Origin of the sequence: Bordetella petrii (genome assembly GCF_000067205.1) — a bacterium.
GTDB lineage: Bacteria > Pseudomonadota > Gammaproteobacteria > Burkholderiales > Burkholderiaceae_B > Bordetella_A > Bordetella_A petrii.
Map to the genome: position 1 here is coordinate 684965 of NC_010170.1, position 226407 is coordinate 911371.

Consider the following 226407-nt stretch of genomic DNA (forward strand, 5'->3'; position numbering starts at 1 on the left):
CGGCATCCAGGGTGGCCCGCTCATGCACGTTATTGCCGCCAAGGCCGTGGCCTTCCAGGAAGCCCTGTCGCCCGAGTTCAAGCAGTACGCCCAGCAGGTGGCCAAGAACGCCAAGGTGCTGGCCGAAACCCTGGTCAAGCGCGGGCTGCGCATCGTGTCTGGCCGCACCGAAAGCCACGTGATGCTGGTCGACCTGCGCCCCAAGGGCATTACCGGCAAGGAAGCCGAGGCCGTGCTGGGCCAGGCGCATATCACGGTCAACAAGAACGCCATTCCGAACGACCCGGAAAAGCCCTTCGTGACCAGTGGCATCCGCCTGGGCACCCCGGCCATGACCACCCGCGGCTTCAAGGAAGCCGAGGCCGAGCTCACTGCCAACCTGATCGCCGACGTGCTCGACAACCCGCGCGACGAGGCCAACATCGCCGCCGTACGCGCGCGCGTCAACGAACTGACGGCCCGCCTGCCGGTCTACGGCGGCTAAGGCGCCTGCTCGGCAGCCCCAGGGCTGCCGTTTGGCGTATTTTCCCCACGCCGGCTCCGCGTTGCGGGCCGGCGTCATTACAATACGCCAAATTATTCTCGGGGGCCGGCAATATGAAATGCCCATTCTGCGGCAATGCCGACACACAGGTGGTAGACAGCCGGGTGTCCGAAGAAGGCGACACCATCCGCCGGCGTCGCCGCTGCCTGTCCTGTGACAAGCGCTTCACCACCTATGAACGCATCGAGCTGGCCATGCCCTCGGTGGTCAAGCGCAATGGCAGCCGCAGCGACTACGACACCGCCAAGCTGCGCGCCAGCCTGTCGCTGGCGCTGCGCAAACGGCCGGTCAGCACCGACCAGGTCGACAGCGTGGTCGCCCGCATCGAAGAAACCCTGCTGGCCAGCGGCCAGCGCGAAGTCTCTACCGAGCGCATCGGCGAGCTAGTCATGGCCGAGCTCAAGAAGCTCGACAAGGTCGGCTACGTGCGCTTTGCCTCGGTGTACAAGAATTTCGAAGACATCGGCGAGTTCGTCGACGCCATCCGCGAAATGCAGGGCCCCATGCTGCCGGGCAAGCTGCGCAAATAGGCGCGCCGCGCCGGCATACAATCGCAGGCGTGACCACCCTGACCGACCCCGACGACCTCATCTGGATGCGCCGCGCCCTGGCGCTGGCCCGCACCGTCATGTACACCACCACGCCGAACCCGCGTGTCGGGTGCGTGATCGTGCGCGATGGCCGGGTGCTGGGCGAGGGCGCCACCCAGCCGCCCGGTGGGCCGCATGCCGAGATCTGCGCCTTGCGCGACGCCGCCGCGCGCGGCGAATCGGTGCAGGGCGCCACCCTGTATGTCACCCTGGAGCCTTGCAGCCATTATGGCCGCACGCCGCCCTGCGCCGATGCCGTGGCGGCGGCGGGGCCGGCGCGGGTCGTGGTGGCCATGGGCGATCCCAACCCGCAGGTGCGCGGCCAGGGCCTGGCGCGGCTGCGCGCGGCCGGCATCGCGGTCACCAGCAATGTATGCCTGGACGAGGCCCTGGAAATCAACGCCGGCTTTGTCGCGCGCATGAGCCGCGGCATTCCCTGGGCCTGGGTCAAGATGGCCGCCTCGCTGGATGGCCGCAGCGCGCTGCACAACGGCGTATCGCAATGGATTACCGGCGAGGCAGCGCGCGCCGACGGCCATGCCTGGCGCGCCCGCAGCTGCGTGGTACTGACCGGCATGGGCACCGTGCTGAAAGACAATCCGCGCCTGAACGTGCGCGCCGTCGAGACTCCGCGCGCGCCGCGCAAGGCCGTGGTGGACGGCGACTTCGCCATCCCGGAAGACGCCAGGCTGTTCGACGGCGCCGAGGTCATCATTTTTACGGCGCGAACCGATGCGGGCAAGGCGGCCCGGCTGGCCGCGCGCAATGCCCGCGTGGTGGCCCTGCCGGGCCAGCAAGCCGGTCGCGTAGACCTGCCGGCCATGATGCGCTGGCTGGGCGAACACGAGTTCAACGAAGTGCACGTCGAGGCCGGCGCCGGGCTGGGCGGCGCGCTGATGTCGGCGGGCTGTATTGACGAACTGCTGGTGTACCTTGCGCCGGTGCTGCTGGGCGACGCAGCCGCCATGCTGCGCCTGCCGCTTATCGAACATCTTGACCACGCCCGGCGGCTCGAATTCACCGACACGGCGCGCATCGGCCCCGACTTGCGCCTGCGCGCGCGCGACTCGACGCGCTGGCAGGCGCTGCGCGAGGCGGCCATGTGCCGTTAATGTTGCCTTTATCGTATTGATCGCAGGAGACTTGTACATGTTTACTGGCCTGGTAGCGGCAGTGGGCCGCATTGTCCGCGTGAAACCCCTGGCCGACGCTGCGCAGGGCGGCGTGCGTTTGCACATCGACGCCGGCGAACTGGGCCTGGGCGACGTTGGCATAGGCGATTCCATCGCGGTGCAAGGGGCCTGCATGACGGTCGTCGCGCTCGACGACCGTCATTTCCAGGTCGATGTGTCGCGCGAAAGCCTGAACCTGACCGTCGGGCTCGACCGCGCCGGTGAAGTCAACCTGGAAAAGTCCCTGCGCGTGGGCGATCAGATCGGTGGGCACCTGGTGTCCGGCCACGTCGATGGCCTGGGAACCGTGCTGCGGTTTGACAACGTGGGCGAATCGCGCGAGTTGGCCATCCGGGTGCCGCCGCACCTGGCGCGTTTCCTGGCCTACAAAGGGTCAGTTACCGTCAATGGCATCAGCCTGACGGTCAATCGCGTTACCGATGTTGCCGACGGCTGCGACATCAGTATCAACATTATTCCGCACACTCAGGCGGTCACGACGCTGCGCAATGTAAAACCCGGCGACCGCGTTAATCTCGAAATTGACACTATTGCGCGATATGTCGAGCGCATGCTGGCCGCGCCGCGGCCCGATGGCTTGAAATAAGCCGCGCGCCGCCGTCTGGCGCGTGGCGCATTGCTAGCGCTTGCGGCGCCTGGCTGCCAGATTATTACACCGAAAATCGTAGCGGGTCCGCCGCTTGCTGTGCAAACGGCAAGCGTGCTGGCGCGCTACGCATTGAAACGCGTATGCATGAATGTTTGCGTGATTCGTGGAACTGTTTCAGGGCCTGGCAGCCTAACCCTTAATAAGTCCATCAACCCAATTTGTGGTGTGTGGCGAAAGCAACATATCAAGATGATGTGCATGACCCCATTACCATAAAGTCTAGCGACATCGGTCAATGAGGAACACAATGGGACGACGGACTTATTAACCGACCATGCGCTGTAGGAGGTTATCCGTGCAAAACATCGTCGAAGGCTTCAAGTCGCTTTACGCGAAAGACCAGGAAACCGAACTTTCCCTCGAGGAATACCTCGCACTGGCCAAGCAAGACCCGATGGCCTATGCCAGCCCGGCGGAACGCATGCTGGCGGCAATAGGCGAGCCAGAGCTGATCGATTCCCGCAACGATCCACGGCTGTCCCGTTTGTTCTCCAACCGGATCGTGCGGCGGTACCCCGCGTTCAAAGAGTTCTTCGGCCTGGAGGACGTCATCGATCAGATCGTGGCGTTTTTCAAGCACGCGGCGCAGGGGCTCGAAGAGCGCAAGCAAATACTGTATTTGTTGGGGCCGGTGGGCGGCGGCAAGTCGTCGATTGCCGAACGCCTGAAAGCGCTGATGGAAGCCTATCCCATTTATGCGCTGAAGGGCTCGCCGGTGAATGAGTCGCCGCTGGGGCTGTTTCACCCGGATCGCTTCGGCGCCACGCTCGAAAAAGAATACGGCATCCCGCAGCGCTACCTGAGCGGCATCATGTCGCCGTGGGCGGTCAAGCGCCTGAAAGAATTCGACGGCGACATTTCCCAGTTCCGCGTGGTGCGGCTGAACCCGTCGGTGCTGCGCCAGGTCGCCATTGCCAAGACCGAACCGGGCGACGAAAACAACCAGGACATCTCCTCGCTGGTGGGCAAGGTCGACATTCGCAAGCTCGACCGCCATTCGCAAGACGACCCCGACGCCTACAGCTATTCGGGCGGCTTGTGCCTGGCCAACCAGGGCCTGCTGGAATTCGTCGAGATGTTCAAGGCGCCCATCAAGATGCTGCACCCCTTGCTGACCGCCACGCAGGAAGGCAACTTCAAGGGCACGGAAGGGTTTTCGGCCATTCCGTTCAACGGCCTGATCCTGGCGCACTCGAACGAATCCGAATGGCAGACCTTCCGCAACAACAAGCACAACGAAGCTTTCCTTGACCGCATCTACATCGTCAAGGTGCCGTACTGCCTGCAGGTAACCGAAGAGGTCGAGATCTACCGCAAGCTGCTGCGCAACAGCTCGCTGGCCACCGCGCCGTGCGCGCCGGGCACGCTCGAGATGATGGCGCAGTTCTCGGTGCTGACCCGCCTGAAAGAGCCCGAGAACTCCAGTATTTATTCCAAGCTGCGCGTGTACGATGGCGAAACGCTGAAAGACGTCGACCCGAAAGCCAAGGCGCTGCAAGAATATAAAGATTACGCCGGCACCGACGAAGGCATGACGGGGGTGTCTACCCGCTTTGCCTACAAAATACTGTCCAGCGTGTTCAACCACGACCAGACCGAAGTCGCCGCCAACCCGGTGCACCTGATGTACGTGCTGGAGCAGCGCATCGGGCGCGAAGACTACCCCGAGGAAATCCGCCGGCGCTACCTGGATTTCATCAAGGGCTACCTGGCGCCGCGCTATGCCGAGTTCATCGGCAAGGAAATCCAGACCGCCTACTTGGAGTCGTATTCCGAGTACGGGCAGAACATTTTCGACCGCTACGTCACGTTTGCCGACTGCTGGATTCAGGACGAAGAATTCCGCGACCCGGAAACCGGCGAGAGCTTCGACCGCAGCGCCCTGAACGACGAGCTGGAAAAGATCGAGAAACCCGCGGGTATCGCCAACCCCAAGGATTTCCGCAACGAGATCGTCAACTTCGTGCTGCGCGCCCGCGCCAACAACGCCGGCCGCAATCCCACCTGGACCAGCTACGAGAAGCTGCGCGAAGTGATCGAGAAGAAAATGTTCTCGAACACCGAAGACCTGTTGCCGGTCATTTCTTTCAACGCCAAGGCCTCGGCCGAGGACAAGAGCAAGCACCAGAGCTTTGTCGACCGCATGGTCGACAAAGGCTACACCGAGAAGCAGGTCCGCCTGCTGTGCGAGTGGTACCTGAGAGTGAGGAAATCATCCTGAGCGAGGTGAATCATGAATTCACTGATCGATCGGCGTCTGAACGGCCGCAATAAAAGCGCGGTCAACCGCGAGCGCTTTCTCAGGCGATACAAAGACCAGATCCGCAGGGCCGTGCAAGATCTGGTGCGCGAACGGTCCATCGAAGACATGGACCAGGGCGGGGAGATCAACCTGCCCGCGCGCGACATTTCCGAGCCGCACTTCCGGCACGGACAGGGGGGCGATCGCGAGCTGGTTCACCCCGGCAACCGCGAATTCGCCAAGGGCGACACGTTTCCGCGGCCATCGGGGTCCGATGGCGAGGGCGGCTCTGAGCCCGGCGAAGGCGAGTCGGTAGACCAGTTCACCTTCAGCCTGTCGCGCGCCGAGTTCCTGAACCTGTTCTTCGAAGACCTCGAACTGCCGCACCTGATCCGCACGCAGTTGGGCGACGTTACCCAGAAAAAATGGCAGCGCGCGGGCTATACCACCACCGGCTCGCCCAGCCTGCTGAGCGTCAGCCGCACCTTGAAGGCCTCGCTATCGCGCCGCGTGGCGCTGGGCGTGGCGGCGCGCGCCGAACTGGAAGCCGCGCAGGCCAAGCTGGACGCCGCCATTGCGGCGGGCGCGCCGCAGGCCGAGATCGACGCGTTGCGGCAAGAGGTGGAAGACTGCGCCAACCGGCTGGCGCGCCTGCCGTTCCTGGACGACCTGGACCTGCGCTACCGCAACCGCGTGTCGGTGGCCATGCCCATGGCGCGCGCGGTGATGTTCTGCCTGATGGACGTGTCCGGCTCCATGGACGAGGGCAAGAAAGACCTGGCCAAGCGCTTTTTCACACTGCTGTACTTGTTCCTGTCGCGCAAGTACGAGCACGTGGACGTAGTGTTCATCCGCCACACCGACAATGCCGAAGAGGTGGACGAGCAGACCTTCTTCTACGACCCCAAGAGCGGCGGCACCATCGTGCTGTCGGCCCTGGAACTGATGCACGAGATCGTGCAGCAGCGCTACCCGCCCAGCGCCTGGAACGTATACGCCGCGCAGGCGAGCGACGGCGACTCGTTCGGCGCGGACGCGGGCAAGAGCGCGCGCTTCCTGGCCGAGAACCTGCTGCCGGCCACCCGCTACTTTGCGTACATCGAGGTTCCCGACTCGCAAGAGGCCCGCAAGAGCAGCCTGTGGGCCGAATACGAGCAGGAAACGGCGCCGCATTTCGTCATGCGCCGCATCTGCGAACGCGGCGAGATCTACCCCGTGTTCCATGACCTGTTCAAAAAGGAAACAGCATGAATGCCATCGTGGGCTCTCGTGCCGAGCTGGAGGCTCTTGGGCGGGCCCGGCCCATTTCCGAAGGTTCCGAGTGGACGTTCGAACTCATCCAGCGCTATGACGAGGCCATTGCCGAGGTGGCCGAAGAGTACGGTCTGGACACCTACCCGAACCAGATCGAGGTCATCACGTCCGAGCAGATGCTCGACGCCTATGCGTCGGCGGGCCTGCCCATCGGCTACCCGCACTGGTCGTACGGCAAGGAATTCATCCGCAACGAACAGTTCTATCGGCGCGGCATGCAGGGGCTGGCTTATGAGATCGTGATCAACTCCAATCCCTGCATTGCCTACCTGATGGAAGAGAATTCCATGGCCATGCAGGCGCTGGTGATCGCGCATGCCTGCTATGGCCATAATTCATTTTTCAAGGGCAACTACCTGTTCCGCCAATGGACCGACGCGGACAGCATCCTGGACTACCTGGTGTTCGCGCGCAAGTACGTCATGGATTGCGAAAGCCGCTACGGCATCGATGCGGTCGAGGCGCTGCTGGACTCGTGCCACGCGCTGACCCCGCATGGGGTCGACCGCTACAAGCGTCCGTCGCCGGTGTCGTACCGCGAGGAAGCCCAGCGCCAGGCCGAGCGCGAAGAGCACGCCCGCCTGCAGTACAACGACCTGTGGCGCACGCTGCCGCGCACCGAGCCCGATACGGCGGAAGAAAAGCGGCGCATTGCCTTTCCGCCCGAGCCCGAAGAGAACCTGCTGTATTTCATTGAAAAGCACTCGCCCAAGCTCGAACCCTGGCAGAAGGAGCTGGTGCGCATCGTGCGCAAGATCGCCCAGTACTTTTACCCCCAGGGCCAGACCAAGGTCATGAACGAGGGCTGGGCCACCTTCTGGCACTACACGCTGCTGAACCGGCTGCACCAGAAAGGCCTGGTGACCGACGGCTTCATGATGGAATTCCTGCAAAGCCATACCAACGTGGTCAGCCAGCACGGCTTTGACGAACGCGGCTACGGCGGCATCAATCCGTACGCCCTGGGCTTCGCCATGATGCAGGACATTCGCCGCATCTGCGAGGCGCCCACGCCGGAAGACCGCAAGTGGTTTCCCGACATCGCCGGTAGCGACTGGGTGAAGACGCTCGACTTCGCGATGCGCAATTTCAAAGATGAGTCTTTCATTTCGCAATACCTGTCGCCGCGCTTGATCCGCGAGTTCCGCTTCTTTGCCATTGCCGACCACCAGGCCAGCCCGGTGCTGGAAGTGGCCGCCATCCACGACGAAGAGGGCTACCGCCACATTCGCAAGCTGCTGGCCGAGCAGCACAACCGCGACAACCAGGTGCCCGACATCCAGATCGTGCGCTACCGCCGCGAATCCGACCGGTCGCTGGTGTTGCGCCACCTGCAGACCCGGGGGCGCCCGTTGGTCGCCGACGACGCCGACCAGGTCATGAAGCACCTGGGGCGGCTGTGGGGGTTCAAGGTCCGGCTGGAAGAAACCGAACCCGACGGCACGGTCAGCTCGTACCGGGAAGTGAACCCCGCCAATTCCCTGCGCGAAGGGAGTTGAAGGCGGCGGGCTGCCCAGCGGCCACGCCATTCTGTTAGAATCGCGGATTCGCATTTGCGCCTTGCCCGGCAAGCCCGGTAGCCAGGCTGGTGCGTTCCAGATCAGGACAGGTGGCCGAGTGGTTGAAGGCGCACGCCTGGAAAGCGTGTATACGTGATAAGCGTATCGGGGGTTCGAATCCCCCTCTGTCCGCCAAGAATTCTTCCCGGCACTCGCCAGGAAAAGCAAAAACCCCCACAAAATCATGGTTTTGTGGGGGTTTTTGCTTTCCGGGGCGGTTTTTGCCGATTACGCCCCCCCACGAAACACGCGTTTTCTCAAGGGGTGATCCGCTAACCTATGTTAACAATGTACAACGATACATAACAATTGCCGTGAAATATGGTTGCTCTGTCACCAATTGGAACGCAAATGAATCACCAAGACGAGACAGAGCCGTCCAGCACCGGGCTGCCTACGGTCACCTTGTTGGTGCACGATAGTTGCGCGGTGGAATATATGCTCGGCCTTTACAAGACGATCAAGGGGGAGGGTATGGATTGCCGGCTGGCGACTCACCCCCTGGAGCTATTGATAGGCGCCCACAAAGAGCAGCCGGCCGCCTACTTGCTGGCGGTCACCGATGTGTTCAACAGTGAACTGCCTGTTGTTGTACACGCGCTACGTAGTTATGGCTCGGCCTACATCGCGATGAGGGTTTCGGACCCGGAAGATTGGCAGTACGACCGGATGGCCTCGGCTGTTGACCTGCAGATTCCGGCCTATTTCGAGCCCGCCGCCGCCGCCGCCTTGTTTACCTCCCGATTGCGGCAATGGCTGCATGCTGTTCCAGGCTCGAATCAGCAGCGGTACGTGAAGCGGATCTGCCCCACGCACGAAATCTACGACCGGCTGCAGGGCTACCCGCGGGCCGAGTTCCCGTATTCGCGGAGACACGCACGCTGCTTCGAGGAGATTCGGCCGCCGGCGCCCACCCCCGCCCTGAGCAGCATGGGGTGGGTATTGAGCTGCAGCGGCTGGGTGCTGAAGTCGCCGAAGGGGCATGCGATTTCGCTGTCTGCCTCCGAACGGCAGATATTGGTCTGGTTCAGTCAGTCCGAAGATGGTTTCATACCCGTGCATGAGCGCAGCCCGTTGTTGTCAGAGGGGCCGCCCATGAAAAAGCGATCGCTCGCCGTCGTCATCAGCCGGCTGCGCGCCAAATGCTCGGCGCTCGGGCTGGCTGTACCGATTTTCACGCAGCGGGGAAAGGGGTACCAGTTTGCGCAGCCGCTGACCGTAGACGCGCCATCCAGCTAGTGCCAAGGCCGCCGGCGCCACTTTTCCAGCCGCCCAATATTCGACGACAATTCAAGCTTGGCTATCCCGCCATGCCCGATGCGCCGATGCGCGGGCGAACCGGCCGGCCGCGCGCCGCCAGGCGCCCCAAGTAAACCTGTTGGGAGAATCTTCGCGTTGCACGATCATCTGCACGAATCCTTTCCCATTCGGCGCCACGCGCCGCACGTGCCCCGGTCCGGCCGGCAGAGCTGTCCATGCTGCGCGTAGTCGTCGTTGATGACGAAGCGCCGGCGCGCCGCTATCTACGCCGCCTGATCGAATCGCTGGATGGCCCGCAAGTAGTGGCCGAGGCGGCCTGCCTGCACAGCGCCATCGACACCATCAACCAGCACCGGCCGGATGCCGTGTTCCTGGATATCGAATTGACGCACAGCACTGCGTTCGATGTGCTGTCGGCGCTGAGCTGCCAGCCGCAACTGGTGTTCGTGACCGCCCATGCGCCCTATGCCACCCGCGCGTTCGAGGTGGATGCGGTGGATTACCTGTTGAAACCGGTGGGCATCGAGCGTCTGCGCCAGGCCGTGCAGCGCCTGTACACGCGCCTCAATCGCAGCGCGGATGATGCGGCATTCCTGACGGTGCGCAGCCTGCGGCACAACCGGCTGGTCCGGGCGCAGGCGCTGGCTGCCCTGGTGGCCCAGCGCGACTACGTCAGGCTGCATGTCGAGCAGGCCGAGACGCTATTGATGTACGCCACGCTCAAGAGCGTGCTGCCGCAGCTGGGCGCTTTGCCGTTCGCGCAGGTGTCGCGCTCGGTGGTGGTCAACCTTGATCAGGTGGGCCACGTCGTGGCGCAAAGCAGCCTGGCCGCCCAGGTCGAGTTCATCAACCAGGCCCCGCCGCTGCAGTTGGGGCGCACCGCCTATCTGCGCCTGCGCCAGGCGCTGGATGAGCGGCGCGCCCGGCAGTAGAGGCCAAGTAGCAGGGGCCCGGCGGTTGGTCCGGTAGCGCCGGCCCGTGCGCGTCGGCACGCCTTCAGCGGTCGTGGCGATGCAGGTGCGAGGTGTCCAGCACGTCGTCTTCGGGGGTGATCACGCCCGGGTCGCCCGGCTCGGCGATAGCGCGGCCGCGGCGGGCGCGGCCGGCCACGTCGGGGGCCTCGTCCGGCATGGGCATGACGCCGGTGCCTTTGTCGGCGTGGGTGGGCGCCTTCGGCCAGCGGTCGTCGGCGTGTTCCGAAGGAACATTCTGTCGGGCTGTCTTGTTCATGAAAGCCTCCTGTTGCGGGCCGCGGCTTGATGCCGCGGCCCGTGTCGCTTGTCTTTCATGTTAGGCCCGCGCCGGCCCGCCGGGGTTGACGGCATGTGTCGTTTGCAAGGGGCTGTTGCGCGGGCCCGGTGCCGTTATTCCGGCCGGTTCGTCGGCGGGTTCTTGTTTTTGCGCTCATTGATCCAGCGCTGCAGCAACTGATGCGCCGTCTCGCGCCCGCCCAGGCCGAACGCCAGGGCGCATGCCACGGCGGCCGAACCCAGGATCAGGCCAAAGGCCAGGTTCACGATTTCGTTGGCCAGGCCCATGAAGCGCAGGCCCATCGCCACGGCCAGCGCGATGATGGCGTATTTCAGGATGGAGGGCAGGCCGCTTTCTCCCACTGCGTCGCCGACCAGGCGGGCCACTAGCCGCGCCATGACGACGCCGACCAGCACGATCGCGCTGCCGAACACCACTTGCCCGCCCAGTTCGGTGACCTGGCTGAGCATTGCCGCCACGATGTCGAACTTCAGCAGGCTGGCGGACTCGATGGCGGCGAACAGCATGATGGCAACCAGCGCTATCCAGCCGGCTACGCGCGATGGCGTGGTTTGCGTGGACAACCCGCCGAAGCCGGTCAGCGCCCGGTCGAAGCCGGTGGAGACAAGCAGCTGTTCAAGCAGGCTGCGCACCCACCGGGCAATGAAGTAGGCGATAGCAAGCACCAGCGCGGCCGCGAAGATGCGCGGAATGGCGTCCAGGATGGTTTGCAGCACAAATACCGTCGGCTCGACAATGGACGAGATCCCGAGCGTCTGCAGGGCTGAAATGGCCACGGGGATGACGATGATTGTGAACGTCAGCATTCCCGCCGTGCGCACCAGGGCGCCGCAACGCCCGCCGGCGGACGGCGGGGGCTCGATGGTTTCGGTAGCGGCCGTGTCCGGGGCGGCCGCCGTCTTGCCCAGGCGGGCGCACAGCCGGTCCCATTTCACGGCCCCCAGCGCGGTTTCCACGATGGTGCGGGCAATGCGGGCGATCAGCACGCCCACGAAAAAGATAATGCCGGCGCCGATAATGCGGGGCAGGTAGGTGAATACCTCTTGCGTCAGCGCGTTGATGGGCGCCATGGCCTGGGTCAGCCCGAGCGGCTGCAAGGCCACCAGCAGGCCCACCAGCCAGATGACCCAATAGCCCAGCGTGCCCATCGAACCTGCAAGATCGCTATCCGACTCGGAAGACGCTTTTGTCAGCAGGGGAATCTTGTCTACCAGCTTGATCAGCCCCCAGCGGACCAGGCGTGCGACGAAGTGAGTGACAATCAGGATAAGGATCGCGACCAATATGCGTGGACCCCATATGGTCAATTGGTCACTGAGATACGCGATGCGGCTACCGTCTTGCAGCATGAGGCTTCTCCCTTCTGGTTTGTCGTGGCGCACCAGGCGGTTGCCCGTGCGCGCGAATTTATTTCAACACGAATGAAACCCGGAGAGAAAGTTTCTGATCCATGATTTACTGTTTTTTATTTATTCCGCCTGACCACCGCCGGCGGGAACATGCCCTGCGCCGGGCTGATGTCGGCTGGCGCCGGCTCTTATAATCCAGCCTTCTGCACTGTTGCCGCGCCCGCCTTGACCGATCCCACCGAACGCTCTGTTTCCGCCGAACTCGTCGCCGTGCTCGTGGCCGTTACCCAGGGCCAGCCTCGCGTGCTGACCACCGAAGACGCCAGCGCCTTGCCGGCCGGGCCATTCGAGCTGGAACACCGTTCGCTGCAGGCCGGCCTGCGGGCCTGGGTGGAAGCCCAGACCCATCACCCGCTGGGATACATCGAGCAGCTTTACACCTTTGCCGACCGCGACCGCTCCGATGACGGTGGCTGGCGCGCGATTTCGGTCAGTTACCTGGGCCTGACGCGTGAAGCCGGCGCTACCGGCGTGGCGCAGGTGGGCTGGCAGGACTGGTACCGTTATTTCCCGTGGGAAGACCACCGCGACGGGCCGCCAGCGCTGATCGGCGAGCTGATTGCGCCGCGCCTGAAAGCCTGGGTGCGCGCGGCGGATGGCCGCGCGGCCCAGGCGCACCGCCGCCAGCGCGCGGCCCTGACCTTCGGGCTGGACGGCGCGGCCTGGAATGAAGACATGGTGCTGCAGCGCTACGAATTGCTGTTCGAAGCCGGCCTGGTGCCCGAGGCTGCCCGCCAGGCCCCCGCTGTGGACGGCCCGATGGTGCCGGGGCAGGCCATGCGCCACGACCACCGCCGCATCCTGGCCACGGGCATCGCCCGGCTGCGCGCCAAGATCAAGTACCGGCCCGTGGTGTTCGAACTGATGCCGCCGGCCTTTACGCTGCTGCAACTGCAGACCGCCGTCGAGGCCCTGGCCGGCCGCGGGCTGCACAAGCAGAATTTCCGCCGCCTGATCGAGCAGCAGGCGCTGGTCGAAGAAACTGGCGACATGGCAACCGGCACCGCCGGACGGCCCGCGAAACTGTTCCGCTTCCGGCGCGACGTGCTGCTGGAACGCGCCATTGCCGGCAGCAAGCTGCCCCTGGCGCGCCAGCCTAAATAGGCCGCCGCCGCTTTCCCGGCGGAAGGCCTCCTCTTGACACGACTTATGCTCAGCAATAGCATAACTGCAAGGCAGTCTTGCCGTTTTTTTTGCCCTATAAATACTCTTTGTGAGCATAATTATGAAATCCGCCCCTGACCTTGCCCTGCCGGTTGCGCCGCTGCCCGCCGTGATGCTCGAACCGCTGGTGCGGGCCGCGCTGCTGGAAGACCTGGGCCGCGCCGGCGACCTGACTACCGACGCCATCGTGCCCAACGACGCCCAGGCGCGCACCCGCCTGGTGGCGCGGCAAGAGGGCGTGCTGGCGGGGCTGGATCTGGCCCGCCTGGCTTTCCAGCTGATGGACGCCGGCATCGAGTTCCGGCCGGTATTGGCCGATGGGGCGCGGCTGCGGCCGGGCTCGGAAATCGCCGTGATCAGCGGCCCGGCGCGCGGCATGCTGACCGCCGAGCGCACCGCGCTGAATTTCCTGGGCCACCTCAGCGGGGTGGCCACGGCCACGGCGTCCATCGCCGATGCCATTCGCCCGCACGGCGCCCGGGTCACCTGCACCCGCAAGACGTTGCCCGGGCTGCGGGCCGTGCAGAAGTACGCGGTGCGGGTGGGGGGCGGCAGCAACCATCGCCACGGGCTCGACGATGCCGTGCTCATCAAGGACAACCACGTGGCCGTGGCGGGCGGGGTGCGCCAGGCCGTGCAGCGCGCCCGGGCCGGCATCGGCCACATGGTGAAGATCGAGCTGGAAGTCGATACGCTGGAGCAACTGGACCAGGCGCTGGAGATCGGCGTGGACGTGGTACTGCTCGACAACATGGACCTGCCTACGCTGCGCGAGGCGGTACGCCGCGTGGGCGGCCGCGCCGTGACCGAGGCGTCGGGCCGTATTACCCCGGAATCGGCTCCCGAGGTGGCGGCCACGGGGGTCGACCTGATCGCGGTGGGCTGGCTGACGCACAGCGCCCGGGTGCTGGATATTGGCCTGGACAGCTGACCCCGGCCGGACGTCGGCCATGGCGCCTGCGCCGGTCAGCAACCTGGCGCGCCAGGGAAGTGCTACAAAGGGCGGGCGGCCCGCCGGGCCGCTTTGCCGGAGACAGCGCCATGACCATTCGCGTACGCCAGAACGCCCCTGGAACCCTGCAGTTCACCGCCACGGCCGAAGGCCACGAGTTGCCGCTGGACATGCCGCGGCCGCAAGGGCAGGGCCCCGACCCGCACGATTATTTCGATACTTCGCTGGGCGGCTGCAAGGCCATGACGGTCATGCTGTACGCGCAGCGCAAGGAAATTCCGCTGGAATCGGTGGATGTGGACGTGGTGCGCGACGCCGGCGAAGAGCGCAAGGGCATTTACCGCCTGACGGCCAAACTGACGCTGCACGGGCCGCTAAGCGACGCGCAGATCGACGAGCTTTTTTCGGTGGCCGAGAAGTGCCCGGTGCACAAGCTGATGACCGCGGTCGACGTGCAGGTGTCGACCCTGGTGGTGCGGCCGGCATAGCGGGGCGAAGCCGCCCCGCCAGCGGCCGGGAAGATCAGTCTTCCATGCCGGCGGTAACGGTGGAAAAGCCCGCGTCGACGTGGGTGATTTCGCCGGTAATGCCGGCGGCCAGGTCGGACAGCAGGAATGCCGCCACGTTGCCGACTTCTTCGATGGTGACGTTGCGGCGCAGCGGGGCATGGCTTTCGACGAATTTCAGGATCGCCGAGAAGTCTTTGATGCCGCTGGCGGCCAGCGTCTTGATGGGGCCGGCCGAGATGCCGTTGGCGCGGATGCCGCGCGGACCCAGCGCCGAGGCCAGGTAGCGCACGCTGGCTTCCAGCGAGGCCTTGGCCAGGCCCATGGTGTTGTAGTTGGGCACCACGCGTTCGGCGCCCAGGTAGGTCAGGGTCAGCACCGAGGCCTTGCGGCCTTGCATCAGGGGCAGGGCGGCTTTGGCCATGGCCGGGAAGCTGTAGGCCGAGATGTCATGGGCAATGCGGAAGTTCTCGCGCGACAGGCCGTCGAGGAAATTGCCGGCGATGGCTTCGCGCGGCGCGAAGCCAATGGAATGCACCAGGCCGTCGAGGCCGTCCCAGCGCTCGCGCAGGCTGGCGAACGCGGCGTCTATCTGGCTGTCTTCGGCAACGTCACAGGGCAGCACGATATCGCTGCCGAATTCGGCGGCGAACTCGCCGACGCGGTCTTTGAAGCGATCGCCCACATAGGTGAAAGCCAGTTCGGCGCCCTGCTGGTGGCAGGCTTGCGCAATGCCATAGGCAATGGATCGGTTGGAAAGCACCCCGGTGACCAGGATGCGCTTGCCGGCGAGAAAACCCATGTGTCTTGTCCTTAGAATTCCGTGCGAATGGCCGCTATTTTAGAGGAGTGTATCCGGGGCCGCGCCGGCCCTGGCCGGCGGCCGCGGCGTTCAGCCGCGCGCGCCAGTGCCGGGCAGGCGCAACTGCGAGCCGATTTTAAGGTTGTTGCCCTTAAGGTTATTGAGCGCGCGCAGAGTATCGACCGACGTGCCGTAACGCTTGGCCAGGCCGAACAGGGTGTCGCCGGCCCGCACTTTGTGGGTGCGCACGTTGGGACGCCGGCTGCCGCGCGTGGCGGGCTTGGCGCGCGAGGGCGCCGCGTCGAGGGAGTCGAGCGCGCCGGCCGGCGTTTCCAGCGAGGCGAGCTGCACGCCGGCCCGGCCGCCGCTGGGCACCAGCAGGCTGCCGCCGCTGGCGGTTCTGCGGCGACTGGAGATGTCGTTGGCGCGGCGCAGTTCGGCTTCGGAAATGCCGAAGCGCTTGGCGATCGAAGCATACGATTCGCCGCGCCGCGGCTGGTACACCTTCCAGGAGCTCAGGTCGCCTTGGTAGGCCTGCAGGTTGGCGTTGAAGATGTCGACCCGGTCGGTGGGCAGCAGCAGGGTCGGCTGGTGTTCGCCGCGGATCAGCGGGCGGTTGAACGACGGGTTGAGCGCCTTGAATTCTTCGAGCGGCATCTCGGCCAGCCGGGCCGCGACTTCAAGGTCGATGTCGCGGTTCTTGCGCACCATGGCAAAGTACGGCGAATTTTCCACGGGCGGCAGCACCACCGCGTACTTGCGCGGGTTGGCGATGATGTTTTTGATGGCCTGCAGCTTGGGCACGTAATTGCGCGTTTCTTCGGGCAAGTCCAGCGACAGGTAGTCCGATGGCAGGTTGGCCGCTTCGTTCTTGGCGATGGCGCGCTGCACCGAGCCTTCACCCCAGTTGTACGAGGCCAGGGCCAGGTACCAGTCGCCCTGCATTTCGAACAGCTTTTCCAGGTAGTCGAGCGCGGCGTAGGTCGAGGCGATGGGGTCGCGGCGCTCGTCGCGCCACCAGTCTTGCTTCAGGTTGAAATACTGGCCCGTGGTGGGTATGAACTGCCACAGCCCCGAGGCCTGCGAGCGCGACAGCGCGGTGGGGTTGTAGGCGCTTTCCACGAAGGGCAGCAGGGCGAGTTCAGTGGGCAGGCCGCGGCGGTTGATCTCGTCGACAATAAAGTACAGGTACTTGCCGGCGCGCGCGGCCATGCGCTGCACCGACTCCGGGTGCGCCGCGTAGTAGTCGGTCCATTCCTGGGCCAGCGGGGTGTTCAGGTTGGGGATCGCGAAACCGCGCCGGATGCGGTCCCAGGCATCGACGGGCGGATTGGTGAGGTCGACAGTGCGGGAAGTATCTTTGGCGGTGTACTGCTGTTTGGCGGAGTCGATGGCCTGTACCGGTTGGCGCGCGGTGCCGGCGCAGCCGGCGAGCATGGCGAGAACTAGGGGTAGCAGGAGTCGGGACAGGATCATCGGTCGGTTGTCACTTGAAATCGTTCTTCCATTCGCGCAGGGCTGCAAACACGGCCACGGGCGTGTCGAGGACACGTCCGGATTGGACTGCGGCAGCCTGGGCAACGTTGGCCTGCTGTGTACGCAAGAAGGGGTTGGTGTCCTGTTCCAGCCGCAAGGTGGACGGCAGGGTGGGACGACCTTGCTCGCGCAACTGCTGGGCCCGCTGATACCACTGTTGCAGGGTGCGGTTGGCGGGTTCCACCGCCATGGCCCAGCGCAAGTTGGCTAGAGTGTACTCGTGTGCGCAGCAAACCTGTGTATCGGCCGGTAAAGCGGCGAATTTTTCCAGCGAGGCATGCATCTGCGCAGGCGTGCCCTCGAACAGCCGTCCGCAGCCCCCCGCAAACAGCGTGTCGCCACAGAACAGCAGCGGCTGCCGGCCGGCGGCCCGGCCGTAATAGGCGATATGGCCGGCGGTGTGGCCGGGCACGTCGAGCACCGAAAGGTCCAGGTCGAGCTCGGGCAGAGTGACGCGGTCGCCTTCGGACAGGCGCACGTCGCAGTGTGGCAGACGTTCCTGCGCCGGGCCGTACACTGTGGCCGGCGCGTGCCGCAGTAGTTCGAGCACGCCGCCGACATGGTCGCCGTGATGATGGGTGAGTAGAATGGCGCGCAACTGCAGCCCGCGCCGCGCCAGCAGCTCGAGCACCGGGCCGGCCTCGCCCGGGTCCACCACGGCAACCTGGCCATCGCGCACAATGGCCCATATATAGTTGTCGGAAAAGGCTGGCAGCGGCGCTACAGTGCCGTCGCCGCCCGGGGCAGGCATGGCTTGCATCATTTCAGGAACGTCGACTTGAGCGAAGAAACTCCGCCGATTGTAGAACTGGCCGAATGGTTCCAGACGCCGCCAGGCGAATACGTCCTGGCCTGGGAGCGCGCGCAGTTCGACGCCATGGTGGCGGATGTTTTCGGATATTACGCCTGGCAGGCGGGATTGTCCGAAATCAATTTGCTGCGGGCCAACCGCATGCCGTTCAAGGGCTGGGTGGGCTCGCAGATGCCCACCCCCGAGCAGGCGGCGCAATGGCAGGGCTGCGTGGTGGCCCGTCCCGACGCCCTGCCATTCGAGTCGCAGAGCGTCGACCTGCTGGTGTTGCCGCATGCCTTCGAATGCACCGACGCGCCGCATGAAGTGCTGCGCGAAGCCGAGCGCGTGCTGGTGCCCGAAGGCCGGCTGGTCATCTCCGGCTTCAATCCCTGGAGCCTCTGGGGAGCCCGCACGCGCATGCCGGGCATGGAGCCGTGGCTGCCGCATGCGCCCTCGGCTCAGGTATCCTTGCCGCGCCTGAAAGACTGGCTGAAGCTGATGTCGTTCGATGTCGCGCCCGGCCGTTTCGGCTGCTACACGCCGGCCTGCCGCACCGAAAAATGGCTGCGGCGCTGGCACTTCATGGAAACCTACGGCCGGCGCTGGTGGGCGGTGGGCGGCGCGGTGTATGTCGTGTCGGCCGTCAAGCGGGTGGCCCGCATGCGCCTGATCGGCCCTGCCTGGAAAAAGTCGCGGCGCAAGCGCGCCCGCGCGGGCTCGGTGGTGGTCAACCGCCAGGCGGGGCCCGGCGAAACCTGAGGGGCCCGCCCGCGTGGGCCCGCCTACATACCAAGATGATGCAGACAGATAGCAATGAAGACGGCCCGCAGGTCGAAATGTGGACCGATGGCGCCTGCAAGGGCAATCCCGGGCCGGGGGGCTGGGGCGTGCTGATGCGCGCCGGCGCCCATGAAAAAACCCTGCACGGCGGCGAGGCGGGCACCACCAACAATCGCATGGAACTGCTGGCCGTCATTGAAGGCCTGCGCACGCTGAAGCGGCCCTGCCAGGTGGTGATCCACACCGATTCGCAGTACGTCATGAAAGGCATGACCGAATGGCTGGCCAACTGGAAGCGGCGCGGCTGGCTGACCGCCGACAAGAAGCCGGTGAAGAACGCCGAGCTGTGGCAAGCCCTGGACGAGCAGGTGGCCCGCCATAAGGTATCGTGGCGGTGGGTGCGCGGTCACGCCGGCGACCCTGGCAACGAGCGCGCCGACGCCCTGGCCAACCTGGGCGTGGAGAGTCTGCGCAAGCGTCGGGCGGGGGCGTAGCGCCATACAGGTGTCGCTCTGTATTGGGGAATACCCGATAAGTGTTCTGTCCGGCACACCGGCGCGCGCGTATTTGTGCCAGTATGTAAAAGCTGGTGCTACAGTGCCATGCCGCCATTTGTGTTCACAGTGCGCCCGGGGGCGATGTCATGGCCGGGCGTCCCTATGCACCGCCACCAATTCGCATGAAAAAAGCTGTTCTGCTGGCCGCTGCCGCGGCCGGGGTCGCCGCGGGCGCGGCCCTGGGGTTCTGGGCGCCGCGCTGGCTGACGGCGCCTCCGGCCGATACGCCTGCGCGGGCAAGCGCCACGGCTGCGCCCGTCTCTGCCATTCGCGTGGAAACCGCCAAGGTGCAGCAACTGACCTTCACCCGCGGCATCTCGGCGGTGGGCAGCCTGCGCTCCGATGAGTCGGTAGTGCTGCGCCCCGAAGTGGCCGGCCGCATCCAGCATATCGATTTCCAGGAAGGGCAGCCGGTCACGAAAGGGCAGGTGCTGATCCGGCTCGACGACTCTGTGCCGCGCGCCGAGCTCGACCAGGCGCGCGCCAACCTGGCCCTGGCCCAAAGTCACTACCGGCGCGCCGTCGACCTGCAGGGCCGCGGCTTCGTCAGCCAGCAGGCGCGCGACGAGGCGGCCAGCAATCTCAAGGTGCAGCAGGCGGCCGCCGCGCTGGCCCAGGCGCGGCTCGACAAGATGACCATCCGCGCCCCCTTTGCCGGCATTGTCGGCCTGCGCAGCATGTCGGTGGGCGACTACGTCGACCAGGGCCAGGATCTTGCCCCGCTCGAGGCCATAGACCCGCTCAAGGTGGATTTCCGTGTGCCCGAGATGTATTTCGGCAAGGTCAAGGTGGGCCAGGCGCTGACGGTGCGGCTCGATGCTCTGCCGGGCGAAGTGCGCCAGGGGCAGGTCTACGCGGTCAGTCCGCTGGTGGACGCGGGCGGGCGTTCCATCTTGCTGCGCGCCACCGTGCCCAACGCCGACTCGCGGCTGCGGCCCGGCATGTTCGCACGCGTGCAGCTGCTGTTCGGCGCCGACCAAGTGCTGGCGGTGCCCGAGGCGGCGCTGGCGCCGTCGGGCCAGTCGCAGTACGTGTTCAATGTGCGTGACGGGCGGGCCCACCGCGCCGAAGTCACCCTGGGCGAGCGCCGCGACGGCAAGGTCGAGATCCTGACCGGCGTGGCCGCCGGCGATCAGGTCGTGGTGGCCGGCTTCCAGCGCCTGACCGACGGCGCGCCGGTCGAGATCGTGCCGGCGCCCGCTGCCGGCGCGTCCGGGGCGGAACGGTCATGATCCTGTCCGAGATCTGCATCAAGCGGCCGGTGTTCGCATCGGTGCTGTCGCTGATCATCGTGCTGGTGGGCCTGATTTCGTATTCGCGCCTTACCGTGCGCGAATACCCCAACATCGACGAGCCCATCGTTTCGGTCAACACGATTTACAAGGGCGCATCGCCCGAGGTGATCGAGTCGCAGGTCACCAAACCGCTCGAAGACCAGCTGGCCGGCATCGAGGGCGTGAACGTCATGACCTCGCGCAGCCGCACCGAGCGCAGCCAGATCAACATCAAGTTCGACCTGTCGCGCGACCCGGACGCCGCCGCCGCCGAGGTGCGCGACAAGGTCTCGCGGGCGCGCCGCTACCTACCCGACGAAATCGACGAGCCCATCATCGGCAAGGTCGAGGCCGATGCCTACCCGATCATCTACATTGCGGTGGAGTCGGGTTCGCTGTCGGCCATCCAGACGTCCGATTACATCAACCGCTACATCAAGACCCGCCTGTCGGTGCTACCGGGCGCGGCCGAGGTGCGCGTGTACGGCGAACGGCTGCCGTCCATGCGCATCTATGTCGACCGCGACAAGCTGGCCGCCTACAACCTGACAGTGCAGGACGTCGAAACCGCGCTGGCCAGCCAGAACGTCGAAATTCCGGCCGGCCGCATCGAATCGCGCGACCGCGAGTTCTCGGTGGTGTCGTCCACCGACCTGCAAACGCCGGCGCAGTTCGCGGCCATCGTGGTGGCCAACGTCAAGGGCTATCCGGTGCGGCTGGGCGACGTGGCCAAGGTCGAGATCGGCGCGGCCGACGACCGCATCCTGTCGCGGTTCAATGGCCGGCCGGCTATCAATATCGGCCTGACCCGGCAGTCCACCGCCAACCCGCTGGACTTGTCCAAGGCCGTGCGGGCCGAAGTCGCGCAGCTTAACGAAACCCTGCCGGCCGGCATGAAGCTGAACATCGCCTACGATTCGTCGGTGTTCATCGAGCGCTCGATCCAGTCGGTCTTTCGCACCATTGGCGAGGCCATCGTGCTGGTGGTGCTGGTGATCTTCTTTTTCCTGCGCAACCTGCGCGCCAGCATCATTCCCATCGTCACCATTCCGGTATCGCTGATCGGCGCGTGCGGGCTGATGTACCTGTTCGGGTTCTCGGTCAACACCCTGACCCTGCTGGCCATGGTGCTGGCCATCGGCCTGGTGGTCGACGATGCCATCGTGGTGCTGGAAAACATCTTCCGCCACATCGAAGAAGGCATGCCGCGCCGCCAGGCGGCGTTCCAGGGGGCCAAGGAAATCGGCTTCGCGGTCGTGGCCATGACACTGACGCTCGTTACTGTGTATGCGCCGCTGGCGTTCGCCACCGGCCGCACCGGGCGCCTGTTCATCGAATTCGCGCTGACGCTGGCGGGCGCGGTGCTGGTGTCCGGTTTCGTGGCGCTGACCCTCACGCCCATGATGTGCTCGGTGCTGCTGCGCCACGAGCCGCGCCACAATCGCTGGTACAACCTGGTGGAAGGCTGGCTGGAGGCCCTGGCGCGCGGCTACAGGCGCGCGCTGGGCCTGGCGCTGCGCCATCGCGGCGTGGTGGTCGTGGTGGGCCTGCTGGTGGCGGGCGCCAGCGGGGTGCTGTTCTCGGTGGTCAAGAGCGAGCTGGCGCCCATTGAAGACCGCGGCGTGATCTTCGGCACGGTCAGCGCGCCGGAAGGCGCCACCCTGAACTACACGCTGGAAAGCATGCTCGAGATCGAGCACTTCTACAGCCAGATTCCCGAGGCCGAGGCCAACCAGGTGTCGGTGGGCTACCCCACGGTCAGCGACGCCACGGCGATCCTGCGCCTGAAGCCCTGGGAACAGCGCGAGCGCAAGCAGCAGGAAATTGCCCGCGAGCTGCAGCCCAAGTTCGCCGGGCTGCCGGGCGTGAAGGCGTTTCCCACCAATCCGCCCTCGCTGGGGCAGTCGGCGCGCTCCAAGCCGGTGGAGTTCGTCATCATGAGCCAGGCCTCGTATCCCGAGCTGGCCAGAATGGTCAATGTGTTCGTTGACGCGCTGCGTTCCTATCCGGGCCTGCAGAACCTGGATACCGACCTGCGCCTGAACACCCCCGAGCTGCGCGTGCAGGTCGATCGCGACAAGATGGCCGACGTGGGGGCGGGCGTGGACGTGGTGGGCCGCACCCTGGAATCGATGCTGGGCGGTCGCCAGGTTACCCGGTTCAAAGACGAAGGCGAACAGTACGATGTGATCGTGCAGGTGCTGCCGCGCGATCGCGCCAACCCGGCCGACATCTCGGGCATTTATGTGCGCACCCGCGACGGCAGCATGGTGCAGCTTGACAACCTGCTGTCCGTGCACGAAAGCGTGTCGCCGCAGTCGCTCAACCACTTCAACCGCCTGCGCGCCGTCAAGGTCGAAGCGGCGGTGGCGCCCGGCTATGCGCTGGGCGAAGTGCTCGAGCACATGCACGAGGTGGCGCGCCAGGTGCTGCCGCATACGGTCGTCACCGACCTGGACGGACAGGCCCGCGAGTTCCGTGATTCGTCGGGCAGCATCTACCTGGTGTTCGCCATGGCCCTGGCCTTCATTTACCTGGTGATGGCCGCCCAGTTCGAAAGCTGGCGCAATCCGTTCATCATCATGTTGTCGGTGCCGCTGTCCATGACCGGCGCGTTGCTGGCCTTGTGGGCCAGCGGCGGCACCTTGTCGATCTACAGCCAGATCGGCCTGATCACGCTGGTGGGGCTGATCACCAAACACGGCATCCTGATCGTGGAATTCGCCAACCAGCTGCGCGACCAGGGCCGCGAACTGGTCGATGCCGTGGTCGAAGCCAGCGTGCTGCGCCTGCGCCCCATCCTGATGACCACCGGCGCCATGGTGCTGGGCACGCTGCCGCTGGCGGTGTCCCATGGGGCCGGCGCCGAATCGCGCCAGCAGATCGGCTGGGTGCTGGTGGGCGGGCTGATGCTGGGTACACTACTGACTTTGTTCGTGGTGCCTGTGGCCTACACGCTGATCGCAACCGTGCGCCGCAAGCCGGGCCACGCCGCCGAAAGCGCAGGCCATGCCGCGCCCCCCGCTACTGAATAGCCTGCCATGCGTCAAATCATCTTCGATACCGAAACCACCGGCCTGGACCCTTCGCAGGGGCATCGCATCGTCGAGATCGGTTGCGTCGAAATCGTCAACCGCGTCGTGACCGGCAACCACCTGCACATCTACCTGAACCCCGATCGCGACAGCGATCCGGAAGCCCTGGCAGTGCACGGGCTGACCACCGAATTCCTGGCCGACAAGCCGCGCTTCGCCGATGTGGCGCAACAGTTTCTGGAATTCATCCAGGGGGCGGAACTCATCGCCCACAACGCCGCCTTCGATGTGAAATTCTTCAACGCCGAGCTGTCCATGATCGGCCGCGGCGACCTCTCCCAATACTGCGCCCTGGTGACTGATTCGCTGCAGCATGCGCGCACGTTGTACCCGGGCAAGCGCAACTCGCTGGACGCGCTGTGCGACCGCCATGGCATTTCCAACGCGCACCGCACGCTGCACGGCGCTTTGCTCGACTCGCAATTGCTGGCCGAAGTCTGGCTGGCCATGACGCGCGGCCAGGATGCGCTGCTGATCGACGTGGACGACGCCAGCCAGGGGGGCGGGGCCGGCATCGCGCTGGGCGCGTTCGATAGCTCGGTGCTGCCGGTGCTGGCGGCCACGGCCGACGAGTTGGCCGAACACGAAGAGTACTTGGCCAGTCTCGACAAATCCGTGGGTGGCGCATGCGTATGGCGCAAGCTTGATGCGCCGGTCGCGGTCGATGCCTGAGCGGCCGGGCGGGCATCGCCGCACGCGTTTGCGCAGGGCTGTTTACGTGTGCTAGAATTTCGCCTCTTTGGGTGGTTAGCTCAGTGGTAGAGCACTGCCTTCACACGGCAGGGGTCACAAGTTCGAACCTTGTACCACCCACCAGAATATCCAGAGAAATCAGGGGCTTAGCCAAATTGGCTAGGCCCTTTTTCTTTACGTATTCAAAAAGTACTCAAAACCGCTCACGCCGCTCGTAGTGGCCTATATCCGGGCCCGTCAATGGCCCATGCAAAGTTCGCCTCGACTATTGCAGAAGTGAGCGTATATATACCGGTCGCGTACTTTGCGTTACGATGAATTCCAACAAAAGAGCCGGGTAGCGTTTGGCTGGAAAAGTGACTAAATGAGAATTTCTTATCTTTTTGTGCTCGCCATTCTCTTCCTGAGCGGCTGCAGGCTGGATACCAAGACTGCAGAGGAAGTCGCTCAATTGAAGCAGCACATTACGCAGCAAGACAGTGCGATCCAAGAATTGAAGCGGTCAAGCGAGGCGCTCAAAGCCGAGTTAGCTTCCGTGAAGTTGGACACCTCATTCAATTCGTTGAGGCTGAATCTCGAATCAGCATCCTACACAGCTCCACTTAATCTCACCGACCAGAGCTTTTCAACTGTTCGTACCGGCCTGGGGATCTTCCTGGTGTCGGTGCAGGATGTCACTCCGTTCGCCAACGGGGTGAAGCTGAAGCTCGACGTTGGAAACCCTCAGGCCATGACGTATGCGGGCTTGAAGTTCAAGCTTTCCTGGAAGACAGCCAGCAACGCCAATGGGCCCGATCAAACCAAGGATATCGATCTGCCCCAGCGGTTCTTGCCAGGCTCTTGGAACCGGGCGGAGTTGGTCATCTCGCCAGCCAAGGCAGACGACATCGCGAACGTGCGCGTTTCAATCGATCCGAACCAGGTTCGATTGCAGGTACCCGCGTCCAAAGGCTAGCCCCAACGAAGAAGCCGCCCGAGGGCGGCTTTAACTTTGTTGGGTCTCCTTCTGAGTGGGGACCTCGGCCCGATAGTAATGAATATTCAGAGTGATGATCTCCGAATAGCGGAGTACAAAGTAATCACCCGTGATTGGATAGAATCGCACAGCCACGTCCTGTGGGCCGACATCCGGCTCGTTTTCTCCGGCACTCTGGATAGGCTTCTCTATTGCCCTATCTTGCTCGATCCTTCTTCGCTCCGTGGCGGTTAAAACGATCCTATCTAGTTGGCCATCCTTGTCGGTAAAGTACTCGTCCAGAAAACCGTGATAGAGATATGCCTGCCCCGCTACCTCGACTATAGCGGACACGCTAATGAGGAGCATGGGGCGCTCAGAGGCCTTGAAGTCCGCCTTGGAAAGTAGGTAGTACCATGGCGCGCGGTGGAATCGAAATAGCTTCGACAGACAAGAATCGAACCGGTCTAGCTCGAAATAGACTATGCACGCTCGGATAGCCGTCGGGACCAGGATAGCAAGAACATACAACGCGCCGAAGTACTGAGCGATTTGCCAAGCGCTCCCCGCAATCGCCCGAAAGTCTTCAGCAGCGAGCGTCGAGGGTGAAACCAGGACATGAACAAAGAGATCTAGGCGTGCAGTACGGTCAAGAAAATAAGCGCCAGCCAAGACCACACCGTGCAAAAGGGCAGCGCAAACTACCCCTCCCGCGACCACTTGACCAAAGGGAGAGAAATCCTGAGACTCTTTCTCAACAAGCTTGAGCCTAGATCGAAAGATGAAGCCCGGCAAGAGAACGAAAAATACAACAATCGCCGGGACAGCAAGGTTCATCTAGGGTTTCAGTGAAACCGGAAGGCTATGCCGCTTTGGGCACAGAAGAAATGACCACCGTGCGTTCAGCCCCAGAGGCACTCTTGAACGTGAAAGAACTTTTCCCGGCCTCATTCGCCTGCGTCTTACGCATAGCCTCGCGCAGCTTGCTGGTAGCTTCACGGCTAGACAAAACTTCTTTAATCAGGGGGCTTTTAGATACTTTCATCATTACCTCAGAGGGGATGGTTTTGCCTCATCGGCTACTGCGAACCCAGGTTCTCCCCGGGGCGGCTTATTGTCCTCAAGGACAACAACGCACAATCGAAGTATAGGCCGAAATGCTCAAATTTGAGTATCGACGTACGCATAGATTGCGTTTTTGCCGCAAGGTTCCGTCCCCCACCGCCCTCCCGGGCGGTTTTCTTTGGTGTCGGAGGTGGAGCGTCTTCTACGCCCCTTCCCAAGGTTTGCGGTCCTGGGGCCGGTTTCGGTGGGCCAGCAGGGGCGCATGAATGGGCGTAAAAGCCCCCTCGGGGTGGTTCCCCACCACGGCCCTCCATACCCCAGCTCCTGGTCGGAAAGCGATAGGGGGGCTCCTAGCAGGTCATCCGTTGATGCCTGCGCCAGTAGGGCGGCTACTGACTGCTCAGCGGCGATTTCCTGCCTCGTTTCGCCATTCGATTTACCTTTTTTTCTGGACGTTTATGAAAAGAAAGCCCCCCACGCGGTTTCCGGACCCCCGCTTGTCGACTTTCAACCCGCCCCTCCCGTCTGTCCGAGAAGGGTGACGGCCGCCGGGGCAAGGCCGATCGTGTGCCAGGTCGACACACGTCTTGGTCCCCGCGCCGCCTCTGGGGGTTTTGCTGGATCTCGGCACTCGCCCAGTAATCCGAGGCCGCCCTTATCGGGTACACCGAGCCCGGCGGGAGGGCTATCATCACTCGCTCCCGAAGCTGATGATCTTCACGGCCGAGGGGGAGAACACAGCCAGGCCAAGGCGGCCTTCAGCCAGCGCCGTAACCAGGTTGTTGATCATGTCGTCACCAGAGCGGCCGAACTCTACCCGGGCGTCCATGCGGTCCAGGATCGCCACCTGCGAGCTATCCAGCACCAGAGGCTCGCCCTCGGTCACGCTCGGATCAGACATGGCACGCAAGCCCCAGATGGTTTGCTTGTTTCCGCCCACCCAGCCGCTGGCCACATAACCCTCGTCGGTCGTGCGCTCGCTGCGGATGGCGAACAGGTCATTGGGATGGATGATCACGGTGTCAGCATTCCAGCCCTCCACGTCCAGCGCAGTGGCAGCATTGCCAATGGCATCGGCCAGGGCCATGGTTCCCGGGACCTGGTGCTGCGTGGCCTGGGTGGCCAGCCCTTGGATCTTGCCCACGGTAGCGCCCGCGATGATCTCTGCCGAAGCCTTGGCCAGGACGCCGTAGCGCAGCAGGGGGCTCACTTGTTGGGTGAGGGCTGGGGCGTCGTCCAGTACCCGGCGCAGTTTTCCCGGCACCGCCTTACCAGGCAAACACTCCCGGTTTCATCCAGGTGCGTCGCGCGCGCCCTCGATTGCCATCCAGCAAGGCAGCCCGTGTTGTCCGCGCACGGCAAAGTTGAGCTTCATTCCTGATAAATTGAAACAAAAAAGAAAATAAATTAGACAAAATATGTATTCTGTATAAGATCAGTGACAATCCATGGCAATCTGACGGCCTTCCGAAGCTCTGGAAGGCCGCGCTGTACTTTGTGGAGTATCCGAATGCGCATCAACCTTCCGATCACCCAGAATTGCTATGACTTTCCCGCGGACCAGACGCTTATCTCGATAACTGATCTGAAAGGCCGCATCACTTACTGCAACCCCAACTTCATCGAGGTCAGCGGCTTCACGCGCGCCGAGCTGATTGGCCAGCCGCACAACCTGGTGCGGCATCCCGACATGCCGGACGAAGCATTCCGGGATATGTGGGAAACCATCCAGGCCGGCATGCCTTGGACGGCGCTGATCAAGAACCGCCGCAAGAACGGCGATTATTACTGGGTGCGGGCCAACGCCACACCCATGCGCAACGGCGCGCGCATTGTCGGCTATCTGTCTGTGCGCACTCATGCGCCGCAGGACGAGATCCAGGAGGCCGAGGCCCTCTACGCCGCCATGCGCCGCGACGCCGAGCGCGGCCAGCGCGTGCATGTGCTGCATCGCGGCGCGGTGCTGAACAACAGCCTGCTAGGCCGGGTCGGCCGCCTGTTTTCTTTCGGGTTGCGCGGCCAGATCATCCTGTCGACCTTGTTCATGGCGGCGGTTGCGCCGCTGGCCTATGTCATCGGCAAGCCCTACGGCGCGCCCGAGTGGGTGCCGGCCCTGGCCAGCCTCGCGGCCGCCGCGCTGGTGGCCCGGCGGCTCGTCCGCATTGGCGTCGCGCCGCTGCGCGAAGTTATTTCCACTGCCAACTTGCTGGCGGCCGGCGATCTGACGCAGTATGTCCGGGTTGACGGCAAGGGCGAAATCGGCCAACTGCAATTGGGCCTGGCCCAGCTGGCCGTGTCCATGCGCACGGTGGTGCGCGATGTGCGCGAGGAAGTCGTCAAGCTGCGTAGCGGCGCGGGCGAAATCGCCAGCGGCAACCGGGACATGTCGGCGCGCACCGAGTCGCAGGCCGGCAGCCTGGAACAAACCGCCGCCGCCATCGAACAGATTAGCCACACGGTGCACCAGACCACCGGCATGGCCGAATCGGGCGCCGGTATGGCACGCGAAACGGTGGGAGCCGCGCAGCGCAGCCACGAGGCCGTGCAGAACGTAGTGACGACCATGCACGAGATTTCTCAGGCGTCGCAGCGCATCGGCGACATCATTCAGGTGATCGAAGGCGTGGCCTTCCAGACCAACATCCTGGCGCTCAATGCCGCTGTCGAGTCCGCGCGCGCGGGCGAGCAGGGCAAGGGCTTTGCCGTGGTCGCCAGCGAAGTGCGCGCGCTGGCCCAACGCACTACCCAGGCCGCCAAGGAAATCCGCGCGCTCATCGAAGAGTCGGGGCAGCGGGTGCGCCTGGGCGAGCAGCGCGCCGGCGAGGCCCGCACCCGCATGGACGAGGTGGTGGACGCCATCCAGCGTGTCACGGATTCGCTGGAGCATATCAACGATACCAGCCAGCAGCAGTCGTCCGGCATCGGCCAGGTGAATACGGCCGTTACCCAGCTCGACCAGATCACCCAGCAGAATGCCGCCATGGTAGAAGAGCTGGCCGCCGCCGCCAGTTCGCTGGACGAGCAGGTCAGCGTGGTGCATGACACGATTCGCGTCTTCCGGCTGACCGATCAGGACTCCTCGCTGGCTGAAGTCGACGCCGTGGCGCTGCGCAAAGAAGGCCGTGCCATGCTGGGCAAGCCGTCGGGCGGGCAACAGCCCGGCCTGGCGTTGATTGCCGCCTGAGCGGCCGGGCCCCGTCCGGGGCTCAGCCGCGCGGCTTTTCCAGGGACCGCACCATGTAGCGGGCGCCCGCTCCGTATTGCGCCAGCTTGGTTCGCAAGCCGGCATGGGCGGCCGCCGCCCGGTAGCCCAGGCGCTCCCAGTAGCTCACCGCCGGCCGCAGCGCCACCAGGCTGGTGTGGCACAAGCCGCGGCGCCGGGCATGCTCCAGCCCGCCTTGCAGCAGGGCCTGCGCCACGCCCAGGCCTTGCGCGGCCGGCAGCACTGCGCAGTCGTGCACGAACCAGCTGTCGGCATCGCGCGGCACGGCATCCAGCGGAGTATTCAAGGCCGGCGGGTGATCGGCCAGCCAGGGGTAGGCCACCAGGTAGCCCAGCAGGCCGGCCGGGCCTTCCGCTACCTGGCAGGTGCCGGGCGAAATCTCTAGCCGGTTCTGGAACAGCGCGGCGTCTTCGAGCAGCGTGGCCGGATACACGCTGGCCTGGATGCGCAGCACGGGCTCGATGTCGTCGGCCTGCATCGGCCGCACGTGCGGGCGGTCGGTCATGGAAACTCCGTAAGTGACCAGGGGATTGTATCGGCCGCGTGAACGCCGCGTGCATCAGCCGCGTGCATGGGCTGACACATGGCCCCGTGCCCGCCGTGCCGGCGGTTCGACGAAAATTCGACGTGGGGCTGCGCATACTGGGCGCTCTGGTTCTGCAAGTACCCGGTATATGCCCATCGAGTTCCGTTCAGAAGCGCCCGCGGCCGCCGTGCCGCCTTCCCAGGCTGCCGCGCCGCTGCGCGCGCTGCCTGCCCGTGCCGACGCCCTCGGCGACTGCCACGTCAGCTGTGTCATTCCCTGCCTGAATGAGTGCGACAACCTGCGCCTGCTGCTGCCCGCATTACGGGCGCAGCTGCAGGGGCTGTGCGCCCAATGGGAGATTATCGTCGTCGATGACGGCAGCACCGATGCCACCCCCGAATTGATGGCCGAATGGACTGTGCTGGACGGCATGCGCTATGTGCAGCTGTCGCGCAATTTCGGCAAGGAAGCCGCCTTGTCAGCCGGATTCGAGGCCGCCGACGGCGACGCGGTGATCTGCCTGGATGCGGACCTGCAGCATCCGCCCGCCCTGATCGGCGCCATGCTGCAGCGCTGGCGCGAGGGCGCCGACATGGTCTATGCCGTGCGCACGCACCGCGGCGACGAATCGTGGCTGAAGCGGACTGGCGCGCGTGTGTTTTATCGGCTGCTCAGCGGCGCCCACGGGGTAGAGGTGCCGGCCCATGCCGGCGATTTCCGGTTGATGGACCGCCGCGTGGTAGAGGCCCTGGTGGCGTTGCCCGAGCGCACGCGCTTCATGAAAGGGCTGTATGCCTGGGTGGGTTTCCGGGCGGAGCCCTTGCCTTATACGCCCGACGCGCGCGCACACGGCGCCAGCCGCTACGGCGCGTGGCGGCTGGTGCGCCTGGCGCTGGACGGCCTGACGGCATTCACCACCTGGCCGCTGCGCCTGGTCAGCCTGCTGGGCTGCGCATTTTCGCTGGCGTCGTTCGCTTACGGCTCCTACCTGGTGCTGGCCTATTGGTTCAACGGCAACCAGGTGTCGGGCTGGACCACCATCATCACCGCGTTGTTGTTTTTTGCCGGCGTGAACCTGATTTCGCTGGGCGTGGTCGGCGAGTATGTCGCCCGCATTTTCGACGAAGTAAAGGGCCGGCCTTTGTATGTCGTGCGCCAACGGCGGGGCCGGGCCCAGCGAACCGGCGCCAGGCGGGGCCAGGCATGAACGCATACCGCTTGAAGCAGTTGCGTGCCGGGGTGCCGCCGGCCGGCCTTTTGCTGCTGGCCGCCGGCATCTGGCTGGGCTGGCTGGCCTGGATGCGGCCGCTTACCCTGCCCGACGAGGGCCGCTACGCCGGCGTGGCCTGGGAAATGCTGCGCAGCGGCTCGCACGCCGTGCCGCTGCTGGACGGCATGCCGTATTTCCACAAACCGCCGCTGTACTACTGGATGGCCGAGCTGTGTTTCCGCCTGTTCGGGTTGAACGAATGGGCGGCCCGCATGCCGTCGTGGCTGGCCGCCTGGGCCGCGCTTGCCGGGCTGTACGCATTCGTGCGGCGCTATCGCGATGCCGCGTGCGCCACCGCCGCCGTCGTCATCCTGGCCACCATGCCGTTCTATTACGGCGCGGCCCAGTTCGCCAATACCGACATGCTGGTGGCAGGCCTGGTGACGCTGGCCGTGCTGGCTGGCGCCGACGCGGTGCTGCGCGCTGAGGCGGGCGAGCGTTATCGGGTGCCGTCGCTGGCCGCGGCCGTGGCGGCGGCGCTGGCGGTGCTGGCCAAGGGTCTGATCGGCCTGGTGCTGCCGGGGGCCGCGCTGTGCCTGTGGCTGCTGTACACGCGCCGCTGGCGCGGCTTTGTCGTGCTGCTGTGGCCGCCCGCCCTGGCCGCGTTCGCGTTGGTGGCCGTGCCGTGGTTCTGGCTGATGCAGCAGCGTTTTCCGGGTTTCTTCCATTACTTCTTCGTATATCAGCACTTCGAGCGCTTTGCCCAGTCGGGTTTTAACAACGTGCAGCCATTCTGGTTTTACGTGCCTGTGGTGGTCGGCCTGGCACTGCCCTGGTCGCTGTGGGGCGGCGGCGCCCTGCGCAAGGTTTTCTGGACGGACGCCGATGCCTTCGGGCTGCGCAGTCTGATGGCGATATGGGCGGGGGTCGTGCTGGTTTTCTTTTCGATTCCCAGCTCGAAACTGATCGGCTATGTGCTGCCGGCGTTGCCGCCCCTGGCGGTGTTGCTGGCCGAAGTCTTGCAGCAGGCCCTGCAGCGCGGCGACCCGCGGCGCACGCGGCGCATGGCATGGGGCTGCGCCGCCGCGTCGGCCGCCATCTGCGTCGTGCTGGTGGGGGTGTTCGCCGCCAATCCGCGCCGCAGCGCCGAAGCGCTGGGCCGCCGTATCGCGGCCGAGATGGGCCCGGCCGACACGCTGGTGACGCTGCACTCGTATCCCTTTGACCTGGGTTTTTATACGGGCGCGCGCCGGCCGGGCTGGGTGGTGGACGACTGGAGCGATCCCGAGATCGCGCTACGGGACAACTGGCGCAAAGAGCTTTACGACGCCGGCCAGTTCGGGCCCCAGGTGGCGCGCCGCGTACTGGTGCCGCATGGCGGGCTGGCCGCCCGCCTGTGCGCGGCGGCGCCCGGTAGCCGGTTCTGGGTGTGGGGCGGCGTCGACGATGGCCGGCGCTTTCGCATCTTGCACGGCATGCAGGCGCCGCTTGCCGACGCGCACTACCGGGTCTGGCGGGTGGACGTCGACGCGGCGTTCAGGCAGCGGGTCTGTGGCGAAACGCCCACAGCCGGCTTGCCAGGAACGTCAGCACGGCCAGGCCCAGCAGGATGATCGCCAGCAGCACGTCGTAGCGTACGCGCGTGACGTGGAGCAGCCATGCGTATGCCGCCTCATTCAAGGCGAATCCGCACGCTGAAATCAAGAAGAAACGCCGCCCGGCTATGGTCCAGCGTGACGCCAGGTGGCGGAAGGTAAGTCGATAATGACCCGTGAACGATACGACGAACGCAATCAGCCAGCCTGCCGCATTGGCGGCCAGCGGGGGCATGCCCAGCAATTCGACGCAGGCCACGGCGGCCAGCCAGTGTGTGGCCGCGGCCGCGCAGCCCACGGCGATGAACCAGCCAATTTGTTTGAGCAAGGCGCGCATGGCGAATCGGGAATGGGCCAATGGTGGAAGCGCATCGTAGTATGCGGCGACGATTTTGGCATGAATGCGGGCATCGACGCGGGCATGCTGCGCCTGGCGAAGCTGGGCCGGCTCAGCGCCATCAGCTGCCTGACGCAAGGGCCGACCTTTACCGCCCATGCCGCCGGCCTGCAAGACGCCGACCTGGATCTGGGCGTGCACTTGAACCTGACCGAAGCCTTGGGGCATCCCGGCCAGGCCGACGTGGCGCCGTTGCGCGCCCTGATCGCGCGCGCCTACACCGGCCGGCTCGACGAGGCCTGGATCGACGACCAGCTGACCCGCCAGTTCGACGCGTTCGAAGATGTGCTGGGGCGCGCTCCCGATTATGTCGATGGCCACCAGCACGTGCATCAGCTGCCCGGCGTATTGCCGCGCCTGCTGCGCTTGCTGGAGCAGCGCTACGGGCGCCAGACGCCGTGGCTGCGCTATACCGCGCCCGGCATGCAGGAAGGCATTCCGTTGCGCGAATCGGCCAAGGCGCGCCTGATTGGCGCGCTGGGCGCCGAGACGGTGGCGCGCGTGGCCCGCCGCGATGGCTGGCGCACCAACCGGCGGCTGCTGGGCGTATACAGCTTGCAGGGCGGCGCGCGCCGTTACGCCGACCTGCTGCAGCGCTGGCTGCTGAATGCGCGCGACGGCGATCTGCTGATGTGCCATCCGGCCGTGTCGGGCGCCGGCGACACGCTCGCCGGCCAGCGCGCTGCCGAGTTCGAAGTGCTGGCGCGCGCCGACCTGGGCGACTGGATGCGGTTGAATGGCGTGTGCGTGGCGCGCCCGGTGGCAGCGCAGCTGTCTGAAATGCTATAGAGGCGGGGCGGCGACGTTGCCGGCCGCCACCGGGCGGTAGGCCTGGCGCGCGTCGCGAACGAAGTCGCGCACCGCGGTTTCGTAGGCCTGGCCGCTACGGATCGAACCCGAATGCGACGCACCGTCGATTTTCACCAGCCGTTTCAAGTGGGGCGGCACTTTCAGCGCGGCGGCGAACAGTTCGTCGCTCATGGTGTGCGGCACCACCCGGTCGGCGGTGCCGTGCAGGAACAGCATGGGCGTGGTCAGTGTGGCCAGCTTCTCGACCGAGGCGAACGGCTGCGTGACGAGCAGGCTGGCGCCCGGCAGTTTGCCCCATTTCAGAGTGCCCAGCATGGCGGCGATGCTGGTGAAGCTGGATTCGACGATCAGGCCGGCGAAGGGTGGCATGTCGTCGCGCGCGGCCAGGTCGATGGCGATGGCGCCGCCCAGGCTGTGGCCATAGACGAAACGGCGCGCGGGGTCGGGCTGGCGCCGCGCCAGTTCGCGCAGGGCCGCCGCGGCATCTTCGAACGCGGTGTCTTCGGATGGCAGCAGGGGGGTGGATTCGCCGAAGCCGCGATAGTCGATCGCCAGCACCGAATAGCCCATGCGGGTCCAGCCTTCCATGCGGAAGGCGCTGCCGTTCAGGTTCCAGCGCGCGCCGTGCAGGTACAGCACGGCGGGTGCGCCCGGGCGGGGATGCTGCCAGTACCAGGCGTGAACCTTGTCGCCGCTGGGCAGGGCCAGGTCGAAGATCTCGGTGTCGGCCGGCGGCTCGCGCCACCAGCGCTGCTGGTCGGGCTCGGGGGAGAAGATGGCCTGCCGTTGCCAGGCGTCGAGCTGGGTGCAGCCAACCGCGCTGGCGGCGGCCACCAGGCCAACGCCCAGCAGGCGGCGTAGCGGAAAACGGGGGAGCAACGGCATGTCGGGTATGACCGTATCGGCGTGGAGGGGTTCCCTGCGGTTGCTTTGGCTGGGTGTTCTGTGCGTGCGTGTCTGAGTTCCGGCTCCGTCCCGCGTGGGCCGCTCGGACGGGTTCGGCGCCCGTGCGCCGGGCTCGGCGCAACCAGGCGCCCGAGGCCTGCTGCGCAGGCTGCCCCGCCGCCCAACGCGCCGAACCCGTCCGAGCGGCCGACGCGGGACTGCGGATGCGTGAATTCGGATGGCCGCTGGATTTTTGCGGTGGGCTTGGTCGTTTGCGGTGGAATGGGTAGCCGGCTCAAGGTGGCAGTGCGGCGGCCCTGTGTAGGTGTCTATGCAACCTGGCAGTGCGGCGGCCCTGTGTAGGTGTCTATGCAACCTGGCAGTGCGGCGGCCAGGTGTCTGACTCCTCAGGTGTCAGACACCGTTGTGTGTCCACCGCCGGGTCATCAGCCCCGCACCACATCCACCGCCACCGGGTACAGCGACGCCACCAGCAGCGCCGCCATTCCGACGTTGAATGCCCGTATTGCCAGCGGCCGGTGCAGCCACCGTTGCAAGGCGGTTCCGAAGGCGGCCCAGATGCCGATGCTGGGCAGGTTGACCACGCAGCAGACGGCGGCGGCCAGGGCAAGGTTCCAATAGAAGCCGGCCTGTGGCGTATAGGTGGCGATGACGCCCACCGCCATGACCCAGGCCTTGGGGTTCACCCACTGGAACAGCGCGGCCTGCATGAATGTGAAGGGGCGGCCGCGCTGGGCGCCGCTTTCCAGCGGGCCCGACATGGCGATTTTCCAGGCCAGATAAAGCAGGTACATCGCCCCGGCGTACTTCAGCACTGTGTACAGCCACGGCAATTGCTGGAACATGGTTCCCAGGCCCAGCCCCACCAGCACCAGCATCAAGGTGAAACCCAAGTTCACGCCCAGCATGTGCGGGATGGTGCGCCGGAAGCCGAAGGTCAGGCCGGATGAGGCCAGCATGATGTTGTTCGGCCCGGGCGTGATCGAGCTGACCAGCGCGAAGAGCGCCAGCGGGCCCAGCAACAACAGAGTGGATTCGTTGAAAGGTAAGGCCGTCATGGTGCTTTCCGGACAATGGCGCGGCGTCCGCCGGCGATGATGGCGACGACGGCCAGCGCAAACACGAACGTCAGCGGCTCGACCGTTTCGTGGAACAGCAGCGCGGCCGCCACGACGGTAAGGAACGGCTGCAGCAATTGCACCTGGCCCACGCGCGCGATGCCGCCTACTGCCAGGCCACGATACCATGCAAAAAACCCCAGGAACATCGAGCCGAACGCCAGGTAGGCGAAGGCAGCCGCCACGGTGGCGCTGGGCGGCGGCGTATGCGCGGCCAGCCAAAGCACGGGGCCGGCGATGACCGGCGCGCTGACCGCCAGGGCCCAGCAGATCGTGCGCGCGCCACCCAATGTGCGCGAGGCGCGCGCGCCCTCGGCGTAGCCCATGCCGCCCAGCAGCACCGCAAGCAGCAGCCACAGGTCGCCCGTCTGCAGAGCGCCGTGGCCCTGGCGCAGGGCGTATCCCATGACCAGCACGGCGCCGGCCACGGCCCAGGCCCAGAAGGCGAGCGACGGGCGTTCGCCGCTGCGCCAGGCGGCGAACGCGGCCGTGGACAGCGGCAACAGGCCATTGAACACGGCGCCGTGCGCGGCCGGCACGGTGGCCATTGCCAGCGTGGAGGCCATCGGCCACCCCACCACGATGCCTGTGGCCGCCAGCAGCACACCGGGCCATTCGTGGCGGCTCGGCAGGCGGCTGCGCGTCAGCCACAGCAGCAGCGCAGCCGGCACGGCCGCCAGCAGGGCGCGGCCCAGCCCGATCAGCACCGGCGACAGCTCGGCCACCGCCACGCGCGTCATGGGCAGGGTCAGCGAAAACACCAGCACGCCCAGCAGGCCATAGCCATAGCCCTCCCAGAGGGGGGCGGCGGCGGGGGCGGGGGAAGCGTAAGCAGTGGGGCGCGACATGATTCCAGTGCAGGGCGGGGCTTGCGGGCAAGCGGGATTCCTGCCACTCTACGCAAATAGGTCAGTACAGTACCGGTACACTTTTCCATATCACCTTGATTACTGGCCTGGTAGAACCGCCATGACAGTTACCCTTGCTTCCGAATCCGCGGCCGGCTGGCGGCCCGTGCGGCAGGCCGACGCCACCCTGGTGGCCCAACTGGCCGACGACGTGGCGCGCCGCATCGACGACCAGGGCCTGCGCCCGGGCACGCGGCTGCCTTCTATCCGAAAAATGGCCGAACAGGCCGGCGTCAGCCGCTTCACCGTCGTCGAGGCCTACGACCGCCTGGTGGCGCGCGGGCTGGTGCAGTCGCGGCGCGGTGCGGGTTTTTTTGTGCGGGCGCGCCGCGGCCCGCTGGCCGCCGCCGCCCGCGCCGCGTCGGCCGGCGACATCGCCGCGCCGCCGGCGCGCATCGACGTGGCCTGGCTGCTGCGCAACATGTTCCGCGAGCCCGAAGCGTCGGCCATGCCGGGCGGCGCCGGCCTGTTGCCGGCCGACTGGCTCGATCCCGGCATGGTGTCTGCCGCCGTGCGGGCCGTAGGGCGCGCCGTGCGGGGCCATCTGGTGGCTTACGGTTCGCCGCTGGGCTACGCGCCCCTGCGCCAGCAGCTGGCTTCGCGCCTGCAGGCCGATGGGGTGCCGGCCCATCCCGACCACAACCTGCTCACCACCAACGGCGTCACCCACGGGCTGGACCTGGTGGCCCGCCACCTGGTCCGCCCCGGCGACGCCGTGCTGGTCGAAGACCCCGCCTGGTTCGTGATCTTCGGCCGCCTGGCCGCCTTCGGCGCCCGGCTCATCGGCGTGCCGCGCGGGCCCGATGGCCCCGATCTCGAACAGCTCGACCGGCTGGCCGCGCTGCACAAGCCGCGCCTGTTCATCATCAACGGCGCCGTGCACAACCCCACCGGGCACACTTTGTCGGCCGGCGCCGCATACGACATCCTGCGCCTGGCCGAACGGCACGATTTCCTGGTCGTCGAAGACGACACTTATGGCGAACTGCATCCCGGCGGGGCCATGAAGCTGGCATCGCTCGACCGCCTCAATCGCGTCATCCTGGCGGGCGGGTTTTCCAAGATGCTGGCCGCCAGCCTGCGCGTCGGCTACCTGGCCGCCAATGCCGAGCTGCTGCAGAAACTGGCCGACCTCAAAATGCTGGCCGGGCTCACTACCCCCGAGCTGGGCGAGCGGGTGGTGCACCGGGTGCTGGTCGAGGGCCAGTACCGCCGTCATATCGAGCGGGTGCGCGCGCGCGTCAATGTTGCCCGCCAGCAGTGCCTGTCGGCGCTGGTCGGGTTGGGACTGGCGGTGCCGCACGAGCCGCACGCCGGCATGTTTGTATGGGCCGATTGCGGACGCGATTCCGAAAGCCTGGCGCGCACCGCGGTCGACCATGGTCTGCTGCTGGCGCCCGGCAGCCTGTTTTCGCCCAGCCAGGCGCCTTCCACCATGATGCGCTTCTCGGTGTCCATGGTCGACACGCCCGGCATCTGGCAGGCCGTGGCGAGGGTGCTGGCCGCGCCCGGCAACTGACATGCCTGCCCGGGGGCGAACGACATATACTGTTCTTCTCTTTCAGGCTATATCACCCAAGGAATCCCCATGGCCGACGTTCCCATCAAGCCTCTCACCGAACACTTCGCGGTAGCGCCGCAACTGGCGCCCGACGACATGGCAGGTGTGGCCGCTGCCGGCTACAAAAGCGTGATCATCAACCGGCCCGATTTCGAAGGCGGCCCTGACCAGCCCACCGCGGCCGATGTGTCTCGCGCGGCCCGTGAAGCAGGCCTGCAGGTCGAATACCAGCCCGTCATCGGCAGCGCCATGACCCCGGCCGACGTGGCCCGCTTCGCCGAGCTGCTGCGCACCTTGCCGGGCCCCGTGCTGGCGTATTGCCGCACCGGCACGCGGTGCACTAATCTGTTCGTGGCATCGCAGCAGATGCCTTGATGGCTCTCAATGGCTGCGGGAAGACCGCAATGCGGCTCGCATGGGTTTTCCGGTAGCATGGGCTTTCTTACCAAGCAGACAGGAGCAGGCAACATGTTCAAGAAAATCCTGATTCCCACCGACGGTTCGCCGCTTTCGGCACAGGCCGCCAACGCGGGTATTTGCTTTGCCCGGTCGGTGGGCGCCGAAGTCGTCGCCCTGCATGTCACCCAGCCTTTCGCCGCCACCATCGGCTTCGATGGCATGGCTGCCGCCTACGCCATCACCGACGAAGACTACGAAAAAGCCTCGGCCGAGCAGGCTGAAAAATACCTGAAGCAAATCCTCGACCGCGCCGATACCGCCGGCGTCAAGGCGCAGTCGCGCGCCGTGTCCAACTTCAACGTTGCCGACGGCATCGTGCAGGCCGCCAGCGAAAACGGCTGCGACCTCATCTTCATCGGCAGCCACGGCCGCAGTGGCCTGTCGCGCCTGTTGCTGGGCAGCGTCACCGCCAAGGTGCTGTCGCTGGCCACCATCGCGGTGCTGGTCTACCGCGTCAAAGAAGACAAAGAAAAGAAATAACCGCCTCGCCCGAGGCGGTCGCGCCCGCCCGTCGGCTGCCTGCGGCCGGCGGCGGGCGCCATACCTGTGGCACGGACAGGGCTATCTGGCGTTCCGTGACCGGGCGCGCGTAATATTTGCGAAGCTGCGGCCTACCGGCCGCACTCAAGGACTCACCTGATCCAGGGGCAGCCATGACTCGCAAGACGCGCATCGACCAATACCGCAATATCGGCATCAGTGCCCATATCGACGCGGGCAAAACCACCACCACCGAGCGCATTCTTTTCTATACCGGCATCACCCATAAACTGGGTGAAGTCCATGACGGCGCGGCCACCATGGACTGGATGGAACAAGAACAAGAGCGCGGCATCACCATCACGTCGGCGGCCACCACGGCCTTTTGGCGCGGCATGGCGGGCAATTATCCCGAGCACCGCATCAACATCATCGATACCCCGGGGCACGTCGACTTCACCATCGAGGTCGAGCGTTCGATGCGCGTGCTCGACGGCGCCTGCATGGTGTACGACGCCGTGGGCGGCGTGCAGCCGCAGTCCGAAACTGTCTGGCGGCAGGCCAATAAATACGGCGTGCCGCGGCTGGCTTTCGTCAACAAAATGGACCGCGTCGGCGCCGACTTTTTCCGTGTGCAGCGGCAGATCGCCGAGCGCCTGAAGGGCGACGCCGTGCCCATCCAGATTCCGGTCGGAGCCGAAGACCACTTCCTGGGCGTGGTGGATCTGGTCAAAATGAAGGCCATCATCTGGGACGACGCCAGCCAGGGCGTGCGCTTCGAATACCAGGACATTCCCGCCGAACTGGCCGACGAGGCCCGGCTGTGGCACGACCGCATGGTCGAAAAGGCCGCCGAGGCCGACGAAACCCTGCTCGAAAAATACCTGTCGGGCGAAACACTGTCCGAAGACGACATCAAGCGCGGCCTGCGCCTGCGCACCATTGCCAACGAAATCGTGCCCATGTTGTGCGGCAGCGCCTTCAAGAACAAGGGCGTGCAGGCCATGCTGGACGCCGTCATCGACTACCTGCCGTCGCCCGCCGATGTGCCCGCCATCAAGGGCCACGACGAACAAGACCGCGAAATCGAGCGCCATCCTGCCGACGACGAGCCGTTTTCGGCGCTGGCCTTCAAGATCATGACCGATCCGTTCGTCGGCCAGCTGGTGTTCTTCCGCGCGTATTCGGGCGTGGTCAAGTCGGGCGATTCCGTGTTCAACCCGCTCAAGGGCAAGAAAGAGCGCCTGGGCCGGCTGCTGCAAATGCACGCCAACGAGCGGCGCGAGATCAGCGAAGTCTACGCCGGCGACATCGCCGCCGCCGTGGGCATCAAAGACGTCACCACCGGCGACACGCTGTGCGATCCGAACCACGTCGTCATCCTTGAGCGCATGTCGTTCCCCGAGCCGGTCATTTCCCAGGCGGTCGAGCCCAAGACCAAGGCCGACCAGGAAAAAATGAGCCTGGCGCTGAACCGGCTGGCGCAGGAAGATCCCTCCTTCCGCGTGCGCACCGACGAGGAGTCCGGCCAGACTATCATCTCGGGCATGGGCGAGCTGCACCTGGAAATCCTCGTCGACCGCATGAAGCGCGAATTCAACGTCGAGGCCACGGTCGGCAAGCCGCAGGTGGCCTATCGCGAAACCATTCGCAAGACCTGTGACGAGGTCGAGGGCAAGTTCGTCAAGCAGTCGGGCGGGCGCGGCCAGTACGGCCACGTGGTGCTCAAGCTCGAGCCCCAGCCGGCCGGGGGCGGTTTTGAGTTCGTCGATGCTATCAAGGGCGGCGTGGTGCCGCGCGAGTTCATTCCCGCCGTCGAGCGCGGTGTGCGCGAAAGCCTCAATGCCGGCGTGCTGGCCGGCTATCCGGTGGTCGACGTGAAGGTCACGCTGGTGTTCGGCTCGTACCACGATGTCGATTCCAACGAAAACGCCTTCCGCACGGCGGCCTCCATGGCTTTCAAAGAAGGCATGCGGCGCGCGCGGCCGGTGCTGCTCGAGCCCATGATGCACGTCGAGGTCGAGACGCCCGAAGACTTTACCGGCCACGTCATGGGCGACTTGTCATCGCGGCGCGGCATGGTGCAGGGCATGGAAGACATCGCGGGCGGGGGCGGCAAGCTGGTGCGCGCCGAGGTGCCGCTGGCCGAGATGTTCGGCTATTCCACCTCGCTGCGTTCGCTGACCCAGGGGCGCGCCACCTACACCATGGAATTCAAGCACTACGCCGAGGCGCCCAACCAGGTGGCCGAGCAGGTTATCGCCGCCCATGGCGGCGGGGGCCGCTAGCCGGGCATCGCCGCAGGCATGGCCAGGTGTCAGGCTCCGCAAGTGAAGTGACCCCACAAAGTTGGACAGTTTTGGCCGTTATGTGGCCAGGAGCTGAGTCCGGTATTGCACCGGACTCAACCCGTTAAGTTTGAGCTTAATGCGGTGATGATTGTAGTAGTGGATATATCGGTCGATCCCGTCCTTGAGCTGTTCGATGGTCTGGAAGGTGTTCAGGTGGAAGAACTCGGCCTTCAGGGTGCCGAAGAAGCTCTCGATGGCGGCATTGTCCAGGCAATTTCCCTGTCGTGACATGCTCTGGGTGACCGCGTGCTGCGCCAGGAGCTCGCGGTAGGCGGGCATCTGGTATTGCCACCCCTGGTCCGAGTGCAGGATGGGCCGCTCGTACGGGCTGAGCCGGGCGCAGGCTTGCCTGAGCATGGCTGCGACCATGGCGAAGCTGGGGCGGCAGGCCATTTCGTAGGCGATGATCTCGCCATTGCACAGGTCCATCACCGGCGAGAGGTACAGCTTCTGGGTGCCGACCCTGAACTCGGTCACATCGGTGGCCCACTTCTGATTCGGGCGAGCAGCCCTGAACTGGCGTCGCAGCACGTTCGGGGCGAGCTGGCTCAGCGTGCCTCGGTAGGAGCGATACTTCTTGACCCGTACGCAAGACTTCAACCCCAACAGGCCCATCAGGCGCTGCACCGTCTTGTGGTTGACCGGCCAGCCTTGCTGGCGGATCGCCTCGGTGATGCGTCGATAGCCGTAGCGGCCGTGATGCTGGGCAAAAATTGCGCAGATCCGGGACTTCAATGACGCGAACTTGTCTTCGGCTTGCCCGGCCCGCCATTGGTAGTAGAAGGTGCTGCGTGACAGCCCCACCACCGACAACAAGCCCGCAAGAGGGAATTGCTGCCTTAGTTCAAGCACTATTTGCGCTTTTTCTGCTGCGCCGATTTCTGTTTGGCTTGAACCAAGGCATCGAGCTTTTTTAGGTACGCGTTCTCCATGCGCAGAAACTGCAGTTCCTTGAGCAGATCTTCGCGTGTACGCGTGGCATCGGGCGATGCCGGTTTCACGGGCGAGGTCATTGCGGGGGGCTGTCCTGTAGATAAAGCGGCTAGACCCTGTACATCATACTGGCGTGCCCAGCGGGCGATGATGTTGAAGTTGCGGATGTCGAACCGCGCTGCCGCCTGCCGATACGACAGGCCCTGCTGTTTCATCTGTTGCAGCACCGTCTGCTTGAACGAGGCGCTGTAGCGGCCGCGCTTGGCGCGCACGCCCGAGGCGCCATGCTCCCGGTAGGCCGCCGCCCAGCGTCGCAGCGCATGCGGGTTCACGCCGTGGCGTTGCGCCACGGCTTCCAGTCCCAAATCGCCCCGGCAATACTCCTCGACCGCTGCAAACTTGGTCTGTTCGCTGTACTTCACCATAAAAATACCCCCATAAGTTGGTATCCAACTTTTGGGGGTCACTTCACGCAAGGTGCCTGACACCGTATTGCAGAGGCCTTCGTTGCACACTTTGGTGTCAGGCGCCTTGCGGAGCCTGACGCCTGCCCGCCGCGTCTCAGGCCAGGAAGCCCTCGATGGCCGCATTGAAGGCTCGCGGGTTGCCCAGGTTCATGCCGTGCGACGAACCCGCGATCACCTCTTTGCGCGCCGCCGGCAGCCATTCGGCCAGCATGTCCAGCACAGCCGGGTAGGGGGCGGGGCTCAGGGCGCCGCCGATCAGCAGGGTGGGCAGCGCCAGCCGCTCCACTTGCTCGCGCGGCACCGGCGGCAGGTGCTCGGTGGCCTGGCCGCCCAGCGTCGAGGCGTTGTCGCGCACCATGTCCTTGAACCAGGGCACCATGCGGCGCCAGGTGTCGGCGCCCGACACGGTATCGACGAACAGCGCCAGGCCGGCATCGACTTCGCCGGCTTCGATCAGGGCCAGCGCGCGCTGGCGAAAGCCGCCGCGCGTATCGCCTTCGCGCCCGGGCATGGGCAAGCCCGGGTCGGCCAGCGTCAGCGACCGCACGCGGGCCGGCGCGCGCAGGGCCGCTTCCAGCGCCACCCGGGCCCCGCGCGAATGGCCCACCACATGGGCCGCGCCTTCACCCACGGTGTCGATGAAAGCGAGCAGGTCATCCACATGCTGGTCCATCGAAAAATCGACGCCGTCCCATTGCTGCGGCCAGTAATGGCGCAGGCTGGGAGCCAGCACGCGGAACGATCTGCCCAGCGGCCCCATCTGCGACTTCCAGTAGCGGCAGTCGCACAGCGAGCCATGCACGAGCACCAGCGGCGTGCCGTCGCCATGCTCGGTATACGTCATGGCATAGCCGTTGATGCTGGCGGTTTGCAGGGGCAATTGAGGTTCTGAGCGCATGTCGGGCCGTGCCGGAAAGTCCAGCGCGTGATTCTAGCGCCCCTGGCCAGGCGCTACGCTGCTGCTACACTCGGTGGCCTTGCCCCCCTGGCGCCGCTCGCGCCTATCCGATTGCACGGAACCGTCGAGATGTCTGCTGAATCCGCCACCCCGCTGCCCGAGTCGGCGCAGCGGGTCGCCCGCCTGTTGCAGGAACTGGGCCACGAGCACTCCATCGTCATCCTGCCGCAAACCGGCAAAACGTCCGCCGAAGCCGCTCAAGGCCTGGGCTGCCAGGTCGCCCAGATCGCCAAATCGATCATTTTCCGGCGGCGGGCCGACGACGTGCCCGTGCTGGTCATCGCCAGCGGCGTCAACCGCGTCGACGAAGCCAAGGTGGCCGGGCTGGTGGGTGAATTGGCCAAGGCCGACGCCCGCTATGTGCGCGACATGACCGGTTATGCCATTGGCGGCGTCTGCCCCATAGGCCACGCGGTCAAGCCCGCCATGCTGATCGACCAGGACCTGTTCCAGTACGACACGCTGTGGGCCGCCGCCGGCCACCCGCACGCCGTGTTCCAACTCAGCCCGCAGCAACTGGTGGCCATGACCGGCGCACCGGTCGCGGACGTCGCGCTGCGCGCCTGACCCCCGAACCAAGCGAGCATTCACATGGATTGGACCTGGGTCTGGATTCCCGCCACGCTGGCCGCGGCTACCGCGCAGGCGGGCCGCAATGCCGTGCAACGCAGTCTCACCGCCACGCTGGGCACCCTTGGTGCCACGCAGGTGCGCTTTTTGTTCGGCTTTCCCTTCGCGCTGCTGTTCCTGGCCCTGGTGCTGATCGTCGGCGGCGAGCCCGCGCCCGTCGGGGGCACAGACTTCATGGGCTTCGTATTGGGCGGGGCGGTGGCCCAGATTGTCGGCACCGCGATGATGCTCGCCGCCATGCGTGAACGCTCGTTCGTGGTGGTCACCGCCTGGACCAAGACCGAGCCTATCCAGGTGGCCCTGTTCGGCTTCGCCGTGCTGGGCGACCCGCTGTCGGTCATGGGGGTGGCGGCCGTGTTGCTGGCCACCCTGGGCGTGGTGCTGATGTCGGTCGACCCGGCATCGGCCACCGGCCGCGGCAGCCTGCGCCCGGCCTTGCTGGGTCTGGTATCGGGCGCGTTCTTCGCCCTGTCCGCCATCGGCTTTCGCGGCGCCATCCTGGCACTGGACAGCGGCGGCTTTGTGCTCACGGCAACCTGGACCCTGGCCTGGTCGCTGGGCGTGCAGACCCTGCTGCTGGTGCTGTGGATGGCGCTGTTCAACCGTGCGCTGCTGTCGGCCTGCCTGCGGGCATGGCGGGCTTCGATCTGGGGTGGCTTGCTGGGCGCGACGGCCTCGCAATGCTGGTTCCTGGGCTTTGCATTGACGGCGGCCGCCAACGTCCGCACGCTGGGGCTGGTGGAAGTGCTGGTGGCGCAGTTGCTGTCGCGCCGCCTTTTCTCGCATGCGGGCAGCCGGCGCGAACTGTCCGGCGTTGCCCTGATCGTGCTGGGGGTCGGCCTGCTGCTGGCGTCCAGCGGCTAGGGCCAACCTTTTACTGCAGCAGTTGCAGCCGGCTCTTGGCCGTTTCGGCGGCGGGGGTGCTGGGATAGTCTTTCACAATGCGCTGCAGCGACGCCTTGGCGCCGGCGCGGTTGTTCAGCTCGATCTGGCTCCCGGCAATCACCAGCAGGGCGTCGGGCGCGCGGGCGTTGTCGGGCGATTCCTGCACCAGCTGGTTCAACTGTTCGATCGCGCCCTTGTAGTCTTTGGCGGCGTAGCGGCTGCTGCCCAGGTAGAACTTGGCGGTGGGGGCCAGCTGGCTGTTGGGATACAAGGCCACGAAGGCGGCCAGCGATTCGGCGGCTTCTTTGTACTGGCCCTTGCGGAACTGGTCGATCGCGCCATCGTACGCGGCCTGCTCGCGCGGGTCGGCGGCGGTGGCCCCCGGTGGGTTGTTGGCGCCGCCCTGGCCCGGCTGGGTGTTGGGCTGCTGGCGCGACACCAGTTCCAGTTGCTCGCGCAACTGCATGATTTCCTGCTGCATGGCCTGCATCTGGTCGGCCAGTTGCAGGCGCGCGCGCTGGTTTTGCTCGTTCTGCTGCTGTACTTGCTGGCGCAGATCCAGGATGGCCCGGCGGGCCTCGTCGTCGGAAAAGGCATGGGCGGGGGCGGCCACAGCCAGGAAGACCGTCACGGCCAGGGTACGCAGGGGCAGGACTTGAGCGCGCATAAGAAATTCCAGGATCTGAAAACAAAAACGTCGGAACGGCCGCTTGGACCGTCCCGACGCGCGGCAGAGCTGTTACGGGAAATGCTTAGCGCTGATACTCGATATCGGCGCGGCGGTTTTCCGCAAAATCGGCTTCGGTGGTGCCGGTGGCGCGGGGCTTTTCCTTGCCGAAGCTGATGGTTTCGATTTGCGCATCGCTGACACCCAGCAGGGTCATCATGCGGCGCACGGCGTCGGCACGGCGCTGGCCCAGGGCCAGATTGTATTCGGCGCCGCCGCGTTCGTCAGTGTTGCCCTGGATCTGCACGCGCTGTTGTTGATGCGACGCCAGGTAGCGGGCATGGGTTTCAACCAGGCCGCGGTACTGGTCGGGCACGGTGTAGCTGTCGAAGTCGAAGTACACCGAGCGCTGTTGGGCCAGCACGCTCTGCGGGTTGAAGGGGTCCATGATCTGGCCGGTGCCGGTGCCTTGGCCGGCGGTGCCGGAACCCGTCTGGCCGGCCTGGTCGTCGAGCGGTACGGAGCTGCAAGCGGCCAGGGCGGCTGCCAGGGCGGCGATGGTAAGGCTTTTGGCTATGCGTATTTTCATGATTGTTCCTTTGCAAAGAGGGTCATACGTGTTAGCGGGTAAAAGGTCCCCAAGTCGGTTCACGTATTTCCCCATTCAGTACCGAAAGCGTTTGCCGCACGCGCCCATCACTGGATACGCCAGCCAGTACGCTGCGGCCGTTCTGGACCGCTGCATACAGGATCTGCATGCCATTCGGCGCGAAACTCGGCGCCTGGTCGTCGCGACCATCGGTCAGCAGTGTTTCGTTGCCGGTGGCAAGTTGGAGTGAGGCGATGCGAAACGCGCCGTCGCGTCTTGCAACGTACAGCAGCGTGGAACCGTCGGGGGAAATTCGGGGTGAGATGTTGTAACTACCGTTAAATGTCAGCCGACGGGCATCGCCTCCGTCGAGGCTGGTTTGATAGATTTGCGGTCCACCGCTGCGATCACTGGTAAAGATAATGGAACGGCCATCAGGCGTAAAGATCGGCTCGGTGTCGATGCCCGGGGAGCGCGTCAGGCGGCGCATATTCGAGCTTCCGTCGGCTCCGACGATGTAAATTTGCGACAAACCATCGCGCGTCAGGGCAACCGCCAGCTTGCTGCCGTCGGGCGACCAGGCGGGCGCGCTGTTATTGCCCTTGAAGTTGGCAACCGGAATGCGCGCGCTGGTGGCCAGGGTGTGCACATACACCACGGGCTTGCCCGACTCGAAACTGACGTACGCCAGCTTGCTGCCATCGGGCGACCAGGCCGGCGAAATCACCGGTTCGCGCGAGCGCAGCGCCACCTGGGGGTTCTGGCCATCGGCGTCGGCCACCTGCAGTTCGTAGGTATTGCCGCGCTTGAGCACGTAGGCGATGCGGGTCGAGAACACGCCGCGCACGCCGGTGATCTTTTCGTAGATACGGTCGGCGATCTGGTGGGCCACGCGGCGCAGTTCTTGTTCGGAACCGGAGAACGCCACGCCGTCGAGCTGGCCTTTCTTGACCGTGTCGGCCAGGCGGTAGCGCACGTCGTAGCGGCCATCGGCGCCACGGGTAATGCTGCCGTAGGCCAGGAAGTCGGCACCCTTGGTGCGCCAGTCATCGTAGGCCACCGGCGAATCGACGTTCAGGCCCGAACCGGCGGCGCTGATCAGGCGGAACTGGCCAGTGCGGGTCAGGTCGGCGCGGATGACTTCGGCGATGGCGCGGCCATGCACGTCGTCCACGGCAAAATCGGCGATCGCCACCGGATACTGGGTGGCGCCGGTGCCCGAGATGTCGACGCGCAGCTGCGCGTGGGCCGGCTGCCACACCAGCAGGGCGGCTGCCGTCAGCAGGGCGAACAGCGCGCCATAGGCGCGTGCGAGCCCCGCTGGAAAGGGGCGGCTGGGGGCGGGAGTCATGGTCGGCAATCTCCTGTCAGTCATACATTCGGTACACGACATCGATGACGGACTCGTAGCGGCCCGTCGAGGGTTTGGGGAACGGGTTGCAGCGGCGGATGCCGGTTTCCACAGCGCGGTCGAAGCCGGTGTTGCCCGACGAGCGGGTCAGGCTCACGCCGGTAACCTTGCCGTCTGAACTCAACTGTACCCGGTATTGCGCGGTGGGGTTTTCCGAGCCGCTGCGCGGTGGTGTCGGGTAGGCCACGCCAGGCCGCACGCAGGCGCGCACCTTGGCGCCATAGCCGTCATCGCGCCCGCCGCCCTGCTGATTGCGGTCGGCGGTGCCGCCCGGAATGCCGGCGGCGCCCAGCGCGTCATTGCGGAACGCTTCGCGCAGCGCCTTGTCGGCGGCGGCCTTCTTGGCGGCAGCCGCTTTCTTGGCGGCCTCTTCCTTGGCCTTTTTCTCGGCGGCGGCTTTCTCCGCCGCGGCCTTCTCGGCGGCCGCTTTTTCAGCCGCGGCTTTTTCGGCAGCGGCCTTCTCAGCCGCCGCCTTCTTGGCGGCTTCTTCCTTGGCTTTCTTCTCGGCGGCCGCTTTTTCGGCCGCCGCCTTTTCCGCAGCCGCCTTTTCGGCCGCCGCTTTTTCGGCGGCGGCTTTTTCAGCAGCGGCTTTTTCGGCGGCCGCTTTTTCAGCCGCGGCTTTCTCGGCCGCCTTGCGTTCCTGTTCGAGACGCTGCTTTTCTTTCAGCTCGGCCTGCTTGCGTTCTTCTTCGAGGCGCGCCTTTTCCTTGGCGGCTTCGGCCTCCTGGCGGGCTTTTTCCTCTTCCTCGCGCTTCTTGCGCGCTTCTTCCAGCGCGATTTCGGGGTCGGGCTGGGGCGGCTGCGGTTTTTCGACCGGCGGCGGCGGGGGCGGAGGGGGTTCGGGCTGCGGCTGCGGTTCAGGCTGCGGCGCAGGCTCGGGTTGCGGCTGGGGCTTAGGCGGCTCGGGTTCGGGCTTGGGCTCGTCGGGCTGCACGTCAGGCGGAGGCGAATCGGGCGTATCGCCTTCGGCCCACAGCTCCACCTGCACCGGCCCGGGGTTTTCCGAGCGCCAATTGACACCGAACACCAGGGCGATGAACAGCAGGATATGCACCAGGATGGCCAGCCCCAGCGCCTTGCGGTTGTCTTGCGCGGCGGGGGTGACCGGCTTGGTGTCGTCGTGTCGGAAAATGGGTGGGGTCATAGGCGTGGCAATAGCGGCGCAGGCGGCGGCGCGTCAGCGCTTCTTCGGTTCCTGCGCGGCCGCGCCCTGGCCCTGGTCGACCAGCAGGCCCAGGCGGGTGACGCCGTTGCTGCGCAGTTCGTCCATGACTTTCACCACTGTTTCATACGGCACCTTGCCGTCGGCGGCGATCACCACCGGCGTTTCGGCGGTAATGCGCTGGCGCACCTGGTCGACCAGCTGGTCGCGGGCGATGTCTTGCGGCGTGGCGCCCGCCTCGCGCATGCGCAAGGCCACCTGGCCGTCTTCGGAAATCTGCACTTCCAGGGGAGTGGCCGGCACTTCCGAGGCCTGGCCCACCGAGGGCAGATTGATCAGGCCGGGCGTGATCAACGGCGCGGTAACCATGAAAATCACCAGCAGCACCAGCATCACGTCGATATAGGGCACGACATTGATGTCGGCCTTCATGCGTCGGCCCGCGCGGCCGTGCGACCGTACAGAAGGCATCAGCGCACCTGGCGTTGCAGGATGTTCAGGAATTCATCGACAAAGCTGTCGAAGCGGATGGACAGTCGATCGATGTCGTGCGTGTAGCGGTTGTAGGCCACCACCGCGGGAATGGCGGCGAACAGGCCGATGGCGGTGGCGATCAGCGCTTCGGCGATGCCTGGCGCCACCGAGGCCAGCGTGGCCTGCTGCATGTTCGACAGGCCGATGAACGCGTGCATGATGCCCCAGACCGTGCCCAGCAGGCCGATGTACGGGCTGACGGAACCCGCCGAGGCCAGGAAGTTCAGGTGCGATTCGAGCGAATCCATTTCGCGCTGGTAGGCCGCCCGCATGGCGCGGCGCGGGCCGTCCAGCAGGGTATTGATGTCGCCGTTCACATTGGTGCGGCGCGCCTTCAGGAATTCGGTCATGCCGGCGTCGAAGATGCGCGCCAGCGCGCCTTGTTCGTCGCGACGGCTGGCCACCGCCTGTTGCAGCATGGACAGGTCGCCGCCCGACCAGAAGTCGTCTTCGAAGCGGCGCGTCTGGGCGTGGGCGCGCTTGATGGCCAGCCGCTTGGCGAAAATGTAGGTCCAGGACAGGATGGAGATGCCCAGCAGCAGCAGCATGATGAGCTGGACGGGAACGCTGGCGTGCGCGATCAGCGAAAGCAACGACATGTCGTTGGTGACTTGCATGGGTTATTCCTGAAGGGATTCCAGTTTGGTACGGACGACGGCGGGCAAGGCCGCCGGCCGCAGGTGCACGGCATCGACACAGCAGACTTGGATATTGCCTTGCGCGAGCAGTTCCCCGTCGCGTTCGGCGCGCTGCGCGAAGTGTATCGAAGCGCGGCCCACTCGTGTAACCCGGCTGCGTATGGTCAGGTAGTCGTCCAGCCGCGCCGGCTTGCGGTAAGACATGTCCAGAGAGTGGACGACGAACAGCCTCCCCTCGCTTTCGGCCAGGGCCGATTGCTCGACTCCCAGGGCGCGCAGCCATTCGGTGCGGGCTCGCTCCAGGAACTTGAGGTAGTTGGCGTAGAACACCACGCCGCCTGCGTCCGTGTCTTCATAGTAGACACGGACATTCAGGACGGATTCGGCGGACTTCGGTTCGATCACAATGGGTATGGCAGCCTCTCGGTTGCCGGGCACGGGGCCGGGCAGTCTACAGTGTTTCCAGCTTGGCAAGCACCTGTTCCAGGGCTGATCCGGCGGGGATTTTCGCAGCCGTGCTTTCGCGACGGGCCTGCAATTCCACCACACCGTCGTTAAGGCCGCGTTCTCCAACTGTTACGCGCAGCGGCACCCCTATCAGCTCCCATTCAGCGAACATGACGCCCGGCCGGGCGTCGCGGTCGTCCAGAATGACATCCACGCCGCGGGCGCGTAGCGCGTCATATAATTTTACAGATTCGTTACGTACAGTTTCATTTTTGCCCCAGCCGACGGGGCAGATCACCACTTCGAAGGGCGCGATGGCGCGCGGCCAGATGATGCCGCGTTCGTCGTGGTTCTGCTCGATGGCCGCGCCCGCGATGCGGGTGATGCCGATGCCGTAGCAGCCCATTTGCAGCAAGGCGGGTTTGCCGGTTTCGTCCAGGAAGGTGGCCTTCAGGGCCTCGGAATACTTGGTGCCCAGGAAGAACACGTGACCCACTTCGATGCCGCGCTGGATGGCCAGGCGGCCGGCGCCGTCGGGGGCCGGATCGCCCTCGACCACGTTGCGCAGGTCTGCGACCAGTTCGGGCTCGGGCAGGTCGCGCCCCCAGTTGGCGCCCTGGTAGTGGAAGTCTTCGCGGTTGGCGCCGCAGACGAAGTCGGCCATGTTGGCCACCGTGCGGTCGGCCACCACGCGCACCGGCAGGGCGGTGCCGATAGGGCCCAGGTAGCCGGGCTTGCAGCCGAAATGCGCCACGATTTCGTCTTCGGTGGCAAAGCGGAAGCCGGCCAGGCCGGGCAGCTTGCCTGCCTTGATCTCGTTGAGTTCGTGGTCGCCGCGCAGCAGCAGCAGCCACACCTGCACCTTGCCGGGCTCGGGCTCGGTGGCCAGCACGATGGATTTCAGGGTGCGTTCGAGCGGCAGGCCCAGCAACTTGGCCACGTCCGCGCACTTGGCGGCGCCGGGGGTGGGCACGGCTTCCAGCGGCTGGGTGGCTGCGGCGCGCTCGGCCAGCAGCGCGGGCGCCTCGGCCAGTTCGATATTGGCGGCGTACTGGCTGTCGGGGTTGTAGACCAGCAGGTCTTCGCCGGTGTCGGCAATGACCTGGAACTCATGGCTACGCGAGCCGCCGATCGAGCCTGTGTCGGCCGCCACGGCGCGGAATTGCAGCCCCAGCCGCTCGAAGATGCGCATGTACGCGTCATACATCTTGTCGTAGCTCTGCTGGGCGCCGGCCTCGTCGCGGTCGAACGAGTAGGCGTCTTTCATGGTGAATTCGCGGCCCCGCATCAGCCCGAAGCGCGGGCGGCGTTCGTCGCGGAACTTGGTCTGGATGTGATAGAAATTCAGCGGCAGCTGCCGGTAGCTGTGGATTTCGTTGCGGGCGATGTCGGTGATGACTTCTTCCGAGGTCGGCTGCAGCACGAAGTCGCGCTGGTGGCGGTCCTTGATGCGCAGCAGCTCCGCCCCGTATTGTTCCCAGCGGCCAGACTCCTGCCACAGCTCGGCCGGTTGCACTACCGGCATCAGCAGCTCGATGGCGCCGGCGGCATCCATCTCGGCGCGCACGATAGCCTCGATCTTGCGGATCACTTTCAGCCCCAGCGGCATATAGGTGTAGATGCCGCCCGCCAGCTTGCGGATCATGCCGGCCCGGGTCATCAGCCGGTGGCTGGCGACTTCCGCTTCGGCGGGGGCCTCTTTCAGGGTGTTCAGATGGTAGGTGGATGCGCGCATATTTAAAGGTGGCTACAGATACGTATAATCGACCGTAATTGTATTGAATTCGGTGGGGGTGGCCCATGCTCGATCGTGAAGGCTACCGTCCCAATGTCGGCATTATTCTCGTCAACAGTAAAAACGAGGTCTTTTGGGGCAAGCGTATCCGGGAACACGCCTGGCAGTTCCCGCAAGGTGGCATCAAGTATGGCGAAAGCCCGGTGCAGGCCATGTATCGCGAGCTCCATGAAGAAGTGGGCCTGAAGCCCGAACATGTCCGCATTTTGGGGCGCACACGCGACTGGCTGCGCTATAACGTACCTGATCACTTCGTCCGGCGCGAATGGCGTGGTCACTATAAAGGCCAAAAACAGATCTGGTTCCTGTTGCGCCTGGTCGGCCGCGACTGCGACGTATGCCTGCGCGCTACGCAGCATCCCGAGTTCGACGCCTGGCGCTGGAGCCAGTACTGGGTGCCGCTGGATGCCGTCATCGAGTTCAAGCGCGAGGTCTATACCCTGGCGCTGAACGAGCTTTCCGGCATCCTGTTCCGGCGCCAGCACGAAACCCGGTATCTGCGCCAGCGGGTCCATGGCCAGGGCCGTCCGGCCGAGGGCCTGCCCGCCGAGCCCGACGGCCATGCGCATATTGCTGGTTGAAGACGAACTCGAAATGGCGTCATGGCTGGTCCGGGCGCTGGCGCAAAGCGGCTTTACACCCGACCACGCGCCCGACGCCCGCAGCGCCGAGGCGCTCATGGCCGCCAACGAGTACGACGCCATCGTCATGGACCTGCGCCTGCCCGACAAACACGGGCTGGTGGTGCTGCGCGATATGCGTGGCCGCGACGACCGCACGCCCGTTTTGCTGCTCACCGCCCAGGGAGCCCTGCAAGACCGGGTGCGCGGGCTGAACCTGGGCGCCGACGACTTCCTCACCAAGCCATTCGCCCTCGAAGAACTTGAAGCGCGCGTGGCCGCGCTGGTGCGGCGCAGCCGGGGACGCCAGTTTCCGCGCCTGCAGTGCGGGTCGCTGGCCTACGACGGCGAAAGCCGCGCGTTCACCCTCGACGGCAACCTGCTGTTCCTGACTCCGCGCGAGCATGCCGCCCTGGTGGCCTTGCTGACGCGCAGCGGCTACCCGGTGGACAAGGCGCAGCTGTTCGGCAAGGTGTTCACCCAGGACAGCGAGGCCAATCTCGACGCCATCGAGGTCGTGCTGCACCGCCTGCGCAAGAAGCTGGCCGGCAGCGACGTGCGCATCGTCACCGTGCGCGGCCTGGGCTACATGCTGGAAAGCAGCGCCAGTGAACCCGCCGGAACCTGAGCGCTTCCGCTTTCCGCTGGTCGGCATCCGCACCCTGCTGATCACGCTGCTGCTGCCCGGCGTGATCGTCCTGCTGGTCATCGACAGCTGGAACGACTACCGTACCCTGGCCGACATCACCAACGAAGCCTACGACAGCGCGCTGCTCGAACCGGCGCGCGTACTGGAAAGCAGCATCGAGTTCGCGCCCGACGGCCGCCTGGTCGTGGCCACTCCGGTGTACGCACAGGTCATCCTCGAATCCAAGGCCGGCCTGCGCAAGTACTTCCGCATCGAAGAAATCGATCCGCCTTTGCCGGAAGGCGCGGCCGCCGTGCCACCGCCCGGACGCACCGTGGCGGGCATGCCCGAGCTGCCGCGGCCGCCGGCATGGCCGGCGGTGCGCGGCGACCCGGTGTTTTTCAATAGCGTCTATCGCCACGACCCGGTGCGCGTCGTGGCCGTCTTGCGCGACCTGCACTACCATGGCCAGCATCGCCAGGTGCTGGTGCTGGTGGCAGAGAGCATCGGCCGGCGCCTGCAGGCGGAAACCACCGCCCGGCGCCAGGAACTGCTGCGCGATGCCCGCATGCTGGCCCTGGTGGCCATTCTGGTCTGGTGGGGCGTGGCCTGGTCGCTGCGGCCGCTGGCGCGGTTGCGCAACGATATCCGGGCGCGGCGCCCCGACGACCTCACTCCGCTCGATGCTTCGCGGGTTCCCGGCGAGGTCATTCCGCTGGTCGAGGCCATCAATTACCACGTGGCGCGGTACCGGCGCGTGCTCGATGAACAATCTCAGTTCCTGGCCGATGCGTCGCACCAGTTGCGCACGCCGCTGGCCATCATGCTGACCCAGGCCCAGTATGCCCTGCGCGAGCCCGACCCCAAGCGGGCCCAGGAAGGCCTGCGCGCCATTGTCGACCAGTTGGGACGCACGCGCCGGCTTACCGAGCAGTTGCTGTCGCTGGCGCATGCCAGCCAGGCCGATGCGACTCCGCGCGAATTGCTGGACCTGAACGACGTGGCGCGCAACGTGGTGTTGCAATACTTGCCGCTGTCGCACGAAAAGCGGCAAGACCTCGGCTGGTCGGCCGCCTACCAGGGCGGCACGTCCGCGGATCGTCCCGCCGTGCCGGTGATGGGCAGCGACGTTGAACTGCACGAGGCCCTGTCCAACCTGGTGCACAACGCCATCCACTATGCGCCGGCCGGGGCGCGCATCACCGTATCGGTCGCCCGGCGCGGCAGCCGGGCCGAAGTCGCTGTTTCCGACAACGGCCCGGGCATCGACGCTCTGGCGCGCGACCGGGCATTCGCCCGCTTCGACCGCCTCGAGCAGGGCCGTGCTTCGGTGTCGCCGGGCTCGGGGCTGGGATTGTCCATCGCGCGGGCCTATGCGCGCCGCAACGACGGCGATATCGAGTTGCGCGACGGCGACCCCAACGAACAGGGCGGGGTGGGCCTGGCGGCCGTGCTGTGGCTACCGCTGGCCGACCCCGGCACGGCCGCGTCCGGCGGCGCGGCCGGCCCGGCCTGAGGCCGGGCGGCTTACTCGGCGCCGTGCTCCATGCGAGCGTACATGCTGGGCAGCCGGTCGGAAATGAAGTCCAGCAAGGCCCGCACCGCCGGCGCCATGCCGCGCCGCGACGGATAAATGCAATGCACGATGCCCGACGGCGACAGCCAGTCGGGCAATATCCGCACCAGTTGCCCGCGGCGCACTTCTTCATAGGTGGCAACCGTGGGGAGCAGGCTGATGCCGCGGCCGCGCACGGCGGCCTCGGTCAGCACGATGAAGTCGTTGCAGCACAGTTGCGGACGCAGCGTGACCACCAGTTCTTCGTCTTGCCGGTTGCGCAGCGGCCAGCGCACTTCCGATTGCGGCTCGCTGAAACTGAGCGTCGTGTGCGCGGCCAGGTCCTGCGGGGTCTGGGGCGTGCCATGGCGCTGCAGATAGGCCGGGCTGGCCACGATGCTGCTGCTGGCCATGCCCAGGTGCTTCACCACCAGTTCGGCATCGGTGTCCAGCCGGGTGCGCACGCGCAGCGCCAGATCTACCCCTTCGCGTATCAGGTCCACGCGGCGGTTGGTGGCCAGCACCTGCACCGACACAGACGGCCAGGCATCCAGGAATTCGGGCAACAGCGGAGCCAGCATCTGCTGCGCGATGGCAATCGGGCAGCTCACCACCACCGGCCCGCATGGCTGCGCCTGCAATTGGCGCATGGCGTCTTCGGCGGCGCGCGCCGAGGCGGTCATTTCACGGCAATAATGCAAATAGCGTTCGCCCGCCAGGGTCAGCCGCAGGCGGCGGGTCGTGCGCTGCAACAGCCGCACGCCCAGCGTCGCCTCCAGTTGCGAAATCCGCCGCGACAAGCGCGACTTGGGAATATCGAGCGCCCGCGACGCCGCGCTGAAGCCGCCGTGCTCCACGATCTGCGAAAAATAGAACAGGTCATTCAGATCTTGCATGGCGACGGCTCCGGCTATTGTTCTGTAAATGGAACGAGTAGTTCATCATAACCGGGTTTTTGGTTCTAATCAGCTTGACTACAGTGAGGCATGTCCAACGCGCCCCACCCGGCGAAACCGGAGAACCTCTTATGAAAACCCTCGTTATTCTCTCTTCCATTCTTGGAGACCGTTCGCACTCGAAGCAACTGGCCGACCATCTTATCCAGCGCCTGCGCCAGCACGAACCCGATGGTTCGATCCGCGTGCGCGACCTGGCCGCCGATCCGGTTCCGTATTTCGACGGCGCGACCGCCGGGGCGCTGTTTACCCCCGCCGATCAGCGCACGGCCGAGCAGGCCGCCATCGTCGCCCGCAGCGACGCCCTGGTGGCCGAACTGTTTGACGCCGACCGCATCGTGTTCGCCGTGCCGGTCTATAACTTCGGCCTGCCGGCCCAGCTCAAGAGCTACATCGACCAAATCGCCCGCGCCGGCGTCACATTCCGCTATACGGCGCAGGGCGTGCCCGAGGGCCTGCTCAAGAACAAGCAGGTAGTGGTGCTCAGCGCGCGCGGCGGCAAGGCCGAAGGCACGCCGGCCGACACCCTGACCCCCTATCTGGCACAGGTGTTGGGCTTCGTGGGCCTGGTCGATCCGGTGTTTATTTCCGCCGAAGGCATGGCGATGGGAGAACTGGCTGCCCAGGACGGGCTGGCGCTGGCCAGGCAGCGCATCGACGCGCTGGTGGCGGGGGCGCCGCAGCAAGTGGCGGCCTGACGGCCGCCCCTTGGCGGGGCGGCGCCCCGGCAAGTCAGTCGCGCAGGCGCGCGATCAGGCTCGACGTATCCCAGCGTCCGCCGCCCATCTTCTGCACATCGCCGTAGAACTGGTCCACCAGCGCCGTCAACGGCAGGCGGGCGCCGTTGTGGCGGGCTTCGGCCAGCACCAGCCCCAGGTCCTTGCGCATCCAGTCCACCGCGAAGCCGAAGTCGAACTTGTTGTCCACCATGGTGCTGCCGCGGTTTTCCATCTGCCAGCTCTGGGCGGCGCCCTTGCTGATCACGTCCAGCACCAGCTTCATGTCCAGATCGGCCGCCTGCCCGAACGCAATGGCCTCCGACAGCCCTTGCACGATGCCGGCAATGCAGATCTGGTTGACCATCTTGGCCAGTTGGCCCGCGCCCGGCGCGCCCACGCGCGTCACGGCGCGGCCATAGGCCTGGGCCACCGGCTTGATGGTGTCGAAGGCCTGCTGTTCGCCGCCGCACATTACCGTCAGCACGCCATTGACCGCGCCGGCCTGGCCACCGGAGACGGGCGCGTCGACGAACTGCAGTCCCTGCTCGCGGGCCAGGGCATAGAGTTCGCGGGCCACGTCGGCCGATGCCGTGGTGTGGTCCACGAAAATGGCGCCGGGCGCCATGCCCGCGAACGCGCCATCATCGCCCAGTACCACGCTGCGCAGATCGTCGTCGTTGCCCACGCAGGCAAATACGATTTGCGCGCCGGCTGCGGCTTCGCGGGGGGTGGGGGCGCTTTTGCCGCCGAATTCCTCGGCCCAGGCCTGCGCCTTGGCGGCGGTGCGGTTATAGACAGTGACCTCGTGGCCGGCTCGCGCCAGGTGGCCCGCCATGGGCAGGCCCATGACGCCCAGGCCAAGGAAAGCGACTTTCTGGGACACGACCTTGTCGTAGTCCCTGGAACCGATCGATGCCATGCAGAGTCTCCGGGTTGAACGATGGTGAAACCTGAACGTTACCGCAATCGCCTGGCATCGCGGTAAAAACCGCCACGCGAAATGAAAAGTGCCTGACACCCTGTCGGGAGTCAGGCACCTGGCGAGACGGGGCCGACAGCCAGGCCCCGCCGGCATCGCCCCGCTTTCGAGGGGCGCGCCGCCTTCGCGGATCAGTCTTCTTCCACGAATGTCTCTTCGCGCTTCTTGCGGATCGACGGCAGGGCCACCAGCACCACCAGCAGTATCGCCACCGCCAGCAGCGAGGCCGACAGCGGGCGGTCGACGAAGGTGAGGAAGTCGCCGCGCGACAGCAGCAGGGCGCGCCGGAAGTTCTCTTCCATCATGGGGCCCAGCACCAGGCCCAGCAGCAGCGGGGCGCCTTCGCACTTGAGCTTCGACCACACATACCCCACCACGCCGAAGATGGCCGTCGTGAAGATGTCGAAGGTGTTGTAGTTCAGCGAATACACGCCGATCGTGCAGAACACCAGAATGGCCGGGAACAGGATGCGGTAGGGCACCTTCAGCAGCTTGACCCACAGCCCGATCAGCGGCAGGTTCAGCACCACCAGCATCAGGTTGCCGATCCACATCGAGGCGATCAGGCCCCAGAACAGGTCCGGGTGGCTGGTCATGACCTGCGGGCCGGGCTGAATGTTGTGGATGGTCATGGCGCCGACCATCAGCGCCATCACGGCGTTGCCCGGAATGCCCAGGGTCAGCAGCGGAATGAACGACGTCTGCGCGGCCGCGTTGTTGGCCGATTCAGGGCCGCCCAGGCCTGCCGGGTGGCCCTTGCCGAAGCGTTCGGGGTTCTTCGAGATCTTCTTTTCCAGCGTGTACGACGCGAACGACGACAGCACCGCCCCGCCGCCCGGCAGAATGCCCAGCATCGAACCCAGAATGGTGCCGCGTACCGCCGCCGGGGCCGCCTCGCGGAATTCCTGCTTGTTGGGATACAGCGAGCCGATCTTGTCAGTGATGTCGACGCGGTTCTCTTTCTGTTCCAGGTTGGTCATGATCTCGGCGAAGCCGAACACGCCCATGGCCACGATGGCGAAGTCGATGCCGTCTTGCAGTTCGGGGATGCCGAAGTCGTAGCGGGCCACGCCCGAGTTGACGTCGGTGCCCACCATGCCCAGCAGCAGGCCCAGGATGATCATGGCGATCGCCTTGGGCAGCGAGCCCGAGGCCAGCACCACGGCGCCCACCAGGCCCAGGGTCATCAGCGAGAAGTACTCGGCCGGGCCGAACTTGAACGCCACTTCAGCCAGCGGGGGCGCGAACCCGGCCAGCAGCAGGGTCGCCACGCAGCCGGCGAAGAACGAGCCCAGCGCGGCAATGGCCAGCGCGGCGCCCGCCCGTCCGTTGCGCGCCATCTGGTGCCCGTCCAGCACGGTCACCACGGCGGATGTCTCGCCCGGCAGCGCCACCAGAATGGCAGTGGTCGAGCCGCCGTATTGTGCGCCGTAATAAATGCCCGCCAGCATGATCAGGCCGGCTACCGGCGGCAGCACGTACGTGATGGGCAGCAGCATCGCGATGGTCGGCACGGGGCCGATCCCGGGCAGCACGCCGATCAGGGTGCCCAGAACGCAGCCCAGCAGGGCGTACAGCAGGTTTTCCGGCGTGAACGCCACCGAGAAACCCAACATCAGGTGATCAAACAATTCCATGGCCGTTAACTCCTCAGTTCAAGCCCAGAAACGACGGCCACAGCGGGAAAATCAGCCCCAGCCCCTTGACGAACGCCAGGTACGAGAACACCACCAGGAACACCCCATTGGCGGCGGCGACCTTCAGGTTGAACTCGTGGCTGGCCAGGCTGCTGACCACCACCAGCACAAAGACCGAGATATAGATGCCCAGCAGCTTCAGGATCAGGCCATACAGAATGACCGAACCGATCACCAGGAAGGCGATGCGCCAATCGAATTTGTCTACGTGGGTCTCGGTCGCGCTCTTGGTCATCGAGCCGAGCAGCACGATGGCGCCCAATATGGCCAGGACCAGTCCCAGCGCGAAGGGGAAATATCCTGGTCCCATCCGGGCGGCGGTACCCATTTGGTAGCCCGTCGCTTTCCAGGCGAATCCCAGGCCGAGGGCGATGAACATCACCCCCGACCAGAAATCCTGTCGATTGCGTAGCTGCATGGTCTACTCCTATTTACAGCATGTGAGTTGAGGTGCCGCCCGTTGCGGGCCAGCACAAAAAGGGCACTTGGAAATGCCGCTGGTTCTTGTGGAATCGGGGAGGCGCCTTTTGGGCAGCGCGCATGGTAGCGAAGGGGCATGGGCCTGCAAACCCGAGCCATCGGCTGTGCAGATGGGGTTTTCCCTAGATCGGGCGGCCAAGTTGTAACCCCGGGCTCGATCGGCCCGAAAATGAAAGCAAAGTGAAAGTTAATAGAAAGACGGGCGAAAGCTGCCGCAAGCGCGCCGGACGATTTATTCTTCCGGTTGGCCGGCCCCCGTGTCGGGGCCAAGTCCTACCGAATATTGCCGTGTTTCTCACGTTGTGCGTCAGGCCGCCCGGCCAGCGCACGGATGGTTTACGATAGCGCCCATGCTGCAAGACCTCGATCAACTCGCCGCCCGTATCGGGCAACTGGTGCAACGCACCCGGCAACTTCATGCCGAGCGCGACGCGTTGCGTGTCCGCCTGAGCCAAAGCGAATCCAGCCAGCGCGCGCTCGAACAGCGCTGCGCCGATCACCAGGCTGAAATCCAGGCCCTGCAGGCCAAGCTGCAAGAGCACGACAGTGCCGTGGCCGGCATGCTCAACGAGGCCCGCCAGACCGAATCCGACCTGCGCGAGCAACTGGCCCGCGCCACCGCCGACCGCCAGTCACTCGAAAGTCGTGCCAGCGCCCGCGAGGCCGAACTGCAAGGCAGCCTCCATGCGCGCGACACCGATCTGCAGCGCCTGCGCGTCGCGGCCTCGGCCGCGCGCGAGCGCATCGACACCGTGCTGGCCCGCCTGCCCGGCGCCCCCACCGGAGAGCAACCCTGATGGAACGCGTCGATGTCACTATTCTGGGGCGCGACTACTCGCTCGCCTGCTCCACCGAAGAAAAACCCGCCCTCATGGCCGCCGTGCGCCACGTCGATCAGCTCATGCTGCGTATCCAGGGTTCGGGCAAGGTTTCCAGCAACGAACGCATCGCGGTCATGGCGGCACTGCAAATCGCCAGCGAACTGTTGGCCATGAAAGCGCCCGATGGTCCTCTTGGCGGTTTGGCGGTCGGCGACTTCAAGCGTAGAATTGAAGACATGAATTCCCTGCTCGACGACGCCTTGTCCGGGCAGGAAAAATTGTTGTAGGGCGCAAGCCCCCGGCGTGTCGGTATCACGCGATGGTTTTCAGTTTGTCCCTGCCGTGTTCGTGACTTGGCCATACATTCTCTGAACCTATGTCTTACGGCATATTGGTTGCGCGAATGGTGAGCTGGAGCGCTTGTCTCTTTGCAGATGAACCCGACGCTCAACGGAACGCGACCACCTTGAACCTCACGGTTCGAGATGCCGGCCTAGACGGCACAGGTGGGGCATCTTTTCCGGCGGGCCTGCTTCATGCAGGTCCGCGCCGGATGTCTCTTCCTCCTTCCCTTCCCCCTACAGGTTTGCCATGATGCACTCCCATCCCGTGCTTTCGTTGAACCGTATCGCGGCCGCGTGCTGCGCCGCGTTGGCCCTGGCGGCCGCGCAGCCGGCGCTGGCGCAACAGCCTTCGCAGCAACAGGAACAGCAATCCCAGGACACCGGCGCGCATGCGCCCGAGCTGACGCTGCAGGCCTCCGCCTCATCCGACGTGCAGCAAGACACGGTGCGCATCACACTGGCCGCCGAACTCGAGGCCGCCTCGCAAGCCGCGGCCGGTAAGGCGCTGACCGCGGCGCTCGACGACGCGGTCAAGCGCGCCCAGGGCGTCAAGGGGGTAGAGGTTCGCACGGGGGGCTACAACGTGTGGCCCAACACCAACGAGAAAGGCAAAATCCAGAACTGGCGCGGCCGCGGTGAAATCACCCTCGAATCCAAAGATTTCGCCGCGGCGTCGGCATTGGCGTCCAAGCTGTCCGACAAGACCGCCATCTCGCAAATCAACTTCCTGCTGTCGCGCGAAGCCCGCGAAGCTGAAGAGCGCAAATTGCTCAGCCAGGCCGCCCAGGCCTTCCGCGACCGCGCCCTGGCGGCGGCCACCGCGTTCGGCTTCAGCGGCTACCGCGTGCGCAGCCTGGAACTCAGCGGCGGCGGTTCACCCACGCCGGTGCCGCGCCCCATGGGCATGCAGATGATGGCCAAGAGCAGCCAGGCCGAAGCCGCCGATGTGCCGCTCGAGGCTGGCAAGGTCACCGTCAGTATTTCCGTCAACGGGACGGTTGCCTTGCACTGAACACGTACAAGGCAATTCCCAGCGCCACCATGGGCAGGGACAGCCACTGTCCCATGCTCATGCCGCCGGCCAGCAGGCCCAGGAAATTATCCGGTTCGCGGGTGAACTCCACCAGAAAGCGGAACGTGCCGTAGCCAATCAGGAACAGCGCGCTTACCTGGCCCGTGGGGCGCGGCCGGGCCGAAAACCACCACAGCAGCGCGAACAGCGCAATGCCTTCCAGCCCCAGCTCGTACAGCTGCGACGGGTGGCGCGGCAGGCCGTCGCCCGACTGCGGAAACACCATGGCCCACGGGACATCCGTAGGGCGGCCCCACAATTCGCCGTTAATGAAGTTGCCCAGCCGGCCCGCGCCCAGGCCCAGGGGAATCAGGGGCGCGATGAAATCGCTGACGGTGAAGAAAGACAGCCCCTTCTTGCGCGCGAACAGCAGCATCACCAGAATCACCCCGATCAGGCCGCCGTGAAACGACATGCCGCCCTGCCACAGGTAGAGTATTTCCAGGGGATGCGCCAGGTAGTAGCCCGGCTTGTAGAACAGCACGTAGCCCAGCCGCCCGCCCAGCACCACGCCCAGCACGCTATAGAAAATCAGGTCTTCCAGGTCGCGCGGACCCAGCGCCGGCGTGTGGCCGCGGGCCAGGCGCATGCGCCCCAATACGTAGACCAGCGCGAAACCCACCAGGTACATCAGCCCGTACCAGTGAATGGCCAGCGGACCGATGCGCAGGGCGATGGGATCGAATTCGGGATAATGCAGCATATTCCGCCACGCAAAAAAAGATTGGATCGATAATAACCGGCGAACGTGTCGCCACGCAGCGACGGGCGGCCAGCCGCCGCGCGGGCCGCGCCACACTCCGGAGAGACAGACCATGCCCAGCAACGAACGTTCACGCCACATCACGCAAGGCGTCGCCCGCGCGCCCAACCGGGCCATGTATTACGCGCTGGGCTACCAGGAAGCCGATTTCGACAACCCCATGATCGGCGTGGCCAACGGCCATTCCACCATCACCCCCTGCAACAGCGGCCTGCAGCGGCTGGCCGACGCGGCCATCGATGCCGTGCGCGCGGCCCGCGCCAATCCGCAGGTGTTCGGCACCCCCACCATATCCGACGGCATGTCGATGGGCACCGAGGGCATGAAATACTCGCTGGTGTCGCGCGAAGTCATTGCCGACTGTATCGAGACCGCCGTGCAGGGCCAGTGGATGGACGGCGTCGTGGTCATCGGCGGCTGCGACAAGAACATGCCCGGCGGCATGATCGCGCTGGCCCGCATGAACGTGCCAGGCATCTACGTGTATGGCGGCACCATCAAGCCGGGCCGCTATAAAGGGCAAGATCTCACTATCGTGTCCGTGTTCGAAGCCGTCGGTGAGTACACCATGGGGCGCATGGACGGCGAAGATTTCCGCCAGATCGAAAAATGCGCCATTCCCGGCTCGGGCTCGTGCGGCGGCATGTACACCGCCAACACCATGAGTTCGGCCTTCGAAGCCATGGGCATGAGCCTGCCGTATTCCAGCACCATGGCCAACGAAGACGACGAAAAAATCGCCTCGGCCGCCGAGTCCGCCCGCGTGCTGGTCGATGCCGTGCGGCGCGACGTGCGGCCGCGCGACATCATCACGCGCGAATCCATCGAAAACGCCGTGTCGGTCATCATGGCCACGGGCGGCTCCACCAATGCCGTGCTCCATTTCCTGGCCATCGCCCACGCCGCCGAAGTTCAATGGACCATCGACGACTTCGAGCGCATCCGCCGGCGCGTGCCGGTCATCTGCGACCTCAAACCTTCGGGCCGATACGTGGCCACCGATCTGCACCGCGCCGGCGGCGTCCCGCAAGTCATGAAGCTGCTGCTCGCTGCCGGCTTGCTGCATGGGCATTGCATGACCATCACCGGCAAGACCATCGCCGAAACGCTCGCCGACGTGCCCGCCGAGCCGCCGGCCGGCCAGGATGTCATCCGGCCTATCGGCCGCGCGCTGTACCCGCAGGGCCATCTGGCCATCCTCAAGGGCAACCTGTCGCCCGAGGGCTGCGTGGCCAAGATCACGGGCCTGAAGAATCCCGTCATCACCGGCCCGGCGCGCGTGTTCGATTCAGAAGACGACGCCATGGCCGCCATCATGGAACGGCGCATTCGCGCTGGCGACGTGGTGGTCATCCGCTACGAAGGGCCCAAGGGCGGTCCCGGCATGCGCGAAATGCTGGCGCCCACCTCGGCGCTGGTGGGGCAGGGCCTGGGCGAAAGCGTCGGCCTCATTACCGATGGCCGCTTCTCGGGCGGCACCTGGGGCATGGTCGTGGGCCATGTCGCGCCCGAGGCCTATGTGGGCGGCCCCATTGCCCTGATCCGCGAAGGCGATTCGGTTACCATCGACGCTCACCAATTGTTGTTGCAGCTCAATATTTCTGACGACGAAATGGCGGCGCGCCGCAAGGCCTGGGTCCAGCCCCGGCCGCGGTACACGCGCGGCGTGCTTGCCAAGTTCGGCAAGCTGGCCGGCACCGCCAGTCGCGGGGCAGTTACCGATGCATTTGAAGCATAGTCTGGCGGCCTTGGCCGCCTGCGGCCTGTGGGCCGTCTGGCCGGCTTGGGCCGGTGCCCAGCAGCCAGCCGACGGCCTGGCCCTGGCGCAGCGCAAGGCCTGCATGGCCTGTCACCAGGTCGACAGCAAGCGGGTCGGCCCGCCACTGCGCAGCGTGGCCGAGCGCTACGCGGGCCAGGGCGACGCCATGGTCCAGTACCTGGCGGGCAAAATCCGTTCGGGTGGTCGCGGCGTCTGGGGCGCGGTGCCCATGCCCGCGCAATCGCAGGTCAGCGAAGACGAGGCGCGGCAGCTGGCGCAGTGGATACTGTCGCTGCCGCCCGGCAAGCCGCAATAGCGATGCGGGCCGGCCACCTTCCGCAAGCAATTCCGCGACCGGCTACCGGCTGATCCAGGTTCGGCGGGCTGGCGGGAACGCCAGGCGCCGTCGCGCCATCTAATGCGGCATACTCCCGAATAATGCGGGGCAGGAGCTGCGGATATGTCATTGACCTTGCTGAAGCCCGCCGGCGCGGCATCGACCGATGCTGAACTCGCCGGGCGCATCGCCGCAGGCGATAGCGAGGCGCTGCATACGCTCATGCGGCGCTGCAACCAGACCCTGTATCGCACCGCCCGCAGCATCCTGCGCGACGACGCCGACGCCGAAGAAGCCGTGCAAGAGGCCTACTTCAAGGCCTATCGCGTCATGGCCACATTTCGCGGCGATGCTTCGCTCACCACCTGGCTCACGCGCATCGTGATCAACGAGTCCAAGCAGCGCCTGCGCCAGCGCGAACGCCGGCTGCGCCTGGTGCCCCTGGTAGATTTCCCCGCCGACGATCCCCGCCTGCCGGAGAAAAGCATGGTCGAAGCCGCCATCGGGTCGTTGCCCGAGCAATTCGTATTGCGGGCGCAAACGCGCAAACTGCTCGAATACCAGATCGACCAGCTGCCCGACGCATTCCGCACGGTGTTCATGTTGCGCGCCGTCGAGGAAATGACCGTCGACGAAGTCGCCGACTGCCTGGATATTCCCAGCGCCACCGTGCGCACCCGTTATTTCCGTGCGCGCGCCCTGTTGCGCAAGGCGCTCGAGCGCGAAATGTCCGCCGAACTGAACGGGGCATTCTCGTTCGCAGGCGATCGCTGCGACCGTATCGTCGCGGCCGTCATGGCGCGGCTCGGCGCTTCGCCGCCACGCTGATTTTTCTCTTACCGGAGGATCACCATGTCGTTTCTAGCGATAGGGGCGTGTCCGCGCGCGCCCTCTGCCCGGCGCGCATTTCTGGGTCAAAGCGGCCTATTGTTGTCTGGCGCGGCCGTGGCGCTGCTGGCCGGGCGCGACGCCTTGGCCAAGGGTTCCAAGGCGCAAGAGTCCGATGTGCGCATTCTCAACACCGCCCTGGGCGCCGAACTCGAAGCCATCGCGGCCTATCAGGCAGGTGCCGAAAGCGGCCTGCTGCAAAAGCCCGCGCTGAACCTGGCGCTGGCTTTCCAGGGGCATCACAAGGCGCACGCCGACCTGCTGTCCAAGACCGTCGCCTCGCTGGGCGGCAAGCCCGTGGCCGCGAAAGACAGGTATGTGTTTCCCACCAGCACCCTGAAATCCCAGGCCGACGTGCTGCGCTTTGCCGCCTCGCTTGAAAAGGGCGCGGTCAGCGCCTACCTGGGGGCCGTGCCTGTGTTCGACAACCGCGATCTGGCCAAGGCGGCCGCCAGCATCCTGGGCGACGAGGCCATGCACTGGGCCGTGCTGCGCCAGGCGCTGGGCGAAGACCCCGTGCCGGGGGCGTTCGTATCATGAAGCCGCGCGTCATCGTCGGCGCCAGTTGCCTGGTGGCGGCGGCACTGGCCGGCGGCGCGGCAAGGGCCGCCGCGGCCGGCTACACGGGTGATGCCATGCGCGGCCAGTCGGTCTACGAGCGTTGCCTGGCGTGCCACGCGATTGCCTACGATCGCACCGGTCCTCGGCATTGCGGCCTGTTCGGGCGCCGCGCCGGCAGTGTGCCTGGCTTTGACTATTCCGAGGCCATGAAGCATTCCGGCATCGTGTGGAACGAGCAGACGCTGGATGTGTTCCTGAAAAGCCCGATGACGGCGGTGCCGGGCACGTCCATGGGCTATGCCGGTATCCCCGACCCCCAGGAGCGCGCCGATCTCATCGCTTACCTGAAGCAGGCGCCCGCCTGTGCGCCGCAGTAGGGCGCACGGCGGGCATTGCTTTATTCGACGGCCTTGACCACTCCGCGCCGCATCTGGTCCAGCTCGATGGACTCGAACAGCGCCTTGAAGTTGCCTTCGCCGAAGCCGTCATTGCCCTTGCGCTGGATAATCTCGAAAAAGATCGGGCCGATCTGGTTCTCGGTGAAAATCTGCAGCAGCAGCCCGCCGCCGGGCGCGCCATCGAGCAGGATGCGGTTGCGCTGCAGGCGCGCCACGTCTTCGCCATGATTCGGCAGGCGGCGGTCCAGCAGCTCGTAGTACGTGTCTGGCGTATCCAGAAAAGTCACTCCGTTGCTGCGCAGGGCCTCTACGGTGGCGTAGATGTCTTCTGTGGCCAGGGCGATGTGCTGGATGCCTTCACCGCGATACAGATCCAGGTATTCCTGAATCTGGCCTTTCTCTTCAGTGCCTTCCTCGTTGATCGGGATGCGGATATTGCCGCAAGGCGAAGTCATCGCCTTCGACTTCACGCCGGTCACTTTGCCTTCAATGTCGAAATAGCGAATCTCGCGAAAGTTGAACAGCCGCTCATAGAACTCCGACCACTCCGCCATGCGGCCCTTGTGTACATTGTGGGTCAGGTGGTCCACCAGCGTCAGGCCCGCGCCGGCGTGGGTCAGGTCGCTTGCGGCGGTTTGCACGTCCAGCGGTTCGAAGTCCACGTCGTAGATGCTGATGTCGCCAATGCCGCCGTGGCCGTTTTTGCCGCGCCAGCGGTCTACCAGGTAAATCAGCGAATCGCCGATCCCCTTGATGGCCGGGATGTTCAACTCCATGGGGCCGCTATGCGAGTCAAAGCCCCAGGCGCCCAGCTCCAGGGCGCGCTTGTAGGCGCGGGCGGCATCCTGCACGCGAAAGCCAATCGCACAGATCGACGGGCCATGCAGCCGCGCGAAGCGCTGCGCGAACGAATCCGGCTCGGCATTGATCAGGAAGTTCACGCCGCCCTGGCGATACAGCGTCACGTCTTTATGGCGATGCCGGGCAATCGCCTTGAAGCCCAGCGTCTCGAATACCTTGCGCAACGCGGCAGGGTCCGGCGCCGCGTACTCGATGAATTCGAACCCGGCGGTTCCCATCGGGTTGTCCCAGGTCTGGAAAGTGGTGCTCATGGGGGCGCTCCTTGTCTCGTCTTTCATGTGACTCGGAAATTCAAGTCTAGGACGGAGATTGTAGGCAGCCTAGGCCAGCAGGTGATTGCAAACCTGCCCTGATAAAGCATAAGTTGGACAATAATATTGCTCAGTACTTATTGATTGGGAACAAAAATGGCTGAACTAGACCTGGATCGGACAGATCGCAGAATCCTGGCCGAACTGCAGCGCGACGGCCGCCTCAGCAACCAGGAGCTGGCCGACCGGGTTTCGCTGTCGCCCAGTCCCTGCCTGCGGCGCGTGCGCCGGCTTGAAGAGCGGGGCTATATCAAGCGCTACGTCGCCCTGGTCGACGCTGAAAAAGTCGGGCTGGGCCTGCTGGCCTATGTGTCCATCCGTTTGGACAAGCATGTGGGCGGCAGCCACGCGCCCATGGGTGAATTCGCCCGCGATGTGCAGCGCTGGCCGGAAGTGGTCGAGTGCTACGCCATGTCCGGCGACATGGACTACCTGTTGCGCGTCCAGGTGGCCGATCTTGCCCATTTCTCCAGCTTTGCCATGGACACGCTGATGCGCCACCCGGCAGTGGTGGACATGAAGTCCTACTTCGCCCTGCAGCAAATCAAAGAAACCACGGAGTTGCGCCTATGACTATAAGTACGGGCTGCAAGCAGATAAGGTGGGCGGTAAGAGGCGGGCAGCAAGAGGCGGGTAGCGGGGCAGCCTGAGGAGCTGGGCGGCGGACTAGGGCCACGGTCTGTCCCCGTTTATTTTCGGCGTTTCAAAAAATAGTGTCGCAGTTGGCGGCACGGCCCCGGCAGGTGTGCTATAGTCTCGCTCCTTCGCTGCCGAGACGCGGTTTTGTCCAGGCAGCGGGGCCGCAGTCAAAGACACGGCGGCGGTGCGATAGCCCAGGGGTTGTTGCACAAGCTGCAAAAATCGTGTTAAGATTTCGGGCTTCGCAGTTAGCAATGTTGTTCGGGTTAACCCTTACAAATTGTGGGCTTGGCGAAGCGAAGTTGGCAAGAGCAGTAAGCAGGAGCGAGTCGGTCAAAGCAGTGATGCTGATTTGACAGGGTCAAAAAAAGGCCTCATAATCTCGTTTCTGTGCTGATCGAACTGCACCGCAGCGATCGGCAAGCGCAGTATCTCGTTCTTTAACAACAAAACAACCGATAAGTGTGGGCGCTTGAGTGATGCGGCCGCGCGGTCTTTTTCGAAAGGCTGCGAGCCAAAGAGAAATCAGGCGCTCACATAGAAGTGAAGTACCAAGAATGTCAAACAGAGATGTTGGATCATTCAAGGAACCTCATTTTCTTTGAGCGAAGTGCCGCTGCTTCGGCAGTGGTGCGCGAACTACAGAGATTGAACTGAAGAGTTTGATCCTGGCTCAGATTGAACGCTAGCGGGATGCTTTACACATGCAAGTCGAACGGCAGCGCGGACTTCGGTCTGGCGGCGAGTGGCGAACGGGTGAGTAATGTATCGGAACGTGCCCAGTAGCGGGGGATAACTACGCGAAAGCGTAGCTAATACCGCATACGCCCTACGGGGGAAAGCGGGGGACCTTCGGGCCTCGCACTATTGGAGCGGCCGATATCGGATTAGCTAGTTGGTGGGGTAAAGGCCTACCAAGGCGACGATCCGTAGCTGGTTTGAGAGGACGACCAGCCACACTGGGACTGAGACACGGCCCAGACTCCTACGGGAGGCAGCAGTGGGGAATTTTGGACAATGGGGGCAACCCTGATCCAGCCATCCCGCGTGTGCGATGAAGGCCTTCGGGTTGTAAAGCACTTTTGGCAGGAAAGAAACGGCTCTGGCTAATACCTGGGGCAACTGACGGTACCTGCAGAATAAGCACCGGCTAACTACGTGCCAGCAGCCGCGGTAATACGTAGGGTGCAAGCGTTAATCGGAATTACTGGGCGTAAAGCGTGCGCAGGCGGTTCGGAAAGAAAGATGTGAAATCCCAGGGCTTAACCTTGGAACTGCATTTTTAACTACCGGGCTAGAGTGTGTCAGAGGGAGGTGGAATTCCGCGTGTAGCAGTGAAATGCGTAGAGATGCGGAGGAACACCGATGGCGAAGGCAGCCTCCTGGGATAACACTGACGCTCATGCACGAAAGCGTGGGGAGCAAACAGGATTAGATACCCTGGTAGTCCACGCCCTAAACGATGTCAACTAGCTGTTGGGGACTTCGGTCCTTGGTAGCGCAGCTAACGCGTGAAGTTGACCGCCTGGGGAGTACGGTCGCAAGATTAAAACTCAAAGGAATTGACGGGGACCCGCACAAGCGGTGGATGATGTGGATTAATTCGATGCAACGCGAAAAACCTTACCTACCCTTGACATGTCTGGAATGCCGAAGAGATTTGGCAGTGCTCGCAAGAGAACCGGAACACAGGTGCTGCATGGCTGTCGTCAGCTCGTGTCGTGAGATGTTGGGTTAAGTCCCGCAACGAGCGCAACCCTTGTCATTAGTTGCTACGAAAGGGCACTCTAATGAGACTGCCGGTGACAAACCGGAGGAAGGTGGGGATGACGTCAAGTCCTCATGGCCCTTATGGGTAGGGCTTCACACGTCATACAATGGTCGGGACAGAGGGCTGCCAACCCGCAAGGGGGAGCCAATCCCAGAAACCCGATCGTAGTCCGGATCGCAGTCTGCAACTCGACTGCGTGAAGTCGGAATCGCTAGTAATCGCGGATCAGCATGTCGCGGTGAATACGTTCCCGGGTCTTGTACACACCGCCCGTCACACCATGGGAGTGGGTTTTACCAGAAGTAGTTAGCCTAACCGCAAGGGGGGCGATTACCACGGTAGGATTCATGACTGGGGTGAAGTCGTAACAAGGTAGCCGTATCGGAAGGTGCGGCTGGATCACCTCCTTTAAGAGCGAAGGCGGCATGGCTTGAAGCGTCCACGCTTATCGGTTGTTGAAATGTGTAGCGAGGGATCGGTTGTGAGCGTGGGGTGCGGGAGAGATCCTCTGCCGTGCTGCGATCCTGACTGCTGATCCGAAGAGGGTTTTGGGTCTGTAGCTCAGTCGGTTAGAGCACCGTCTTGATAAGGCGGGGGTCGTTGGTTCGAATCCAACCAGACCCACCAGGTATCTGCGCAGGAGGTGGTGGTGGCCGCAAGGTTGCTGTCGTGATTGCGGCGGGTATGGGGGTGTAGCTCAGCTGGGAGAGCGCCTGCTTTGCAAGCAGGATGTCATCGGTTCGATCCCGTTCACCTCCACCAACGACGTTTGCGAGAGTCCAACGGCGAGTGCTGCGAGTCAGTGCTGGGCGTTGGGTTTTAGGACCCGATGGAAGGCTATACATAGTTCTTTAACAAAGTGGAAGAAGCACAACGAAAGTGTGTTCATGTAGTAATTGGCGCGAGCCGATGAAAAATGAGCACGGGTTGTGATTGCATAGATTTAGTTCCAAGTCTCAAGGTCTGGCGGCAGTATTGTCAGAGCTGCTTTGAAACTTATGAACGGCACAAACGCGAAACATATCAGCGTCCTATAAGACGGTAGTGTTATAGGATCAAGCGACTAAGTGCATATGGTGGATGCCTTGGCGATCACAGGCGAAGAAGGACGTGGTAGCCTGCGAAAAGCTGCGGGGAGCTGGCAAACAAGCTTTGATCCGCAGATGTCCGAATGGGGAAACCCACTGCGCAAGCAGTATCCCTGGCTGAATACATAGGCCAGTGGAGGCGAACCGGGTGAACTGAAACATCTCAGTAGCTCGAGGAAAAGACATCAACCGAGATTCCGAAAGTAGTGGCGAGCGAAATCGGAGTAGCCTTTACGATTTAGCCAATCAGGTAGTCGAACGGGATGGAAAGCCCGGCCGTAGCAGGTGATAGCCCTGTAGACGAAATCTGGCTGGTGGAACTAGGCGTAAGAGAAGTAGGGCGGGACACGTGAAATCCTGTCTGAAGATGGGGGGACCATCCTCCAAGGCTAAATACTCGTGATCGACCGATAGTGAACCAGTACCGTGAGGGAAAGGCGAAAAGAACCCCGGAAGGGGAGTGAAATAGATCCTGAAACCGTATGCATACAAACAGTCGGAGCCTCTTTATGGGGTGACGGCGTACCTTTTGTATAATGGGTCAGCGACTTACATTCAGTGGCGAGCTTAACCGAATAGGGAAGGCGTAGCGAAAGCGAGTCCGAATAGGGCGAATCAGTCGCTGGGTGTAGACCCGAAACCAGATGATCTACCCATGGCCAGGTTGAAGGCACGGTAACACGTGCTGGAGGACCGAACCCACTAGTGTTGAAAAACTAGGGGATGAGCTGTGGATAGGGGTGAAAGGCTAAACAAATCTGGAAATAGCTGGTTCTCTCCGAAAACTATTTAGGTAGTGCCTCAAGTATGACTGCGGGGGGTAGAGCACTGTTATGGCTAGGGGGTCATGGCGACTTACCAAACCATGGCAAACTCCGAATACCCGCAAGTCCAGCTTGGGAGACAGAGCACCGGGTGCTAACGTCCGGACTCAAGAGGGAAACAACCCAGACCGCCAGCTAAGGTCCCGAATTATCGCTAAGTGGGAAACGAAGTGGGAAGGCATAGACAGTCAGGAGGTTGGCTTAGAAGCAGCCATCCTTTAAAGAAAGCGTAATAGCTCACTGATCGAGTCGTCCTGCGCGGAAGATGTAACGGGGCTCAAGCGATAAACCGAAGCTGCGGGTGTGTACTTTGTACACGCGGTAGGAGAGCGTTCTGTAAGCCTGCGAAGGTGGCTTGTAAAGGCTGCTGGAGGTATCAGAAGTGCGAATGCTGACATGAGTAGCGATAAAGGGGGTGAAAAGCCCCCTCGCCGTAAGTCCAAGGTTTCCTGCGCAACGTTCATCGGCGCAGGGTGAGTCGGCCCCTAAGGCGAGGCAGAGATGCGTAGCTGATGGGAAGCTGGTTAATATTCCAGCACCGTCGTACAGTGCGATGGGGGGACGGATCGCGGAAGGTCATCAGGGTGTTGGATGTCCCTGTTGCTGCATTGGAGAAGGCGCTTTAGGCAAATCCGGGCGCGAAATTCAAGGGTGTGGCACGAGCGAGCAAGTCTCGCGAAGTGATTGGAAGTGGTTCCAAGAAAAGCCTCTAAGCTTCAGCTGTACGAGACCGTACCGCAAACCGACACAGGTGGACGGGATGAATATTCCAAGGCGCTTGAGAGAACTCAGGAGAAGGAACTCGGCAAATTGATACCGTAACTTCGGGAGAAGGTATGCCCCGGTAGGGTGATGCGCCTGCGCGCAGAGCTTGAAGGGGCCGCAGAGAATCGGTGGCTGCGACTGTTTATTAAAAACACAGCACTCTGCCAAGACGAAAGTCGACGTATAGGGTGTGACGCCTGCCCGGTGCCGGAAGGTTAAGTGATGGGGTGCAAGCTCTTGATCGAAGCCCCGGTAAACGGCGGCCGTAACTATAACGGTCCTAAGGTAGCGAAATTCCTTGTCGGGTAAGTTCCGACCTGCACGAATGGCGTAACGATGGCCACACTGTCTCCTCCTGAGACTCAGCGAAGTTGAAGTGTTTGTGATGATGCAATCTACCCGCGGCTAGACGGAAAGACCCCATGAACCTTTACTGTAGCTTTGCATTGGACTGTGAACCGGCCTGTGTAGGATAGGTGGGAGGCGCAGAAACCGAGTCGCCAGATTCGGTGGAGCCGACCTTGAAATACCACCCTGGTTTGTTTGCGGTTCTAACCTTGGTCCGTTATCCGGATTGGGGACAGTGCATGGTAGGCAGTTTGACTGGGGCGGTCTCCTCCCAAAGCGTAACGGAGGAGTTCGAAGGTACGCTAGGTACGGTCGGAAATCGTGCTGATAGTGCAATGGCATAAGCGTGCTTGACTGTGAGACTGACAAGTCGAACAGGTGCGAAAGCAGGACATAGTGATCCGGTGGTTCTGAATGGAAGGGCCATCGCTCAACGGATAAAAGGTACTCTGGGGATAACAGGCTGATACCGCCCAAGAGTTCATATCGACGGCGGTGTTTGGCACCTCGATGTCGGCTCATCTCATCCTGGGGCTGTAGCCGGTCCCAAGGGTATGGCTGTTCGCCATTTAAAGAGGTACGTGAGCTGGGTTTAAAACGTCGTGAGACAGTTTGGTCCCTATCTGCCGTGGGCGTTGGATACTTGACGGAGCCTGCTCCTAGTACGAGAGGACCGGAGTGGACGTACCTCTGGTGTACCGGTTGTCATGCCAATGGCATTGCCGGGTAGCTAAGTACGGAAGAGATAACCGCTGAAGGCATCTAAGCGGGAAACTCGTCTGAAGATTAGGTATCCCGGGGGCTAGACCCCCCTGAAGGGTCGTTCGAGACCAGAACGTTGATAGGTCGGGTGTGGAAGCGCAGTAATGCGTTGAGCTAACCGATACTAATTGCCCGTGCGGCTTGATCCTATAACTCTGCGGGTTTTGTAGACCTGGTATGAGCGCGTAGCGATACAAGTGCCGTTCCAACAACTTTCTTCACAACCCCTGCGCAACTTCAACCTTGCCCAGGTCGCTGTGCTTCTTCCCAATTCGGTGGCGTTGCGCCTGACCGCAACGCCCCAACCAGCTACGCTTGACGACCATAGCAAGGTGGACCCACTCCTTCCCATCCCGAACAGGACAGTGAAACGCCTTCGCGCCGATGATAGTGGACTTCCCGTCTGTGAAAGTAGGTCATCGTCAGGCTCTTATCCCCCAAAACCCCAGCACCCTTCGTGCTGGGGTTTTGTCTTTGTGGCTACCAGTTTCGCTTGACGAACGGCAGCGTCGCGACATCGCCACAACCTGTTTAAGGGGTGGCCGACAGGCCGCGTTCAGGTGCCTTTGTGCGGTAAGATTGGCTAAATCTATTCGATGGAGCGGTTATCGTGAGCGATCCCCAGATTCCCCAATCCAGCATGTCGCCCGATTTGCGCACGCTGACCCACGTGGCCTATGGCCTGTACGCCCTGGGCTTCCTTACCGGCGGCTTCCTGGGCATTGCCACCCTGGCGGCCGTGGTGCTCATGTACGTCAAGCGCGCCGATACCGCCGGCACCATGTACGCTGCCCACTTCGACTGGCTGCTGCGCACTTTCTGGTGGGCCTTGCTGTGGCTGGCCATCAGTGCCATCGCCACGCTGATTTTCATCGGCTGGATCGGCCTGGCGGCCACGGTCGTGTGGGTGCTGTATCGCCTTATCAAAGGCTGGCTGGCCCTGCTGGAGGGCACCGCGCCCACGCCCTACGCTTGAGCCGGACACCCGCCATGCAAAAAGGCTGACCAGTGTGGTCAGCCTTTTTTCGTTTGGGGTAGCTGCTCTGGGGGAACAACTTGTCGGGCCGGGCGGGGCCCGCGCGGTAACGCGTTCTACGGAAAGGAGCGGGCCTGGATGGCCCTGCGCAGCCCGCGCTGGCACGCATGCGCGGCGCCGGAAGCAGGGACGTACGGGGTACGCCCTTTGCCTGCTTTACTTCAGGTGGGCGTTGACCAGCTTGGTCAGTTCGAACATGGTGACTTGATCTTTGCCGAAGATCGGACGCAGCTTGGCGTCGGCATTGATGTTGCGCTTGTTGCTGGCGTCTTGCAGGTTGTGCTTTTTGATGTATTCCCAGATCTTTTTGGTGACCTCGGTGCGCGGCACGGCTTCGGAACCGATGACGGCGGCCAGCTCGGCGCTGGGGGTCAGGGGTTTCATGAATGCGGCATTCGGCTTGCGTGCGGTCGCGGGTTTGGAGGTTGTAGCCATAATACGGCGCTCCTTCTCTGGCTGTTGGAAAAATTGTCCTGCGGGCGGAGCATAACGTGTCTCCCCAGCAAAGACAAAGCCATTTATGCTCTGTAGCAACTAAAATGGGGACTTCAACACCCCCGATCAAGGTGTGTAACCGCACATGTACGCAAGATCTGCGCTGGAGTCTATCCGGCTATTCCATGACGAATTAACGGCCTTGCGCCGCGATCTTCACGCTCATCCTGAACTGGGCTTCGAAGAGGTGCGCACCTCTGGCATCGTGGCGGGCGCGCTCGAGGCGCTGGGCCTGGAGGTGCATCGCGGCATCGGGAAAACCGGCGTGGTCGGGGTAATTCGCGGGCGCGGCAACGATAGCGGCCGCATGATCGGGCTGCGCGCCGACATGGACGCCCTGCCCATGACCGAAGACAACGACTTCGGGTACAAGTCCAGCAAGTCGGGCCTGATGCACGGTTGTGGGCATGACGGCCACACTGCCATCCTGATAGGCGCGGCGCGCTACCTGGCGCAAACCCGCAATTTCGATGGCACGGCCGTGCTGATCTTCCAGCCCGCCGAAGAAGGGCGCGGCGGCGCCAAGGCCATGATGGAAGATGGCTTGTTCGACACTTTTCCGTGCGACGCCATCTATGCCCTGCACAATTGGCCTGGCCTGAAACCGGGCACGGTGGGCATCAACCCGGGCCCCATGATGGCGGCTGCCGACCGTTTCGAGATCACCATTACTGGCCGCGGCGGCCATGGCGCCCATCCGTACCAGACCATCGACCCGGTGACGATCGCCGGACACGTGATCACGGCGCTGCAGACCATCGTGTCGCGCAACGTGAACCCGCTGGATTCGGCAGTGCTGTCGATCGGTTCGCTGCAGGCCGGCCACCCTGGCGCGATGAGCGTGATTCCGCGCGAGGCCAAGATGGTCGGCACGGTGCGCACGTTCCGCAAGTCGGTGCAGGAGATGGTCGAGACGCGCATGCGTGAACTGGTCGGCGCGGTGGCGGCCGGTTTCGGCGCCACCGCCGAGATCGAGTACCAGCGCATTTACCCGGCCACGCTGAACACGCCGCAGCACGCCAACCTGGTGGCCGACATCGCCACTGACCTGGTGGGCAAAGAAAATGTGGTGCGCGACCTGGTGCCGTCGATGGGCTCGGAAGATTTTTCGTTCATGCTGCAAGCCCGGCCCGGCGCCTATTTTCGACTTGGGCAGGGCGGCGCCGAATCCGGTTGCGTGTTGCATAATTCGCGCTTCGACTTCAATGACGCCGTGATTCCGCTGGGTAGCGCCATGTTCTGCGCGCTGGCCGAGCGCGGCATGCCCCTGGCCGAGTAAACCGCCACTGTTCCCTGTTCATGTCTTCTGCCCAGAATCCCACGCAACTCACCATTACCCGTCCCGACGACTGGCACTTGCACCTGCGCGACGGCGCGGCGCTGCAGGCTGTGGCGGGCGACAGCGCGCGCCAGTTCGCGCGCGCGATCATCATGCCCAATCTGCGTCCGCCGGTGACCACCACCGGGCAGGCTCTGGCCTACCGGCAACGCATCGAGGCCGCCTTGGCCCAGCGCGACGACCTTCCGGCGTTCACGCCCCTGATGACGCTCTACCTGACTGACAACACGCCGGCCGAAGAAATCGTTCGCGCGCATGAGTCGGGCCAGGTGCATGCGGTGAAGCTGTACCCGGCTGGCGCCACTACCAACTCGGACGCTGGCGTGACCGATCTGCTGGGCAAATGCGGCAAGGCCCTGCAGGCCCTGGAGCGCTGCGGCATGCCGCTGCTGGTGCATGGCGAAGTCACCGATCCCGGGATCGACGTATTCGACCGCGAGGCGGTGTTCATCGAACGCGTCATGCAGCCGTTGCGCAAGGCGTATCCTGGCCTGAAGGTGGTGTTCGAGCACATCACGACCAAAGACGGCGCGGAATATGTGCGCGATGCCGACGGCCCGATCGGCGCGACGATTACGCCGCAGCACATGCTATATAACCGCAACGCCATTTTCACGGGCGGCGTGCGGCCGCACTGGTACTGCCTGCCGATTCTGAAGCGGGAAGTGCATCGCCAGGCGCTGGTAGAGGCCGCGACCAGCGGCAACCCGCGGTTTTTCCTGGGCACCGACAGCGCGCCGCATGCGCGCGGCCTGAAAGAGCATGCCTGCGGCTGCGCCGGCTGCTATACCGCCTTGCACGCCATGGAGCTGTACGCCACGGCGTTCGAGCGGGCGGGGCGGCTGGACCGGCTGGAAGGCTTCGCCAGTTTCCATGGCCCCGACTTCTACGGCCTGCCGCGCAACACCGACACCCTGACGCTGCGGCGCGAGCCGTTCGTCATTCCCGAAGAAGTTCCGTTCGGCGACACATCGCTGGTGCCGCTGGCGGCAGGCGAGTCGCTGGAGTGGCGCATGGCGTAGCCAGCGCGGGCAAGAGCGCAGGCGCGGGCCAACGGCCGCGCCCGCGGCTCAGGTATCGGCCCGCCGGCTTTCCAGCAGTTCCCAGCGCGCGAATTTTTCTTCCAGTTCGGTATCCAGCGCGGCCAGTTCTTTGTTGATGCGCTCGACTTCGGCCGGCGCGTCGCGATACAGGCTGCCATCGGCCAGTTGGGCCGACAGCGCGGCTTGGCGGGCTTCGATGCCGGCGATGGCATCCGGCAGTTCTTCAAGTTCGCGCAATTCCCACGCGCTGAGCCGGGCCACCCGGGCCGGGCGCGCGCGAGGCGCCGGCGCAACCGCGGCTTCGGTTCCGGCATCCGCCGCGCGTGCGGGCTTGGCCGCGGTTGCGGCCGGAGCAGGGCGCTGCGCGACCCATTCGTCGTAGCCGCCCACGTAGTCGCGCCAGCGGCCCTCGCCCTCGCTGGCGATCGTCTGGGTGACCACGTTGTTCAAGAAGGCGCGGTCGTGGCTGACCAGCAGCACGGTGCCGGCGTATTCCTGCAGCAGTTCTTCGAGTAGTTCGAGCGTTTCGATGTCCAGGTCGTTGGTGGGCTCGTCGAGCACCAGCACGTTGGCCGGGCGCGCGAACAACCGCGCCAGCAAGAGCCGCGCGCGCTCGCCGCCGGACAGGCTGCGCACCGGCGAGCCAGCGCGTGCCGGCGAAAACAGGAAGTCGCCCAGGTAGCTCATGACGTGCTTGCGCGCGCCGCCGATCTCGACCCATTCGCTGCCCGGGCTGATGACATCGGCCAGCGTGGCGTCTTCATCGAGCTGCGCGCGCATCTGGTCGAAGTAGGCCACGGCGACATTGGTGCCCAGGCGCGTCGAGCCGTTGTCGGGCGCCAGTTCGCCCAGGATGAGCTTGAGCAGCGTGGTCTTGCCCGCGCCGTTGGGACCCACGATGCCGATGCGGTCGCCGCGCAGTATCGTGGTGCTGTAGTCGCGCACCACGATCTTGTCGCCGAAGGCCTTGTCGACGTTTTTCAGTTCGGCCACCAGCTTGCCCGACCGCTGGCCTTCGGCCAGGGCCAGGCTGACGTTGCCCATGCGCTCGCGGCGCTCGGCGCGTTCGACGCGCAGCCGCTCCAGCCGCCGCACCCGGCCTTCGTTGCGCGTGCGGCGCGCCTCGATGCCTTTGCGAATCCAGACTTCTTCCTGGGCCAGCAGTTTGTCGAAGCGCTCTTGTTCAAGGCGTTCGGATTCCAGCCACTGCGCCTTGCGTTCTTGCCATTGCGAGAAGTTGCCAGGAAAACTGAGCAGGCGGCCACGGTCGAGTTCGACAATGCGCGTGGCGACGGCGTCGAGAAAGCGGCGATCGTGGGTGATGATGACCGCGGCGCCCTTCCAGTTGCGCAGCAGTTCTTCCAGCCAGGCGATGCCGTCGAAGTCCAGGTGGTTGGTAGGCTCGTCGAGCAGCAGCAGATCGGGTTCGTCGACCAGCGCGCGCGCCAGCGCCACCCGCTTGCGCATGCCGCCGGACAAGCCGGCGACGGGCGCATCGGCCGGCAGCCCGAGGCGCTCGAGGGCCGCCCGCACGCGCGCCGGCCGTTGCCAGTCTTCGTGGTCGTCGCCAATGGCATGCACCACGTCGAATACGGTCAAGGCGTCGTCGAGCAGGGGCTCTTGCTCGACCGTGGCCACGCGCAGGCCGGACAGGCGCGCCAGGTCGCCGTCGTCGGGCTGGGCCCGGCCGTCGAGCAGGCGCAGCAGCGACGACTTGCCGGCGCCATTGCGGCCGATGAGGCCGATGCGTTCGCCGGCCTGGATGGTGAAGTCAGCGTGATCGAGCAGCGCGTGGTGGCCGTAGGCCAGTTGCACGCCGGTAAGGGTAATGAGGGTTGCCGAAGCCATGAATGAGAGACTGCCTATTGCGGTGCAACCCATATTGTCGCAGGAAGCGCACCGATGGCCGCTGTACTAAAATGACAGCGCAAGACAGGCCGGGCAATCGCGGTGGATGCAAATCCGTCGAGGAAGGTCCGGACTCCACAGGGCAGGGTAGCGGCTAACGGCCGTCCGGCCGTGCCGGCAGGCTTGCCTGCAGGCACGACCGAGGAACAGGGCCACAGAGACGAGTCTGCGGGGCGGGCGCGCCAGTCGCGCACCGGCACGGCCATCTCCGTGCCGCGCGGTCCGGCAACGGGCGGCGGCATCGCAGGGTGAAACGCGGCAACCTCTATCCGGAGCAACACCAAATAGGCATGTGTGGGCCCCTGGGCCCGAAGGGCGGCCCGCCCGAGCATGCGGGTAGGTGGCTACAGCGGTCCAGCAATGGCCCGCGCAGAGGAATGATTGCCCGCCGGGTTCGCCCGGCGTACAGAATCCGGCCTACAGGCCTGTCTTGCAACTGAATCCGGGCCTTATGGCCGGTCTTGCCACGACAAGACCGAACGTAAACAATGAAAAGGCGCCCCGCGCGGGCCACTTCTGAAGAAGGACTTTTAATTGTTACCGCAACCCCCTGATTTATCAGGGGGTTTTTATTTTCCAAAATCGCGGAAGTGCTCTAAGTCCTTGTTGTGATTGAAAAAATTGCAACCGTGCGCTTGACCCCGTTTGCCCATTACCGTAGAGTGGGAAAAAGTAGGAAATTGTGCAATTAAGTGGGGTGAATGTGGTGTTTCAGGGAAGCAGCGCGCTGACGCTCGATGCCAAGGGACGGATCTCGATTCCGACCCGGCATCGTGACGCGCTGATCGCGCAGGCCGAAGGCCGGCTGACCCTGACCCGCCACCCTGACGGCTGCCTGCTGGTGTATCCGCGGCAAGAGTGGGAAAAGAAGCGCGAGCAGATCGCCGCCTTCCCCATGTCTGCCCGCGCGCTCCAGCGGTTGCTGCTGGGCAACGCCCAGGACGTCGAACTCGACGGATCTGGCCGGGTGCTCATCGCGCCTGAACTGCGCAACGCTTCCGGTATGACGCGCGACGTGATGCTGCTCGGTATGGGCGCGCACTTCGAGCTCTGGGATGCCGCTTCCCTGGCCCGCCGCGAGGCGGAAGACCTGGCTCAGGGGATGCCGGACGTGTTGAACCAGTTTTCGTTCTGAAACCGAGTATGGAATTCGAACATCGGCCCGTGCTGCTGGCGCCGACGGTGGATGCGTTGCTGCTGGCTGATTTCGCCGGCAAGGGCGCGGCACGGTCGGGTCGGCAGGATGGCGCGCAGGCCGATGCAAGGGCGCAGCGCGGGGTGTTCGTCGACGGCACCTTCGGGCGTGGCGGCCACAGCCGCGAGCTGTTGCGGCGGCTGGGTCCCGAGGCACGGCTGGTGGTGTTCGACAAAGATCCCCAGGCGATCGCGGTGGCCAACGAATTGGCCGCTGGCGATGCCAGGGTGACAGTGGTGCACGGCGGTTTTGCCGCCATGCGCGAAGAATTGGCGGCGCGCGGTATCGAGTCGATCGATGGCGTGATGCTGGACCTGGGGGTGTCGTCCCCTCAGTTGGATGACGCCGGGCGGGGCTTTTCGTTCATGCGCGAAGGCCCGCTCGACATGCGAATGGATACGACCCGCGGCCCGACGGTGGCGGATTGGCTGGCGCAAGCCAGCGTGGATGAAATGCGGGAGGTCATAGCAGATTATGGCGAAGAACGGTTTGCTTTTCAGGTTGCAAAGGCGATTGCTGCTCGCCGCGCAACACGGCCGCTGCGCACCACGCTCGAGCTTGCCGAGTGCGTCGCCAGCGCCGTCCGCACGCGCGAAAAGGGGCAGCATCCGGCCACACGCACCTTTCAGGCTCTACGGATTTACATCAATCGGGAACTCGAAGAGCTCTCGCGCGCCCTCGCGTCAGCTCTAGAGCTGCTTGCCCCGGGGGGGAGGTTGGCGGTGATCAGCTTTCATTCGCTTGAAGACCGCATGGTCAAGCAGTGCATCGCGGCGGCGGCCAGGCCGGCCGTCGCGCATGCGCGCCTGCCCCTGCGCGAAAGCGAATTGCCGCAGCCGCTGTACCGCTCTCTGGGCCGCGTCCAGGCCGACGACGAGGAAATTGCCGGCAACGCCCGGGCTCGCTCGGCCGTGCTGCGCGTAGCCGAACGCACCACGGAACCGCTGGGCGCTGATGGCGCGGCCGCGTTCGTGCCGGCCATGCGCGTGCCGGGTGAAGCCGCCCCGGCGCGGCGCGGCGCTCGACGGAGGCCGCACTGATGGGACGCACCGCTTTGCTTCTGGCCGCCCTGCTGATGCTGTCGGCGATTTCGCTGGTTACCAGCCGGTACCAGTCGCGCCAACTGTTCATTGAGCTCGACCGCAGCAATGCCCAGGCCCGCACGCTGGACACCGACTGGCGCCGCCTGCAGCTCGAGCGCGCCGAGCTGGCGCGCAACGCCCGCGTGGACCACGCCGCTCGCGCGGACCTGAAAATGATTCCCATCGTGCCCGACCGCACGTTGTACCTGAACCAGCCGCCAATCCCGGCTGCCGGAGGCGCGCAATGAAGCGCGTGCCGTTCTTCGACAACCCGGTGCTGCGCGGGCAGTTGCCCACCTGGCGTGCGCGCCTGGTGCTGCTGATGCTGTTCGGCGGTTTCGCCGTGCTGGCCGGGCGCGCCCTGTACTTGCAGGGCCTGTCTACCGAATTTCTGCAACAGCAGGGCGAGCGCCGCTATGAGCGCACCCTGACCCTGTCGGCCACCCGCGGCAAGATCCTGGACCGCAATGGCGTCGTGCTGGCCTCGAGCGTGCCGGCACGCGCCATCTGGGCCATTCCCGAGGACGTCAAGCCCGCCACCGGCGCACAGCTGGCCGACCTGGCCAAGCTGCTGGAAACTTCGGTGGCCGATCTGCGCGGCCGGCTGGCCGACGAAGACCGCAACTTCGTGTACCTGAAGCGCCAGGTGCCCATGGAAGTCGCCGACCAGATCAAGAAACTGGACGTGCCGGGCATTCACCAGCAGCCCGAAACGCGCCGCTACTACCCCGATGGCGAAGTCACGGCCCACCTGGTGGGCTTTACCAGCATCGAGGACAAAGGCCAGGAAGGCGTGGAGCTGGCGTTCAACGACCTGCTGTCCGGCACGCCGGGCAGCCGCCGGGTCATCAAGGACCGGCTGGGCCGCGTCATTGAAGACGTGCAGGCAGTGACCCTGCCGGTCAATGGCCGCGACTTGAACTTGTCGATCGATGCCCGGCTGCAGTACCTGGTGTTTCGCGAGCTGAACGAAGCCATGCAGAAGCACCAGGCCGGCGCGGCCAGCGCCATTGTCATGGACGTGCATACCGGCGAGATCCTGGCCCTGGCCAGCCTGCCCACTTTCGATCCGAACCGCCGCGAGACCTTCCACGCGCCCAATCTGCGCAACCGCGCCATCACCGATACGTTCGAGCCAGGCTCGATCATGAAGCCGTTTACCGCCGCGCTGGCGCTCGACCTGGGCCGCATCAATGCCAGCACGCAATTCGAGACGGGCAATGGCGCGCTCCGCTACCAGGGCTCCACCATCCACGACGTCAGTCGCAACGGCACGTTGAACGTGGCCGGCGTGTTGCGCCGGTCCAGCAACATCGGCATGACGCTGATCTCGGAAAAGCTCGAATCGCGCGAAATGTGGGAGCGCTTCACCGAGCTGGGCTTCGGCCGCGCGCCGCAACTGGGGTTCCCCGGCGCGGCGCCGGGGCGCCTGCGCCCCTGGGATCGCTGGCGCCTGATCGAAAAAGCCACAATGGCCTACGGGTACGGGTTGTCGGTGTCGCTGTTGCAGGTGGCGCGCGCCTACACGGTGTTTGCCCGCGACGGCGACATGGTGTCGCCCACCCTGGTCAAGCGCGACAGCGATCCCACCAGCGTCAAGGTGTATAGCCCCAAGGTGGCGCAGCTGATTCGTTCCATGCTCGAGGCCGCGGCAGGCCCTGACGGCGCCAAGGCGGCGCAAGTGCAAGGCTACCGGGTGGCGGGCAAGAGCGGCACCGCGCGCAAGATCGTCGACGGCAAATACAGCACCCAGCGCTACCGCAGTTCGTTCGTCGGTTTCGCGCCGGTATCCAATCCGCGCATCGTCGTGGCCGTGTCCATCGACGAGCCCAAGGTTGGCGGGTACTACGGCGGGGCCATCGCCGCGCCGGTGTTTTCGACCATTGTGGGTGGCAGCCTGCGCATGATGGGCGTGCAGCCCGATGCGCCGTTCGAGTCCACGATTGTGGCCGGCGTGCAGGAGACTTCGCGATGAGCACGGTCCGTCCTCTCGCCGCCGCGGCCGCCGATGCGCTGGCCTGGCTGCGCGCGCGCGTGGCGGCCGGCGCACATTTGCGGCTGGATTCGCGCGACGTGGCGGCGGGCGATGTGTTTGTTGCCTGCTCCGGCGGTTCGGCAGACGGCCGCGCGTTCATCGGCCAGGCCCTGGCGCGCGGCGCGGCCGCGGTGCTGTGCCAGGCGCCGGCGCCGGGCGATGTGGCCACCGACGCGCGCGTGCGCGCCGTGCCCGACCTGCGCGAGTTGCTGGGCGAACTGGCCGACGACTGGTACGGCCGCCCTTCGGCTGCCCTGAGCGTGGTCGCGGTTACCGGCACCAATGGCAAGACTTCCTGCGTCCAATGGGTGGCCCAGACGCTGACCGATGCCGGCAAGCCCTGCGGCAGCATCGGCACCCTGGGCGCCATGTTGCCGGACGGACGCACGCTGGGCGGTGAACTGACCACACCGGACGTGCTGAGCATGCACCGCATCCTGGCTGCCATGCGCGCCGCCGGCGCCCAGGCAGTGGCGCTGGAGGCCTCGTCTATCGGCATCGAGCAGGGCCGGCTGGACGGCGTGCGCATTGCCGTGGCCGGCTTCACGAACCTGACGCGCGACCATCTCGACTACCACGGCTCGATGGAGCGCTACGAGCAAGCCAAGGCGCGCTTGTTCCAATGGCCCGGCCTGGCCGCGGCTGTCATCAATGCCGACGATGCGGCCGGCGAGCGCCTGCTGCGCACGCTGCCGCGCGGCCTGGCGCTGGGCTACACCCAGCAGGATGTACCCACGGCCTTCCAGGCGCGCGAACTGCAGGCCACGGCGCACGGCCAGGTGTTTACGTTGGCCACGCCCGACGGCGAAGCGCAGGTGGTGACGTCGCTGCTGGGCCGTCACAACGTATCGAACCTGCTGCTGGTTGCCGGCGTGCTGTACAAGCTGGGTTGGCCGTTGGCGCAGCTTGCCCGCGCGCTGGCCGCTACCCGGCCGGTTGCCGGCCGCCTGCAGGTGGTCTCGCCGCTGCCCTTGCGCGCCCTTGGGGCCACGGGCCGGGGGCCGCTGGTCGTGGTTGATTATTCCCATACGCCCGACTCGCTGGCTAGGGCCTTGGCGGCTCTGCGGCCGGTGGCCGACGCGCGCGGCGGCCGGCTGGTGTGCCTGTTCGGCTGCGGTGGCGAGCGCGACACGGGCAAGCGCCCGGAAATGGGCCGCATTGCCGCCGATCTGGCCGACAAGATCACGGTGTCCAGCGACAACCCGCGCGGCGAAGATCCGGCCGCCATCATCGCGCAGATCGTTGCCGGTATTCCGCGTGGCGCGCGCCTGCAGGTCGAGGCCGACCGCGCGCGCGCCATCATGCAGACCATCTGGGCCGCCGACCCGGATGACGTCGTCCTGCTGGCAGGCAAGGGCCACGAAACCTACCAGGACGCGGGTGGCGTCAAGCTGCCCTTCGATGACCGGGAATGGGCGCGGCTGGCTCTGTTGCTGCCGCACGCCGGGGCGCTGTCCACCGATACCCGCAGCATCGGCGCCAACGAAGTGTTCCTGGCGCTGACTGGCGAGCAGTTCGACGGCCATGCCTATCTGGCGCAGGCCGAGTCCGCTGGCGCATGCGCGGCCATCGTGGCGCATCCGGTCGATGGCGCGTCGCTGCCGCAGCTGGTGCTGGGCGACACGCGCCAGGCGCTGCAGCGCATCGGCGCGGCATGGCGCGCTCGCTACTCGCTGCCGGTGATCGGCGTGGCGGGCAGCAACGGCAAGACCACTACTAAAGAAATGATTGCAGCCATCCTGGCCGACTGGCAGGGTGAGGCGGGTCGCCTGGCCACGGCGGGCAACTTCAACAACGACATCGGCGTGCCTCTGACGCTGCTGCGCCTGCGCGCACAGCATCGCGCCGCGGTGATCGAGCTGGGCATGAACCATCCCGGCGAAATCGCGGTGCTGGCCGCTTTGGCCGCGCCCTCGGTCGCCCTGGTCACCAATGCCCAGCGCGAGCACCAGGAGTTCATGCATTCGGTCGAGGCCGTGGCGCAAGAAAATGGCGCCAGCATCGAGGCCCTGCCGGAAGACGGCGTGGCGGTGTTCCCTGGCGACGATCCGCACTGCGGCATCTGGGAAGCCCAGGCCGGCGCTCGCCGCGTGCTGCGCTTCGGGCTGCAGCCGGGGTTGGACGTTTATGCCGAGCAGATCGACGCCACGCCGCACGATACGCGCTGCCGTGTGGTCACGCCGGCTGGTAGCGCCGACCTGGTCTTGCCGGTGGCGGGCCTGCACAACCTGCGCAACGCGCTGGCGGCCATCGCCGCGGCCCTGGCCGCGGGCGCGCCGCTGGCCGGCGCCGTACGGGCGCTGTCGGCCTTCAGCGCGGTGGCCGGACGCATGCAGCGCCAGACGCTGGACGACGGCACGATACTGATCGACGACACCTACAACGCCAACCCGGATTCGGTGCGCGCGGCGGTGGACGTGCTGGCTCGGCTGCCGGCGCCACGGGCCCTGGTGCTGGGCGACATGGGCGAAGTGGGCGACAACGGGCCGGCCATGCATCGTGAGGTGGGCGAGTACGCCCGCCAGCACGGCATCGATACGCTGTACACGCTGGGCGAGGCCAGCCGCGACAGTGCGGCCGCATTTGGCCCGGGCGCGCTGGCTTGCGCGTCGGTTGATGAAATCGTGGCGGCGCTGCGTGGCGCGCGGCCAGCCAGCTTATTGGTGAAAGGTTCGCGCTTTATGCGCATGGAGCGGGTGGTGAAGGTGCTGGTGACCAACAATAACAAGACGACGGCCGAGCGCCAGGGAGATCCGCATGCTGCTTGAAATCGCCCGTTGGCTGTCCGACGACGTGCGCGCGATCGGCGTGCTGGAATACATCACCATGCGGGCGGTGCTGGCCTGCGCCACCGCGTTGCTGATCGGCCTGGTGGCGGGCCCGCGCGTGATACGCAAGCTGACCGAAATGAAGATCGGCCAGGCGGTGCGCGCCTATGGCCCCGAGTCGCATCTGGTCAAGACCGGCACGCCCACCATGGGCGGCGCGCTGATCCTGATCGCGGTTGCCATCAGCACGCTGTTGTGGGCCGACTGGACCAACCGCTTCGTGTGGGTCGTGCTGCTGGTGACCTTCGGCTTCGGGTGGATAGGCTGGATGGACGACTACCGCAAGGTGGTCTATCGCGACCCGGAGGGCATGCCGGCCCGGCAGAAATTCTTCTGGCAGGCCACCATTGGCCTGGTGGCGGCGGTGTACCTGGCCTTCGCGGTTTCGGCGCCGGCCAACACCGAACTGTGGCCCTTGTTCAAGGCCTGGGTGAGCAGCGGCTTTGCCATGCCCTTGCCGACCCGCGCCGACCTGATCGTGCCGTTCTTCAAGTCGGTCAGTTATCCGCTGGGCGTGCTGGGGTTCGTGGCGTTGACCTGGGCGGTGATCGTGGGCACCAGCAATGCCGTGAACCTGACTGACGGCCTGGACGGCCTGGCCATCATGCCCACCGTCATGGTGGGCAGCGCGCTGGGCATCTTCGCCTACGTGGTCGGCCGGGTCGACTATTCCAAGTACCTGCTGTTCCCGTACATACCCGGCGCCGCCGAATTGATGGTGCTGTGCGCGGCCATCGCGGGCGCCGGCCTGGCGTTCCTGTGGTTCAACGCCTACCCGGCCCAGGTGTTCATGGGCGACGTGGGCGCGCTGGCGCTGGGCGGCGCGCTGGGCACTATCGCGGTGATCGTGCGGCAGGAAATCGTGCTGTTCATCATGGGCGGCGTGTTCGTGGTCGAGACGCTGTCAGTAATGATGCAAGTGACCTGGTTCAAGTACACCAAGCGCAAGTACGGCCAGGGGCGGCGCATTTTCCGCATGGCGCCGCTGCACCACCATTTTGAAGTCGGCGGCTGGAAAGAAACCCAGGTCGTCGTGCGTTTCTGGATCATCAGCATGATGCTGGTGCTGATCGGCCTTTCCACCTTGAAGTTGCGATGAACAGTTCCGAAACCCCTCGTGCCGACGCGCCGCTTGTCCTGATCCTGGGATTGGGCGAGACGGGCGTGGCTGCCGCGCGCTGGTGCGCCCGGCAAGGGGCTGCCCTGCGCGTGGCCGATACCCGTGCCGAGCCCGGCGGGCTGGCGGCCGTGCGCGCCGCGCTGGCCGATGCGCAGGTCGATTACCGCCTGGGTTGCGGCGAGGCCTTCGATGCCGCGCTGCTCGATGGGGTTTCACAATTGGTATTGAGCCCCGGCCTGGCGCCCGGGCAGGCGCCGGCCCGCGACCTGCTGGAGCAGGCCGCCGCGCGCGGCGTCGAGGTAGTGGGCGAGATCGAACTGTTTGCCCGCGCCCTGGCCGAACTGGCCGAGTCCCGCGATTACCGGCCGCGTCTGCTGACCGTGACCGGCACCAACGGCAAGACCACCGTCACCGCCTTGACCCGCCAGCTGGTCGAGGCCGGCGGCATGACAGTACGCGCCGCCGGCAACATAGGCCCGGCCGCGCTGGCCGCGCTGATCGATGCGCTGGATGCTGACGACCTGCCGCAGGTGTGGGTGCTGGAGCTGTCCAGCTTCCAGCTCGAGACCACCCGCAGCCTGATGGCCGATGCCGCTGTCGTGCTCAACGTGACGCAAGACCATCTGGACTGGCACGGCGGCATGGACGCCTATGCGCAGGCCAAGGCGCGCCTGCTGAAGATGGCGCGCGTCTCGATCGTCAACCGCGACGACCCGCGCGTGGCCGGCATGGTCGAGGCGCTACCCGCCATGGACGTACGCAGTTTCGGCCGCGACCTGCCGGAACTGGTGGGCGACATGGGTTTGGAGCTGGGCCAGGGCATGGCCTGGCTGGTGGCCTGCGAGCCCAATGATTTCGACGAACCCGCGCCGCCCGCGCGGCGCAAGAAAGACGCCCCGCCGCCGCGCCGCGGCGCCGGGCGCATCAGCCGGCTGATGCCGCTCGACGCGCTGCGTATCCGCGGCCAGCACAACGGCCTGAATGCCCTGGCGGCGCTGCAGCTGGCGCGCGTGCTGAATATCGGCTGGGGCCCGATGCTGCGCGCCTTGCGCGAGTACACCGGCGAACCCCATCGCGCCGAGTTCGTGCGCACGATTGGCGAGGTCGACTACATCAACGACAGCAAGGGCACTAACGTGGGCGCCACAGTGGCGGCCCTGGAAGGACTGGGCCAGCCGGTGGTGCTGATCGCGGGCGGCCTGGGCAAGGGGCAGGATTTCTCGCCGCTGGCGCCCGTGGTGACCCGCCATGCGCGCGCCGTGGTGCTGATCGGCACCGACGGGCCCGAGATCGGCCGGGTGCTGGCCGATACGGGCGTGCCCTGCGTAGCCGCGCAAGACATGCGCGACGCGGTGCGCCGTGGCGCCGAGCTGGCGCAGCCGGGCGACGCGGTGCTGCTGTCGCCGGCCTGCGCCAGCATGGACATGTTCCGCAATTACCCGCATCGCGGCGCGGTGTTCGCGGAAGAGGTCGAAGACCTGGCCCGCGACCGGGGAGAGGTGTGATGAGCCTGATCGCCGACCTGACCGCCAGCGTCAACGCCGTGCGCCCCGGGCGCACCCGCATGCGCAACTACGATGCGCCGCTGGTGCTGGCCGCCACCACGCTGTTGTTGCTCGGGTTGCTGATGGTGTATTCGGCTTCCATCGCGCTGGCCGACGGCCCGCGCTATGCCTCGTACGGCCGCTACTATTTCGTGCTGCGGCACGGCCTGTTCCTGTGCGCCGGACTGATGGCGGGCGCGGTGGTGCTGGTGGTGCCGATGCGGGTCTGGCAGCGGCTGGCGATGCCCGGCTTCATGGCGTCGCTGGCGCTGTTGGTGCTGGTGCTGATTCCCGGCGTGGGCCACGAAGTCAACGGCGCCCATCGCTGGATACCGCTGGGCCCCTTGAATTTTCAGCCGTCCGAACTGATGAAGCTGGCCGCGCTGCTGTATGCCGCCGACTACACGGTGCGCAAGCAAGAGCACATGCAGGCCTTCTCGCGCGGCTTCCTGCCGATGGCCTGCGCGCTGGGCGGGGTGGGCATGCTGCTGCTGCTCGAGCCCGACCTGGGCGCGTTCATCGTGATCGTGGCGATCGCCGTGGGCATCCTGTTTCTGGGCGGCATCAACGGCAAGTACTTCAGCAGCCTGCTGGCGGTGCTGGTCAGCACCTTCCTGGCGCTGATCTGGCTGTCGCCGTGGCGTCGCGCCCGCCTGTTCGCTTACCTGGACCCCTGGAACGACGCCAATGCGTACGGCAGCGCGTACCAGTTGTCGCACTCCCTGATCGCGCTGGGCCGTGGCGAATGGCTGGGCGTCGGCCTGGGCGCCAGCGTGGAAAAACTGCATTACCTGCCCGAGGCGCACACCGACTTCCTGATGGCGGTAGTGGGCGAAGAACTCGGCTTTGCCGGCGTGCTGCTCGTGATCATGCTGTTTGCCGTGCTGGTCCAGCGCGGCTTCGACATCGGCCGGCAGGCCATCGCCATGGAGCGCACGTTCGCCGGGCTGGTGGCGCACGGCGTGGCCATCTGGTTCGGCGTGCAGGCGTTCATCAATATGGGCGTGTGCCTGGGCCTGCTGCCCACCAAGGGGCTGACATTGCCTCTGATGAGCTATGGCGGCTCGGGCGTGGTGATGAACCTTTGCGGACTGGCCCTGATGCTGCGCGTGGACATCGAAAACCGCATCATGATGCGCGGAGGCCGCACATGAACGCGCCCACCGTTCTCATCATGGCTGGCGGCACCGGCGGGCACATCATGCCCGGGCTGGCGGTGGCCGACGTGCTGCGCGAGCGCGGCTGGCGCGTGCTGTGGCTGGGCAACCCCGACAAAATGGAAGGCCGGCTGGTGCCGCCGCGCGGCATCGACCTGGTGCCCATGCATTTCCAGGGTGTGCGCGGCCGCGGCGTGGCCGCCATGCTGAAACTGCCGTTCCTGCTGCTGCGCGCCTGCTCGCAGGCCTGGGGGCATCTGACGCGCGTGCGCCCCGATGTGGTGCTGGGCATGGGCGGCTATGTGGCCTTCCCGGGCGGCATGATGGCTGCCCTGCGCGGCCTGCCTCTGGTGGTGCATGAGCAGAACGCCGTGGCCGGCACGGCCAACCGCTGGCTGGCCCGCCTGGCGCGCCGCGTGCTGAGCGGCTTTCCCGATGTGCTGCCGCGCGGCGAAGTGCTGGGCAACCCGGTGCGCCGGGATGTGTGCGCGCTGCCCGGACCGGCGGACCGCTATGCGGGACGTACGGGTCCGCTGCGCATGCTGGTGGTGGGCGGCAGCCTGGGAGCGCACGCTTTGAATACGACCCTGCCGCGCGCCCTGGCCCTGATCGACCCGCAGGCGCGTCCGCAGGTCATTCACCAGGCTGGCGCGCAGCACCAGCAGTCCTTGCGCGAGGCCTATGCTCAGGCCGGCGTGCCGGCCGATTGCCGCGACTTCATTGAAGACATGGCGGACGCCATGGGCCAGGCCGATCTGCTGGTGTGCCGCGCCGGCGCCATGACGGTGGCTGAAGTCGCCGCGGCGGGCGTGGCCGCGCTGTTCGTGCCGTTCCCGCACGCCATCGACGACCACCAGACCGCCAATGCGCGCTTCCTGAGCGATGCGCAGGCTGCCTGGCTGTGCCCGCAGGGCGAACTGACTCCCGAGTGGCTGGCCGACTGGCTGCGCCAGCGCACCCGGCCCGAACTCCTGGCGGTGGCCGAACGGGCGCGCCAGCATGCGCGTCCCCAGGCGGCGGCCGATATCGCCGATGTCTGCGAACAGGCAGCGAGGCGTCCATCATGAAACACAGAATCCAGCATATTCATTTCGTCGGCATCGGCGGATCGGGCATGAGCGGCATTGCCGAGGTGTTGCTCAACCTGGGCTACACCATCAGCGGGTCCGACCTGCAGGAATCGGCTGTCACCCGCCGCCTGGCGGGCCTGGGCGCGCACGTGGCCATCGGCCACACGGCCGCCAACGTGGCGGGCGCTGGCGCCATCGTCACGTCCACCGCGGTGGCGGGCGACAACCCCGAGGTGATCGCCGCACGGGCTGCCGGCATTCCGGTGGTGCCGCGTGCCATCATGCTGGCCGAGCTGATGCGCCTGAAGCGCGGCATCGCCGTGGCTGGCACGCACGGCAAGACCACCACCACCAGCCTGGTGGCCAGCGTGCTGGCCGCCGGCGACCTGGACCCGACCTTCGTGATCGGCGGCCGCCTGACGTCGGCCGGCGCCAACGCGCGGTTGGGTCAAGGTGAGTACATCGTGGTCGAGGCCGACGAATCGGACGCCTCGTTCCTGAACCTGCTTCCGGTGATGGCCATCGTGACCAACATCGATGCCGATCACATGGACACCTACGGCCATGACGTCGCCCGGCTCAAGAGCGCGTTCATCGAGTTCACCCAACGCCTGCCGTTCTATGGCAGCGCGGTGTTGTGCGCCGATGACGCCAACGTGCGCGAGATCATGCCGTTCGTATCGCGGCCGATCACCACTTACGGACTGAGCCCCGACGCTCATGTGCGCGGCGAAAACGTGCAGGCCGACGGCACCCGCATGCGCTTCACGGTGCAGCGCCAGGACCGCGCCACGGCGCTGCCGCCGCTGGCCATCGAGCTGAATTTGCCGGGCCTGCACAACGTGCGCAACGCGCTGGCCGCGGTGGCCGTGGCCACCGAGCTGGGCGTGCCCGACGAGGCCATCGCCCAGGCGCTCGCCTCGTTCAAGGGGGTGGGGCGCCGCTTTACGCAAACCGGTGAATTTCCGGTGCCGGCTGCCCATGGCGGCGGCACGTTCACCCTGATCGACGACTATGGCCATCATCCCGTCGAGATGGCGGCCACCCTGGCAGCCGCGCGTGGCGCGTGGCCCGATCGGCGCATCGTGCTGGCGTTCCAGCCGCACCGCTACACCCGCACGCGCGATTGCTTCGAAGACTTCGTGCGCGTGCTGGGCGGCGCCGACGCGGTGCTGCTGACCGAAGTCTACGCGGCCGGCGAGCCGCCGCTGGTGGCGGCCGACGGCCGGGCGCTGGCACGCGCCCTGCGGGTGGCGGGCCGCATCGAGCCGGTGTTCGTCGAAGACGTGGCCGACCTGCCGCAAGCCGTGCTGGACTTCGTGCGCGACGGCGACGTGGTGGTGGTGATGGGTGCGGGCTCGATCAGCAAGGTGCCCGGCCTGGTGGGAGAACTGGCATGAACCAATCCGTGACCCGGCCCCGTCCCGACGCCAAGGCGCTGGGCAAAGTGGGCGTTCTGTACGGCGGCCGGTCGGCCGAGCGCGACGTTTCGCTGATGTCGGGCAAAGGCGTGCACCAGGCCCTGCTGTCGGCGGGCGTGGACGCCCACCTGTTCGACACCGGCGAGCGTACGCTGGCCGAGCTGGCGGCGGCCGGGTTCGACCGTGTATTCATTGCGCTGCATGGCCGCTACGGCGAAGACGGCACCTTGCAGGGCGCCCTGGAGCTGCTGGGCCTGCCCTATACGGGTAGCGGGCCCATGGCCTCCAGCTTGTCCATGGACAAGATCATGACCAAGCGCGTGTGGCTGCAGCACGGCCTGCGCACGCCTGCCTTCGAGGTGCTGGACGCACAGGCCGAACTGCGCACCGTGCCCGACCGGCTGGGGCTGCCGCTGATCCTGAAGCCGCCGCACGAGGGTTCGACCGTGGGCATCACCAAGGTGGCGGGCTATTCCGACATGAAAGAAGGCTACGCCCAGGCCGCCAAGTTCGACGACGAGGTGCTGGCCGAGCAGTTCATCGCCGGGCGCGAACTGACTGTGGCCGTGCTGGGCACGGGTGCCGCGGCGCACGCGCTGCCGGTGATCGAGATCGTGGCGCCTGGCGGCAATTACGACTACGAGCACAAATATTTTTCGGACGAGACTCAGTATTTTTGCCCTGCCGACCTGCCCGACGCGGTGGCCGCCGAGGTGGCCGACCTGGCGGTGCGCGCATATCGCGCACTGGGCTGCGCCGGCTGGGGACGTATCGACTTCATGCTGGACGCGGACAACCGCCCCTGGCTGCTGGAAGCCAATACCTCGCCCGGCATGACGAGCCATTCGCTGGTGCCCATGGCGGCCAAGGCCATAGGCATGAGCTACGCCGAATTATGTGTATCCATTGTGTCGGAGGCTGCATGCAAAGTGCACAGCCCCGCGCGCAACTCTTGACCGGGACAATCTGTGTGGAACGACGCGCGCACCACCAACCTGATCGCCAACACGCTGGCCGTGCTGGCGGTGGTGGCCATGCTCGCCGCTGGCGTGGTGTGGGTGGCGCATCGTCCGTATTTCACGCTGTCGGCCATCGAGCTCGAGGCGGCGCCCGACTCCGAGCTGCGCTATGTGTCTGCGGAAGCGGTGCGCGCGGTGATCGCGCGGCGCTTCGAGGGCAATTTCTTCACGGTCGACCTGGACCAGGCGCGCGAGGTGTTCGAGTCGGTGCCGTGGGTGCGGCGGGCGTCAATACGGCGCATCTGGCCGGACACGTTGCGTGTGCGCATCGAAGAGCAGCAGCCGTTGGCGCTGTGGAACGAGAACCAGATGATCAATACCTGGGGCGAAGCGTTCACGGCCAATACCGGCGAGCTGGACGACGATACGGTGCTGCCGCAGTTCTCGGGGCCGGAGGGGTCCGAGGGGCTGGTTGTGCAGCGCTACGCCGAGCTGGCGCGCTGGTTCGCCCCGCTGGACCTGCATGTGCGCGAGCTGGACTTGAGCGCCCGCTACGCCTGGAAGGCCACGCTGTCCAACGGCATGGTGCTCGACCTGGGCCGCGACCCGGGGGCCGATGCGCCCGATCCGCATGGCCTGCCCGGCGCGCTGCCGTTTGCCGCGCGCATCCAGCGCTTCGTGCAGGCCTGGCCCGCGGTGACCAGCCGCCTGGAAGGCCGCAACGTCACGCAGGCCGACCTGCGCTACCCGAACGGATTCGCGCTGTCGCTGGCGCCGCTGGCCGACGGGCAATCCAAACCGAAATCTCCATCCACTTCTTCGAAGAAGCGTTAACGCCATGACCCGTGACATCAAGGACCTCATCGTCGCCCTCGATATCGGCACCAGCAAGGTGGTGGCCGTGGTCGCCGAAATCCTGCCGGAAGGGCGCTTCGAAGTGCTGGGCCTGGGCCAGCACGAGTCGCGCGGCATGCGCAAGGGCGTGGTCGTCAACATCGAGACCACCGTCAATTCCATCCAGCGAGCGCTTGAAGAAGCGGAGCTGATGGCCGACTGCAAGATCCGCGACGTCTATACCGGCATCGCCGGCAGCCATATCCGCAGCTTCAATTCCAGCGGGATGGTGGCCGTGAAAGACAAGGAGGTCACCGCCACCGATGTCGCGCGGGTCATCGAGACCGCCAAGGCAGTGAACATTCCCACCGATCAGCAGGTGCTGCACGTGCTGACGCAGGAATTCATCGTCGACGGCCAGGAAGACATCCGCGAACCCATCGGCATGAGCGGCCTGCGCCTGGAAGTGCGGGTGCACATCGTGACCGGCGCGGTCAGCGCGGCGCAGAACATCGTCAAGTGCGTGCGCCGCTGCGGCCTGGAAGTGCAGGACCTGATTCTGCAGCCGCTGGCGTCCAGCCTGGCCTGCCTGACGGCCGATGAGAAAGAGCTGGGCGTCGTGCTGGTGGACATTGGCGGCGGCACGACCGACGTGGCCATCTTCACCGGCGGCGCGATTCGCCACACCGCGGTCCTGCCCATTGCCGGCGACCAGATCACCAACGACATCGCGGCCATGCTGCGCACGCCCACGCCGGATGCCGAGGAAATCAAATTGCGCTACGGGGTGGCCAAGCAAGTGCTGGCGCGGCCCGACGAAACCGTCGAGGTTCCCGGCCTGGGCGACCGTGGCCCGCGCCAGGTCAAGCGCCAGGCGCTGGGCGCGGTGATCGAGCCGCGCGTCGAAGAACTGTTCTCGCTGGTGCAGCAGGTGGTGCGCGACTCGGGCTACGAAGACCTGCTGGCCTCGGGCGTGGTGCTGACCGGCGGCACGGCGCAACTGCCCGGCATGATCGAGCTGGCCGAAGACGTGTTCCTGAAGCCGGTGCGCGTGGCGGTGCCTGATTACGAAGGCAGCCTGTCCGATGTGATGCGCAACCCGCGTTTCTCGACGGTGATGGGGCTGCTGCAAGAGGCGCGCATGCAGCGCGTGCGGGGCCGCAAGGTGGCTGCCCAGACCGGCAGCTTCAAGTCGCTGCTGGCGCGCATGAAGGAGTGGTTCATGAACTGATTTGCAGGGACAGACTGGGGCCTGTCCCTGGCCCGCGCCGCCCGAGAGGGCGGAACGGGCGAAAGGGGAGACGTCTCAAACCCGTTGCGGACCATCCGGCCGGCTTCGGCTTTGAGGCGATTCACAAAAGATAGGTTGTTGGGGAATTTTTGTGATTTGCATATTCAGACTTGTGAGGGAGTCATCATGATGAACTTTGAGATGCTTGAGAACAACACCAAAGGGACCGTTATCAAGGTCGTGGGTGTTGGCGGCGCCGGCGGCAACGCCGTTGCCCACATGATCCGCAGCGGCGTCAACGGCGTGGATTTCATCTGCGCCAATACCGACGCGCAGGCGCTGGCGGCCACCAATGCGCCGGTGCAGATCCGCCTGGGCCGCACCGGCCTGGGCGCTGGCGCCAAGCCCGAACAGGGCCGCGCATCGGCGGAAACCGCGCGCGAGGAAATCCGTTCGGCCCTGACCGGCGCGCACATGGTGTTCATTACCGCCGGCATGGGCGGCGGCACCGGCACGGGCGCGGGCCCCGTCGTGGCCGAGGTTGCCAAGGAACTTGGCATTCTCACCGTCGGCGTGGTCACCAAGCCATTCAGCTTCGAAGGCAACAAGCGCCTGAAGATGGCCGAGGACGGCATCGCCGAACTCGCCAAGCACGTGCATTCGCTGATCGTGGTGCTCAACGAGAACCTGTATGAGCTGATGGACGAGGACGCGACGCAGGAAGACTGCTTCAAGTCCGCCGACGACATCCTGCACAATGCGTGCGCCGGCATTGCCGAGATCATCAACGTCGAAGGCAATGTCAACGTCGACTTCGAAGACGTCAAGACGATCATGGGCGAGCAGGGCCAGGCCATGATGGGCACGGCGACCGCCAGCGGCGCCGACCGCGCCCGCGTGGCTGCCGAGCAGGCCATCGCATGCCCGCTGCTGGAAGGCGTGGACCTGAACGGCGCCCGCGGGGTGCTGGTCAACATTACCGCCAGCCGCTCGCTGAAGATGCGCGAAACGCGCGAAATCATGGAAACGATCCGCAGCTACGCTTCGGACGACGCGACCGTGATCTTCGGCACGGCCTACGACGAGTCGATGGGCGAAAGCCTGCGTGTGACGGTGGTGGCCACCGGCCTGGGCCGCAACGCCGCGCGTCCCCAACTGGTGCAGAACGCCGCCGAAGGGCTGCGCACCGGCACCGACAACCTGCCCATGATGGGCGGGATGGGTCAGCAGGGCGACTACCGCAACCTGGACATGCCGTCGGTGATGCGCAACCCGCGCACCCAGGCGTCGGCCCAGGTGCGCGCGCTGGAAAGCTCGGGCATGGATCACTTCGACATCCCGGCGTTCCTGCGCAAGCAGGCGGATTGATGTAGCAGCACCGGGCCGGGGAACCGGCCCGACTCCCTCGGCGCCGGCCTGCCTTTCCCCGGGTGGGCCGGTCGCGGGGCGGCGCCTGCGTGCGCCGCCCATAAAGGGGACAGGCTTGTCGGCAAATGTTACGCGTACATGGCGCCAAGCTCGCCGGCGAGGTTACAATACGCACTTATGCCGGTGATTTCATTGATTTTTACCGGCGCCCGCCTACCGCACATATCTCCATGTTTCGACAGCGCAGCATCCAGAATCTCGTCCGTACTACCGGCGTCGGTGTCCACTCGGGACGCCGGGTCGAGCTCACCCTGCGCCCTGCCGAAGCCAATACCGGTATCGTCTTTCATCGTGTCGATCTGCCGCAGGTCGTCGACCTGCCTGCGCAGGCCATGGGCGTGGGCGACACCCGCATGGCATCGGTGCTGCAGCAGGGCGACGTGCGCGTGTCCACCGTCGAACACCTGATGTCGGCCCTGGCGGGCCTGGGCATCGACAATCTACACGTCGACCTTACCGCCGAAGAAGTGCCCATCATGGATGGCAGCGCGGCCACCTTCGTGTACCTGCTGCGCTCGGCCGGCATTGTCGAACAAAACGCGCCCAAGCAGTTCATCAAGGTGCTCAAGCCCGTCGAAATCCGTGAAGGCGAGGGCCGCAACCTGAAATGGGCGCGCCTGGAACCGCACGAAGGTTTCGCGCTGGCGTTTTCCATCGACTTCCGTCACCCGGCCATCGATTCCACCGCGAATTTCGCCGAGATCGACTTTGCCACGCATTCGTACGTGCGCGAAATCGCCCGCGCGCGCACCTTCGGCTTCGTCAACGAAGTCGAGGCTCTGCGTTCCATGGGGCTGGCCCGCGGCGGCAGCCTCGACAACGCCATCGTCATGGACGAATACCGGGTGCTGAACAGCGATGGCCTGCGCTACGACGACGAGTTCGTCAAGCACAAGATCCTCGACGCCATCGGCGACCTGTACCTGCTGGGCAAGCCCCTGGTGGCGCGCTACGTGGCGTGCAAGTCGGGCCACGGACTGAACAACCAGCTGGCGCGCGCGCTGCTGGCCCAGCGCGATGCCTGGGAACTGGTCACCTACGAATCGCAGGCGGCGGCGCCCCAGGCGTTCCGCCACGAGTGGAAGCTGGCCTGAGGCTCGATGCGCGGCCACGATGTGGCCGCTTTTACGATTAATTAGTTAGTACGGGCAGGCCCTAGCTGCCCTTGTGGTGCGCCAGCAGCCTGGCTACCGCATCTGCCAGCGGCCCCGGCCGCAACTCCTCGCGCAATTGCTCGAACGCCCCCAGGGCGGTGTCGCCCAGTGGCTCGGCCTCTTTGGGCGGGCGCGGACTTTTTGCGCCGGGCTTGGGCATTCCCGCTTGAACCCTGACGGCAATTTCGTTAAGGTTCCAGCCTTGGGCGCAGAGTGTCTGTGCGATGCGCGGGGCCAGTTGGCGCAGCTTGGCCGCATGCGCGGCGCTGGGCACTGCCAGTTGCAGACGCTGGCCCTCCAGCTTGGCCACGACGCACACGGCCGCCAATGCCGGCGGCAGCACCTTGGCCACGGCATACTGTATTTGCAGATGCGCGCGCGCGGTGGCCAGCACGCCAGCGCCGCGCGCATCATGACCCAGCCAGCTCAGCGCGGTGTTGCTTCCCCGCCGGCTGGCGGAAGAACGTGAGCGGTGTGGCGCGGGTTTGTTCATGCCGGCTCGAATAAACAGGATTACGTACCTTGAAAATCGTGATTATGCACGCCCGCGACGGGCAGGCCGGCCAGGTGGCGCTGGGCGGCGCGCGGCTGGCCCTGGTACTGGCGGCCGTGGTCGCGACCGCGGCCCTGGTAGGCGCCACGGTACAGCGCTACCTTACACCCGTTGCGCCTCCCGCGTATTCCGTCGACTGGGCGACCTATGCCCAGGACACCCAGCCCGCGCGCGAAGCGGCTTTCCTGCGCGAGAACGTCGGGATGCTTGCCGCCAAGGTCGGCGAGCTGCAGGCCAAGCTGGTGGGCATCGATGGCCTGGGCCGGCGGGTTGCCCAGGTGGCCGGGGTGGCCTACACCGACCCTGAACTGGCCGCTGAAATCAACGCGCCAACCGAGGCTGGCCAGGTCATGGACGACCTGTTCACCGACCGCCAGCCCCCGTCGCACGAATCCGCCGAACAGCTGGGCCGCCAGCTCGACGAACTGCAAGCCCGCCTGGCGCAGCAAACCGACAACCTGCGCATGCTGGACGTCGCGCTGACGCGCCGTTCCGCCGACCAGGCGCGCCTGCCCTCGACGCCGCCCATTACCGAGTACCCGTTCCTCAGTTCGTCGTACGGCTGGCGGCGTAACCCGGTCACGCACCGCTATGCCATGCACGAAGGCCTGGATTTCGCCGCCCCGTCCGGCACTCCCATCCTGGCGGCCTCGGGCGGCGTGGTGCTGGAGGCCAGCTACCAGACGGGCTACGGCAATACGGTCGAGATCGACCATGGCGATGGCCTGATCACCCGCTACGCTCATGCCTCCAAGCTGCTGGTCAAGCCCGGCGACCTGGTCGGGCGCGGCCAGGAAATCGCTCGGGTAGGGTCCACGGGCCGGTCCACCGGGCCGCATCTGCACTTCGAGGTCCGGCTGGCCGGGCAGCCGCTCGATCCGCGCCTGTTCCTGCAATCGCCCGACGCGCGGCCGCCCGTGGTGGCGCAGGCGCAGGCGCACGAGGCCATCGCTGGGCAGCCGGTCACCCGCTGAAGCCATCTGCCGCGCTTTTGCGGCCGGGCGGACCACCGGGGCGCAGGTGCGTTAAACTCGATTGTTTCCCAGCGGAATTGCCCGCTCAACCAGATAACAATCCGCCCCGGGCGGAGTCCGGCCCCAGGGGGCGGGGCGCCGCCGGTGGCCGCCACCGACACGCATGGTTTCTTTGCTCAAAAAACTCATAGGCAGCCGCAACGACCGGTTGCTTAAGCAGTATCGCAAGCTGGTTACCCAGATCAACGCGCTGGAATCCAAAACCGCGGCGCTATCCGACCAGGAACTGGCGGCCAAGACCCAGGAATTCCGCACCCGCCACGCCGAAGGCAGTTCGCTCGACGACCTGCTGCCCGAAGCCTTCGCGGTGGTCCGCGAGGCCGGCAAGCGCGTGTTCGGCATGCGCCACTTCGACGTACAGATGTTGGGCGGCATTGCGCTGCACAACGGCAAGATCGCCGAAATGCGCACCGGCGAGGGCAAAACCCTGATGGCCACGCTGCCGGTGTACCTGAACGCCATCGCTGGCCGGGGCGTGCACGTGGTCACGGTCAACGATTACCTGGCCCGCCGCGACGCCGAATGGATGGGCCGGTTGTACCGCTTCCTGGGCATGAGCACCGGCGTGGTGGTGCCGCAGCAGCCCAACGACGAGAAAATCGCCGCCTACGCCGCCGACATTACTTACGGCACCAATAACGAATTCGGCTTCGACTACCTGCGCGACAACATGGAGTACCGCGTCGAAGACCGGCGCCAGCGCGCGCTGGCGTACGCCATCGTCGACGAAGTCGACTCCATCCTGATCGACGAGGCCCGCACGCCGCTCATCATCTCGGGCCAGGCCGAAGACCATACCGAGCTGTACGTGCGCATGAACGCCGTGCCGCCGCTGCTTACGCGCATGGCCTCCGAACCCAAGCCGCACGAGCCCGAGCCCGAGGGCGACTATTGGGTCGACGAGAAATCCCAGCAGGTCTTCCTGTCCGAGCGGGGCCACGAGAACGCCGAGCGCATCCTCAGCCAGCAAGGCATCCTGCCCGAAGGCGAGTCGCTGTACGACCCGCGCCATATTGCCCTGATGCACCACCTGATGGTGGCGCTGCGCGCCAACACGCTGTTCTTCCGCGACCAGCAATACGTGGTGCAAGACGGCGAAGTGGTCATCGTCGACGAATTCACGGGCCGCCTGATGGTGGGCCGCCGCTGGTCCGACGGCCTGCACCAGGCAGTCGAGGCCAAGGAAGGTGTGAAGATCCAGCACGAGAACCAGACGCTGGCCTCGATCACCTTCCAGAACTACTTCCGCATGTACGACAAGCTGTCGGGCATGACCGGCACGGCGGATACCGAAGCATACGAATTCCAGGAAATCTACAACCTGGAAACCGTCATCATCCCCACCAACAAGCCGATGATCCGCAAGGATCAGAACGACCAGGTCTTCAAGACGGCGCAAGAAAAGTACAACGCCATCCTGAACGATATCCGCGACTGCCACGAGCGCGGCCAGCCGGTGCTGGTGGGCACCACCAGCATCGAGAACTCCGAGCTGCTGTCCGGGCTGCTGAAGCAGGCCAAGCTGCCGCACGAAGTGCTGAACGCGAAGCAGCATGCGCGCGAAGCCGAGATCGTGGCCGAGGCTGGCAAGCCGGGTCACATTACCATTGCCACCAACATGGCCGGCCGCGGCACCGACATCGTGCTGGGTGGCAGCGTCGACAAGCAGGTCGACCTGATCCGCGCCGACGAGTCGCTGTCCGAGGCTGAAAAGGAAGCCCGCATCGAGAAAGTGCGCGCCGACTGGAAACCCGCCAACGAGCAGGTCAAGGCGGCCGGCGGCCTGCGCATCATCGGCACCGAGCGCCACGAGTCGCGCCGTATCGACAACCAGTTGCGTGGACGCGCCGGCCGCCAGGGCGACCCGGGCTCATCGCGCTTCTACCTGTCGCTGGAAGACCCGCTGATGCGCATCTTCGCGGGCGACCGGGTGCGCGGCATCATGGAACGCCTGAAGCTGCCCGAGGGCGAGCCCATCGAGGCCGGCATGGTTACGCGTTCCATCGAGACCGCCCAGCGCAAGGTCGAGGGCCGCAACTTCGACATCCGCAAGCAGCTGCTCGAATACGACGACGTCGCCAACGACCAGCGCAAGGTACTGTACGCCCAGCGCAACGAAGTGCTCGAGGCCTCGTCCATCCGCCCGTCGGTCGAAGCCCTGTGCGAAGGCGCCGCCACCGATCTGGTGCGTCAGCATATTCCGGCTGACTCGGTCGAAGAGCAATGGGATGTTCCTGCCCTGGAGCAGGCGCTGGCCGCCGACTGGCAGATTCACCTGTCGCTGTCCGACATGCTGGAAAAAGAATCCAGCCTGACCGACGACGACATTCTCGAACGCGTGCTGGAAGCCGTGCGCGGCGTGTACACCGGCAAGATCGCCCTGGTGGGCGAAGAGGCCTGGGCGCAGTTCGAGCGCTCGATCATGCTGCAGGCCATCGACACCCACTGGCGCGAGCACCTGTCGGCGCTCGATTACCTGCGCCAGGGCATTCACCTGCGCGGCTACGCCCAGAAGAACCCCAAGCAGGAATACAAGCGCGAGGCCTTCGAGCTGTTCTCGGGCATGCTCGACCGCATCCGCGACGACGTGGTGCGCGTGCTGCTGACCGTGCGCGTGCAATCGGCCGAACAGGTCGAGCAGGCCGCCGAAGCCGAGGCCAGCCAGCCGCACGTGCAGAACGTGCAGTATCACCACTCCGACTATGACGAGGCCCTGGCCGGCACTGACGCCGACGCCCAGCCGGCCCAGCAGCCGGTGCGCAACTTCATGCCGAAGGTCGGCCGCAACGACCCGTGCCCCTGCGGCAGCGGCAAGAAGTACAAGCATTGCCACGGTAAGCTGGCGTGAAATCCTCTCCCCGAAGCGCTGAGTTCATTTCCGACGGGGAGCCTGAAGTCGACCGTACCGAGTTTGACCATGCCGTGGTCATGGTGCGCGACCGGCTCGATGCGGTGGCGCCGCACTTCGAGCGGCAGGGGTTCCGCCTGAGCGACCTGGCGGTGCATAACCTGGGGTCGTGCAACCGGCTGGTCGTGCTGGACAACACGTACATCGAACTGCTGGGTTGGCCGCCGGGCGCGCCGCCGGCCCGCAAGGAAATCGCCGATTCTCCGCTCGGCCTGGAAGCCCTGGTGTTCCGCACCCACGACGCCGAGGGTACCTATCGCCGCCTGCGCGACGCCGGCTTTGCGGTCAATCCCGTGCAAGAGCTGACCCGCCTCGCCCACGTCGACGGCCGCGAAATGCAGGCGCGTTTTCACACCGTGCGTTTTGCCCAGCAGCCCGTGCCGGGCATTCGCATGTATTTCTGCCGTCACCTGACGCCGGAATGCGTCTGGACGCCATCGCTGATGGCGCACCCCAACGGCGCATTGCGTATTCGCCGCATCGAGGCGCGCGCCGCCGATGCGCAGGCGGTGGCGCAGCGGCTGGCCCTGGTGACGGATGTCGCGGCCGAGCCGGCCGGCGACGGCTGGGAACTGCCGCTGGGCAACCTGCGCCTGCATGTGGCGGCCGACCCGGCTGCCACGCAGCCGGCTTTGTCGGCCCTGGTGCTGGAAAACCGCGACGGCGCGAGCTACACGCTCGACACGGGCCTGTAGCCCGGCATTGTCGCTAGGCGGCCTCTACCAACTGGTTGACCCCCGTTTGCGCATTGGCCTGCGCCACCCCATAGATGTGCAGCGAGATCGCGATGCCGTCGCTGGCATTGCGCAACTGGTGGATCTGTTCCAGTCCCGGCGCGGCCGTGACCGCCATGCCCGGGCGGCGCACGGCGCTACCCACGGGGCGCGCCAGTTGCGCCTGCGCATCCCATTGGTAGTGCGTTTCGTGCAGTTCGCCCTGTAGCACCCGGTATGTGCACCAGGTCTTGTGGCCGTGCACCGGCGTTGCCTGGCCCGGCCGCCACACCAGATAGAAGATCGTGAAGCTGCCGTACGGGTCGCTATAGGCGATGTGGCGCAGGTAGGTGTCGGCGCGGCCCTCGCGCAGCGGCATGGGCAGGTGGGCCAGCATGCTTTCGGCGTGGGCCGCGCTGCCGGCGAGTTCGTCGAGCAGTTGCCGTTCGGCGTTGCGCTGGGCTGCGCGCACCGTGGCGCACAGGGAATCGAGGCAAGTCAGGGGCTGGCGGCTGGTCTGCATGGCAGGAAGCGGTTTAAGTCGGCAATGCTTTCCATGCTAAGTGCCGGGACGGGAAATGGTTTTGCCAAATGGCGCCCCGCCGGGCCCGGGTTTGGAAAAATTTTGCGTATTGCAGCGGGTCCTATGCAGGCCTGGGGCGCACGGGCCATAATGCGCGCACTCGGCCGGCCAAGGGCGGCAGACATAGGGGAGCATGCATGAAAGTCGCAGTACTGGGTGCAGGGGTGGCGGGTGTGGCCGCGGCCTATTATCTGTGGCGCGACGGCCATGAGGTCGTGGTGCTGGAGCGCCGGCCCGGGCCTGCGCTGGAAACCAGTTTCGGCAATGCCGGCGGCCTGTGTCCAAGCTTCGCGGGCCCCTGGGCCGCGCCTGGCATGGTCGGCAAGGTGTTGAAGATGGCGCTGCAGCGCCAGGCGCCGATCCGTTTTTCGCTGTCGCCCAGCCCGCGCAAGCTGGCCTGGCTGGCCCGCTGGCTGGGCAATTGCAATGCCGAGCGGTTCCGCGCCAACAAGCTGCGCATGCAGCGCGTGGCCCATTACAGCGCCGCGTGCCTGCGGGACTTGGCGGGTTCGGGGCTGCCGGTCGATTTCGATTACCACCAGGACGGCACGCTGCAGGTGTTTCGCACGGAAGCCGACCTGAAGGCCGCGCAGGGCATCACCCGGGCGCTGGACGAATACGAAGTGCCGTGGCAACTGCTGGATGGCGCCGGCGCGCGCCGCCTGGAACCCGCCCTGGCGGCCGCGCGCGCGCCCATCGCAGGCGCGCTGTACCTGCCGCTGGACGGCTCGGGCGACAGCCACAAGTTCTCTACCGGGCTTGCCGCCTACCTGGCGGAGCAGGGCGTGTCGTTCCAGTACGGCCTGCAGATTCGCGCGCTGGCGCAAGAGGGCGGCCGCATCCAGGGCGTGCAGGCCGAGGGCCGCCATGAGCTGATTACCGCCGATGCCTATGTGGTGGCCCTGGGGCCGCAGGCGCCGTTTCTGCTGCGACCGCTGGGGCTGGCGCTGCCGGTGTATCCCTTGAAGGGCTATTCCATTACGGCCCGCATCGACGATGCCGCGCGTGCGCCGCGCGCGGCCCTGATGGACGAATACAACAAAGTGATGATCTCGCGCCTGGGCGACCGGGTCCGGGCGGCCGGCATGGCCGAACTGAAGGGCTATGGCACGGCGGTGGACCCGGCGCGCGTGGCTTTTTTGCAGAGCGTGGTGCGCGAGTGGTTTCCCGAGGGCATCGACCTGGATCATGCGCAGGCATGGGCGGGGCTGCGGCCCATGACGCCGGACGGGCCGGCCATCCTGGGCAAGACGCGCTACGACAACCTGTACCTGGATTGCGGGCATGGTTCCAACGGCTGGACGCAGGCCTGCGGAACGGGCAAGATTGTGGCCGACATTGTCGCCGGCCGCGAGCCGGAAGTGGATCTGGAAGGCCTGACCGCAGAGCGCTTTGCCTGAGGCTCGCCCTTGCCGCCGGCCGCCACCAGGAAAAATGCCATGGACCAGACAGACCTGAAGATTCTGAGCCTGCTGCAGAAAGACGCGACGCGCCCCGTGGCCGAGATCGCCGAGCAGGTCAACCTGTCGGTCACGCCCTGCTGGCGCCGCATCCAGAAGCTGAAAGAAGACGGCGTCATCGAGCGCACCGCGGTGCTGCTCGACCCCCAGGCGGTGGGGCTGGGCCTGACGGTGTTCGTCACCATCAAGACCAGCCAGCACAACGTGAAATGGACGCAGAACCTGATCGGCGCGGTCATGGCGCTGCCGAACGTCGTGGAATTCCATCGCATGGCGGGCGACCTGGATTACCTGTTGAAGGTCGTGGTCGAAGACATGCAGGCGTACGATCGCTTTTACCGTCGGCTGATCGAGGCGGTAGACCTGCTGGATGTCAGCGCCAGCTTTTCGATGGAAGTGATCAAGAGCACCACCGAGCTGCCGCTCGACCCGGGCCAGCGCTGACGCGCGCCGCCGGCCGCGCTACAGCAGGAAGATGGTGGCCAGGCCCAGGAAGATGAAGAAACCCAGCGAATCGGTGGCGAAGGTGAGCAGCACCGACGAGCCGATGGCCGGGTCTTTGCCGAAGCGGGTGCGCACCATGGGCACCAGCACCCCGACCGACGCGCCAACCAGCATGTTGCAGATCATGGCGGCCATCATGACCACCGCGATCGCCAGTGAGTTGGATATGCCCCAGGCGAACAGGGCCGCCACGACGCTGCCGCACAAGCCCACCAGCAGGGTGACCAGCATCTCGCGCTTGACCAGCTGCCACAGGTTGCGTCCGGTGATGCGGCCCATTGCCAGCGCGCGGATGATCATGGTCATGGTCTGGTTGCCCGAGTTGCCGCCAATGCCGGCCACAATGGACATCAGGAACGCCAGGATCACGATGTGGCTGACGGTGTCTTCGAAGCGCGAGGCCACGAACGACGCCGTGGCCGCCGTGCAAAGATTGAACAGCAGCCATGGCGCGCGGTTGCGCAGCGCCATGACCACCGGCGCGAAAATGTCTTCTTCTTGCAGGCCGGCGCGCGACAGCGCCTGCTCTTGCGAGTCTTCGCGCATGACGTCGACCACGTCGGCAATGGTGACGCGGCCGATCAGCCGCCCCTGGTCGTCCATGACGGGGGCCGAGACGAGGTCGTAGCGCTCGAAGGCGCCGGCCGCGTCGGCGTCGGAATCGAGCGGGTTGAGCGTGAGGAAGTCGGTGCTCATGACGGCGCGGACTTCGGTTTCGGGCTCGCTGACCAGCAGCCTCGACAGCGGCAGCACGCCCTGCAGCTTGTCTTGCCGGTCGACCACGAAGACCTGGTCGGTGTGGTCGGGCAGCTCGTGCAGGCGGCGCAGGTAGCGCAGCACGACTTCGAGCGTGACGTCTTCGCGCACGCGGACCATTTCGAAGTCCATGATGGCGCCCACGCTGTCTTCGGGGTAGCCCATGGCTTCGAGCAGCTGCGCGCGCTCTTCTTCGGTGAGGCCCTTCTGGACTTCGGCCACCACGTCGGGCGGCAGGTCGGGCGCCAGGTCGGCCAGCTCGTCGGCATCCATGTTGCCGGTGGCGGCCACCAGGTCCTGGCGGTCCATCGCTTCGATGAGCGATTCACGCACCCAGTCTTCGACTTCGAGCAGCACGTCGGCGTCGTGCTCGGGGCTGACCAGGCGCCAGACATCCTGGCGCTCGTCTTTGGGCAGCGATTCGAGGATGAAGGCGATGTCGGCCGGATGCAGGGCATCGACCAGCGCCTTGAGTTCGGCCTCGTGCTGGCGATGCACCAGGTCTTCGACCAGGGTGGCCTTGCTGTCGCCCTGCTCCTGGCGGTGCACCAGGTCTTCGACGAGTTGCTGGCGGCGCAGCCTTTCCTGGACCTCGGCCAGTGCGTGCTGGGCGTCTTCGGGGTCTAGCCGACGGGGCGTCGCTACAGGCTTGGTCGCGGCGGCGGGCTGCTGCGTCATACGTGGCAAGGCTTAAAGAGTGGGCAGGGGGCGGCTGCGCCGGGCTTCGTCGGTGGCGACGTAGGTCAGGGTGGCTTCGGTGACCTTGACGACTTCCGCATCCAGGCGATGGCGTTCGGCGTAGACCTCGACCGATACGGTAACCGAAGTCTTGCCGGTCTTTGTGATTGTTGCGTAAAAGCTGAGCAGGTCGCCCACGAACACCGGCTGCTTGAACTGGAAGGCGTTGACCGCCACGGTGGCGACCCGCCCGGCCGCGCGCCGCGCCGCCGGGACGGAACCGGCGATGTCGACCTGGGACATGATCCAGCCGCCGAAGACATCGCCATGAATGTTGGCGTCGGCCGGCATGGGCATGACGCGCAGTACGGGGTCGCGCCCCTCGGGCAAGGTGGCGGAAGAGTGGTCAGCGGTGGTCATGGCCCGCTCCTGTCTGGGATGAAGACGGGCCGATTATGCAGGAAAACGCCGCCGCTTGCGGCGGCCCGGGGGTCAGGTGGCCAGCTGCACGATGCCGTAGCCGCCGAACAGCAGCCAGGCATACAGGACGAGGCCCAGCGCCAGCACGCGCGGCCCGGCTTTGCGGATCTGGCTGAAGCGGGTCTCGATGCCGAGCGCGGTCATGGCCATGGTCAGGGCAAAGACGTCCAGCCGGCGGATGGCGGTGACCGCGTCAGACGGCAGGATGGCCAGCGAGTTGACGATGGCGAGCACCAGGAAGCCGACCGCGAACCACGGGATGGGCAGCCGCGCCTTGGCCTGGCCCGGTTCGGCGCGCGCGGCGGCGCTGCGCAGCCACAGGCCCAGCACCAGCAGCACGGGCACCAGCAGGGCGACGCGGGTCATCTTGACGATGGTGGCGACTTCGGTGGTGGCCGGGTCGATGTTGCTGGCCGCGCCCACGACCTGGGCGACTTCATGCACCGTGCCGCCGATGTAGATGCCCAGGGCCTGGGTATCCAGCGACAGCCAGCCCGCGTGGTACAGCACCGGGTACAGGAACATCGACAACGTGCCGAACAGCACGACGGTGGCCACGGCCACGGCGCTTTTGTGGGGAGCGGCGCGCAGGGTCGGCTCGAACGCCAGCACGGCCGCGGCGCCGCAGATGGCGCTGCCGGCCGCCGTCAGCATGGCGGTGTCGCGGTCCAGGCCGAGCAGGCGCTGGCCCACCACGGTGCCCAGCAGCAGCGTGCCCACTACCACCGATACCGACACGGCGAGCCCCGGCAGGCCCACGGCGGCGATTTGCTGGATGCTGATGTTCAGGCCGTAGAACGCCACGGCAATGCGCAGCAGGCGCCGCGCCGTGAAATTGACGCCCGCCGCCCAGTCGGCCGGCATGGTGCCGCGCAGGAAGTTGCCATACAGCATGCCGCACACGATGCCCACCACCAGCGGCGAAAAACCCAGCTGGCGGATGGCCGGCAGGTCGCTCAATTGCATGACGGCGACCGTCATCAGCGCCACGAACAGCACGCCGTTGAGTTTGTCGCGCCAGGGGGTGGCCAGGGGCAGGGCGGTAGAAGTAGACATTCAGGGTTGCGTATATCTAAATAACTTTCAGCAATATTAAATCCGCGCATATTATTTGGGAAATTTTTAATTTCGATATTAAATATAAGAAAATTCAATATCGAGGCTCCGCCATGACGCCAGACCAGCTGTTGACGTTTGCCTATGTGGCCGACACGGGAAATATCAGCCGGGCCGCCAGCCTGCTGCATTTGTCACAACCCGCGGTGTCGGGACAGTTGCGCTTGCTGCAAGACTGGTTCGGCGAGCCCCTGTACCGCCGCAGTGGCCACGGCGTGGCCCTGACGGCCGCCGGAGAGCGCCTGGCCGAGCAAGCCCGCCAGTTGCGCCAGGTGTACAGCCAGGCCCATGCCGCGCGCGATGCGTGGCGCGGACTGGAAACCGGCACGTTGCGCCTGGGGGCCAGCACCACGCCGGCCAGCTACTTGCTGCCGTCGCTGGTGGCGGATTTCCGCCGGCGTTTTCCGTCGGTCAGCCTGCATTTGTCCGACGGCAATACGCGTCAGATTGTGGAGCGGCTGCCGGCGCTGGACCTGGCATTCATCGAGGGCGAGGTGCCGCCCGGCCTGCCCGCCGACACCGCAGTGCACGGCTGGCGTGAAGATGAAGTGGTGGCCATTGCCCGCGCCGATCATTCGCTGGCAGCCAAGGGCGCCGCGCGCATGCGCGACCTGGCCGGCGAACCGCTGGTGATGCGCGAGCCGGGCTCGGGCGTGCGGCAATTGGTCGAGCGCGCCTTCGACAGCGCCGGGCTGGCGCCTTCGGTCGGGCTGGAACTGGCGGGCGTGGAAGGCGTGAAGCAGGCCGTGCGCGCCGGGCTGGGCATCGGCTTCGTATCGTTGATGTCGATGCGGCACGAAGACGGCACGCTGGCGGTGATACGCCTGCTGCCGCGGCCCTGGACCCGCACGCTGAGCATTCTGGTGCCCCATGCCCATGCCTCGGCGCGCGCGGCCGGGCGCTTCCTGGAGGCTTGCCTGGCCTTGCGAGCCGCCGACGACTGATGCGGGCCCGGCCGGCTATCGGCCGGGGGCCGGCCGCGCCAGCCACTGGCGCGCCAGCTCGACCCAGTACGTGCCGCCCAGCGGCAGCAGCTCGTCGTTGAAGTCGTAGCTGCCGTTGTGCAGCATGCAGGGCCCCATGCCGTGCCCGGCGTCGCGATGCCCGCCTTCGCCGTTGCCGATCCAGACATAGCAGCCCGGCATTTCCTGCAACATGAAGGCGAAGTCTTCGGCGCCCATGGTGGGTTGCACGTGCTCGTTGACGTTGTCGGCGCCGACAATGCCGCGCAGCACCTCGGCGCAGAACGCGGCTTCGGGCGCATGATTAATGGTGGGCGGATAGTTGCGGCGGAAATCGAATTCCACGTCGCAGTCGAGCGCGGCGCAGGTGTGGCGCGCGATTTCTTCCATGCGGCGCTCGATGAGATCGAGGGTTTCGAGCGTGAAGGTGCGCACCGTGCCGCGCATGACCGCCTGGTTGGGCACCACATTGTCGGCGCTGCCGGTGTGGATTTGCGTGATGCTGAGCACGGCGGCGTCGAGCGGATTGCGGTTGCGCGTAATGATGGTTTGCAGCGACTGCGCCAGTTGCACGGCTGTCATGACGGGGTCGATGCCCAGGTGCGGCATGCCGGCGTGCGTGCCCTTGCCCTGGATGGTGATGACGAACTCATTGCTCGAGGCCATGATGGGGCCGGCGGTCAGGCCGAACTGGCCCACGGCCAGGCCGGGCCAGTTGTGCATGCCGAACACGGCTTCCATGGGAAAGCGCGTGAACAGGCCGTCGTCGATCATGCGCTTGGCTCCGCCGCCGCCTTCTTCGGCCGGCTGGAAAATGGCATAGACGGTGCCGGCGAAGTCGCGATGCTGCGCCAGGTAGCGCGCGGCCGCCAGCAACATGGCGGTATGGCCGTCGTGCCCGCAGGCGTGCATCTTGCCCTGGATCTGGCTGGCGTGCTCGAAGGTGTTGGCTTCTTGCATGGGCAGCGCGTCCATGTCGGCGCGCAGGCCCACGGCGCGCGGGCTCGCGGTGTTGCCGCGAATGATGCCGACCACGCCGGTGCCGCCCAGGCCGCGATCGATCTCGATGCCCCATTCCTGCAGGCGCGCCGCGACCAGATCGGCGGTGCGGAATTCTTCAAAGGCCAGTTCGGGGTGGGCGTGGATGTCGCGCCGGATGCTGGCGATATCGCGATGCCAGGCAACGATGGGTTCGAGCAGATTCATCGGGGTCTCGTTGAATTGGGCCAAAGGCAACAAAGGTATTATCAAGCAAAATCACCGATAACATGCACGGAGGCTGCCCCATGTCACGTCCCTGGCTCGCGCACTATCCCGATGGCGTCCCGGCCGACATTTCCATCGAACCCCACACGTCGCTGACCGAACTGCTCGACCAGGCCTGCCTGCGCCACGCCAGCCGCGTGGCGTGCACCGCCATGGGCACCGATATTACCTACGCCCAGCTCGACAGCCACGCGCACGCCTTCGCGGGCTGGCTGCAGGGGCTGGGGCTGCAGAAGGGCGCACGCGTGGCCCTGATGATGCCCAACGTGCCGGCCTACCTGGTGAGCATGCTGGGTACGCTGCGCGCCGGTCATGTGGTGGTCAACGTCAACCCGCTGTACAAGGCGGACGAACTGCAGCGGCAGTTGCTCGACAGCGGCGCCGAGGTCATCGTCATTCTGGAAAACTTCGCCCGCACCCTGCAGGACGTCGGCGACCGGGGCGCGCTGCGGCACGTGGTGGTCACCGGTCCGGGCGACCTGCTGGGCGGCCTGAAGGCGCCGCTGGTGAACCTGGCGGCGCGCTACATCAAGCGCATGATTCCCGCCTGGCGCATCGACGGCGCGCTGCGCCTGCCGCAGGCGCTGGCCCGCGGGGCGGCCGCACCGTTCACGCCGCCCGCATTGGGGCTGGACGACGTCGCCGTGCTGCAATACACGGGCGGCACCACGGGCGTGCCCAAGGGCGCCATGCTGTCGCATGGCAACCTGGTGGCCAACGTGCTGCAACTGCAGGCCGTGGCGCGCCCGGCGCTGCGCGACCTGGAACACGGGCAGCTCACCATCATCAGCGCGTTGCCGCTGTACCACGTGTTCGCCATGACCGTCTGCGGCCTTTTCGGCATTTATGCGGGCATGCGCAACCTGCTCATCATCAACCCCCGCGACCAGCCCGCCCTGATCGACGCGTGGCGCAAGGCCGGCGTGAACATCTTCCCCGGGGTCAACACGCTGTTCAATGCGCTGGCGCACAATGCCGACTTCGCCAAGCTCGATTTTTCCGGCCTGCGCCTGACGCTGGGGGGCGGCATGGCGGTGCAGCGGCAGGTGGCCGAGCGCTGGCTGCAGATCACCGGGCGCCCGCTCATCGAGGGCTACGGGCTGTCGGAAACCTCGCCCGTGGCCACGGTGAACCCCACCGATGCGCGCGAGTATTCAGGGTCCATCGGGCTGCCGCTGCCGTCCACCGACGTGGCCATCCTGGACGACGACGGCAATCCCGTGCCGCTGGGCGAGCGCGGCGAGGTCTGCATCCGCGGCCCGCAGGTCATGCTGGGCTATTGGAACAAGCCCGAAGAAACCCGGCGCTGCATGACCAGCGACGGCTTCTTCCGCACCGGCGACATCGGCATCATGGACGAAAAGGGCTATACCCGCATCGTCGACCGCAAGAAAGACATGATCGCCGTGTCGGGCTTCAAGGTGTATCCCAACGAGGTCGAGGCCGTCATCGCGGCGCATCCCGGCGTGCTGGAATGCGCGGTGGTGGGGGTGCCCGACGACCATTCCGGCGAGGCCGTGAAGGCCTTTGTTGTCAGGAAAGACCCCGCGCTGACCGAAGCTCAGGTCATCGACTGGTGCAGGGAAAAACTCACGGGGTACAAGCGCCCGCACGCGGTCGAGTTCCGCGACGAGCTGCCCAAGAGCAACGTGGGCAAGATCTTGCGTCGCGAGTTGCGCCCCGGGCAGTAGCGGCGCGCAAGGCGCCGCGGGGGGGGGCGTTCAGGGGGCGTGGAGGTGCGGCGCCACCAGCTTGTGCAGCGCCTCGACAATGGCCGGGTTGCCGGCCACCACGCGGCCGCCCACGGGCCAGGGGTCTTGGCGGTGCATGTCGTGGCACACGCCGCCCGCTTCGCGCAGGATCAGCGTGCCGGCCGCCACGTCCCACGGCGCCAGGCCCATTTCCCAATAGCCGTCGTAGCGGCCGCAAGCCGTCCAGGCGAGGTCGAGCGCCGCCGCGCCCATGCGCCGCACGCCGCGAGCCGTGCAGATGGCGTCTTGCAGCATGGGCATGTATTGGCTGGCGAATGAAAAATCGCGAAACGGGAAGCCCGTGGCCAGCACCGCATCGTTGAGCGACTGCGTGCGCGAACACGCGATGCGCCGGCCATTGAGCCACGAGCCGATGCCATGCACGGCGGTGAAGAGTTCTTCGCGGCAGGGGTCGTAGACCACGCCGATCACCGGCGTGTCTTCGGCCAATGGGCCGCCGCCGGTTACGCGCGTGCCCGCGTGAGCGACCAGCGCGATCGATACGGCATAGTGAGGAATGCCGTGCAGGAAGTTGGTGGTGCCGTCGAGCGGATCGATATACCAGGTGGCTGGACCTTGCTCGGCGCCGCCGGTTTCTTCGGCCACAATGCCGAACTCGGGCGTGCGGCCCTGCAGCGATTCGATGATGGCGGCCTCGGCCTCGCGGTCTGCTTGGGAAACCAGGTCGTTGCGAGCTTTGTGGTCGATCACCAGGTCGGCGCGGTGGTGCGCGTACGATTGCAGGATGGCGGCCCCTGTGTGGGCCGCCGATACAGCGGTGTCGATGGCGGCAGCCAGGTCCAGCGGTGCAGCCTGGGTCGTGGTGGTTTCTGTCGTCGGCATGAAACCCAGTGTAAGCCTTTGTGGCGGCCAGCCTATCGGTTGGCTGCAAATCGGGACGTTCAACGTGGCTTTCAGCCAACGTCACGGCCTGGTCGCTTTGGGTATGCTGGCGCGCACGGCGCCGCCCGGCCGGATTTTTCCTTTTGCAGTCATGTCATCTTATTCGCCCCTGGTTCCCCCCGCCGCCGGCTTCGACGCCGACGGGCGCTTTCGCAGCGTCGCGTACGGCGACGTCTATCACAGCTTGTCCGGCGCGCTGGGCCAGGCCGAGCACGTGTTCCTGCGCGGCAACGGCCTGCCGCAACGCTGGCGCGGGCGCCAGGCATTCACCGTGTGCGAGACGGGCTTCGGGCTGGGCCTGAATTTCCTGGCGCTGTGGGATGCCTGGCGCAACGACCCCGCGCGGCCGCGTTGCCTGCACATGGTGTCGATCGAGGCTCATCCGTTTGCCCGCGATGCGTTGCGCGACTGGCTGCGGCAACTGGCGCCCGACATCCTGCAGGGGTTGGCCGGCCAGTTGGCCGATCAGTGGCCCGCCTGCCTGCCCGGCCTGCACCGCCTGGAATTCGAGGGCGGCGCGGTGACGCTGACCCTGGCGTTCGGCGCGGCATCGGCGCTGGCGCCGCATTTGCGCGCCCGCGTCGATGCGTATTTTCTGGACGGTTTCGCGCCCGACCGCAACCCCGAGCTGTGGCAGCCGGCGCTGATGCGCGACCTGGCGCGAATGGCGGCCCCTGACGCCACGCTGGCCACCTGGGCCTGCGCCGGATCGGTGCGGCAGGCCTTGCGCGATGCGGGCTTCCGGGTGCGCAAGCAGCCTGGCTATGGCGGCAAATGGCACATGACCGTGGGTGTGCGCGAATCCGCCCAGCCAGAGGCGCCGGCCGATGCGTGGGCCCTGGCGCGCGCCGCCGACGGCGAAGGGCAGGACGAGGTCGTAGTGGTGGGAGGCGGGCTGGCTGGCGCCGGCATTGCCCAGGCGCTGGCGCTGCGGGGGCGGCCGGTGTGCGTCATCGATGCCGCGGGGCCTGCGTCCGCTCACGCGGGCCATGTGGCCGCCGCGCTGACGCCGGTGATCGCGCGCGACGACAACCCGCGCGCGCGCCTGTCGCGCGCCGGCAGCCAACGGGCGCTGGCGCGCTGGGCCGGCTTGCGGCCCGGCGCGGCGCCGCGGCGTTGCGGCACGCTGCAATTGGAACGCGATGCCGGGCGCAGCGCCGCCTTGGCGGAAACCCTGCAGCAATTGCAGTTTCCGGCCGATTGGGTGCGTGCCGTCGACCGCGACGAGGCGGCGGGGCTGGCGGGCGTGCCGCTGGCGCGTGGCGGCGTGTTCTTTGCGGACGGCCTGCTGGTGCAGCCCGCGGCGCTTATCCCCGCCTTGCTGGGCATGCCCGGCGTGCGCCGCGTCGCGGGTTGCGCGGCAGTATTGCGCCGCGTCGCGCACGGCTGGCAGGTGCTGGACGACGCTGGCCAGCTGTTGGGGCAGGGCGCCACCGTGGTGCTGGCCAACGCGTTCGGCGCCCAGGCGCTGCTGCGCGACAGCGGCCTGCTCGACCCGCTGCCGCGCGTGGCGCAGATGCACGCGCTGGCGGGCGAAATCACGCTGCTGCCGGGCCAGGGGCTGGGCGGCGGGCCGCGCTGCATTGTCGGCGGCGAAGGTTACCTGTTGCCGCCGGTAGACGGCTGGTGCGTGGCGGGCAGCACGTATGAACACGGCGCGGCCACTGCCCGGGTCGGCCCGGCCGGCCAGCAGACCAACCTGGGCAAGGCGGCCGGGCTGCTGGGCGGCCTGCCTGCCGCCTGGGCGGCGCTGGCGCCAGGCCAACTGCCGGGCTGGGCGGGCTGGCGCGCCGTGCTACCCGGCCGCCTGCCGGCCGTGGGCCCATTGGGTCATGCTCCCGGCGTGTGGCTGGCCGCCGGTTATGCCTCTCGCGGGCTCAGCTGGTCGGCTCTGGCGGGCGATCTGATCGCCGCCTGCCTGCACGGCGAACCGCTGCCGTTGCCGGCCGATCTGCTTGCTGCCGTCGCGCCGCGCTAGGCCTCGCCTGCCCGTAAAAGAGCCCGCGTTGCCGGACGATGGCCGCAAAACCGCGCCGTAGGCACCGGGGCGCGGCTTGCGCCTGGTAGGTAAGTAAGTGGTTGCTGCGCTTGCCGGCGTGGGCATTTGTGGCTTGCCCGGGGAGTCAATTCCGAACGAAAAAAGGGACCGAGTTTATTTCGAGGGCCAAATCCGTCAAAATAGCGTCTTTTAATTGGTTTTTTGGCTTAAGCCGGGGGATGCTCTGTGCCGCCCAAATTCGACTTTGCCCATACTACCCAGCTCGATTCTGTCGAGCTGTTGTCGTCGCGCTCCAGCCGCATCGATTTCGATGCGGGCGATGGATTGCGTCTGGTAGTCGAGGCGCATGCGCCTGGTGTGTTTCGCCTGCGCTGCGGCGAGGCGAATCTCCTCACCGACGATAAACCCGGCGCCCGCGCCCGGGCCGTCGCCGAAATGTTGCTGGCGCGCCAAGAGGCCGTGGGCGAGTGCACGATTTCTCCGCATGACGACGGCAGTGGCTGGCGAATTGCGCAGGGCGACGTCGCGCTCGACATCCAGTCCGACCCGGTGCGCGTCACGCTGTATCGCGGCGATGCGCGGCTGCTGTCTTCCGACGTCTCGCCGCACGAGCCCGCGTTTGGCCACAACGCGCTCGACGAAGCCGAACATGCTGTCTGGAACGCCGCCTTCGGGCTCGAAGCCGGCGAGCGCGTCTACGGCCTGGGCGAAACCCCGGGCGACCTGAACCGCCGCGACGAATCGGTGGTGTCCGACGATCCCGAGCACCGCGCCTTGCCGCTGGCCTGGAGCCCGCGCGGCTGGGGCGTGTATGTCAACACCATGCATCGCGTGCAGCATGGCGTGGGCGTGGCGCCCGTCGAGACCGCGTATACGGTGTCGGTCGAAGACCCCGTGCTCGACCTGTTCCTGTTCGCCGGTGAGCCCGGCGAAATCCTCAACCAGTACACCGCCCTGACCGGCCGGGCCGGGCAGCCGGTGCTGTGGGCCATGGGCGCGTGGCTGCAGCAGGCCGAAGGCGAGATGCCCACGCAAACCGCCGCGCTGGTTGCCCAGATGCGCGAAATGCAGCTGCCGCTCGACGCCGTCAAGCTGGCGCAGCCGGCCGCGTGGGGCTTCCAGGCCGACAAAACCGTGTTCGAATGGGACGCCCAGCGCTTCCCCGACGCGCGCCAGATGCTGGCCCTGTTTCACAAGCATCATGTGCATGTGGCGGCCACGGGCTTTCCGGGCGTCATCAAGTCCAGCCCGCTGTTCGAGGAACTTGAAGATCGCGGCTGGCTGCTGACCCGCGACGACGGCAGCGCTCAGGTGTTCGACGGCAATGCCGCCACCGCCGGCCGGCCCTACGGCCTGCTCGACCTGACCTACCGCGACGTCTACAACTTGTGGATCGAGCGCCATCGCCAGTTGCTCGAAGACGGCCTGGATGCGCCCGCTTGCGATGCCCAGATCGCCATTCCCGATGGCGTCAGCGCGCGCAACGGCGAAAGCGGCGCCGCGCTGCGCACCATGTATCCGCTGCTGGCGCGGCGCGCGCTGTTCGACGCCGTGGCCGGCCACAAAGTGCCGCCCGAGGGCGTGGTGCCCAGCACCGATTTGTTCCCGGCGGCGCAGCGCCTGCCGTGGCAAATCGGCCCCCAGGTCACCAACGACTGGGCCGGCCTGCAGCACACTCTGCGCACGGCCTTGTCCATCGGCGCCAGCGGCGTGCCAGTGCAGGTGCATTCCATCGGCTCGGCCACCGCGCCGCTCGACGGCATGACGCCCGAGCTCTACTTGCGCTGGCTGACGGCCGGGGTGTTCTCGGCCAATTTCTGCTTCCAGGGGGTGCCTGCCCTGTTGCCCTGGTCGTTCGGCGACGCCGTGCTGGAACAGGCGCGCATGTGGCTGCAGTGGCGCTATCGCCTGGTTCCCTACGTGTTGGGCGCCATCGAAGATTCGGTGCGCACCGGCCTGCCGGTGCAGCGCTCCATGGCGCTGAGCTTTCCGCACGATCCCGACGCCCACGACTGGGACCTGCAATACCTGCTGGGGCCCGCGTTGCTGGTGGCCCCGGTGACGCAGCCGGGCAATAGCGTGCGCGTGTATCTGCCCAAGGGCGACGCCTGGTGGGACCTGAACACCGGCCATCGCTACGAAGGCGGCACCACCTGGACCATCGAATGCGGCACCGACAAGTTCCCGGTGTTCGGGCGCGAAGGGCACATGCTGTGCCTGGGGCCGGTGGCGCAGCACGCGGGCGAATTCAATTCGGCGCGCATCCTGGACGAAGTCTGGATGTTCGGCATGCCGGTCCATAACCCGGTGGTCATGCGCAACAAGATCCGCGTGATGCAGATGCAGGGCTCCAGTTACATCAAGGGCCTCGAGGGCTTGCGCATTCTTCCGTCGGAAGGGCTGGAGGTCAAGCGCCGCGGCGCCGAAGTGCGCATTTCGCGAGCGCGGTAGGCCCACCGCCGAAGCGCTGCGCGCTTCCCCCTCAATGGGGCGGCGTTCCCGGATCAGGTGTCTGACTCCCGCAGGGTGTCGGACACCGAAGCGTGCAACAGCCGTTCGAACTGCAGAGTGCCCGCTCAGGCCCGGTGCCTGACTCCCGGGGGGACAGACACCGGGTGCGCAATAGCCCTCTGTTGCGGGTGCCCGCCATCCGGGCGGGTTCGGTGTGCTATGGTTCGGCGCGCATCGCGCTCCTCGGCGGTTTTTATATAACTAAAAGCTATTAAAAAGAGAACAAACTGTCGTTCTCTTTGGAAGCGCGCTCCGCCACAATCGCAACGTCATGATTCACATCGAAAACCTCTCAAAGACCTACGCCACGCCGCACGGACGCTTTGAGGCATTGCGCAACATCAGCCTGCACGTCGAGCAGGGCGAGGTGTTCGGCATTATCGGCCCCAGCGGGGCCGGCAAAAGCACCCTGGTCCAATGCATCAATCTGCTTGAGCGCCCCGATGGCGGGAAGATCGTCATCGGCGGCACCGCCCTGACCGGCCTGGGCGAGGCCCAACTGCGCAGCCAGCGGCGCCGCATCGGCATGGTGTTCCAGGGCTTCAACCTGCTGGCGCGCCGCACGGTGTATGGCAACGTCGCGCTGCCGCTGGAAATCGCCGGCGTGCCCGCCGCGCAGATTCCGGCCAAGGTGGAGCGGCTGCTGGCGCTGGTGGGGCTGGAGCACCTGCGCGACCGCTATCCCAGCCAGATCAGCGGCGGCCAGAAGCAGCGCGTGGGCATTGCCCGCGCGCTGGCCAACGACCCCGACGTGCTGCTCAGCGACGAGGCCACCTCGGCGCTGGACCCGGAAACCACCCATAACATCCTGGCGCTGCTGCGCGACATCAACCGGCAGACCGGCATTACCGTGGTGATGATCACGCACCAGATGGAAGTGGTGCGCGAGATCTGCGACCGCGTGGCCGTGCTGTCGCAGGGCGAGGTCGTCGAAATGGGCCGCACGCAAGACATCTTCGCCACGCCGCGCCACGAGGTGACGCGCGCCATGGTGTCGGCCGCCACCGCGTCTGACCTGACCGACGCCACGCTGGCCGCCACCCGCGAGCGCATGGCCGACCTGCAGGCCCAGCGGCCGGGCAGCGTGGTGCGCCTGCTGCGCATCCGGCTGGCCGGCGGCGCCTCGGCCGGCACGCTGCTGTCCGACCTGACGCGCCAGCACGCGCTCGATGTCAGCCTGGTGCAGGCCCGTGTCGACGACATCCAGGGCGTCGCCGTCGGCACGCTGTTCGTGCTGGCGCAAGGCACGGCCCCGGCTCTGGGGCAAGCCCTGGCGGCGTTGGCCGCCCAAGACATATCTGTAGAAGAAATCGCACATGAGTCCGCAACTGATCGAACTGCTCGCCACCTCGCTGCTTGACACCCTGTTGCTGGTGGGCGTGCCCAGTCTCATCGCCGTGCTGGTGGGCATTCCCATGGGCGTGGTGCTGGTAGTTACGGCCCGCGGCGCCATGCTGCAGAACCTGGCCGTCAACCGCTCGCTGGGGGCGGTGGTCAACATCACCCGTTCGGTGCCCTTCATCATCCTGATGGTGGCCATCATTCCGTTCACGCGGCTGATCGCGCAAACCTCGATCGGCACCACGGCGGCCATCGTGCCCCTGTCGGTGGCCGCCATTCCGTTCATGGCGCGCATTGCCGAGAACGCCATGCGCGAAGTGGATGCCGGCTTGCTGACCGCCGCGCGTGCCATGGGCGCCAGCCCGCTGCAGATCATCATGAAAGTGCTGCTGCCCGAATCGCTGCCCGGCCTGGTGGCCGCCACCATCGTCACCGTGATCAGCCTGATCGGCTACTCGGCCATGGCGGGCGCCATTGGCGGCGGCGGCCTGGGCGACCTGGGTATCCGCTACGGCTACCAGCGCTTCCTGCCGGAAGTCATGCTGGCGGTGGTGGTGGTGCTGGTCGTGCTGGTGCAGGTCGTGCAGGGCTTCGGCGACTGGCTGGTACGCCGCATGTCGCACCGCTGAACTGAATTCACGCCACGTTTTTTCACCTGGAATCTCACGCAACATGAGCATCACGTTCTTCAAGTCGCTGGCCGCGCTGACCCTGGGCGCCGCCGTTTTCGCGCAACCCGCGCTGGCGCAGGACAAGCCGCTGAAAGTCGGCGTGACCGCCGGGCCGCACGCGCAGATTTTCGAAGTGGTCAAGCAAGAGGCCGCCAAGCAGGGAGTGAAGGTCGAGATCATCGAGTTCAGCGACTATGTGCAGCCCAATGCGGCGCTGTCGGCCGGCGACCTGGACATGAACAGCTACCAGCACCAGCCCTACCTGGACGCCGCCAATGCCGACCGCGGCTACAAGCTGGCCAGCATTGCCAAGACGGTGATTTTTCCCATTGGCATCTACAGCAAGAAGGTAAAGAGCCTGGACGAGCTGAAGCCGGGCGCCCAGATCGGCATTCCCAATGACCCCACCAACGGCGGCCGGGCCCTGTTGCTGCTGCAGGCCCAGGGGCTGATCAAGCTGAACCCGGATGCCGGCCTGAAGGCCACGCCCATCGACGTGGTGGAAAATCCGCGCAAACTGCGCTTCGTGGAACTGGACGCGGCCCAGCTGCCGCGTTCGCTGGACGACACCGATGCGTCGGCCGTGAACACCAACTTCGCGCTGGAAGCCGGCCTGGACCCCAACAAGGACGCCATCGCCCGCGAATCGGCCGATTCTCCGTACGCCAACGTGCTGGCGGTGCGCGAACAGGACAAGAACCGCGCCGACCTGCAAAAGCTGGTGGGCATCTACCAGAGCCCGGTCGTGAAGGCCTTCATCGCCGAAAAATTCAAGGGCGCGGTGGTAGCCGCCTGGTAAGGCTTTTTGACAGCCCGGCCCAAGTGCGTCATAATCTCGCGCTTCGGTCGGGTCGTTAGCTCAGTTGGTAGAGCAGCGGACTTTTAATCCGTTGGTCGCGCGTTCGAGTCGCGCACGACCCACCACGAATACCCGGGCATCTTGCCCCAAGCATCAAAATACTGGCGCCACCCCGCTTCTTGCCGGGTGGCGCTTTTGCTTGGGCCGCCTGGCAAGGCGGGGTGGTTTGGGTCGCCCGGCAAGGCCGGGTGGCGGTCACCCGTCGGACGCCGGCCGGGCCGACGCCCGCACCGCAAATACCGCGTTCGCCTTCAGCATGACCTTGCCTTCCACTTGCAGCAGGCAGGTGGCGTAGAGCAGGCGGCGGCCTTGCTTGTCTATGGTTACGTGGGCCTCGAGCCAGTCGCCCGGCTTGACCGCGTTCAGGTACTCGACCGACATCTGCACGGTTACCACCGACACCTGCGCCTGCTGCACGATGCAGTAGCCCAGCGCGGTGTCGGCCAGCGTGGCCAGCAGCCCGCCATGGGCGATGTTGTGCATGTTGGTATGCGGCTCGGCCACGCGCATGGCCAGTATGTTGCTGTCGGTGCGCCGGTAGAAGGCGCCCAGATCGGCCAGGTGGGTCATGAAGGGGCTGCTGGGACGCCAGGGCTCGAAACCGTCGGGTATGGATTGGGTCATGGAAAATAGCGGCAAATACGGCCCGCATGCCACGGATGCCGCGGCTGGGCCAACAGCGCACACAGTATCAGAAGCCACGGGGATGGCGGCGGGTTGACGCGCCGCAACCACGAACGCGCAAGCGGCCCGGAATTCGTTATATAGTTCAGTTTATAGCGAGAGCCACTCGACACCGGAGCCGCGATGCCCGTCCTGCGAATTGTTCTTGGCCTGGCTGCCGCCAGCGTGGCCGCGTCCGCTGTCGCGGGCGAGGTGCAGGTCGCCGTCGCGGCCAATTTCACGGCCGCCATGCAGGCCATTGCGCGCCAGTTCGAGCAAGACACCGGCCACAAGGCGGTGGCGGCATTCGGCGCCACCGGCCAGTTCTATGCGCAAATCAAGAACGGCGCGCCGTTCGAAGTGTTCCTGGCGGCCGACGACGTCCGCCCTGCGCGCCTGGAGGCCGAGCGGCAAACCGTGCCCGGTTCGCGCTTTACTTATGCCACCGGCTCGCTGGCGCTATGGTCGGCACAGCCCGGCTATGTCGACGGCCAGGGCGCCGTGCTAAAGCAGAACGCGTTCCGCCACCTGGCCATTGCCAATCCCAAGGCCGCGCCGTATGGGCTGGCGGCCACGCAGGTGCTGGACAGGCTGGGCCTGGCCGCCGCCGTCAAGCCCAAGATCGTGCAAGGGCAGAGCATTGCCCAGACCCAGCAGTTCGTGGCCTCGGGCAACGCCGAACTGGGTTTCGTCGCCCTGTCGCAGGTGTACAAAGACGGCCAGCTCAGCGCGGGCTCGGCCTGGCTGGTGCCGGGCGAACTGCACGACCCCATCAAACAGGACGCTGTTATTCTGGCAAAAGGCAAAGACAACCCCGCCGCCCAGGCGTTCGTCGACTACCTGAAGGGTCCCAAGGCCGCGGCCATCATCAAGTCGTACGGCTACCAGGTCGCGGCGCAATAACCACGAGGAGCCGTGCCGCCGCATGCCCCTGGACTCATCGGACCTGGCCGCCATCTGGCTGACCATCCAGCTGGCGTCGCTGACGACCCTGCTGTTGCTGCTGATAGGCACACCCATCGCCTGGTGGCTGGCGCGCACGCGTTCGCCCCTGAAAGGCCCTGTTGGGGCGGTGGTGGCCCTGCCATTGGTATTGCCGCCCACGGTGCTGGGCTTTTACCTGCTGGTGGTCATGGGGCCACAGGGGCCGGTAGGGCAGGCCACCCAGGCGCTCGGGCTGGGCGTATTGCCATTTACCTTTGCGGGCCTGGTGGTGGGCTCGGTGGTGTATTCGCTGCCTTTTGTGGTGCAGCCTTTGCAGAATGCCTTCGAAGCCATTGGCGCGCGCCCGCTCGAAGCGGCCGCCACCTTGCGCGCCAGCCCACGCGACTGCTTTTTCTCGGTGGTGCTGCCGCTGGCGCGGCCCGGGTTCATTACCGCGGGCATCCTGGGGTTCGCGCATACGGTGGGCGAGTTCGGGGTGGTGCTGATGATAGGTGGCAACATCGAGGGCCGCACGCGCGTGGTGTCGGTGCAGATCTACGACCACGTCGAGGCGCTGGAATATGCGCAGGCGCACTGGCTGGCTGGCGGCATGGTTGCGTTCTCGTTCGTGGTGCTGTTGCTGCTTTATACGCGGCGGCGCGCCGCCACGGTGTGGTAGCCCGATGATGGCCGTGACGCAGCGCGTAGCAAACGATACAACGGGCATCGAAGCGCGCTTGCGCGTGAACTACGCCGAATTCTCGCTGGAACTGGACCTGCGCCTGCCGGGCCGCGGCGTGACGGCGCTGTACGGGCATTCGGGGTCGGGCAAGACCACCTGCCTGCGCGGCGTGGCCGGCCTGACGCCGGTGGCGCAAGGTTATCTGCGGGTCAACGGCGAGGTCTGGCTCGACACCCAGGCCGGCATCAACGTGCCCACGCACCGGCGGGCCCTGGGTTATGTATTTCAAGAGGCCAGCCTGTTCCCGCACCTGACCGTGTTGCGCAACTTGCAGTTCGGCCTGACGCGGGTGCCGGCCGGGCAGCGCTGCGTCGACCTGGACCAGGCGGTTGAACTGCTGGGCATCGCGCACTTGCTGCGGCGCATGCCGGCCGGGTTGTCGGGCGGCGAGCGCCAGCGGGTGGGCATGGCGCGCGCGCTGCTTACCAGCCCGCGCCTGTTGCTGATGGATGAGCCGCTGGCGTCGCTGGACGTCGCTCGCAAGCAAGAGATTCTGCCGTACCTGGAACGCCTGCACGGCGAGCTGGATATTCCCGTGCTGTACGTCAGCCATGCGCCGCAGGAAGTCGCGCGGCTGGCCGACCATCTGGTGCTGCTGGAAAACGGCCGCGCCACCGCCAGCGGCCCTATCGGGCAGATACTGTCGCGCCTGGACCTGCCGCTGGCGATGGGCGACGACGCATCGGTGATGGTGGCGGGGCACGTGGCGGACTTCGATCCGGCCTACCGGCTGATGTCGGTGCGCTTGCCCGGCAGCGCGTCCTGCCTGCGCACAGTGCACGACGGGCTGCCGGCCGGCCATGCGGCGCGGCTGGCCATCAAGGCGCGCGATGTCAGCGTGGCGCTGGAGCGCCCGCAGGGCAGCAGCATCGTGAATGTGATTCCCGTGCGCGTGCTGGACATGGCGCCGGCGGACAACCCCGACCACATCCTGGTGCGCCTGGACGCCGACGGCACGGCGCTGCTGGCCCGCATCACGCGCTATTCGCGCGACCAGCTGAAGCTGGCGCCGGGCATGCCGGCGTGGGCGCAGATTAAGGCCGTGTCGGTACTGGGTTGAGCGGCGCGCGCCGCGGCGGCGGGCGGTTCAGGCAAACAGCTGCCGCATGTCCAGCCCGCGGATGATGGCCGCCGTGGCTTCGACCAGCGCCGGCAGCGGATGCCGCAACGGTGTGGCGAGCGTCAGGTTGTTCATGATGGTGGGGTCGACGATTTCCGAGCACACCAGGTAATTGCGCCCCGGCATATCGTGCAGGGCCGAGCGCGGCAGAATAGTGTAGAGCGTGTCCTGCGTCATGGTTTCCAGAATGGTGTGCACCACGTCGACCTCGGCGACGATGTCCAGCACTACGTCCAGGTCACGGCAGGTTTTGTCGACCAGCGCGCGTATGGTGTTGGGCACGCTGGGCAGCACCAGCGGATAGCGGCCCAAGTCGCGCGCGCGCACGCGCGCAGGCGGCAGGGGGCGGGATGACCTGGCGTACGCCAGCACCAGGTCTTCGCGGTATACCGACTCGAACCGCACCAGCGTGGAAGGCGGCGGATCGTACAGCAGCGCCAGGTCGACGCGGTCTTTCGCCAGCCATTCGTTCATTTCAGAACTCAGGCCTTCGGCCAGCGTCAGCGCCGCCTCGGGATGCTGGCGCCGGAAGGCCTGCACGATTTGCGGCGCCAGCCGGCGCGCCACGCGGTGCGGCATGCCCAGCCGCACCTTGTCCTGCTCTGTAGACGCGTAGGCCCGCATGTCCTGCCGGGCGTGCTGGGCCAGGGCATCCAGCGCCTTGGCGTGCGCCAGGAAGCGCAGGCCCGCCGGCGTGGGTTCGACGCCGCGCCCGGTGCGCGCCAGCAGATGGTGGCGCAGTTCGGCCTCGAGCAGCTGGATCTGCCGGCTGAGCGATGGCTGCGACAGGCCCAGCACCTCGGCGGCGCGGGACAGGCTGCGCATCTCGCAGGCCATGATGAAGTAGCGGATTTGTTTCAGATCCATAGCGGCAATGGTATACGTTTTTTCTATATCAGAAGTCAGCTTCCCGCCATTGCCGAGCGCGGGCGGGCTGCGCATCATGCGGGATTCACGGTTATTCAGTTGCTTCCATGCCTGATTGCGCACCTCCGCTAGCCCAGATCACGCCCGTCGGCCAAACGCTGCCGGCGCATGCCTGTGACAGCCATTTCCACATTTTTGGCCCGGCAGACGTCTTTCCATATGCCGAGCAGCGTCCCTATACGCCGCCAGACGCGCCGTTCGAGCAATTGCGCCGCCTGCATCGGCAGCTGGGCATCAGCCGCGGCGTCATCGTGCAGCCGGGGTGCCATGGCTACGACATGGCGGCCACGCTGGATGCGCTGGACCGGGGCGCCGGCCAATACCGTGCCGTGGCGCTGCTGGCGCCCGATGCCGACGAACGCCGCATCGCCGAGCTGGACCGCCGTGGCGTGCGAGGGGTGCGCTACAACTTCGTGGCGCATCTGGCCAACGCGGGTTGGGACGAACTGGCCGCGATGGCGCCGCGCATTGCGCCGTTCGGCTGGCATGTGTGCATCCATTCCGACCAGGCTTCACTGCCCGGACTGCTGACGCGCCTGAAAACCCTGCCCGTGCCGTTCGTGATCGATCACATGGGGCGGGCGGCGGCCGCACAGGGCACCACCAGCGAGGCCTTCCGGGCCTTGCTCGCGCTGCGCGGGCACCCGGGCGCGTGGGTCAAGATCTCGGGGCTGGACCGGGTGTCCAGCAGTGGCGTGCGCCCCTTCCAAGATGGCGAGCCGCTGGTGTCCGCCTTGCTGGACGCCATGCCCGAGCGCCTGCTGTGGGGCACCGACTGGCCGCATCCCAATGTGGCCGGCGCCATGCCCGACGATGGCGAACTGCTCAACACCTTTCTGCGCCTGTGTCCCGATGCGGACCTGCGGCGCCAGATTCTGGTGGACAACCCCGACCGGCTCTATCGCTTCGAGTCCGTCGATTCCCCCTGATTTCCCTGACGAGCACAAGCATGGAACAAATGCTGATCAAATTTCCGGAAGAGACGATCGATGCCGCCACCCTGCGCGCCTTGCCGGGCGCCGGCCAGGGCAGTGCGTGGCTTTACCACGCGGCCGACCACACCGAAACCTATGCGTTGCTGGACACCCCGGCCGATCCGCAGGCCTTGCGCGACGCGCTGCGTGCCAGGCATCCGCGCGCGCAGGCAGTGGCGCTGGCGCTGACCACCGATGTCGCGGGGCAGGCCGCGGGCCAGCCGGCGCCGTGGTTCTATGTGGTGGAAACCGATATCAAGGCGGGCGCGGAAATTGATTTCGACCGCTGGTACGAAGAAGAACACCTGCCCGGCCTGGCGGCGGTGCCGGGCACGGTGCGCGCGCGCCGCTACCTGGCCCGCGAGGGATCGCCGCGCTATTACGCCTGCTATGACCTGGCCAGCCGGGAAACCTTCGGTTCGCCGCCCTGGCTGGCGGTGCGAGCCACTGACTGGAGCAGCCGCGTGCGGCCCAATTTCATCAATACGAAGCGCACCATGTTCCGCCGGGCGCCCGTCAACCAGGAGACCTGAAGCATGCCTCGCCTGAATCCCCCGGACGTCGAGGGCATGTCGGCGCACCAGCGCCGCATTTACGACGCCATCGCCAGCGGCCCGCGCGGCCGCGTGCGCGGGCCGCTGGCGGTGTGGCTGCACCGCCCGGGCCTGGCCGAGCACGCGCAGGCGCTGGGCCAGTATTGCCGCTACGACTCGAGCCTGAGTCCGCGGCTGTCCGAGCTGGCCATCCTGACCATGGCGGCCTGGTGGCGGTCGTCGTTCGAGTGGTGGGCCCATCAGCCCATTGCCGTCAAAGCGGGGCTGGATGCCGCCATTACCGAACAGATCCGCCTGGGCGACACGCCGTCTTTCCAGCAGGACGATGAATCGGTCGTGTACCGCTTCGTGCGCGCGCTGCTGGAAACCCGCCAGGTGCCCGACGAGCTGTACCAAGAGGCGGTGCGGGTGCTGGGCGCCGAGAGCGTGGTCGACCTGGTCGGCATCGCGGGCTACTACACGTTGATATCGATGACCATCAACGTCTTCGATATTCCGCCAGGCGATGGCAGCACGGTGCAGTTCGGGCGCTGAGCCGCCGCAACCTTATGCAGAAGGAACAATCATGACAGGTCGATTGCAGGGCAAAGTGGCGATCGTGACGGGCGCGGGCAGCGTCGGCCCGGGCTGGGGCAATGGCCGCGCCATCGCCTATCGTTTCGCGCAGGAAGGCGCGCGCGTGTTCGCGGTAGACATGAACGCCGACGCCATGGAAGAAACCGTGGCCCGCGTGCGCGAGGCCGGCGGCCAGATCGCCACCTGGCAGGCCGACGTGACGTCGTCGGACGCCGTGCGCGACATGGTGCAGGCGTGCGTCGATGCCTGGGGGCGCATCGATATCCTGGTCAATAACGTGGGCGGCTCGCGCAAGGGCGGTCCGGTGACCCTGGACGAAGACGCCTGGGACAAGCAGATCGATTTCAACCTGAAGAGCGTCTACCTGGGCTGCCGCCACGTGCTGCCGCTGATGGAGCAGCAGGGCGGCGGCGCCATCGTCAACATTGCGTCGACCTCGGGCATACGCTGGACCGGCTCGGCCCAGGTGGGCTATGCCAGCGCCAAGGCCGGCGTCATCCAGCTGTCGCGCGTGGTGGCGCTGGAATATGCGAAGAAGAACATCCGCTGCAATAGCGTGATTCCCGGCCAGATGCACACCCCCATGGTCGAAGTGCGGCTGGCCGGCCAGCGCACCGGCGGCGACGTGAGCCAGTTGCTGGCCCAGCGCCAGGCCCGCATTCCGCTGCCCTTCATGGGCGACGGCCTGGACACCGCCAATGCGGCGCTGTTCCTGGCTTCGGACGAGGCCCGTTTCATTACGGCCACGGAAATCGTCGTCGACGGAGGCATGAGTGCACGCTGCGACTGAAGGCTCCATGCCCACCCGCTATCCCGACCCGGCGGTGATCGCGCTGGACCCGCGCTTCAAGGAACTGGTGCTGCCGCTTGCCGCCATCGAGCGGCTGGCCACCGGCAGCCGCTGGGCCGAAGGGCCGGTATGGTTCGGCGACGGCCGCTACCTGCTGTGGAGCGATGTGCCCAACGACCGCATCATGCGCTGGGACGAGGTCTCCGGGCAGACCCACGTATGGCGTCATGCGTCCAACCACGCCAACGGCAATACGCGCGATCGCCAGGGGCGGCTGATTACCTGCGAGCACCTGGGGCGCCGCGTGACCCGCACCGAGCACGATGGCCGCATTACCGTGCTGGCCGACCGGTACCAGGGCAAGCGCCTGAACTCGCCCAATGATGTCGTGGTGAAGTCGGACGGCTCGATCTGGTTCACCGATCCGCCGTTCGGCATCATCGGCTATTACCAGGGCGAGAAGGCCGAGCAGGAACTGCCGGCGGCCATTTACCGCGTCTGTCCCGACAGCGGCGCGGTCGAACGGGTATGCGATACGGTCAACGGCCCCAATGGCCTGGCGTTCTCGCCCGACGAAAAGCGCTTGTATGTCATCGAGTCGCGCTCGCGTCCGCGCAACGTGCTGGTGTTCGACGTGTCGAACGACGGGCGCGCGCTGGGCCCGTCGCGCGTGCTGTTCGACGCGGCCGACGGCACACCCGACGGTTTTCGCGTGGACGTCGACGGCAACCTGTGGTGCGGCTGGGGCATGGGCACGCCCGAGCTGGATGGCGTGCGGGTCTATTCGCAGCAGGGCGAGCTGCTGGGTCGCATCGCGCTGCCTGAGCGCTGCGCCAATCTGTGTTTCGGCGGCAAGCACCGCAACCGTTTGTTCATGGCGTCCTGCACGTCGATTTATTCCCTGTTCGTCAACACGCAAGGGGCGGCAGCCCCCTGAGCGACTATTCCTTCCTATAAGCACACTGAGGAGAAAAGCATGTATACCCGGATAATCAAGGGTCTGGCCATCGGCCTGCTCGGGCTGGCCGCGGCCGGCGCGCACGCGCAAACCAGCACCAGTTTGGTGGTGGCGTTCCCGGCGGGCGGCCCCGCCGATTCGCTGGCCCGCGTCGTGGCCGCGGAGCTGGAAAAAGAACTGAAGCACCCGGTGGTAGTCGAGAACAAGCCCGGCGGCAACGGCGCCATCGCCGCCACCTTCGTGGGCCGCGCGCGCCCCGACGGCCAGACGCTGTTCCTGAGCTCGGTCGGCGCCATCTCGATCAACCCGTCGCTGTACCCCAAGCTGATCTACGATCCCGCCAATGATTTCGTGCCGGTGTCGCTGCTGGTATCGGTGCCCGAAGTGCTGATCGTGGGCCCCGGCAGCGCCGCCAAGGACGCTAAGGCCTTCGTGGCGCAGGCCAAGAGCGGCGACGTGTCGATGGCCTCGTCGGGCGTGGGCAGCATGCCGCACATGGCGATCGTGCAGCTGGAAAAGTCCATCGGCGCGAAGATCCTGCACGTGCCGTACAAGGGCGCCGCGCCGGCCATTACCGACACCATCGGCGGGCAGGTGGGCGGGTTCATCGGCGACGTCTCGGGCCTGATGCCGCACATTAAGTCGGGCAAGGCGCGCGCGCTGGCCATTGCCGCGCCCAAGCGCTCGCCCGTGCTGCCCGATGTGCCGACCTTCGACGAGCTGGGCGTGCCGAATGTCTACGCCAACAACTGGTACGGCGTATTCGCGCCCAAGGACACCCCGGCCGATACCGTGGCTGCGCTGAACAAAGTTATCGGCAAGGTGCTGGCCTCGCCTGAACTGAAGGCCTACGAGCAATCGACCGGCGTCGAGCTTTCGCCCACCACGCCGCAGCAGTTCGCCGACATCGTGCGCGATGACACGAAAAAATGGGGCGACCTGATCCGCGCGGAAGGCATCACGGTAAATAACTGAGCGGGACGGCGGGCGGCCTGGGGTGCCAGGTTGACGCCTGGCCAGACGCCCGGCGCAATGGCCGCCGGGCCTGTTCCGCGGGCGGCCAAACTTGGCTAAACTTGCGCGGCTTTTTGGCCCACAACTTTCCTTTGGCGTCTCCATGCCGCGCCTGCCATCGTATTCCGTCGACCTGGTCTCGCCCGCCACGCTGGGCGGACACGACGCCGCCAACCCTTGTCTGAGCTGCGGCGCTTGCTGCGCCCATTTTCGCGTCTCGTTCTACTGTGGCGAAGTCGCGGGCGAGAACGGCGGCACGGTGCCCGTGGATCTGGTGCGCCCCATCAGCCCGCTGCGCGTCTGCATGGCCGGCACCGAACAGGGCGGGGGACGCTGCGTGGCCCTGCGCGGCGAACTGGGGCAGCCCGGCATCCACTGTGCCATCTACCTGCAGCGGCCCACCCCTTGCCGCGAATTCGAAGTGTGGCAGCCCGATGGCTCGGTCAACCCCGACTGCCAGCGGTTGCGGGCCGCGCTGGGCCTGCCGCCGTTGGCGCCGCGCCCCGACGCCGAGAACGATCCCCAGGGGCCGGTGCACCCCCACCAGCCAGCGGCTGCCTGAAGCAAGCCGCAAGGCACAGCCGTGGCTGACGCTGGCGGGGGGCCGTAGTAGCATCGGCGCTACGGCAGCTCAGGAGACACAGGCATGGCGGTGCGCACAGATTTCCCGGATGGCCTGGCGCGGTGCGCCTGGGTGGACGGGTCGGTTGATTACCGACGCTATCACGACGAAGAATGGGGCCGACCGGTGGACGACGACCGCGCCCTGTTCGAGCAGTTGAGCCTGGAGGGCTTTCAGTCGGGCCTGAGCTGGCGCACCATTCTCGACAAACGGGAAGGCTTTCGCCGCGCCTTCGCCAATTTCGACATCGATACCGTGGCCCGCTATACCGCGGCGCGCGTCGAAAAACTGGTGGCCGACGCGGCGATCGTGCGCCATCGCGGCAAGATCGAGGCGGTCATCAACAACGCGCGGCGCGCCCGCGAAATGCGCGAGCGGCACGGCTCGCTGGCCGCCTATTTCTGGCGCTACGAAGCGCCGCCCGCCACGGGCGCGGCCGGACCCGTGTCGCAGTCGGCGCAGTCGCTGGCCTTGTCCAAAGACCTGAAGAAGCTGGGCTGGAAGTTCGTCGGCCCCACCACCGTGTACGCCTTCATGCAGTCGGTCGGCATGGTCAACGACCACAGCCCGCATTGCCATCATCATGCCGAATGCGAACAGGCCCGGGCACGCTTCGTGCGTCCTTAAGGCTTGCCTTCGGTAGTGTCGCACCTGCTTGGCGCAACGCGGCGGGGCTTCGACACCATCGTTGGTCGGGCAGATTTGGAAAAATCCGTACACATTCCTTGTCACAGATTTCCGCTTCCGCCTATACCCTGATAGCCAGGCCGGGCGGCATCGGGACGGCCCGGCAAAGGAACCGTGGCCATGACGCGCACAAAAAAAGTACTGATCGGGCTGGGCGGAGCCATTGTCTTGCTGCTGGCGGCCCTGGTGCTGGTGATCGCCCTGTTCGACTGGAACCAGCTCAAGCCCACCATCAATGAGCGCGTTTCCGCCGCCCTGGGCCGGCCGTTCGCCGTCAATGGCGACCTGACCGTGCAGTGGCGGCGGCCCGTAGACGAGCCGGGCTGGCGCGGGTGGGTACCCTGGCCGCACATCAGCATGGACGATGTATCGATCGGCAATCCCGACTGGGCCGAGGAGCCGGCCATGGCCACGCTGCAGCGGGCCGAGTTCAGCCTGTCGCCGTTGCCGCTGCTGAGCCACCATGTGGTCATCCGCCAGATCCAGCTGACCCGGCCGGCCGCGAGTCTGCTGCGCCTGAAAGACGGTCGCGCCAATTGGGTGTTCACCCTGCCGGACACCGGCGAACCGTCGCCCTGGGTGATGGACATCGACGAAATCGGCTTCGACCAGGGGCAGGTGCAGTTTCGCGACGAAACCCTGCGCGCCGACATCGAGGCGCAGATCGACCCGCTGGGCAAGCCGGTGCCGTTTGCCGCCATCGCCGGCCAGGCGCCGGCAAGCCAGGCGGATGAAGCGCCGCCGCAGCAGGCCCAGGCGGCGGCTGCGCCCGAGTACGTGTTCGGCTGGAAGGTAAAAGGGCGCTACAAGGGCCTGCCGCTGCGCGGCGACGGCAAGATCGGTGGCATGCTGGCCGTGCGCGACGCCAGCCGTCCGTTTCCGCTGCAGGCCGATGTGTCGGTGGGCGACACGCGCATCGCGCTGGCGGGCACGCTGACCGACCCGGCCAACCTGGGCGCGCTCGACCTGCGGCTGGAACTGTCCGGCGCCACCATGTCCGACCTGTATCCGCTGATCGGAGTCACTTTGCCCGACACGCCGCGCTATTCCACCGACGGCCGGCTGAGCGCGCGCCTGCGCGAGCCGGGCGGCGCGGTGTTTCATTACCGCGATTTCAACGGCAAAGTGGGCGCCAGCGATCTGCATGGCGACCTGACGTTCACGGCTGGCGAACCACGGCCCAAACTGGCGGGCAACCTGAATTCGCGCCTGCTCCGCATGCGGGACCTCGGGCCGCTGGTGGGCGTGCCGCCCGCGGGCCAGGCCAAGAGCGCTTCAAAGGACAGCCCGAAGCGCCCGCCCGGCGGCAAGGTGCTGCCCACGCAGGAGTTCCGCACCGAGCGCTGGCGCGTAATGGACGCCGACGTCACGCTGGCCGCCGAACGCATCGTCTACGACGAAGACCTGCCCATTACCAAGCTGAGCGTGCACCTGGTCATGGACAACGGCCTGCTCACGCTGGACCCGCTGCGTTTCGGCATGGCCGGCGGCACCATCGACACGACATTGCGGCTGGACGGCAGCCGCACGCCCATGGCCGGCAAGGCGCGGATCGCGGCGCGCGGCCTGCGCCTGAAGCGGCTGTTTCCGAAAGTGGAATCGATGCAGCGCGCCCTGGGTCAGCTCAACGGCGACGCGGCGCTCAGCGGTACCGGCAATTCCGTGGCGGCGCTGCTGGGCAGCGCCAGCGGCGATACCCGGCTGCTGGTCAATGATGGCGTGATCAGCCGCGCCTTGATGGAAATCGCGGGCCTGAACGTGGGCAACTACGTGGTCAGCAAGCTGTTCGGCGATGAAGAGGTCAAGATCAACTGCGGCGCGGCCGACCTGCATATGCAGCGCGGCGTGATGACGCCGCGGGTGTTTGTGTTCGATACCGAGAACGCGCTGGTGCAGGTGGACGGCACCGTCAACTTCAAGGACGAGACCCTGGACCTGGACATCAAGCCCCGCAGCAAGGGCGTGCGGGTTTTTTCGCTGCGTTCACCGCTGTATGTGCGAGGCACGTTCGGCGACCCGCAGGCTGGCGTGCACGTGCTGCCGTTGGCCGCGCGCGGCGCCGGGGCGGTAGCGCTGGGCGTGTTGCTGACCCCGGTGGCCGGCCTGCTGGCCCTGGTGGCGCCCAGCGCCGGCGAAGACGACAACCAGTGCGCCACGCTGCTGCAGCAGATGCAAAAACCGCCCAAGGCGCCGCCGGCCCAGGGCCGCGCGAACGGGCAGGGGGCGGGCAAATAGGGGCGGCCGGTAGGGGCGGCAGGTAGGGCGCGCGCCGGAAGCGGTTCAGGCCGTGCCGGCCAGCGCGTCCCAGGTCAGCATGGCAAGGCGCACCGACTGCTGCAACATTTTGCGCGACGCGCCGTCGCGAGCCTGGATCGCCATGCCGTGCAGCACGGTGGCGTAGTAGGAGGCCAGGGCGGGAAGGTCTGTGTGCGCGGGCAGTTCGCCGTGCCGCACGGCCTCGCGCAACCGCTGCAGAATCAGCGCCTGGGTGTGGCGCCGGCTGTCGCACAGCATTTTCTGGACGGGGGCATGTTCGTCGGTGCCCGTGGGCGCGCCCAGCACGATCAGGCAGCCCTTGGGCCGGCCCGGCTGAGTGCCGGCGCGGACCGCGGCCAGCAACATGTTCTCGATGCCGGCCCGGACCGTGGGTGCGCTGAGTAGCTCGGCTTGCGTGCAGCCACCCTCGCGGCTGCCGTACAGCGCCACGGCGTCGCGGAACAACTGCTCTTTTGAGCCGAACGCGCTGTACAGGCTGGGCGCGTTGATGCCCATCGCGGCCGTCAGGTCGGCCAGCGACGTGCTTGCGTAGCCCTTTTCCCAGAACAGATCCATGGCCTTCTGCAAGGCCGTGTCGCGATCGAAAGAGCGGGGGCGTCCTCGGTCTGCCATAAGCGCGATTCTACTCGTCGCACGCCGGGCTTGACGGCCGCATGGGATTGGAGCGATGATATTTGTATTGATTACTACAAATATGGACTCACCATGTCAGACCTGCAAGGCAAGATCGCTTTTGTTACCGGCGGCAGCCGGGGTATTGGCGCGGCCATCGCGCGCCACCTGGCCGCGCGCGGCGCTGATGTCGCCATTACCTACGTCAGCACGCCCGAGCGCGCCCAGGAGCTGGTGGCGGAACTGCGTGGCGCGGGCCGGCGCGCCCACGCCTACGCGGCCGACGCCGCCGACCACCAGCAGGTGCGCGCCGCTGTCGAACAGGCCGTGCGCGACCTGGGCGGCCTGGACATCCTGGTCAACAACGCCGGCATCTTCATCGCGGGCGGGCTGGACACCCTGTCGCACGCCGATTTCCAGCGCACGCTCGATGTCAACGTAAGCGCCGTATTCGCCGCTACCCAGGCCGCGCTGCCGCACCTGCCGCGCGGCGGGCGCATCATCAACATCGGCAGCTGCCTGGCCGGCCGAGCCGGCGACGCCGGCCTGGCTGCGTATTCGGCCAGCAAGGCGGCGGTGGCGGGCTTGACCAAGGGCGCGGCGCGCGACCTTGGGCCGCGCGGCATTACCGTCAACGTGGTGCATCCGGGCCCCATCGATACCGACATGAATCCGGCCCAGCGCGAAGGCGCCGCCGAAAGCGCCGCGCGCCTGGCGCTGCAGCGCTATGGCCACGTCGACGACATCGCCGGCATGGTGGGCTACCTGGCCAGTCCGGCCGCGGGCTACGTCACGGGCGCGGAAATCTCGGTAGATGGCGGGTTCGCTGCTTAAACGAACAGGCCGTCGGGCCTGGCGAACAGACCGGGCTTAGCCCTCGCTGGCGCGCGCGTATTCCGTGGCGATCTGTTCGCTGGCTGTCCATAGGCGGCGCGCGCTTTCGTCGATGACTTCATCGGTCATCGACTCCGACGGCAGGGTTTGCGCCAGGCTGCCCACGACACGCTTGTCGCCGGGCAGCAAGATGGGCACGGCCACGCCGCCCAGGCTGGGCGTGATGCGTTCGCGACTCAGGGCATAGCCGCGCCGCCGGATCGCCGCCAGGTTCTTGCGGAACGCATCCCACGAATCGCCCAGCTCGGCCGCGGCGATGGCGGCGCCGTTGCGCAGGTAGGTCTGCCGCACGCGGTGCGGCGCCAGATAGGCCAGCAGGGCCAGCGACGCCGCGCCCTGGAACAGCGGAAACGGCACGCCGCGCGCGCGCCGCACCATGATGCGGCGGCCCTTGTGGGTAAGCATGTCCGGGCCTTCTTTGTAGATGCACAGCACCTGGTCGCGGTACAGGTTGTGCAACAGCAGCACGCGGTTCTCGGCGTGTAGCGTGCGCAGCACCTTGCGGCCCGCCAGGTAAAGCGGGTCGGTCAATTGCAGCAGGTGTTCGAGTTCGATGATGCGCGGCCCCAGCGCATAGGTGCCGCCCGACGAGGGCGCCAGCAGGCCCGCATCGCACAGGGCCTTCAGGTACCGGTACGCCGTCGAGCGGGTATAGCCCAGCAGCGCCGAGATCTCTTCGATGCGCAGGATAGGCCGGGCGAGCGAGAACAGGTCGAGTATCTCGAAAGCCTTGTCCAGGCTGGTGGAAGCATTTTCCTTGGCGGTCACGGAGGCAGTCCGAACAGGGTGAATCGATAAAGCGAACAGGCGACGCCCCACATGATAAGCGCCGTAACGCGTCTGTCTATTCGAGAATATTAAAAAATCCCAAAATACGGGAATATTGACTTTATCAAAATAGCGGGATATTGTTCATGACAACGCGGCCCATTCCGCCGCAAGCCCTCCACCGCCATGGCCGATCCCGCTACGACGCGCCCGCAGAAACCCCTTACCGGCCGCGTGCCGCCGCAAGCGGTGCGGCGCCGCGAGTTTCCGGCTCTGCCGGCCGAAATACTGCAGCGCTACGCCCGCATTGAAGACCTGACCGCCACCGCGTCCGACGCCATGGACAAGCTGGGCCTGGCCGGCGTGGTGCCGGCCTCGGTGCTGGCGCCGCAGTTACCGGCGGCGCGCCTGGTGGGGCAGGCCGTCACCGTGCGCAATACCGAACGGCCGGAAGCCGTGGGCGCCGCCGCGCAGGCAGGCCAGAGCCGCATGGGCGAGCACGAGGCTTACAACCTGGCCGAGCCCGGCAACGTGGTGGTCATCGAAGGCCTGCCCGGCGTGTCCAACCTGGGCGGCCAGTCGGCTAGCGTGGCCCATCGCGCGGGTTGCGCGGGCGCCATCGTCGATGGCGGGTTCCGCGATCCGCGCATGGCGCGCGCGCTCGGCTTTCCCATCTGGGCGCGCGGCGTTACGCCCATTACTGGTAAGTGGCGCCTGCAAACGGCCGAGATCAACGGGCGCGTGCGCATCGGTGGCGTGGCGGTCGAGGCCGGCGACCTGGTGCTGGCCGATGAATCCGGCGTGGCCTTCGTCCCGTATGCGCAGGCGCAGGCCGTGCTGCAGGAAATGGAACACATCCAGGCCGGTGATCACCGGCAGCAACGCGATATCGCCGCCGGCGTCGACCTGCAGACGCTGGCAAGCACCAAATACAAGTAGTCCGATAAACGTTCCTCAAAGAGGGAGCCATGGAGACAAGTATTGAATGCGTGGTCGGCGCAGCCGACATCCTGGGCGAAGTGCCGCTATGGTGCGACCGCACGCTGCGGTTGTGGTGGGTGGACGTGCGGCGCAGCGCGCTGCAGTCGTACGACCCCGCCACGGGCCGGCACCAGGCGCGCCGCCTGCCTGAAGGCATGCTGGTGGGGTCGATCGCGCTGCGCGAGGCGGGCGGCTTTCTGCTGGCCACCAACACCGGCCTGTACCGCTACGATCCCGACGTGCCGCAGCCCCCGACGTTCCTGGCCAACCCCGAGGCCGACAAGCCGGCCAATCGCCTGAACGACGGCAAGTGCGACCGGCGCGGGCGTTTCTGGGTGGGCAGCATGCGCGATGCCCAGCGCCTGCCCGAAGGCACCCTGTACCGGTTCGACCCCGACTATGCCTGCCATGCGCAATTCAACGAGATCGTGGTGCCGAACTCGATCGCCTGGAGCCCCGACGACCGCACCATGTACTTTGCCGACACGCATCGGCAACTGATCTGGGCGTTCGACTTCGACGTGGATGACGGCGTGATCTCGAACCGCCGCGTCTTCAAGGACTGGACCCACCATCACGGCCGCCCCGACGGCTCGACGGTGGACAGCGAAGGCTACCTGTGGAACTGCATGGTCGCCAGCGGCGAGCTGGTGCGCCTGGCGCCCGACGGCAGCGTCGACCGCGTCATCGCGCTGCCGGTCACCAACCCCACCTGCCCGGCGTTCGGCGGGCCGGACCTGGCCACGCTGTACGTTACCAGCCATTCGCAGCGCATTCCGCCCGAGCGCCTGGCGGCCGAGCCCTGGGCCGGCGCGCTGCTGGCTCTGGATGTTGGCGTGAAAGGCCTGCCCGAGCCGCGCTTTGCCGGCTGAACGCACAGAGGAGATCTCATGCGTATCCTGACTTTGATGCTGGCACTGACCAGCATGCTGGTGGCCGCGCCGGGCGCGGCGAACGATGTGGTGCGGCTGGTGGTGCCGTTTTCGGCGGGCGGGCCGGTGGACCAGGTGGCGCGCATCCTGGCGCCGGGCCTGGAAGACGCGCTGGGCGCTACCGTGGTGGTCGAGAACCGCGGCGGCGCGGGCGGCACGGTTGGCACCAACTACGTGGCCAAGTCCCCGCCCGACGGCCGTACCGTACTGATGGCGACTTCAGGCTTCGTGATCTCGTCGCAGACCACCGCCAACCTGCCGTACGACCCGCATAAAGACCTGGAACCCCTGGCGCTGGTGGGCCAAGTGCAGACATTGCTGGTGGTGCGGCCCTCGCTGGGCGTGAATACCCTGGCCGAACTGGTGAAACTGGCCAAGTCCGGCAAGCCTCTGTCGTTCGGTTCTACCGGCGTGGGCGGCACCATGCACGTGGGCGGCGAACTGCTGAACCACGCCGCCGGCATCCAGGCGCTGCATGTGCCGTATCGCGGCGCGGCGCCAGCCATTACCGCGCTGATGGCCGGCGAAGTCGATATGGTGAACGCCGACGTGCCCGTGCTGCAGCCCTATGTGAAAAGCGGCCGGGTCAAGGCGCTGGTGATCTACGACACCAAGCATTCCGTCGAACTGCCCGACGTGCCCGACGCCGTCGAAGCCGGGTACCCGCAACTGCTCATGAGCAACTGGTACAGCGCCATGGTGCCCGCCGGCACGCCGCAGGCAGCGAAGCAGAAGCTAGAGCAGGCGTTTCTCGCCGCGATCCGCCGGCCCGACATCGCGCAGCGTCTGTCCGAAGCCGGCCTGCGCGGCCCCATGGGCACGGCCGACTTCCGGAAGAAACTGGACGCCGAGTTCGAGCGCTGGGTGCCGTTCCTGCGCGACGTCGGACTGAGCGCGAAAAAATGAGCGACGCCGCTTTCACGCCCGTGCATCGTTTGCTGCAGCTCGGCCCACTGCCGCCCGGCCTGCAGCGCGAGGCCGCCAGCCGGTATGTGCTGGAGCCGCTGTGGACCCAGCCCGAGCCCGCGCGGTTCCTGGCCGAGCAGCAGGGCGCCTTCGACGGGGCCATCATGATGTCGCGCCATGGCTGCTCGGCGTCCGTCATCGAATGCCTGGCCGCCGCGCCGCGTCCCGGCGTGGTGGCCTGTTTCGGCGTGGGCTATGACGGCATCGACCTGGCCGCGGCCCGCCGCCACGGCGTGCAGGTCAGCACCACGCCCGACGTGTTGACCGATTGCGTGGCCGATACCGCGCTGGGCCTGATGTTGGCCTGCGCGCGCCAACTGGTGGCGGCCCATCGGCATGTGCAGGAAGGCGCCTGGCTGCAAGGGCCTTTTCCGCTGGCTACCCGGGTCAGCGGCAAGCGGGTTGGCATTGTCGGCCTGGGCCGCATCGGCCAGGCCATCGCGCGCCGCGCCGGCGGCTTCGACATGCCGGTGCGCTACCACGGGCGCAGCGCGCGCGCCGGCGTGCCGTACGAGTTCGAGCCTGACCTGCACGCGCTGGCGCGCTGGGCCGATTTTCTGGTGTTGGCCTGCCCCGGCGGGCCGCAGACGCGCCACCTGGTATCGGCCGACGTCCTGCAGGCGCTGGGCCCCGAGGGCTACCTGATCAACATCGCGCGCGGCAGCGTGGTCGACGAAGACGCGCTGGTCGAGGCCATCCAGGACGGCCGCATCGCGGGCGCCGGGCTGGACGTCTATGCCGACGAGCCGCGCGTGCCGGCCGGCTTGCTGGGCACCGACCGCGTGGTGACCTTGCCGCATGTGGCGGCATCCACGCGCGAAACCCGCCACGCCATGGAGCAGCTGGTGCTCGACAACCTGGCCGCCTTCTTCGCCACCGGCAAAGTGCTGACCCCGCCCGCCTGACGACCTGCCTGCCTCATGATCATTGAACACCGCACCTATACCGTGCCGCACGGCACGCTGGACGATTACCTGGCGCGCTTCGAGCGGCAGGCGCTGCCGGTGCTGCGGCACCATCTCGGCCACCTGGTGGGCGTGTATGTCAGCGAGATCGGCCCTTTGAACCAGGTGTTGCACATCTGGGCCTACGACAGCCTGGCCGATCGCGAGCAGCGCCGCGCCACCCTGGACGCCGACCCGGACTGGATCGCCTTCAAGCAGGGCAATCGCGGCGCGTTCATCGCGCAAGAAGTGAAAATACTGCGCCTGGCGCCGTTCTCGCCGCGTCCCGGGCAGCCGTCCGCATGAGCCGCGCCACGCCCTGCGCGCACAGTGCGCTGAAAGCCAGGCTGGCGCGCGGCGAGCTGGCCATGTCGCTGATCGTGCGCAGCGCGCGTGGCCCCGAGATTGCGCTGGTGGCTCGCAGCAGCGGCTTCGACGCGCTGTACATCGACCTGGAGCACAGCCCGCTGTCGCTGGATACCGCCAGCATGCTCTGCATTGCCAGCCAGGCGGCAGGCGTCACGCCCCTGGTGCGCGTGCCGCAGGCCAGCGCGGCCTGGGTGTCGCGCGCGCTGGACGGCGGCGCCATGGGCGTGATCGTGCCGCACGTCGAAGACGCGGCCACGGCCCGCGCCGCCGTGGCGCTGGCCAAGTATCCGCCGCTAGGGCAGCGCTCGGTGTCCACCACCTTGCCGCAACTGGCCTACCAGGCCATGCCGGCGGCCGAGTCGCAGTGCCTGCTGAATCGCGAGACGCTGGTGGTGGCGATGATAGAAAGCCGCCAGGGCCTGTGGCATGCCGACGAGATCGCCGCCGTGGAAGGCATCGACATGCTGCTGGTTGGCGCCGGCGACCTGGCGGCCGACCTGGGCGCCGCCGGCCCGGCCGTCCAGGCGGCGCTGCGCGACGCGTTCGATACCGTCATCGCCGCGTGCAAGCGGCACGGCAAGGCGGCCGGGGCAGGGGGGCTGGCCGGCCAGCTCGACCTGCTGGCCGAAGTCGTGGCGGCGGGCGTGCGCTACGTGTCGGCCGGCACCGATACCGGGTTCCTGCTGGCGGGCGCGCAGGCCAAGGTCGCCGCCATACGCGCGCGATGCCCGCCCGGAGCCGATGGCCGATAAGTTGTCCACGGTTTGTGCACCGGGTTATACACGTGGTTTGCACGGGCTTATCCACAGCCTTGTCCCCAGGCTGGGCCGAGGGCGGTCAGGGTGGATGGTGGGCGAGAAAAAACCATGTATAATCTCGTTCTTCTCGCGGCGGGGCTGCCTTTTACACGGGGCGTTTCGCGGCTAGCGGGCTGTTAGCTCAGTTGGTAGAGCAGCGGACTCTTAATCCGTAGGTCGAGTGTTCGAGCCACTCACAGCCCACCAGAATTCAATAAGACAAAGCCCTTACGGTATCTGCCGTAAGGGCTTTGTCTTTGCAGGCTCGCAGCCGCCTTCGCACGACGCGGGTCTGTCAAGACTTCTGACCGCTCCACATAACCTCTCCGCTGATCCAGCAACCTGCCATTCGGCCATCGGCATCGAAACGGGTACCTCAAGCCCCTTGCCGGTCTGGTCGGCCGCCACGCCAGGGGCCGGTCAGTGCCGAGGCAAACACCACGGCGACAGGTTGCTATGGTCGGGCCGGTTTTGCAATCCAATCCGCGCCCTGACGCTTTATTATCTTGATTGATCGAATCATCACGCTTCAGTAGATCCGGCGGTCCGGGCGTCTGGCGTGTCCGCCAGCGTTGTCATCCGGAGCCCCAGCATCATGCAGATTTTCCGCTCGATATTCCTCGCCGCCCTGTTCGCGGCTGTGTGCGCGTCGGTCTCGGGCTGCGCCAATACGCCATCGCCGCCGCCCGAGCCGCAGGCGCAGCCCGCCGCCGGACCGCAACCCCGGCTGACGATCCAGGCGGGCGAGGGCGAAAAGCTGAACCTGCCCTGGTTCGTCCGGGATGCGCAGCACTGGATCAACGAGTAGTTTCCCGCACGCCTTCAGCACATCGGCGCCCTAGCGCCAGGATGCATCCATGAATCCGGACCCTTTCAATTTGCAGCGGTTCGTCGATGCGCAGACTAGCGTCTATGCCGAGGTGCTGGATGAACTGGCCCGTGGCCGCAAGACGACCCACTGGATGTGGTTTATCTTTCCGCAACTGCAAGCCTTGGGCCGCAGCGGCACGGCCCGCCACTACGGCCTGGCGTCCAAGGAAGAGGCGGCGGCCTACCTGCGGCACCCCGTGCTGGGCGAGCGGCTGCGCCAATGTGTGGATCTGCTGCTTGGGTTGGGACAGACCGACCCCCACGCCATTTTCGGCTCGCCCGACGACCTGAAGTTCAGGTCGTGCCTGACGCTTTTTGCCGCGGTCGCGCCCGGCGAGTCCCGGTTCAGCGATGCGCTGGACCGGTTTTATCCGGAAGGGCCGGACAGGCTGACGCTGGACCTCTTGGGGTAGGGCTTGCGTCGTGTTCCACCGGGTTGATTACCGGTGCCGCTTCAGTCGGCCCGCTATTTTGTTAGTGCGCTCACCTGCTCGAACGACCCGGATGGTTTCATCCGGGCGCTTCGCTCTTTACCGCGCATTCTCCTGAATCTTCTCTCCGCCGCGTTCAATGTCTTGGCCGGCGCCGTGCATGGTGTTGCAGCCTGCCGTCACGCTGGCGGCGAGCAGAGCCATTACGACCATCCATTTCTTGCTGTTCATATCCTTCTCCTGGTTCAGGTTGAGAACTCGACTTGCACGCGCGGACAGCAAGTAGCGTGCCCGGGGCGGTGGCGGGCGGAATCTGCGGCGCCCGGCGCAAGCAGGATGGAATACAAGTTTCTGGGGTCGGGCAGGGCGGGAATCAACGCCACGTCGCGGCCCAGCCCCAGCGCGGTGACTTCTTCGTACAGCACGCGCAGCACGGAAAAATCTTCCATGGCGAAGCCCACGGAATCGAACACGGTGATGCCGGCATCGCTGGCGCGGCCGGCGGCCTGCCCGCGCAGCACCCGCCATAGTTCCGTAACCGGGAAGGCGGCATCCATTTGCTGGATGTCGCCTTCGATGCGGCTTTGCGGCTCGAATTCGACAAAGACCGAGGCCGCGGCCAGGATGGCGGGGTGCAGCTCGGTTTTGCCGGGGCAGTCGCCGCCCACGGCGTTCAAGTGCATGCCCGGCTCGATCATGCCGGGCGTCAGGATGGTGGCGCGGGTCTTGTCCGCCGTGACCGTGGTCACGATGTCGGCGCCGCGCACGGCCTCTGTGATGCTGTCGGCCGCGATCACCGCCAGGCCTGGCGTGGCGGCCAGGTTGCCGGCCAGCTTGCGGGTGGCCGCGGGGTCGATGTCGTAGGCGCGTATCTCTGCAATACCGAGCAGGTGGTGGAACGCCAGCGCCTGGAATTCGCTTTGCGCGCCATTGCCGATCAATGCCATCGAACGCGCGCCCGGACGCGCCAGCGCACGTGCCGCCATGACCGAGGTGGCGGCGGTGCGCAGCGCCGTGGCCAGGGTCAGCTCGCTGACCAGCAGCGGGCGGCCGGTGGCGACCTCGGCCAGCGCGCCGAAAGCCATGACGGTGGGCAGGCCGCAGCGCGGGTTCTTCGGATGGCCGTTGACATACTTGAAGCTGTACAGCGCGTGGTCGGCGGCGGGCATCAGCTCGATGACCCCGTCGGGCGAGTGCGTGGCCAGGCGCGCTGATTTATCGAACTCCGGCCAACGCAGGAAGTCGGCGTGGATGGCCTGTTCGAGCCGCTTCAGCAAGCCGGGCAGCGTTCGCCGTTCGACCAGGGCGGCGACATCGGGAGTGGTAAGCAGCAGGGTCATGGCGATCTCCGTGGCGCATGCCTTGATTCTGCGTTGCCGCACTGTCAAGAAACAGCTTGCATCCTGCGCAAAAAACCACGATAAGATGCCAAACCGGCGCCCGGAATTGACGAAATGAGAATGGACGATCTCGATCAACGCTTGCTGGGGCTGTTGCGGGCCAACGCGCGCGAGTCCGTGGCCACGTTGGCCAAGCGCCTGAATGTGTCGCGCGGCACGATCAACAACCGCATCGCTCGCCTGGAAGCCGAGAACGTCATTGTGGGCTATACCGTGCAGTTGCGTCCCGACGCGCAGCCCGTGCACATATCAGCCTGGATGAGCATTGCCATCGACGGCAACGAAACGCGGCGTGTCATCAGTATGCTGCTGGGCGAGCCGGGCGTGGCGGCCCTGCACGACACCAACGGCCGCTGGGATCTGCTGGCCGAACTGCGCGCGCAAAGCATTGCCGAAATGTCGGAAGTCCTGGAGCGGGTGCGGCTGATCAAAGGCATCGCGGCTACTGAAACCAGCCTGCACCTCAAAAGCTACAAGGCCGGGTGAGCCGCGCGCGTATTCAAGAAGATCGGCATGGACCGCATGGCCGCCATGGCAACCTATGTCGCCGTTTCCAGGCCGGGTCATTTGGCCGGCGCGCGGATCGGCGCCCCGGGCAACGCGGCGGCAGAGGCTGCGGCAAGTAGCGCCGCTGCCGCCACGACCCAGGCGGCGGCATGCCAGCCGTAGGCGTCGATGGCTCCCCCCATCGCTATCGGGCCGACGATCTGGCCCAGGTTGTTGCCTTGCATCACCAGGCCCACCACGATCGGGGTCAGGGCGGCGGCGGGGGCCGCCAGCGGCGCGCTCGACAACAAGGTGGCGGGGATCAGTCCGCCTACCGCCGAGAACACCACGCACAGCAGAAACACGCCCGCGTCGGGCAGCAGCGGCAGGAAGATGCCAAGCGCAGCCGCGCCCATGGCGACGCTGGCCGTGCACAGCACCAGCGGCCGCGCCACGCCGCGCGCCAGCAGATGTCCGGCGGCCAGGTTGCCCAGGATGTTGACGGCGCAGGCCAGCGCGCTGAGCAGGCCAGCCGTCCGCCAGGAGGCTTGCATGCGTTCCATCAGCAGTTCGGGCAGGAAGCTGAACACGGCAATGAACATCAAGCTGTAGCAGGCAAAGACGGCGGCCAGCAGCAAGGGATTGCGCGCTCGCGCCACGCGGGCGGCATCGCGGCGCGCGGCGCGCCAGCCCAGCGGCGCGCGAGGGCCGTCGCCGGGCACGGTGGCCAGCACGGCCACGGCGGCCGCCACGACCAGCCCGCAGCAGGCCCACCACAGCGAGCGCCAGCCGCCCAGCAATGGGCCAACCAGCATGGCGATGGCCATGCCGGCCGGCATGAAGCAGCTCCATAGTGCGAACGCCAGGTCGCGGCGGTCTGCGCGCACCATGTCTTGCCGCTGCAGCACCGCGGGCCCGGCCACGGTAATGAACAGGAAGCCCGCGCCCTCGATGACGCGGGATGCCAGTAGCCAGCCATAGACCGGACTGGCGGCTCCCACGGCGGCGCCGACAGCCGTGGCCAGCAGGCCGCCGACCAGCGCGCGCCGCCCGCCCACGCTGCCGATGACGACGCCGGCGGGGATGCCGCCCGCCACGCCCAGCACGGCGAAAATGCCGGTCAGCCAGCCCAGCGCATCCAGGTTCAGGCCCAGGTCGGACTGCAGCATCGGCCCGGCGATGGCAGCCTTGCCGACCTGCATGGCGGCCACGACGCCGCAGCCGACCACTATGGCCACGGCGGCCCAACGGGTACGGAAATTGGAGGCTGGCGCAGGCGTCATGGCGGCGGAGGGTTGAGCGATTCTGGTGAAATACTAGCGTTGGGAGTCGAGCAGAAGAAGTGACATAATTGAGATTGTTTTGATCATCTAAAACGATCATGCTCGACGCACTGACGCTGGACCAGATTCGCACCTTCGTGGCGGTGGCCGAGCAGGGCAGCTTCCGGGCAGGGGCCGCCCGGCTGCGGCGCGTGCAGTCCGGCGTCAGCGCCAGCATCGCCAACCTGGAAGCCCAGCTGGGCATTGCCCTGTTCGACCGCGCGGGCCATCGCCCGGCGCTCACGCCGCAAGGGCGTGCGTTGCTGGTCAATGCCCGCGACATCCTGCTGCGCGTCGACGCCATGCGCGCCCGTGCGCGCGGCTTTGGCGAAGGGGTCGAACTCGAGCTGGCGCTGGTGGTCGACACCTTGTTCCCGCTGCACCAGATCGGCGCGGCGTTGGCCGAGCTGCAGGCCGCCTACCCCTCGGTGGCGATCCGGCTGGATATCGAGCCCTTGGGCGGGCCGTTGCAGGCGTTGCTCGAACAACGCTGCACCCTGGCCATCATGGCCGGAGAGAATTTCCGCGATCCGCGCATCGCCTTCGAGGCCTTGTCCGAAGTGAACCAGGTGGCGGTCGTGGCGGTCGGTCATCCGCTTGCCGCGCGCGCCCAAGGCGAGCACATCGGCGCCGCCGAACTGGCCGACCATGTGCAGATCGTGCTGGCCGATCCCACGCCGCACTCCAGCGGCCGCGATTTCGGCGTGATGTCGCCGCGCACGTATCGGGTTGGCAATCAAGACGCCAAGCATGCATTGATTCTGGCGGGCGTGGGCTGGGGCCGCCTGCCCGAATGGCAAGTGCGGCGCGACTTGGACGAGGCGCGCCTGGTGCGGGTGCGCACCCCGGTGTTGGGGCGCAACAGCGCCGCGGTGTCGGAAATCTATCTGGCCCATCGGCTGGACGCGCCGCTGGGGCCGGCCGCGCGTAGTCTGGCCGCCATCCTGGGACGCTTGTGCGCGCGTTGATGCCGGCGCTCGCGCGGCCATGGCGGCGCGGCTGCTGTCGGCATGCTGAATGGAGGCCTCGCGCTTCGCTTGGCGCGGCGCAAGAAACTGTCTAGTATCGAAGCCTGCTGAACCACACCCAATAACAAGCAGTTGGCCGATACCCGCCGCGGGTGCCGCGCCTCCAAGGAGACATCCATGCTACGCATCAAACAGGTTCTGGTTTCATTGGTCGTTGCCGCGCTGCCGTTGGCGGCCGGCGCCGCCCCGGCCAAGGTCATGGCCCCCGGCGGCCCCGGCGGCGGCTACGATGCCGCCGCGCGTGTGCCGTTGCAGGTCATGCAGGAAGCCGGCATCTTCACTGATGGCTACCAGGTCACCAACAAGGGCGGAGCGGGTGGCACCATCGGGCTGGCCGAATTCATCAATACCAGCAAGAACGACGACAACGCCATCATGTCGATGGGGTCGATTCTGGTGGGTGGCATCATCCTGAACAAGTCGCCGGTCACGCTCGATTCGATCACGCCGCTGGTGCGCCTGACCGACGATGCCGACGTGCTCGCGGTGCCGGTGAACTCGCCCATCAAGAACGTGGCCGACGTGGTCGACGCACTGCGCAAGAACCCGGGCGCGCTGGCCATCGGCGGCGGCTCGGTCGGTGGCGTCGACCACGTGGCCGCCGGGCTCATCGCCAAGTCGGCCGGCGTGGCGCCCAGCAAGCTCAACTACATTCCCTATCCCAGCGGCGCAGAGCTGGTGCCGCTGCTGGTCAGCGGGCAGTTGAAGCTGGCGCTGTCGGGTCTGTCGGAATTCAAGCCTTATGCCGACCAGAAACGCCTGCGCATCATTGCCGTCACGTCCGAACAGCGGCTGCCTGGGGTGGACGCGCCCACGCTGAAAGAGTCGGGTGTGGACGTGGTCATCGGCAACTGGCGCGGCATTATCGGCGCGCCTGGCATGAGCAAGCAGGGGCGCGACATGTGGCTGGATCGCTACCAGAAGCTGCATGCCTCGCCGCAATGGAAAAAAACGCTGGCCGACCACGGCTGGTCGGATGCCTACCTGGCCGGCGATGCGTTCGCTAAGTTCCTGGACGACGAAAAAGTCCGGCAGGAACAGGTATTGAAGGACCTGGGCCTGGTCAAGTAACGCACCAGGAGAAACCGCCATGTCCGCATTACCGCAGCGCCGCCCCTGGTGGCTGGGGCTGGCCGTGATCGCCATCGGGGCGGTCTGGCTGCAGCAGGGATACGCGCTGCCCAAATCGGGCGGCTATGCCGGCGTGGGGCCCGGCGACTTCGTCATGCTGGTGGGGGCCGCGCTGATCGTACTGGGCCTGGCCCTGCTCGCGCAGATCGCGCGCGGCGATACCTTCGAGCCGCAAGAGGCCGAAAGCGCCGAAGCCGGCGCGCGCCCCTCGCGCAAGGCCTTGCTGTTCGCGGCGGCGGGGGCGGCCATTCCGCTGCTGACCATGCGGCCGCTGGGCTTTCCGCTGACGGCGATGCTGGCTTTCGCGCTGGTCACGCATGCATTCGGGTCGCGCCGCGTGCTGCTGGACTGCGCCATTGGGCTGGCGCTGGGCACGATCTGCTGGCTGGGGTTCACGCGCCTGGGCGTGACGCTGGGCGGCGCGCTGCCGCTGGCGGGGTGGTGACATGGACGCCTTTCATTCCCTGATGGCCGGCTTCGGCGTGGCGCTGCAGCCGGCTCACTTGATGTGGGCTTTCGTGGGGGCGCTGCTGGGCACCGCCATCGGCGTGCTGCCGGGCATCGGGCCGGCGCTGACCATCGCGCTGCTGCTGCCGGTGACCGTAAAGGTGGCGCCCACGGCGGCCTTCATCATGTTCGCGGGGGTGCTGTACGGCGCGATGTATGGCGGGTCTACCACGTCCATCCTGCTGAACACTCCTGGCGAAAGCGGCTCGATGATGACGGCGCTCGAAGGCAACAAAATGGCGCGAGCCGGGCGCGGCGCGGCCGCGCTGGCCACGGCCGCCATCGGGTCGTTCGTGGCGGGCACACTGGCCACCCTGGCGCTGACCTTCCTGGCGCCGGCCATCGCCGAACTGGCCTTCGTGTTCGGGCCGGCCGATTATTTTGCCCTGATGCTGCTGGCGTTCACGTCGGTGTCGGTGGTGCTGGGCACTTCGCGCGTGCGCGGCTTCATCGCGCTGTTCCTGGGGCTGGCAATGGGCGTGGTCGGCATCGACGGCCCGTCGGGCCAGGCGCGCCTGGCGTTCGGTTCGCCCGACCTGCTCGACGGCATCGACATTACGGTGGTACTGGTGTCGCTGTTCGCGGTGGGCGAGATTCTGTACGTGGCCAGCCGCTACCGCAGCGCACCGCCCGCGGTGAACCCGCTGGCGGGCGGACACTGGATGACGCGGGACGACTGGCGGCGCTCGTGGAAGCCCTGGCTGCGTGGCACCTTGCTGGGCTTTCCCATAGGCGCGCTGCCGGCTGGCGGCTCCGAGGTGCCCACTTTCCTGTCGTACACAATCGAACGCCGGCTCAGCCGCCATCGCGACGAGTTCGGCCGTGGCGCCATCGAGGGCGTGGCCGGGCCCGAGGCGGCCAACAATTCGGCGGCCGCCGGCATCCTGGTGCCGTTGCTGACGCTCGGCCTGCCCACTTCAGCCACCGCCGCCGTGCTGCTGGCGGCGTTCCAGAGCTACGGGCTGCAGCCTGGGCCGTTTCTGTTCATCAACAGCGCCGACCTGGTGTGGGGCCTGATCGCCTCGCTGTACGTGGGCAACCTGATGTTGCTGGTTCTTAATTTGCCGCTGGTCGGCCTGTGGGTGCGGCTGCTGCTGATTCCACGGCCGTACCTGTATGCGGGCATCCTGGTGTTCGCCATGGTGGGCATCTGGGGCGTAGGCACGTCGTGGATGGATTTGCTGCTGATGTTCAGCATCGGCCTGATGGGCTACGTGATGCGCGTATACGACTTTCCCATCGCGCCGGTGCTGATCGGCCTGATCCTGGGGCCGTCGGCCGAAACACAGTTGCGCCGGGCGCTGTCCATCGGCGAAGGCAATCCGGCCGTGCTGCTGTCGTCGCCGCTGTCGGTGACGCTGATTGTGCTGGCGCTGGCGGTGCTGTTCCTGCCGGGCCTGCTGCGCAAGCTGCGCGCCAGCGCTTAGGCCAGGGGCAGTTGTTCGCATTAAAAGGCAGGCGGTCCGGTACAAAAAGTTGCAGATGTCCGCGACGGCCTTGCTAGCATGGTTCAGCCGGGTCCCCCGGCACTGATAAACAGCGTCACAGGAGGCTGCCATGCAAGCAAGAAGAACACTCCCCCGTATCGCCGCCGTCGCGGCCGCCACGTTGCTGGCGGCCGGCTGCGCGACCCCGCAGCAAACCAACACCGCGGTCGGGGCTGGCGCCGGCGCCGCGGCCGGCGCGGGCATTGGCGCCCTGATCGGCCACGGCAAAGGCGCGGCCATTGGCGCCGGCATCGGCGCGGTGGCAGGCGGCCTGATCGGCTACAACTGGTCGGGCGTGAAAAAAGACGTGCAGCAGTCGGGCGCCAGCTCGCTCGGCATCGACGTGGTCGAAATGCCCGACGGCAGCCTGAAGGTGAACATTCCCAGCAATGTGTCGTTCGACACCGACAAGGCCGTGCTCAAACCCGCCCTGTTGCCCGTGCTCGATAGCGTGGCGCGCGCGCTCAACCAGCATCCCGAACTGCGCGCCAAGGTGGTGGGCCACACCGATAGCACCGGCAGCGCCGCTCATAACCAGACTTTGTCGGAAAACCGCGCGCGCAGCGTCACCGACTACCTGGGCAAACAGGGCGTGGCGCCGGCCCGCATGACGATCGAGGGCCGCGCGGCGCGCGACCCCATCGGCGACAACGCCACCGCCGAAGGGCGCGCCGCCAACCGGCGCGTGGAAGTCTATCTGTACGCGGTCAAGCAGTAGACGCACAACGTGGCACGGCGGCCGGGCGCAGGGGCGCGCGGCCGCTTTTTTCAGGAGAACCCCACCATGAGCGAGCCATCGCCGCCGCGCCTGGGCGCGCAGGCCGTGCTGCCGGGCCTGCCCGGCTGGCAGGCGCACGCCGGGCGCGATGCCATCCAGAAGACATTCCAGTTCAAGGACTTCAATGCCGCTTTCGGCTTCATGGCGCGCGTGGCCATGCAGGCCGAAAAGCTCGACCACCATCCCGAATGGTTCAATGTGTACAACCGCGTCGATGTGGTGCTGGCCACGCATTCGGCCGGCGGCGTCACCGAGCTCGACGCGCGGATGGCGCGGTTCATGAACGAAACGGCCGCGTCCATGGGCGCGGCCGGTTAGGGGGCAGAGAAGGCGGGCTTCAGTTGCGCACGTAGTAAATGCGCATGGCCTGCTGGCGCCCGGACGGATCAAGCACCTGGATGCGTACCGATCGCGGCGTGAAGTTTTCAGGCACTTCGGCCGCGCCCTGCGCGACCTGGTAGCGGCCCAGGCTGACGTCGATGGGATCGAGTTCGATGGTGCCCGAACGGCCATTGCGGTAGACGCCCGTTACCGCCAGATTGAGCGTGCCCTTGAAGGCCGGGCCGTCGCTGCTTTCGCGCATCAGCAACACCTGGTAGTTGAGCTTGCCGGGATCGCGGCTGAACGAGCCCGAGCGCACGCCGATGTCGGTGCCGCGCGGGTCGGGCGGAATGGCGTCCTGGAAGATCTTGAATTCCTGGTTCAGCGCCTGGATGCGGGCGCGGGCCTGCTCCAGATCGGCCGACGCCTGGTCGCGGGTGGCCTGGTTGGCGTCGCGCTGCGCCACGGCTTCGGCCAGCTGAGTACGCAAGCGCTGGCGGTCGAGGTTGGCGGTGTTGAGTTCGGACTGCAATTGCTCCGATTGTTCGGCGGTCAGGCGTGGCGGGCCGTAGTTGGCCTGCAGGAACAGCACGCCGCCGGCGCCCAGGCCGATGCCCACCAGCAGCAGCACCAGCCAGCGCGGCATGCGCCGCGTGCGTTTGCCAGGTTGGTAGACCGAAGGCTTGAAAACGGCCCGTTGCGAGCGTCCGAACATCCCCATGCGAGAACCCTGTGTTGATATATGTCTGCCGGTAAGCAACCGGCCAAAACCCTAGAGGATACCGTGTGACAGCATCGACAGGTTACGCCAGATAACTCTCGTTGCGTACGTACGGCTTGGAAACACCTTTTCAGCCGGGCCGCGCGGCGGCCAGCCGGGCATCCAGCGCGGCCAGGCGCTGCGGCGTGCCCACGTCGGTCCAGGCGCCGGCGTGATGCGCGCCGAGCACCGCGCTGCGGGCCATGGCCTCGCGCAGCAAAGGCGCCAGGGGCGCTGGCGTGCCGGCCGCCAGGCCATCGAACAGGGCCGGCCGGTACACGCCGATGCCGGCGAAGGTCAGGCGGCCGGCCGTGCCGGTGCCGACTTGGCCATCGCCAGACAAGGTGAAGTCGCCTTGCGGATGGTGTTCCGGGTTGTCCACCAGCAGCAGCCAGGCATCGGCGCGGGCGGCGTCCAGGTTGCGCGCCAGGCCGGCCGCCTGGGCCGGGTGCCAGTCGCACCAGATGTCGCCGTTGATGGCCAGGAACGGCTGCGGACCCAGCAGCGGCAGGGCCTGGGCAATGCCGCCGGCGGTTTCGAGCGCGGTGGACTCGGCCGAATAGGCGATGCGCACGCCGTAGCGGCTGCCGTCGCCCAGCGCCGAGGGCAGTTGCTCGCCCAGCCAGGCGTGGTTGATGACGATGTCGCGAATGCCGGCCGCGGCCAGGCGCTCGATATGCCACACGATCAGGGGCTTGCCGCCGGCCGGCAGCAGCGGCTTGGGGGTATGGTCGGTCAGGGGCCGCATGCGCTCGCCGCGCCCGGCGGCCAGGATCATGGCGCGCATCAGAAGGTGTACCCGGCCCGCACTTCGCGGTTGTCGAGTTTGTCGAGCAGGCGCAGCAGGGGCTTGAACACGCCGTAGCGCTGCGCCACCTGCCGCACGTAGCCGTTGACGCGCGGCATGTGCGCCAGGTACGCGGGCTTGTTGTCGCGGTGATGCAGGCGCGCGAACACGCCCAGGATGCGCAGGTTGCGCTGCAGGCTCATCCATTCGTAGGCCTGGTGGAAGGCCGCGAAATCGCTGTCGACCGGCAGGCCGGCGGCGCGCGCCATTTCCCAGTAGCGCGCGGCCCAGTCGAGCTGTTGGGGCTCTTCCCAGGTGGTGCGCGCATCGGTGACCAGCGAAGCCAGGTCGTACGTGACCGGGCCGGCCAGCGCATCCTGGAAGTCGAGGATGCCGGGGTTGGGGCCGAAGGCGGGGTCGTCGCACACCATCAGGTTGGGCGAATGGAAGTCGCGGTGCACCAGCACCGGGGCCTGCGCGCCGTTGGCCGCCGACAACAGGTTGAAAACTTGCCGCAGCGCGGCGGCGGTCTGGTCGTCGAGCTGCACGCCATGGTGGCGCGCCACATACCACTCGGGGAACAGTTCGAGTTCCGCGGCCAGGCGCGCCTGGTCGTAGGCGGGCAGGCCGTCGGTGCGGGCCTGCTGCATGCGCACCAGAGCCGCCAGCGCGTCGCGGTACAGCGACTGCAGCTGCGCGTCGGGCAGGCCGGCCTGGATGCGCTGGTAGTAGGTGTCGCGCCCCAGGTCGGACAGCAGCAGCAGGCCCTGGGCCGGGTCTTGCGCCAGCACCTGGGGCACGTTCAGGCCGGCCTGGGCCAGCAGGCCGCCCACATGCAGGAACGGGCCGACGTCTTCATGGGGCGGCGGGGCGTCCATGACGATCAGGGTGCGGGCCCCGGCGTTCAGGCGGAAATAGCGGCGGAAGCTGGCGTCGCTGGACGCGGGCCGCAGGGTTTCGGGCGCCAGTTCGAGGCTGGCGGGCAGGGTGCCCAGCCAGGCATGTACCTGGTCCAGGCGCGGGTCGTGGTGGGTGCTCAAGAGGGCCGTCTCGGAGTGCGGTAGGGTTTGGTTGCGAAGCGCGCGCGCGGCCGATGGCGGCGATGGCGCGCGGCTTCTCTATAATACCGGGTCGTTCCCGTTGGCACGCGGCTTTCCGCGCGGCCTGCCCGGGCCGCCACCGCCGCCATGCGCGTCCGCGCCGGGGCGGGTGTTTCTGTCGATAAGGTTTGCGTTCACGGTGTGTATGGTCCGGTGGTTGATCCTCTCTGCTGTCAGCTTGGCCGGGGCCGTCCATGCCCAAGGCAGCCAGGGAACCGTCCCGCCTGCCGACAACGCTGCGCCGGGGCTGCGCGAATCGGCCCGGCTGCGCACGTCGCCGGGCTTGCGCATGCACCGGCTCGAAGACGACCAGATTCCCGTCTTCACCGAGTCCGATCACCTGAAGGGCGATCCCGATTCCAATGTCACGCTCACCGGCAGCGCCCAGGTGCGCCGCATCGACGGCGTGGTCAAGGGCGACCACATCGACTACGCCAGCGACACGGGCGCGGTCGACATCCAGGGCAACGCGCGCCTGATGCGTGACGGCACGCTGGTCACCGGCCCGTCGGCGCAGTTCAACATCGACACCGACAGCGGCGAAATCGAGTCTCCCGATTTCTGGATCGGCGCCAGCGGCGGCTTTGCCCGCGCCGAACGGGCCCAGATCTTCAGCCGCTCGCAAATGCGGCTGACCACCGTGCAGTACAGCGGCTGCCCGTGTCCCAAGCCGTCGTGGTACATCAAGGCCGACAGCGTCGACCTCGATTTCGACGAAAACGAGGGCGTGGCGCGCAACGGCGTGCTGTACTTCAAAGACGTGCCGCTGCTGGCGTCGCCGTACCTGACCTTTCCGGTCAAGAAAGAGCGTAAATCGGGCTTCCTGGTGCCCACCTACGGGTTTACCAGCAAAAGCGGCATCGACCTGTCGCTGCCGTACTACTTCAACCTGGCGCCCAACTACGACCTGACGCTGCAGCCGCGCTTCTTGAGCAAGCGCGGTCCGCAGCTGGGCGGCGAGTTCCGCTACCTGGGCCGCTCGTACAACGGCAGCCTGGTGGGCACGTACCTGTCCAGCGACCGCGAAACCGGTGACCACCGCTGGATGTTCCGGTCGCGCCACCAGCAGTTGCTGGGCGGCGGGTTCTACACCGACTGGGATTTCGCCAAGGTTTCCGATGACGATTATTTCCGCGATTTTTCCACGCTGGGGCTGAACGAGGCGTCCACCACGTACTTGCCGCAACGCGGCCGGGTGGGCTGGTCCAGCCGCTACTGGCAATCGTATGCGCAGGTCTACAAGTACCAGACCCTGCAAGACCCGGACGCCCCGCTGGCGCCGCCCTACGACAAGGTGCCCGAACTCTACCTGAAGGGCGCGCGCTACGACGTGGGCGGCCTCGACCTCGAATGGACCAACACCGCGGTGCGCTTCAAGCGGCCGTTGCTCGAAGGCGTGCGCCTGGGTCCCAACGGCGACCGCTTCCAGACCTACGCCACGGCGGCCTATCCCATCGTGCGCCCAGGCTGGTTCCTGACGCCCAAAATCGGCCTGAACTACACCCAGTACCAAACCGACTGGTACCGGCTATCCGACAATCCGCGCTCCATCTCGCGCACCCTGCCGATCTTCTCGGTGGACGCCGGCATGGTGTTCGAGCGCGACACCACGCTATTTGGCAACGATTCCATCCAGACCCTCGAACCGCGTCTGTACTACCTGCGCGTGCCGTATCGCGACCAGTCCGAGATTCCGGTCTACGACACCACGCTGGCCAACTTCAGTTTCGACCAGGCCTTCCAGGAAAACATCTACACTGGCGGCTGGGACCGCATCGCCAACGCCAACCAGTTGACGGCCGCGCTGACGACGCGCTGGCTGGATGCCGACACCGGCTTCGAGCGCCTGTCGCTGTCCGCGGCGCAGCGCCTGTATTTCGAAGACCAGCGCGTCACGCTGCCGGGCGAAACGCCACGCGACAACGTGCGCTCCGACTTCCTGGTGGCCGCCAGCGCCGCCCTGACCGACACCCTCAGCACCGAAGTGGCCGCGCAGTACGACCCCTACCGCAATAACTGGTCGCGCGGGCTGATCAGCGCGCGCTGGCGGCCGCAGCGCCTGACTTCGGTGGCGTTGTCGTACCGCTACCAGCGCGATCCGCTGCCGGGCGTGGCCTACCAGCCGCGCGGGCAAGACCAGATCAGCCTGGCGTTCCAATGGCCGTTCAGCGAACGCTGGTACGGCGTGGGCCGCATCGACTATTCCCTGCGCACCGAGCGTGCCACCGCCACCGCGGCCGAAGAGTCGCCCCGTGTCACGCAGGCCATCGCCGGCCTCGAGTACAAGGGCGATTGCTGCTGGACCGGCCGTGTCGTATTCCAGCGCTATGCCGTGTCGGCCACCGATGCCAACACGGCGGTGTTCTTCCAGCTCGAGCTGACCGGACTGGGTTCGCTGGGCACCGATCCCATGAGCCTGCTGAACAAGAGCATACCGGGCTACCAGTCCGTAACGCCTCCGACGCCTCAGGGCACGACATTTGAAAGGTATGAATGATGCGTAGCTTGCACTTCCTGCGCCGGCTGCCCGGTAATCTGCTGATCCTGGCCCTGTGCGCGGGCGCGTCCGCCGCCCAGGCCCAGCAGCCGGCCGGCAGCCGCGCCGCCAAGCCTGCCTCGACCCCGGCCACGGCGCCCCAACCCGCGCCGCAGGGCGAGCAATTCGTCGACGGCATTGCGGCGGTGGTCAACAAAGACGTCATTACCCTGCGCGAAGTCGAAAGCGGCGCGGCGCGCGCCACCGAAGACCTGAAGCATCGCGGCATCCAGGTGCCGCCGCCGGACGTCCTGCGCCGCCAGGTGCTGCAAAGCCTGATCATGGAGCGCCTGCAGAAGCAGGAGGCCGACCGCCTCGGCATCCGCGTCAACGATGCGCAGATCGACCAGGCCATCGAGACCATCGCCGGCCGCAACCGCATCCCGGTGGCGCAGATGCGCGCAGAGATTGAAAAATCCGGCGTCACCTGGGCGCAGTACCGCCAGTCGCTGGGCAACGACATCCGCATGAACCGCTTGCGCCAGCGGGCGGTCGATTCGAACATCATCATCACCGACGCCGAAGTCGACGCCTTCCTGAAAGACCGCGCGCACAATCCCGCCGCCGGCACGGGCTTCAGCGGTCAGCCAGCCGGCCAGCGCGCGCCGCAGCCCACGCAGTCAGGCCCCGAGCAAGTGGCGCTGGCGCAGATCCTGGTGCGCGTGCCCGAGGGCGCCAGCTCCAGCGAGGTGGCGCGCCTGCGCAAGAAGGCCGAGGGTCTGCTGGCGCAATTGCAGCAGGGCGGCGATTTCGCCAACCTGGCGGCCTCGTCGTCCGACGGGCCCGAGGCCCTGCAGGGCGGCGTCATGGGCGCCCGCCCGCTCGATGGCTGGCCCGACCTGTTCATCAAGGCCATTGCCTCGCTGCAGCCCGGCCAAGTCAGCGGCCTGATCCAAAGCGGCAACGGCTTTCACATTCTGAAGGTGCTGGACCGAGCCGGCGGCAACCGCCCCGCGCCGGCCCAGGCCGCGGCGCCCCAGCCGCCCGTAGCGCCGCAGCCCGGCGCCGGCATGCCGGCCCACCAGGGGCCGGTGCAGGTCACGCAGACGCACGCCCGCCATATCCTGATCAAGACCTCGGCCGTCATGAGCGACGACCAGGCACGCCAGCGGCTCGAACAGATCCGCCAGCGCATCGTCAATGGCGGCGCCTCGTTCGCCGACATGGCGCGCCAGTATTCGCAGGACGCCAACGCGCCGCAGGGCGGCGACCTGGGCTGGGTCAACCCCGGCGAGATGGTGCCTTCCTTCGAGCAGGCCATGAACGCGCTGCCGGTCGGAGGCGTCAGCCAGCCGGTGCTGTCGCCCTTCGGGTGGCACCTCATCCAGGTCGAAGAGCGGCGCGAGCACGACGTCAGCGACGAACTGCAGCGCATGCAGGCGCGCCAGATCCTGTTCGAGCGCCGCGCCGAGCCGGCCTTCGAAGATTGGCTGGCGCAGCTGCGCAACGAGGCCTACATCGACAACCGCCTCGAGAAGCAAGAGCGCATCGAGCAGAACAACCGCTGACCACGGCGCGAGCCATCATGAGCAGGCATCAGGCGCGCAAGCGCTTCGGGCAACACTTCCTGACCGACGACAGCGTGGTCGAGGCCATCGTGCGCGCCATCGCGCCCGCCCGCGGCGACCGTGTGGTCGAGATCGGCCCGGGCCTGTCGGCGCTGACGCAGCCCCTGCTGCGCGGCCTGGACCACCTCACGGTGGTCGAGATCGACCGCGACCTGGCGGCGCGCCTGCGCAACGCGCATGCTCCCGGCCGGCTCACCGTGATCGAAGCCGACGCCCTGACCGTCGATTTCGCCAGCCTGGGCGAGCGCCTGCGGGTGGTAGGCAACCTGCCGTACAACATTTCCAGCCCGCTGCTGTTCCACCTGATGGCGGCGGCCGATACGGTGCGCGACCAGCATTTCATGCTGCAGCGCGAAGTCATCGACCGCATGGTCGCGGCGCCAGGCAGCGCCGACTACGGCCGCTTGTCGGTGATGCTGCAGTCGCGCTACCGCATGGACAAGCTCTTCGACGTGCCACCCGAGGCCTTCGACCCGCCGCCGCGCGTGGTTTCGGCGGTGGTGCGCATGGTGCCGCTGCCGGCCGACCGCCTGCGTCCGGCCAGCGAAGCCGCCCTGCAGGCCGTGGTGGCGCGCGCCTTCGCCCAACGCCGCAAGATGCTGCGCCGCGGATTGGGTGACTGGGCCGCGCTGGTGCCCTGGGATGCCCTGGATATCGCGCCGACGGCGCGCGCCGAAGAAATCTCTGTCGAGAAATTCATTCGCCTGACCGATGCGCTGCTGCAGGCCGGCGCGGTGCCGGCCTGATCGCGGTTATTCCCCGTGCCTACAGCATGCGCTTTTCGGCGGCCAGCCAAAGCTGCATGACGTCGCGGGCGCGGTCGCACAGGTACTGGCCCGCGTTCTCGCAGGCCTGCTGCAGGCTGACGGGCCCCGGGGCCAGGCTGAACGCCGCGGTAATGCCGCCGGCGTGCAGGTCTTGATAGCCTTCGCCCAATGATCCGGCCAGCGCCACGACCGGTACGCCCGCCCGCCGCGCGATGCGCGCAACCCCGGCCGGGGTCTTGCCGCGCAGGGTTTGCGCGTCCATGCGGCCCTCGCCGGTGAAGGCCAGCGCCGCGCCTTCCATGGCCTGGGCCAGTTTGCCCAGTTCGGCGACCAGCTCCACGCCGGGGCGAAAGCGCGCGTTCAGGAAAGCGTGCGCGGCATAACCCAGCCCGCCGGCCGCGCCGGCGCCGGGCGCATCGCGCATGTCGCGTCCCAGGTCGCGCGCACAGACATCGGCCAGCCGGGCCAGGCTGCGGTCGAGCAGGGCGACTTGTTCGGGCGACGCGCCTTTCTGCGGCCCGAACGTGTGCGATGCGCCCTGCGGGCCGCACAGCGGGTTGTCGACGTCGGAGGCGATGTCGATCTGCACGCCGGCCAGGCGCGGGTCCAGGCCTTGTACATCGATGCGCGCGAGCTGCTGCAGGGCAGCGCCACCGGGCGGCAGGTCCAGGCCATTGGCGTCCAGGAAGCGCACGCCCAGGGCCGCCAGCATGCCGGCGCCGCCATCGTTGGTGGCCGAACCGCCCAGCCCCAGGATGATGCGACGCGCGCCGGCGTCCAGCGCCGCGCGCAGCAATTCGCCCACGCCGCCGCTACTGGCGCGCAGCGGGTCGCGCCGCTCGGGGGGCGTTTGTTCCAGCCCGGCCGCGGCCGCCATTTCGATGACGGCGGTGCTGTCGTCCAGCCAGCCCCACGCCGCCTGCATGGGTTCGCCCAGCGCGCCGCTGACGGGCGTGGTGCGCCATTGGCCGCCAGTGGCGGCGAGCACCGCCGCCACCGTGCCTTCGCCGCCGTCGGCCATGGGCACGCACAGGGTGCGCGCGCCGGGAAAGGCCTGCTTGACGCCGCGCTCGATGGCCGCGGCGGCATCGGGGGCAGAGAGGCTTTCTTTGAAAGAGTCGGGGGCGATGATGATTTTCACGGTGGTCGGTGGCAGGCGCGCAACGTAATGGGATCGGGTATGCGCATAATACCCGCGGCCGGGGCGCGCGTCGTACCATAGCGCTTTCGTCTTTCTGCGAGAGGCTTATCCCCATGTCCGTACTGCGCCGCACCAAAATCGTCGCCACGCTCGGGCCGTCCACCTCCACGCCCGCGCAGCTGGAAGCGCTGGTGCGCGCCGGGGTCGACGTGGCTCGCCTGAATTTCTCGCATGGCACCGCCGACGATCACCGCGAGCGCGCGCGCCTGGTGCGCGAAATTGCCGCCAAGCAAGGCCGTTTCGTGGCGCTGATGGGCGACCTGCAAGGCCCCAAGATCCGCATCGCGCGCTTTGCCGACAAGCAGGTCACGCTGCATGCCGGGCAGCCTTTCGTCCTGTCGAACAGCCATCCCAAGGACGCGGGCGACGCCACCATCGTCGGCATTGACTACCCCGAGCTGGTGCAAGACTGCAAGCCGGGCGACGAGCTGCTGCTCGACGACGGCCGGGTCGTGCTGCTGGTCGACCGCATCGCCGGCGATGCCGTGCACACCACGGTCACGGTGGGCGGCCCGCTGTCGAACAACAAGGGCATCAACCGGCGCGGCGGCGGCTTGTCGGCGCCCAGCCTTACCGACAAAGACCGCGCCGACATCCTGGTGGCGGCCGAACTCAATCTCGACTACGTGGCGGTCTCGTTTCCGCGCTATGGCCGCGACATCGACGAGGCCCGCCAACTGGTGCGCGCCGCCGGCAGCGAGGCCTGGATCATCGCCAAGATCGAGCGCGCCGAGGCCGTCGTCGACGACGAGGCGCTCGATTCGCTGATCCGCGCCAGCGACGGCGTCATGGTCGCGCGCGGCGACCTGGGCGTCGAAGTGGGCGACGCCGAACTGGTGGGTATCCAGAAGCGCATCATCCAGCATGCGCGCACGTTGAACAAAGTGGTGATCACCGCCACCCAGATGATGGAGTCGATGATCTCCAGCCCGCTGCCCACCCGCGCCGAAGTCTCGGATGTGGCCAACGCGGTGCTCGACTACACCGATGCGGTGATGCTGTCGGCCGAAAGCGCGTCGGGGCAGTACCCGGCCGAGGCGGTGCAGGCCATGGCGCGCGTGTGCCTGGGCGCCGAAAAACACCCCACCACCACGCATTCGCACCACCGGCTGGGCGAAACGTTTTCGCGCTGCGACGAAACCATCGCCCTGGCGGCCATGTACGCGGCCAACCATTTCCCGGGCGTGAAGGCCATCATCGCCCTTACCGAAAGCGGGCACACGCCGCTGATCATGTCGCGCATCCGTTCGGGCGTGCCCATCTACTGCTACAGCCCGCACAGCCAGACCCAGCACCGGGTGGCCATGTTCCGTGGCGTTTACACCGTGCCGTTCGACCCGTCGGCCTACGACCCGGCCGAACTCAGCAACGCCGCCATCGACGAACTGAAAAAACGCGGCCGCGTGCAGCCGGGCGACTGGGTCATCCTGACCAAGGGCGATTTCTACCGCGACAGCGGCGGCACCAACGGCATGAAGATACTGATGGTGGAGTGAATCGCCGGCGCAGGGGCCGGCGGGTGGGGTAGTCGCCCTATGCCGGAACTGCGCGGCGCAGCACCCGGCCGGGCCGTGCGCCGGCCGATCGCCCATCGCGCCACACGACCTCGCCGTTGACCAGCACGGTGTGGATGCCGTCCGAGGGCGCGACAGGTTTGGCGAAGGTTGCACGGTCAGAGACGGTGCCCGCATCGAATATTGCCAGATCGGCGTAGGCGCCCTCGCGCACCACGCCTCGATCGGCCAGGCCAAAGCGCTCAGCGGTCAGGCCCGTCATCTTGTGTATGGCCTTTTCCAACGGAAACAGCCCCAGGTCGCGGCAATAGTGGCCAAGGATGCGCGGAAAGGTTCCCCAAAGCCGTGGGTGAGGCTGCTCATCATGAGGCAGTCCATCCGACCCGATCATGGTTTCGTCGAATTGCAGTATGCGCTCCACGTCCGCATCGTCCATGCGAAAGTAGATGGCCCCGGCGGGAAGCAGCCGCTGCACGGCATCTTCCAGCGAGCAACCCATTTCTTGCGCGATATCGGCAAGATCGCGGCCGGCGTATTGGGGCAGGGCGCGCGACCAGGTCACGATGGTGCGCGACGAACCCACTGCATGTGAATAGGTCAGAATGGTTGACGAAGCGGGATACGGATAGCAATCGAGGCACACCGGCTGGCGCGCCATCGCGTGGCGGATGCGTTCAAGCGTCTCCTGCGAACGACCAAAGTTGTTCACGCCGGTGACTTTGTGGTGGGAAATGACGACGGGCACGCCAAGCTCGCGGCCTATGCGGAAGGTCTCGTCCAGGGATTCCATAATATCGTCGCCTTCGTCGCGCATGTGCGTGCAATACAACCCGTGGTGATGGGCAAGCGGGCGACAGATTTCAATGACCTCTTCCGTGGACGCGGCCATGGCCGGGGCGTAGGCCAGGCCTGTCGAGACGCCGATCGCGCCGGACTCCATCGCTTCGGCGACATGGCCCCGCATGGCGGCGATCTCCGCCTCGTTGGCGGGGCGCCCGAGATCGCTCATGGTGATGACTCGCAGTGTCGAGTGACCTACCAGCATCGCGCAGTTGGTGGCCGCGGGCTGGGTGCGCAGCGAATCGAGATAATCACCGAAGCGGGCGTACCGGTACCATTGGCCTGACGCGTCCAGCAGGTCCAGCGGCGGCGTGATCGTGGCGGGCGCGGGCTGCGGCATGGGCGCGAGCGAAATGCCGCAGTTTCCCCCGATCACGGTGGTTACTCCCTGGCTGACCTTGGGGGTCATATCGCCGGCCGACAGCATCACCCTGTCGTCATGGGTGTGCGCATCGATGAACCCCGGGGCGGCTACCAGGCCGACCGCGTCTATCTCCCGGCGGCCCCGCGCATGGCTCAGGTCGCCAATGCGGGAAATACGGTCTCCATCTATGCCTATGTCGCCTTCGAAACGCGCCGCCCCAGTGCCATCGACGATCTCGGCATGGCGGATCACAACATCATAAGTGGCTTGCATATTGACTAGCTCCGTTCTCGGAATCAGGTTCCGGCGGTCGCCTGGATGGCGGTAGCCGGCATGGGGCGGAAATGGCGGAAATCCCAGTCGCGGCCGGGGGCGGCGTGGATCAATGCCCGCGTGTAAGAGTCTTTCGGCGTGGTCAAGACCTGCGCCGCAGAACCCCGCTCGACCATGCGTCCATGTTGCATGACCATGATGGAGTCGCAGACTTGCGCGGCGACGCGCAGATCGTGGGTAATGAACAGCACGGCGATGCCCGTGCGCACGCGGACTTCATCGAGCAGGGCCAGCACTTGTGCCTGGACAGACACGTCCAGGGCGGATACGGCTTCGTCGGCCACGAGAATATCGTCGCTGGCCGAAGACAGCAACGTCGTGCTGAACGCCTGCCGAATAGACGCCGTATGCGTGCACGGCGATCCCAGCCGGAATTCCTGGGGCTGCAGGGTGATGGGCCGGCCAGCGCGGGTGACCTTCTGCGTGGCCATGTTCACCACCAGGTCGGCCACCCTCAGTTCCTTGATTTCCGGTCGCGGACGTGTCCGCCTGACCAGCGCGTCCATGCGGGCCACCAATTCAGAAAATGAAAAGGGTTTGACCAGGTAGTCGTCTCCGCCCGCGCGCAGGCCGTCCACACGATCGTCTACCGCGGAAAGCGCGCTGAGGACGAGCACCGGAGTCGTCTTGCCCAGCGCGCGCAATGTCGACAGGATGGACAGGCCGTCGACGTTATTGGGCAGGATGCGGTCGAGGACGATGATGTCCCAGTGTTCTTTCATGGCGTGATCGAGTCCGCTGACGCCATCCGGGCAGACCTTCACCGCATGTCCCAATTCCACGAGGCCATTGGCCAGGTAGCGCGCGTTGTCTTTGTCGTCTTCAATAATCAGGCATTGCCACATCATTACATCCCGCCGCGGGCCCGTCACGGCCCAGGGCCTTGCAATATAGCGGAATAGCGCGCGCCGGCGGCCATCACGCAGGCTTCATTACGAAATGGTAAGGCTGGGGTAATACACGCTTGCAGCGAACTGGCTAAGATGCGGGAAAACGCGCAGCAGGGGCGTGTTCGGTATCGAGGTATCGCTATGAGCCTGTACGTCAATCCCAGTCTGGATCCCGGCCAACGCATCCGCAGGGTGTTCACCTTTTATGAGCTCGTCGAGCTCACGACATTCGGCAAGTTGTTTTTCGAACGGCCCGACACGGGGCGAGCCGCAGCCCGTGCTGCGGTCATTGTCGATCGACCTGAAGACCTTGCTCGAGCGCGTGATGGTGCCACCCGCCGCGTCGGCCCGGTTCTTGCGGGTGGTGGCGGACCTGGTGCAGCGCATTACGGATGCGCCGGTGTTTCGCGCCAGCGGCCTGCGCTGTCACCCGAAGAACCAGTAGCACACGCCGATGGCCGCTAGCACGCCGGCCAGGTCGGCCGCCAGCGCGCAGCCCACGGCATGGCGCGCGCGCAGGATGCCCACCGAGCCGAAGTACACCGCCAGCACGTAGAACGTGGTTTCGGTGCTGCCCTGCATGACCGCGGCCAACAGCGCCGGGAAACTGTCCACCCCGAAGTGGTTCATGGTTTCCAGCATCATGGCGCGCGCCGCGCTGCCCGAGAACGGCTTGACCAGCGCAGTGGGCAGGGCGTCGACGAAACGCGTGTCCCAACCGGCCGCGTGGGCCAGCCAGCGCACTCCGTCGAGCGCCATGTCGAGCGCGCCGGAAGCGCGCAGCACACCTACCGCGCACAGCATGGCCACCAGGTAGGGCAGCAGGCTCTTGGCGACGTCGAAGCCTTCCTTGGCGCCGGCGATGAAGGTCTCGTAGACCGGCACGCGCTTATAGGCGCCCACCAGCAGGAAGGCCAGCAGCACGCCGAACAGCGTGATGTTGCCCAGCAGCGACGACAGGCTGGCGATGGCGGTGGCCGACATGCCCGCCAGCAGGGCCATGAAGCCGCCCAGCAGCAGGGCGGCGCCGCCCAGCCAGGCCAGCGCCACTGGGTCGTACAGCTTCAGGCGTTGGCAGGCCGCCACGGCCAGCAGGCCGGCCAGGGTGGACGCGCTGGTGGCCAGCAGGATGGGCAGGAAGATCAGGGTGGGGTCGGCCGCGCCCTGTTGGACCCGGAACATGAACAGCGTGACCGGCAGCAAGGTCAGCGACGAGGCATTGAGCACCAGGAACAGTATCTGCGCGTTGCTGGCGGTGTCCGGCGTGGGGTTGAGCGTTTGCAGCTCGCGCATGGCGCGCAGGCCGATGGGCGTGGCGGCGTTGTCCAGGCCCAGCCCGTTGGCGGCGAAGTTCAGGGTGATGAGGCCGATAGCGGGATGGCCGCGCGGCACCTCGGGCATCAGGCGGGAGAATAGCGGTCCCAGCAGCGTGGCCAGCTTCTCGACCAGACCGGCGGCCTCGGCGATGCGCAGGAAGCCCAGCCACAGGGTCAACGTGCCGAACAGCAGCACCATGACGTCGACCGAAACGCGCGCCATGTCGAACAGGCTGGCCACGATCTGCCGGAACACGTCGGCATCGCCCACTGCCAGCCAGCGGTACAAGCCCGCGGCGGCTGCAACCAGGAAGAAACCCAACCAGAGTTTATTGAGCATGACGGAAGACAAGGGCTGCGTGAAAAAGGCCGGCAGCGGCGACGCCCATTGTCGCAGACTTGGCCCGCGGGGGATGTCAGCCGTTCGTCAATTCTGTTAACTTGGCCTGGTACGTGCACTTGATAATAGGTTGAACATGGATTTCAACGCCTGGCGCCGCCGCCGCATTTCCGATCCCGCCTACCGTTGGGCCCGCGACGCAATGCCCGGCCTGTCCGACACCGAACGCGAGGCCATCGAGGCCGGCGACGTCTGGTGGGATGCCGACCTGTTCACCGGCGACCCCGACTGGAACAAGCTGCTGGCCGTGCCCGCGGCCACGCTCACCGAGGCCGAGCAGCAGTTCCTGGACGGCCCGGTGGCGCAACTGTGCTCCATGCTCAACGAATGGGACATCACCTGGGCCCATGGCGACCTGCCCGAGCCCGTCTGGCGCTTCATGCGCGAACAGCGCTTCTTCGGCATGATCATCCCGCAGTCGTACGGCGGGCTGGGCTTCTCGCCCTACGCGCATTCCGAAGTGGTGCGGCGCATTTCGGCGTACTCGGTCACGGCGGGCGTCACTGTCATGGTGCCCAACTCGCTGGGGCCGGGCGAGCTGCTGCTGCAGTTTGGCACGCCCGAGCAACGCGACTACTGGCTGCCGCGCCTGGCCGACGGCACCGAAGTGCCTTGCTTCGGGCTCACCAGCCCCGAGGCCGGCTCCGACGCGGCCTCCATGACCGACACCGGCGTCGTGTGCCGCCAGGTCGTCGATGGCCAGGAAGTGCTGGGCATCCGGCTCAACTGGCACAAGCGCTACATCACGCTGGGGCCGGTGGCCACGGTGCTGGGGCTTGCGTTCAAGCTGCACGACCCCGACGGCCTGCTGGGCGGGCCGGCCGACATCGGCATTTCGGTGGCGCTGGTGCCCACCGACGCGCCGGGCGTCACCATCGGCCGCCGCCACCTGCCGTCCATGCAGGTGTTCCAGAACGGTCCCAACCAGGGCAAAGACGTGTTCGTGCCGCTCGACGCCCTGATCGGCGGCCCGGCCAAGGCCGGCCACGGCTGGCAAATGCTCATGAGCGCGCTGGCCGCCGGGCGCGGCATTTCGCTGCCGTCGCTGTCGGCCGCGGCGGCGGTGTATTGCGCCCATGTCACTGGCATGTACGCGCGCGTGCGCCAGCAGTTCGGCATTCCGGTGGGCCGCTTCGAAGGCGTCCAGGAAAAGCTCGGCCGCCTGGCCGCCAATGCCTACCTGGTCGAGGCGGCGCGCCGGCTGACCTGCGCGGCGCTCAACCAGGGCCAGAAGCCGGCCGTAGTGTCGGCCATCATGAAATACCACGCTACCGAACGCATGCGCGAGTCCGTCAACGACGCCATGGACGTGCACGGCGGCAAGGCGGTCATCGACGGGCCTGCGAATTACCTGGGTTCGCTGTACCGCGCCGTGCCCATTGCCATTACCGTCGAAGGCGCCAACATTCTTACGCGCTGCCTCATCATCTTTGGCCAGGGCGCCATCCGCGCGCATCCCTACCTGATGCGCGAAGTCACGGCGCTGGGCGACAGCGACGAAACCCGCGGCGCCCAGGCTTTTCATGAGGTCTTCTGGAAGCACATGGGGCATGCCGCCAGGAATACCTTGCGCGCCTGGGGCCGCGCCTGGACGGGCGGCCTGCTGGCCCGCGCGCCCGCCACCGGCCCCACGGCCCGGCACTACCGGCGCCTGGGCCGCTACGCCTCGGCCTTCGCGCTGCTGGCCGACGCGGCCATGGGTTCGCTGGGCGGCGCGTTGAAGCGCCGCGAAATGTTGTCGGCGCGGCTGGGCGACATTCTGGCCGAGCTCTATTTGCTGTCCGCCGTGCTCAAGCGCTGGGAAGACGAAGGCCGGCGCCATGTCGACCTGCCGCTGGTGCACTGGTGCATGGATGACGGCTGCGCCCGCATCGAAACGCGCATCGACCAGGTGCTGGCCAACTTGCCCGCCCGGCCGCTGGCCTGGCTGCTACGAGCGATGGTGTTGCCGGTGCGCCTGAATCGCGGGCCCAGCGACGCCCTGACGCGCGAGTGCGCCGACCTGCTGCTGGCGCCGTCGGCCACCCGCGACCGCCTGGCCGCAGACCTGCAGCGCGGCGACGGCGCCGACCCGGTGGCGCAACTAGAACGCGCCTTCGCATTGGTCAACGCCGTGCAGCCCCTGCACGACCGCCTGCGCCGCGAAGGCGTGCGCGACTGGCGCGAGGCCCGCCGCGGCGGCGCCATCACCGACGATCAGGCACGCCAGATCGAGGCTGCCGAGCAGGCCGTGGCGCAGGTGGTGGCGGTAGACGATTTCGCGCCAGGCGCGTTCGAGCGCGGGGCAGCGTAGGCCGCTTGTTTCCCTCGCCGCGGGAACTCTGCTGTAACCCAGGGGTCAGGCACCTGCGGAGCCTGACCCCTGCATGGCTGCGACGTAACGCAGGTGTCAGGCTCCCGGCAGGGTGCCTGACACCGATCGATTGAGACGGCTGTGGTCCGCAACGGGGTCAGGCACCTGCGGAGCCTGACCCCTGCATAGCTCCGGCGTAACGCAGGTGTCAGGCTCCCGGCAGGGTGCCTGACACCGATCGATTGAGACAGCTGTGGTGCGCAACGGGGTCAGGCACCTGCGGAGTCTGGCCCCTGCAGGGCTTCGGCGTAACGCAGGTGTCAGGCTCCCGGCAGAGTGCCTGACACCGATCGATTGAGACAGCTGTAGCGCACAACGGGGTCAGGCACCTGCGGAGCCTGCCCCCTGCATGGCTGCGGTGTAACGCAGGTGTCAGGCTCCCGGCAGGGTGCCTGACACCGATCGATTGAGACAGCTGTGGCGCACAACGGGGTCAGGCACCTGCGGAGCCTGCCCCCTGCATGGCTGCGGTGTAACGCAGGTGTCAGGCTCCCGGCAGGGTGCCTGACACCGATCGATTGAGACAGCTGTGGCGCGCAACGGGGTCAGGCACCTGCGGAGTCTGGCCCCTGCAGGGCTTCGGCGTAACGCAGGTGTCAGGCTCCCGGCAGAGTGCCTGACACCGATCGATTGAGACAGCTGTGGCGCACAACGGGGTCGGGCACCTGCGGAGCCTGACCCCTGCAGGGCTTCGGCGTAACGCAGGTGTCAGGCTCCCGGCAGAGTGCCTGACACCGATCGATTGAGACAGCTGTGGCGCACAACGGGGTCGGGCACCTGCGGAGCCTGACCCCTGCAGGGCTTCGGCGTAACTCAGGTGTCAGGCTCCCGGCAGGGTGCCTGACACCGATCGATTGAGACAGCTGTGGTGCGCAACGGGGTCAGGCACCTGCGGAGTCTGACCCCTGCAGGGCTTCGGCGTAACTCAGGTGTCAGGCTCCCGGCAGGGTGCCTGACACCGATCGATTGAGACAGCTGTGGCGCGCAACGGGGTCAGGCACCTGCGGAGTCTGACCCCTGCATGGCTTCGGCGTAACGCAGGTGTCGGGCTCCCGGCAGGGTGCCTGACACCGATCGATTGAGACAGCTGTGGTGCGCAACGGGATCAGGCACCCGCGGAGCCTGACCCCTGCAGGGCTTCGGCGTAACGCAGGTGTCAGGCTCCCGGCGGGGTGCCTGACACCGATCGATTGCGACAGCTGTGATGCGCAACGGGTCAGGCACCGATCGTCTAGCGCCTGTATCTGCGGCTAGTCGTCGCGGTTGGGGTCCATGCCGGGGAATAGCACTTCGGTGAACCCGAACTTCGAGAAATCCTCGATGCGCGACGGGTACAGCCGGCCGATCAGGTGATCGCATTCGTGCTGAACGACGCGCGCATGGAAGCCTTCTGCTTCGCGCTCGATGGGCTGCCCGTGCGGGTCGAAACCCCTGTAGCGGATATGCCGGTAGCGCGGCACCAGGCCGCGCAGGCCGGGCACCGACAGGCAGCCTTCCCAGCCGTCTTCGCGTTCGTCCGACCGCGGCGTGATCACCGGGTTGCACAGCACCGTCAGCGGCACCGGCGGGGCGTCGGGGTAGCGCTCGTTGTGCTCGAACCCGAAAATCACCAGTTGCAGGTCGACGCCGATCTGCGGGGCGGCCAGGCCCACGCCCTTGGCATGCACCATGGTTTCGAACATGTCGGCAACCAGTTCGTGCAGCTCGGGGGTGTCGAATTGCCCGACCGGCTGGGCAACCCGCAACAGGCGCGGGTCGCCCATCTTGAGAATGGCGTGGATCATGGTGTGCGCGGCTGGCGAGTCAGTCGGCCCGGCCCTTGTGCTGGATGAATTCGATCTTGTAGCCGTCGGGGTCTTCCACGAAGGCGATGACCGTGGTGCCGTGCTTCATGGGGCCGGCTTCGCGCGTGACCTTGCCGCCTTTTTGCTTGACCTTCTCACAGGCGTCGTAGGCGTCGTCGACTTCCAGGGCGATGTGCCCGTACCCGTTGCCCAGGTCGTAGTGGTCGGTGTCCCAGTTGTGGGTCAGCTCGATGACGGCGCCTTCGGATTCGTCTTGGTAGCCCACGAAGGCCAGCGTGAATTTGCCATCGGGATAGTCTTTGCGGCGCAGCACGCGCATGCCCAGGACATTGGTGTAGAAATCGATGGATTTGTCCAGGTTGCCGACGCGCAGCATGGTGTGCAGGAGACGCATGGGGAATTCCTTGTGCTAGAAGAGGCAGGGCCTTGCGGCCAAGCTTACATCGTAGCAAACCGCCCGGTCTCCTGCCGCGTGGCCGTCAGTCGGCTCCCAGTTTCAGCGGGTCGGGCTGGCGCTTTTCGATGGCCCATTTCAGCAGCGCCGCGCAACGGTAGATGCCGTGAGCGAACTTGCCGTAGGGCAAGGTCAGGAACAGGGCCATGACCATGCCCAGGTGAATGGCCAGCAGCAGGCCCATGGCTGGCGTGTCGCGCAGGCCCAGCAGCAGCAGGCCGGTAAGGCTGACCAGGAACAGCAGCGCGATGAAGCCGCGGTCCATGGGGCGCTGCGCCGCGTCGCCCTGCAGGGGGTGGCGCTTCACGTTCAGCCACAGCAACCCGGCCGGACCGACCAGCAAGCCGATGCCGCCCACCGTGCCCAGCAGCACGGGCAGGCTGGTAACCGGGTAGGGCGCCTGCCAGCCGAAGGCATAGTGGTACAGCGTGGCCACGCAGGTGGCGGCAAAGCACAGCATGAAGCCGTAGAACGTCAGGTGGTGGAAGCGCCGCCGGGCCAGGGTGAAGGCGTCGTCGGCGTTGTTGCAGCCCTTGCCGTGGCCGCCGTCCAGGTACCTGAGCCGCAGCGCGTCGTGGGTGGCCTCGGCCACCGCCGCGCCGCTGGCCGCGCCGGGCGACACGTCGCGCCAGAAGCGCGCCACGCCCACGCCCAGCGCCACGATGGCAAACAGGAACACCAGACCGAACATCAGCGCCAGCGTGTTGTGGGGGAAGATGGCGTAGAAATTGCCGGCCAGCGGCTCATGCAGCAGCCCGCCGGCCATGGCGGCCGCCAGCACCAGGAACAGCGCCAGGGCGCCGGCCACCGCCAGGGACAGGGTCAGGCCGTTGCGCCGGTAAAGCTTGCCCAGCGCGGCCGGCCAGGCATAGTCGGTGTAGGTTTGCACCCGCACCTTGGCCATGGCTTGCGGCACATTGACGCTGAATTCGTGCGGTGGCGCGTACTGACAGGCGTGCAGGCAGGCGCCGCAGTTGTGGCACAGGTTGGCCAGGTAGTTGATGTCGGCCTTGCCGAATTCCAGGCGGCGCGTCATGGCCGGAAAGACGGCGCAGAAGCCTTCGCAATAACGGCACGCATTGCATATCTGCATGACGCGCGCCACTTCGGTTTCGTTGTTGCTCAGGACGCCGCGCGCCTGGCGGGTGAGTTCTTCAAGCTGCTTCACGTTATGCTCCCGTTGCCCGCTGGGCCAGCGCCGCCGCGGCGGCGCGCGTGCCGGCTATGCGGCCGAAGGCCGTGCCGATCGACATGCCGACGCCGGCGGTATAGCCTTTGCCCAGCACGTTGCCGGCCATCATTTCGCCGGCCACGAACAGGTTGTCGCTGGGACGGTCGTTAAAGCGCACGGCGGCGGTGTCGTCCACCTTCAGCCCCAGGTAGGTGAAGGTAATGCCCGGCCGTAGCGCGTAGCCGTAGTAGGGCGGGGTGTCGATGGGGCGGGCCCAGTGGGTCTTGGCGGGTTGCACGCCTTCGGTGTGGCAGTCGTCGAGCGTGGTGTGGTCGAACGTGCCCACGCGGCAGGCCGCGTTGTAGCTGGACAGCGTCTGCATGAACCGGGCTTCGTCCAGGCCCAGCTTGCGCGCCAGTTCGGGCAGCGTGTCGGCCTGCACGCCGGGGAACACCGGGGGCATGAAGCGCCCCACGGCCTTGCTGTCGATAATGGAATAGGCGATTTGCCCGGGCTGCATGGCGGTCAGGCGGCCCCAGATGGCGTAGCGCTTGGGCCAGAAGTCTTCGCCTTCGTCGTAGAAGCGGTCGGCTTCGCGGTTGACCACCACGCCCAGCGACACGCAATCGATGCGCGTGCAGATGCCGCCGTCGTACAGAGGCGCGCGCGCGTCGATAGCCACGCAGTGCGACTGCGACGGATCGCCGATGGTGTCGGCGCCGGCGTCGATCATGAACTTCAGCAGCACGCCGGTGTTAAAGCGCGTGCCGCGGATCAGGAAGTTGTCGGCGGGCCATTCGCCGCGCTCGTTCTGGCCCCAGGCCTCGCGCAGCCATTCACGGTTGGACTCGAAGCCGCCGGCGGCCAGCACACAGGTGCGGGCGGTGTAGCGCTCGCCGCCCGCGCGCGCCGCCACAAAGCGGCCGTTGTCGAGTTCCAGCGAATCGACCAGGGTGTCGTAGCGGATTTGCACGCCCAGCGCTTCGGCGCTGCGATAGTAGGCGTTGACCAGCGCCTTGCCGCCGCCCATGAAGAAGGCGTTGGTGCGCGCCACGTGCAGCGCGCCGGACAGTGGCGGCTGGAAATTCACGCCATGCTTGCGCATCCAGTCGCGACAGGTGGACGATTCGCGGATTACTAGCCGCGCCAGGTGTTCGTTGGTGATGCCGCCCGTGACCTTGAGCAGGTCTTGCCAGTATTCCTCTTCGGGGTAGGCTTCCACCAGCACGTCTTGCGGCGCGTCGTGCATGCAGCGCAGGTTGCGCGTGTGTTGTGAATTGCCGCCGCGCCATTCGCGGGGCGCGGCTTCCAGCAGCAACACGCTGGCGCCCGCCTCGCGCGCCATCAGGGCCGCGCACAGCGCCGCGTTGCCGCCGCCGATTACCAATACGTCGATCATTGGGAAAGTTCCTGAAGTCAGCGCATGACTATAGGGCGCGGGGGCCGCGCCCGCCACGCCGGGATCGTCAATGGCTGTTCACGGTTTGTGAAGACTGGCACCGGGCCAGGCGCCCGAATGAACCAGTTCGCTGGCGGTGCGCGCCAGCAGCACGCGCGCCGCCAGCGCAGCGGGCGACAGTTCGTCGTCGGACAGGCTGACCAGCAGGTTGTGGCGCCTGAGATGGCGGTCGGAAATCAGCCGCAGCGCCAGGGGCTCGCCCTGCAGGCGGACCGTGGCCGCGCCGGGCTGGATGGTGGCGCCGAAGCCGTTGCGCACCAGGTCCATCAGCACGTCGAGCCCATCGATCTCGGCCACCAGGTTGGGCTCGACGCGCACCCGGCTGAAGCCGGCATTGACCAGCGAGCGCAGCCCATGGGCGATGCCGGGCAGCAGGTAAGGCAGGCCGCCGACGTCGCGCAGCCGCACCGGGCCCTCCGGCGGCAGGCCCGGCAGGTCGGGGCGGGCGATCAGGAACAGGCGTTCGTCGATCAGGGGCAGCACGCTCCAGCGGCGCGCCGCCTCGGCCTGGAAGACGATGGCCAGGTCGAGCTGGCGGGCGTTGAGCATGCTGGTCAGGTAGCCCGACAGGGTCTCGACCAGGCGCACGCGCACGTCGGGGTAGCGTTCGCGCATGGCGCGCATGAAAGGCAGGGCCAGTACCGAGGCCGTGGTGGCCGGCAGGCCGATGCTGACTTGTCCGGTCAGGCGCGATTCTTTGGCGGCCTGGGCCGCGCCGTCGGCATGGCGCAAGGCCAGCTGGGCCTGCCGCAGGAAGGCCAGGCCCGCGTCGGTGGGCATTACGCCGGTGGAGGTGCGCGTCAGCAGCCGGGTGGACAGCTCGCTTTCCAGGCGGCTGATCTGCTGGCTGAGCGCCGACGTGACCATGCCCAGTTCGGCGGCGGCGCGGCCCATGCTGCCCGATTCGGCCACCTTGACGAAGTACCTGAGCTGGCGCAGTTCCATGGGCGGCGCCTAGAACTGCGGCAGGCTGGCCGGATCGTGCCGCCGCAGCACGTTCTTGGCCTCTTCGAAGTCGGGCAGGATGTTGCCGACCTCGGCCCAGAAGTCGCGGCTGTGGTTCATTTCGCGCAGGTGCGCCAGCTCGTGGGCGATGACGTAGTCGATGATGGCGGGCGCGAAGTGGATCAGGCGCCAGTTCAGCATGATGTTGCCGTCGCTGGTGCACGAGCCCCAACGCGTGGCCGCCGACGACAGCCGCCAGCGGCGGATTTTCAGGCCGCTGATCTGCAGGAAATGCGCCAGGCGGGCGCCGAACAGCGTGCCGGCGCGCTGCTGCAGCCAGGCCTGGGCGGCATCGCGGATGCGCGAGGCGTCGGCGTCGGCGGGCAGCGCCAGCCACAGGGTGTCGCCGTCGTTGGGCGCATCGGCGTCGCCCGACAGGCGCGCCTGGCGCGACTCGGCGCCCACCCCCAGCACGATGCGCTTGCCCAGGTAGGGCAGTTCGCCGCCGGCCTGCCAGCGGGTCTGGGCCAGGGCCAGTTGTTCTTTGCGGGCCTGCCAGTCGCGCAGCTTGGCGAGGATCCAGCGAGATTTTTCGCGCACCGCGTCGTCGATTTGCGCCAGCGTGACCCAGTTGGGCGCGGTGACGCGCAGGCCGTCGTCGGCCACGACGAAGCCGATGCTGCGTCGGCGGGAGCGCAGCAGCACGAAGCCGATGGCCTGTTGTTCGGTGACGACCTCGCGCCAGCGGGCGCCTGGCGGCAGCGGATCGGGCCGCGGCGTGGCGACGGTGGCGGCAGGAGCGGAAGCGGGCGGCGGCGTCAGCAGGGGGGCGGCCTCGGGCGCGCGGGGCGCCGGGGCAGCGGGTTCGGCGAACAAAAGCTCAAGCTGGCCGTTGCTGGGCATACCTTTCGGGATTGAGTTGGCGCATTTCCCCTTCGATCCAGTCCTGTACCTTGGCGTTGAGCTCGTCGGGGGAGATTCCCTGCGATTCTATCGCGGGCCCGATGGACACGGTGATCATGCCGGGCCGCTTCACGAACGCATTGCGGCGCCAGCATTCGCCAGCGTTGTGGGCTACCGGGATGACCACCGCGCCGGTGCGCGAGGCCAGCAGCGCGCCGCCCATTTTGAAGCGCGCGGTCTTGCCGGGGGCTACCCGCGTGCCTTCGGGAAACAGCAGCGGCCAGCGGCCTTCTTCGAGCCGCACCTTGCCCTGGCGGATGACCTGCTCGAAGGCGTCGCGGCCCTTGGAGCGGTCGATGGGAATCATGCGCAGCAGCGCCAGGCCCCAGCCGAAGAACGGCAGCATGTGCAGTTCTTTCTTGTACACGTAGCAGACTTCGCGCGGCATGTGGGCCGGGAAGAACAGGGTTTCCCAGGCCGACTGGTGCTTGGACAGCAGGATGCAGCCGCCGTCGGGCAGGTTTTCCGCGCCCTTGATCTGCCAGCGGATGCCGCAGAACACCCGCGCGCCCCAGATAGCCAGGCGCGGCCAGCCCACCGTAAGCTTGTAGCGCCAGTGCAGCGGCAGCGGGGCCCAGAGAATACAGGCGATGGCGTACGGAATCACCGTAACCACCAGGAACACCATATACAGCAGCGAGCGTAGCCAGGCCATGGGTCAGGCTTCCTGCAACAGGGCGTCGGCCACGGCCGACAGGTCGCGGGCAACGCGCGTGCCGGGGGGCAGCTCGCCCTGGCGGGTCTTGCCGCCGTTGCCGGTCAGCACCAGCCAGGGCGTGCAGCCGACGGCGGCGGCCGCCTGCAGATCGCGCAGCGAGTCACCCACGGCGGGCACGCCGGCCAGATCGATGTCGTAGCGGCGGGCGATGTCGTGGTACATGCCCGGCAGCGGCTTGCGGCAGGCGCAGCCGTCGTCGGGGCCGTGCGGGCACAGGAAAATGGCGTCGACGGCGCCGCCGGCCTGGGCCAGTTCGCGGTGCAGCTTGGCATGAATGGCATTGAGCGTGGCCATGTCGAACAGGCCGCGCGCCACGCCCGACTGGTTGCTGGCCACCACCACCGTATAGCCGGCCTGCGACAGCCGGGCGATGGCAGCCAGGCTGCCCGGCAGGGCGATCCATTCATCGGGGCTTTTGACGAAGGCGTCGCTGTCCTGGTTGATGACGCCGTCGCGGTCGAGGACGATGAGCTTCACTGTGCCAACCTGGAAATATCGGCCACCTGGTTCATCATGCCGTGCAACTGCGCCAGCAGCGCCAGCCGGTTGGCGCGCACGGCCGGATCGTCGGCCATGACCATGACGTCGGCGAAGAACGCATCGACCGGCTCGCGCGCCTGGGCCAGCGTGCTGAGGCTGCCGGCGAAGTCGCCGGCCTGCAGCTGGGCCTCGGCCTGCGGGCGCAGCGCCGCGACCGCGGCGGCCAGCGCCTGTTCGGCGGGTTCGGCCAGGCGGCTGGCATCGACGGCGCCGATGTCGCCTTCGGCCTTCTTGAGCAGGTTGCCTATGCGCTTATTGGCGGCGGCCAGGCTGGCGGCTTCGGGCAGTTGGCCGAACGCCGTCACGGCCCGCACGCGCGCGGCGGCCTGGTGCAGCGGCGGGGCCAGCGCGATCACGGCGTCGACGGCATTGCGGTCGAACTCGGCGGCCAGTTGGTTGCGATAGCGTTCGTAGATGAAGGCGCGCACCTCGGGCACGGTGGCGGTCGCGATCTTGCCTGCGGGGAAGGTGCCCGCGGCCAGTTCCAGCAGGCCGTCGAGCGACAGCGGGCCGTTGGCGCTGGCAGCCAGCAGGCCGCCGGCAGCCAGTTGCTCGAAGGCGCTGATCAGGCCCAGCGCGGCGCGGCGCAGGCCGAACGGGTCGCGCTCGCCGGTGGGCGCCAAGCCGATGCCCCAGATGCCCACCAGGGTTTCGGCGCGTTCGGCGATGAACAGCACGGCCGCGGTCAGCGAGTCGGCGGTGACCGGGGCGTCGAGCCGGATGCGGTATTGCTCGCGCAGCGCCCGCACCACGTCGCCGGGCTCGCCGTCGCCGGCCGCGTAGTAGGCGCCCATGATGCCTTGCAGCTCGGGGAATTCGCCCACCATGTTGGTGCCCAGGTCGGCCTTGGCCAGCAGGGCCGCGCGATCGGCGGCCGCGGCGTCGCCGCCCAGCAGGCCGGCCACGCCGCGCGCGATGGCGCGCACGCGTTCGACGCGCTCGAGCTGGGTGCCCAGCTTGTTGTGGTAGACGATGCTGCCCAGCTGCTGCACGCGGGCGGCCAGCGGGGTCTTGCGGTCGGTGTCGAAGAAGAACTGGGCGTCGGCCAGGCGCGGGCGCACCACGCGCTGATTGCCTTCGACGATGTTGACCGGGTCGTCGGTGTGCATGTTGCTGACGATCAGGAAGCGGTGCGTCAGCTTGCCGGAGGCCGGGTCGAACAGCGGGAAGTACTTCTGGTTCAGCCGCATGGTGAGAATCAGGCATTCCTGCGGCACTTGCAGGAACTGCTCGTCGAACTGGCCCACGTACACCGTGGGGTGTTCGACCAGGGCGGTGACTTCGTCCAGCAGTGCGGCCACTTCGGGGTCGGTGCCCAGGGTGGCGCCCAGGCGCGCGGCATGCGCCTGCAGCTGGCTGTCGATTTCGGCGCGGCGCGCCTCGAACGAGGCCACCACGCGGCCCTGTTCGGCCAGCACGGTTTCATAGGCGTCGGCGTCGGCCACGTCGACCGGCGCATCCGCCATGAAGCGGTGTCCCAGGGTGCGGCGGCCGGCCGACAGGCCCAGCGCCGACACCGACACCACGTCGGCGCCATGCAGGGCGACCAGGCCATGCGCGGGGCGCACGAATTTCACGGTGGTGACGCCGTCGGCCAACTGGTAGCGCATGACCTTGGGAATGGGCAGGCCGTCGATGGCGGCGAGCAGGCCTTCTTGCAGCCCGTCGGCCAGCTTGGCGCCCGGAGCGGTGCCGCGCGCGACCAGGTAGTCTTGCTTGCCGTCGGATTCGCGCGCCAGGCTGGCGGGGGCGATGCCTTCCAAGCCCTTGGCGGCCAGCTTTTTCAGCAGGGCGGGCGTGGCGTTGCCGTCGGCGTCCAGGCCCACTTTCACGGGCATGAGTTTCTCGGCGTAGTCCTGGTCGGGAGCCTGCTCGCGCACCTGCGACAGGCGCACCGCCAGGCGGCGCGGCGTGGCGAAGGCGGTGGCCTGGCAGCCATCGGCCAGCAGGCCATGCTTGTGCAGCGTGGCGCGCACGCCTTCAGCGAAGGCCTGGCCCAGCTTTTGCAGGGCCTTGGGAGGAAGTTCTTCGGTCAGCAGTTCGACCAGCAGGGGGCGGGTGTTCGTTGTCATTCAGGCAGCCTCCCCGGCGCGGCGTCCGGTCAGCATGGGGAAGCCCAGTCGTTCACGGGAATCGTAGTAGGCCTGCGCCACGGCGCGCGACAAGTTGCGGATGCGGCCGATGTAGGCGGCGCGCTCGGTGACGCTGATGGCGCCGCGCGCGTCGAGCAGGTTGAAGGTGTGGGCGGCTTTCAGCGTGGCCTCGTAGGCGGGCAGCGCCAGGGGCACGTCCATCAGGCGCTTGGCTTCGGTTTCGTAGTCGTTGAAGTGCGCGAAAAGCATGTCGGCCGAGGCGTGTTCGAAGTTATAGGTGGACTGTTCGACTTCGTTCTGGTGGAACACGTCGCGGTACAGCACGCGGTTGCCGTGCGCGCCTTCGGTCCAGACCAGGTCGTACACGCTTTCCACGCCCTGCAGGTACATGGCCAGGCGTTCCAGGCCGTAGGTGATTTCGCCGGTGGTGGGCGTGCAGTCGAGCCCGCCCACCTGCTGGAAGTAGGTGAACTGGGTGACTTCCATGCCGTTGAGCCAGACTTCCCAGCCCAGGCCCCACGCGCCCAGCGTGGGGTTTTCCCAGTCGTCTTCGACGAAGCGGATGTCGTGCCGGGTGGGATCGATGCCCAGCGCCTTGAGGGAACCGATGTACAGGTCGAGGATTTCGGGGGGCGCCGGCTTCAGCACGACCTGGTACTGGTAATAGTGCTGCAGGCGGTTGGGGTTTTCGCCGTAGCGGCCGTCTTTGGGCCGGCGCGAGGGCTGCACGTAGGCCGCGCGCCAGGGCTCGGGCCCGATGGCGCGCAGGAAGGTGGCCGTATGCGAGGTGCCGGCGCCGACTTCCATGTCGTATGGCTGCAGCAGGGCGCAGCCCTGCTTGTCCCAGTAGTCCTGGAGCGTAAGGATGATTTGCTGAAAAGTGAGCATAGGATTCTTGGAATTCGGAACGCCGTGCGGGAAGTCCGCGCGGGCGGGTCCGGCCGCCTGGCGCGGGAAACCGGCCATTTTAACTGGCCCGGGGCGCGGCGGGGGCAGGCCGGGCGGCCAGACCCTGCGCGGCGCCGCCGCCGAGCCGCTGCGCTACGATGATTACTTTGGCCGCCAGCCCCGCATGGACCCCTTCCGCCACCTGCCCCCGTTGATGACGCTGCGCGCCTTCGAGGCGGTGGGGCGGCACCTGAGCTTCAGCCGCGCCGCCGAAGAGTTGTTCGTGACGCAGGGCGCCATCAGCCATCAAGTGCGCAAGCTGGAGCACGCGCTGGGCGGCCCGCTTTTCGTGCGCCGCACCCGGGCCATCGCCTTCACGCCGCGCGGCCAGGCGTACTACCAGCACGTGCGCGCGGCCCTGGACCTGCTGGCGCAGGCGTCACGGCAGGCGCGCGGGGCCCACGCCGCGGCGCCGCAACTGAAAATCGGCCTGCTGGCCTCGTTCGCGGCGCGCTGGCTGGTGCCGCGGCTACCCGCCTTCACCCAGGCCCATCCCGACATCGGCCTGCAGTTGGTGCCCGATATCGGGCTGGCCGATGTGGCGGCCGGCGACGTGGACCTGGCCATACGCTATGGCCGCGGCCATTGGCAGGGCGTGCACCTGGTCAAGCTGATGCCTGAATGCCTGGCGCCAGTGTGCGCGCCCGCCCTGCTGGGGCGGAGGCGGCGGTTCAAGTCGCCCGGCGAGATCCTGCGCTATCCGCTGCTGGTCTCGCACTCGCGCCAGCCATTCGAATGGGACCTGTGGTCGCAGGCGCAGCGGGTGGACTTGTCCAGCGCCCGCACAGTGCATTTGCACGACTACAACATCGTGATCGAGGCGGCCCTGGCGGGGCAGGGCATCGCGATGGGAAGGCTGCGCCTGATCCAGCCGCTGCTGGACGCGGGCGCCCTGGTGCCGCCGGCCGGGCAGGCAGACTGCCAGGATGAAAACACCGGCTGGTGGCTGGTGCTGCCGCGTTCGGCGCTGCCGGCGCCGGCGGCGGCCTTTTGCCAATGGATACAGGCCCAGGCCGCCCGGGAGCATATGGCCAACGCATGAATGCCGCTCATGCATCGGCCCCGATTTTTCATTGGTCAAGACGGCGGCGGGGCAGATAGCATCAGGCCTTGTCCATGTATTTGCAGAGGTGTGTTTCATGTCTTCCACGATTACTGCCCGCGTCCAGGCCCTGGGCCTGCCCCTGGAACCGGCCGGCGGCCCCGCGGCCAATTACGTTTCCAAGGTGCAGGTGGGCGACCTGCTGTTCGTGTCGGGCCAGGTGCCGCGCCAGGGCGACAAGCCCGCATGGCTGGGCCGGGTGGGCGACACGCTGAGCGAAGAGGAAGGCCGCCAGGCCGCTCGCCAGGCCGCGCTGGGTGTGCTGGCCCATCTGGCCGATGCGGTCGGCGACGACCTGGCGCGGGTGGCGCGCGTGGTGCGCCTGGGCGTGTTCGTGGCCTGCACGCCGGAATTCCAGCGCCAGAGCGCCGTGGCCGATGGCGCGTCCGACCTGATGGTCGAAGTGCTGGGCGAGGCCGGCCGCCACGCACGCACCGCGGTGGGCGTGGCATCGCTGCCGCGCGGCGTGGCGGTCGAGGTCGAGGCCATCATCCAGATCAAGCCCTAGGAGCGTCCATGCCCCATGCCGCATTATCCGATGCCGATGTCGAGCGCCTGCGCCAGGCCACGCCCGGCGTTGCGCAGGTCGTGCATTTCAATCATGCAGGCGCGTCGCTGCCGTCGGCCGCCACGGTGCAGGCGGTGATCGACCATCTGCACCGGGAAGCGGCGGCGGGTCCCATGGAAGCGGCACGGGCCGCCGAAGATACGTTGGCGGCCGCGCGCCAGCGGGCGGCCAGGCTGATCGGCGCCCAGCCCGGCGAAATCGCCTTTGCCTCGGGATGCTCCGACGCCTGGGGTCGGGCTTTCGCCGCGCTGGGGCCATGGAAGCCGGGCGATCGCATTCTGGTGGGCCGGCACGAATGGGGCGGCAACCTGGCCACCATGCAGCAGGTGGCCGGCCGGGCTGGCGCCCGCATCGAGTCGATTCCGTGCGACGCCGAAGGCCGCGTCGACCCCGCGGCGCTGCAGGTCATGCTGGACGAACGGGTCAGGCTGGTGTCGCTGACCTGGCTGCCCGCCAATGGCGGTCTCATCAATCCGGCCGCCGCCATCGGCGCCGTGGCGCGCCGCCACGGCGTTCCCTACATCGTGGATGCCGCGCAGGCGCTGGGGCAATTGCCCATCGACGTGGCCGCGGTGGGGTGCGACGTGCTGGTGGCGCCCGTGCGCAAGCACCTGCGCGGGCCGCGCGGGCTCTCGCTGCTGTATGTGCGCGATGGTTTCGCCGGGCGCCTGGCGCCGGCATTCGTGGATACCTCGTCTGCTCCCATCGGCGCCGACGGCGCCTCGGTGCTGTGCGCGGGCGCGCAGTGCCTGGAAACCAGCGAGCAGCCGGTGGCCCTGGTCTGCGGACTGGCCAACGCCTTGCAGGAAGCGCTGGACCTGGGCATCGATGCGATCCGCGCCCGCATCGACGCCACTGCCGGCGCGCTGCGCGAGCGGTTGGCCCGCATTCCGGGCGTGACGCTGCACGACCTGGGCGGGCCCTGCTCGGCCCTGGTGTCGTTCAACGTAGAAGGTCTCGTCGCCGCCGACGTGCGCCAGGCGCTGGCGCGGCAGGGCATCAATATCACCGTCAACGGCGTGCCCTACACGCCGCTGGACATGCAGGCGCGCGGCCTGGATTCCGTGGCGCGGGCCTCGGTCAGCTACCTGACTTCCGGCGCCGAAATCGACCGCTTGGTCGCCGCCGTGGCGCAACTGGCGCGGCGCTGAACCGGCGGCAGCAGCGCGGACGGCCCGGCCAGGTGTCCGACACCCTGCGGGAGCCAGCCCCCTGATGGATGCCACTGGTCAGGTGTCCGACTCCCGCAGGGTGTCGGACACCGAAGTGGGCAAACAGCGTCGCTTCCTGTCGGGGTCAGGCACCCAGCGGGAGCCAGACCCCTGATGGATGCCGCTGGTCAGGTGTCCGAATCCCGCAGGGTGTCGGACACCGAAGTGGGCAAACAGCGTCGCTTCCTGTCGGGGTCAGGCACTCTGCGGGAGCCAGACCCCTGATGGATGCCGCCGGTCAGGTGTCCGAATCCCGCAGGGTGTCGGACACCGAAGTGGGCAAACAGCGTCACTTCCCGTCGGGGTCAGGCACCCTGCGGGAGCCAGACCCCTGATGGATGCCGCTGGTCAGGTGTCCGACTCCCGCAGGGTGTCGGACACCGAAGTGGGCAAACAGCGTCACTTCCCGTCGGGGTCAGGCACCCTGCGGGAGCCAGACCCCTGATGGATGCCACTGGTCAGGTGTCCGACTCCCTGCGGGAGCTAGACCCCTGATGGATGCCGCTGATCAGGTGTCCGACTCCCGCAGGGTGTCGGACACCGAAGTGGGCCTCGGCCCGCCGCATTCCCGGATGGTCGTATGATTCGGTATCCCCCAGTCTTATAGATAACCGCGGGCCCGTGCGCCCGCCCAGGAGACCCGCATGTCCGACCTGATCAAAGTGGAAGTGGTTGACGGTATTCAGATCATCACCGTCAACCGTCCCGAAGCCAAGAACGCCATCAACCTGGAAGCCGCCCAGGCCATGGCCGCCGCGCTGGACCAGCTGGACAGCCGCGACGACATCGGCATCGGCATCCTGACGGGCGCGGGCGGCACGTTTTCGTCGGGCATGGACCTGAAGGCCTTCGCGCAAAGCCGCCAGCGCCCGCTGATCGAAGGCCGCGGCTTCGCCGGGCTGAACGAGCGGCCGCCGCGCAAGCCCCTGATCGCCGCCGTCGAAGGCTACGCGCTGGCCGGGGGCTGTGAAATGGCCCTGGCCGCCGACCTGATCGTGGCGGCCCGCAATGCCAAGTTCGGCCTGCCCGAAGTCAAGCGCGGGCTGGTGGCTGGCTCGGGCGGCATGCTGCGCCTGCCGCGCCGCCTGCCGTACCACATCGCCATGGAAATCATTCTTACCGGCGACATGCTCGATGCCGAGCGGGCCCATGGCTACGGCCTGGTCAACCGCCTGACCGAACCGGGCAAGGCCCTGGAAGGCGCGCTGGAACTCGCCCGCGTCATCGTCGAGAACGGCCCGCTGGCGGTGCAGACCGCCAAGAGCATCGTGGCCCAGGCCATCGACTGGGAGCAGGACGGCATGTTCGACCGCCAGCGCCCGCTGATCGCGCACATTTTCACCTCGGCCGACGCCAAGGAAGGCGCGACCGCCTTCGCCGAAAAGCGCAAACCCGTGTGGCAGGGCAAGTAGGCTTTTCCGCCACGGTCATAAAATAAGTTGTCGATCGCGCGCGGCTGGGCTATTCGGCCGCGCGTTCCCCGCATTCCTCTTTTCCCGCTTCTGCCTTTACTGCCATGTCCGTTCTCATCAAAGAAGAAGACTTCATCCAGTCTATTGCTGATGGCATCCAGTTCATCAGCTACTACCATCCCGTCGACTACATCCGCCACCTGGCCCGCGCCTACGAGCGCGAAGAAAGCCCGGCCGCGCGCGACGCGATGGCGCAGATCCTCACCAATTCGCGCATGTGCGCCGAAGGCAAGCGCCCGCTGTGCCAGGACACCGGCATCGTCAACGTCTTCCTGAAGGTCGGCATGGACGTGCGCTTCGACACCCGCCGCACCCTGCAGGAGCTGTGCGACGAAGGCGTGCGCCGCGGCTACACCAACCCCGACAACCCGCTGCGCGCCTCGGTGCTCGACGACCCGATCTTCGCCCGCAAGAACACCCGCGACAACACCCCCTGTATCCTGCACGTCGAGCTCGTCCCCGGCGACAAGGTCGACGTGCAAATCGCCTCGAAGGGCGGCGGTTCTGAAAACAAGTCGAAGTTCGCCATGCTCAATCCCAGCGATTCGCTGGTCGACTGGGTGCTGAAAACCGTGCCCACCATGGGCGCGGGCTGGTGCCCGCCGGGCATGCTGGGCATCGGCGTGGGCGGCACGGCCGAAAAGGCCATGCTGATGGCCAAGCAGTCGCTGATGGACGACATCGACATGTACGAGCTGCTGGCGCGCGGCCCGCAGAACAAGCTCGAAGAGCTGCGCATCGAGCTCTACGAAAAGGTCAATGCGCTGGGCATCGGCGCGCAAGGCCTGGGCGGCCTGACCACCGTGCTCGACGTCAAGATCAACACCTTCCCGACGCACGCGGCGTCCAAGCCCGTGGCCATGATCCCCAACTGCGCGGCCACGCGCCACGCGCACTTCGTGCTCGACGGCTCCGGCGCCGCCCGCCTCGATCCGCCGTCGCTGTCCGAATGGCCCGAAGTGCACTGGGCGCCCGACTACAACAAGTCGAAGCAGGTCAACCTGGACACGCTCACCCCTGAAGAAGTGGCCAGCTGGAAACCCGGCCAGACCCTGCTGCTGTCGGGCAAGATGCTTACCGGCCGCGATGCCGCGCACAAGCGCATCCAGGACATGCTGGCCAAGGGCGAGCCGCTGCCCGTCGACTTCACCAACCGCGTCATCTACTACGTGGGCCCGGTCGATCCGGTGCGCGACGAAGTGGTCGGCCCGGCCGGCCCCACCACCGCCACCCGCATGGACAAGTTCACCGACATGATGCTCGCCAAGACCGGCCTGATCGCCATGATCGGCAAGTCCGAGCGCGGCCCGGTGGCCATCGAGGCCATCCGCAACCACAAGTCGGCCTACCTGATGGCCGTCGGCGGCGCGGCCTACCTGGTGTCCAAGGCCATTCGCCAGGCGCGCGTGCTGGCCTTCGAAGACCTGGGCATGGAAGCCATCTACGAGTTCGACGTGAAAGACATGCCCGTCACCGTGGCGGTCGATTCGCAGGGCACCTCGGTGCACACCACCGGCCCCAAAGAATGGCAGGCGCGCATCGGCAAGATCCCGGTGGCCGTGGCCTGAAGGCGGTAATTTCTCGCTTGCCAGGCGCCCGGCTCCCACGGGGGGCGCGCGCCTGGCGATCGAAGCGGTTGCTGTACACAGCGGTGTCAGGCACCTGCGTGAAGTGACCCCCAAAAGTTGGATACCAACTTATGGGGGTATTTTTATGGTGAAGTACAGCGAACAGACCAAGTTTGCAGCGGTCGAGGAGTATTGCCGGGGCGATTTGGGACTGGAAGCCGTGGCGCAACGCCACGGCGTGAACCCGCATGCGCTGCGACGCTGGGCGGCGGCCTACCGGGAGCATGGCGCCTCGGGCGTGCGCGCCAAGCGCGGCCGCTACAGCGCCTCGTTCAAGCAGACGGTGCTGCAACAGATGAAACAGCAGGGCCTGTCGTATCGGCAGGCGGCAGCGCGGTTCGACATCCGCAACTTCAACATCATCGCCCGCTGGGCACGCCAGTATGATGTACAGGGTCTAGCCGCTTTATCTACAGGACAGCCCCCCGCAATGACCTCGCCCGTGAAACCGGCATCGCCCGATGCCACGCGTACACGCGAAGATCTGCTCAAGGAACTGCAGTTTCTGCGCATGGAGAACGCGTACCTAAAAAAGCTCGATGCCTTGGTTCAAGCCAAACAGAAATCGGCGCAGCAGAAAAAGCGCAAATAGTGCTTGAACTAAGGCAGCAATTCCCTCTTGCGGGCTTGTTGTCGGTGGTGGGGCTGTCACGCAGCACCTTCTACTACCAATGGCGGGCCGGGCAAGCCGAAGACAAGTTCGCGTCATTGAAGTCCCGGATCTGCGCAATTTTTGCCCAGCATCACGGCCGCTACGGCTATCGACGCATCACCGAGGCGATCCGCCAGCAAGGCTGGCCGGTCAACCACAAGACGGTGCAGCGCCTGATGGGCCTGTTGGGGTTGAAGTCTTGCGTACGGGTCAAGAAGTATCGCTCCTACCGAGGCACGCTGAGCCAGCTCGCCCCGAACGTGCTGCGACGCCAGTTCAGGGCTGCTCGCCCGAATCAGAAGTGGGCCACCGATGTGACCGAGTTCAGGGTCGGCACCCAGAAGCTGTACCTCTCGCCGGTGATGGACCTGTGCAATGGCGAGATCATCGCCTACGAAATGGCCTGCCGCCCCAGCTTCGCCATGGTCGCAGCCATGCTCAGGCAAGCCTGCGCCCGGCTCAGCCCGTACGAGCGGCCCATCCTGCACTCGGACCAGGGGTGGCAATACCAGATGCCCGCCTACCGCGAGCTCCTGGCGCAGCACGCGGTCACCCAGAGCATGTCACGACAGGGAAATTGCCTGGACAATGCCGCCATCGAGAGCTTCTTCGGCACCCTGAAGGCCGAGTTCTTCCACCTGAACACCTTCCAGACCATCGAACAGCTCAAGGACGGGATCGACCGATATATCCACTACTACAATCATCACCGCATTAAGCTCAAACTTAACGGGTTGAGTCCGGTGCAATACCGGACTCAGCTCCTGGCCACATAACGGCCAAAACTGTCCAACTTTGTGGGGTCACTTCACTGCGGAGCCTGACACCCGGGCGCTGCCTGAGGCGGCCTGGCGTCTGGCGTTGCCTGCGCGCCCGGCGCTCGGCCGGGGCGGGCAGCGTAGAATATGTAACGTCTTTTGCTCTTGCGGGCCGCACGGGGTTCGCCTTCGCCGATGACCTTCGGACAGAGCCTGTTGTTATTGGTGGTGCTGCTGGTCACGGTGGCGTTTTTCGCCATTGCCGAGATCTCCATCGCCGCCTCGCGCCGCCTGCGGCTGCGGCAGCTTGCCGACGACGGCGACGCGCGCGCCGAGGAAATCCTGCGCGTGCAGCAGCAGCCGGGCCATTACTTCACGGCCATTCAAATCGGCGTCAACGCGCTGGGCATATTGGGCGGCATCGTGGGCGAAGGCATGTTCAGCCCGGGGTTCACGCGCTTTCTGTCCAACTGGCTGCCGCCCGACATGGCGGCGTCGGCGGGCTTTCTGGGCTCGTTCGTGCTGGTCACGTCGCTGTTCATCATCCTGACCGACCTCATTCCCAAGCAGGCCGGCATGGCCGAGCCCGAGCGTTTCGCCCTGGCTGTCGTCGGCCCCATGCGCGTGCTGGTGCGCGTGCTTTCGCCGCTGGTCTGGATATATTCGCACGCCGCCGGACTGCTGATGCGTTTGTTGCGCCTGCCCACGCGGCGCGACGAGCGCGTTACGTCGGATGACATCCTGGCGCTGGCCGAGGCCGGCGCGCTGTCGGGCGCCCTGGCGCGCGGCGAGCAGCGCATTATCGAGAACATCTTCGAGCTGGATACGCGCACGGTGTCCAGCGCCATGACGCCGCGCGACCGCATCGCCTGGTTCTTGCAAGACGACCCCGAAGAAATCATACGGGCCCGCATCGCCGAAGAGCCGTTTTCCACCTACCCCGTGTGCCGCGGCGACATCGACCACGTTATCGGGTACGTGGATACGCGCGACCTGTACCAGCGGCTGCTGAACGGCCAGCCCATCGCGCTGACCGACAGCAAGCTGATCCACAAGGCGCTGGTGGTGCCCGACCGCCTGACCCTGGCCGAAGTGCTGGAGCAGTTCCGCCAGGTGGGCGAAGATTTCGCCATGATCGTCAACGAGTACAGCCTGATCGTGGGGCTGGTCACGCTCAACGACGTGATGAGCACCGTGATGGGCGAGCTGGTGTCGCCCTGGGACGAAGAGCTCATCATCCAGCGCGATGACAACTCGTGGCTGATCGACGGCGCCACGCCTATCCAGGACGTGGGCCGTGTGCTCGGCATCGAAGAGCACCTGGACGGCGAAGAGTACGAAACCTTGGCCGGCTTCCTGATGGATGCGCTGCGCCGCGTGCCGCGCCGCACCGACGTGGTGGCGCTGGGCGGCTACCAGTTCGAGGTGCTGGACGTCGACACCTACCGGGTCGACCAGGTGCTGGTCACGCGTTCGGCGTCGGCTGCCCCGCCGATGGCGGCGCCGGTTGGCCCGCGTCCGGAGTAGCGGCCGGCAGTTGCAGGGCCATCAGCACTTCGTCGTAAAAGCGGCCGCCGATTTTCATGGCGCGCGGCTCGCGCCCGTACTCGACGAAGCCCAGCTTCCGGTATAAACGGCAGGCCGCCATGTTGGCGGCTTCGGCGCTCAGCAGCAGGTTGTCGAACCGGCCGGTGGCATGCGCGATCAGCCCGCGTATCAGGGCCTGGCCCAAGCCCCGCCCACGGGCATCAGGATGAACATACACGCCCACGATGACGCCCTTGTGCCGCATCTTGACCAGTTCGTGCGCGACGACGGTGGCAATGCCGCACAGGCGCTCGCCCTGCCAGCCGCCCAGTGTCCAGCCTTGCTCCAGGCGGCGGGCGAACCATTCCAGCGGCTGCGCGCTTTCTTCTTCCCAGGAGCTGCCATAGGCAGTGGGGGAGTCTCGCAGCGATTCGAGCCGCAGTTGCCGGTAGCGGGCGGCGTCGTTGGTATCCAGGCGCCGAAGAGTGAAAGCGGACTGCACGAGAAGCTCTGTTGCGAAGACGGTGGCGGACTAGGCAGCATCGCGCGGCTGGCGTAAAAAGGCAAGGCCGGCCGCGCGGCGCCGGCCAATTACCAGGAAATCATCATGCATGGCACCAAGCGCAGCACGCCACAAGAACAGGCCCAGGAGGCTTCCGCGCTGATCGACGCCCGTATCGCTGAACTGCCCGATTGGCGGGGCCGCATGCTGGCGCGCCTGCGCACGCTGATCAGGCAGGCCGATCCCGGCGTGGTCGAAGAATGGAAGTGGCGTGTGCCGGTATGGTCGCGCGGCGGCATTCTCTGCACCGGCGAAACCTACAAGAACGCGGTGAAAATGACGTTTCCCAAGGGCGCCGCGCTGGAAGACCCGGCGGGCCTGTTCAATGCCAGCCTGGCTGGCGGCACCCGGCGGGCCATCGACTTTCACGAAGGCGACGACATCGATGAGGCCGCCTTGCAGGCCTTGATTCGCGCGGCCGTGGCGCTGAACCTGTCCAAGCCCCCCGCCCGAGCCAGGAAAAGCGCCGGCAAGACCGCCGCCGAGAGTTGAACGACCATGCTGCAAATCGAAAATCTCAGCAAACGCTATGGCGGCCATCTGGTGTTCCAGGGGCTGACCCGCACTTTTTCCCCGGGATGCACGGCGCTCTGCGAAGAAGACAGCACCGGCAAGTCCAGCTTGCTGGGCATCATCGCGGGCGTGCTCGCGCCGGATGGCGGCGATGTTCGTATCGACGGCCACTCGTTGGCTCATGCGCCCGCGCAGGCCTTGGCCCGCCTGGCCTACGTGCCGGACAACTGCCTCGCCGAACCCGCGCAGACGGGCCGCGAGCTGCTTGAGCACGTTGCGGCGCAAAAAAATGCCGCGCTGGACGACGGCACCCTGGATCTCGCGCGCCGCCTGGGGCTGGAACCGCACCTGGACAAGCGCTTCGAACAGATGTCCACGGGCACGCGCCGCAAGGTTTATCTCACAGCCGCGGCGTTGGGGGATCCGGCTGTCGTGGTCGCCGATGGGCCCAGCAATGGGCTGGATGCGCAGGCGCGCCAAGTACTGGCCGACGTGTTCAGGCACTGGGGTAAGCATCGCGTGGTGCTGTTCGCCAGCCACGACGCCGAGTTGGTGCGGGCTTGCGGGGCACGGACGCTGGAGCTTGCCAGCCTGGGGCAGGCAAGTACCATTGCCCGCTCCTCTTGAAAGCAGCCCTATGGAAGATCTACATCGCGCGCCTATGGTTCCCGAGCTGTTGGTCACCGATTTGCCGCGCAGCCTGGCATTCTGGATGGACCTGTGCGGCTTCAAGATCGCATACCGCCGCGAAGCCGAGGGTTTTGTATACCTGGACCTGGATGGCGCGCAGTTCATGCTGGAAGAAGTGCGCGGCGACAATTACTGGATAACCGGCCCACTGGGTGTGCGACAGTTCCTGGTGCAGGACCCGGATGGATATCTGCTGCGTTTCTCGGCCAGAATCGGCATGCGCGCGGCCTGAACCTGCTCGCCATTGCCATTGATGGACCGCCGTCCCTGCTACAGCAAGGCCTTGAGGTTCGGCCACGCCTCGGGAAAGGCCAGTAGCACAAATGCCGCGACATTGATCAGCGCGGTGCACCAGAACACGGCCAGGAACCGGGTCTTGGACGATTTATGCCGCAGCATCCGCTGGGCTGCCCAAGCGCCGGGCCAGCCGCCGGCCAGCGCTAGCAGATGCAAGGTGTTCTCCGGAATGCGCCGGGCCGCGGCTCGCGCCGCGGATTTGTCGATCGCGTACACCAGGAAAGCCAGCGCGCTGGCTACCGGGTAAACCCACGCCATCCACCATGTCGGCCGGCCCAGCAGGTCAGCCGCCGCGATCACGCCCAGGAGCAGGGCGGCGGCAAGCAGGCCTAGGAGACCTTTTGCGGGCGCGGGTTTACGCGTGGCGCGCCGAGATTGTCCGGTTGGCGGGCCTGGGTCTCGAGAGCGCTTTCCCTGCGGGTCGACATGCCGTGCCATATGTGGGTTTGCGAGATATTCTTTGGTGCGGGGTTGCCATAATGGGTAATCGGCACGAGCCGTCGCGCGGCGCGCGGCCTGCCGCGGCTGCCGCCTGTGAAATGTAGCCGATCCGCATGCCACGCACAGAGGTGAAAAATGGCAAGCACAGCGCTCATCGTCAAAGTGCCGCAGGCCGAGGCCATGGTCGGTGATTTGCGTGCGCGGTTCGACGCGGTGTCGCAGCTTGGGGTGCCCGCGCACATCACGATCCTGTTTCCTTTCATGGCACCGGATCAGGTGACACAGGCAGTATTGCAGCGCGTGCAGGTCGCGCTGCGGGCCGTTCCGTCGCGTTGACGGCAGCGGTGGCCGGCGAGTTTCCGGATTTTCCACCTTATGCCGGGCAGCATGACGGCACTATTCCGCACCTGACGGTGGCGCACGGAAATGTTGAAGACGCGCGGCGTGCCGCGGCAGAGTTGCAGGCGCGGCTGCGCAGCGGCCCTGCCGTCCGCGCCGTGTGCGACACGGTTTCTCTATTCGAGAATTCGTCCGGCCGCTGGCGCGAAATGCACGTTTTCGAGTTGGCCCGCCCATCCTGATTCTCCAGCCTACACCATGCGCCTCTTCGATCGTCTCCGGGCCTGGGCCCGCCCGATCAAGCGTGACGGGATGACGCTCTGGTTTGTCGGCAGGCACCCCCAGACGCCCTGGTACGCCAAGGCCAGCGGCCGGGTGTGGCTATGGAATCGCCCGGACCGCGGCCAGCAGATCCGCGGGGCGCACCATCAGGGCGCGCACCTGGCACAGCATGGGGTACTGGTGCAGCACGGCATGCCAGCCGGGCGCGGACAGCAGTGTTTCCCAAACGGCCACCAGACTGGCATCGCCGGCGTCTCGCCCCTGCGCCAGAATGCCGGCGTGGTCCAGGCTGGCCGGCGCGGATAGCAATTGCATGCGGCTGGCCGCGCCGAGCAGTCGCGGGGGCGTATCGGCGGGCGCATCGCAGCAGTACAGCACCGTGTCTGACACGTCTTCACCGGCCTCCAGTGCGTGTAGCGATGCGCCGCGCAGATTCACGGTTTCTTGCACCGTGCGGAATGCGTAGCGTCGGCCGGGGTCGGCCTGCGCCAGCAGACGCAGGCCGCGCAGCAGGCGGGGCAGGTCGGTAATGGCGGCATCCGCGGATGCCTTGGCTTCCACCAGCAGGCAGATATCCCAGCCTGGTTCCGTGCCGGCCGCCTGGCCTTGGCGCAGCAACGCCACGTCCCATTCGGTCTTGGCGCGTCCGGCGCCGGCTGACAAGGCCGCGGGCACGCGTAGGGACGTAACCACGCGATGCGCCCGGCCGTTGTCGCCGGCCTGGTCCAGCCGCTGCGCCAGCGCTTGCAGCGCCTGCGCGGCCATGGCCTCTACGGCGGCGCCGCGCTGTTTGGCGGCCGAGCCTGCCGCGATAGCGGAAGGGCTGCCCTGGCGCGGACCCTGACGGTCCCATAGCGCCTGGTACCGCTGCACCAGCGCATCGGCCTGCAAGGCGTCCAGGCGTTGCAGGCGCGACAGGGCGGGGTCGTGCAGCAGCCGGTCCAGGCTGGGCGGCAAGGTGGGCTGCGCCGCCGTTTCCGGCATATTGCGCACCTGCCGCGCGGCATCGGCCAGCGCCGTCCAGGACCCGGCGGCGTGCAGCCGCGCCAGCGCCTCGCGCAGCCGGGGCTGTGCAACGCGCTGCTGCCGGGCCGGGTGCGCCATCGCGTCGACCGCCGTGCGTATGGCCCGGCGGTCGCGGCCGGCATGGGCGGCTAAAGACGCATATTCGCGCACGTGCGCCGCGCCGTGCCGCAACACCATCGCCTGGAACGCCGGGTCGCCGTGGTCGGGCAACATGGCTTCGCGGATCAACTGCCCCAGCGCCGCGGTGAAATGGCGCTTGAGCGCCGCGGCGGGCGCTGCATTGCGGGCCATGGCCAGGCGCGCCTGTTCGATGCATGCCGCCAGCGCGGTGGCCGTGCCGGCCTGCCGCCAGTCTGGCGAGGCATGCAGCGCCGGCGGCAGGCGGTAGGGCCGCGCGACCGTGCGCAGCACCTGGGCCAGCAGCAAAGACGAACCGGACGGGGAATGATCTTTCATCGGCACCGAACAGAAGGGGCAGGCACCGCGCAGATGCCGGGGCCGGCATGGTACTTGCGGGCATGCAGGCCAGTCTGCAACGCACCGGAACCCGCCATGCGCACAAAGCACATTCTAGTGGTCCTCGCCTTGCTGGCAGCGGTCTTCGTCGTGTTGTCGCTGCCGCCGTGGTGAACCGGCCGCTGTTACTGCCGCAAGCTCGGGCCGCGCCGGTCAGCGCGCGGCCATGCCTGCCTTTTTCAGCACCAGCACTTCGCTGGTTCCGTCCTGCACGGTGTCGCCATGCTGGTTGACCAGCCGCAGCCTGCGGTCTACCGCGCCCACGCGCGCGCTGGTGCCCGGCTTGGCCTGCAGGATGTCGAGCACCAGATGCAGGGTGTCGCCCACCAGTATGGGCTTGACGAATTTCCAGTCTCGTATCGACAGCATGGCCACCACCGAACGATGGAAGATGCCCAGCTCGTGCATCATGCCGGTGGCGATGGCGATGCCCAGCGCGCCATGCACCAGGCGTTGGCCGATCTTGGTGCCGGCGGCGTAGGCGGCGTCGGCATGGATAGGGTTCCAGTCGCCCGACAGCATCGAGAACATCGTCAGGTCGGCTTCGGTAATGGTGCGGCCGCCGCTTTCGAACGTCTGGCCGGGCTGGAAATCCTCGAAGTACAGGGAGTGGTCTGTCATGGCGGTTTGGTATGCGGGTGGGGAAATGCAGGTGTCCGTGTTTCGCCGCGCGCAGCGCTTCGGAGACGACTGGCCCGTCAGGCCTGCTCTTGCCGCAGGCGTTCGTCGGCCATCTGGCGCAGCATGGCCCGCTGGATCTTGAAGCCGTTGGCGCTGGCCGCGGTGGGAAATTCATCGACGCGCCACAGGCGCGCCGGCACCTTGAACGGCGCCAGCGTGGCGCGCAGCGGCGCCAGCAGGCTTTGCTCGTCCAGCCCGGGTTCGGCAATGACGAACGCCGCGGCGCGGGGCTGGCCATCGATGGTGATGCCCACTACCTGCGCGTTGTACACGCCCGGCTGCGCGGCCAGGGCGTGTTCGATTTCCGCCGGGTCGACCAGGAACCCGCCCAGGCGCAGCGTGTCGCCCATGCGCGCCAGGTAGACGAAGCTGCCGTCCGGACGCAGGTAGCCCAGGTCGCCGGTGCGAAAGTAGCCGTCGGCGGTCAGGGCCTGCGCCGTGGCGTCGGGATTGTCCAGGTAGCCTATGAAGTTGCCCGGGGCGCGGATCTCGATTTCGCCAGGCATGCCGGGCTCGCACAGGCCGGGGCCGGCGGGGTCGCGCACGCGCACCTGCGCCTGGGACGATGCCGGCACGCCGCCGCCCAGGGCGCGCTCGGCCACGGGCAGCGCGGCGTCTTGCAGCGAGAACAGCGCCTGCACTTCGCTGGAGCCGTACAGGCCGCGCAACGGAAAACCGCGCTGCTGCAGGCTGGCCACCAGTTCGGCCGCGCCCGGGCTGAAGCTGGCGAAGCCGAACACGCGGGCATGCGGAAAGGGGCGGCTGCCCGGCGCCTCGTCGGCGATGCGGCGCATCATTTCGTCGCTGCCGAAGGTGTGGGTGATGCGCTCGTCGCGCAGCAAGCGGGCGGCGCGCGGCGCATCGAACAGATCCATCGTCACTACCGGCGCACCGCCGTGCAGCGCCGCCAGCACGCCGTTCAGGCCGAACACGCCGCACACGGGCAGCGCGGCCAGCAGGCGCGCGCCGGGCTGGTCCAGGCCGCAGGCGCGGGATACCTGCCGGTTGTGGGCCAGCAGCGTCGCCGTGCTGTGCATGACCAGCTTGGGGCCTTTGGTGGTGCCCGAGGTCGTGAACAGGATGACGGGGCGCGCGGGGTCGGCCGCGGGCGGCGCAAGCGCGGCCGGGGGGGCGCCGGACGCGAACTGGCAGGCGACCGTACGGCGGCCGAAGACCGGGCCGGGAAGATCGTCGCCGGCATCGACCAGGGCGATGGCCTGCAGGTCGGGCAGGGCGTCTTGCGCCACGCCGGCCAGCACGGCCGGGAAGTCGATCTTGCGGAACGACGGCTGCATGATGAGCATGCGCGCCCGCGAACGCGCCAGAATGTATTCGAGCTCGGCGCTGCGGTAACGGGTATTGATGGCAACCAGGGTGGCGTCCAGGCGGGCCAGGCCGAACAGCAGGGCCAGCCATTCGCGGCGGTTGGGCAGCCACACCGCCACCCGGTCGCCCGCGGCGACGCCCTGCGCGCCCAGCCAGCGCGCCGCGCCGGCGCACAGGGCATCGAAATCGCGGTAGCTCAGCGGCCCGGCTTCGTCGATCAGCGCGGTGTCATCCGGGCGCGCGCGCAGGTGCGCGGCATACAGATCTGCCAGGGCCGCGGGCCCTGGCGCGGCATCGGCCGGCATCAGTACAGCTCCATCAGTTCGGCGTTGTCGGCGAAATCGGCCGGTACGCCGCAGCGGATCAGCGCCCCGGACTTCATGACGATGACGCGGTCGGCGATTTTCAGGGCCTCGCGCACGTTCTGTTCCACGATCAGGATCGACATGCCGCGCTGCTGCTGCAGGGCGCGGATGGGGCCCATCAGGTCCTGGAACAGCTTGGGCGCAAGACCGATGGAAGGCTCGTCGAGCAGCAGGCAGCGCGGCTGGCTGAGCAGGGCCCGGCCCAGCGACACCATCTGCTGCTGGCCGCCCGACAGGGTGCCCGCACGCTGCCCGTAGAACTTGCGCAAGGCCGGCAGCACCTGCATGACCCAATCCAGCCGCGCGGCGTGGTCGGCCTTGGGCACGCCGGCCGACCACAGACCCAGGCGCATGGTTTCGGCCACGGTCAGGCCCGGGAAAATGCCGCGCCCTTCGGGCACCATGGAAATGCCGGCGGCGGCCAGGCGGCGTGGATCAGGGCGCGCCACGGGCTGGCCGTCGAGCATCACGCTGCCGCCTTCGGGGACGATCAGGCCGAACAGGGCCTTCAGCAAGGTGGACTTGCCGGCGCCGTTGTGGCCGATGAGGCACAGCACTTCATTGGCATCCAGGCGCACGTCCAGGCCGTCGAGCACCGGGCGTTCGCCGTAGCCGGCACGCAGGCCGCGTGCTTCCAGCACCGGGGGCGGGGCGGCGGTCATGCACGTTCTCCGAAGTAGATGGCGGCCAGCTGCGGGTCTTTAAGGATGCCGGCCGGATCGCCGCAGGCCAGCAGCTTGCCCTGGTCCAGGAAGGCCAGGCGGTCGGACAGCTGGGTGACGAGATCGAGGTTGTGTTCGATGATGCAGATGGTGATGCCGCGCGCCGCGTAGTTGCGCAGCAGTGCCACGAACCGTTCGAACGAGCGCGGGTCCAGGCCCGAGGCGGGCTCGTCCAGCAGCCATAGCGAGGCGTCGCTGGCCATGATGCGCGCCAGGCTCAGGAACTTGCGCTCGGCGTAGGCCAGGTCGGCCGCGCGTTCGTGCCGTTTGTCCCACAAGCCGGCTTCCTGCAGCACTGCCTCGATGCGGGCCGGCTCGGTGCGCCGCTGCCACAGCCAGCTGCTGCGTTCCGTTACGGTCATCACGTTTTCGAGCACGCTCATATGCGTGAAGAGTCGCAGGTCCTGGAAGGTGCGGCCCACGCCAAGGCGGGCGATCTGCCAGGGCGCCAGGCGGGCCAGCGGCTTGCCGTGCAGGTGCACGGTGCCGGCGCTGGGCGTCAGGTGGCCGGTGATCATGTTGAACAGCGTGGTCTTGCCCGCGCCGTTGGGGCCCACCAGGGTGGTGATCATGCCGGCCGGCAGGTCGAGCGAGACGTCGCTGATGGCCTGCAGGCCGCCGAAGCGCTTGGACAGCCCCTGCATGCGCAGTAGCACCGGGGCCCCGGGCGTGGCGGGCACGGCGGAGTCGGCGTCCGCCAGCGCGCCCTCGTAGACAGCGCCGCCGTAGGCGTCTTTGATGCGGCCCGGCGCGCTCATGCCCGGCCTCCTTTGCGGCGTCCGCCTACCAGTCCGCCCGGGCGGTACATCATCAGCAGCACCATGATGGCGCCGTACACGATCTGCTGCACGGTGCCCAGTTCCGAGGGCGGCAGGAACGGCAGGTAGGTCAGCGCGGCCGGCAGCAGCATCAGCAGCGCCGCGCCGATGATCGGCCCGAATACGGTGCCGGTGCCGCCGATGATGACCATGGCCATCAAGAGGATGGAGGTTTCCAGCATGAAGCCCTCGACGTTGACGAAGCTCATGTAGAACGCGTAGATGGCGCCCGCCACGCCCGCCAGGCCGGCCGATACCGCCACCGACAGCGTCTTGATGGCGGCCACCCATTTGCCCGCGGCCTGGGCGGCCGATTCGCTGTCGCGGATGGCCATCAGGCTGCGGCCGAAGCTGCCGCGCAGCAGGGCGGTGGTGATCAGCAACACGGCGGCCAGCCCCGCGACGGCCAGGGCCAGGAACTCGCCGGGCGTGGCCAGCGCGTGGCCGAACACCGTGGGCGGCGGAATGCCCACCAGTCCGCCCAGGCCGCCGGTGACGCCTTTCCATTCGGAAAACACCGTCACGCCGATCACCTGCAGCCCCAGCGAGGCGGCCACGAAGTACTCGCCCCGCACGCGCAGGGCGGGCAGGGCCAGCACCATCGACAGCGCGCCGGCCACCAGCACGGCGGCGGCCACGCACAGCAGCAGCGAATCGCTGAAGTGCATGGCGATGTTGGCGGCCACGTAGGCGCCCACGCCGAAGAAGACGGCATGGGCCAGCGAAAAGATGCCCGCGTAGCCCATGATGAAGTTCAGCGTGACCGCCAGCATCGCGTTCACGCAGAAGAGCACGGCAATGTTTTGCAGATAAGCCAGCATGCGTTGCCTCGTCGGACAGGCCGGGGCCTTGTTTGCTATGACGCCACGGCGCGGCCGAACACGCCGCCGGGACGGAACAGGATGAACAGGAACAGCACTACGAAGGTGACGGCCTCGCTCCATTGCGGGTCGATCCACGCCAGCGACAGGTTCTCGGCCATGCCCAGCAGCAGGCCCGCCACGGCGGCGCCGCGCAGGCTGCCCACGCCGCCCACGATGGTGGCGGCGATGCTGATCAGCATGATGTGGTGGCCCATGGACGGGTTCAGCCCCGAGGTCGCCGCCGTCAGGATCGCCGCCGGCACTGCCAGCAGCGAGCCGATCAGGAACACATACTGCGACAGCCGGCGTGGTGTCATGCCGTACACGCGCACCAGGTCCGGGTTTTCGCCCAGCGCGCGCAGCGCCAGGCCCAGGTTGGTGTGCGTCAGCAGCCAGTGCAGCAGCCCGAAGGCCACGACGGCGCACAGCACTGCCACCGCCGCCATGGGCGCCACATACAGGCCGGGCAGCAGCTCCAGGCTTTTGCTCAGTGGCGTAGGCACCGTGACCAGCCCCCGGCCGAAGCCGATGGTGATCAGGTTCTGCACCACGATGGCAAGCCCGAACGAGGCGACGAACACCGTGAAGAAGGCCCCTTCATGGCGCTGGATGACCGAATACACATAACGGTCCACCAACATGCCGAACACCGCGGCCACCACGCCCGCGCCCAGCGCCGCCAGCGGCCAGGCCCAGGCCAGCACCGTGTACAGCTCGTAGAACACGAAGCCGGCCAGGGTGAACGTGGCCCCGTGCGCGACGTGAAAAACCCGGGTGGTGCCGAAGATCAGCGAGAACCCCGCTGCGATCAGGGCGTACAGGGCACCGGTCTGTATGCCATTGACGAAAAGCTGGATGAACAGCATGGCCTGAAGCGGTGCGCGGCGTCAGTGGCTGGCGTCGGCGATGGGCTTGGGGCCTTGGTCGCCGATTTCGTTGATCTGGATCGGGGCCTGGATGGTGCCGTTGTCCGCGAACGACACCGTGGCGCCGACGAAGTCGAAGGTCTTGGTGGCCCGTCGCTGCGCCAGCAGGTTCTCGCCCGTGACGGGCTTGCCGGCCTTTTCCAGTGCGGCGGCCAGCACGCCGAAGGTGCGTACGGCGTTGTAGTAGTTCAGCACGTACATATTGGGCGCCTTGCCGTACTGCTTTTTGTAATCATCGAGCATGCGGCGGGTGATGTCGTCGCTTTTTTCCCAGTCGACCTTCTGGCTGGTGAAGATCGCGCCTTTGGACTCGGGCAGCGACAGCGTGGACGGGATGGCAAAGGCCGAATAGCTGGCGATCTGCTGCGATACGCCGTTGTCGCGCAGCTGCTTGACGATCTGGCCTTGCTGGCTGCCGTACGAGGCAATGTAGACGGCGTCCGGCTTGACGTCGCGCACGCGCGCGGCAATGCCCGAGAACTGCTGCGCCGTGGCTGGCACCGAGAAGCTGCCGGCCAGTTCGCCGCCGGCCTTGCCCAGTTCGGTCTTCAGTTCCTTGACCACCGACTGGCCCAGCGGGTCGTCGACGTACACCAGGGCAATGCGCTTGAGGCCGCGCTCCTTGACCAGGTATGGCACTACGGCGCGCACTTCGAAGTCGACCAGGGGAATGGTGTTCCAGAAATAGTCGCCCAGCTCGGCCAGGTCGGGGCCCACGCCGCCGCCGTTGACCATGACCGTCTTGCTGCGGGTGCCGATGGGCGCGATAGCCTTTGATACCCCGGTGAAAGCGCTGAGCACGAACGGCACCTTGGCCACGTTGACCAGCTTGTTCATACCGATTACACCTTGCATGGGCAGCGCCTGGCTGTCTTCGTAGACGATGGACAGCTTGCCCGACAGCATCTTGGAGGCATTGATGTGTTCGACGGCCAGATTGGCGCCCGAACTGAAGATCTGGCCGTATTCGGCGTTGCTGCCGCTCATGGGCAGCAGGCCGCCGATAGTGAGGTCGGCCGCGCTGGCCAACGGCGTCAGGGTAAGGCCTTGGCACAGCGCCAGGCCGGCAAGCAGCTTCTTCATCGTATGTCTCCGCACGGTCTCGAGGTTATTGTGCGCCGCAGCGTCAGGACGGCCGGCTGGCGGCTCCGAAAATGCTAGCCAGTCTGAATGATGCGACCTATTCGGATTTGCTTAACTGCGGGTTTTCCCGCCCAATACGGGTACGGCCAGGCGTCCCATGGAACGCAGGCGCGGCGGTGTCATCAAACAGGAGCCGGCCGGCGCCACGAGGGCCACACAAGGAGCGGAAATGCGGATCGTGTTGGGGTTATGCCTGGCCGCTATTGTTGTTGGAGCGTTGCCCGTGCTGACGGGGCTGATCGTCTATGCCCTGGACAAATACCTGGTGGGCGGCTGCCGCGCCGCGTTTGGCACGGGCCGCCGGTGGCTGCGGGCGCGGTTACGCGCAGGCGGGTGCGACTGGCCGCGGCCAGGGCAGTGTGAACGGCCGCGCAACTGACGGCGTGGCCGGCGGCGCGGCGGCGGCTGAGGGGCGGCGCGCCACGCCGCCGCTGCCCCGTGTCAGCGAGCCGTGGCCGCGGCGATTTCCGGGTCGCTCTTGCCCAGCACTTCGCGCAGGATCTCTGCCGTGTGTTCGCCCAGCAGCGGCGGCGCCCGCCGGTACACCACGGGCGTGGCCGAGAACCGCAGCGGGCTGGCCGTGACGGCGGCCGTCCCGCCCAGCGGGTGCGGCAGCTCGCGGCGCAGCTGCCGCGCCTGCACCTGCGGATGGGCGAATGCCTGCGCAATGTTGTTGATCGGCCCGCAGGGCACGCCCACCGCCTCCAGCCTGGCGATCCAGTCGTCGCGGCGTCCCTGTTTCATGATGTCCGACAGCAGCGCGATCAGTTCTTCGCGGTTGGTGACGCGCAGCCGGTTGGTGGCAAAGCGCGGATCGTCGCCCAGCTCGGGCGCGCCGATGGCCTTGCAGTAGGCCCGGTACTGCGACTCGTTGCCGGTGGCCACGATCAGGTGGCCGTCGCTGGCGGCGAACACCTGGTAGGGCACCACATTCTGGTGCGCGTTGCCCGCGCGCGTGGGGGCGACGCCCGAGGCGAAGTAATTGGAATTCTGGTTGGCCAGCATCGCCACGTGGCAGTCCAGCAGGGCGATGTCCAGGTGCTGCCCCAGACCGCTGCGGTGGCGCTCTTGCAGCGCGGCCAGGATGGCCACGCTGGCGTACATGCCGGTGATGATGTCGGTGACGGCCACGCCCGCCTTCTGGGGGCCGCCGCCGGGCAGGTCGTCGCGTTCGCCGGTGATGCTCATCAGGCCGCCCAGGCCCTGGATCATGAAATCGTAGCCGGGCAGTTGGGCGCAGGGGCCGTCCTGTCCGAAGCCGGTGACCGAGCAGTAGATCAGGCGGGGGTTGATCTCGCGCAGGCTGTCGTAGTCGAGCCCGTATTTGCGCAGGCCGCCGACCTTGAAGTTCTCGACCAGGATGTCGCAGTGCGCGGCCAGCTCGCGGATCAGCGCCGCGCCTTGCGGCGTGGCGATGTCGGCTTCCAGCGAGCGCTTGTTGCGGTTGGCGCTGAGATAGTAGGCGGCCTCGGCCGTGTCGCGGCCCTGGCCGTCTTTCAAGTAGGGCGGGCCCCAATGGCGCGTGTCGTCGCCGGTGCCGGGGCGCTCGACCTTGATGACGTCGGCCCCGAGGTCGGCCAGGTTCTGGGTGCACCACGGCCCGGCCAGGATGCGGCTGAGGTCGAGTACGCGAATGCCCTCCAGGGGCGGAAGTCGTGAATCCATGCGTGACTGCCCTTTGCGCCTAGGCGTTGATCGTGGCCGTGCCGTGGCTCATGACGACGATGTCGCGCGCCACGGCGCGCACGGTGAATTGCAGCGCGTTGCTTTCGCCGCGCCACATGTCGAACTGCAGCGTTTCGCCCGGGTACACCGGCGACGAGAAGCGCGCGTTCAGGCTGGCCAGCCGGCTGGCGTCGTAGCCGCACCAGGTCTTGACGATGGCGTGAGCCGCCATGCCATAGGTGCACAGGCCGTGCAGAATGGGCTGGGCATAGCCGGCCTTGCGGGCCACCTCGGGGTCGGCGTGCAGCGGGTTGCGGTCGGCGCTCAGGCGATACAGCAGCGCCGCGTTGGGCGCCACCGCCAGGGTGCAGCTTTGGTCGGGGGCCCGAGTGGGCGCGGCAGGCAAGGGCGGCGGGGCATCGTCGCCGCGGCCGAAGCCGCCGTCGCCCCGGCAGAAGGTGGTTTGCTGCAGAGTGGCCAGGCAGGCGCCGGCGCTGTCATGCAGCGTGCGCTCGGTGATTACCAGCGCGCCCTTGTCGGCCCCTTTGTCGATGACATGCGTGACGCGGCTCTTGCCGATGACGTTGCCGCTGGCGGGCAGCGGCGCGTGCAGGGCCAGGCGCTGCTCGCCGTGCACCAGCCGCACCCAGTCGATGCCGGCGCGCGGATCGCTCATCCAGAAGCCGGGGTAGCCCAGCACGGTGGCTTGGGTTGGAAAGGCTTGCAGGCCCCGTTCGTATACGTAGCGCAGTTGCCCGGCGTCGAGCGGGTCGTGCCCCAGGCCGATGCCCAGGGCGTACAGCATGGTGTCTTTTTCGTCGTAGTGGTGATGTACGTCGTCGAATCGCCAGTTCTTGATGGTGTCGTAATCCATGGCGGCCTCAGATCGGGTCCCAGTCGATCACGTCGGGCGATCGTTCCAGCGCGTAGAACTGCTTGCGCATGGCGGGAATGGCGATCTCGCCAATGAGCTCGGGAGTCCAGCCTTCGCTGTAGTGCACGCTGCGCACCGGGCGCGGCTGGCTCATCAGCATGATTTCGTTGGCGCGCACCGCGAAAATCTGGGCGTTGACCTCGCTGGCGGCATCGCTGGCCAGGAACACCGCCAGCGGCGCGACCTTGCCGGCTTCCATTTTCTTCAGCTTTTCGACGCGCGCCTTTTCGGCTTCGGTCTCGGCCGGGATCGAGCTGGTCATGCGGCTCCAGGCGAACGGCGCGATGCAGTTCGAGCGCACGTGGTAGCGCGCCATGTCGAGCGCGATGGACTTGGACAGGGCCACGATGCCCAGCTTGGCGGCCGCATAATTGGCCTGGCCGAAGTTGCCGATCAGGCCCGAGGTGGATGTCATGTGCACGAAGGCGCCGGATTCCTGTTCGCGGAAGTACGGCGCGGCGGCGCGGCTCATGAAGAAGGTGCCGTTCAGGTGCACGTCGAGCACCTGGCGCCATTCTTCTTCGCTCATTTTGTGGAAGACGCGGTCGCGCAGGTTGCCGGCGTTGTTGACCACGGCGTCGATGCGCCCGAAGGCATCTACCGCGGTCTTGATGATGTTGTGGGCGCCTTCATAGCTGGCCACGCTGTCGGTATTGGCGCAGGCCTGCCCGCCGGCGGCCAGGATTTCCTGCACTACTGCCTGCGCCGGCCCGTCGCCGCCGCCTTCGCCCTGCAGCGACACGCCGATGTCGTTGACGACCACTTTGGCGCCTGCCGCCGCCATCGCCAGCGCGACGCCGCGCCCGATGCCGCCGCCGGCGCCCGTCACAACCACTACTTTTCCTGCCACGATACCGCTCATGATGATTCCTCCATAGGGGGCGCGCCGGCCCCGACTCTCTGCATGGTAGATTTCAGGGCAGGGCAGCGGAATTCAAAATTAAAGACACCCCCCTTTTGCGTGGCAGAACATGAGACACGATCTGACCGACCTGCGTTTGTTCGTGAACGTAGGAGAAACCCTGAACCTGACCCGCGCGGCCGAGCGCACCTTCCTGTCGCTGCCCGCGGCCAGCGCCCGCATCAAGAACATGGAAGAGGCCTTCAAGGCGCGCCTGCTGGTGCGCCAGGCGACCGGCGTGGCCTTGACGCCGGCCGGCGAGGTGCTGCTCAAGCACGCCCACGCCGTGTTCCGCCAGCTGGAATGCCTGAACGCCGACCTGCAGCCGTATTCCAGCGGCATCAAGGGCCGCCTGCGCCTGCTGGCCAACACCACGGCCACCAACTCGTTCCTGGCCGACGCCATGTCCACCTTCCTGGCGGAAAACCCCGATGTGGACATCGAGCTCGAAGAAAAAATCTCGGGCGACATCGTGCTGGCCATCCGCGCCGGCGCGGCCGACCTGGGCATCGTGGCGGGCAACATCGACGTCGACGGGCTGGACGTCATGCCGCTGTTCCGCGACGAGCTGGCCATCGTGACTTCGCTGAGCCATCCGCTGGCGCAGCAGGAGTCAGTCCGTTTCGTCGACGTCATCGACGCCTACCAGTTCGTGGGTATCCACCCCAACAGCGCCATCCAGACCTTTCTGGAAGACATCGCATCTGGCCTGGGCAAGCGCCTGTGCCAGCGGGTGCACGTGGGCAGCTTCGAGGCGGTATGCCGCATGGTCGAGGCGGGCGCGGGCATTGCCGTGGTGCCGCGCGCCTGCGCGGCGCGCTACAGCCGCCCGCAGGCGTTGCATGTGCTGCGCCTGCAAGACAGCTGGGCGCAGCGCGACCGCCTGCTGTGCCGCCAGCGCGGACGCGACCTGCCGCGTTTCGTGGAAGACTTCATCGAGCACGTGCGCACGGCGGCGCGGGCGACCTGAGCGCTGCGGGGCGGCCCTGTCTAGCGGGGCTTGCGCCGGCGTTGCGGCACGGCGTCCAGGTCGGTGCACACAGCCAGCACCTGCGCGGGCGACCGGCTCAGGGTGAGATACACATGCCCCATGCTGCTGTCGAAATAGGCCGACTCGAAACGCCGCAAGACGACACTTTCGCCGTTCTCGAACTGGATGCGGACCTTGCCTGCCAGCACCACGACGAACTCCTGGCCGGGGTGGCGGATGTAGTCTTCGAACTCATCGAGGTGGCGCGAATCGATGATGCCCATCATGGGCGTCATTTTCTTGCCGGGGTATTCCCCCAGCAGCAGTCGGTAGTGGTAGTTGTCGGTAACGTAGTCGCGCGCATCGTGCAGCGTGGTTTTCACGTAGGTGGGCGCCATCGAGGCCTGGGGCGCGTCTCCCAGCATGAACAGCCGCGTCATGTCGATGTTCAGGCCGCGCGCCAGCGAGGCGAATTTCTCGTAGCTCAGCGCAATCTGCCCCAATTCAGCCTTGGAAATAGTGGATACCGCGATGCCCGAGGCGCGGGACAGGTCTTGCAGCGTCATTTTCCGGGCTTTGCGCTCGGCGCGCAGCCGGGCGCCCATTTCTTTTTTTCCGACGATTCCGGGAGGGGCAGGCGTAGCGGCAGGGGCCATGGAAAACTGGATCTTGTTTTGGCTGGGCGGCGGCGCCCGCAGGGCCGCCGCCATGCAGGCGCCTATTGTAAGGCCTGCCGGCCGGCGCTCAGCGGGGGCTTCGTGGCAGGACGCGGCCGGCAAGCTGGCCGGTGAACGCCTGGTTTTCCCACACCGGCGCGCCGTTGACGTACACCGAATGAATGCCGGCCGCGCGTTCGGTGGGATTGTCGAAATCGGCCACGTCGGCGACGGTGTCCGGATCGAACACCACCAGGTCGGCAAAGCAGCCGGGCTGCACCAGCCCCCGGTCCGGCAGGCCGAACCGGGCGGCGGTCAGGCCCGACATTTTCCAGACCGCGGTTTCCAGCGAAAACAGCCCCACATCGCGCGCGTAGTGTCCCAGCACGCGTGGAAAAGTGCCCCACAGCCGCGGATGCGGCCGTTGGTCGTGCGGCAGTCCGTCCGAGCCGATCATGGTGGGCGGGAACGCCAGAATGCGCCGCACGTCCGGCTCGTCCATCATGAAGTAAATGGCCCCGGCCGGCTGCAGTTCTTCCACCAGGTCGTACTTGGCCATGCCGCGCTCGGCCGCCACCTCGTCCAGGTCGCGGCCGGCCAGTTCGGGGCGTGGCTTGCACCACGTGATGATGGTGCGGCCGGCCAGCAGGACACGGTCTTTCTTCAGCATGGTGGATCCGGCCACGTATGGGTAGGCATCCAGCGCGATGTCCTGGCGCGCCATGGCCGCCTCGATGATGGCCAGCGTTTCTTCCGAGCGTCCGAAGTTCGGCTGGCCCATCACTTTATGATGCGAAATGACCACCGGCACATCGAGCTCGCGGCCGATCCGGAAGGTTTCCTGCAGGGCCGCGACGATGTGCTCGCCTTCGTCGCGCATGTGGGTGGCGTAGATGCCCTGGCGTGAACTGAGTGGGCGGCAGACTTCGATGATCTCTTCGGTACTGGCGCGCGCGGCGGGCGGGTAGAAGGTGCCGGTGGAAATGCCGATCGCGCCGGCCGCCATGGCCTCTTCGGCCAGCGCCTGCATGGTGTCGATCTCGGCCGGCGTAGCTGTCCGGTCCAGGTCCGGCATCACGGCGGCGCGCAGCGTCGAGTGCCCAACCATGCACGCCGCGTTGACGGCCGGCGGGTGGTCGCGTAGCGCGTCCAGGTAGTCGTTGAACCGCCCGAAACGGTACGAGCCGCCCGCGTCCAGCAGGTCCAGGGGAGCGGGCGGCGAGTCATGCCTGAGCGGCGCCAGGCTGATGCCGCAATTGCCGGTAACGACGGTGGTGACCCCCTGCGATATCTTGGGCGTCATGTCGGGGTGTTCCAGCAAATAGTTGTCGTCGTGCGTGTGCGAATCGATGAAGCCGGGCGCCACGATCATGCCGGTGACATCGACGCGGCGCCGCGCCTGCTGGCCGGCCAGGTCGCCCGTCGCGGCCACGCGGTCGCCCCGCAAGCCGACGTCGGCGCGCCGGCGCGGCTCGTTGCTGCCGTCGATCAGCGTGCCGCCGGCCAGAATCAGGTCGTAGGGGTCGGTAGAGGATGTGGACATGGCAAGGCTCCGCTACGGTTTCTCGATATTCCACATGACCGGGATGCCCCCCTTGATCAGCTCGGTGTGCTGCAGGCCGCGCACCGCGAATACAGGCTTGAATTCGCCCCACATGACGTACGGCACGCTCTCGTAGGCGCGGGCCTGCATCTGGGCGGCGATTTCCTTGCGCTTGCCGGCATCCGGCTCGCGGATCCAGCTGACGCGCAGCGCGTCGAGCTCCTTGTCGCAGGGCCAGCCGGGCAGGCTGTTGCCGCACGCGGCCGACAGCCAGGGATTGGTGACGGGCGTGCTGGCGTCGTAATAACCGCCCCAGGTCAGGAAAACGTTCCAGCCGCCCTGCGCCGGCGGGTCTTTCTTCAGGCGGCGCGCCGCGAGCGAGGCCCAGTCCATCGATAACAGGTCGACATTGATGCCGGCTTCTTTCATATGCTGAGCCAGCACCGTGACGGGAGAGGCGCTCAGGTGGTCGGTGGGATACAGCATGACCACTTTTTCGCCCTTGTAGCCGGCCTGCTGCAGCAACTGCCTGGCTTTGGCGACGTCCGGCTTGGCGTAGGGGGCGGCGCCCGCGTCGGTGGCCAGCGGCGACCCGCAGATATACAGCGTGGGGCAGTACTTCACCCGGTACTGTTCAGGGTAGCCCATGGAGGCCACCATTTCGTTCTGGTTGACCAGGTAATACATGGCCTGCCGCGCGCGCGGGTCGTTGAACGGCGGGTGCAGGGCATTCAGGACCGCCATTCCCTGCGAAGCCACCGAGGTGCTCAGCTGGATCTTGTCGTTGCTTTCCAGCACGGGCAGATAGTCCGGCGGCACCTGTTCGATCATGTCCACCTCGCCGTTCATGAGCGCGGCGGTCGACGTATTGCCGTCTGGGATGTAGATCCACTCGACGCGATCCACCTTGACGCGCTTGCCGCCGGCCAGGCCGTCGGCCGGCTCGTCGCGCGGCACGTAGTCGGGATTCTTGACATACACCACCTTGTTGCCCGGAACCCATTCGTCGCGCTTGAAGAGGAACGGGCCCGATCCCACCATCTCGGTCACGGGCGTGGTCGGGTCGGTGGATGCCAGCCGCTTCGGCATGATGAAGGGCGGCAGGCCCGAGGGCTTGGACAGTGCGTCCAGCACCAGGCCGAAGGGTTCCTGGAGCGTCAGCGTGAACGAATCGGCGCTGTCGGCGGTAAAGCTGGCCCCGGCCGCGAACATCGCCTGGCCGAGCGTATCTTTCTTGGCCCAGCGCTGGATCGATGCGATGCAATCCTCGGCGGTCACCGGCGTGCCGTCGCTGAATTTCAGGCCGGGGCGCAGTTTGAACGTCCAGGTCTTGCCGTCATCCGAGCGCGTCCAGGTGTCCACCATCTGTGGCCGCACTTCGCCCTTGCTGTCGCGCGCGAACAGCATGTCGAACACCATGTAGCCGTGGTTGCGCGTGATGTATGCCGTATTGAACAGCGGGTCCAGCGTCTTCAGGTCGGCGTGCGGCACCAGCCGCAGCGTGCGAGGCTCGGTCGCGGCTGACGTGGCCGCCGCCATCGCCAGCAGCGCGGCAGCGCCCACCAGGCTTAATTGCTTGATCATAGTGGTTCCCCTTGCAGGTCGGCCTCGCGGGCCTCTGGAAAAACGCTTCAGGCGGTCAAGGGCCATTTCGGCCGCGCGACCTTGGTGTACGGCAGTGCGTTGTAGTCTTGGGTAATCGCGCCCGGTGTTTCGACGTAGATGACGCGCTCGGCGATCTTCGAATAGGCCGCGTAGAAGTGCTGCGACGACTTCACCACAATGAGCTTCATCGCGGCGAGGTTCACGCCGAACTGGGTGAAGAGATCGGTGCCCATGGCCTGGTTGCGATACGAAGTCAGAACCAGCACGACGCCCTGGCAGCGCACGGCCACCGAATGGCCCAGCTGCGCGGGGGTGCCCGCCAGCCCCGTCATGACGGCGTCCGGCCGCAGGGCCAATATGGTGCATTCCAGGTCCAGCGGCTGGCCCGACACGGGCGCCACCTTGCCGCCTATCCGCAACCGGATTCGGGCGCCTTCGCCCGCCTCGAAGCAAAGCTGCACCGCGACCGGGTCCCAGATCGGCCCGATCGCCGCGGCTTCGATGCCGCGCGCGAGCAAGTGTTCCAGGATGAATGTCGAGTCACTGGGCGCGCCGCCGCCGGCGTTGTCCGCCGAGTCGGCCAGCACGACCGGGTACTTGCCATGGGCCAGGGCCTGGTCGAGCGCTTCTTCCACGCCGGGGTAAGGCGGCGCCAGTTGCTCCCGCAGGCCGATGAGTTCTTCGCCGAGACGGCGTGCCAGAGCGTCGGCCTGCGCCGCGTTCCCGTCGGTATAGACCAGCACCTTCGATCCCATGTCTGGCGTATCGCCCCAGGGGAACCCGTGCGCGATAGAGATGGACAGCACCCCATCCTTGCCTTCCATCGCCAGCAGGCGATCGACAAAGCCGCGCATGGGCTCGCGGCTGGTGTGCATGATGGAGATCATGTTGCAGTCGTACACCGCGCAGGCCGGACGGATGCGGCCTTCGGCCCTGGCCACGCACAGGTCGACCAGGTCGTAGGCGCGGTCCAGGATGTCGGTGTGGGGATATTCCTTGAAGCACACCAGGAAGTCGGCCGCCTGTGTCATGGTCGCGCTCAGGTGGCAGTGCGGGTCCAGTTCGGCCCCGATGACGGTGTCCGGGCCCACGATCTCGCGCGCGCGGCGCAGCAGGTCGCCTTCGCAGTCGTCGTAGCCGTCGGCCACCATGGCGCCGTGCAGGCCGAACAGCGCGATGTCCACCGGGCCGGCGCGGCGCAGGTCGTCCAGCAGCTCGTCGCGCAACGTTTCATAGGCGTGGCGCGTGGTCAACCCGGCCGGCATGGCGCCGGCTACCATGCCTTCGACCAGAGTCCAGTTCTTGCCGCGCGCGCGCTGGCGGGCCGCCCATAGCGGGCCCGAGAACATCTGCATCTGGTCGGGATGCTGCCCGGCCGGAAAGTAGCCGCGCGCCCGGTATGCTCCCAGCCCGGTGGGGATGGGAGAAAACGTATTCGTCTCGGTTGCCAGGGATCCTGAGAAAATCTTCATACGGTGGCTCCACGTCTGTCTTGTCGGTTGGTCACGCTTCGCACAGGCGGGCCGGCCGCACGGCCTCGGCGTTCACGCCATGCTCGCGCAAGTGTTGAGGCAGCGGCTGGCCGGTCAGCAGGGCGGCGGCCAGTTCCGACGCCGCGGCGGCGGTCTGTATGCCATAGCCGCCCTGGGCGGCCACCCAGAAAAACGCGGGCGCGCGCGGGTCCCAGCCGATGGCGAAGTCGCCATCGGCAACAAATGAGCGCAGGCCGGCCCACGTATGGCGCGGGCGCCGGATGGTCATCGATGTTGCCGATTCAATGCGGTGGATGCCGGTAGCCACATCCAGCTCTTCCGGCGCCACGTCATGCGGGGCCACGGGGTCGGCGTTGGCCGGCGAGCCCAGCAGCTGGCCCGCATCCGGCTTGAAATAAAAGCTCTCGTCCACGCCGACCACCGCGGGCCAGGCGGAAAAATCCACGCCTTCCGGTCCGGCGAACGTGAAGGCGGTGCGGCGGCGCGGCTGCAGGCCGATGCGCGCGGCGCCGCACGCCTGCGCGACCTGGTCGGCCCATGCTCCCGAGGCGTTCACCAGGGTGCGGGCGTGCACGGACTGCCCGTCGGACAGCTTCAGGGTCCAGCGACCGGCGGCGTACCGGGCCTGCGTCAAGGTGGAGTCGGGCCGCAGTATCGCGCCGCGTTGCCGCATGCCCCGCAAGAACCCCTGGTGCAGCGCATGCACGTCGATATCGCGCGCCTCGGGTTCGGCAATGGCGCCGCACAAGCGTTCGCTTTTCAGGCAGGGCACGCGGGCGGCCGCTTCATGAGGGCTGATCAGGGCAACTTCGGCAGACTGGGCGCGATATTCGTCGTAGGCCTGCCGGAGCAACGCCTGCTGGGCGTGCGTGGCGATATACATGACGCCGCGCGCGCCCAGCAGGGGATGGTCGGCGAAGCCGGCGGGCGGGCTTTCGTAGAACTGGCGGCTGGCGCGGGTGAGCGCGCGCGTGTGCGCGGTGCCGTAGGTCTCCATGAACATGGCGGCCGAGCGGCCCGTCGAGTGATAGCCGGGCTGCGACTCGCGCTCTAGCACCACTACCGACGCCGTGTCCGCCAGCCGGTAGGCCACCGAGGCTCCCGCTATGCCCGCGCCTACGACAGCGTAGTCGTAAGTCTGTCGTTCGCTCATCGTCACGTCAAAAATTCTCTTATTCGATAATTAGCGAATACGATAAAAGTGTTCAGGCAAGCGTGTAATAGGGGTTTTTCCGGGGTTTTACCTATGGGCGGCAGGCGCGCCGGAACGGCCGCGCTGAACAGGGGGTTCGGCAAAAAAGAATCGGCAAGGCTGGGCCGGCGCGCAAATAATACGAGCACCGCGCAAGGCCGTGCGCCTGTGGCGCGCCAACAAGAAAACCGGAGACACACCTATGCACGATCCGCAACGCCGCCGCCTGATGGCGGGGCTGGGCGCCGCCTGGGCGGCAGCTTCTTTGCCTTTGCAGGCCCGCGCGGCCAAGTGGCCCGAACATCCTGTCAACTTCATTGTGCCGTTCCCGCCCGGCGGGCCGGTGGATACCACCGCGCGCTTTACCACGCAGCCGATGGGCGAAGCGTGGAAAGTGCCGGTGGTGGTCGACAACAAGGCCGGCGCGGGCGGCATCGTGGGCGCACAGGCCGCGGCCAAGGCCGGGGCCGACGGCTATCACTATTTCTTCGCGTCGATTCACCACGCGGTGCTGCCCAGCCTGCGGGCCAACCTCAGCTATGACGTCACCACCGATTTTGTGCCGGTCGGCATGGCGGCGGTGTTTCCCATCGTGCTGGTGGTGCATGAATCGCTGCCGGTGAAGACGGTCGAGGAACTGATCGCCTACGCGAAACAGCATCCGGGCAAGCTGTCGTTCGGCTCGTCGGGCACGGGCGGCGGCACGCACCTGGCGGGCGAGTTGTTCAACAGCATGACGGGCACGCGCATCCAGCACGTGCCGTACCGAGGCAGCGCGCCGGCCATGCAAGACCTGCTGGGCGGCCAGGTGCAGGTGATGTTCGCCGACGGCCCTTCGGCCCGGCCCCACCTGGAAGGCGGCAAGATCCGTCCGCTGGGCGTGGGCAACCCCGAACCCTCGGCGCTGTTCCCTGGCATTCCCACCATCGCCGCATCGGGCGTGCCCGGCTACGAGGCGTATTCCTGGAGCGGCCTGCTGGCGCCGGCCGGCACCCCGGCCGCCATTGTCAAGCAGGTCAACGCCGACATGGTGCGCGCCCTGCGCGACCCGGCCACCGCCCAGGGCCTGCTGAAAGCCGGCGCCGAACCCAAGCCGGGCACACCCGAGGAATTCGGCGCCTTCCTGCAGGCCGAGATCGCCAAATGGGGGGAAGTGATCAAGGCGGCGGGCATCAAAGTGGAGTGAGGGGGAGGGCGGCGTTACGGGGGGCTGGGCGGGGCGTTGTGAGGCGTGGCGGTGTCGGTTCTTCTGGCGTCGTGGTGTGGTGGCGCGAGGGCCTTGGCTTCACGGTGCCGTCCGGGCGCCCCCCGCGCCCGGGCCCGGCCCCGAGGCGCCACAGCCCTCGCGCCGCCACCCCGCGACTTGCAGCAGGTCTGGAATGTTGCATTGCTGGGGCGGGTGGGGTTCTTGCGTTCTCGCCGGCGGCGGGGTGAGAGAAAAGCATCTTGCGGGGCCGGCTTTCGACGCCGCCCTGCGCGGCGTTGAAAGCCATTCATGAAGGGGCTGGTCGTGGGTGTTTGGAGTAATGGCCTGGGGGGCACTGATGTTGAAGGGATCAGATAAGCGCGCCCAGGTGTCGGGCTCCGCAGGTGCCCGACACCGCTGTCGGCCACAACTATCTCAGTCATGCGGTGTCAGGCACAACTATCTCAGTCATGCGGTGTCAGGCACCCTGTCGGGAGCCTGACACCTGAGATAAACAGCGACCTGACCGCGCCACCATTACCCGACGCCATTGGCCGCTACCATTACCCGACAAAGCATCGCCAGCCGTTGTCCGAATGGCTTTCGACGCCGCCCTGCGCGGCGCTGAAAGCCTTCATGAAGGGGCTGGCCGTGGGGTATTTGGAGTAATGGCCCGGGGGGGCACTGATGTTGAAGGGATCCGATAGCGCGCCCAGGTGTCGGGCTCCGCAGGTGCCCGACACCGCTGTCGGCCACAACTATCTCAGTCATGCGGTGTCAGCCACAACTATCTCTCATGCGGTGTCAGGCACCCTGTCGGGAGCCTGACACCTGAGATAAACAGCGACCTGACCGCGCCAACATTACCCGACGCCATTGGCCGCTACCTTTACCCGACAAAGCATCGCCAGCCATTGCCGGAATGGCTTTCGACGCCGCCCTGCGCGGCGCTGAAAGCCATCCATGAAGGGGCTGGCCGTGGGGTGTTTGGAGTAATGGCCTGGGGGGCACTGATGTTGAAGGGATCAGATAAGCGCGCCCAGGTGTCGGGCTCCGCAGGTGCCCGACACCGCTGTCGGCCACAACTATCTCAGTCATGCGGTGTCAGCCACAACTATCTCTCATGCGGTGTCAGGCACCCTGTCGGGAGCCTGACACCTGAGATAAACAGCGACATGACCGCGCCACCATTACCCGACGCCATTGGCCGCTACCTTTACCCGACAAAGCATCGCCAGCCATTGCCGGAATGGCTTTCGACGCCGCCCTGCGCGGCGCTGAAAGCCATTCATGAAGGGGCTGGCCGTGGGGTGTTTGGAGTAATGGCCTGGGGGGCACTGATGTTGAAGGGATCAGATAGCGGTTGAAGGGATCAGATGGCGCGCCCAGGTGTCGGGCTCCGCAGGTGCCCGACACCGCTGTCAGCCACAACTATCTCAGCCATGCGCTGCCAGCCACAACTATCCCTCATGCGGTGTCAGGCACCCTGTCGGGAGCCTGACACCTGGGATAAACAGCGACATGACCGCGCCACCATTACCCGACGCCATTGGCCGCTACCATTACCCGACAAAGCATCGCCAGCCGTTGTCCGAATGGCTTTCGACGCCGCGCAGGGCGGCGCCGAAAGCCGGCCCTGCAAGATGTTTTTCCCTCACCCCACCGCGGGCGAGAAGGCAAGAACCCCGGCCGTCCCAGCAGCATGGCAAACGTCATCTAATGCGAGTCGTGTCGGGCGGGGGCGGGGGCCGTGGCGCCTCGGGGCCGGACCCGGGCGCGCGGGGCGCCCGGACGGCACCGTGAAGCCACGGCCCCCGCCCCCGCCTGACACGACGCCAAAAGAACCGACGCCCCCCAGAAACCGCCCCCGCCGAATCCTACTGAAGCAACGCCCGCCGCGCCTCCTCGTATTCCCGCGCCAACTGCTCCACCAACGCTTGCGTCGACAGCAGTTCCTGCGTGGCGCCCACCCCCTGGCCCGCGCTCCAGACATCTTTCCAGGCTTTGGGGCGGTTGCGCTTGTCGAGGTCGACGGGGTTGGCGTCCATTTCGGCGAGCCGCGCCGGGTCCAGGCCGGCGGCGGCGATGCTGGGGATGAGGTAATTGGCCGGCACGCCCGAGAAAAACGGGGTGTACAGGACATCATCGACGCCCGCCTGCAGCACCATTTCGCGGTAGCGGTCTGGCGCCAGCGATTCGTGCGTGGCGATGAAGCGCGTGCCCATGTAGGCGAAATCGCAGCCCATCGCCTGGGCCGCCAGCACATCCTTGCCGTGGCTGATGCAGCCCGACAGCGCCAGCGGGCCATCGTAGAACGCGCGGATTTCATTCACCAGCGCGATGGGGTTGATGGCGCCCGCGTGTCCGCCCGCGCCCGCCGCCACCAGAATCAGTCCGTCCACGCCGGCATCCAGCGCGCGCCGGGCATGGCGCACCGTGGTCACGTCGTGGAACACCAGGCCGCCGTACGGTCTTACGGCTTCCACCACCGCATCGGGCGCATGCAGCGACGTCACCACCAGCGGCACGCGATGTGCCACGCAAGTGTCCAGGTCGCCGCGCCAGCGCGCATTGGTGGGGTGCACGATCAGGTTGACACCATAGGGCGCCACCACGGCGCCGGGGTGGGCCTGGCGGTAGGCCGCCAGGCCGGTTTCGATGCGCGTCAACCAGTCGTCCAGGGCTTCCTGGGGGCGCGCATTCAGCGACGGGAACGTGCCGACGATGCCCGCGGCGCATTGGGCGATGACCAGGTCGGGACCCGACACCAGGAACATGGGCGCGCCGATGACCGGCAGGCGGGTGGTCGAACGCAGGAATTGCAATGCAGGCATCGGCACTATTCTCCGGGTCAGTTGGTCTGGATGTTGGCCGACTTGATCACGTTCGCCCACATGGCGTATTCGCGATCGATGCGTCCCTGCACGGCTACACCGTCGCCTTCGTCGACGGTGTAGCCGCCGTCGACCATGGCCTTGCGGAACGCCGGGTCTTTCGACACGGCGGACAGCGCCTTGGACAGCCGCGCCTTGACCGCGTCGGGCAGCTTGGGCGGCGCCATCAGCGCATACCAGCCGACCACTTCATAGTCTTTCAGGCCGGCCTCGATCATGGTGGGCACGTCGGGCAGTTCGGGGTTGCGCTCGCGCGAGGTCACCGCCAGGGCGCGCGCCTTGCCGCTCTTGATGAACGGAATAGCCGTGCTGGTGATGTCGAACATGAAGGTGATCTTGCCGCTGACCACGTCCATCATCGCCGGCGAGTTGCCGCGGTACGGAACATGCAGCATGGGGGCCTGCGCTTGCAGCTTGAGCAGTTCGGCCGACAGGTGGTTCGAGGCGCCCACGCCCGCCGAGCCGAAGCTCACCGCCTCGGGGTGCGCCTTGGCGTACGAAATCAGCTCGCCCACGCTCTTGGCCGGAATCTGCGGCCCGATCAGCAGCACGTTGGTGTAGTCGACCACCATGCCGATGGGGGTGAAGTCTTTATGCGGATCGAACAGCTTGCTGTTCTGCACCAGCGGCGAGATGGTCAGCGAGGGGCTGGCCGCGAAGCCCAGCAGGTAGCCGTCGGGCGCCGCCTTGGCGGTGGCGTCGGACGCGATCATGCCGCTGGCGCCGGCGCGGTTTTCCACCACCACGGGTTGGCCCAGTTTCTCGCCCAGGTACTTGGCGAACACGCGCGCGGTGGTGTCCACCGGGCCGCCGGGCGCGTAGCCCACCAGCAGCCGCAGCGGCCGGTCCGGGTAGTTGTCGCTGGCCTGGGCGGCGCCGGTAGCGCACAGGGCCAGTGCCAGGGCGCTGGCGCGCAGCAAAGAGGTGATCTGCATGGATAGTCTCCGTTGTTATGTGTGCTGTTTCGCGGGTTTGCCTGCTGCATTGCGGCCGCTCCCGCAGCGGCCGCGTCGTCCGCGCCTATCGGCGGACGATGGGTGCTGGCAGTGTCGGGCGAGCTGGCGCGGTTGACCATTCTTCATTGCCGAAGCAGGGGTTTTGCCGGACGGTACGCTGTAGCGGGCGTCCACGCGCGCGCCCCACAGCGGCTTTGCGGCGGCCATGCTTCGTTTGCACAAAACCCCCGCTTCCACAGAGGCAGATTGCCCTGGCGGCCGGGCCGTGGCTAGATACGGGCAGAAGGAGACCGCACATGGATCTGAGCTGGACCCCGGAAGAACGCAGCTTCCGCGAAACCGTACGCGCGTTCGCGCAAGAAAAACTGCCCGGCGACATCCGCGACAAGGTGCTGCGCCACCAGCGCCTCGAACGCGACGACTACATCCGCTGGCATCGCATTCTCGACGACCAGGGCTGGGGCGCGCCCACCTGGCCCAAAGAATTCGGCGGCACGGGCTGGAACCCCATCCAGCGCCTCATCTTCGAGGTCGAGTGTTTCAAGGCAGGCGCGCCGCGCCTGCTGCCGTTCGGCCTGAGCATGATCGGCCCCGTGCTCATGAAATACGGCAGTCCCGAGCAGCAGCAGCGGCTGCTGCCGCGCATCATCCGCGTCGACGACTGGTGGTGCCAGGGCTATTCCGAGCCGGGCTCGGGGTCCGACCTGGCCTCGCTGAAGACGCGCGCCGAGCTCGACGGCGACCATTACGTCGTCAATGGCCAGAAAACCTGGACCACGCTGGCGCAATACGCCGACTGGATGTTCTGCCTGGTGCGCACCGACCCCGATGCCAAGGCGCAGCGCGGCATCTCCATGCTGCTGATCGACATGCGCACACCCGGTGTCAGCGTGCGCCCGATCCGCACGCTCGACGGCGGGCACGATGTCAACGAAGTGTGGCTCGAAAATGTGCGCGTGCCGGTGGCCAACCGCGTGGGCGAAGCCGGCCAGGGCTGGACCTACGCCAAGTACCTGCTGGGCCACGAGCGCACCGGTATCGCCGGGCTGGGCCATTGCCATCGCGAACTCGGCATCCTGAAAGACCTGGCCGCGCGTACCCAGCGGCGTGGCCGCCCCATTCTCGACGACAGCCGCATGCGCGACCGTATCTCGCGCATCGAGGTCGACATCATGGCGCTGGAAATGCTGCTGCTGCGCGTGGCCGCGGCGCGCGGCGACGCGCCCGGGCCGGAGGCCTCGGTGCTGAAGATCCGCGGCTCCGAAATCCAGCAAGACCTGGCGATGCTGCAGATGGAAATCGCCGGCCCCGATGCCTGGCCGTACGATCCCGACTGGATGCATGCCGATGCGGCTTTCCACGGTCCCGGTCCCGACATGACGGCCGCGGCCGGCGCCGGCTATGCCGACATGCGCAAGACCACCATCTACGGTGGCACCACCGAGGTGCAGAAGGGCATCATCGCCCGCATGATGCTGGGCCTGTAAGGCCGGCCATCGCAACGGAACACGACTATGGATTTCGCGTATACCGAAGAACAGCGCATGCTGGCCGACAGCCTGCGGCGCCTGGTGCAAGACGAATGGGGCTTCGCCGCGCGCCGCGCGCGCGCCGCGCAGCCGCAGCTGGACACGCGCGCCTGGGAACAGCTGGCAGAGCTGGGCGTGCTGGGTCTGAACATCGCCGCCGAGCATGGCGGCTTCGGCGAGGCGCCCGCCAGCCTCTTGCCGGTGCACTTGGAACTGGGCCGGGGCCTGGTGTCCGAGCCGGTGATTCCCAGCGCGGTAATGGGCGCGGCCCTGCTGGCCGCCTGCGCCGATGACGCCACGCAGCGCGAGTGGCTGCCGGCGCTGGCGTCGGGGCAGGCCATTGTTTCGCTGGCCTGGCAGGAGCCCGGCCGGCGCTACGACGCCGAACCCGAACTGTGCCGGGTGCGCCCTGCCGCGGACCGCATCCTGGAACTGTCGGGCGCCAAGCACCTGGTGTGGCACGGCGCGGCCGCGCACGCCTGGATCGTGTCGGCCCGCGACATCGACGACGAACCCGTGCTGCTGCGGGTGCCCGCCAATGCGCAGGGCGTCACGGTGCTGGACACGCCCACGCTCGACCGCGCGCGTTGCGCGCGCATCGATTTCGACCGTACGCCGCTGGGCGCGGATGCCATTCTGGCGCAGGGGCCGGCGGCTCGCGCGGCCCTGGCCACGGCCGTCGACTGGGGCACCGCCGCCCTGTGCGCGCATGCCGCGGGCGCCATGGAACGCCTGCTCGAAATCACTATCGACTACCTCAAGACGCGTCGTCAGTTCGGCCAGCCGCTGGCTTCGTTCCAGGTGCTGCAGCATCGCATGGCCGATATGCTGGTCGCCAAGGAAATGGCCTTGTCCATGGCCTATGTGGCGGCCGCCGCGCTCAGCGAGCCCGACCCGGCCCAGCGCCGCCGCATGCTTGCCGCCGCCAAGATCGAGGCCGCGCGCGCCGGCCGCTTCGTGGCCCAGAGCGCCGTGCAGCTGCATGGCGGCATGGGCATGACCGACGAACTCGAAGTGGGCGACTACTTCAAGCGGCTGACCATGATCGACCAGCTGCTGGGCGACAGCGCCGAGCAGCTCGCGGTGCTCGAGGAACTTGCATGACCCAGGCCTACGAACAGATCCGCTTCACGCTGGAAGACGGCGTGGGCGTCATTACCCTGAACCGCCCCGACCGCCTCAACAGCTTCACGGCGGTCATGCACGCCGAACTGGCGCGCGCCCTCGATACCCTCGAGGCCTGCGCCGAACTGCGCGGCCTGGTGATCACCGGCGCGGGGCGCGGCTTCTGCGCCGGCCAGGACCTGAGCGAGCGCAAGCCGCTGCCGGCCGGCCAGCGCCGCGATCTCAGCGAGGGGCTGCGCAATTTCTATCGTCCGCTGGTGCTGCGCCTGCGGGCCTTGCCGGTGCCGGTCGTGTGCCTGGTCAATGGCGTGGCGGCGGGGGCGGGGGCCAGCCTGGTGTTCGCCTGCGACGTGGTCTATGCGGTGGAATCGGCGCGCTTCATCCAGGCATTCAGCAAGATCGGCCTGTTGCCCGACGCCGGCGGAACCTGGTTCCTGCCGCGCCTGGTGGGCTCGGCGCGCGCCATGGGGGCGGCCCTGTTCGGCGACACGGTGTCGGCGCGCCAGGCCGAGCAGTGGGGCCTGATCTGGCGCTGCATTCCCGATGGCGATCTCGACGCCACCCGCGCCCAGGTGGTGGCCACCCTGGCCGGTGGGCCCACCCGGGCCTATGCCGCCACCAAGCAGGCCCTGCAGGCCGCCAGCGGCAACACCCTGGCGCAGCAACTGGATCTGGAATGCGATTTGCAGCAGCAACTGGGCTACACCGACGACTATCTGGAGGGCATGCGCGCCTTCGCCGAGAAGCGGCCGCCGGCGTTCCAGGGCAAATAGTGGCGCGGCCGCACGCGCGGATTCCGGCCTCTTGAACCCCGTCTTGTAGAAATACGAATTCACAAAACCGGAGGGGCAGGGCATTCTTGCGGCTGCAACGACACCGCCAAGGAATCCAACATGACGTCTTCCAACCCCGCGGCCTGGATCGGCCGCGGCGAGTCCGTGGCCGACAACCTCGACGCCGGCCATGCCGGGCGCATCGCCGCCACCCTGGGCGAGCCCGCGCCGGCCGTCGGGGCGTCCCTGCCGCCGCTGTGGCACTGGGCCTTCTTCATCAGTCCGGTCGGCATGGACGGCATCGGCGCCGACGGCCACCCGGCGCGCGGCGGCTTCCTGCCGCCCGCCGACGACCGCAACCGCATGTGGGCGGGGGGGCGCGTGGCTTTCCATGCTCCGCTGCGCGTGGGCGTGCCGGCCGAACGCCGCTCCACCGTGGCCGACGTGCGCGAGAAAACCGGCCGTACCGGCGCGCTGCTGTTCGTGACCGTGCGCCACGAATACCACCAGGATGGCGTCCTGGCCATCCAGGAAGAACAAGATATCGTCTACCGCCAGCCGTCGCCGCCCAAGCTGGCGGGCACCGACGCCCCGCCCGCCTCGCAATGGCGCCGGCAGGTCGACCCATCGCCGGTGCTGCTGTTCCGCTATTCGGCGGTTACCTTCAACGGCCACCGCATTCACTACGACCACCCCTATGTCACGGGCACCGAAGGCTATCCGGGGCTGGTGGTGCACGGCCCCATGATCGCCACCCTGATGGTCGCGGCGTTTCGCGCCGCCCATCCCTCGGCGCGCCTTGACCACCTGTCGTACCGGGGCCTGCGGCCCCTCATCGCGCCCAAGCCTTTCGATGTCGCGGGCCGCATCAATGAAGCCGGCCTGGCCGAGCTGTGGGCCGAGCAAGACGGCACGCTGGCGCACCAGGCGCAGCTGAAGTTTTCCGCATGAACACGCCGGCCGCCCCGGGCGGCCGGTTCCGCAGTGCGCAGCACGAAGGTACCCCCATGAATTCCGCCACACCTGTCCGCCCGCTCGACGGCATTACCGTCGTCAGCCTCGAACACGCCATCGCCGCCCCGTTCTGCACGCGCCAGCTTGCCGACATGGGCGCGCGCGTCATCAAAATCGAACGTCCCGGCGTGGGCGACTTCGCGCGCGGCTACGACGAGCGCGTGCGCGGCCTGTCTTCGCATTTCGTCTGGACCAACCGCTCGAAAGAAAGCCTCACCCTCGATCTCAAACACCCCGACGCCGCCGAGGTCATGCAGCGTCTGCTCGATTCCGCCGACGTCCTGGTGCAAAACCTGGCCCCCGGCGCCGCCGAGCGCCTGGGCCTGTCGTTCGAGACCCTGCATGCCAGGCATCCGCGCCTGATCGTCTGCGACATCTCGGGCTATGGCCAGGGCGGTCCTTACGAGCGCAAGAAAGCCTACGACCTGCTCATCCAGAGCGAAAGCGGTTTCGTGTCGGTTACCGGCTCGGCGCAAGAGCCCGCCAAGGCCGGTTGCTCCATTTCCGACATCGCCGCCGGCATGTACGCCTATTCTTCCATCCTGAACGCGCTGCTGCTGCGCCAGCGCACGGGCCTGGGCAGCCGGCTCGACGTCTCCATGCTGGAAAGCATGGTCGAATGGATGGGCTTCCCGCTGTACTACGCGTTCGAGGGCGCCGCGCCGCCCATGCGCGCGGGCGCGGCGCATGCCAGCATCTATCCGTACGGCCCGTTCCCGGTGGGCGACGGCGCCACCATCATGCTGGGCCTGCAGAACGAGCGCGAATGGCGCGTGTTCTGCGACCGCGTGCTGGGCCAGCCCGAACTGGCCGACGACGAACGCTTCGCGTCCAATTCGCGCCGCGCCGCCAACCGTGACGCGCTGCGCGCCCTGATCGTGCAGGCCTTTGCCGGGCTCACCATCGACCAGGTCACCGAACGCCTCGAAGCCGCTCAGATCGCCAATGCCCGCGTCAACGAAATGAAAGACGTCTGGGCTCACCCACAGTTGCAGGCGCGCCAGCGCTGGCGCGAAATCTCCAGCCCCGCCGGCACGCTGCCCGCGCTGCTGCCGCCGGCCTCCAGCAACGCCTTCACGCCGCGCATGGATCCGGTGCCCGCAGTGGGCGAAAACACCGATGCGGTGCTAGCATCGTTAGGGTATGCGCCCGAAGACGTGGCGCGCCTGCGTGCTGCCGAGGTCGTGTAATGCAAGCCATAGCCCGTACCGTCCGTACCGCCCTGTTCGTGCCGGCCAGCCGGCCCGAACGCATTCCCAAGGCGCTGGCCAGCGGCGCCGACACCGTCATCGTCGATCTCGAAGACGCCGTCGAGCACCTGGCCAAAGACAGCGCCCGCGAAGCCCTGTGCGATTTCCTGGGCACCCACCCCGAGGTCCGCCTGTGGGTGCGCATCAACGATGCCTCCACGCCCTGGCACGACGACGACCTCAAGGCCTGCCACAACCATCCGGGCGTGGCGGCCATCGTCCTGCCCAAGACCGAAACCCAGGCCCATGTGCGGCATGCCGCGCAAACTGGCATCGACATCGTGCCCATCCTGGAAACCGCCGACGGCGTTCTCAACGCGGCCGAAATCGCCGCCACACCCGGCGTGCAGCGCCTGGCGTTCGGCAGCCTCGACTACGGGCTCGACCTCGGCCTGACCACCGATTCCGACGGCGCGGGCGTGGTGCTGGACCACGCCCGCGTCCAGGTGCTGCTGCGCAGCCGCGCGGCCGGGCTGGCGCCGGCGCTCGACGGCGTATTTCCCGGCGTGCAAGACACCGCCGGCATGCAGGCGGCCGCCTGCCGCGCCCGCGACATGGGCTTTGGCGGCATGTTGTGCATCCATCCCACCCAGGTGGGCATCATCCACGGCGCCTTCGCGCCGCCAGCGGCCGATCTCGAATGGGCGCGCCGCGTGGTGGCCGTGCATCGCGACAGCGGCGCCGGCACGTTCATGCTTGAAGGCAAAATGGTCGACGCACCCGTCATCGCGCGCGCCCGCCAGCTATTGCAGCGCGCCGGCGAGCAGGCCTAAGCGGTCGGGCTGGCGCGCGGGGCACTGGCGCCAGGTGCCTGACTCCCGCAGGGTGTCAGGCACTGTGTGGGTGAGATGTTCGTGGTGTTTTACGGTGTCTGACACCTTCGGAGTCAGACACCTTGTCAACTGCGATCTGGCGCCAGGTGTCTGACTCCCGCAGGGTGTCAGGCACTGTGTGGGTTAGATATTCGTGGTGTTTTGCGGTGTCTGACACCTTCGGAGTCAGACACCTTGTCAGCTGCGATCTGGCGCCAGGTGTCTGACTCCCGCAGGGTGTCAGGCACCGTATGGGTGAGATATTCGTGTCGTTTCGCGGTGTCTGACACCTTCGGAGTCAGACACCTGGCCAGCTGCGATTTCATTGTCAGCCGCGATCTGGCTTCAGGTGCCTGACTCCCGCAGGGTGTCAGGCACTGTGTGGGTGAGATGTTCGTGGTGTTTTGCGGTGTCTGACACCTTCGGAGTCAGACACCTTCGGCGGCCGGACTCGCACCTTCGGAATCAGACGCCTTCGGCGGCCGGACTCGTTGTCCTTTGCGAACTCAACCAGGCAGCCGTTCTATTGACTGGTCGGCCAATTGCGCCAGCAATGTTTGCAGTGGCCCCTGAGGCAGCACCAGTTCTGGCGCCAGCTCGCCCAGCGGCGCCAGCACGAAGGCGCGCTGGTGCATGCGCGGGTGGGGCAGGCACAGGCGCGGCGTGTCCATGGCGGTGTCACCGTATAGCAGCAGGTCCAGGTCCAGCGTGCGCGGGGCGTTCTTGTAGGGCCGTTCGCGGCCGTGGCGGGTTTCCAGCGCCTGCAGCGCGTCCAACAACGCCAGTGGCGCCAGGGTAGTGTCGATTGCCGCCACGGCATTGATGAAATCGGGGCCGGCGGCATCCACGGGCGCGCTGCGGTAAAGGCTGGAAGACCGGCAGGCCAGGATGCCCGGCGTGGCGGCCAGCTCGTGCAATACGGCGCGCAGCGTGGCCTGGGCATCGCCCAGATTGGCGCCCAGGCCTATGTAGGCGCGCGCCGTGTGGGTCATTCGGCCTCGCGCGGCGCGGCGGCGCGGCGCGGACGGCGGCGCCGCTTGCGCGGGGCGCCGGCTTCGGCCGGGTCGCGCGGCAGGCGGCCCAGTTCTTCGATCATGTCGGCGCGGGTGGCGTCGTCGCCATTGGCCAGGTCCATCCACCACTGGGCCAGCACGCTGTCGAACTCGCCGGCCGCGGCCCGCAATTGCAGGAAGTCGCAGGCCGCGCGAAAGCGCGGCTGCTCGATCATGCGGTAGATGGTCTTGCCCATGCGGCGCTCGAAGCGGGGCTGCATGAACCAGATTTCGCGCATGTCGGCCGAAAACCGGCGCTGGATGGCCAGCTTTTCGGTCTGCTCGTCCAGCACCGAATCGGCGGCGCGCACCAGCGCGGGCACCGAGTGTTCACCCTGGGCGCGCAGCTGCTTCCAGCGCGATTCCACTTGCTGCCACAACAGCGACGCAAACAGGAAGCTGGGGCTGATGCTCTTGCCGGCGCGCACGCGCGAGTCGGTGCGTTCGAGCGCCAGCTCGACGAAGTGTTCGCCGCCGGGCTGCTCCAGCACGACGTCAAGCAGAGGCAGCAGGCCGTGATGCAGGCCGTCGGCGCGCAACTGGCGCAGGCAGTCCATGGCATGGCCGCAGGTCAGCAGCTTGAGCATTTCGTCGAACAGGCGCGAGGCCGGCACGTTCTCGATCAGCGGCGCCATGGTGCCGATGGGCTTGCGTGTGGCGGGGTCGATGCTGCCATTGAGCTTGGCGGCGAAACGCACGGCGCGCAGCATGCGCACCGGGTCTTCGCGGTAGCGCTGGGCCGGGTCGCCAATGATGCGCACCTGGCGTTTTTTCAGGTCTTGCACGCCGTTGTGGTAGTCAATGACCTCTTCGGTGTGCGGATCGTAGTACAGCGCGTTCATGGTGAAATCGCGCCGCGCGGCATCTTCTTCGTGGGTGCCGAACACATTGTCGCGCAGGATGCGGCCGTGCTCGTCGGTCTCCTGGTCTTGCGAGGCAGGAGCCCGGAACGTAGAGGTTTCGATGATCTCCTGGCCGAACACCACGTGCACCAGCTGGAAGCGCCGGCCAATGATGCGGGCGCGGCGGAACAGCGGGCGGATCTGTTCGGGCGTGGCGTTGGTGGCCACGTCGAAATCCTTGGGTTCCAGGCCCACGATCAGGTCGCGCACGGCGCCGCCCACGATGTAGGCCGAATAGCCGTGCTGGCGCAGCACTTCACAGACCTTGATGGCGTGGCGGGAAACGTTGCGCCGGTCGATGCCGTGCTTGTCGCGCGTGATGCGCTGAGGCCCTCGGGCCGCCGGCGTGAACAGCCGGCTGACAAATTTTTTTATGGTGTCGGTGATCATTAGGATTTGGCGTCTTCCATGTGCTCGAACAGGTCGAGCACCTGCCAGCCGCGCGTGCGCGCAATGTCGCGCAGCGACGGGCTGGGATTGGCCGCCACGGGCCGGCTGACGGCCTCGAGCAGCGGTACATCGTTGACCGAATCGCTATAAAAGAACGATTCGGAGAAATCCGCAAGCGTCAGTCCCATGCCGGCCAGCCACTGTTTGACGCGCACGACCTTGCCTTCTTTGAAGCTGGGCGTGCCCTGGATGCGGCCGGTGTAGCGGCCGTTGCGGTATTCGGGATCGGTGGCGATCAGGTGCGGCACGCCGAAGGCGCGCGCAATGGGCGCCGTGACGAAGCTGTTGGTGGCCGTGACCAGCGCGCACAGGTCGCCGGCCGACAGGTGCCGCTCGACCAGCTGCAGGGCCTGCGGGGTGATGTCGGGGCGCACGACCTGCGCCATGAATTCTTCGTGCCAGGCTGCCAGGTCGAACGGCGTATGCGCGGCCAGCAGGCCCAGCATGAACTCGGCCGCCTGTTCGGCGGTGAGCTGGCCCTGGTTGTAGCGCACCATCAGGTCGTCGTTGCGGCGGCGCGCTTCGTCGGGATCGCCGGCGCGTCCGGTGCGCGCCAGGAAATCGGCCCACTGGTAGTCGCTGTCGAGCGGCAGCAGCGTGTGATCCAGGTCGAACAGCGCGAGTCGTCGGGGCGTCATGGCGTTTGCGTATCGGGGTCTGCCA

210 protein-coding genes, 6 tRNA genes, 3 rRNA genes, 2 other RNA genes and 2 pseudogenes (2 of these 223 only partly in view) are annotated in these 226407 nt (G+C 66.6%); 136 read left to right on the top strand and 87 right to left on the bottom strand.

Going from position 1 to position 226407, the window contains the following annotated elements; genetic code table 11:
* The 10 genes from glyA to BPET_RS03115 form a co-directional block, all read left to right on the top strand.
* A protein-coding gene (glyA, locus tag BPET_RS03070) for a serine hydroxymethyltransferase (protein WP_012247634.1) crosses the window boundary here: on the top strand, positions 1-484 show its end. The gene continues 764 nt to the left of window position 1, outside the view; only the last 484 of its 1248 coding nucleotides appear in the window; its start codon lies off the left edge, out of view; the stop codon is at positions 482-484.
* A 113-nt stretch (positions 485-597) separates the two neighbouring features.
* The gene (gene nrdR / locus BPET_RS03075; protein WP_012247635.1) at positions 598-1074 is read left to right on the top strand and encodes a transcriptional regulator NrdR; all 477 of its coding nucleotides are present in this window, start codon (positions 598-600) and stop codon (positions 1072-1074) included.
* 29 nt (positions 1075-1103) lie between these two features.
* A complete protein-coding gene (ribD, locus tag BPET_RS03080) occupies positions 1104-2246 on the top strand; it encodes a bifunctional diaminohydroxyphosphoribosylaminopyrimidine deaminase/5-amino-6-(5-phosphoribosylamino)uracil reductase RibD (protein WP_012247636.1) in 1143 nt (380 codons plus the stop codon).
* Between the two features lie 37 nt (positions 2247-2283).
* The gene (locus BPET_RS03085; RefSeq protein WP_012247637.1) at positions 2284-2913 is read left to right on the top strand and encodes a riboflavin synthase; all 630 of its coding nucleotides are present in this window, start codon (positions 2284-2286) and stop codon (positions 2911-2913) included.
* A gap of 358 nt (positions 2914-3271) precedes the next feature.
* Positions 3272-5197 carry a PrkA family serine protein kinase gene (locus tag BPET_RS03090; protein WP_173376820.1) on the top strand — a complete coding sequence of 642 codons (1926 nt, stop codon included), beginning with the start codon at positions 3272-3274 and terminating at the stop codon, positions 5195-5197.
* Positions 5198-5209: 12 nt separating this feature from the next.
* Positions 5210-6469 (top strand): YeaH/YhbH family protein, encoded by a 1260-nt coding sequence (locus BPET_RS03095; RefSeq protein WP_012247639.1) that lies wholly within the window; start codon positions 5210-5212, stop codon positions 6467-6469.
* The gene (locus BPET_RS03100; RefSeq protein ID WP_012247640.1) at positions 6466-8031 is read left to right on the top strand and encodes a SpoVR family protein; all 1566 of its coding nucleotides are present in this window, start codon (positions 6466-6468) and stop codon (positions 8029-8031) included. Before BPET_RS03095 ends, BPET_RS03100 begins: the two co-directional genes overlap by 4 nt.
* 104 nt (positions 8032-8135) lie before the next feature.
* Positions 8136-8226: transfer RNA gene (locus BPET_RS03105), tRNA-Ser, on the top strand.
* 216 nt (positions 8227-8442) lie between these two features.
* Positions 8443-9330, top strand: a complete 888-nt coding sequence (locus tag BPET_RS03110) for a helix-turn-helix domain-containing protein (RefSeq protein ID WP_041862668.1) — start codon at positions 8443-8445, stop codon at positions 9328-9330.
* Between the two features lie 236 nt (positions 9331-9566).
* Positions 9567-10283, top strand: coding sequence for a LytR/AlgR family response regulator transcription factor (locus BPET_RS03115; RefSeq protein ID WP_012247642.1), 717 nt, complete (start codon positions 9567-9569; stop codon positions 10281-10283).
* 64 nt (positions 10284-10347) lie between these two features.
* Here the strand turns inward: BPET_RS03115 and BPET_RS03120 are convergent, their stop codons facing one another.
* Together BPET_RS03120 and BPET_RS03125 are read right to left on the bottom strand one after the other, a co-directional pair.
* Positions 10348-10581, bottom strand: coding sequence for a hypothetical protein (locus BPET_RS03120; protein ID WP_012247643.1), 234 nt, complete (start codon positions 10579-10581; stop codon positions 10348-10350).
* 134 nt (positions 10582-10715) lie between these two features.
* On the bottom strand, positions 10716-11972 hold the full coding sequence (locus tag BPET_RS03125; protein ID WP_012247644.1) for a mechanosensitive ion channel: 1257 nt from the start codon (positions 11970-11972) through the stop codon (positions 10716-10718).
* Positions 11973-12140: 168 nt separating this feature from the next.
* Between BPET_RS03125 and BPET_RS03130 the strand changes: the two genes are divergently transcribed.
* The 3 genes from BPET_RS03130 (at position 12141) to BPET_RS03140 (ending at position 14636) form a co-directional block, all read left to right on the top strand.
* On the top strand, positions 12141-13136 hold the full coding sequence (locus BPET_RS03130; RefSeq protein ID WP_050978309.1) for an NUDIX hydrolase: 996 nt from the start codon (positions 12141-12143) through the stop codon (positions 13134-13136).
* Between the two features lie 121 nt (positions 13137-13257).
* The gene (gene nadC / locus BPET_RS03135) at positions 13258-14127 is read left to right on the top strand and encodes a carboxylating nicotinate-nucleotide diphosphorylase (RefSeq protein ID WP_012247646.1); all 870 of its coding nucleotides are present in this window, start codon (positions 13258-13260) and stop codon (positions 14125-14127) included.
* 110 nt (positions 14128-14237) lie between these two features.
* Complete coding sequence (locus tag BPET_RS03140; RefSeq protein ID WP_012247647.1) at positions 14238-14636, top strand: OsmC family protein; 399 nt, start codon at positions 14238-14240, stop codon at positions 14634-14636.
* A gap of 34 nt (positions 14637-14670) precedes the next feature.
* On the opposite strand, the gene fabI is transcribed toward BPET_RS03140, so the two are convergent.
* The 3 genes from fabI to gloB all read right to left on the bottom strand — a co-directional run bounded on the left by fabI (position 14671) and on the right by gloB (position 17752).
* Positions 14671-15456, bottom strand: a complete 786-nt coding sequence (fabI, locus tag BPET_RS03145; RefSeq protein ID WP_012247648.1) for an enoyl-ACP reductase FabI — start codon at positions 15454-15456, stop codon at positions 14671-14673.
* Between the two features lie 90 nt (positions 15457-15546).
* Entirely contained in the window at positions 15547-16932 is a 1386-nt protein-coding gene (locus tag BPET_RS03150; RefSeq protein WP_012247649.1) for a transglycosylase SLT domain-containing protein, read from the bottom strand.
* Between the two features lie 10 nt (positions 16933-16942).
* Positions 16943-17752: a hydroxyacylglutathione hydrolase gene (gene gloB, locus BPET_RS03155; protein ID WP_050978310.1), complete on the bottom strand. Its 810-nt coding sequence runs from the start codon at positions 17750-17752 to the stop codon at positions 16943-16945.
* A gap of 18 nt (positions 17753-17770) precedes the next feature.
* Between gloB and BPET_RS03160 the strand changes: the two genes are divergently transcribed.
* From BPET_RS03160 to BPET_RS03190, 7 genes are all read left to right on the top strand, one after another.
* A complete protein-coding gene (locus BPET_RS03160) occupies positions 17771-18544 on the top strand; it encodes a class I SAM-dependent methyltransferase (protein WP_041862670.1) in 774 nt (257 codons plus the stop codon).
* Between the two features lie 35 nt (positions 18545-18579).
* A complete protein-coding gene (gene rnhA, locus BPET_RS03165) occupies positions 18580-19059 on the top strand; it encodes a ribonuclease HI (RefSeq protein ID WP_012247651.1) in 480 nt (159 codons plus the stop codon).
* A 185-nt stretch (positions 19060-19244) separates the two neighbouring features.
* Positions 19245-20354 carry an efflux RND transporter periplasmic adaptor subunit gene (locus tag BPET_RS03170; protein ID WP_041862671.1) on the top strand — a complete coding sequence of 370 codons (1110 nt, stop codon included), beginning with the start codon at positions 19245-19247 and terminating at the stop codon, positions 20352-20354.
* Positions 20351-23431 (top strand): efflux RND transporter permease subunit, encoded by a 3081-nt coding sequence (locus tag BPET_RS03175; RefSeq protein ID WP_012247653.1) that lies wholly within the window; start codon positions 20351-20353, stop codon positions 23429-23431. The genes BPET_RS03170 and BPET_RS03175 overlap by 4 nt, the downstream gene beginning before the upstream one ends.
* Before the next feature lie 6 nt (positions 23432-23437).
* Complete coding sequence (gene dnaQ / locus BPET_RS03180) at positions 23438-24163, top strand: DNA polymerase III subunit epsilon (RefSeq protein WP_012247654.1); 726 nt, start codon at positions 23438-23440, stop codon at positions 24161-24163.
* Positions 24164-24232: 69 nt separating this feature from the next.
* Positions 24233-24307: transfer RNA gene (locus BPET_RS03185), tRNA-Val, on the top strand.
* Positions 24308-24548: 241 nt separating this feature from the next.
* The gene (locus tag BPET_RS03190) at positions 24549-25139 is read left to right on the top strand and encodes a DUF3251 domain-containing protein (RefSeq protein WP_012247655.1); all 591 of its coding nucleotides are present in this window, start codon (positions 24549-24551) and stop codon (positions 25137-25139) included.
* A gap of 30 nt (positions 25140-25169) precedes the next feature.
* Here the strand turns inward: BPET_RS03190 and BPET_RS03195 are convergent, their stop codons facing one another.
* Both BPET_RS03195 and BPET_RS03200 read right to left on the bottom strand, forming a co-directional pair.
* Positions 25170-25976, bottom strand: a complete 807-nt coding sequence (locus BPET_RS03195) for a hypothetical protein (RefSeq protein ID WP_012247656.1) — start codon at positions 25974-25976, stop codon at positions 25170-25172.
* Between the two features lie 919 nt (positions 25977-26895).
* Positions 26896-27414, bottom strand: coding sequence for a phage major capsid protein (locus tag BPET_RS03200; protein WP_158310067.1), 519 nt, complete (start codon positions 27412-27414; stop codon positions 26896-26898).
* 300 nt (positions 27415-27714) lie between these two features.
* On the opposite strand from BPET_RS03200, the gene BPET_RS03205 reads away from it, so the two are divergent.
* On the top strand, positions 27715-29388 hold the full coding sequence (locus tag BPET_RS03205; protein WP_012247659.1) for a methyl-accepting chemotaxis protein: 1674 nt from the start codon (positions 27715-27717) through the stop codon (positions 29386-29388).
* Positions 29389-29410: 22 nt separating this feature from the next.
* Here BPET_RS03205 and BPET_RS03210 read toward each other — a convergent pair whose 3' ends face one another.
* The gene (locus tag BPET_RS03210; RefSeq protein WP_012247660.1) at positions 29411-29932 is read right to left on the bottom strand and encodes a GNAT family N-acetyltransferase; all 522 of its coding nucleotides are present in this window, start codon (positions 29930-29932) and stop codon (positions 29411-29413) included.
* A gap of 169 nt (positions 29933-30101) precedes the next feature.
* Between BPET_RS03210 and BPET_RS03215 the strand changes: the two genes are divergently transcribed.
* Entirely contained in the window at positions 30102-31160 is a 1059-nt protein-coding gene (locus BPET_RS03215; RefSeq protein ID WP_012247661.1) for a glycosyltransferase family 2 protein, read from the top strand.
* Complete coding sequence (locus BPET_RS03220; RefSeq protein WP_012247662.1) at positions 31157-32776, top strand: ArnT family glycosyltransferase; 1620 nt, start codon at positions 31157-31159, stop codon at positions 32774-32776. Before BPET_RS03215 ends, BPET_RS03220 begins: the two co-directional genes overlap by 4 nt.
* On the opposite strand, the gene BPET_RS25695 is transcribed toward BPET_RS03220, so the two are convergent.
* A complete protein-coding gene (locus BPET_RS25695) occupies positions 32700-33095 on the bottom strand; it encodes a GtrA family protein (protein ID WP_081482960.1) in 396 nt (131 codons plus the stop codon). The two genes, BPET_RS03220 and BPET_RS25695, sit on opposite strands and share 77 nt — an antisense overlap.
* Positions 33096-33155: 60 nt before the next feature.
* Here BPET_RS25695 and BPET_RS03225 point away from each other — a divergent pair, with 60 nt between their 5' ends.
* A complete protein-coding gene (locus tag BPET_RS03225) occupies positions 33156-33944 on the top strand; it encodes a ChbG/HpnK family deacetylase (RefSeq protein ID WP_231852650.1) in 789 nt (262 codons plus the stop codon).
* Here BPET_RS03225 and BPET_RS03230 read toward each other — a convergent pair.
* From BPET_RS03230 to BPET_RS03240, 3 genes are all read right to left on the bottom strand, one after another.
* Positions 33939-34850 (bottom strand): alpha/beta hydrolase, encoded by a 912-nt coding sequence (locus tag BPET_RS03230; protein WP_012247664.1) that lies wholly within the window; start codon positions 34848-34850, stop codon positions 33939-33941. The genes BPET_RS03225 and BPET_RS03230 overlap by 6 nt on opposite strands.
* Before the next feature lie 446 nt (positions 34851-35296).
* The gene (locus tag BPET_RS03235; RefSeq protein WP_012247665.1) at positions 35297-35929 is read right to left on the bottom strand and encodes a LysE family translocator; all 633 of its coding nucleotides are present in this window, start codon (positions 35927-35929) and stop codon (positions 35297-35299) included.
* Entirely contained in the window at positions 35926-36837 is a 912-nt protein-coding gene (locus tag BPET_RS03240) for a DMT family transporter (protein WP_012247667.1), read from the bottom strand. Before BPET_RS03240 ends, BPET_RS03235 begins: the two co-directional genes overlap by 4 nt.
* A 166-nt stretch (positions 36838-37003) precedes the next feature.
* Between BPET_RS03240 and BPET_RS03245 the strand changes: the two genes are divergently transcribed.
* The 4 genes from BPET_RS03245 to fusA all read left to right on the top strand — a co-directional run bounded on the left by BPET_RS03245 (position 37004) and on the right by fusA (position 41685).
* The gene (locus tag BPET_RS03245; protein ID WP_085970240.1) at positions 37004-38416 is read left to right on the top strand and encodes an aminotransferase-like domain-containing protein; all 1413 of its coding nucleotides are present in this window, start codon (positions 37004-37006) and stop codon (positions 38414-38416) included.
* A 69-nt stretch (positions 38417-38485) separates the two neighbouring features.
* The gene (locus tag BPET_RS03250; RefSeq protein WP_012247668.1) at positions 38486-38833 is read left to right on the top strand and encodes a TIGR01244 family sulfur transferase; all 348 of its coding nucleotides are present in this window, start codon (positions 38486-38488) and stop codon (positions 38831-38833) included.
* Positions 38834-38926: 93 nt separating this feature from the next.
* The gene (locus BPET_RS03255; protein WP_012247669.1) at positions 38927-39397 is read left to right on the top strand and encodes a universal stress protein; all 471 of its coding nucleotides are present in this window, start codon (positions 38927-38929) and stop codon (positions 39395-39397) included.
* Between the two features lie 173 nt (positions 39398-39570).
* Positions 39571-41685, top strand: coding sequence for an elongation factor G (gene fusA, locus BPET_RS03260; protein ID WP_012247670.1), 2115 nt, complete (start codon positions 39571-39573; stop codon positions 41683-41685).
* A 78-nt stretch (positions 41686-41763) separates the two neighbouring features.
* Here the strand turns inward: fusA and BPET_RS25700 are convergent.
* Positions 41764-43106 (bottom strand): IS3-like element ISBope1 family transposase gene (locus BPET_RS25700; protein ID WP_085970199.1). Its coding sequence is split into 2 segments (ribosomal slippage): positions 41764-42665 and positions 42665-43106, totalling 1344 coding nucleotides; the frame shifts between segments, so codons are not numbered across the junction.
* 136 nt (positions 43107-43242) lie between these two features.
* Complete coding sequence (locus BPET_RS03275) at positions 43243-44046, bottom strand: alpha/beta fold hydrolase (protein WP_012247671.1); 804 nt, start codon at positions 44044-44046, stop codon at positions 43243-43245.
* 129 nt (positions 44047-44175) lie between these two features.
* On the opposite strand from BPET_RS03275, the gene BPET_RS03280 reads away from it, so the two are divergent.
* The gene (locus tag BPET_RS03280; RefSeq protein ID WP_012247672.1) at positions 44176-44673 is read left to right on the top strand and encodes a YbaK/EbsC family protein; all 498 of its coding nucleotides are present in this window, start codon (positions 44176-44178) and stop codon (positions 44671-44673) included.
* Positions 44674-44697: 24 nt separating this feature from the next.
* A complete protein-coding gene (locus BPET_RS03285; protein ID WP_012247673.1) occupies positions 44698-45600 on the top strand; it encodes an EamA family transporter in 903 nt (300 codons plus the stop codon).
* A 10-nt stretch (positions 45601-45610) separates the two neighbouring features.
* Here the strand turns inward: BPET_RS03285 and ybgF are convergent, their stop codons facing one another.
* From ybgF to BPET_RS03325, 8 genes are all read right to left on the bottom strand, one after another.
* On the bottom strand, positions 45611-46288 hold the full coding sequence (gene ybgF / locus BPET_RS03290; RefSeq protein ID WP_012247674.1) for a tol-pal system protein YbgF: 678 nt from the start codon (positions 46286-46288) through the stop codon (positions 45611-45613).
* Between the two features lie 85 nt (positions 46289-46373).
* Positions 46374-46877 carry a peptidoglycan-associated lipoprotein Pal gene (gene pal / locus BPET_RS03295; protein WP_012247675.1) on the bottom strand — a complete coding sequence of 168 codons (504 nt, stop codon included), beginning with the start codon at positions 46875-46877 and terminating at the stop codon, positions 46374-46376.
* Positions 46878-46908: 31 nt separating this feature from the next.
* Complete coding sequence (gene tolB / locus BPET_RS03300) at positions 46909-48228, bottom strand: Tol-Pal system beta propeller repeat protein TolB (protein WP_012247676.1); 1320 nt, start codon at positions 48226-48228, stop codon at positions 46909-46911.
* A gap of 16 nt (positions 48229-48244) precedes the next feature.
* Complete coding sequence (gene tolA, locus BPET_RS03305) at positions 48245-49432, bottom strand: cell envelope integrity protein TolA (protein WP_012247677.1); 1188 nt, start codon at positions 49430-49432, stop codon at positions 48245-48247.
* A gap of 33 nt (positions 49433-49465) precedes the next feature.
* A complete protein-coding gene (gene tolR, locus BPET_RS03310) occupies positions 49466-49921 on the bottom strand; it encodes a protein TolR (RefSeq protein WP_012247678.1) in 456 nt (151 codons plus the stop codon).
* Positions 49921-50601 (bottom strand): protein TolQ, encoded by a 681-nt coding sequence (gene tolQ, locus BPET_RS03315; RefSeq protein ID WP_012247679.1) that lies wholly within the window; start codon positions 50599-50601, stop codon positions 49921-49923. The genes tolR and tolQ overlap by 1 nt, the downstream gene beginning before the upstream one ends.
* A 3-nt stretch (positions 50602-50604) precedes the next feature.
* Positions 50605-51027 (bottom strand): tol-pal system-associated acyl-CoA thioesterase, encoded by a 423-nt coding sequence (gene ybgC, locus BPET_RS03320; RefSeq protein ID WP_041863465.1) that lies wholly within the window; start codon positions 51025-51027, stop codon positions 50605-50607.
* A 46-nt stretch (positions 51028-51073) separates the two neighbouring features.
* On the bottom strand, positions 51074-52804 hold the full coding sequence (locus BPET_RS03325) for a proline--tRNA ligase (RefSeq protein ID WP_012247681.1): 1731 nt from the start codon (positions 52802-52804) through the stop codon (positions 51074-51076).
* 65 nt (positions 52805-52869) lie between these two features.
* Here BPET_RS03325 and BPET_RS03330 point away from each other — a divergent pair, with 65 nt between their 5' ends.
* From BPET_RS03330 to BPET_RS03340, 3 genes are read left to right on the top strand one after another with little or no spacing between them, the layout of a single operon-like run.
* Positions 52870-53445 (top strand): RNA pyrophosphohydrolase, encoded by a 576-nt coding sequence (locus tag BPET_RS03330; RefSeq protein WP_012247682.1) that lies wholly within the window; start codon positions 52870-52872, stop codon positions 53443-53445.
* Positions 53426-54112 (top strand): response regulator, encoded by a 687-nt coding sequence (locus tag BPET_RS03335; protein ID WP_012247683.1) that lies wholly within the window; start codon positions 53426-53428, stop codon positions 54110-54112. Before BPET_RS03330 ends, BPET_RS03335 begins: the two co-directional genes overlap by 20 nt.
* Complete coding sequence (locus tag BPET_RS03340; protein WP_012247684.1) at positions 54093-55628, top strand: sensor histidine kinase; 1536 nt, start codon at positions 54093-54095, stop codon at positions 55626-55628. Before BPET_RS03335 ends, BPET_RS03340 begins: the two co-directional genes overlap by 20 nt.
* An 11-nt stretch (positions 55629-55639) precedes the next feature.
* Here BPET_RS03340 and BPET_RS03345 read toward each other — a convergent pair whose 3' ends face one another.
* Complete coding sequence (locus BPET_RS03345; RefSeq protein ID WP_012247685.1) at positions 55640-56563, bottom strand: LysR family transcriptional regulator; 924 nt, start codon at positions 56561-56563, stop codon at positions 55640-55642.
* Between the two features lie 131 nt (positions 56564-56694).
* On the opposite strand from BPET_RS03345, the gene BPET_RS03350 reads away from it, so the two are divergent.
* Positions 56695-57321, top strand: a complete 627-nt coding sequence (locus tag BPET_RS03350) for an FMN-dependent NADH-azoreductase (protein ID WP_012247686.1) — start codon at positions 56695-56697, stop codon at positions 57319-57321.
* Between the two features lie 34 nt (positions 57322-57355).
* Here the strand turns inward: BPET_RS03350 and BPET_RS03355 are convergent, their stop codons facing one another.
* The 3 genes from BPET_RS03355 to BPET_RS03365 all read right to left on the bottom strand — a co-directional run bounded on the left by BPET_RS03355 (position 57356) and on the right by BPET_RS03365 (position 60436).
* A complete protein-coding gene (locus tag BPET_RS03355; protein WP_012247687.1) occupies positions 57356-58261 on the bottom strand; it encodes an NAD(P)-dependent oxidoreductase in 906 nt (301 codons plus the stop codon).
* 191 nt (positions 58262-58452) lie between these two features.
* On the bottom strand, positions 58453-59958 hold the full coding sequence (locus BPET_RS03360; RefSeq protein WP_012247688.1) for a tripartite tricarboxylate transporter permease: 1506 nt from the start codon (positions 59956-59958) through the stop codon (positions 58453-58455).
* A 13-nt stretch (positions 59959-59971) separates the two neighbouring features.
* Positions 59972-60436: a tripartite tricarboxylate transporter TctB family protein gene (locus tag BPET_RS03365; protein WP_012247689.1), complete on the bottom strand. Its 465-nt coding sequence runs from the start codon at positions 60434-60436 to the stop codon at positions 59972-59974.
* 412 nt (positions 60437-60848) lie between these two features.
* Between BPET_RS03365 and BPET_RS03370 the strand changes: the two genes are divergently transcribed.
* The 4 genes from BPET_RS03370 (at position 60849) to BPET_RS03380 (ending at position 62675) form a co-directional block, all read left to right on the top strand.
* Positions 60849-61295 carry a hypothetical protein gene (locus tag BPET_RS03370; RefSeq protein WP_012247690.1) on the top strand — a complete coding sequence of 149 codons (447 nt, stop codon included), beginning with the start codon at positions 60849-60851 and terminating at the stop codon, positions 61293-61295.
* Positions 61295-61606, top strand: coding sequence for a cell division protein ZapA (locus BPET_RS03375; protein WP_012247691.1), 312 nt, complete (start codon positions 61295-61297; stop codon positions 61604-61606). The genes BPET_RS03370 and BPET_RS03375 overlap by 1 nt, the downstream gene beginning before the upstream one ends.
* A gap of 44 nt (positions 61607-61650) precedes the next feature.
* A non-coding RNA gene (ssrS, locus tag BPET_RS25705) (6S RNA) lies at positions 61651-61836 on the top strand.
* 77 nt (positions 61837-61913) lie between these two features.
* A complete protein-coding gene (locus tag BPET_RS03380) occupies positions 61914-62675 on the top strand; it encodes an SIMPL domain-containing protein (RefSeq protein ID WP_041862673.1) in 762 nt (253 codons plus the stop codon).
* On the opposite strand, the gene lgt is transcribed toward BPET_RS03380, so the two are convergent.
* The gene (gene lgt / locus BPET_RS03385) at positions 62650-63438 is read right to left on the bottom strand and encodes a prolipoprotein diacylglyceryl transferase (RefSeq protein WP_041862674.1); all 789 of its coding nucleotides are present in this window, start codon (positions 63436-63438) and stop codon (positions 62650-62652) included. The genes BPET_RS03380 and lgt overlap by 26 nt on opposite strands.
* A gap of 112 nt (positions 63439-63550) precedes the next feature.
* Between lgt and ilvD the strand changes: the two genes are divergently transcribed.
* From ilvD to BPET_RS03410, 5 genes are all read left to right on the top strand, one after another.
* Entirely contained in the window at positions 63551-65236 is a 1686-nt protein-coding gene (gene ilvD / locus BPET_RS03390; protein WP_012247693.1) for a dihydroxy-acid dehydratase, read from the top strand.
* Positions 65220-65573 carry a c-type cytochrome gene (locus BPET_RS03395; RefSeq protein ID WP_012247695.1) on the top strand — a complete coding sequence of 118 codons (354 nt, stop codon included), beginning with the start codon at positions 65220-65222 and terminating at the stop codon, positions 65571-65573. Before ilvD ends, BPET_RS03395 begins: the two co-directional genes overlap by 17 nt.
* A 144-nt stretch (positions 65574-65717) precedes the next feature.
* Positions 65718-66422, top strand: coding sequence for an RNA polymerase sigma factor (locus BPET_RS03400; protein ID WP_012247696.1), 705 nt, complete (start codon positions 65718-65720; stop codon positions 66420-66422).
* Positions 66423-66446: 24 nt separating this feature from the next.
* Entirely contained in the window at positions 66447-67022 is a 576-nt protein-coding gene (locus BPET_RS03405) for a ferritin-like domain-containing protein (RefSeq protein ID WP_012247697.1), read from the top strand.
* Complete coding sequence (locus BPET_RS03410; RefSeq protein WP_012247698.1) at positions 67019-67420, top strand: c-type cytochrome; 402 nt, start codon at positions 67019-67021, stop codon at positions 67418-67420. The genes BPET_RS03405 and BPET_RS03410 overlap by 4 nt, the downstream gene beginning before the upstream one ends.
* A 20-nt stretch (positions 67421-67440) precedes the next feature.
* On the opposite strand, the gene hppD is transcribed toward BPET_RS03410, so the two are convergent.
* Positions 67441-68553 (bottom strand): 4-hydroxyphenylpyruvate dioxygenase, encoded by a 1113-nt coding sequence (hppD, locus tag BPET_RS03415; protein WP_012247699.1) that lies wholly within the window; start codon positions 68551-68553, stop codon positions 67441-67443.
* Between the two features lie 156 nt (positions 68554-68709).
* On the opposite strand from hppD, the gene BPET_RS03420 reads away from it, so the two are divergent.
* Positions 68710-69186, top strand: coding sequence for an Lrp/AsnC family transcriptional regulator (locus BPET_RS03420; protein ID WP_012247700.1), 477 nt, complete (start codon positions 68710-68712; stop codon positions 69184-69186).
* Positions 69187-69613: 427 nt separating this feature from the next.
* On the opposite strand, the gene BPET_RS26475 is transcribed toward BPET_RS03420, so the two are convergent.
* On the bottom strand, positions 69614-69838 hold the full coding sequence (locus BPET_RS26475; RefSeq protein WP_151208934.1) for a hypothetical protein: 225 nt from the start codon (positions 69836-69838) through the stop codon (positions 69614-69616).
* Positions 69839-69902: 64 nt separating this feature from the next.
* Here BPET_RS26475 and BPET_RS03425 point away from each other — a divergent pair.
* The 6 genes from BPET_RS03425 (at position 69903) to BPET_RS03450 (ending at position 75786) form a co-directional block, all read left to right on the top strand.
* Positions 69903-71433 (top strand): 16S ribosomal RNA (locus BPET_RS03425).
* Between the two features lie 140 nt (positions 71434-71573).
* Positions 71574-71650, top strand: a tRNA-Ile gene (locus tag BPET_RS03430).
* A 59-nt stretch (positions 71651-71709) separates the two neighbouring features.
* Positions 71710-71785: transfer RNA gene (locus tag BPET_RS03435), tRNA-Ala, on the top strand.
* A 291-nt stretch (positions 71786-72076) separates the two neighbouring features.
* Positions 72077-74959 (top strand): 23S ribosomal RNA (locus BPET_RS03440).
* A 165-nt stretch (positions 74960-75124) separates the two neighbouring features.
* A 5S ribosomal RNA gene (gene rrf, locus BPET_RS03445) occupies positions 75125-75238 on the top strand.
* The 16S, 23S and 5S rRNA genes sit together here with 2 tRNA genes alongside, the layout of an rRNA operon.
* A 212-nt stretch (positions 75239-75450) precedes the next feature.
* Positions 75451-75786 carry a DUF4870 family protein gene (locus BPET_RS03450; protein ID WP_050978313.1) on the top strand — a complete coding sequence of 112 codons (336 nt, stop codon included), beginning with the start codon at positions 75451-75453 and terminating at the stop codon, positions 75784-75786.
* Positions 75787-76002: 216 nt separating this feature from the next.
* Here the strand turns inward: BPET_RS03450 and BPET_RS03455 are convergent, their stop codons facing one another.
* On the bottom strand, positions 76003-76281 hold the full coding sequence (locus tag BPET_RS03455; RefSeq protein WP_006217453.1) for an SWIB/MDM2 domain-containing protein: 279 nt from the start codon (positions 76279-76281) through the stop codon (positions 76003-76005).
* A 145-nt stretch (positions 76282-76426) separates the two neighbouring features.
* On the opposite strand from BPET_RS03455, the gene BPET_RS03460 reads away from it, so the two are divergent.
* Both BPET_RS03460 and pyrC read left to right on the top strand, forming a co-directional pair.
* Positions 76427-77620, top strand: coding sequence for a M20 aminoacylase family protein (locus BPET_RS03460; protein ID WP_012247702.1), 1194 nt, complete (start codon positions 76427-76429; stop codon positions 77618-77620).
* 20 nt (positions 77621-77640) lie between these two features.
* Entirely contained in the window at positions 77641-78702 is a 1062-nt protein-coding gene (gene pyrC, locus BPET_RS03465; protein ID WP_012247703.1) for a dihydroorotase, read from the top strand.
* 48 nt (positions 78703-78750) lie between these two features.
* On the opposite strand, the gene BPET_RS03470 is transcribed toward pyrC, so the two are convergent.
* On the bottom strand, positions 78751-80571 hold the full coding sequence (locus tag BPET_RS03470; protein WP_041862676.1) for an ATP-binding cassette domain-containing protein: 1821 nt from the start codon (positions 80569-80571) through the stop codon (positions 78751-78753).
* An 81-nt stretch (positions 80572-80652) separates the two neighbouring features.
* On the opposite strand from BPET_RS03470, the gene rnpB reads away from it, so the two are divergent.
* The 16 genes from rnpB (at position 80653) to lpxC (ending at position 99629) form a co-directional block, all read left to right on the top strand.
* Positions 80653-81067: RNase P RNA component class A (gene rnpB / locus BPET_RS25625), an RNA gene on the top strand.
* A 270-nt stretch (positions 81068-81337) separates the two neighbouring features.
* Positions 81338-81766 carry a division/cell wall cluster transcriptional repressor MraZ gene (mraZ, locus tag BPET_RS03475; RefSeq protein ID WP_041863469.1) on the top strand — a complete coding sequence of 143 codons (429 nt, stop codon included), beginning with the start codon at positions 81338-81340 and terminating at the stop codon, positions 81764-81766.
* A gap of 8 nt (positions 81767-81774) precedes the next feature.
* Complete coding sequence (rsmH, locus tag BPET_RS03480; protein WP_012247706.1) at positions 81775-82866, top strand: 16S rRNA (cytosine(1402)-N(4))-methyltransferase RsmH; 1092 nt, start codon at positions 81775-81777, stop codon at positions 82864-82866.
* On the top strand, positions 82866-83156 hold the full coding sequence (gene ftsL / locus BPET_RS03485) for a cell division protein FtsL (protein ID WP_012247707.1): 291 nt from the start codon (positions 82866-82868) through the stop codon (positions 83154-83156). The genes rsmH and ftsL overlap by 1 nt, the downstream gene beginning before the upstream one ends.
* The gene (locus BPET_RS03490; RefSeq protein ID WP_012247708.1) at positions 83153-84883 is read left to right on the top strand and encodes a peptidoglycan D,D-transpeptidase FtsI family protein; all 1731 of its coding nucleotides are present in this window, start codon (positions 83153-83155) and stop codon (positions 84881-84883) included. The genes ftsL and BPET_RS03490 overlap by 4 nt, the downstream gene beginning before the upstream one ends.
* Positions 84880-87711, top strand: coding sequence for a bifunctional UDP-N-acetylmuramoyl-L-alanyl-D-glutamate--2,6-diaminopimelate ligase MurE/UDP-N-acetylmuramoyl-tripeptide--D-alanyl-D-alanine ligase MurF (murF, locus tag BPET_RS03495; RefSeq protein WP_012247709.1), 2832 nt, complete (start codon positions 84880-84882; stop codon positions 87709-87711). Before BPET_RS03490 ends, murF begins: the two co-directional genes overlap by 4 nt.
* Positions 87701-88870, top strand: coding sequence for a phospho-N-acetylmuramoyl-pentapeptide-transferase (mraY, locus tag BPET_RS03500; RefSeq protein ID WP_012247710.1), 1170 nt, complete (start codon positions 87701-87703; stop codon positions 88868-88870). Before murF ends, mraY begins: the two co-directional genes overlap by 11 nt.
* Positions 88867-90396, top strand: a complete 1530-nt coding sequence (gene murD / locus BPET_RS03505; RefSeq protein WP_012247711.1) for a UDP-N-acetylmuramoyl-L-alanine--D-glutamate ligase — start codon at positions 88867-88869, stop codon at positions 90394-90396. The genes mraY and murD overlap by 4 nt, the downstream gene beginning before the upstream one ends.
* Positions 90396-91589, top strand: a complete 1194-nt coding sequence (ftsW, locus tag BPET_RS03510; protein WP_012247712.1) for a putative lipid II flippase FtsW — start codon at positions 90396-90398, stop codon at positions 91587-91589. Before murD ends, ftsW begins: the two co-directional genes overlap by 1 nt.
* Positions 91586-92659: an undecaprenyldiphospho-muramoylpentapeptide beta-N-acetylglucosaminyltransferase gene (gene murG, locus BPET_RS03515; protein ID WP_012247713.1), complete on the top strand. Its 1074-nt coding sequence runs from the start codon at positions 91586-91588 to the stop codon at positions 92657-92659. Before ftsW ends, murG begins: the two co-directional genes overlap by 4 nt.
* Positions 92656-94062, top strand: coding sequence for a UDP-N-acetylmuramate--L-alanine ligase (gene murC / locus BPET_RS03520; protein ID WP_012247714.1), 1407 nt, complete (start codon positions 92656-92658; stop codon positions 94060-94062). The genes murG and murC overlap by 4 nt, the downstream gene beginning before the upstream one ends.
* Complete coding sequence (locus BPET_RS03525) at positions 94059-95039, top strand: D-alanine--D-alanine ligase (protein ID WP_012247715.1); 981 nt, start codon at positions 94059-94061, stop codon at positions 95037-95039. Before murC ends, BPET_RS03525 begins: the two co-directional genes overlap by 4 nt.
* Positions 95040-95051: 12 nt before the next feature.
* Entirely contained in the window at positions 95052-95876 is an 825-nt protein-coding gene (locus BPET_RS03530; protein ID WP_012247716.1) for a cell division protein FtsQ/DivIB, read from the top strand.
* 4 nt (positions 95877-95880) lie between these two features.
* Positions 95881-97107, top strand: a complete 1227-nt coding sequence (gene ftsA, locus BPET_RS03535; protein ID WP_012247717.1) for a cell division protein FtsA — start codon at positions 95881-95883, stop codon at positions 97105-97107.
* A 186-nt stretch (positions 97108-97293) separates the two neighbouring features.
* A complete protein-coding gene (ftsZ, locus tag BPET_RS03540; RefSeq protein ID WP_012247718.1) occupies positions 97294-98475 on the top strand; it encodes a cell division protein FtsZ in 1182 nt (393 codons plus the stop codon).
* Between the two features lie 230 nt (positions 98476-98705).
* Positions 98706-99629 carry a UDP-3-O-acyl-N-acetylglucosamine deacetylase gene (gene lpxC, locus BPET_RS03545; RefSeq protein ID WP_041862678.1) on the top strand — a complete coding sequence of 308 codons (924 nt, stop codon included), beginning with the start codon at positions 98706-98708 and terminating at the stop codon, positions 99627-99629.
* Positions 99630-99690: 61 nt separating this feature from the next.
* Here lpxC and BPET_RS03550 read toward each other — a convergent pair whose 3' ends face one another.
* Entirely contained in the window at positions 99691-100182 is a 492-nt protein-coding gene (locus BPET_RS03550; RefSeq protein ID WP_012247720.1) for a DciA family protein, read from the bottom strand.
* 44 nt (positions 100183-100226) lie between these two features.
* On the opposite strand from BPET_RS03550, the gene BPET_RS03555 reads away from it, so the two are divergent.
* The 3 genes from BPET_RS03555 (at position 100227) to BPET_RS03565 (ending at position 104879) form a co-directional block, all read left to right on the top strand.
* A complete protein-coding gene (locus tag BPET_RS03555) occupies positions 100227-101216 on the top strand; it encodes a M23 family metallopeptidase (protein ID WP_012247721.1) in 990 nt (329 codons plus the stop codon).
* A 163-nt stretch (positions 101217-101379) separates the two neighbouring features.
* Positions 101380-104124 (top strand): preprotein translocase subunit SecA, encoded by a 2745-nt coding sequence (gene secA, locus BPET_RS03560; RefSeq protein ID WP_012247722.1) that lies wholly within the window; start codon positions 101380-101382, stop codon positions 104122-104124.
* Complete coding sequence (locus tag BPET_RS03565; RefSeq protein ID WP_012247723.1) at positions 104121-104879, top strand: VOC family protein; 759 nt, start codon at positions 104121-104123, stop codon at positions 104877-104879. Before secA ends, BPET_RS03565 begins: the two co-directional genes overlap by 4 nt.
* Before the next feature lie 13 nt (positions 104880-104892).
* Here BPET_RS03565 and BPET_RS03570 read toward each other — a convergent pair whose 3' ends face one another.
* Complete coding sequence (locus BPET_RS03570; protein WP_012247724.1) at positions 104893-105420, bottom strand: cysteine dioxygenase family protein; 528 nt, start codon at positions 105418-105420, stop codon at positions 104893-104895.
* Between the two features lie 197 nt (positions 105421-105617).
* Here BPET_RS03570 and BPET_RS03575 point away from each other — a divergent pair, with 197 nt between their 5' ends.
* Both BPET_RS03575 and BPET_RS03580 read left to right on the top strand, forming a co-directional pair.
* Positions 105618-106880, top strand: coding sequence for a D-amino acid dehydrogenase (locus BPET_RS03575; RefSeq protein WP_012247725.1), 1263 nt, complete (start codon positions 105618-105620; stop codon positions 106878-106880).
* 39 nt (positions 106881-106919) lie between these two features.
* A complete protein-coding gene (locus BPET_RS03580) occupies positions 106920-107384 on the top strand; it encodes an Lrp/AsnC family transcriptional regulator (RefSeq protein ID WP_012247726.1) in 465 nt (154 codons plus the stop codon).
* Between the two features lie 18 nt (positions 107385-107402).
* Here BPET_RS03580 and mgtE read toward each other — a convergent pair whose 3' ends face one another.
* The 3 genes from mgtE to BPET_RS03595 all read right to left on the bottom strand — a co-directional run bounded on the left by mgtE (position 107403) and on the right by BPET_RS03595 (position 110414).
* A complete protein-coding gene (mgtE, locus tag BPET_RS03585; RefSeq protein WP_012247727.1) occupies positions 107403-108878 on the bottom strand; it encodes a magnesium transporter in 1476 nt (491 codons plus the stop codon).
* Between the two features lie 12 nt (positions 108879-108890).
* Positions 108891-109298, bottom strand: a complete 408-nt coding sequence (locus BPET_RS03590) for an acyl-CoA thioesterase (RefSeq protein ID WP_012247728.1) — start codon at positions 109296-109298, stop codon at positions 108891-108893.
* Between the two features lie 72 nt (positions 109299-109370).
* The gene (locus BPET_RS03595) at positions 109371-110414 is read right to left on the bottom strand and encodes a YeiH family protein (RefSeq protein ID WP_012247729.1); all 1044 of its coding nucleotides are present in this window, start codon (positions 110412-110414) and stop codon (positions 109371-109373) included.
* Positions 110415-110527: 113 nt separating this feature from the next.
* On the opposite strand from BPET_RS03595, the gene BPET_RS03600 reads away from it, so the two are divergent.
* Positions 110528-111418 (top strand): LysR family transcriptional regulator, encoded by an 891-nt coding sequence (locus BPET_RS03600; protein ID WP_012247730.1) that lies wholly within the window; start codon positions 110528-110530, stop codon positions 111416-111418.
* A 15-nt stretch (positions 111419-111433) separates the two neighbouring features.
* On the opposite strand, the gene BPET_RS03605 is transcribed toward BPET_RS03600, so the two are convergent.
* Positions 111434-112642: a M20 aminoacylase family protein gene (locus tag BPET_RS03605; RefSeq protein ID WP_012247731.1), complete on the bottom strand. Its 1209-nt coding sequence runs from the start codon at positions 112640-112642 to the stop codon at positions 111434-111436.
* 80 nt (positions 112643-112722) lie between these two features.
* On the opposite strand from BPET_RS03605, the gene BPET_RS03610 reads away from it, so the two are divergent.
* Positions 112723-114393: an AMP-binding protein gene (locus BPET_RS03610; protein WP_012247732.1), complete on the top strand. Its 1671-nt coding sequence runs from the start codon at positions 112723-112725 to the stop codon at positions 114391-114393.
* A 30-nt stretch (positions 114394-114423) separates the two neighbouring features.
* Here BPET_RS03610 and BPET_RS26480 read toward each other — a convergent pair whose 3' ends face one another.
* Entirely contained in the window at positions 114424-115296 is an 873-nt protein-coding gene (locus BPET_RS26480) for an inositol monophosphatase family protein (RefSeq protein WP_012247734.1), read from the bottom strand.
* A 151-nt stretch (positions 115297-115447) separates the two neighbouring features.
* Here BPET_RS26480 and BPET_RS03620 point away from each other — a divergent pair, with 151 nt between their 5' ends.
* The 6 genes from BPET_RS03620 (at position 115448) to BPET_RS03645 (ending at position 122802) form a co-directional block, all read left to right on the top strand.
* Positions 115448-117334, top strand: a complete 1887-nt coding sequence (locus BPET_RS03620) for a bifunctional tRNA (5-methylaminomethyl-2-thiouridine)(34)-methyltransferase MnmD/FAD-dependent 5-carboxymethylaminomethyl-2-thiouridine(34) oxidoreductase MnmC (protein ID WP_041863475.1) — start codon at positions 115448-115450, stop codon at positions 117332-117334.
* Positions 117335-117580: 246 nt separating this feature from the next.
* Entirely contained in the window at positions 117581-119806 is a 2226-nt protein-coding gene (locus tag BPET_RS03625) for a glycoside hydrolase family 31 protein (protein ID WP_012247735.1), read from the top strand.
* A gap of 331 nt (positions 119807-120137) precedes the next feature.
* A complete protein-coding gene (locus BPET_RS03630; RefSeq protein ID WP_012247736.1) occupies positions 120138-121226 on the top strand; it encodes a methionine ABC transporter ATP-binding protein in 1089 nt (362 codons plus the stop codon).
* The gene (locus BPET_RS03635; RefSeq protein ID WP_012247737.1) at positions 121183-121836 is read left to right on the top strand and encodes a methionine ABC transporter permease; all 654 of its coding nucleotides are present in this window, start codon (positions 121183-121185) and stop codon (positions 121834-121836) included. The genes BPET_RS03630 and BPET_RS03635 overlap by 44 nt, the downstream gene beginning before the upstream one ends.
* A gap of 43 nt (positions 121837-121879) precedes the next feature.
* Positions 121880-122677 carry a MetQ/NlpA family ABC transporter substrate-binding protein gene (locus BPET_RS03640; protein WP_012247738.1) on the top strand — a complete coding sequence of 266 codons (798 nt, stop codon included), beginning with the start codon at positions 121880-121882 and terminating at the stop codon, positions 122675-122677.
* A gap of 49 nt (positions 122678-122726) precedes the next feature.
* A tRNA-Lys gene (locus BPET_RS03645) sits at positions 122727-122802 on the top strand.
* Positions 122803-122932: 130 nt separating this feature from the next.
* Here BPET_RS03645 and BPET_RS03650 read toward each other — a convergent pair.
* A complete protein-coding gene (locus BPET_RS03650; protein ID WP_012247739.1) occupies positions 122933-123361 on the bottom strand; it encodes a PaaI family thioesterase in 429 nt (142 codons plus the stop codon).
* Between the two features lie 183 nt (positions 123362-123544).
* On the opposite strand from BPET_RS03650, the gene modA reads away from it, so the two are divergent.
* Genes modA through modC form a run of 3 tightly spaced genes read left to right on the top strand, consistent with a single transcriptional unit; the run spans position 123545 to position 126126 of the window.
* Positions 123545-124303, top strand: a complete 759-nt coding sequence (gene modA, locus BPET_RS03655) for a molybdate ABC transporter substrate-binding protein (protein ID WP_012247740.1) — start codon at positions 123545-123547, stop codon at positions 124301-124303.
* Between the two features lie 22 nt (positions 124304-124325).
* Positions 124326-125003 (top strand): molybdate ABC transporter permease subunit, encoded by a 678-nt coding sequence (modB, locus tag BPET_RS03660; RefSeq protein ID WP_012247741.1) that lies wholly within the window; start codon positions 124326-124328, stop codon positions 125001-125003.
* A 4-nt stretch (positions 125004-125007) separates the two neighbouring features.
* Positions 125008-126126 carry a molybdenum ABC transporter ATP-binding protein gene (gene modC, locus BPET_RS03665; RefSeq protein WP_231852651.1) on the top strand — a complete coding sequence of 373 codons (1119 nt, stop codon included), beginning with the start codon at positions 125008-125010 and terminating at the stop codon, positions 126124-126126.
* 27 nt (positions 126127-126153) lie between these two features.
* Here the strand turns inward: modC and BPET_RS03670 are convergent, their stop codons facing one another.
* A complete protein-coding gene (locus tag BPET_RS03670; RefSeq protein WP_041863478.1) occupies positions 126154-127053 on the bottom strand; it encodes a LysR family transcriptional regulator in 900 nt (299 codons plus the stop codon).
* Positions 127054-127160: 107 nt separating this feature from the next.
* On the opposite strand from BPET_RS03670, the gene BPET_RS03675 reads away from it, so the two are divergent.
* The 9 genes from BPET_RS03675 to BPET_RS03715 all read left to right on the top strand — a co-directional run bounded on the left by BPET_RS03675 (position 127161) and on the right by BPET_RS03715 (position 135523).
* A complete protein-coding gene (locus BPET_RS03675) occupies positions 127161-128042 on the top strand; it encodes an amidohydrolase family protein (RefSeq protein WP_012247744.1) in 882 nt (293 codons plus the stop codon).
* Positions 128043-128062: 20 nt separating this feature from the next.
* Positions 128063-128620 (top strand): DUF4286 family protein, encoded by a 558-nt coding sequence (locus BPET_RS27145; protein WP_012247745.1) that lies wholly within the window; start codon positions 128063-128065, stop codon positions 128618-128620.
* A gap of 3 nt (positions 128621-128623) precedes the next feature.
* Positions 128624-129175, top strand: a complete 552-nt coding sequence (locus tag BPET_RS03685) for a carboxymuconolactone decarboxylase family protein (protein WP_012247746.1) — start codon at positions 128624-128626, stop codon at positions 129173-129175.
* A 31-nt stretch (positions 129176-129206) separates the two neighbouring features.
* A complete protein-coding gene (locus BPET_RS03690; RefSeq protein WP_012247747.1) occupies positions 129207-130007 on the top strand; it encodes an SDR family NAD(P)-dependent oxidoreductase in 801 nt (266 codons plus the stop codon).
* Positions 130008-130014: 7 nt separating this feature from the next.
* The gene (locus BPET_RS03695; RefSeq protein ID WP_041862681.1) at positions 130015-130944 is read left to right on the top strand and encodes an SMP-30/gluconolactonase/LRE family protein; all 930 of its coding nucleotides are present in this window, start codon (positions 130015-130017) and stop codon (positions 130942-130944) included.
* A 39-nt stretch (positions 130945-130983) separates the two neighbouring features.
* Positions 130984-131940 (top strand): Bug family tripartite tricarboxylate transporter substrate binding protein, encoded by a 957-nt coding sequence (locus BPET_RS03700; RefSeq protein WP_012247749.1) that lies wholly within the window; start codon positions 130984-130986, stop codon positions 131938-131940.
* 142 nt (positions 131941-132082) lie between these two features.
* Entirely contained in the window at positions 132083-132541 is a 459-nt protein-coding gene (locus tag BPET_RS03705) for a YkgJ family cysteine cluster protein (RefSeq protein WP_012247750.1), read from the top strand.
* 84 nt (positions 132542-132625) lie between these two features.
* Positions 132626-133228 (top strand): DNA-3-methyladenine glycosylase I, encoded by a 603-nt coding sequence (locus BPET_RS03710; RefSeq protein ID WP_012247751.1) that lies wholly within the window; start codon positions 132626-132628, stop codon positions 133226-133228.
* 180 nt (positions 133229-133408) lie between these two features.
* Entirely contained in the window at positions 133409-135523 is a 2115-nt protein-coding gene (locus tag BPET_RS03715) for an AsmA family protein (protein WP_012247752.1), read from the top strand.
* Positions 135524-135568: 45 nt separating this feature from the next.
* Here BPET_RS03715 and BPET_RS03720 read toward each other — a convergent pair whose 3' ends face one another.
* Positions 135569-136177, bottom strand: a complete 609-nt coding sequence (locus tag BPET_RS03720) for a TetR/AcrR family transcriptional regulator (RefSeq protein ID WP_012247753.1) — start codon at positions 136175-136177, stop codon at positions 135569-135571.
* 93 nt (positions 136178-136270) lie between these two features.
* On the opposite strand from BPET_RS03720, the gene BPET_RS03725 reads away from it, so the two are divergent.
* The gene (locus BPET_RS03725) at positions 136271-137011 is read left to right on the top strand and encodes a 3-oxoacyl-ACP reductase family protein (RefSeq protein WP_012247754.1); all 741 of its coding nucleotides are present in this window, start codon (positions 136271-136273) and stop codon (positions 137009-137011) included.
* A gap of 36 nt (positions 137012-137047) precedes the next feature.
* Here BPET_RS03725 and BPET_RS03730 read toward each other — a convergent pair whose 3' ends face one another.
* Positions 137048-137839 (bottom strand): IclR family transcriptional regulator, encoded by a 792-nt coding sequence (locus tag BPET_RS03730; protein ID WP_041862682.1) that lies wholly within the window; start codon positions 137837-137839, stop codon positions 137048-137050.
* Between the two features lie 186 nt (positions 137840-138025).
* On the opposite strand from BPET_RS03730, the gene BPET_RS03735 reads away from it, so the two are divergent.
* The 9 genes from BPET_RS03735 to BPET_RS03775 all read left to right on the top strand — a co-directional run bounded on the left by BPET_RS03735 (position 138026) and on the right by BPET_RS03775 (position 144111).
* Positions 138026-138778, top strand: coding sequence for an RraA family protein (locus tag BPET_RS03735; RefSeq protein WP_012247756.1), 753 nt, complete (start codon positions 138026-138028; stop codon positions 138776-138778).
* A 29-nt stretch (positions 138779-138807) separates the two neighbouring features.
* Positions 138808-139692: an SMP-30/gluconolactonase/LRE family protein gene (locus BPET_RS03740; protein WP_012247757.1), complete on the top strand. Its 885-nt coding sequence runs from the start codon at positions 138808-138810 to the stop codon at positions 139690-139692.
* An 18-nt stretch (positions 139693-139710) separates the two neighbouring features.
* Entirely contained in the window at positions 139711-140658 is a 948-nt protein-coding gene (locus tag BPET_RS03745) for a Bug family tripartite tricarboxylate transporter substrate binding protein (RefSeq protein WP_012247758.1), read from the top strand.
* Positions 140655-141623: a 2-hydroxyacid dehydrogenase gene (locus tag BPET_RS03750; RefSeq protein WP_012247759.1), complete on the top strand. Its 969-nt coding sequence runs from the start codon at positions 140655-140657 to the stop codon at positions 141621-141623. The genes BPET_RS03745 and BPET_RS03750 overlap by 4 nt, the downstream gene beginning before the upstream one ends.
* Positions 141624-141638: 15 nt before the next feature.
* Complete coding sequence (locus tag BPET_RS03755; RefSeq protein WP_012247760.1) at positions 141639-141968, top strand: NIPSNAP family protein; 330 nt, start codon at positions 141639-141641, stop codon at positions 141966-141968.
* The gene (locus BPET_RS03760; RefSeq protein WP_012247761.1) at positions 141965-142783 is read left to right on the top strand and encodes an HpcH/HpaI aldolase family protein; all 819 of its coding nucleotides are present in this window, start codon (positions 141965-141967) and stop codon (positions 142781-142783) included. Before BPET_RS03755 ends, BPET_RS03760 begins: the two co-directional genes overlap by 4 nt.
* Before the next feature lie 176 nt (positions 142784-142959).
* Positions 142960-143035 (top strand) — tRNA-Lys (locus BPET_RS03765).
* Positions 143036-143423: 388 nt separating this feature from the next.
* Positions 143424-143636, top strand: a complete 213-nt coding sequence (locus tag BPET_RS03770; protein ID WP_012247762.1) for a hypothetical protein — start codon at positions 143424-143426, stop codon at positions 143634-143636.
* 49 nt (positions 143637-143685) lie between these two features.
* A complete protein-coding gene (locus tag BPET_RS03775; RefSeq protein ID WP_012247763.1) occupies positions 143686-144111 on the top strand; it encodes a DUF1810 domain-containing protein in 426 nt (141 codons plus the stop codon).
* 117 nt (positions 144112-144228) lie between these two features.
* Here BPET_RS03775 and BPET_RS03780 read toward each other — a convergent pair whose 3' ends face one another.
* Together BPET_RS03780 and BPET_RS03785 are read right to left on the bottom strand one after the other, a co-directional pair.
* Positions 144229-144342 carry an entericidin A/B family lipoprotein gene (locus BPET_RS03780; protein WP_407921178.1) on the bottom strand — a complete coding sequence of 38 codons (114 nt, stop codon included), beginning with the start codon at positions 144340-144342 and terminating at the stop codon, positions 144229-144231.
* A 32-nt stretch (positions 144343-144374) separates the two neighbouring features.
* Entirely contained in the window at positions 144375-145469 is a 1095-nt protein-coding gene (locus BPET_RS03785) for an ornithine cyclodeaminase (RefSeq protein ID WP_012247764.1), read from the bottom strand.
* Between the two features lie 120 nt (positions 145470-145589).
* Between BPET_RS03785 and BPET_RS03790 the strand changes: the two genes are divergently transcribed.
* A complete protein-coding gene (locus BPET_RS03790; RefSeq protein WP_041862684.1) occupies positions 145590-146015 on the top strand; it encodes an Lrp/AsnC family transcriptional regulator in 426 nt (141 codons plus the stop codon).
* A gap of 77 nt (positions 146016-146092) precedes the next feature.
* On the opposite strand, the gene BPET_RS03795 is transcribed toward BPET_RS03790, so the two are convergent.
* On the bottom strand, positions 146093-147298 hold the full coding sequence (locus BPET_RS03795; RefSeq protein WP_012247766.1) for an MFS transporter: 1206 nt from the start codon (positions 147296-147298) through the stop codon (positions 146093-146095).
* A 98-nt stretch (positions 147299-147396) separates the two neighbouring features.
* Between BPET_RS03795 and BPET_RS03800 the strand changes: the two genes are divergently transcribed.
* From BPET_RS03800 to BPET_RS03825, 6 genes are all read left to right on the top strand, one after another.
* Positions 147397-148305 (top strand): LysR family transcriptional regulator, encoded by a 909-nt coding sequence (locus tag BPET_RS03800; protein WP_012247767.1) that lies wholly within the window; start codon positions 147397-147399, stop codon positions 148303-148305.
* Positions 148306-148482: 177 nt separating this feature from the next.
* On the top strand, positions 148483-149436 hold the full coding sequence (locus BPET_RS03805) for a tripartite tricarboxylate transporter substrate binding protein (RefSeq protein WP_012247768.1): 954 nt from the start codon (positions 148483-148485) through the stop codon (positions 149434-149436).
* Positions 149437-149455: 19 nt separating this feature from the next.
* Positions 149456-149941: a tripartite tricarboxylate transporter TctB family protein gene (locus BPET_RS03810; RefSeq protein ID WP_012247769.1), complete on the top strand. Its 486-nt coding sequence runs from the start codon at positions 149456-149458 to the stop codon at positions 149939-149941.
* A 1-nt stretch (position 149942) separates the two neighbouring features.
* Positions 149943-151430 (top strand): tripartite tricarboxylate transporter permease, encoded by a 1488-nt coding sequence (locus BPET_RS03815; protein ID WP_012247770.1) that lies wholly within the window; start codon positions 149943-149945, stop codon positions 151428-151430.
* A 130-nt stretch (positions 151431-151560) separates the two neighbouring features.
* Complete coding sequence (locus BPET_RS03820) at positions 151561-152208, top strand: OmpA family protein (protein WP_012247771.1); 648 nt, start codon at positions 151561-151563, stop codon at positions 152206-152208.
* Positions 152209-152274: 66 nt separating this feature from the next.
* A complete protein-coding gene (locus tag BPET_RS03825; protein ID WP_012247772.1) occupies positions 152275-152586 on the top strand; it encodes a 4a-hydroxytetrahydrobiopterin dehydratase in 312 nt (103 codons plus the stop codon).
* Positions 152587-152605: 19 nt separating this feature from the next.
* Here the strand turns inward: BPET_RS03825 and BPET_RS03830 are convergent, their stop codons facing one another.
* The 3 genes from BPET_RS03830 to BPET_RS03840 form a co-directional block, all read right to left on the bottom strand.
* Positions 152606-153310: a DUF6776 family protein gene (locus tag BPET_RS03830; protein WP_012247773.1), complete on the bottom strand. Its 705-nt coding sequence runs from the start codon at positions 153308-153310 to the stop codon at positions 152606-152608.
* A gap of 130 nt (positions 153311-153440) precedes the next feature.
* A complete protein-coding gene (murU, locus tag BPET_RS03835; RefSeq protein ID WP_012247774.1) occupies positions 153441-154136 on the bottom strand; it encodes an N-acetylmuramate alpha-1-phosphate uridylyltransferase MurU in 696 nt (231 codons plus the stop codon).
* A complete protein-coding gene (locus BPET_RS03840) occupies positions 154136-155176 on the bottom strand; it encodes an aminoglycoside phosphotransferase family protein (RefSeq protein WP_012247775.1) in 1041 nt (346 codons plus the stop codon). Before BPET_RS03840 ends, murU begins: the two co-directional genes overlap by 1 nt.
* Before the next feature lie 199 nt (positions 155177-155375).
* On the opposite strand from BPET_RS03840, the gene BPET_RS03845 reads away from it, so the two are divergent.
* From BPET_RS03845 to rsmA, 3 genes are read left to right on the top strand one after another with little or no spacing between them, the layout of a single operon-like run.
* A complete protein-coding gene (locus tag BPET_RS03845; RefSeq protein ID WP_041862686.1) occupies positions 155376-157733 on the top strand; it encodes an LPS-assembly protein LptD in 2358 nt (785 codons plus the stop codon).
* Complete coding sequence (locus BPET_RS03850) at positions 157730-159280, top strand: peptidylprolyl isomerase (RefSeq protein ID WP_012247777.1); 1551 nt, start codon at positions 157730-157732, stop codon at positions 159278-159280. Before BPET_RS03845 ends, BPET_RS03850 begins: the two co-directional genes overlap by 4 nt.
* Positions 159281-159297: 17 nt before the next feature.
* A complete protein-coding gene (gene rsmA, locus BPET_RS03855) occupies positions 159298-160086 on the top strand; it encodes a 16S rRNA (adenine(1518)-N(6)/adenine(1519)-N(6))-dimethyltransferase RsmA (protein WP_012247778.1) in 789 nt (262 codons plus the stop codon).
* A gap of 19 nt (positions 160087-160105) precedes the next feature.
* On the opposite strand, the gene BPET_RS03860 is transcribed toward rsmA, so the two are convergent.
* Positions 160106-161248 carry a glycerate kinase gene (locus BPET_RS03860; protein ID WP_012247779.1) on the bottom strand — a complete coding sequence of 381 codons (1143 nt, stop codon included), beginning with the start codon at positions 161246-161248 and terminating at the stop codon, positions 160106-160108.
* A gap of 113 nt (positions 161249-161361) precedes the next feature.
* Here BPET_RS03860 and pyk point away from each other — a divergent pair, with 113 nt between their 5' ends.
* Complete coding sequence (gene pyk, locus BPET_RS03865) at positions 161362-162804, top strand: pyruvate kinase (RefSeq protein ID WP_012247780.1); 1443 nt, start codon at positions 161362-161364, stop codon at positions 162802-162804.
* A 37-nt stretch (positions 162805-162841) separates the two neighbouring features.
* Here pyk and BPET_RS03870 read toward each other — a convergent pair whose 3' ends face one another.
* The 3 genes and pseudogenes from BPET_RS03870 to BPET_RS03875 form a co-directional block, all read right to left on the bottom strand.
* On the bottom strand, positions 162842-164299 hold the full coding sequence (locus BPET_RS03870) for an N-acyl-D-amino-acid deacylase family protein (protein ID WP_012247781.1): 1458 nt from the start codon (positions 164297-164299) through the stop codon (positions 162842-162844).
* A 23-nt stretch (positions 164300-164322) separates the two neighbouring features.
* Positions 164323-164652 (bottom strand): annotated as a pseudogene (locus BPET_RS27080) (microcin ABC transporter ATP-binding protein); the annotation flags it as partial.
* A 72-nt stretch (positions 164653-164724) separates the two neighbouring features.
* A pseudogene (locus BPET_RS03875) lies at positions 164725-165204 on the bottom strand (response regulator transcription factor); the annotation flags it as partial.
* Between the two features lie 322 nt (positions 165205-165526).
* Here BPET_RS03875 and BPET_RS26875 point away from each other — a divergent pair.
* Positions 165527-165694, top strand: a complete 168-nt coding sequence (locus BPET_RS26875; protein ID WP_158310068.1) for a hypothetical protein — start codon at positions 165527-165529, stop codon at positions 165692-165694.
* Here the strand turns inward: BPET_RS26875 and BPET_RS03880 are convergent.
* Positions 165676-166905: a nucleoside recognition domain-containing protein gene (locus tag BPET_RS03880; RefSeq protein WP_012247784.1), complete on the bottom strand. Its 1230-nt coding sequence runs from the start codon at positions 166903-166905 to the stop codon at positions 165676-165678. The two genes, BPET_RS26875 and BPET_RS03880, sit on opposite strands and share 19 nt — an antisense overlap.
* A gap of 136 nt (positions 166906-167041) precedes the next feature.
* Here BPET_RS03880 and BPET_RS03885 point away from each other — a divergent pair, with 136 nt between their 5' ends.
* Entirely contained in the window at positions 167042-169258 is a 2217-nt protein-coding gene (locus tag BPET_RS03885) for an acyl-CoA dehydrogenase (RefSeq protein ID WP_081482962.1), read from the top strand.
* 1310 nt (positions 169259-170568) lie between these two features.
* Here BPET_RS03885 and def read toward each other — a convergent pair.
* The 10 genes from def to glyQ form a co-directional block, all read right to left on the bottom strand.
* A complete protein-coding gene (gene def / locus BPET_RS03890; RefSeq protein WP_012247786.1) occupies positions 170569-171102 on the bottom strand; it encodes a peptide deformylase in 534 nt (177 codons plus the stop codon).
* Positions 171103-171121: 19 nt separating this feature from the next.
* The gene (gloA, locus tag BPET_RS03895) at positions 171122-171517 is read right to left on the bottom strand and encodes a lactoylglutathione lyase (RefSeq protein ID WP_012247787.1); all 396 of its coding nucleotides are present in this window, start codon (positions 171515-171517) and stop codon (positions 171122-171124) included.
* 85 nt (positions 171518-171602) lie between these two features.
* Positions 171603-172745, bottom strand: coding sequence for a tricarballylate utilization 4Fe-4S protein TcuB (gene tcuB / locus BPET_RS03900; protein WP_012247788.1), 1143 nt, complete (start codon positions 172743-172745; stop codon positions 171603-171605).
* 1 nt (position 172746) lies between these two features.
* Entirely contained in the window at positions 172747-174147 is a 1401-nt protein-coding gene (gene tcuA, locus BPET_RS03905) for an FAD-dependent tricarballylate dehydrogenase TcuA (RefSeq protein WP_012247789.1), read from the bottom strand.
* Positions 174148-174225: 78 nt separating this feature from the next.
* Entirely contained in the window at positions 174226-175152 is a 927-nt protein-coding gene (locus BPET_RS03910; RefSeq protein WP_012247790.1) for a LysR family transcriptional regulator, read from the bottom strand.
* 9 nt (positions 175153-175161) lie between these two features.
* A complete protein-coding gene (locus tag BPET_RS03915; RefSeq protein ID WP_012247791.1) occupies positions 175162-176055 on the bottom strand; it encodes a M48 family metallopeptidase in 894 nt (297 codons plus the stop codon).
* Positions 176033-176770 carry a lysophospholipid acyltransferase family protein gene (locus BPET_RS03920; RefSeq protein WP_012247792.1) on the bottom strand — a complete coding sequence of 246 codons (738 nt, stop codon included), beginning with the start codon at positions 176768-176770 and terminating at the stop codon, positions 176033-176035. The genes BPET_RS03915 and BPET_RS03920 overlap by 23 nt, the downstream gene beginning before the upstream one ends.
* 3 nt (positions 176771-176773) lie before the next feature.
* The gene (gene gmhB, locus BPET_RS03925) at positions 176774-177310 is read right to left on the bottom strand and encodes a D-glycero-beta-D-manno-heptose 1,7-bisphosphate 7-phosphatase (protein WP_012247793.1); all 537 of its coding nucleotides are present in this window, start codon (positions 177308-177310) and stop codon (positions 176774-176776) included.
* Positions 177307-179445: a glycine--tRNA ligase subunit beta gene (gene glyS, locus BPET_RS03930; protein ID WP_012247794.1), complete on the bottom strand. Its 2139-nt coding sequence runs from the start codon at positions 179443-179445 to the stop codon at positions 177307-177309. Before glyS ends, gmhB begins: the two co-directional genes overlap by 4 nt.
* A complete protein-coding gene (gene glyQ / locus BPET_RS03935; protein ID WP_041863486.1) occupies positions 179446-180354 on the bottom strand; it encodes a glycine--tRNA ligase subunit alpha in 909 nt (302 codons plus the stop codon).
* 184 nt (positions 180355-180538) lie between these two features.
* On the opposite strand from glyQ, the gene gcvA reads away from it, so the two are divergent.
* The 7 genes from gcvA to BPET_RS03975 all read left to right on the top strand — a co-directional run bounded on the left by gcvA (position 180539) and on the right by BPET_RS03975 (position 189332).
* Complete coding sequence (gene gcvA / locus BPET_RS03940; RefSeq protein ID WP_012247796.1) at positions 180539-181456, top strand: transcriptional regulator GcvA; 918 nt, start codon at positions 180539-180541, stop codon at positions 181454-181456.
* A 97-nt stretch (positions 181457-181553) separates the two neighbouring features.
* A complete protein-coding gene (locus BPET_RS03945) occupies positions 181554-182024 on the top strand; it encodes a RidA family protein (protein WP_012247797.1) in 471 nt (156 codons plus the stop codon).
* 8 nt (positions 182025-182032) lie between these two features.
* Entirely contained in the window at positions 182033-183235 is a 1203-nt protein-coding gene (locus BPET_RS03950) for an aminotransferase class V-fold PLP-dependent enzyme (protein ID WP_012247798.1), read from the top strand.
* Positions 183236-183939: 704 nt separating this feature from the next.
* Entirely contained in the window at positions 183940-184707 is a 768-nt protein-coding gene (locus BPET_RS03955; RefSeq protein WP_012247799.1) for a crotonase/enoyl-CoA hydratase family protein, read from the top strand.
* 104 nt (positions 184708-184811) lie between these two features.
* Positions 184812-186335 (top strand): fumarate hydratase, encoded by a 1524-nt coding sequence (locus tag BPET_RS03960; protein ID WP_012247800.1) that lies wholly within the window; start codon positions 184812-184814, stop codon positions 186333-186335.
* Between the two features lie 145 nt (positions 186336-186480).
* A protein-coding gene (locus BPET_RS25715; RefSeq protein WP_085970199.1) for an IS3-like element ISBope1 family transposase occupies positions 186481-187823 on the top strand; the annotation gives its coding sequence in 2 pieces (ribosomal slippage) (positions 186481-186922 and positions 186922-187823; 1344 coding nt in all).
* Between the two features lie 177 nt (positions 187824-188000).
* Entirely contained in the window at positions 188001-189332 is a 1332-nt protein-coding gene (locus BPET_RS03975; RefSeq protein WP_012247801.1) for a hemolysin family protein, read from the top strand.
* Here the strand turns inward: BPET_RS03975 and BPET_RS03980 are convergent.
* Positions 189271-189834 carry a GNAT family N-acetyltransferase gene (locus tag BPET_RS03980; RefSeq protein ID WP_012247802.1) on the bottom strand — a complete coding sequence of 188 codons (564 nt, stop codon included), beginning with the start codon at positions 189832-189834 and terminating at the stop codon, positions 189271-189273. The genes BPET_RS03975 and BPET_RS03980 overlap by 62 nt on opposite strands.
* A gap of 105 nt (positions 189835-189939) precedes the next feature.
* Between BPET_RS03980 and BPET_RS03985 the strand changes: the two genes are divergently transcribed.
* The 3 genes from BPET_RS03985 to BPET_RS03995 are packed head-to-tail and all read left to right on the top strand — an operon-like array spanning position 189940 to position 191329.
* Entirely contained in the window at positions 189940-190386 is a 447-nt protein-coding gene (locus tag BPET_RS03985; RefSeq protein WP_012247803.1) for a DUF1801 domain-containing protein, read from the top strand.
* A 6-nt stretch (positions 190387-190392) separates the two neighbouring features.
* Complete coding sequence (locus BPET_RS03990; protein WP_012247804.1) at positions 190393-191034, top strand: ABC transporter ATP-binding protein; 642 nt, start codon at positions 190393-190395, stop codon at positions 191032-191034.
* A gap of 10 nt (positions 191035-191044) precedes the next feature.
* Positions 191045-191329: a VOC family protein gene (locus BPET_RS03995; protein WP_041862689.1), complete on the top strand. Its 285-nt coding sequence runs from the start codon at positions 191045-191047 to the stop codon at positions 191327-191329.
* A gap of 38 nt (positions 191330-191367) precedes the next feature.
* On the opposite strand, the gene BPET_RS27260 is transcribed toward BPET_RS03995, so the two are convergent.
* Entirely contained in the window at positions 191368-191832 is a 465-nt protein-coding gene (locus BPET_RS27260; RefSeq protein ID WP_012247805.1) for a DUF1294 domain-containing protein, read from the bottom strand.
* 138 nt (positions 191833-191970) lie between these two features.
* Between BPET_RS27260 and BPET_RS27265 the strand changes: the two genes are divergently transcribed.
* Positions 191971-192171, top strand: coding sequence for a 2'-5' RNA ligase family protein (locus BPET_RS27265; RefSeq protein ID WP_050978197.1), 201 nt, complete (start codon positions 191971-191973; stop codon positions 192169-192171).
* Positions 192126-192416 carry a 2'-5' RNA ligase family protein gene (locus BPET_RS27520; RefSeq protein WP_407921179.1) on the top strand — a complete coding sequence of 97 codons (291 nt, stop codon included), beginning with the start codon at positions 192126-192128 and terminating at the stop codon, positions 192414-192416. The genes BPET_RS27265 and BPET_RS27520 overlap by 46 nt, the downstream gene beginning before the upstream one ends.
* Positions 192417-192555: 139 nt before the next feature.
* Here BPET_RS27520 and BPET_RS04010 read toward each other — a convergent pair whose 3' ends face one another.
* The 11 genes from BPET_RS04010 to BPET_RS04065 all read right to left on the bottom strand — a co-directional run bounded on the left by BPET_RS04010 (position 192556) and on the right by BPET_RS04065 (position 204303).
* Positions 192556-193938, bottom strand: a complete 1383-nt coding sequence (locus BPET_RS04010; RefSeq protein WP_012247806.1) for a hypothetical protein — start codon at positions 193936-193938, stop codon at positions 192556-192558.
* Between the two features lie 213 nt (positions 193939-194151).
* Positions 194152-194619 carry a MaoC/PaaZ C-terminal domain-containing protein gene (locus BPET_RS04015; RefSeq protein ID WP_012247807.1) on the bottom strand — a complete coding sequence of 156 codons (468 nt, stop codon included), beginning with the start codon at positions 194617-194619 and terminating at the stop codon, positions 194152-194154.
* A gap of 77 nt (positions 194620-194696) precedes the next feature.
* Complete coding sequence (locus tag BPET_RS04020) at positions 194697-196310, bottom strand: AMP-binding protein (RefSeq protein ID WP_012247808.1); 1614 nt, start codon at positions 196308-196310, stop codon at positions 194697-194699.
* Positions 196310-197032, bottom strand: coding sequence for an ABC transporter ATP-binding protein (locus BPET_RS04025; protein WP_012247809.1), 723 nt, complete (start codon positions 197030-197032; stop codon positions 196310-196312). The genes BPET_RS04020 and BPET_RS04025 overlap by 1 nt, the downstream gene beginning before the upstream one ends.
* Positions 197029-197850 carry an ABC transporter ATP-binding protein gene (locus BPET_RS04030; protein WP_012247810.1) on the bottom strand — a complete coding sequence of 274 codons (822 nt, stop codon included), beginning with the start codon at positions 197848-197850 and terminating at the stop codon, positions 197029-197031. The genes BPET_RS04025 and BPET_RS04030 overlap by 4 nt, the downstream gene beginning before the upstream one ends.
* Positions 197847-198731 (bottom strand): branched-chain amino acid ABC transporter permease, encoded by an 885-nt coding sequence (locus BPET_RS04035; RefSeq protein ID WP_012247811.1) that lies wholly within the window; start codon positions 198729-198731, stop codon positions 197847-197849. The genes BPET_RS04030 and BPET_RS04035 overlap by 4 nt, the downstream gene beginning before the upstream one ends.
* Positions 198732-198766: 35 nt before the next feature.
* Positions 198767-199639: a branched-chain amino acid ABC transporter permease gene (locus tag BPET_RS04040; RefSeq protein WP_012247812.1), complete on the bottom strand. Its 873-nt coding sequence runs from the start codon at positions 199637-199639 to the stop codon at positions 198767-198769.
* Between the two features lie 21 nt (positions 199640-199660).
* Complete coding sequence (locus tag BPET_RS04045; protein WP_012247813.1) at positions 199661-200782, bottom strand: ABC transporter substrate-binding protein; 1122 nt, start codon at positions 200780-200782, stop codon at positions 199661-199663.
* 501 nt (positions 200783-201283) lie between these two features.
* On the bottom strand, positions 201284-202507 hold the full coding sequence (locus tag BPET_RS04055) for a CaiB/BaiF CoA transferase family protein (protein ID WP_012247815.1): 1224 nt from the start codon (positions 202505-202507) through the stop codon (positions 201284-201286).
* A gap of 19 nt (positions 202508-202526) precedes the next feature.
* Positions 202527-203381, bottom strand: coding sequence for a MaoC family dehydratase (locus BPET_RS04060; RefSeq protein ID WP_012247816.1), 855 nt, complete (start codon positions 203379-203381; stop codon positions 202527-202529).
* Positions 203382-203388: 7 nt separating this feature from the next.
* Positions 203389-204303, bottom strand: a complete 915-nt coding sequence (locus BPET_RS04065) for an SDR family NAD(P)-dependent oxidoreductase (RefSeq protein WP_012247817.1) — start codon at positions 204301-204303, stop codon at positions 203389-203391.
* 109 nt (positions 204304-204412) lie between these two features.
* On the opposite strand from BPET_RS04065, the gene BPET_RS04070 reads away from it, so the two are divergent.
* Complete coding sequence (locus tag BPET_RS04070) at positions 204413-205312, top strand: LysR substrate-binding domain-containing protein (protein ID WP_012247818.1); 900 nt, start codon at positions 204413-204415, stop codon at positions 205310-205312.
* Positions 205313-205332: 20 nt separating this feature from the next.
* Here the strand turns inward: BPET_RS04070 and BPET_RS04075 are convergent, their stop codons facing one another.
* The 5 genes from BPET_RS04075 to BPET_RS04095 form a co-directional block, all read right to left on the bottom strand.
* On the bottom strand, positions 205333-205917 hold the full coding sequence (locus BPET_RS04075) for a helix-turn-helix domain-containing protein (RefSeq protein ID WP_173376822.1): 585 nt from the start codon (positions 205915-205917) through the stop codon (positions 205333-205335).
* Between the two features lie 139 nt (positions 205918-206056).
* Positions 206057-207511, bottom strand: coding sequence for an N-acyl-D-amino-acid deacylase family protein (locus BPET_RS04080; protein WP_012247820.1), 1455 nt, complete (start codon positions 207509-207511; stop codon positions 206057-206059).
* 12 nt (positions 207512-207523) lie between these two features.
* Positions 207524-209095, bottom strand: coding sequence for an ABC transporter substrate-binding protein (locus BPET_RS04085; protein ID WP_012247821.1), 1572 nt, complete (start codon positions 209093-209095; stop codon positions 207524-207526).
* Positions 209096-209142: 47 nt separating this feature from the next.
* A complete protein-coding gene (locus tag BPET_RS04090; protein ID WP_012247822.1) occupies positions 209143-210588 on the bottom strand; it encodes a M81 family metallopeptidase in 1446 nt (481 codons plus the stop codon).
* Between the two features lie 31 nt (positions 210589-210619).
* Positions 210620-211762, bottom strand: a complete 1143-nt coding sequence (locus BPET_RS04095) for an NAD(P)/FAD-dependent oxidoreductase (RefSeq protein ID WP_012247823.1) — start codon at positions 211760-211762, stop codon at positions 210620-210622.
* Positions 211763-212003: 241 nt separating this feature from the next.
* Here BPET_RS04095 and BPET_RS04100 point away from each other — a divergent pair, with 241 nt between their 5' ends.
* Positions 212004-212987 (top strand): Bug family tripartite tricarboxylate transporter substrate binding protein, encoded by a 984-nt coding sequence (locus BPET_RS04100; RefSeq protein ID WP_012247824.1) that lies wholly within the window; start codon positions 212004-212006, stop codon positions 212985-212987.
* Between the two features lie 1877 nt (positions 212988-214864).
* On the opposite strand, the gene BPET_RS04110 is transcribed toward BPET_RS04100, so the two are convergent.
* Together BPET_RS04110 and BPET_RS04115 are read right to left on the bottom strand one after the other, a co-directional pair.
* On the bottom strand, positions 214865-215821 hold the full coding sequence (locus tag BPET_RS04110) for an NAD(P)H-dependent flavin oxidoreductase (RefSeq protein ID WP_012247827.1): 957 nt from the start codon (positions 215819-215821) through the stop codon (positions 214865-214867).
* Positions 215822-215838: 17 nt separating this feature from the next.
* A complete protein-coding gene (locus tag BPET_RS04115) occupies positions 215839-216816 on the bottom strand; it encodes a Bug family tripartite tricarboxylate transporter substrate binding protein (protein ID WP_012247828.1) in 978 nt (325 codons plus the stop codon).
* Positions 216817-217133: 317 nt separating this feature from the next.
* Between BPET_RS04115 and BPET_RS04120 the strand changes: the two genes are divergently transcribed.
* The 6 genes from BPET_RS04120 to BPET_RS04145 all read left to right on the top strand — a co-directional run bounded on the left by BPET_RS04120 (position 217134) and on the right by BPET_RS04145 (position 223301).
* The gene (locus tag BPET_RS04120) at positions 217134-218324 is read left to right on the top strand and encodes an acyl-CoA dehydrogenase family protein (RefSeq protein ID WP_012247829.1); all 1191 of its coding nucleotides are present in this window, start codon (positions 217134-217136) and stop codon (positions 218322-218324) included.
* Positions 218325-218351: 27 nt separating this feature from the next.
* Positions 218352-219470 (top strand): acyl-CoA dehydrogenase family protein, encoded by a 1119-nt coding sequence (locus tag BPET_RS04125; protein ID WP_012247830.1) that lies wholly within the window; start codon positions 218352-218354, stop codon positions 219468-219470.
* Positions 219467-220264: a 2-(1,2-epoxy-1,2-dihydrophenyl)acetyl-CoA isomerase PaaG gene (gene paaG, locus BPET_RS04130; RefSeq protein ID WP_012247831.1), complete on the top strand. Its 798-nt coding sequence runs from the start codon at positions 219467-219469 to the stop codon at positions 220262-220264. The genes BPET_RS04125 and paaG overlap by 4 nt, the downstream gene beginning before the upstream one ends.
* A gap of 120 nt (positions 220265-220384) precedes the next feature.
* Positions 220385-221215 carry an FAS1-like dehydratase domain-containing protein gene (locus BPET_RS04135; protein ID WP_012247832.1) on the top strand — a complete coding sequence of 277 codons (831 nt, stop codon included), beginning with the start codon at positions 220385-220387 and terminating at the stop codon, positions 221213-221215.
* Between the two features lie 56 nt (positions 221216-221271).
* Positions 221272-222468: a CaiB/BaiF CoA transferase family protein gene (locus BPET_RS04140; protein ID WP_012247833.1), complete on the top strand. Its 1197-nt coding sequence runs from the start codon at positions 221272-221274 to the stop codon at positions 222466-222468.
* Positions 222468-223301, top strand: a complete 834-nt coding sequence (locus BPET_RS04145; protein ID WP_012247834.1) for an HpcH/HpaI aldolase/citrate lyase family protein — start codon at positions 222468-222470, stop codon at positions 223299-223301. Before BPET_RS04140 ends, BPET_RS04145 begins: the two co-directional genes overlap by 1 nt.
* A 545-nt stretch (positions 223302-223846) precedes the next feature.
* Here BPET_RS04145 and BPET_RS04150 read toward each other — a convergent pair.
* The 4 genes in view from BPET_RS04150 to hda are tightly spaced (each overlapping or abutting the next) and all read right to left on the bottom strand, a layout consistent with a single transcriptional unit that may run on beyond the window.
* The gene (locus tag BPET_RS04150) at positions 223847-224332 is read right to left on the bottom strand and encodes a 2-amino-4-hydroxy-6-hydroxymethyldihydropteridine diphosphokinase (protein ID WP_012247835.1); all 486 of its coding nucleotides are present in this window, start codon (positions 224330-224332) and stop codon (positions 223847-223849) included.
* On the bottom strand, positions 224329-225684 hold the full coding sequence (pcnB, locus tag BPET_RS04155) for a polynucleotide adenylyltransferase PcnB (protein WP_012247836.1): 1356 nt from the start codon (positions 225682-225684) through the stop codon (positions 224329-224331). The genes BPET_RS04150 and pcnB overlap by 4 nt, the downstream gene beginning before the upstream one ends.
* A complete protein-coding gene (locus tag BPET_RS04160; protein WP_012247837.1) occupies positions 225684-226382 on the bottom strand; it encodes an HAD family hydrolase in 699 nt (232 codons plus the stop codon). Before BPET_RS04160 ends, pcnB begins: the two co-directional genes overlap by 1 nt.
* Positions 226379-226407, bottom strand: partial view of a DnaA regulatory inactivator Hda gene (gene hda / locus BPET_RS04165; protein ID WP_012247838.1) — the 3' end only. Its footprint extends 673 nt past the window's final position; the window shows 29 of its 702 coding nt (coding positions 674-702); its start codon lies off the right edge, out of view; its stop codon occupies positions 226379-226381. Before hda ends, BPET_RS04160 begins: the two co-directional genes overlap by 4 nt.

Bases quoted from the DNA above. Each gene is read 5' to 3' on its own strand.
- nrdR (WP_012247635.1), top strand. From the start codon at position 598: ATGAAATGCCCATTCTGCGGCAATGCCGACACACAGGTGGTAGACAGC.
- BPET_RS03085 (WP_012247637.1), top strand. From the start codon at position 2,284: ATGTTTACTGGCCTGGTAGCGGCAGTGGGCCGCATTGTCCGCGTGAAA.
- BPET_RS03095 (WP_012247639.1), top strand. From the start codon at position 5,210: ATGAATTCACTGATCGATCGGCGTCTGAACGGCCGCAATAAAAGCGCG.
- BPET_RS03100 (WP_012247640.1), top strand. From the start codon at position 6,466: ATGAATGCCATCGTGGGCTCTCGTGCCGAGCTGGAGGCTCTTGGGCGG.
- BPET_RS03110 (WP_041862668.1), top strand. From the start codon at position 8,443: ATGAATCACCAAGACGAGACAGAGCCGTCCAGCACCGGGCTGCCTACG.
- BPET_RS03115 (WP_012247642.1), top strand. From the start codon at position 9,567: ATGCTGCGCGTAGTCGTCGTTGATGACGAAGCGCCGGCGCGCCGCTAT.
- BPET_RS03120 (WP_012247643.1), bottom strand. From the start codon at position 10,581: ATGAACAAGACAGCCCGACAGAATGTTCCTTCGGAACACGCCGACGAC.
- BPET_RS03125 (WP_012247644.1), bottom strand. From the start codon at position 11,972: ATGCTGCAAGACGGTAGCCGCATCGCGTATCTCAGTGACCAATTGACC.
- BPET_RS03130 (WP_050978309.1), top strand. From the start codon at position 12,141: ATGTCGGCTGGCGCCGGCTCTTATAATCCAGCCTTCTGCACTGTTGCC.
- nadC (WP_012247646.1), top strand. From the start codon at position 13,258: ATGAAATCCGCCCCTGACCTTGCCCTGCCGGTTGCGCCGCTGCCCGCC.
- BPET_RS03140 (WP_012247647.1), top strand. From the start codon at position 14,238: ATGACCATTCGCGTACGCCAGAACGCCCCTGGAACCCTGCAGTTCACC.
- fabI (WP_012247648.1), bottom strand. From the start codon at position 15,456: ATGGGTTTTCTCGCCGGCAAGCGCATCCTGGTCACCGGGGTGCTTTCC.
- BPET_RS03150 (WP_012247649.1), bottom strand. From the start codon at position 16,932: ATGATCCTGTCCCGACTCCTGCTACCCCTAGTTCTCGCCATGCTCGCC.
- gloB (WP_050978310.1), bottom strand. From the start codon at position 17,752: ATGCAAGCCATGCCTGCCCCGGGCGGCGACGGCACTGTAGCGCCGCTG.
- rnhA (WP_012247651.1), top strand. From the start codon at position 18,580: ATGATGCAGACAGATAGCAATGAAGACGGCCCGCAGGTCGAAATGTGG.
- BPET_RS03170 (WP_041862671.1), top strand. From the start codon at position 19,245: ATGAAAAAAGCTGTTCTGCTGGCCGCTGCCGCGGCCGGGGTCGCCGCG.
- BPET_RS03175 (WP_012247653.1), top strand. From the start codon at position 20,351: ATGATCCTGTCCGAGATCTGCATCAAGCGGCCGGTGTTCGCATCGGTG.
- dnaQ (WP_012247654.1), top strand. From the start codon at position 23,438: ATGCGTCAAATCATCTTCGATACCGAAACCACCGGCCTGGACCCTTCG.
- BPET_RS03190 (WP_012247655.1), top strand. From the start codon at position 24,549: ATGAGAATTTCTTATCTTTTTGTGCTCGCCATTCTCTTCCTGAGCGGC.
- BPET_RS03195 (WP_012247656.1), bottom strand. From the start codon at position 25,976: ATGAACCTTGCTGTCCCGGCGATTGTTGTATTTTTCGTTCTCTTGCCG.
- BPET_RS03205 (WP_012247659.1), top strand. From the start codon at position 27,715: ATGCGCATCAACCTTCCGATCACCCAGAATTGCTATGACTTTCCCGCG.
- BPET_RS03210 (WP_012247660.1), bottom strand. From the start codon at position 29,932: ATGACCGACCGCCCGCACGTGCGGCCGATGCAGGCCGACGACATCGAG.
- BPET_RS03215 (WP_012247661.1), top strand. From the start codon at position 30,102: ATGCCCATCGAGTTCCGTTCAGAAGCGCCCGCGGCCGCCGTGCCGCCT.
- BPET_RS03220 (WP_012247662.1), top strand. From the start codon at position 31,157: ATGAACGCATACCGCTTGAAGCAGTTGCGTGCCGGGGTGCCGCCGGCC.
- BPET_RS25695 (WP_081482960.1), bottom strand. From the start codon at position 33,095: ATGCGCGCCTTGCTCAAACAAATTGGCTGGTTCATCGCCGTGGGCTGC.
- BPET_RS03225 (WP_231852650.1), top strand. From the start codon at position 33,156: ATGAATGCGGGCATCGACGCGGGCATGCTGCGCCTGGCGAAGCTGGGC.
- BPET_RS03230 (WP_012247664.1), bottom strand. From the start codon at position 34,850: ATGCCGTTGCTCCCCCGTTTTCCGCTACGCCGCCTGCTGGGCGTTGGC.
- BPET_RS03235 (WP_012247665.1), bottom strand. From the start codon at position 35,929: ATGACGGCCTTACCTTTCAACGAATCCACTCTGTTGTTGCTGGGCCCG.
- BPET_RS03240 (WP_012247667.1), bottom strand. From the start codon at position 36,837: ATGTCGCGCCCCACTGCTTACGCTTCCCCCGCCCCCGCCGCCGCCCCC.
- BPET_RS03250 (WP_012247668.1), top strand. From the start codon at position 38,486: ATGGCCGACGTTCCCATCAAGCCTCTCACCGAACACTTCGCGGTAGCG.
- BPET_RS03255 (WP_012247669.1), top strand. From the start codon at position 38,927: ATGTTCAAGAAAATCCTGATTCCCACCGACGGTTCGCCGCTTTCGGCA.
- fusA (WP_012247670.1), top strand. From the start codon at position 39,571: ATGACTCGCAAGACGCGCATCGACCAATACCGCAATATCGGCATCAGT.
- BPET_RS03275 (WP_012247671.1), bottom strand. From the start codon at position 44,046: ATGCGCTCAGAACCTCAATTGCCCCTGCAAACCGCCAGCATCAACGGC.
- BPET_RS03280 (WP_012247672.1), top strand. From the start codon at position 44,176: ATGTCTGCTGAATCCGCCACCCCGCTGCCCGAGTCGGCGCAGCGGGTC.
- BPET_RS03285 (WP_012247673.1), top strand. From the start codon at position 44,698: ATGGATTGGACCTGGGTCTGGATTCCCGCCACGCTGGCCGCGGCTACC.
- ybgF (WP_012247674.1), bottom strand. From the start codon at position 46,288: ATGCGCGCTCAAGTCCTGCCCCTGCGTACCCTGGCCGTGACGGTCTTC.
- pal (WP_012247675.1), bottom strand. From the start codon at position 46,877: ATGAAAATACGCATAGCCAAAAGCCTTACCATCGCCGCCCTGGCAGCC.
- tolB (WP_012247676.1), bottom strand. From the start codon at position 48,228: ATGACTCCCGCCCCCAGCCGCCCCTTTCCAGCGGGGCTCGCACGCGCC.
- tolA (WP_012247677.1), bottom strand. From the start codon at position 49,432: ATGACCCCACCCATTTTCCGACACGACGACACCAAGCCGGTCACCCCC.
- tolR (WP_012247678.1), bottom strand. From the start codon at position 49,921: ATGCCTTCTGTACGGTCGCACGGCCGCGCGGGCCGACGCATGAAGGCC.
- tolQ (WP_012247679.1), bottom strand. From the start codon at position 50,601: ATGCAAGTCACCAACGACATGTCGTTGCTTTCGCTGATCGCGCACGCC.
- BPET_RS03325 (WP_012247681.1), bottom strand. From the start codon at position 52,804: ATGCGCGCATCCACCTACCATCTGAACACCCTGAAAGAGGCCCCCGCC.
- BPET_RS03330 (WP_012247682.1), top strand. From the start codon at position 52,870: ATGCTCGATCGTGAAGGCTACCGTCCCAATGTCGGCATTATTCTCGTC.
- BPET_RS03335 (WP_012247683.1), top strand. From the start codon at position 53,426: ATGCGCATATTGCTGGTTGAAGACGAACTCGAAATGGCGTCATGGCTG.
- BPET_RS03345 (WP_012247685.1), bottom strand. From the start codon at position 56,563: ATGCAAGATCTGAATGACCTGTTCTATTTTTCGCAGATCGTGGAGCAC.
- BPET_RS03350 (WP_012247686.1), top strand. From the start codon at position 56,695: ATGAAAACCCTCGTTATTCTCTCTTCCATTCTTGGAGACCGTTCGCAC.
- BPET_RS03355 (WP_012247687.1), bottom strand. From the start codon at position 58,261: ATGGCATCGATCGGTTCCAGGGACTACGACAAGGTCGTGTCCCAGAAA.
- BPET_RS03360 (WP_012247688.1), bottom strand. From the start codon at position 59,958: ATGGAATTGTTTGATCACCTGATGTTGGGTTTCTCGGTGGCGTTCACG.
- BPET_RS03365 (WP_012247689.1), bottom strand. From the start codon at position 60,436: ATGCAGCTACGCAATCGACAGGATTTCTGGTCGGGGGTGATGTTCATC.
- BPET_RS03370 (WP_012247690.1), top strand. From the start codon at position 60,849: ATGCTGCAAGACCTCGATCAACTCGCCGCCCGTATCGGGCAACTGGTG.
- BPET_RS03375 (WP_012247691.1), top strand. From the start codon at position 61,295: ATGGAACGCGTCGATGTCACTATTCTGGGGCGCGACTACTCGCTCGCC.
- BPET_RS03380 (WP_041862673.1), top strand. From the start codon at position 61,914: ATGCACTCCCATCCCGTGCTTTCGTTGAACCGTATCGCGGCCGCGTGC.
- lgt (WP_041862674.1), bottom strand. From the start codon at position 63,438: ATGCTGCATTATCCCGAATTCGATCCCATCGCCCTGCGCATCGGTCCG.
- ilvD (WP_012247693.1), top strand. From the start codon at position 63,551: ATGCCCAGCAACGAACGTTCACGCCACATCACGCAAGGCGTCGCCCGC.
- BPET_RS03395 (WP_012247695.1), top strand. From the start codon at position 65,220: ATGCATTTGAAGCATAGTCTGGCGGCCTTGGCCGCCTGCGGCCTGTGG.
- BPET_RS03400 (WP_012247696.1), top strand. From the start codon at position 65,718: ATGTCATTGACCTTGCTGAAGCCCGCCGGCGCGGCATCGACCGATGCT.
- BPET_RS03405 (WP_012247697.1), top strand. From the start codon at position 66,447: ATGTCGTTTCTAGCGATAGGGGCGTGTCCGCGCGCGCCCTCTGCCCGG.
- BPET_RS03410 (WP_012247698.1), top strand. From the start codon at position 67,019: ATGAAGCCGCGCGTCATCGTCGGCGCCAGTTGCCTGGTGGCGGCGGCA.
- hppD (WP_012247699.1), bottom strand. From the start codon at position 68,553: ATGAGCACCACTTTCCAGACCTGGGACAACCCGATGGGAACCGCCGGG.
- BPET_RS03420 (WP_012247700.1), top strand. From the start codon at position 68,710: ATGGCTGAACTAGACCTGGATCGGACAGATCGCAGAATCCTGGCCGAA.
- BPET_RS03450 (WP_050978313.1), top strand. From the start codon at position 75,451: ATGTCGCCCGATTTGCGCACGCTGACCCACGTGGCCTATGGCCTGTAC.
- BPET_RS03455 (WP_006217453.1), bottom strand. From the start codon at position 76,281: ATGGCTACAACCTCCAAACCCGCGACCGCACGCAAGCCGAATGCCGCA.
- BPET_RS03460 (WP_012247702.1), top strand. From the start codon at position 76,427: ATGTACGCAAGATCTGCGCTGGAGTCTATCCGGCTATTCCATGACGAA.
- pyrC (WP_012247703.1), top strand. From the start codon at position 77,641: ATGTCTTCTGCCCAGAATCCCACGCAACTCACCATTACCCGTCCCGAC.
- BPET_RS03470 (WP_041862676.1), bottom strand. From the start codon at position 80,571: ATGGCTTCGGCAACCCTCATTACCCTTACCGGCGTGCAACTGGCCTAC.
- rsmH (WP_012247706.1), top strand. From the start codon at position 81,775: ATGGAATTCGAACATCGGCCCGTGCTGCTGGCGCCGACGGTGGATGCG.
- ftsL (WP_012247707.1), top strand. From the start codon at position 82,866: ATGGGACGCACCGCTTTGCTTCTGGCCGCCCTGCTGATGCTGTCGGCG.
- BPET_RS03490 (WP_012247708.1), top strand. From the start codon at position 83,153: ATGAAGCGCGTGCCGTTCTTCGACAACCCGGTGCTGCGCGGGCAGTTG.
- murF (WP_012247709.1), top strand. From the start codon at position 84,880: ATGAGCACGGTCCGTCCTCTCGCCGCCGCGGCCGCCGATGCGCTGGCC.
- mraY (WP_012247710.1), top strand. From the start codon at position 87,701: ATGCTGCTTGAAATCGCCCGTTGGCTGTCCGACGACGTGCGCGCGATC.
- murD (WP_012247711.1), top strand. From the start codon at position 88,867: ATGAACAGTTCCGAAACCCCTCGTGCCGACGCGCCGCTTGTCCTGATC.
- ftsW (WP_012247712.1), top strand. From the start codon at position 90,396: ATGAGCCTGATCGCCGACCTGACCGCCAGCGTCAACGCCGTGCGCCCC.
- murG (WP_012247713.1), top strand. From the start codon at position 91,586: ATGAACGCGCCCACCGTTCTCATCATGGCTGGCGGCACCGGCGGGCAC.
- murC (WP_012247714.1), top strand. From the start codon at position 92,656: ATGAAACACAGAATCCAGCATATTCATTTCGTCGGCATCGGCGGATCG.
- BPET_RS03525 (WP_012247715.1), top strand. From the start codon at position 94,059: ATGAACCAATCCGTGACCCGGCCCCGTCCCGACGCCAAGGCGCTGGGC.
- ftsA (WP_012247717.1), top strand. From the start codon at position 95,881: ATGACCCGTGACATCAAGGACCTCATCGTCGCCCTCGATATCGGCACC.
- ftsZ (WP_012247718.1), top strand. From the start codon at position 97,294: ATGATGAACTTTGAGATGCTTGAGAACAACACCAAAGGGACCGTTATC.
- lpxC (WP_041862678.1), top strand. From the start codon at position 98,706: ATGTTTCGACAGCGCAGCATCCAGAATCTCGTCCGTACTACCGGCGTC.
- BPET_RS03550 (WP_012247720.1), bottom strand. From the start codon at position 100,182: ATGAACAAACCCGCGCCACACCGCTCACGTTCTTCCGCCAGCCGGCGG.
- BPET_RS03555 (WP_012247721.1), top strand. From the start codon at position 100,227: ATGCACGCCCGCGACGGGCAGGCCGGCCAGGTGGCGCTGGGCGGCGCG.
- secA (WP_012247722.1), top strand. From the start codon at position 101,380: ATGGTTTCTTTGCTCAAAAAACTCATAGGCAGCCGCAACGACCGGTTG.
- BPET_RS03570 (WP_012247724.1), bottom strand. From the start codon at position 105,420: ATGCAGACCAGCCGCCAGCCCCTGACTTGCCTCGATTCCCTGTGCGCC.
- BPET_RS03575 (WP_012247725.1), top strand. From the start codon at position 105,618: ATGAAAGTCGCAGTACTGGGTGCAGGGGTGGCGGGTGTGGCCGCGGCC.
- BPET_RS03580 (WP_012247726.1), top strand. From the start codon at position 106,920: ATGGACCAGACAGACCTGAAGATTCTGAGCCTGCTGCAGAAAGACGCG.
- mgtE (WP_012247727.1), bottom strand. From the start codon at position 108,878: ATGACGCAGCAGCCCGCCGCCGCGACCAAGCCTGTAGCGACGCCCCGT.
- BPET_RS03590 (WP_012247728.1), bottom strand. From the start codon at position 109,298: ATGACCACCGCTGACCACTCTTCCGCCACCTTGCCCGAGGGGCGCGAC.
- BPET_RS03595 (WP_012247729.1), bottom strand. From the start codon at position 110,414: ATGTCTACTTCTACCGCCCTGCCCCTGGCCACCCCCTGGCGCGACAAA.
- BPET_RS03600 (WP_012247730.1), top strand. From the start codon at position 110,528: ATGACGCCAGACCAGCTGTTGACGTTTGCCTATGTGGCCGACACGGGA.
- BPET_RS03605 (WP_012247731.1), bottom strand. From the start codon at position 112,642: ATGAATCTGCTCGAACCCATCGTTGCCTGGCATCGCGATATCGCCAGC.
- BPET_RS03610 (WP_012247732.1), top strand. From the start codon at position 112,723: ATGTCACGTCCCTGGCTCGCGCACTATCCCGATGGCGTCCCGGCCGAC.
- BPET_RS26480 (WP_012247734.1), bottom strand. From the start codon at position 115,296: ATGCCGACGACAGAAACCACCACGACCCAGGCTGCACCGCTGGACCTG.
- BPET_RS03620 (WP_041863475.1), top strand. From the start codon at position 115,448: ATGTCATCTTATTCGCCCCTGGTTCCCCCCGCCGCCGGCTTCGACGCC.
- BPET_RS03630 (WP_012247736.1), top strand. From the start codon at position 120,138: ATGATTCACATCGAAAACCTCTCAAAGACCTACGCCACGCCGCACGGA.
- BPET_RS03635 (WP_012247737.1), top strand. From the start codon at position 121,183: ATGAGTCCGCAACTGATCGAACTGCTCGCCACCTCGCTGCTTGACACC.
- BPET_RS03640 (WP_012247738.1), top strand. From the start codon at position 121,880: ATGAGCATCACGTTCTTCAAGTCGCTGGCCGCGCTGACCCTGGGCGCC.
- BPET_RS03650 (WP_012247739.1), bottom strand. From the start codon at position 123,361: ATGACCCAATCCATACCCGACGGTTTCGAGCCCTGGCGTCCCAGCAGC.
- modA (WP_012247740.1), top strand. From the start codon at position 123,545: ATGCCCGTCCTGCGAATTGTTCTTGGCCTGGCTGCCGCCAGCGTGGCC.
- modB (WP_012247741.1), top strand. From the start codon at position 124,326: ATGCCCCTGGACTCATCGGACCTGGCCGCCATCTGGCTGACCATCCAG.
- modC (WP_231852651.1), top strand. From the start codon at position 125,008: ATGATGGCCGTGACGCAGCGCGTAGCAAACGATACAACGGGCATCGAA.
- BPET_RS03670 (WP_041863478.1), bottom strand. From the start codon at position 127,053: ATGGATCTGAAACAAATCCGCTACTTCATCATGGCCTGCGAGATGCGC.
- BPET_RS03675 (WP_012247744.1), top strand. From the start codon at position 127,161: ATGCCTGATTGCGCACCTCCGCTAGCCCAGATCACGCCCGTCGGCCAA.
- BPET_RS27145 (WP_012247745.1), top strand. From the start codon at position 128,063: ATGGAACAAATGCTGATCAAATTTCCGGAAGAGACGATCGATGCCGCC.
- BPET_RS03685 (WP_012247746.1), top strand. From the start codon at position 128,624: ATGCCTCGCCTGAATCCCCCGGACGTCGAGGGCATGTCGGCGCACCAG.
- BPET_RS03690 (WP_012247747.1), top strand. From the start codon at position 129,207: ATGACAGGTCGATTGCAGGGCAAAGTGGCGATCGTGACGGGCGCGGGC.
- BPET_RS03695 (WP_041862681.1), top strand. From the start codon at position 130,015: ATGCCCACCCGCTATCCCGACCCGGCGGTGATCGCGCTGGACCCGCGC.
- BPET_RS03700 (WP_012247749.1), top strand. From the start codon at position 130,984: ATGTATACCCGGATAATCAAGGGTCTGGCCATCGGCCTGCTCGGGCTG.
- BPET_RS03705 (WP_012247750.1), top strand. From the start codon at position 132,083: ATGCCGCGCCTGCCATCGTATTCCGTCGACCTGGTCTCGCCCGCCACG.
- BPET_RS03710 (WP_012247751.1), top strand. From the start codon at position 132,626: ATGGCGGTGCGCACAGATTTCCCGGATGGCCTGGCGCGGTGCGCCTGG.
- BPET_RS03715 (WP_012247752.1), top strand. From the start codon at position 133,409: ATGACGCGCACAAAAAAAGTACTGATCGGGCTGGGCGGAGCCATTGTC.
- BPET_RS03720 (WP_012247753.1), bottom strand. From the start codon at position 136,177: ATGGCAGACCGAGGACGCCCCCGCTCTTTCGATCGCGACACGGCCTTG.
- BPET_RS03725 (WP_012247754.1), top strand. From the start codon at position 136,271: ATGTCAGACCTGCAAGGCAAGATCGCTTTTGTTACCGGCGGCAGCCGG.
- BPET_RS03735 (WP_012247756.1), top strand. From the start codon at position 138,026: ATGGCCGATCCCGCTACGACGCGCCCGCAGAAACCCCTTACCGGCCGC.
- BPET_RS03740 (WP_012247757.1), top strand. From the start codon at position 138,808: ATGGAGACAAGTATTGAATGCGTGGTCGGCGCAGCCGACATCCTGGGC.
- BPET_RS03745 (WP_012247758.1), top strand. From the start codon at position 139,711: ATGCGTATCCTGACTTTGATGCTGGCACTGACCAGCATGCTGGTGGCC.
- BPET_RS03750 (WP_012247759.1), top strand. From the start codon at position 140,655: ATGAGCGACGCCGCTTTCACGCCCGTGCATCGTTTGCTGCAGCTCGGC.
- BPET_RS03755 (WP_012247760.1), top strand. From the start codon at position 141,639: ATGATCATTGAACACCGCACCTATACCGTGCCGCACGGCACGCTGGAC.
- BPET_RS03760 (WP_012247761.1), top strand. From the start codon at position 141,965: ATGAGCCGCGCCACGCCCTGCGCGCACAGTGCGCTGAAAGCCAGGCTG.
- BPET_RS03770 (WP_012247762.1), top strand. From the start codon at position 143,424: ATGCAGATTTTCCGCTCGATATTCCTCGCCGCCCTGTTCGCGGCTGTG.
- BPET_RS03775 (WP_012247763.1), top strand. From the start codon at position 143,686: ATGAATCCGGACCCTTTCAATTTGCAGCGGTTCGTCGATGCGCAGACT.
- BPET_RS03780 (WP_407921178.1), bottom strand. From the start codon at position 144,342: ATGGTCGTAATGGCTCTGCTCGCCGCCAGCGTGACGGCAGGCTGCAAC.
- BPET_RS03785 (WP_012247764.1), bottom strand. From the start codon at position 145,469: ATGACCCTGCTGCTTACCACTCCCGATGTCGCCGCCCTGGTCGAACGG.
- BPET_RS03790 (WP_041862684.1), top strand. From the start codon at position 145,590: ATGGACGATCTCGATCAACGCTTGCTGGGGCTGTTGCGGGCCAACGCG.
- BPET_RS03795 (WP_012247766.1), bottom strand. From the start codon at position 147,298: ATGACGCCTGCGCCAGCCTCCAATTTCCGTACCCGTTGGGCCGCCGTG.
- BPET_RS03800 (WP_012247767.1), top strand. From the start codon at position 147,397: ATGCTCGACGCACTGACGCTGGACCAGATTCGCACCTTCGTGGCGGTG.
- BPET_RS03805 (WP_012247768.1), top strand. From the start codon at position 148,483: ATGCTACGCATCAAACAGGTTCTGGTTTCATTGGTCGTTGCCGCGCTG.
- BPET_RS03810 (WP_012247769.1), top strand. From the start codon at position 149,456: ATGTCCGCATTACCGCAGCGCCGCCCCTGGTGGCTGGGGCTGGCCGTG.
- BPET_RS03815 (WP_012247770.1), top strand. From the start codon at position 149,943: ATGGACGCCTTTCATTCCCTGATGGCCGGCTTCGGCGTGGCGCTGCAG.
- BPET_RS03820 (WP_012247771.1), top strand. From the start codon at position 151,561: ATGCAAGCAAGAAGAACACTCCCCCGTATCGCCGCCGTCGCGGCCGCC.
- BPET_RS03825 (WP_012247772.1), top strand. From the start codon at position 152,275: ATGAGCGAGCCATCGCCGCCGCGCCTGGGCGCGCAGGCCGTGCTGCCG.
- BPET_RS03830 (WP_012247773.1), bottom strand. From the start codon at position 153,310: ATGGGGATGTTCGGACGCTCGCAACGGGCCGTTTTCAAGCCTTCGGTC.
- murU (WP_012247774.1), bottom strand. From the start codon at position 154,136: ATGCGCGCCATGATCCTGGCCGCCGGGCGCGGCGAGCGCATGCGGCCC.
- BPET_RS03850 (WP_012247777.1), top strand. From the start codon at position 157,730: ATGATGCGTAGCTTGCACTTCCTGCGCCGGCTGCCCGGTAATCTGCTG.
- rsmA (WP_012247778.1), top strand. From the start codon at position 159,298: ATGAGCAGGCATCAGGCGCGCAAGCGCTTCGGGCAACACTTCCTGACC.
- pyk (WP_012247780.1), top strand. From the start codon at position 161,362: ATGTCCGTACTGCGCCGCACCAAAATCGTCGCCACGCTCGGGCCGTCC.
- BPET_RS03870 (WP_012247781.1), bottom strand. From the start codon at position 164,299: ATGCAAGCCACTTATGATGTTGTGATCCGCCATGCCGAGATCGTCGAT.
- BPET_RS03880 (WP_012247784.1), bottom strand. From the start codon at position 166,905: ATGCTCAATAAACTCTGGTTGGGTTTCTTCCTGGTTGCAGCCGCCGCG.
- BPET_RS03885 (WP_081482962.1), top strand. From the start codon at position 167,042: ATGGATTTCAACGCCTGGCGCCGCCGCCGCATTTCCGATCCCGCCTAC.
- def (WP_012247786.1), bottom strand. From the start codon at position 171,102: ATGATCCACGCCATTCTCAAGATGGGCGACCCGCGCCTGTTGCGGGTT.
- gloA (WP_012247787.1), bottom strand. From the start codon at position 171,517: ATGCGTCTCCTGCACACCATGCTGCGCGTCGGCAACCTGGACAAATCC.
- tcuA (WP_012247789.1), bottom strand. From the start codon at position 174,147: ATGATCGACGTATTGGTAATCGGCGGCGGCAACGCGGCGCTGTGCGCG.
- BPET_RS03910 (WP_012247790.1), bottom strand. From the start codon at position 175,152: ATGGAACTGCGCCAGCTCAGGTACTTCGTCAAGGTGGCCGAATCGGGC.
- BPET_RS03915 (WP_012247791.1), bottom strand. From the start codon at position 176,055: ATGCCCAGCAACGGCCAGCTTGAGCTTTTGTTCGCCGAACCCGCTGCC.
- BPET_RS03920 (WP_012247792.1), bottom strand. From the start codon at position 176,770: ATGGCCTGGCTACGCTCGCTGCTGTATATGGTGTTCCTGGTGGTTACG.
- glyS (WP_012247794.1), bottom strand. From the start codon at position 179,445: ATGACAACGAACACCCGCCCCCTGCTGGTCGAACTGCTGACCGAAGAA.
- glyQ (WP_041863486.1), bottom strand. From the start codon at position 180,354: ATGCTCACTTTTCAGCAAATCATCCTTACGCTCCAGGACTACTGGGAC.
- gcvA (WP_012247796.1), top strand. From the start codon at position 180,539: ATGGACCCCTTCCGCCACCTGCCCCCGTTGATGACGCTGCGCGCCTTC.
- BPET_RS03945 (WP_012247797.1), top strand. From the start codon at position 181,554: ATGTCTTCCACGATTACTGCCCGCGTCCAGGCCCTGGGCCTGCCCCTG.
- BPET_RS03950 (WP_012247798.1), top strand. From the start codon at position 182,033: ATGCCCCATGCCGCATTATCCGATGCCGATGTCGAGCGCCTGCGCCAG.
- BPET_RS03955 (WP_012247799.1), top strand. From the start codon at position 183,940: ATGTCCGACCTGATCAAAGTGGAAGTGGTTGACGGTATTCAGATCATC.
- BPET_RS03960 (WP_012247800.1), top strand. From the start codon at position 184,812: ATGTCCGTTCTCATCAAAGAAGAAGACTTCATCCAGTCTATTGCTGAT.
- BPET_RS03975 (WP_012247801.1), top strand. From the start codon at position 188,001: ATGACCTTCGGACAGAGCCTGTTGTTATTGGTGGTGCTGCTGGTCACG.
- BPET_RS03985 (WP_012247803.1), top strand. From the start codon at position 189,940: ATGCATGGCACCAAGCGCAGCACGCCACAAGAACAGGCCCAGGAGGCT.
- BPET_RS03990 (WP_012247804.1), top strand. From the start codon at position 190,393: ATGCTGCAAATCGAAAATCTCAGCAAACGCTATGGCGGCCATCTGGTG.
- BPET_RS03995 (WP_041862689.1), top strand. From the start codon at position 191,045: ATGGAAGATCTACATCGCGCGCCTATGGTTCCCGAGCTGTTGGTCACC.
- BPET_RS27260 (WP_012247805.1), bottom strand. From the start codon at position 191,832: ATGGCACGGCATGTCGACCCGCAGGGAAAGCGCTCTCGAGACCCAGGC.
- BPET_RS27265 (WP_050978197.1), top strand. From the start codon at position 191,971: ATGGCAAGCACAGCGCTCATCGTCAAAGTGCCGCAGGCCGAGGCCATG.
- BPET_RS04010 (WP_012247806.1), bottom strand. From the start codon at position 193,938: ATGAAAGATCATTCCCCGTCCGGTTCGTCTTTGCTGCTGGCCCAGGTG.
- BPET_RS04015 (WP_012247807.1), bottom strand. From the start codon at position 194,619: ATGACAGACCACTCCCTGTACTTCGAGGATTTCCAGCCCGGCCAGACG.
- BPET_RS04020 (WP_012247808.1), bottom strand. From the start codon at position 196,310: ATGCCGGCCGATGCCGCGCCAGGGCCCGCGGCCCTGGCAGATCTGTAT.
- BPET_RS04025 (WP_012247809.1), bottom strand. From the start codon at position 197,032: ATGACCGCCGCCCCGCCCCCGGTGCTGGAAGCACGCGGCCTGCGTGCC.
- BPET_RS04030 (WP_012247810.1), bottom strand. From the start codon at position 197,850: ATGAGCGCGCCGGGCCGCATCAAAGACGCCTACGGCGGCGCTGTCTAC.
- BPET_RS04035 (WP_012247811.1), bottom strand. From the start codon at position 198,731: ATGCTGGCTTATCTGCAAAACATTGCCGTGCTCTTCTGCGTGAACGCG.
- BPET_RS04040 (WP_012247812.1), bottom strand. From the start codon at position 199,639: ATGCTGTTCATCCAGCTTTTCGTCAATGGCATACAGACCGGTGCCCTG.
- BPET_RS04045 (WP_012247813.1), bottom strand. From the start codon at position 200,782: ATGAAGAAGCTGCTTGCCGGCCTGGCGCTGTGCCAAGGCCTTACCCTG.
- BPET_RS04055 (WP_012247815.1), bottom strand. From the start codon at position 202,507: ATGGATTCACGACTTCCGCCCCTGGAGGGCATTCGCGTACTCGACCTC.
- BPET_RS04060 (WP_012247816.1), bottom strand. From the start codon at position 203,381: ATGGATTACGACACCATCAAGAACTGGCGATTCGACGACGTACATCAC.
- BPET_RS04065 (WP_012247817.1), bottom strand. From the start codon at position 204,303: ATGAGCGGTATCGTGGCAGGAAAAGTAGTGGTTGTGACGGGCGCCGGC.
- BPET_RS04070 (WP_012247818.1), top strand. From the start codon at position 204,413: ATGAGACACGATCTGACCGACCTGCGTTTGTTCGTGAACGTAGGAGAA.
- BPET_RS04075 (WP_173376822.1), bottom strand. From the start codon at position 205,917: ATGGGCGCCCGGCTGCGCGCCGAGCGCAAAGCCCGGAAAATGACGCTG.
- BPET_RS04080 (WP_012247820.1), bottom strand. From the start codon at position 207,511: ATGTCCACATCCTCTACCGACCCCTACGACCTGATTCTGGCCGGCGGC.
- BPET_RS04085 (WP_012247821.1), bottom strand. From the start codon at position 209,095: ATGATCAAGCAATTAAGCCTGGTGGGCGCTGCCGCGCTGCTGGCGATG.
- BPET_RS04090 (WP_012247822.1), bottom strand. From the start codon at position 210,588: ATGAAGATTTTCTCAGGATCCCTGGCAACCGAGACGAATACGTTTTCT.
- BPET_RS04095 (WP_012247823.1), bottom strand. From the start codon at position 211,762: ATGAGCGAACGACAGACTTACGACTACGCTGTCGTAGGCGCGGGCATA.
- BPET_RS04100 (WP_012247824.1), top strand. From the start codon at position 212,004: ATGCACGATCCGCAACGCCGCCGCCTGATGGCGGGGCTGGGCGCCGCC.
- BPET_RS04110 (WP_012247827.1), bottom strand. From the start codon at position 215,821: ATGCCTGCATTGCAATTCCTGCGTTCGACCACCCGCCTGCCGGTCATC.
- BPET_RS04115 (WP_012247828.1), bottom strand. From the start codon at position 216,816: ATGCAGATCACCTCTTTGCTGCGCGCCAGCGCCCTGGCACTGGCCCTG.
- BPET_RS04120 (WP_012247829.1), top strand. From the start codon at position 217,134: ATGGATCTGAGCTGGACCCCGGAAGAACGCAGCTTCCGCGAAACCGTA.
- BPET_RS04125 (WP_012247830.1), top strand. From the start codon at position 218,352: ATGGATTTCGCGTATACCGAAGAACAGCGCATGCTGGCCGACAGCCTG.
- paaG (WP_012247831.1), top strand. From the start codon at position 219,467: ATGACCCAGGCCTACGAACAGATCCGCTTCACGCTGGAAGACGGCGTG.
- BPET_RS04135 (WP_012247832.1), top strand. From the start codon at position 220,385: ATGACGTCTTCCAACCCCGCGGCCTGGATCGGCCGCGGCGAGTCCGTG.
- BPET_RS04140 (WP_012247833.1), top strand. From the start codon at position 221,272: ATGAATTCCGCCACACCTGTCCGCCCGCTCGACGGCATTACCGTCGTC.
- BPET_RS04145 (WP_012247834.1), top strand. From the start codon at position 222,468: ATGCAAGCCATAGCCCGTACCGTCCGTACCGCCCTGTTCGTGCCGGCC.
- BPET_RS04150 (WP_012247835.1), bottom strand. From the start codon at position 224,332: ATGACCCACACGGCGCGCGCCTACATAGGCCTGGGCGCCAATCTGGGC.
- pcnB (WP_012247836.1), bottom strand. From the start codon at position 225,684: ATGATCACCGACACCATAAAAAAATTTGTCAGCCGGCTGTTCACGCCG.
- BPET_RS04160 (WP_012247837.1), bottom strand. From the start codon at position 226,382: ATGACGCCCCGACGACTCGCGCTGTTCGACCTGGATCACACGCTGCTG.